Origin of the sequence: Micromonospora palomenae (genome assembly GCF_007829925.1) — a bacterium.
GTDB lineage: Bacteria > Actinomycetota > Actinomycetes > Mycobacteriales > Micromonosporaceae > Micromonospora > Micromonospora purpureochromogenes.
Map to the genome: position 1 here is coordinate 282,403 of NZ_VIXA01000003.1, position 227,432 is coordinate 509,834.

Consider the following 227,432-nt stretch of genomic DNA (forward strand, 5'->3'; position numbering starts at 1 on the left):
TCTCGACGGAGGAGATCCGCGGCGCCCTGGAGCGCTACGTCTCCTCCTACACGTCCGACGTCTCCCGCGAGGAGGTCGGCACCGTCGCCGACACCGGCGACGGCATCGCCCACGTCGAGGGCCTGCCCTCGACCATGACCAACGAGCTCCTGGAGTTCGAGGACGGCACGCTCGGCGTGGCGCTGAACCTCGACGTCCGGGAGATCGGTGTCGTCGTTCTCGGTGACTCCGCCAAGCTGGAGGAGGGGCAGCGCGTCAAGCGCACCGGCCGGGTGCTCTCCGTGCCGGTCGGCGACGCCTTCCTCGGCCGTGTGGTCGACGCGCTCGGCCAGCCGATCGACGGGCTCGGCGACATCGCCAACGAGGGCTTCCGCGAGCTGGAGCTCCAGGCCCCGAACGTGATGTCCCGGCAGTCCGTCGACGAGCCGCTGCAGACCGGTATCAAGGCGATCGACGCCATGACCCCGGTCGGTCGGGGCCAGCGTCAGCTGATCATCGGTGACCGGAAGACCGGCAAGACCACGGTCGCCCTGGACACCATCCTCAACCAGCGCGACAACTGGCGCTCCGGCGACCCGAAGAAGCAGGTCCGCTGCATCTACGTCGCCATCGGCCAGAAGGCCTCCACGATCGCCTCGATCAAGGGCATCCTGGAGGAGGCGGGCGCGATGGAGTACACCACCATCGTCGCCTCCCCGGCCTCCGACCCGGCCGGCTTCAAGTACCTCGCCCCCTACACCGGCTCGTCCATCGGGCAGCACTGGATGTACGGCGGCAAGCACGTCCTGATCGTCTTCGACGACCTGAGCAAGCAGGCCGAGGCGTACCGCGCCGTGTCGCTGCTGCTGCGTCGCCCGCCGGGCCGCGAGGCGTACCCGGGTGACGTCTTCTACCTGCACTCCCGCCTGCTGGAGCGCTGCGCGAAGCTCTCCGACGAGCTGGGTGGCGGCTCGATGACCGGTCTGCCGATCATCGAGACGAAGGCCAACGACATCTCGGCCTTCATCCCGACCAACGTCATCTCGATCACCGACGGCCAGATCTTCCTCGAGACGGACCTGTTCAACCAGGGCGTCCGGCCGGCCATCAACGTCGGTACCTCGGTCTCCCGGGTCGGTGGCGCCGCGCAGGTCAAGCCGATGAAGAAGGTCGCCGGTTCGCTCCGGCTCAACCTGGCCCAGTACCGCGAGCTGGAGGCGTTCGCCGCCTTCGCCTCCGACCTGGACCGGGCCTCTCGGGCCCAGCTGGAGCGCGGTTCCCGCCTGGTCGAGCTGCTCAAGCAGCCGAACTACTCGCCGTACCCGGTGCAGGAGCAGGTCGTCACGGTCTGGGCCGGCACCGAGGGCAAGCTGGACGACATCCCGGTCGGCGAGGTGCGTCGCTTCGAGTCCGAGTTCCTCCAGTACCTGCGGCACAAGCACGAGGGTGTCCTGGCGGCGATCGCGGACAACAAGTGGGGCGACGACATCGTCGGCTCGCTGGACTCGGCCATCACCGAGTTCAAGCAGGTCTTCCTGGGCAAGGAGGACGAGCGTCGGATCAACGAGGCCCCGGCCGCGCCGCTCGAGGGCGAGGAGAACCGCGAGACGGTGACCCGCTTCCGCGACGGCTCGACCGACCGCCCGGCCGAGAGCTGATCCATGGCGGCCCAGGTTCGCGTTCTTCGTCAACGGATCCGCTCGGCGAAGTCGATGAAGAAGATCACCAAGGCGATGGAGCTCGTGGCGACGAGCCGGATCGCCAAGGCCCAGGCCCGGGTGGAGGCGTCCCTGCCGTACGCCCGGGCCATCACCGGCGTGCTCACGGCGCTGGCGTCCAACGCGCGGATCGACCACCCGCTGCTCACCCCGCGTGAGCAGGTGCGGCGGGCGGGCGTGCTGCTGGTCACCAGCGACCGCGGCCTGGCCGGTGGTTACAGCTCCAACGCGATCAGGACGGCGGAGTCGCTGATCGCCCGGCTCAAGGCCGACGGCAAGGAGCCGGTGCTCTACGTCATCGGCCGCAAGGGCGTCGGGTTCTACCGGTTCCGCGACCGGGACATGGCGGCGAACTGGACCGGCTTCTCGGAGCAGCCCTCCTTCGCCGACGCCCGCGAGGTGGGCGAGACGCTGATCAAGGCGTTCTCGGCCGGCGCGGACGACGCGGACGGTCAGGCCGGGGCGGACGGGGTGCTCGGGATCGACGAGTTGCACATCGTCTACACCGAGTTCCACTCCCTGATGACCCAGACGCCGGTCGCGAAGATCATCGGCCCGATGCAGGTCGAGGATCGTCCGAAGTCCGAGGGGCTGCTGCCGGCGTACGAGTTCGAGCCGGAGGCCGAGGCGCTGCTCGACGCGCTGCTGCCGAAGTACATCAACACGCGGATCTACGCGGCGTTGATCGAGTCGGCGGCGAGCGAGTCGGCGTCCCGGCGGCGGGCGATGAAGAGCGCCACGGACAACGCCGAAGAGATGATCGAGAAGTACACGCGCGAGATGAACTCGGCCCGCCAGGCCGGGATCACCCAGGAGATCAGCGAGATCGTCGGCGGCGCCAACGCGCTGGCCGCGTCGGGAAGTGAAGTGTGATGACTGCCCCAGTAGAGACCAAGACGGCCACGGGTCGCGTGGTCCGGGTCATCGGCCCGGTCGTCGACGCCGAGTTCCCGCGCGACGCCATGCCGGCCCTGTTCAACGCCCTGAACGTCGATGTGACGCTCTCCGGCGGCGAGAAGACGCTGACCCTTGAGGTCGCCCAGCACCTGGGCGACAACATGGTCCGCGCGATCTCGATGCAGCCGACCGACGGCCTGGTCCGTGGCGCGGAGGTCCGCGACAGCGGCTCGCCGATCACGGTGCCGGTGGGTGACGCGGTCAAGGGCCACGTCTTCAACGCCATCGGCGAGTGCCTCAACCTGACCGAGGGCGAGACCCTCCAGGCGGACGACCGGTGGGGCATCCACCGCAAGGCCCCGGCCTTCGCCGACCTGGAGCCGAAGACCGAGATGCTGGAGACCGGCATCAAGGTCATCGACCTGCTCGCCCCGTACGTCAAGGGCGGCAAGATCGGCCTGTTCGGCGGTGCCGGCGTGGGCAAGACGGTGCTCATCCAGGAGATGATCACCCGTGTCGCCCGTAACTTCGGTGGTACCTCGGTCTTCGCCGGCGTGGGTGAGCGCACCCGCGAGGGCAACGACCTCATCGCCGAGATGACCGAGTCCGGCGTCATCGACAAGACCGCGCTGGTCTACGGCCAGATGGACGAGCCGCCGGGCACCCGGCTGCGGGTGGCGCTGTCCGCGCTGACCATGGCGGAGTACTTCCGTGACGTGAAGAAGCAGGAGGTGCTGCTCTTCATCGACAACATTTTCCGCTTCACCCAGGCCGGTTCCGAGGTCTCCACGCTGCTCGGCCGCATGCCGAGCGCCGTGGGTTACCAGCCGACCCTGGCCGACGAGATGGGCGAGCTCCAGGAGCGGATCACCTCCGTCCGGGGTCAGGCCATCACCTCGATGCAGGCGATCTACGTGCCCGCCGACGACTACACCGACCCGGCGCCGGCCACCACGTTCGCCCACCTGGACGCGACCACCAACCTGGAGCGGTCGATCTCCGACAAGGGCATCTACCCGGCCGTGGACCCGCTGGCGTCCTCGTCCCGGATCCTCGCCCCGGAGTTCGTCGGCCAGGAGCACTTCCAGGTCGCCACCGAGGTGAAGCGGATCCTGCAGCGCTACAAGGACCTGCAGGACATCATCGCCATCCTCGGCATCGAGGAGCTCTCCGAGGAAGACAAGATCACCGTGGCCCGGGCCCGGCGGATCGAGCGCTTCCTGTCGCAGAACACCTACGCCGCCGAGCAGTTCACCGGCGTGCCGGGCTCGACGGTCCCGATCAGCGAGACCATCGAGGCGTTCAAGAAGATCAGCGAGGGCGAGTACGACCACTTCCCCGAGCAGGCCTTCTTCATGTGCGGCGGTCTCGAGGACCTGGAGCGCAAGGCGAAGGAACTGATGTCGGAGGGCTGAGAACTCCGCCACAACTGACGAAGGCCACCCCGGTTCGCCGGGGTGGCCTTCGGCCGTTGCGGGCCTGGTCGGACCGGATGTCCGATTGTCGGGAGAGCGATTCCCACGAGAGCGGGGTACCGTTTCGAGCGCGACGCCCGCCAATCGGCGTCGATCCGGTGCAACTTTTCGGCTGCGTCCGCCCGTCCCTTGAGTTGTGGGCGTGACGACGAATGGAGAAGCTCGTGGGTAAGGCCGGCAAGGGCGGCGGCAAGCCGTCCATGTGGTCGGGCGTGCCGCGGTGGGCCAGGACGTGCACCATTTTCGGCGCCGTGCTCATGCTGCTCAGCGGCGTGGTGCTGGTCGGCTACGAGGCGCTGCTGGCCCGGTACGAGGGCGCCGTCGGCAAGGCCGACCTCTTCGGCGACCAGGCGGCCGGGGCGCAGGAGCGCAAGAGCGACGTCAAGGGCCCGCTCAACATCCTGCTGGTCGGCACCGACCCGCGTAAGCCGGAGGACCGGCCGCTGGCCGACTCGATCATGGTGCTGCACGTGCCGGAGACGATGGACCGGGCGTACCTGTTCTCCCTGCCCCGCGACCTGTACGTAGACATCCCGCAGTTCGACAAGGCCGGCTACTCCGGCGGCGCCGGGAAGCTCAACGGGGCCATGTCGCACGGCAGCGTCGTGCAGGGGCAGAACCCGAGCGCCCCGCAGGGCTTCGAGCTGCTCGCCAAGACCGTGCAGAACGTGACCGGCATCGAGCGGTTCGACGCCGGCGCGATCATCAACTTCACCGGCTTCCAGAAGATCGTCGACGCGATGGGCGGCGTCGACATGTACATCGAGCGGGACGTGCGGTCTGAGCACCGCGAGCCCGACGGCACGCACCGCAAGGGCAACCCGAGCGGCCCCGGTTACATCGGGCCGCAGGCGGAGTACAAGAAGGGCAACCAGCACCTGAGCGGCTGGCAGGCGCTGGACTACGTGCGGCAGCGCTACCCCAAGAACGGCGTCCCGGACGGTGACTACGGCCGCCAGCGCCACCAGCAGCAGTTCATCAAGGCGATGGTCAAGCAGGCGTTCAGCGCCGACGTGGTGACCAACCCGATCAAGCTGGACCGGGTGATCCGGGCCGCGGGCCAGTCGCTGACCTTCAACGGCCGGGGCAACAGCGTGGTGGACTTCGCCGTCGCCCTCAAGGGTGTGCGCCCGGAGAACGTCGAGCTGATCAAGCTGCCGGGGGAGGGGATCGGCACCGGCAGCGCGTACCGGGGCGAGCGGCTGCTGCCGGCCGCGGACGACTTCTTCACCGCGCTGAAGAACGAGCAGCTCGACGCGTTCCTGCTCGAACACCCGGAGTTCCGCAACCGGAACAAGTGACCTCCGCGCCACCGCCGGGCCGGCCTCCCGCCGGCCCGGCTCCGCGTGTCACGACACCGGGTGGCGCAGGTCTCGCCACCCGCGTTGGGGCGCTCCCGGCGGCGGGACTAGACTTTCGACAATCCGCCGCCGCAGCAAGGAGACAGCGTGGCACAGCAGCTTCACGTCGAGCTCGTAGCCGTCGAGGAGAAGGTCTGGTCGGGCGAGGCCGAGATGGTCGTCGCCCGGACGACCGAGGGTGAGCTGGGTGTGCTGCCCGGGCACGCGCCCCTGCTCGGCCAGCTCGCGGAGCCCAGCCAGGTCCGCATCAAGCAGGTCGGCGGCCAGCAGGTCGCGTACGACATCGCCGGCGGCTTCCTGTCGGTGACCGGTGAGGGCGTCACCGTCCTCGCCGAGAGCGCCTCCCCGGCCACCCCCGCGCGCTGAGCCGACCCGCCGATGGAGATCGTGGAAGGGATCGGAATCGGCTTTGCGGTGGTCGTCGCCGCGATCCTGATCCTCTTCATCCGGCGGGCCCTGGTCACCCGTAGCGGAGGCATCATCCGGCTCGGCGTCCGGGTCACCACGGTGCTCGACGGCCGGGGCTGGTCGCCCGGCTTCGGCCGCTTCGTCGGCGACGAGCTCCGGTGGTACCGGATGTTCAGCTTCGCCCTGCGACCCAAGCGGGTGCTCTCCCGCAAGGAGCTGGTGGTGGAGCGACGGCGCCTGCCCGAGGGGCAGGAGCGTCTCTCGATGCCCGCCGACTGGGTGATCCTCCGGTGTACCAGCCACCACGCTCCGGTCGAGATCGCCATGGCGCGGTCCACCGTCACCGGATTCCTCAGCTGGTTGGAGGCCGCCCCGCCCGGGGCGGCCTCGCCGCGTGTGGCCTCCCAGGACTGGCCCGCGGCCTGATCTTCCGGCTCCCCGGAAACACCTCACGTATCCGGCTCCGTCAGACGCTTCTCACCTTGCGCCGTTACCGGGTTCGGTGGAGGCGACCAGTTCCACCTCGTAGCCGTGGTTGTCGGTGAGGTAGGCGGCGTAGGTGTCCGGGCCGCCGGCGTGCGGGTGGCGGTCCGGGAAGAGCAGCGCCCAGCCGTGCGCGGGCGCGGCCGCGACCAGCCGGTCCACCGCGGCGGGCGGACCGGCGTGGAACGCGAGGTGGTTGAGCCCGGGGGCGAGCCGGTCGTGCGCCCGCCCCGACAGCGCGGGGGACTCCTCCAGCACCAGGTACGTCGGGCCGAGCCGCCAGGACCGGCCGGCGGGCCAGTCCTGGTACGGCGTCCAGCCCAGCTCGCCCAGCAACCAGCCCCAGCTGACCCGGGCGGCGTCGAGGTCGGGCACCCAGACCTCGACGTGGTGCAGCGCGCCGACGCTCAGCGCTTACCGCCCGGCACCCATAGCACATCTCCGTTCGGATTTGCCGTTCTTGACAGGATGAACAGCAGGTCGGAGAGGCGGTTGAGATACTTTGCCGGAAGGGAGCTGGTGCGATCCGGGTCGTGCGCGACCAGTGCCCAGGCGGCCCGTTCGGCGCGCCGGGCGACCGTCCGTGCCACGTGCAGCAGCGCCGCGCCAGCGGTGCCGCCGGGGAGGATGAAGGAGTCGAGCTTGCTCAGGCGTGCGTTGTATTCGTCGCACCAGCCCTCGAGGCGCTCCACGTACTCCTCGGTGACCCGCAGCGGCGGGTACGCCGGATCCGGCTCGACCGGGGTGGCCAGATCGGCGCCGACGTCGAACATGTCGTTCTGGATCGACCCCAGCACCGCCCGGAGCTCCTCGTCGAGCTGCCCCAGGGCGAGCGCCACGCCGATCGCGGCGTTGCACTCGTCGACGTCCGCGTACGCGGCGATCCGCGGGTCGGTCTTCGGCACCTGCTCGTTGTTGCTCAGCCTGGTCATGCCGGCGTCGCCGGCCTTGGTGTAGATGCGCGTGAGGTGGACGGCCATGACGCACAGCCTACGGATACCGGACCTGACGATCCCGGCACGGCCGGACCCTGCCTGCGGCTGGCCGGGCGGAGCGGGGGCCGGTGACGCCGTCGACCAGGCGGTCAACGACGTCGACGTCATCCGGGTCGGCGGCGACGCCCGGCTGGCCGGCACGGTGCACGTGGTCGGCGCCAAGAACTCCGCGCTCAAGCTGATGGCGGCCGCGCTGCTCGCCCCGGGGCGCAGCGTGATCACCAACGTCCCCCGGATCACCGACATCGCGATCATGGGGGAGGTGCTGCGCCGGCTCGGCTGCGGCGTGCGGTTCGAGGCGGACGATCCGGTGGACCCGATGGTCGCCCGGGGTGGGGCCGCCCGGTCCCGCTCGGTCGTCATCGACGTCCCGGAGCGGCCCGGCGTGGAGGCCGACTACGACCTCGTCCGCCGGCTGCGCGCGTCGATCTGCGTGCTGGGCCCGCTGCTGGCCCGGCGCGGGCACGTCCGGGTGGCCCACCCGGGCGGGGACGCGATCGGCTCCCGGGGGCTGGACATGCACATCTCCGGGCTGACCCGGATGGGCGCGGACATCTCCGGTGAGCACGGCTTCGTCATCGCGTCGGCTCCCGACGGCCTGCACGGCGCGGAGATCGTGCTGGACTTTCCCAGCGTGGGGGCGACCGAGAACCTGGTGATGGCGGCGGTGCTGGCCCGCGGCGTGACGGTGATCGACAACGCGGCCCGGGAGCCGGAGATCGTCGACATCTGCACGATGGCCAACCAGATGGGCGCGCGGATCTCCGGCGCGGGCACCTCCACCCTGCGGATCGTCGGGGTGCCCGAGCTGCACCCGGTGCGGCACGCCACGGTGGGGGACCGGATCGTCGCCGGCACCTGGGCGTTCGGTGCCGCGATGACCCGGGGGGACGTCACCGTCACCGGCGTGGACCCGGCCTACCTGGAGGTCGCGCTGGACAAGCTGGTCTCGGCCGGCGCGCTGGTGGAAACCCGCGGCGACGCCTTCCGGGTACGCGCCGACGACCGGCCCGCCGCGGTCGACGTGGTCACCCTGCCGTACCCGGGCTTCGCCACCGACCTGCTGCCGATGGCGATCGGCCTGGCCGCGGTGAGCGACGGCGCCTCCCTGATCACCGAGAACATCTTCGACGGCCGGTTCATGTTCGCCAACGAGATGATGCGGCTGGGAGCGGACATCAAGACCGACGGCCACCACGCGGTGGTACGCGGCCGCGACCGCCTCTCCGGCGCCCCGGTACGCGCCACCGACATCCGGGCCGGCGCGGGTCTGATCATCGCGGGGCTCTGCGCCGAGGGGGTCACCGAGGTCTCCCACGTGTACCACGTCGACCGGGGCTATCCGGACTTCGTGGCCGACCTGCGGGCGCTCGGTGTGCGGGTGGAGCGGGGGACCGCGCCGGAGGCCCCGGACCTCACCATCTGACCGGCCCCGCCGCCGCGGCCGGGGCCTTAGCCGTCGTTCAGGCTCGCCGACTAGGGTGCAGACAGACACTCATTCGCAGCGAGGGAGAAGCAGATGGCGGGTCGACTCGCGGTCGTCGGTGCCGGGCTGATGGGTTCGGGCATCGCCCAGGTGGCGGCGCAGGCGGGCTGGCAGGTGACGCTGCGCGACCTGGACGACGCGGCCACCAAGCGGGGCGTCGACGGCATCCGGAAGTCGCTGGAGAAGTTCGCCGAGAAGGGCCGGATCGACGCGTCCGAGGTCGAGGCGACGCTGGGCCGGATCACCCCCACCACCGACCTGGAGGCGGTCGCCGACGCGGACATCGTGGTCGAGGCGGTCTTCGAGCGGCTGGAGATCAAGCACGAGGTGTTCCGCGCGCTGGACAAGATCTGCAAGGCCGACGCGGTGCTGGCCACCAACACCTCGGCCATCCCGGTCACCCAGATCGCGGCGGTGACCGAGCGGCCGGAGGCGGTCGTCGGCACCCACTTCTTCTCGCCGGTGCCGATGATGAAGCTCTGCGAGCTGGTCCGGGGCTACAAGACCAGCGACGAGACGCTGGCGACGGTGAAGGCGTTCGCCGAGGGGATCGGCAAGACGGTCGTGGTGGTCAACCGGGACATCGCCGGTTTCGTCACCACCCGCCTGATCGCGGCGCTGGTCGTCGAGGCGGTCAAGCTGGTCGAGTCCGGCGTGGTGTCGGCCGAGGACCTGGACACCGCCTGCAAGCTCGGTTTCGGCCACGCCATGGGTCCGCTGGCCACCACCGACCTGACCGGCGTGGACGTCCTGCTGCACGCCTCGAAGAACATCTACACCGACACCGCCGACGAGAAGTTCTTCCCGCCGGAGCTGCTCCAGCGTATGGTCACCGCCGGCGACCTGGGCCGCAAGACCGGCAAGGGCTTCTACACGTACTGAGCCGACATCGGCGCCGGGCGCCGGCGGCGCTCGAACCGCCCAGGGCGGTTCGAGCGCCGCCGGCGCCTGCGTCCTGCACCGCCGGCGTGCTCACGCCAGTGGCGCCGGTACCGCCGGGCCGGCTTCGGGTGCGGTCCGTCGTAACCCCGAGGTGAGCGCGACGGTGGCGGCCAGCGACGCCCCGGCCAGCAGCGCGACGGCGAAGTACGCCGGGACCAGGTCCGCGACGGTGCCGGCGAGCGCGGCGCACACCGCCTGCCCGGCCAGCATGCCGTTGTGGTGCAGGCCGAGTACCTGGCCGCGGGCCTCGGGTGGCGAGTGGGCGATCAGCCGCTCCTGCAACGGCAGCCCGGCGGCGAAGCCGACCGAGGCGACCAGTGCGACGACCATGGCCAGGGGTAGCGGCGGCGACACCAGGAAGACCAGATAGGGGACTGCGAGCAGCAACCGCAGTGCGGGAATCCACCGCTCCCGGCGGGCCCCGGTCAGGAACCGCCCCACCACCACGTCCCCGGTCAGCATGCCGAGGGCGGCAGCGGCGAACAGGAAGCCGGCGCGGTCACCGGCGTACGGGACGAAGAGCGCCTCGCACCCGACGATCAGACCGCCGGGTACCCACAGGTTCAGGAAGAGCGACCGGCGGCCCGGGTCCGCCCAGAGCTCCCTGTTCACCCGGACGGTGCGCGCGATGGTCGTCCGCTCGGTGACCCGGACCGGGCGTTCGGAGAGCCCGAACCAGCCCACCGCGGCGGCGACCGCCCGGAGCACCGCGGCGAGCAGGAACACCTGGTACGGGCTCAGCCAGACGAGCAGGGCGCCGGCCAGCCCGAACCCGGCGATCTGCATCACCCCGACGCTCGTGTTCATGGTGGCCCGGGCCAGTACGTAGGCGTTGGCCGGCAGGATGTCGGTGAGCAGCGCCCACCGGGCCCCACCGGTGATCGAGCCGACGTACGCGCTGACGAAGATGATCGTGAAGCGGGCCCACAGTGGCAGCCCGGGCACGGCCTGCACCGCCGCTCCGGCGGTGACCAGCACCGCGGCGAGGGTCAGCGCCCGGCGGGGCGGCAGGCTGTCCGCGGCCGACAGCAACGTCAGGCTGCCGAGGACGCCGGCCAGCGGTGCGCCGAACATGCTCAGCGCGGTGAGCAGCGCCGAGCCGGTCGACGCGTAGGTCAATGCGCCCAGCGCCAGCGCCGACGTGGTGTGCGCCGCGATCCCCGCGCAGTTGGCCAGGAACAGGTTGCGGAACTCACGGGAGGCGAACAGGTCTGCGTACGTTCTCACGGGCACGATCGTGCGGGGCGCCGGGTGGATCTCGTAGAGTTACGTCTGGAGGCGAAACGTGGGCGTCTGGCAGGTGCCGTCGGATCTCCTCGCGCGCAGCCGCTTCACGGTCTCGCCGATGGTCGACACGACGGCCGCGCTGCGCACGCTGTACAACCCGCGTACCCCCTGGCAGCGTGCCTGGCGGGAGCCGCACACCGAGGCCTTCCGACGGATGCTGGCCGCCAGGCCCGTGGCGCGGGCGCTGCTGCCCGCGTCGTTCAATCCCCGGTGGACCGCGGACTTCTTCACCATCGCGCCCTCCTCGCCGGAACCGACGTTCGCGGCGGAGCTGACGGCCGTCGCGCGGTTGTCCGACGAGCAGATCCGAGCCGACCTGCGGGCCACCCGTCCAGAGCCGCTCGCCGCCGAGCTGCTGGCGGACGGTCTCGCCGGTCAGGTGGTGGAACTCCTCGACTGGGTCTGGACGCAGACCGTCGAGCCGGAGTGGCCGGAGCGGGAACGCCGGTTACGGGCGGACATCGTCGCCCGCACCGCCGCTCTGAGCGCGGGCGGCTGGGCCGGGGTCTTCGCCGACCTCAATCGCGACATGCGCTGGCTGGGCGGCGGCCGTCTCCAGATCAACGACTACCTGGAGCCGCCGCTGTCGCTGGACGAGGCCGAGGAGTTGTTCTTCCTCCCGGCGCACTGCCGTCGGGGCTGGGTCGTGTGGGACAAGCCGACCCGGTTCGGGATGGTGTATCCGGCGCGCGGGATCCTGGTCGATCCCACCTCACCGGCACCCGACGGGCTCGTCCGGCTGATCGGCGCGAACCGGGCCAACATCCTCGCGAGGCTGGACACGCCGCTGAGCACCACCCAGCTCGTCGTGGTGACCGGGCTGTCCCTCGGGACGGTGAGCGACCACCTGCGGGTGCTGCTGGACGCGGGCGCCGTCAGCAAGCGGCGGTCCGGGCGCGAGGTGCTCTACTGGCGTACGCCGCTCGGCACGGCGCTCGCCGCCGGCGGGTGAGCGGGCCCGGCGGTGCCGGGCCCGCTGCGCCGGTTCAGCCGTCGCGCTTGGTGGTCCAGCGGAAGGTGGTCAGGCAGAGCACCAGGCCGATCAGGCACCACGCGGCGAGCACCAGGGCGACCCGGCCCAGTTCGAAGGAGCCGCCCGGCTCCTGGGCGCCGAAGGTCTCCGGCAGGAAGACCGCCCGCAGCCCCTGGCACATCCACTTGAGCGGGAAGAGCGCGGCGACCTGCTGCATCCAGGTGGGCAGCTCGGTGAAGACGAAGAACACCCCGGAGATGAACTGGAGCACCAGGGCGACCGGGGTGACCACGGCGGAGCCGCTGCGCGCGGTGCGGGCCAGCGAGGAGATGGCGATGCCGCACAGGGTGCAGGCGGTCACCCCGAGCACGGAGACCCAGCCGAAGGTGAACCACTTCGCGGCGGTGCCGGGCAGGTCGAGGTCGAACAGCGTCACGGCGACGGCCAGCAGCAGCGCGGTCTCCGCGACGCCGATCGCCACCACCATGATCACCTTGCCGGCGAACCAGACCCACTTCGGCATCGGCGTGCCCCGGTAGCGCTTGAGCACCCCCCGGTCGCGCTCGATGGGGATCCAGATGCCCAGGTTCTGGAAGCTCACGGTCATCAGCCCGGTCGCGATCATGCCGGTGATGAAGTACTGGGTGTACTTCACCCCGCCGCCGATGGTGCCGTCGAAGATCGCCGCGAAGATCAGGATCATGATGATCGGGAAGCCCATCGTGAAGACGACGGACTCCCGGCTGCGCAGGAACTGGGTGATCTCCAGCCGGCCCTGCCGCAGCGCGAGGGCACCGGGCCCCATCCGCCGGCCACCGGTGGCGGCGACCGGGGCCGCCGGCTTCGTCGTGGTCGTCATGACTGTCCGATCATCCGCAGGTAGACGTCTTCCAGGGTCGGCCGGGTCACGGTCAGGCCGGGGACCTCGCCGCCGAAGCGCGCGGCCAGCTCCGCCACCAGCGCCGTCGGCGTCGCGCTCTGCGCGGTCTGCGGCGTCCCGTCCGGGGTACGCCAGGAGACGGTCGCCAGGGCCTCCTGCCGGTTGCCCAGCCGGTTCGGCGGGGCCACCTCGACCAGCCGGCCGCCGGCGATCACCCCGACCCGGTCGGCGAGCGACTCGGCCTCGTCCAGGTAGTGGGTGGTCAGCACGATGGTGGTGCCGGCCGCCGCCAGGTCCCGGATCAGCTCCCAGAACTCCCGCCGGGCCTCCGGGTCGAAGCCGGTGGTCGGCTCGTCGAGGAAGAGCAGCTCGGGGCGGCCGATGATGCCCAGCGCCACGTCGAGCCGGCGCTTCTGCCCGCCGGAGAGGGTGTGCGTGCGAGCCTTGGCCTTGCCGGCCAGGCCGACCCGCTCGACGACCTTGTCCGGGTCGTCGGCGTCCGGGTAGAAGCCGGAGAAGTGCCGGACCACCTCGGCCACGGTCAGCTCGTCGAACTCGCCGGTGCCCTGGAGCACGATGCCGACCCGGGACCGCCAGTGCGCCTCCGGACGGGCCGGATCGCTGCCCAGCACCGAGACCTCGCCGGCGTCGCGCTGCCGGTAGCCCTCGAGGATCTCCACGGTGGTGGTCTTGCCCGCGCCGTTCGGGCCGAGCAGGGCGAACACCTCGCCGCGCCGGACGTCGAGGTCGACCCCCGCCACCGCGACGGTGTCGCCGTACGCCTTGCGCAGTCCCCGTACGGAGATCGCGAGCTCGTCATCCATGACGTCCAGTGTGCGACCTGGGACGCCGTCCCGGCCGGCCGGGGTGTGGTGGTGTCGGCCATGTCGCGTCGGCCGTGCCCGGTGGTCCGCTCCATGGACCTGTGTGGTTTTCCACAGCCCGTTTTACTGAACGGTAACTTAAACTCCGGCCATGGACGAGAAGGCACTCCCGGGCCGGCTGCCGGAGCGCGACCGCCCCTGGGTGATGCGCACGTACGCCGGGCACTCCTCCGCCGCGGCCACCAACGCGCTCTTCCGGCGCAACCTGGCCAAGGGTCAGACCGGTCTGTCGGTCGCCTTCGACCTGCCGACCCAGACCGGGTACGACCCGGACCACGAACTGGCCGCCGGTGAGGTTGGCCGGGTCGGGGTGCCGGTGGCCCACCTGGGCGACATGCGGGCGCTCTTCGACGGCATCCCGCTCGCCGAGATGAACACCTCGATGACCATCAACGCGCCGGCGATGTGGCTGCTCGCCCTCTACGGCACGGTCGGCGCGGAGCAGGGCGCCGAGCTGTCGCGCTGCGCGGGGACGACGCAGAACGACATCATCAAGGAGTACCTGTCCCGCGGGACGTACATCTTCCCGCCGGCGGCGTCGCTGCGGCTGACCGCCGACGTCATCGCGTACACGCTGCGCGAGATGCCGCGCTGGAACCCGACGAACATCTGCTCGTACCACCTCCAGGAGGCCGGCGCGACGCCGGTGCAGGAGGTCGGCTTCGCGCTGGCCACCGCCGTCGCCGTGCTGGACGCGGTCCGCGACTCCGGCCAGGTGCCCGCCGAGCGGATGGGCGACGTGGTCCAGCGGATCTCGTTCTTCGTCAACGCCGGGGTGCGCTTCGTCGAGGAGATCGCCAAGATGCGCGCCTTCGGCGCGCTCTGGGACGAGATCACCCGCGAGCGCTACGGCGTCGAGAACCCCAAGCAGCGCCGCTTCCGCTACGGCGTGCAGGTCAACTCGCTCGGCCTGACCGAGGCGCAGCCGGAGAACAACATCCAGCGCATCGTGCTGGAGATGCTCGGCGTCACCTTCTCCCGGGACGCCCGGGCCCGTGCGGTGCAGCTGCCCGCCTGGAACGAGGCGCTCGGCCTGCCTCGGCCGTGGGACCAGCAGTGGTCGTTGCGGATGCAGCAGGTGCTCGCGTACGAGTCGGACCTGCTGGAGTACCCGGACCTCTTCGAGGGCTCGCACGTGATGACCGCGCTGGTCGACGAGATCGTCACCGGTGCGCGCGTCGAGCTGGAGAAGGTGCTGGAGATGGGCGGCGTGGTGGCCGCCGTGGAGACCGGCTACCTCAAGAGCGCGCTGGTCGCCTCGCTGGCCGACCGGCGCCGCCGGATCGAGTCCGGCGCCGACGTGGTGGTGGGCGTCAACCGGTTCACCGAGACCGAGGCGTCGCCGCTGACCGCGGCCGGCGCCGAAGCCGTCGAGCAGGTCGACCCGGCGGTCGAGGCGGCCGCCACCGCCTCCGTACGCGAATGGCGGGCCGGCCGGGACGACGCGGCGGTCGACGCGGCACTGGCCCGGCTCCGGGCGGACGCCGCGACCACGACGAACCTGATGCCGGCGACGCTGGAGTGCGTGCGGGCCGGGGTGACCACCGGCGAGTGGGCCGGCGCGCTGCGCCAGGTCTTCGGGGAGTACCGGGCGCCGACCGGGCTGACCGGCGCGGCCGGGGTCGGCGGGGACGCCACCCTCGTCGCGGTCCGGGAGCGGGTCGCCGCCACCGCCAGCGAGCTGGGCAGCGGCCGGCTGCGGCTGCTGGTCGGCAAGCCCGGCCTGGACGGGCACTCCAACGGCGCCGAGCAGATCGCGGTACGCGCCCGGGACGCCGGCTTCGAGGTGGTCTACCAGGGCATCCGGCTGACCGCCGGGCAGATCGTCGCCGCCGCCGTCGAGGAGGACGTGGACCTGGTCGGCCTCTCGGTGCTCTCCGGCTCGCACCTGGCGGCCGTGCCGGCGGTGCTGGACGGGCTGCGCGCGGCCGGGCGCGCTGACCTGCCGGTGGTCGTCGGCGGCATCATCCCCGCCGGGGACGCCGAGGCGCTGCGCGCCGCCGGGGTCGCCCGGGTCTTCACCCCGAAGGACTTCGCCCTGACCGGGATCATCGACGAACTGGTCGGCGTGATCCGCCAGGCCAACGGCCTCACCGCCTGACCACGGCCCACCGCCCGCGCGACCGCCCGGTCGCGCGGGCTCACACGGTCTGCGGCTGGTACGTCACGCAGTCGGCCATGTCCTGGTCCGGGGCGACGGTGATCGCCGGGGCGTGGCACTCCAGCTCCGAGTTGTGCCGGCAGTCCGACCGGCTGCACGCGCCCACCTGGGCGATGAGCTGCTCGATTCCGCCTCGCACCGGCATCTCGACGAAGGTGTGGCAGTGGGCGTGGTCGCTGCTGCCGACGGTGATGGCGAAGGCGTGGCAGTCGTTGGTGCGGTTGTAGGCGCAGGACGCGACGGTGCACTCCTGCACCCGGGGCATCTCGATCGATGCGGTCATGACGGCCTCCCTCTCGACTCCTGTACCGATGGTAGGCATTTGCCCGACTTCGGCGCGGAGTTCGGCGGGACCGTCACCCGCACAGGCGCCAGGCCCCGTCCTCCTTGACCAGCGTCAACACCTGGGTGCTCGCGCCGCCGGTCTCCGTCGTCAGCCGCACGGTGGCGGTGCCCCGGACCCGGCCGTTGGTGTTGTTGACCGTCAACCCGGCGACGTCGTAGTCGACCAGGCGCGGCTCGGCCTCCCACCGCCGGCGGAACTCGGCCAGCGACGTCCGCTCCCGCTCCTCACGGCAGAGCAGGCCGTACGCCCGCTGGTGGTCGCCGCTCCGGATGGCGTCCAGGTAGCTCGTGGTGGCCTCCCGGACCGGCCCGACCGCCTCCTTCGCCGCGCCGTAGACGAAGAAGCCGCCGACCGCGCCGCCGAGGCAGCAGAGTGCCAGCACCGCGCCCACCACGATCAGGACGATCCGCAGGGTACGGCGATTGTCGCGCGGGGGCACCGGGATCGGCTGGTACGTCATGGCCGCAGGCTAGGCGGGTCGTGCAAACCCGCCGCCCGCGCTCCGGCTCACCGGCCGAGCACCTCGGAGAGCGGGGCCGGTTCCAGACCTCGCTCGGCCAGCCCGGCCAGGATGCGGGGCAGCGCCTCGTCGGTCATCGCCGCGTTCGCCTCGGTGACGTGCAGGATGATCACCGAACCGGGCCGGACCTGGCTCAGCACCGCCCGGACGATCGGCTGCCAGGCGGTGGCGAACGGGTCGCCGCTGACCACGTCACCGTCCACCACGGTCAGTCCGAGCGGTGCCAGCTCGGCCAGCGCCGTCCGGTCGTGGCAGAGGCCGGGGAAGCGGAAGTAGCGGGTCTGCCGGCCGCCGTACCGGCCGATCACCTCGAAGGTCCGCGCCACGTCCCGGGTCATCTCCCGCCGGGGCAGCGGCGTCAGGTGGTAGCAGCGCGGGGTGAACGCCGCGTGCCCGTAGGTGTGGTTGGCCAGCTCGAAGCGCGGGTTGGCGGCCAGCCGGCGGGTCAGCTCCGGGTAGTCCTCGACCCACTTGCCGGTGAGGAAGAAGGTGGCCGGCACCCGCTCCCGCTCCAGCAGCTCGACGATGGCCAGGTTCGCGTACGAGGGCGGGTGCGGCCCGCGCAACTGCCGGCGCATGGTGTCGGTCATGTCGGCGTCGAAGGTGAGCGCCACCTTGTTGCCGGTACGCGGACCGTGGTCGACCACCGGCGGCAGCGTGCCCGGTGGCGTCGCTCCGGGCAGCCCATCGTTGCCGGGCTGCCCGCTCTGCACGGGGAGCCCACTCTGCCCGGGGGTCGGCGGTACGGCGGTCCCGCCCACCGTGGCGGGTCCGTTGCCGGCCGGCGCCTTCAGCACGACGGCCCGTACCGGGGCCGGGTGGGGCGTGGGACCGACGAGGAGCGCGACGACGGCGGCCAGCGCGAGGGTGGCGGCGGTGAGCAGGACGCGGGAGTTCTTCGCGAGCACCGGGTGATCATGGCAGTGGGTGCGGTGTCGTGGTGGCCCCCGAACGGCCCCTTCCGCCTGGCGGCCGGTCCGTCGGGGATCTGTCGCCCGCACCCGCGCTTCGGCCCGGCCACCGGCCGCGCGGTGTGCGACGTGCCCCAGGTGGTCGCACGGCGGGGCTAACCAGGTGTGGTGTCGGCGGGGAAGCGCTCGTGCCCCAGCACGGCGAGCAGCCGCAGCTTCTCGTCGCCCTCGCTGCGCGGTGGCGCGGTGAGCACGAGCAGCGCCTGGGACCGGTCCTCGGTGAACAGGACCTGGCAGTCCAGCTCGATCGCGCCGAGTTCGGGGTGGATGAGCGTCTTGTGGTCGGCGAAGCGCTGCGCGACCTCGTGCCGCTCCCACAGCTCGGCGAACTCCGGGCTCGCCTTCTGCAGCGCCCGCACCAGCTCACCGGCGCGGGACCGCGGGCCCATCGACCCGTACGCGGCGCGCAGGTTGGCGACCTGGGCGCGGCTCTGCCGGGGGCGGTCGTCCTCCGGGTAGCGCAGCCGCTCGGCCGGGTCGGTGAACCACCGGTAGATCTCGCTGCGGGCGAGGCCCGTGTGGCCCGACCGGTCCCCGAAGAGGGCTTCGGCCATCCGGTTCTGCACGAGGGTCTCGCCGAGGTTGGACAGGATGAGCGCCGGGGTGTCGTCGAGCCGGTCCAGCACGCGCAGCAGCGCCGGGGCGACGTGCGTCGCCGTCGTCACCCCCGCCGGGGCGTTCTGTCCCGCCACCCGGAACAGGTAGTCGCGCTCACCGGTCGTCAGCCGCAGCGCCCGGGCCAGCGCGGCGAGCATCTGCGGGCTCGGCTGCGGGCCGCGCTGCTGCTCCAGCCGGGTGTAGTAGTCGGTCGACATGGCGGCCAGGGCGGCCACCTCCTCGCGCCGCAGGCCCGGCGCGCGCCGCCGCGCGCCGGCTGCCAGCCCGACGTCCCCGGGCTGCAGCGCCTCCCGGCGGCGGCGGAGGAAGTCGGCCAGGGCTGCACGGTCCATGATCCGAGTATCCGCCTGCCACCGGGACGAACCAGGGATTGCCGATCCCCCGATGAGCGCTCTCTTCATCCACCTCGGCGGACCGGCGAAGGTGGGTGCATGAACATCTCCGGAAACACCGTCTTCATTCCCGGCTCCACCAGCGGGATCGGCCTCGCCCTCGCCCTCGAACTGCAGGCCAGGGGGAACACCGTCATCGTCGGCGGCCGCCGCACCGATCTGCTGAAGGAGATCGCCGCCGAGCACCCGGGCATCGACACGGTCACGATCGACACGGCGGACCCGGCGAGCATCGCTTCGGCCGCGCGGGAGGTGCTGGCGAGGCACCCGGACCTCAACGTCCTCGTCACCATGGCCGGCATCATGCGCGTCGAGGACTGGCACCAGCCCGAGACGTTCCTCGGCTCCGCCGAGGCCGTGGTGAACACCAACGTGCTCGGCCCGATCCGGCTCATCGCCGCGTTCATCGAGCACCTGCGGGCGCAGCCGGATGCCACGATCATGACGGTCTCGTCGGGCCTCGCGTTCGCGCCGCTCAAGGTCACCCCGAGCTACAACGCGTCCAAGGCCGCGATCCACATGCTCAGCGAGTCGATCCGGCTGCAGCTCGCCGACACGACCGTGAAGGTCGTGGAGCTCGAACCGCCGGCCGTGCGGACCTCGCTGCTGCCCGGGCAGGAGAACAGCGAGTTCGCGGTGCCGCTGGACGAGTTCGTGGCGGAGGTGGTCGGGCTGCTGGAGGCGCAGCCCGAGGCGAAGGAGATCCAGGTCGAGCGGGTCAAGTTCCTCCGGTACGGCGAGGCGCGCGGCGACTACGACCAGGTGGTCGAGACGCTGAACGCGGCCGACCCGCACGGGAAGTAGCGTCGCCGGGGCGTTCCTCTCCCGGTCCTGGCCTGCTCGCCGCGACTTCGGTACCTGCCGGTCCAAGCGGGGCCTGCGGGCCGGGACCCTTCCGGCCCGGCTCGGTGTGCCTGGATGTCCGGTTCCCGCCCGGATCACCGGGTCCGGATGTCCGGCTCCGGTGCGGCATCCGCGTGCCGGATGTCCGGTTACCTGGTCCGCTGGCGTGCCCCGATGTCCGGGTCTGGGCAGGCCGGTGGCGGTCGTCCCGTGACCGGCGGCACCCTGGCGGCGGAATGGTGGCCGGGCCGGGGTCGTTACATCACCTGGACGACCGCAGCAGCACCCGCTGGCCTGGCCCGAACGCGTGGCCGGCCCGGGATGCGGGGCCCCGGAATGATGGTGGGCCGCGGGTCGTTGCACATGGACCCGGCGCCGAGCCCCCGCTCGTGAAGCCTGCCGGACAGAAGACTTCCCCCCTTGTGTGTGAGCGCCTGCTAGTGGTGCTTACGCCGCCTGTCATGTCGATCCCCCGGTCGACCGGCGGCGTCAACCCCCTGAAGGAGCTTCCCCCATGAACACCACCATTCTGCGTAAGAGCGTTCTGGGTATCGCTGGTCTGGCCTTCGCCGGTGGCGTCTTCGCCGGCCCGGTCACCGAGGCTCACGCCGCTCCGGCGGTGGACGCCAAGGCCGTTGCCGTGGTGCAGGCCGACAAGAGCAAGCTGATCCCGCACGGCGTGCAGGGCAAGCAGTCGCACATCGACCTGGACAGCGAGCAGACGAAAAACGTGAAGGCGATCATCGCGGCGACGAAGAAGTCGGGCATGGACGAGCGGGCCGCCGTGGTCGCGATCGCGACCAGCCTGCAGGAGTCGAAGCTGGAGAACCTGGGTCACCTGGGTGCCCGTAACGACCACGACTCGCAGGGCCTGTTCCAGCAGCGCCCGTCCAGCGGTTGGGGCACGGTTGAGCAGATCACCGACCCGGAGTACTCCACGATGGCGTTCCTGAAGGGTCTGAAGCAGGTCGACGGTTGGAAGGACATGCCGCTGACCAAGGCCGCGCAGACCGTGCAGGTCTCGGCCTACCCGGACCACTACGCCCAGTGGGAGAAGCAGGCCGCCGACCTGGTCGCCAAGCACTGGAACAGCTGACCGCATCTGAACACTCACGCTGGCCGGCACCCCCGAGCGGGGTGCCGGCCAGCGGCATATCCACCCCGTCCGACCGAATCTTGGACACTTACCGTTCGAGTGGGGCGCGGCCCACCGCGCGGGAAGGGGTGGGCGGGGGTGTGGGCGTACCCGGGGTCAGACGCGGAAGCCGGCGGCGCGGGCCGCCTGGCGCTCCCGGCGGCGGTCGGAGCGGCGGCGCAGGAACCAGAAGAGGAAGGCCACCAGCCCCAGCAGGAAGGCCAGCACCAGCACCGGCAGGACGATTGCCACCAGGGACATGACCACGCTGGTCGCGTCCTCGGCGGTGCTGGCCACCGGCGCGCCGAAGCCCGCGGTGGTGGCGTTGACGACCGGCCGGGCGGCCGACTTCAGCAGGTGCACGCCGAGCGCGATGACGACGCCGCTCACCACCGGCACCCACTGGTGGGACGAGAAGAAGCTCCCGGGGTCGCTGACCGTCACGGTCTCCGAACTGGCGCCGGCGCCGAACGCCAGGCCGCCGGCGGTCGGGCGGACGACGGTCTGCACCAGGTCGTTGACGTGGTCGACCACCGGCACCTTGTCGGCGACGACCTCGACGGCGAGCAGCACCGCCAGGATCAGCACGACCCAGCCGTTGCCCAGCCACTGCCAGCCGCTCGGCAGCTCGATCAGGTCGGTGTAACGGGCGAGCAATCCCATGATGATCAGGGGGATGTAGGCGTTCAGGCCGGCCGATGCGGCCAGGCCGGTACCCGTGAGAACTTCGAACACCATCTCAGCATCGCACCGGCACGCCAGAGCCGCTCGGTGGCGAAGGTCCGGTTCTCGGCTACCCTCACCGGGTGCGGCTGGTGATTGCGAAGTGCTCGGTGGACTATGTCGGACGGCTCTCGGCTCACCTGCCGCTGGCCACGCGGTTGCTGATGGTCAAGGCGGACGGCTCCGTGTCGATCCACGCCGACGACCGGGCGTACAAGCCGCTGAACTGGATGAGCCCGCCCTGCCGGCTCGAGGAGGCCCCGGGCGTCTGGCGGGTGGTCAACAAGGCCGGCGAGGAGCTGCGGATCACCCTGGAGGAGATCTTCCAGGACACCTCGTACGAGCTGGGTGTCGACCCGGGCCTGCGCAAGGACGGCGTCGAGGCGCACCTGCAGGAGCTGCTCGCCGCCAACCCGGAGACCCTCGGCGAGGGCTTCACCCTGGTCCGGCGCGAGTACATGACCGCCATCGGCCCGGTCGACCTGCTCTGCCGGGACGCCAACTCCGGCGCGGTGGCCGTCGAGGTGAAGCGGCGCGGCGAGATCGACGGCGTGGAGCAGCTCACCCGCTACCTGGAGCTGATGAACCGCGACCCGCTGCTCGCCCCGGTATCCGGCGTCTTCGCCGCGCAGGAGATCAAGCCGCAGGCCCGCGTGCTCGCCACCGACCGGGGGATCCGGTGCGTGGTGGTCGACTACGACAAGCTGCGCGGCATCGAACGCGACGAGCTGACCCTCTTCTGACCCGCCGCCCGCTCAGCGCCGGCCGTACATCACCTTGGCGGCCTTGACCAGGCGCGCCACGTCGGCGGGGGTCCGCTCGAAGGTCATCGAGGGCAGCAGCGACCGGGCCCGCCGTCGGGTGATCGACTTGGCCCGGCCGAACTCGCGCAGCCCATCCTCGCCGTGGATCCGCCCGAAGCCGGAGTCACCCACCCCGCCGAACGGCAGCGTGGACATGCCGGCGAAGGTGAGCGCCGAGTTGACCGAGGCCATCCCCGAGCGCAGCCGCCGGGCGATCGCCACCGCCCGCTTGCGACCGAAGACCGAACCCCCCAGGCCGTACGACAGCGCGTTGGCCCGGCGTACGGCCTCGTCGGCGTCGCTCACCCGGCTGATCGTCAGCGTCGGGCCGAAGGTCTCCTCGCGGACGGCGGCCGAGGTCTCGGGGACGTCCACCAGCACCGTCGGGTGCACGTACGGCGGCTGGACCGCGCCCGGCCCGCCGAGCACGGCGCGGCCGCCGGCGGCGACGGCGTCGTCGATGTGCCGCCGGATCACGTCGAGCTGGCTGGGCATGGTGATCGGGCCGATGTCGGCGCCCTCCGCGCCCACGGTCAGCCGGCCGGCGCGGGCGACCACCTTGTCGACGAAGGCGTCGTAGACCGGCTCGACGGCGTAGACCCGCTCGATGCCGATGCAGGTCTGGCCCGCGTTGGTCAGCGCGCCCCAGACGCACGCCTCGGCGGCGGCATCCAGGTCGGCGTCGGCGTCCACGATCATCGCGTCCTTGCCACCGGCCTCCAGCAGCACCGGGGTGAGCGACTCGGCGCAGGCCGCCATCACCTTCTTGGCGGTGGCGGTCGAGCCGGTGAAGGCCAGCTTGCCCACGCCCGAGCGGCACAGTGCCGCGCCGACGTCGCCGAGACCGTGCACCGCGGTCAGCACCGGCTGCTCCGGCACCACCTCGGCGAAGGCGTCCACCAGCCACTGCCCGACGGCCGGGGTGTACTCGCTGGGCTTGAGCACGACGGCGTTGCCGGCGGCGAGGGCGTACGCGGTGGAGCCGATCGGGGTGAAGACCGGATAGTTCCACGGGCCGATCACCCCGACCACCCCGTACGGCTGGTATTCGAGGTGGCCGGAGAACTCGGCCAGGATCAGCCGCGAGCGGACCCGGCGCGGCCCCAGCACCCGGCGGGCGTTGCGGGCGGCCCAGTCGATGTGCTCGATCGCGGTGAGGATCTCGACGATGGCGTCGGCGACCGGCTTGCCGCCCTCGACGTGCACCAGCTCCGCCAGCTCCTCGATCCGCCGGGCGAGCAGGCCGCGCCAGCGCAGCAGCCGCTCCCGGCGCCCGGTGAAGCCCAGACCGGCCCACCACTCGCCGGCGGCCCGGGCCCGCTCGACCGCGCGGGCGACGTCGTCGGGGGTGGCCACGGGGAAGCGGCCGGCTTCGGCGCCCGTCGCGGGGCTCGTCGAGACCAGCCGATCGCCCTCGATGACCGGGGTGCCGGGGACATGGACAGCCGTCATGGCGGAAGTCTAGACCCGGAGATTACCCACCGGTAGGGGTGACCGGAGGGTCCCCGGCGGCCCGTCCCGGATCGGCCGTCCCCGCGTGCCGCCGGCCCGCTGCCGGCGACGCGGACCCGTGCCGGCGCCGCCCGAATCGGTTAGCGGTAGTTGTCCGGCCGGGGTCGCGGAGGTGTCCGCGCGGGTGGTGAGGTGGGCGCGGGGAACTGGCACGCTGACGCGGGGGCGACGGTGGGTGGGGAGCTGACTGTCCATGGAGGATCATCCGGAACTGATGCCGCTGTTGACGGTGGCGGGCGGGGCGATGCGCGGGGCCAGCTTCCGGCTGAGCCCACGGCCGCAGGTGATCGGCCGCGCGCCGACCGCCGACATCGTGGTGACCGACCCGCACCTGAGCCGGCGGCACGCCGAGGTGCGGCTGACCGACGCCGGGGCGGTCCTGGTGGACCTGGGGTCCACCAACGGCACCTGGCTCAACGACCGGCGGATCAGCGGCCCGGAGCAGCTCTGCGACGGTGACGTGGTGCGGCTCGGCCGTACCGAACTGCGCTACTTCGACCCGGGCCTGGCCACCACCGACCCGGTGGGGCTGCGCTTCGCCGGCGGGGGCCCGGTCCGCCGGGACCACCGGCCGACCCTGCCGCTGCCGCTGGCTACCCCCGCCACCGCGCCGACCGACGCCTGGCCCGCCGGCGGCGAGCCGGTCGGGTCGGCGGCCGGGACCGACGGCGCCCCCTGACCTGCCGCCGCGTCCCTGACCTCCGGAGACCGTGCCGCCCCCCGGTCGTCGTGCGGGGCGCGGCACATCCGGCCGCGCCGGATCGTGGGCGGCCGGCCCATGGACCGGGGGACGCCGCCGTGGCAGCATGCCGCGGATGGAGATCGAGCAGCGGACCGTGACGGCGAACGGCATCACCCAGCAGGTACGGGTGGCCGGGCCGCCGGACGGCGTGCCGGTGCTGCTGGTGCACGGCAACGGCTCCTCCTCGGCGTTCTGGGAGCCGCTGGTCCGCCGGCTGCCCGCGACGCTCCGGGTCGTCGCGCCCGACCTGCGCGGGTACGGCGACACCGAGACCGCCCCGGTCGACGCGACCCGGGGACTGGCCGACTTCGCCGACGACGTGGCCGCCCTGCTCGACGAGCCGGGTCTCTTCGCCGCCGGCGCGCGCCCGGTCGTGGTCGGGCACTCCCTCGGTGGCGGGGTGGCGATGCGGCTGCTGATCGACCACCCGGACCGGGTGGCCGCCCTGCTGCTGGAGGCTCCGGTATCGCCGTACGGCTTCGGTGGCACCCGCGACCTCGACGGCACCCCGACCACGCCCGACTTCGCCGGCACCGGCGCCGGCTCGGTGAACCCGGACTTCGTGGCCAGGCTCGCCGCCGGCGACCGGAGCGCCGACGCCCCGACCAGCCCGCGCAGCGTGCTGCGGACGACCTACGTCGCCGACCCGGCCTCGCTGGGCGAGGACGAGGAGCTGCTGCTGGACAGCCTGCTCTCCACCGCCACCGGCGACGACAACTACCCCGGCACGGCCGGCACGTCGCCGCACTGGCCCGGTACCGCGCCCGGGTCGCGCGGTGTGCTCAACGCGCTCGCCCCGGCCCACTTCCGGCTCGCCGACGAGATGGTCGCCGTCGAGGTCAAGCCGCCGATCGCCTGGGTACGCGGCGACGCCGACGTGATCGTCTCGGACACCTCGCTGTTCGACCTGGCGTACCTGGGGTCGTTGGGGATGGTGCCGGGCTGGCCGGGGGAGCAGGCGTGCCCGCCGCAGCCGATGGTCGGGCAGACCCGGGCGGTGCTGGACCGGTACGCCGCGGCCGGCGGCACGTACCGGGAGGTGGTGCTTCCCGGCTGCGGGCACAGCCCGCACGTGGAACGGCCGGCCGAGTTCGTGGCCGAACTGCTGGCGCTGACGGGGGTGCCGGCGACGAACTGACCCGGTGCGTGAAATATCCCACGGCGTCTCGACAACGCAGCGTCGCGTGGCAGACTCCGGCGCATAACCTTAGTCGCCGTTCAAGTCGGCGGGGGTGCGGAGCAACCAGGGGAGGCCGGTCGTGGCGCGCGAGTTCACCAGTGTGGGTGTGGTGGGTCTGGGCACCATGGGTGCCGGCATCGTCGAGGTGTTCGCCCGCAACGGCATCGACGTCGTCGCGGTGGAGATCTCCGAGGCCGCCCTGGAGCGTGGCCGGACCACCCTCACCGGCTCCACCGACCGGGCCGTCGCCAAGGGCAAGCTCGCCGAGGCCGACCGGGACGCCCTGCTGTCCCGGGTGCACTTCCAGGTCGGGCTGGACGCCCTGCACTCGGTGGACCTGGTCATCGAGGCCGTCCCCGAGCACCTCGACCTGAAGCAGCGGATCTTCGCCGAGCTGGACCGGGTCTGCAAGCCCGAGGCCATCCTGGCCACCAACACCTCGTCGCTGAGCGTCACCGAGATTTCGGTCGCCACCACCCGGCCCAACCAGGTGATCGGCATCCACTTCTTCAACCCCGCCCCGGTGATGAAGCTGGTCGAGGTGGTCCGCACGGTGGTCACCTCCGCCGACGTGGTCGCCGACGTCGAGGCCCTCTGCGAGCGGCTCGGCAAGGTCGACGTCACCATCAGCGACCGGGCCGGCTTCATCGCCAACGCGCTGCTCTTCGGCTACCTCAACCACGCCGTCAGCATGTTCGAGTCGCGGTACGCCACCCGCGAGGACATCGACGCGGCCATGAAGCTCGGCTGCGGCCTGCCGATGGGCCCGCTCGCGCTGATGGACCTGATCGGCCTGGACACCGCGTACGAGATCCTGGACACCATGTACCGGCGGGGCGGTCGCGACCGCCGGCACGCGCCGGTGCCGCTGATCAAGCAGATGGTCACCGCGGGTCTGCTCGGCCGCAAGTCCGGCCGGGGCTTCTACACCTACGAGCGGCCGGGCTCCCCGGTGGTCGTACCCGACGAGCAGACGCCCGTGGCGTCGGAGTCGGCACTCGCCGACGGCGCCCGGGGGATCGCCAAGGTCGGCGTGGTCGGCTCCGGGACGATGGCCACCGGCATCATCGAGGTCTTCGCCAAGGCCGGCTACGAGGTCGTCTCGGTCACCCGGGGCGCGGAGAAGTCCGCCAAGGTCTTCGAGTCCGTCAAGACCTCGCTCAACAAGGGCGTGGTGCGGGGCAAGCTCAGCGAGGCCGACCGGGACGCGGCGCTGGGCCGGATCAACTGGTCCGCCACGCTGGAGCACCTGGCCGACGTCGACCTGGTGGTCGAGGCCGTGGTCGAGGAGCTGAGCGTCAAGAAGGCCCTCTTCGCCAGCCTCGACGAGATCTGCAAGCCGGGCGTCGTGCTCGCCACCACCACCTCCTCGCTGCCGGTGATCGACGTGGCGATGGCCACCCAGCGGCCGGCCGACGTGGTGGGGCTGCACTTCTTCAACCCGGCGCCGATCATGCCGCTGATCGAGGTGGTGCAGACGATCCGCACCTCGGCGGAGACCACCACCACCGCCAAGGCGGTCTGCGCGACGCTGGGCAAGACCGGTGTGGTCTGCGGTGACCGCTCCGGGTTCATCGTCAACGCGCTGCTCTTCCCGTACCTGAACGACGCGGTGAAGATGCTGGAGGCCAGCTACTCCACCGCCGACGACATCGACTACGCGATGAAGCTCGGCTGCGGCTACCCGATGGGCCCGTTCGAGCTGCTCGACGTGGTCGGGCTGGACGTCTCGCTGGCCATCCAGCGGGAGCTCTACCTGGAGCTGCGCGAGCCGGGCTTCGCCCCCGCGCCGCTGCTGGAGCACCTGGTCACCGCCGGTTACCTGGGTCGCAAGAGCGGCCGGGGCTTCCGCGACCACACCCGTCGCTGACCCCGGTCAACACACCGCGCCCGTGACGGCGTCTTGAGGGTGTGACGTTCGAGGAGTACGTCAGCAGCCGCGGCCCGGCGCTCGTCCGCCTGGCCCGGCTGCTGACCGGTGACGAGCACCGCGCCGAGGACCTCACCCAGGACGTGCTGGCGCGTGCCTACGTGCACTGGCGCAAGATCGCCCGTGTCGACCACCCGGACGTCTACGTGCGCCGGATGCTGGTCAACGCCAACACGTCCTGGTGGCGCCGGCGGTCCAGCCGTGAGCTGGCCACGGCGGAGTTCGCCGAGCTCCCGCACCGTGGCGACCTCGGCGGCGAGGCGGCCGAACGGGACGAGCTGTGGCGGATGATCCTCGCGCTGCCCGACCGCCAGCGGGCGGTGCTGGTGCTGCGCTACTACGAGGATCTCGACGACGGGACGATCGCACAGATCCTGGACTGCTCGCCGGTCACCGTCCGCACCCACGCGATGCGGGCGCTCACCCAGCTGCGGGGGCGCTACGGCGTCCCCACCACCAACGGGAGCCGGCCGTGACGGACCTGGACCAGCGGATCGCCAGCACACTGCGGGAGCGCGCCGAGGGCGCGGTGGACACCGACCTGTTGACCAGCCGGGCCGTCAGCGCGGGGCGGGCCCGGCGGCGACGTCGCCGGGTGGGCGCGGGTGCGGCGCTCGCGCTGGTGGCGGCGCTCGGATTCGGCGCCGCCACGGGCGGCGCGCTGCCGGTGCCCACGCCCTGGCCGCACGTGGCCCCGGCCGCCGCCCCGGTCGCCCCGCCGCCGGCCCCGGACGCGCCGGTCGCGGCCGTCTCGCCGGAACTGGTCGGCACCGACGCGGGCGTGCTGCACCTCGGGGTGGACACCACCCGCGCCCGCTACCTCGGTTGGGAGTCCGGGCGGGGGGTGGAGAGCGTCCTGGTGGAGGTCGCCGGCGGGCGGCGGGTGGCGATCGACGTGGCGCCCGGCCCGGCCGAGGTCGAGCAGGCCCGCCACGAGGGGATGATCTACGGCCCGGACCGGACGGCTTCGGCCGACTTCGATGGGCAGGTCGAACGCCTCCCGCCGGCCGGCCCCGGTGGCGAGCCGGGGTGGGTGGTACGCCTGCGGATCGGCCCGCTGCACGCCCGGGTCACCACCGTCGGCCCGGACGACACCGCCGTGCGGACGGCCGTCGGGGCGCTGCGGATGGACCGCGCCCACCGGTGCCCCGCCCCGCTGCGGCTCACCACGCTGCCGGCCGACGCGTTCCTGGCGCGCTGCGCGGTGAACGTGGTCAACTTCCCCGACTCGGTGGACGTCACCCTCACCGTCGGCGCGCCCGGGGAGAAGCTGATGGACGTCCGCCTGGAGCGTCACTCGGAATTCGACGGTGGCCGGGCCACGGGGAACCGGACGATCGGCGGCAGACCGGCCCACCTCCACCCCGGGGGCGAGGAGTTGGAGCTGCTCGGCATCCCCAAGGCGCACCTCACCGCCCGCTTCGGGCGGCCGGGCCAGGGGTTCACCGAGTCGGACGCGGCCTTGGTGCTGGGCGGGGCGCGGATCGCGGACGACCTCACCCGGCCGGAGAGCTGGGACTGACCGGGCACCGGCCGGCGAAAGGTCCCGGCCGCCGGACCGTACGCTGGAAAGCGTGAGCCCCCGTCGCAATCGTCCCCGCCGGGACGACGCCGCCCACCTGGAACCCGACCGCGTCCGCCAGGGCGTCGCCTCGGTCCAGCAGTGGCGCGACGGCGAGTGGCAGGTACGCGGGATCGGCGGCGGTGCGTCCACCAAGACGTACCGCTGCCCCGGCTGTGACCAGGAGATCCGCCCGGGCGTGGCGCACCTGGTGGCCTGGCCGGTGGACGGCACCGGCGACCTCACCGACCGCCGGCACTGGCACAGCGGCTGCTGGCGGGCCCGGGACCGGCGCGGCCCGGCGATCCAGCGGGGGCGCAGCGCCCCGAAGTACGGCTGAGCGATCTGGATCACCCTGTTTCCGCCCGAGCGGGCGGCGGCGGTGAAGTCGCGCCAGACTTGAGCGGTGAGCACACCGATCCGCGCGTCGTCGATCCTGCCCGGCCACCGGGAGGACATCGAGCTGCACACCGCCGACGGCCTGCGCCTGGTCGGTGAGCTGGCCCGGCCGGTCGACCGGGAGCCGGTGGCCACCCTGGTCTGCCTGCACCCGCTGCCCACCCACGGCGGGATGATGGACAGCCACGTCTTCCGCAAGGCGGCCTGGCGGCTGCCGGCCCTGGCCGACCTGGCCGTGCTCCGGTTCAACACGCGGGGCACCAGCAGCGTCCGCGGCACCAGCGAGGGCGCCTTCGACGCCGCGGTGGGGGAGCGGTTCGACGTCGCCGCCGCGATCGAGTACGCCGAGTTCCACGAGCTGCCCAACATCTGGCTGGTGGGCTGGTCGTTCGGCACCGACCTGGCCCTGAAGCACGGCTGTGATCCGGCGGTGGCCGGCGCCATCCTGCTCTCCCCGCCGCTGCGCTTCTCCGAGCCGGCGGATCTCGCGGCTTGGGCCGAGGCGGGCACCCCGCTCACCGCGCTGGTGCCCGAGTTCGACGACTACCTGCGGCCGGACGAGGCGCGGGAGCGCTTCGCCGCGGTGCCGCAGGCCGAGGTGGTCGGGGTGCCCGGCGCGAAGCACCTCTGGGTGGGCGACGCCGAGACGGTGCTGGACGAGATCGTCCGGCGGGTCAACCCGGCGGTGCCGCTGCCGCTGCCCACCACCTGGGACGGCCCGATGGAGACCGGCGACGTCAGCGCGTACGCCGACCGCACGGTGGCCTCCTTCGCCGACACGCCCGTCCCGGGGCCGGCGCGGGACTGAGGGTCAGCGGGCCTCCTGCCGGGGCAGCACCACCTCGCGCAGGATGAGCTGGAGCGCCGCCACCATCGGGATGGCGATCAGCGCACCGACCACGCCGATCAGCGCCACCCCCAGCAGCGCGGCGAGCAGGGCGGCCACCTCGTTGACCTCCACCGACCGCCGCATCACCTTCGGATAGATCAGGTAGTTCTCCACCTGCTGGTAGACCAGGAAGAAGGCCACGCAGGCGATCCCCGCCGGCAGCCCGGTGGCGAACCCGACCAGGGCGACGATCACCGCGCCGAGAGTGGCGCCGATCTGCGGGATCAGGTCCGTCACGGCGACGACCACGGCCAGCGCGAACGGGTACGGCAGCCCGACGACCAGCGCGAAGACGAAGGTGCTCACGCCGGCCAGCACGGCGATGCTCAGCGCGCCCACCATGTACGCCCCGACCTTGGTCAGGATCGCGTCGCCGATCAGGCTGACCCGCTGCCGCCGCGAGCGGGGGACCAGCCCGTACGCCAGGGCGCGCAGCTTGTCGAAGTAGACCAGGAAGTAGATGGTCAGCACCAGCACGGTGAGCGCCCGGAGCAGGGTGCCGAAGATGAGCTGGGCGCCGCCGAGCACACCGCCGAGCGCCCGGCCCACGGTGTCGGCGTTCGCCGCCGACTGCACGCGCTCCATCACGTCGTACCGTTCCACCAGGTCGTTGACCGTGCGGCTGCGCCGCAGCTCCTCGACGTAGCTGGGGATCTGGTCGACGAACTCCCCGGTCTGTGTCACCACCGGCGGCACGAGCGCCACCAGGCCGCCGGCGATCAGCAGCACCAGGGTGAGCACCACCGTCGCCACCGCGAGACCGTGCGGCACTCCCCAGGCGCGCAGCCGGACCACCGCCGGGTTGAGCCCGACCGCCAGGAAGAGCGCGATGACCACCAGGACGAGGATGCCGCCGGCGTTGCGGACGCCCAGATAGAGCGTGTACGCCAGCAGCACGCCGAGCGCCCCGGTGAAGCCGACCAGGAAGCTGCTCCGCCGCAGCGGCCGCCCCGGCTGGCCGTAGCGTCCTGAGGGGGTCGCCACCGGAGCGGCCGGCTCGAATTCCGTCGGGTCCGCGTCGGTCGGGGTGCCCGCGTACGCGCCGGCCGCGGGTCGTTCCCCGGTGGGCTCGAAGTCCGTCGGGTCGGCGTCGGTCGACGGGTGCTCTCCGTCGCGTGGGGTGCCTCTCCCGTCGGGCGTGGTGGGTCGGGTGCCGGCGTCGTCCCGAAATTCGCCCTCCACCGGTTCGTCCTGTCCCACCCGACCTCCCCGGATCGTGCGCCGGCGGTACGCCCGAACCTGTCGGACGTCCCGGCCCGGGCCCGGGCCGGCTCCCCTGCCCGGAGGGTAGTGGCCGGCAGGTGCCCCGAGCCAGCCCTGCCCGCGATGTCCGGCCGCCGTCCAGGCCTGCCGGACCAGCCACGCCCCGCCGCCAGCCGGGCCTCGGCTGGACGACCATCCACCCGGGCGGTCCGCCCGGGGTCGGGTGCTTGCCGACCGCTGGTCCGTCATTCCACCTGGAGCGTCGCACCGCGCCGGGGTCCCTTCGGCTCCTTTGCTCTGCTGCTCCGCCGGCAACACTGGGAGCGCTCCGCTGTTGCCGGGAGCGCAGCAGAGCAAAGCGTGTGGCGGAGGGGTGTCGTCGGGGCCGGGTCGCCACGACGCTGGCGGGTCGGCACCGCAGCGGGGGCGGGATTGTGAGTCGGCACCGTCGTGGGCGGCGACCGTGGCGGGCTGGGACGGTCGTGCGTCGCGACCATCGTGGGCCGCGATTGTGGTGGGGCTGGGACGGCTGTGGGTCGGCACCGTCGTGGGCCGCGACCGTGGCGGGCTGGGACGGCTGCGGAACGGGACCGTCGTGGGCCGCGTCGAGGCGGTTCAGGACCCGGGACAGCCTCAGGACCTCGGCGGCGCAGGGCGATCCGGTCCGGCCCGGTGGCGACGCGGACGGCCGGATCACCGCGCGGGGCCGGGCGAGTCCTGGCCCAGCTCAGCCGGGCGGCCGTTCCGGCGCTCGCCGCCGGAACGCCCCGGTCACTCCGACTCGGCGGTGACCTTGCTCGGCTTCGCGCCGCGCTCGTCGGTGGTCGGCTTGGTGGGCCGCTTGCCGTTTTCGCCGGTGCTGGTGATCTTGGTCGGGGTGGCCTCGCGGCCGCCCGTGCCGGGCACCGCGGCCACCGTCGGTTCCCCGTCGACACCGGCGCTGGCCGTGCCACCGTCCACGGTGGTCACCGGCTCGCCCACCGGACGTGCCTTGGGCTTCGCCCCGTCCGTGCCGGCGACCGGCTCGGCCTTCGGCCTGGCCCCGTCGGTGTCCGGCGCGGTCTTCGCGCCGTCGCCGGTGACTCGCGCACCGTCGGCGATGGCCTTCACGGCGTCGGCCTTGGGCTTCGCGCCGTCGCCGGTGGGCTTCGCGCCGTCGGTGCTCGGGGTGACGCCGGCGAGCGCCGGAGCGGCACCGTCGGTCGTCGGTACGGCCGCCGTCCCGGTGACCTTCTGGAGCTGGAGCTCGGTCATCTGCCGCTGGAGCTCGTCGGACTCCTGCCGCGCCTGCCAGGTCTCCTGCCGCAGGTCGGCGAGCTGCTGCTGGGCCTGCGCGATCTCCAGCATCACCTGGGCGAGCTGCTGCCGGCCCGCCGCCGCCTCCTGCTGCGTCGCGGCCAGGTGCTGCTGGGTGGTGGCCAGGTGCTGCTGGGTGGTGGCGGCGTACTCCTCGAACTGCCGGCGGGACGCCGCGACGTGCTCGTCGGCCTTGCGGCGCTTGTCGGCCGACTCCGTCTCGGCCCGCTGGAGCAGCGTGGTGGCCTCCTCCTCGGCCCGGCGGCGCATGGTGAGCGCGTCGACCTCGGCGGACCGACGGACCTCGGCGGCGCCCTGCTCGATCTCGTCGCGGCGCGCCGTCCACTCCCGCTCCAACTGGTCGTGGCGGGTCTTGTGCTGCTTCTCCAGCTCGTCGCGGCGCTTCGCGTACTCCTGCTCGATGGCGGCGCGACGCTGGGCCAGCTCCCGGTCGGCGGCCTCCCGCCGGCCGTTGACCTCCTTCTCGACGCCGGCCCGCCAGGCGCCCAGCTCCTGCTGCGTCTGAGCGCGGGCGTGCTGCACGTACGCCTCGGTCTCGCTGCGCATCCGCTGCACGTACGCCTCGGTCTCGGCGCGGCTGCGCTTGGCCGTCTCGGCGGCCTCCGTGGTCAGCCGGTGCGCCTCCTGCCGGGCCCGGCCACGGGTGCCCTTCGCGGCCTCCTCGGCGTCGTCGGTGATCCGCTTCGCCTCCTGGAGGGCCTTGGCGTGGGTGGCCCGCCCGGCCTCGGCCGCCGACTCGGTGAGCCGCTTGGCCTCCTGCTGGGCCTTGGCGTGCACCTCCTTGGCCGCCTCGCGCAGCTCGGTGGCCTCCTGCTGCGCCTTCGCCAGCGCCTCTTTGGCCGTCTCGCGCAGCTTGGTGGCCTCCTGCTGGGCCCGGCTGTGGATCTCCTTGGCCGTGTCGCGGAGCTGGGTGGCCTCCTGCTGCGCCTTCGTCAGCGCCTCCTGGGCGGCGGTGCGCAGCCGGGTCGACTCGTCCTGGGCGGTGGCGCGCAGCCGATTCGACTCGTCCTGGGCGGTGGCCCGCAGCCGGGCCGCGTCCTCCTTGGCGCTCTTGAGCGCGGCCGACGCCTCGGCCTTGCGGGCGGCGGTGTGCCGCTCCTCCTCGGCGCGCCGCGCCGCCAATGCGATCTCGAAGTCCTTCAGCGCCTGGGCGGCCTGCTCGCGGGCCTCGTCGATGATGTGCTCGGCGGCGGCCCGGCGGGCCTCGATCTCCTCGTTGGCGGCGCTCAGGATGGCGTCCGCCTGCTCCTCGGCGAGGGCGAGGATCTGCTCGACCCGGGGCCCCAGGTGCTTGAACGAGGCGCGGTCCACCACGCCGATCTGCTTGCGCACCTGCGCCAGGTCCCGCTGGAGGTGCTCGACCTGCCCGGCCAGCTTGTGGATCTGGGTGTACGCCTGTTCCCGCTCGGCCGTCAGGGTCGCGATCTCGTGCTCCGCACGAGCGACGTACCGGTCGACCTGTCGTTTCTCGTACCCCCGCAGGGCGGACTCGAAGCTGGGCTCCGTGGTCACGTCCCCGCCGAGAGCGAACAGTTCCTCGCCGTGCGACATGCCCCCATCCTCACACGCATCCGGTCCTGCTGGGGCGATACGGACGCCCCTGTTGCGACCTACTTCACTGCGGTCGTACCGGTCGTATCAGGGGTTGGGAAACGCATACGGCGCGGGGCGCCACCGGTCACCCGGTGTCACCCCGCGCCGTGATCTCATGCCCCGACGGTGCGGTGGGTCAGCTGGTCGTCTCCGCGGTCGCCCGCTGCTCGGTGCCGGCGGCCTTGGCGGCCTCCGGCTTCGCCGGCGCGGCGGCCGGCTGCTGCGCCGGCACACCCGGCACGATGCCGGCCAGGCCGGAGAGCATCTGGCCGAGCTGCGAGGTGACGGCGTCCTTCTGGCGGGTGAGGTCCTCGACCTCGCGGCGGGCCGCCTGGGTGGTCAGCTCCGCCTCGGTGCGCGCCTCGGTGAGCAGCCGCTTCGCCTCGGCCTTGGCCTCGTTGAGGGTCTTGTCGGCGAGCGCCTTGGCCTTGTCGACGGTCTCGTTGGCGGTGCGCTCCGACTCGACCCGGCGGGCCTCGGCGCGCTGCTCGATCTCCTTGGCGCGCTCCTGGGCGGCGCGAGCCCGCTGCTCGGCCTCGCCGACCAGCTTCTGGGTCTGCGCGACCTGCGCGGCGTGCCGCTCGGACTCCTCGCGCTCGGCCTTCTCGCGACGCTCGGCGAGCTGCAGCTCCAGGGCCTGGAGGTCCTTGTCCCGCTTGTCGCGGGCGTCGGTGAGCAGCTTGGTCGCCTCGGCCCGCTTCTCCTCGGCCTCACGCGCGGCCTTGGCCCGCTGCTGAGTGATCTCCCGCTCGGCGGTGGCGCGCAGGGTGGCGACCTCCCGCTCGACCGTGGACTTCAGCTCGGCCACCTCGTGCGCGGTGACCGTACGCAGCTGCTTGGTCTCCCGGTCGGCGTCGGCGCGCAGGGTGTCGGCCTCGCGGCGGGCCTGCACGCGGACCTCGGCGGCCTCCCGCTCGGCGGTGGTGCGGACGTTGCCGGCCTCCCGCTCGGCGGTGGCCTTCATCGCCGCCGCCTCGGCGCGCGCCTTGTCGGTGATCTCCCGGGCCTCCAGGCGGGCCGCGGAGAGGATGCCCTCCGACTCGCGCTTGGCCTCGTTGCGGTGGTCGTTGGCCTGCTCCTCGGCCAACCGCAGGATCTGCTCGACGCGAGTGCCCAGGCCGGAGAGGGTCGGCCGGCTGTTCTCCTCGAGCTGCTTGCTGGTGTCGGTGAGCTTCTGCTCGAGCGCGCTCTGGCGCTGCTCGGCCTGGCGGAGCCGACGCTGGGCGTCGTTCATCCGCTGCTCGGCCTCGGCGCGGGCCTGCTCGGACTGGGTCAGCGCGGCGGTCATCCGGCCGATGAAGTCATCGACCTGGTGAGTGTTGTATCCGCGCAGGCCGACGGTGAAATCTGGCTGCGAGTTCGCGTTATCGAAGAACGCGAGAGGGGAGGACTGCTGCTGGGGCATTGGGACATACTTGCAGACCCCCCGGGGTCGTTCGCAAGAGCGGTCCCGAGCTTTCGTGTCCTCATTACATGGTCAACTTCCGCACTCGGCGGACACCGGACCAATCGGCGATCTTGGCAGGTCCCGGGCGGGCCGAGGTCACGCCGAGTGAGCGGGAAAAGGGCCGCGGGGGATGCCCGCGGCCCTTTGCTCGTCGTCACTCGAATGGGGGTGCGCCACCCATGTGGAAAGGCAATGTGCGCCTCACCGCAATGGGCATGCCGGCATCACCCGGACGGCTCAGTGGCCGCGGAACCGGTTGATCGCACCCTCGTGGCGGGCCCGCAGCTCGGTGTCCCGGACGCCCAGCCCGTCGGTGGGGGCGAGGCAGCGCACGCCGACCTTGCCCTGGTGGGCGTTGCGGTGCACCTCGTACGCCGCCTGGCCGGTCTGCTCCAGCGGGTAGGTCCTCGACACCGTCGGGTGGATCAGGCCGAGGGACACCAGCCGGTTGGCCTCCCACGCTTCCCGGTAGTTGGCGAAGTGGCTGCCGATGATCCGCTTGAGGTGCATCCACAGGTAGCGGTTGTCGTACTGGTGCTGGTAGCCGCTGGTGGAGGCGCAGGTGACGATGGTGCCGCCCTTCTTGGCCACGAAGACGCTGGCGCCGAAGGTCTCCCGGCCGGGGTGCTCGAAGACGATGTCCGGGTCGTCGCCGCCGGTCAGCTCGCGGATCCGCTCGCCGAAGCGCCGCCACTCGTCCTGGTCCTGGGTGTGCTCGTCCTTCCAGAACCGGAAGCCCTCCGCGGAGCGGTCGATGACCAGCTCGGCCCCCATGGACCGGCACAGCTCGGCCTTCTCCGGCGAGGAGACCACGCAGACCGGGATCGCGCCGCCGTTGAGCGCCATCTGGGTGGCGTAGCCGCCCAGGCCGCCGGAGGCGCCCCAGATCAGCACCACGTCGCCCTGCTTCATGTTGGCGCCGTGGTGCGAGACCAGCTGCCGGTACGCGGTCGAGTTGACCAGCCCGGGGCTGGCCGCCTCCTCCCAGCTCAGGTGGCGCGGCTTGGGCATCAGCTGGTTGGCCTTGACCACGCACAGCTCGGCGAGACCGCCGAAGTTGGTCTCGAAGCCCCAGATCCGCTGCTGCGGGTCGAGCATGGTGTCGTCGTGGCCGGCCGCGTCCTCCAGCTCCACCGAGAGGCAGTGCGCGACGACCTCGTCGCCCGCCTTCCACTTGGTCACGCCGGGACCGGTGCGCAGCACCACGCCCGCCGCGTCCGAGCCCACCACGTGGTACGGCAGGTCGTGCCGGCGGGTCAGCTCGGAAAGCCGGCCGTAGCGCTGGAGGAACTTGAAGGTCGGCAGCGGCTCGAAGATGCTGGTCCAGACCGTGTTGTAGTTGATGGCGCTGGCCATCACCGCGACCAGGGCCTCGCCCGGGGCGAGCTCCGGGGTGGGCACCTCCTGCAGGTGCAGGGCCTTGCGCGGGTCCTTGTCGCGGGTGGCCATCCCGTCGAACATCCGGGTGTCCTCGGCCCGGACGACCATGCCGCGGTAGGTCTCCGGTACCGGCAGTCCGGCGAGACCAGCGAGTTCGCGCTCCGGTCGGTCGGAGCCTTCCGCCGCCATGATCGCTTCGAGGATGTCCTGCACGGTGACCTCCCGTTCGTCCGCACCCACGCCGGGGGGCAGGGGTGCTGCCATCGTCGGCGCCGGTGCGACCGACCGCCATGTCGGCAATCGACACATCCGGCACCGGTCGCGCTCCTTGTTGGGCCGGGACGTTACTGAACGGTAGCTAGGGCCGGAAGTCCTGTGTGAAAAACTGCATTGGCCGATGCGTGGAGGTGTGCGCGCCGCACCCGTACCGCGCACCCCCGCGCTCCGCCCCGTTGCGAGGCGGGCCGGCGGGTCCGCCGGCGCCGTTCGCGGCATGTCGCGGTGTCCGGCGACGGGGACACCGCGACACGCCGCGAACCGCGGAACGGCTGGCGGCGGTCAGTGGGCGTCGGCGGCCGGCTCGACCAGCTCGACCAGGACGCCGCCGGCGTCCTTGGGGTGCACGAAGTTGATCCGGGAGTCGGCGGTGCCGCGCTTCGGCTTCTCGTAGAGCAGCCGTACGCCCCGCTCGCGCAGCGCGGCGCAGGCGGCGTCGATGTCAGCCACCGTGTACGCCACCTGCTGCACGCCCGGCCCGTTGCGGTCCAGGAACTTCGCGATGGTCGACTCCGGGGTCAGCGGGGCGAGCAGCTGCACGCAGCCGCCCTCGGTGGTCGGGCCGACGGCCAGCATCGCCTCGCGTACGCCCTGCTCGGTGTTGGTTTCGACGTGCACGCAGCGCATGCCGAAGGTGCGCTGGTAGAAGTCGATCGCGGCGTCGAGGTCGGCGACCGCGACCCCGACATGGTCGATGCGGCGCAGGCCGATGTCTGTGACATAGTCGGCAGCGGGCTCGACGGGGGAGTTCTCAGCCATGGCGCTAGTCTGACCGAACAATCGTTAAGGCGTACAGGTCGGCACCCCCTCGGAGGCAGGCAATGGCTTCGGTGATCATCAGCGGCGCGCGGACCCCCATGGGGCGCCTGCTGGGCAACCTCAAGGATCTCCCGGCGACGAAGCTCGGCGGCGTCGCGATCAAGGCGGCGTTGGAGCGCGCCGGCGTCGCTCCGGACCAGGTGCAGTACGTGATCATGGGGCAGGTGCTCCAGGCCGGCGCCGGCCAGATCCCGGCCCGGCAGGCGGCGGTCGAGGCCGGCATCCCGATGTCCGTGCCGGCGCTGACCATCAACAAGGTCTGCCTCTCCGGCCTGGACGCGATCGCCCTGGCCGACCAGCTCATCCGGGCCGGTGAGTTCGACATCGTGGTGGCCGGCGGCATGGAGTCGATGACCAACGCCCCGCACCTGCTGCTCGGCCAGCGCTCCGGCTACAAGTACGGCGACGTCACGATCAAGGACCACATGGCGCTCGACGGGCTGACCGACGCCTGGGACTGCTGCGCGATGGGCGAGTCCACCGAGAAGCACGGCGTGCGGCACGGCATCACCCGCGAGGAGCAGGACGCGTTCGCCGCGACCAGCCACCAGCGGGCCGCCGCCGCGCAGAAGAACGGCCACTTCGCCGACGAGATCACCCCGGTGGTCATCCCGCAGCGCAAGGGCGAGCCGCTGGTGATCAGCGAGGACGAGGGCATCCGTCCCGACACCACGGCCGAGTCGCTGGCGAAGCTGCGCCCGGCGTTCACCAAGGACGGCACCATCACCGCCGGCAGCTCCTCGCCGATCTCCGACGGCGCCGCCGCCGTGGTCGTGATGAGCAAGGCCAAGGCCAAGGAGCTGGGGCTGACCTGGCTGGCCGAGATCGGCGCGCACGGCAACGTCGCGGGGCCGGACAACTCGCTGCACTCGCAGCCGTCCAACGCCATCCAGCACGCCCTCAAGAAGGGCGGGCTGAGCGTCTCCGACCTCGACCTGATCGAGATCAACGAGGCGTTCGCCCAGGTCGGCATCCAGTCGGCCCGCGACCTCGGGGTCAGCCCGGACAAGGTCAACGTCAACGGCGGCGCGATCGCGCTGGGCCACCCGATCGGCATGTCCGGCGCCCGGCTGGTGCTCACCCTCGCGCTGGAGCTCAAGCGCCGCGGCGGCGGCACCGGCGCGGCCGCGCTCTGCGGCGGTGGCGGTCAGGGTGACGCGCTGATCATCCACGTGCCGGCTGGAGCCGAGAGCCAGCAGTGAGCGCGCGGAGCGAGTCGGTGCTGCGAGCTTCGCAGCCGTGAACAAAGGGACCACAGTGAGCGACGCCGTCGATCACGTCCCGGCGACGGCCACCGGGCCGGTGCGCCGCAGCCGGGACGTACCGATGCTGGTGGAGCGGGCCCGCGCGGGTGACCCCCGCGCGGTGGCCCGGCTGATCACCCTGGTCGAGTCCGGTGACGAGGTGCTGCCGCAGGTGGCGGCGGCCCTCGCGCCGTACGCCGGTCAGGCCCAGGTGGTGGGCCTGACCGGCTCGCCCGGGGTGGGCAAGTCGACCACCACCAACGAGCTGGTGCGGGCGCTGCGGGCGCGCGGTCACCGGGTCGGTGTGCTGGCGATCGACCCGTCCAGCCCGTTCACCGGCGGCGCGATCCTGGGCGACCGGGTCCGGATGCAGGACCACGCCACCGACCCGGGGGTCTACATCCGCTCGATGTCCAGCCGCGGCCACCTGGGCGGGCTGTCCGCGGCCACCCCGCAGGCGGTGCGGGTGCTGGAGGGCGCCGGCTGCGACGTGGTGCTGGTGGAGACCGTCGGGGTCGGCCAGGCCGAGGTCGAGGTGGCCTCGCTCGCCGACACCACCCTGGTCCTGCTGGCCCCCGGTATGGGCGACGCCATCCAGGCGGTCAAGGCCGGCATCCTGGAGATCGCCGACGTCTTCGTGGTCAACAAGGCCGACCGGGACGGCGCCGACGCGACGGTCCGCGACATCCAGGGCATGATCGCCCTCGGCGAGCGCGGGCCCGGCGAGTGGCGTCCGCAGGTGGTCCGCGCGATCGCCGCGCGGGGCGAGGGGATCGACGACATCGCCGCCGCCATCGACAAGCACCGCGGCTGGCTGGAGCAGCACGACGAGCTGCGCCGTCGCCGGGAGACGCGGGCCGCCGCCGAGATCGAGGCGATCGCGCTCGGCGCGCTCCGCGCCCGGATCGGTTCACTGCGCGACGGTACGGAGCTGTCGACGCTCGCCGCCAAGGTGGCCGAGGGCGCGCTCGACCCGTACGCCGCCGCGGACGAGCTGCTGGCCCAGCTCGGCTCCTGACCGGTCCACTGCGGACCCGCCCGCCTAGTACGCTCGCACCGCTTCACGGCGAGCGTGAGGCTGGACGAGTGGGCGGGTAGACCATGGCTGACGAGGCGACGCAGGAGTTGTCGGTGACTCCGGACGCGGTGGCGGGCGGGACGACGCAGGTCTCCGACGAGGTGGTGGAGAAGATCGCGGTGGCCGCCGCGAAGTCCGTGCCCGGGGTGGCCGAGCTCGGTGGCGACGTCGCCCGGTTCTTCAACGCCGTGCTCGACCGGGTCGGCCTGGACCAGGTCGGCGACGCGCGGCGGGGCTGCTCGGCGCACGTGACTGACGGCGCGGCCGTGGTCAACCTGGTGCTGGTGATCTCCGCCGGGCACCCGGTGCCGCAGGTGACCGACGCGGTGCGGGCGGCGGTGACGGCGGCGGTCGAGGCGTACGGGCTGCGCGCCGACGAGATCAACATCCGGGTGGACGACGTCGCGCTCGACGCCCCGGCCTGATCAGGTTACCGATCGGTACGGACTTCCTTAGCGATCGTTCAGGACTCCGTTCTACACTCGGTGTTCAGTCGAGGACTCGAGGAGGAGCCCCGCGGATGAACGCCGACGAGATCGCAGCCGGACGGGCACGCTGGCAGGCCCGCTACGACGCCGCGCGAAAGCGGGACGCCGACTTCACCACGCTGTCCGGGATGACCGTCGACCCGGTCTACGGCCCGCCGGAGGGCACCGCGTACCCGGGCTTCGACCGGATCGGCTGGCCGGGCGAGTTCCCGTACACCCGGGGGCTCTACCCGACCGGCTACCGGGGGCGCACCTGGACGATCCGGCAGTTCGCCGGGTTCGGCAACGCCCAGCAGACCAACGAGCGCTACAAGATGATCCTGGGCGCCGGCGGCGGCGGGCTCTCCGTCGCCTTCGACATGCCGACCCTGATGGGGCGCGACTCCGACGACCCGCAGTCGCTCGGCGAGGTCGGCCACTGCGGCGTCGCGGTCGACAGCGCCGCCGACATGGAGACGCTCTTCGACGGCATCGACCTGGCCGGCGTCACCACCTCGATGACCATCTCCGGCCCGGCCGTGCCGGTCTTCTGCATGTACCTGGTCGCCGCCGAGCGGCAGGGCGTCGACCTGTCCAAGCTGGACGGGACGCTGCAGACGGACATCTTCAAGGAGTACATCGCGCAGAAGGAGTGGCTCTTCGACCCCGAGCCGCACCTGCGCCTGATCGGCGACCTGATGGAGTACTGCGCCCGGGAGATCCCGCGGTACAAGCCCCTCTCGGTCTCCGGCTACCACATCCGCGAGGCCGGGGCGACCGCCGCGCAGGAGCTGGCGTACACGCTGGCCGACGGGTTCGGCTACGTCGAGCTGGGGCTCAGCCGCGGGCTGGACGTCAACGTCTTCGCCCCGGGCCTGAGCTTCTTCTTCGACTCGCACGTCGACTTCTTCGAGGAGATCGCGAAGTTCCGCGCCGCCCGCCGGATCTGGGCCCGCTGGCTGCGCGACGTCTACGGCGCGACCAGCGAGAAGGCGCTCTGGCTGCGGTTCCACACCCAGACCGCCGGGGTGTCGCTGACCGCGCAGCAGCCGGTCAACAACGTGGTCCGGACCGCCGTGGAGGCGCTCGCCGCGGTGCTCGGCGGGACCAACTCGCTGCACACCAACGCCCTCGACGAGACCCTGGCCCTGCCCACCGACGAGTCCGCCGAGATCGCCCTGCGTACCCAGCAGGTGCTGATGGAGGAGACCGGCGTGGTCAACGTCGCCGACCCGCTCGGCGGCTCCTGGTACGTCGAGGCGCTCACCGACAAGATCGAGGCCGAGGCGGAGGAGATCTTCGCCCGGATCCGGCAGCTCGGCGGCGAGGGCCCGCACCAGATCGGCCCGATGACCTCCGGCATCCTGCGCGGCATCGAGGACGGCTGGTTCACCGGCCACATCGCCGAGTCGGCCTTCGTCTACCAGCAGGCGCTGGAGAAGGGCGACAAGCGGATCGTCGGCGTCAACTGCCACACCGGCACGGTCGCCAAGGAGCTGGAGATCCTGCGCATCTCGCACGAGGTGGAGCTGGAGCAGCGTCGGGTGCTCGCCGAGCGCAAGGCCGCCCGGGACGACGCCGCCGTCAAGGCCGCCGTCGCCCGGATGGTCGAGGTCGGCCGCACCGGCGAGAACATGATCCCGGCCATGCTGGACGCCGTGCGCGCCGAGGCCACCCTCGGCGAGATCTGCGACGCGCTGCGCGCCGAGTGGGGCATCTACCGCGAACCCGCCCGCTTCTGACCCCGTCCCCGCCCTCCGCGACCGGTGCCTCGCCGGTGGTCCCGAAAGCACCGCGAAAGGTGCGAACGGCCACCCGTGCGGGCGCGATCGCGGAGGGCGGTCGCGGCAGCGGCCGGGTGGGCGGTGAGCAGGGGTGAGAGTTGCAACTGTCGCCGTCGCGGTTGATCTGAGTTCCGCGGGACACGTGCGAGACTAGATAACCATGAGCGACCCACGGATCACCTCGTCGATCTTCACCCGCGGCGCGGTCGACCTCAGCGCGCTGCGCAGCACCGCACCGGCCAACACCCGCCCCAGCACACCGACCCAGGCCGGCCCGTCCGCCGGTCTCCCGGGCGGCCCCGCCACCGGTGGCGGCGGCCTCGCCGTGATCGACGTGACTGAGGCGACCCTCCAGTCCGAGGTGCTCGAGCGTTCGCTGACCACGCCCGTCGTCGTCTTCTTCGGCGCGGCCGGCTACCCGGAGAGCGACGAGTTCGCGCCGGTGTTGGAGCGGCTGGCGACCGAGGGCGCCGGCGCGTGGGTGCTGGCCCGGGTCGACGTCCAGGAGAACCCCCGAATCGCCCAGATGTTCCAGATCCAGGCGATCCCGACCGTCTACGCGGTCGTCGGCGGCCGTCCGATCGACGCGTTCCCCGGCGTGGTGCCGGAGCCGCAGCTGCGCCAGTGGATCGCGGCGGTGCTCAAGGCCGGCGGCGTGGCCGTGGCGGAGCCGGAGGACCCGCGCCTCGACGAGGCCGACGACGCCCTGATGAGCGGCGACCTGGACGCCGCCGAGCGGGCGTACAAGAAGATCCTCGCCGAGTCCCCGGCGGACGCCGCGGCGGAGGCCGGCCTGGCCCAGGTCGGGGTGGCCCGGCGGGTCGCCGGCGTCGACCCCCGGGCGGCGGTCGCCGCCGCGCAGGCCGCCCCCGACGACGTCGAGGCCCAGCTGCTCGCCGCCGACGTCGAGGTGCTCAGCGGCCTGGCCGAGCAGGCGTACGCCAGGCTGGTCAGCCTGGTCCGGCGGACGGCCGGCGACGACCGGGAGAAGGTACGCCAGCACCTGGTTTCGCTGTTCACCATCGCCGGCCCGGACGACCCCGCGGTCGCCTCGGCCCGGCGGGCCCTGGCCAGCGCCCTGTTCTGAGTTCGTAGCACGCCAGCGCGGGCCGGCGTTCCGGCCGGCCCGCCCGACCACCGAGGACGGGAGCCCATGATGCGCCGGATCGCCGTCCTCGACGCGCCGACAAACCTGGGACTGCGCCCACCCACGTCCACCTCCGTCCCCGGCTGCGGCAAAGCACCCGGCGCGCTGCGCGACCACGACCTGCTCGCCCGGCTGCGGGCCCGCGACGCCGGCTGCCTCACCCCACCCCGGTACGACCCGGGCGACTGGCGGCCCGGCGACGGCGTCTGCCACGCCCGGGAGATCTCCGGCTACTCGGTGGCCCTGGCGGACCGGATCGGCGCGATCATCGACCGGGGCGAGTTCCCGCTGGTGCTCGGCGGCGACTGCTCGGTGCTGCTCGGCTCGGCGCTGGCCATGCACCGGCTCGGCGAGGCGGTCGGCGGCCGGATCGGCCTGGTCTTCGTCGACGGCCACTCCGACTTCCGGCACCCCGGCAACGCCTCGTACGTGGGCGCGGCGGCGGGGGAGGACCTGGCGCTGGTGACCGGGCGCGGACAGGCCGACCTGGCCGCCATCGAGGGGCGGCGCCCCTACTTCCGCGACATCGACGTGGTGGTGCTCGGCATCCGCGCGCAGGACGAGTACCGCCTCGACCTGCAGGCCGCCGGCATCACCACCCGGCCGGTGCCCGCGCTGCGCGCCGAGGGCGCGGCCCGCACCGCCCAGTGGGCGCACGAGCAGCTCGCCGACTGCGCCGGCTACTGGGTGCACATCGACGTGGACGTGCTCGACCCGGCGGTGATGCCGGCGGTCGACGCGCCGGACCCGGGCGGGATCGCCTTCGCCGAACTGGAGATCCTGCTCGCCGGGCTGGTGGACACCCCGCACTGCCTCGGCGTCGAGCTGACCGTCTTCGACCCCGACTACGACCCGGACGGCTCGTACGCCGCCGAGATCGTCAACACCGTCGTGGCCGGCCTGGCCCCGGTGTCGGCGCCGGAGGCGGTGCCGCCCCGGCTGCTGCCGGCCGCCCCGCCGCCGCAGCGCGTCCGGTCCACCGGGCCGGCGATCCTCGCCGGTCTCGCCACCCCGCCCAACGGCGGCGCCGGGCCGGCCGGAGGGCCGGGGCCGGGCTCCCCGGTCGGCATCGCGCCGCTCGGGCCCGGCGAGCCGGCGGTGGACGAGCCGGAGGCCGTGAAGGGCCCGGCGACCGGCGGGCTCGCGTCGGCGCCGGTGGAGACGCCGGTGCCCGCCGTCGCCGTCGAGCCGGTCGGGCCGCCCGCCGGCGTCGGGCCCGGCCTGCTCCGCCGGGTGCCCCGTGCCGACGAGGACGGGGCGTCGGAGGACGGCCCGGCGCCGTCGTCCGCCGGCATCGCCTGACGGATCCGCCGCGGTGCGCCGGGTGCCGGGAGGCTGGGGTCGGGTCAGCGGAGGGCGCGGAGGAAGCGCTCGCTGATCGGGACCGCGCTGGACGTGCTCGATCCGCCCTGCTCGACGAAGACCGCGAACGCGACGTCACCCTGCCAGCCGACGAACCAGGCGTGGGTGTGCGCGGGGTTGTTGTCGTACTCGGCGGTGCCGGTCTTGCCGTACACCGGGCCGCCGGGGACGTCGGCCAGCGCCTTCGCCGTGCCGGCGGTGACCACCTCGCGCATCATCGCCTTGAGCGGCTCCACCGACTCGGCCTTGAGCTGCGGGCCGGGCTCCGCCGGCACGGCCGGGGCCGGGTCGAGCACCAGCTTCGGCTGCTCCCAGCGGCTGCGGGCGACCGCCGCGGTGGCCCCGGCCATGGCGAGCGGGCTGACCACGGTGGTGCCCTGGCCGATCGCGGCGGCGGCCTGCTCGACCGGCGAGCCGTTGGCCGAGACCTTGCCGGTGAAGGCGTCCGTGCCGAGGTCCCAGCTGCCCTCCAGGCCGAGGGTACGGCCGGTGACGGCCAGCCCGTCGGGGCCGAGCTTCGGCGCCAGGGACGTGAAGGCGGTGTTGCAGGATTTGGCGAAGTCGGTGCGGAACGGCACCTTGCCGAGGACGAAGTCGTCGGAGTTCTTGAAGGGTCGTCCGTCCACGGTGAACGTCTTCGGGCAGTCCACGACGGAGTCGGCGCCGACCGCGCCGCGGTCCAGCAGACCGAGGGCGCTGACCATCTTGAAGGTGGAGCCCGGCGGCACCTGGGCGGTGAAGGCCAGGTTCTCCCCGGCCGCGCCGGGCCCGTTGGCCGCGGCGAGCACCGCGCCGTCGCTGATCCGTACCGCCACCAGGGACGAGCGGCGCTTCTCGCCGCGCAGCGCGGCGTCGGCGGCGTTCTGGGTGGCCACGTCGAGGGTGGTCTTCAGCGGCTGGCCGGGCTGCGGCTCGTGCCGGAAAACCTCGGTCGGCTCCGGGGTGCCGTCGGGACCGGCCGGCCCCTGGACGAGCACGGTTAGCCCGGGAGTGCCGCGCAGGCGGTCGTCGTAGCGGCCCTGGAGGCCACCGTGCCCGACCAGGTCGCCCTTGGCGTACCTGTCGGGGTGGGCGGCCAGGTCGTCGGCCTGCGCCTCGTCGACGGAGCCGAGCAGCGCCCGGGCGAACTCCCGGGTGGGAGCCAGGTCCCGCTTCTCGGTGGGGAACCGGGTGCCGGGCAGGTGGTAGATGCGCGACCGGATCTGCCGGTACGCCTCGTCCCGCAGCGTCACCACCTCGACGAAGGCGCCCGGATCCGCCTCGCTGAGCCGTTTCGGCAGGTCGGCAAGGTCGACCGGGGGATTCAGCGCCGGCCGGATCGCCTTGAACGCCGCGTCGAGCTGCTTGACCAGCGCCTTCGCGTCGGTCACCTCGCTGGGCTGCACACCGACCCGGACCACCTGTCGGGGCGCCACGATCGGCTGCCCGGCGGCGTCCAGCACCCCGGCCCGGGGGCTGGCGGTCCGGCGTACGGTCAACCGGTCGCCCGCGCCGAGCTGCTCCTGCACCAGCTGCGGCTCCCAGATCACCTGCCACTGGTCGTCCCGGCCCTGGCGCAGCCGCACCGGTCGGTCGTACGCCCAGGTGGTCTTTCCCGGCAGCGTCCACTCCACCCGGACCTTGGCGGTGGCGATGTCCTTGGTGACCTCGGCGTCGCCGGAGCGGCGCAGGGTGGGCGGGGTGGCGGCCAGCTCGCCGGAGAGCTCCTTGATCTCCTTGGCGACCTCGGTGGCCGGCAGCCGGGCGCCGGTCGGGTCGATGAACCCGACCGCGCCGAGGTCGCCGGAGCGCCAGCCGGTCAGGAAGGCGTCGACGGTCCGCTCCGGTCCGTCACCGTCCGAACACCCGGTGAGCGCGCCGGCCGCCAGCACGGTGGCGGTCAGCGCCGCGAGGGCCGGCCGGATGCGCGTACGGGGACGGCGGAGCGGGTACGACACGGGCATGGAGCGGTACCTCCGGATCTCGGACTGCCCTGCACGCTAGTACGGCCGTGCTCCCCGTACCGCCCCGGCGTGGCCGCACGCTGCGTGAAGACCCCGACGGCGGTGTGATGAACATCGCGAGTCGGGGTACTCCGCAGCCGGCCGACCACGCATCTGCAACGGGTGAAAGGACAGAGTCCCGAACCGGACGTCCGGCCGGTGGTCCGCCGACGAACGGACAGAGTGGCAGGGCCTAGGCTGGGCGGCAGAGTGACCCACAACGCGGTGGGTCGAGGGGAGTGGCACCGATGGACCGGCGTCCGGCGATCAAACCGGGACCCGACCTCCGGCAGGCTGACACCGGCCGGGACGACAGCTTCGATTCGGCGACCGACGGGGACGGCTTCGGCCGACTCGACACAGGAGTTACCGGGATGACCGGTTCGAGTATCGACACCCTCTACGAACTGGGGCTTCCTAGCGAAGCGCTCGGTGACGACGTGGAGGACGCGGAGCTCGACGAGCCGGTACCCAACGCGGAGCGCCTGGTCGCCCAGGCGGTGGCGCTGGCCGGCGACGACCACGACGCGGCCACCCTGGTGGGCCGTTTCTGGCGGTTCGCGCCGGACGAGGAACTGATCGGATTCACCGCCGAGGAGATGCTCGACGCCGCCAGGGCGCACCGGGACCTGGCCCAGCAGCGGGTGCCGGGCGAGCTGAAACTGCGCATCCACGAGCCGGACGCCGAGCAGCACCACACGGTCATCGAGATCGTCACCGACGACATGCCGTTCCTGGTCGACTCGGTGACCGCGCTGCTCAACTCCCACCACCTCGACGTGCACCTGCTGGTGCACCCGCTGGTCGTGGTGCGGCGGGAGCCGCTCGGCCGGCTGACCGAGGTCTCCGCCGACGTCGAGCCGGACGACGCGATCGCCGGCGACCTGGTCGAGAGCTGGATGCGGATCGAGATCGACCCGGTCCGGGACGCGGGGGAGCGGGAGAAGCTGCGCCGCGAGCTGCAGCGGGTGCTCACCGACGTGCGCGAGGCGGTGGAGGACTGGCCGAAGATGCGGCAGCGCGCCCTGGCGCTGGCCGACGAACTGGCCTCGGCCCGGACCTCCGACAACCGTCCGCCCGTGCCTGAGAAGGACATCACCGACTCGGTGGAGCTGCTGCGCTGGCTGGCTCACGACCACTTCACCTTCCTCGGCTACCGGGAGTACCGGCTGGTCGAGAGCGACGGCGGCGACGGACCGGCGCTGGAGGCGGTGCTCGGCACCGGGCTGGGCATCCTGCGGTCGGACTCGCCGGAGGCCCGGGCGCTGTCGTCGATGACGCCGGAGGCGCACGAGAAGGTGATGGAGAAGCGCCTGCTGATCATCACCAAGGCGAACTCCCGGGCGACCGTGCACCGCTCGGCCTACCTGGACTACATCGGATTCAAGATCTTCAACGAGGCCGGCGAGGTGGTCGGGGAGCGGCGGTTCCTCGGCCTGTTCTCCACCGCCGCGTACCGGACCAGCGTCCGGGAGCTGCCGGTGGTCCGGCGCAAGGTCGCCGAGGTGCTGGACCGCTCCGGCCTGAGCCAGCGCAGCCACTCCGGCAAGGACCTGCTCCAGATCCTGGAGACCTACCCGCGCGACGAGCTGTTCCAGATCAAGACCGACGACCTGTACCACGCGGTGATCGGCGTGCTGCGGATGGCCGGTCGCCGGCAGCTGCGGGTCTTCCTGCGCCGGGACGCGTACGGGCGGTTCATCTCCTGCCTGATCTACCTGCCCCGGGACCGGTTCACCACCCAGAACCGGCTGCGCATGCAGGACATCCTGCTGCACGAGCTGAACGGCGTCGGGGTGGACTACACCACCCGGGTGACCGAGTCGATGCTGGCCCGGGTGCACTTCATCGTCCGGACCGACCCGACCAACCCGCCCGGCGAGGTCGACGCCGACCTGCTCGCCGAGGAGCTGGCCGACGCCACCCGGCTCTGGGACGACGACTACCGGCTGGTGCTGGAGCGCAAGCTCGGCGACGAGCAGGCCAAGCACCTGTTCAGCCGGTACGCCGACGCCTTCCCCGAGGGCTACAAGGACGGCCACACGCCGTACGAGGCGATGAAGGACCTGGCGAAGCTGGAGCTGCTGGAGGAGCCCGGCCAGCTGGAGATGCACCTGTTCCGCAAGCAGCTCGCTCCGCGCGGGGCCGGCGGGGACGCCGACGACGCCATGGACGTCCGCTTCAAGGTCTACCGGTACGGCGAGCCGATGATGCTCTCCGCCGTGCTGCCGGTGCTGCACTCGCTGGGCGTCGCGGTGGTCGACGAGCACCCGTACGAGGTGGACCGGGTCGACGGCCGGGTCTTCCTGTACGACTTCGGCCTGCGCCTGCCCGAGCGGCACCAGGAGCTGGCCGAGGTGCGTCCGCACGTGGAGAACGCCTTCGCCGCCGCCTGGCGGGGCGAGGCCGAGGTGGACGGCTTCAACGAGCTGGTCTTGCGCGGCGGTCTCACCTGGCGGCAGGTGGTGGTGCTGCGGGCGTACGCGAAGTACATGCGCCAGGCCGGCACCGTCTTCTCCCAGGACTACATGGAGCAGACCTTCATCGCGTACCCGAAGATCGCCGCCCTGCTGGTGGAGCTCTTCGAGACGCGGTTCGCCCCGGGTGCGGCGAGCATCGAGGAGCGCCGGCAGCGCACCGACGAGCTGGTCGGCGCCATCAGCGCGGCCCTGGACGACGTGGCCAGCCTGGACCAGGACCGGATCCTGCGGTCGTACCTGACGCTGATCCAGGCCACCCTGCGGACGAGCTTCTACCAGAAGCCGGTCGGCGGGCGACCCAAGTCGTACGTGGCGTTCAAGCTGGACCCGCAGGCCATCCCGGACCTGCCGGCCCCGCGGCCGAAGTTCGAGATCTTCGTGTACTCGCCCCGGTTCGAGGGCGTGCACCTGCGGTTCGGGCCGGTGGCCCGGGGCGGGCTGCGCTGGTCCGACCGGCGGGAGGACTTCCGCACCGAGGTGCTCGGCCTGGTCAAGGCGCAGATGGTGAAGAACGCCGTGATCGTGCCGGTGGGCGCCAAGGGCGGCTTCGTGCTCAAGCAGAAGCCGGGGGACCGCGACGAGGCGGTCGCCTGCTACAAGGAGTTCGTCGGCGCGATGCTCGACGTCACCGACAACATCGTCGGCGGCGAGATCGTGCCGCCGACCGACGTGGTGCGGCACGACGCCGACGACCCGTACCTGGTGGTGGCGGCGGACAAGGGCACCGCGACGTTCTCCGACATCGCCAACGAGATCTCGGCGGCGCACCAGTTCTGGCTGGGCGACGCGTTCGCCTCCGGCGGCTCCGCCGGGTACGACCACAAGAAGATGGGCATCACCGCCCGGGGCGCCTGGGAGTCGGTCAAGCGGCACTTCCGCGAGCTGGGCCACGACACCCAGACCCAGGACTTCACCGTGGTCGGCGTCGGCGACATGTCCGGTGACGTGTTCGGCAACGGGATGCTGCTCTCGGAGCACATCCGGCTGGTGGCCGCCTTCGACCACCGGCACATCTTCCTGGACCCCGACCCGGACGCGGCCACCTCGTACGCCGAGCGGAAGCGGCTGTTCGAGCTGCCCCGGTCGTCGTGGGAGGACTACGACCGGAAGCTGATCTCGGAGGGCGGCGGGATCTTCCCGCGTACCGCCAAGTCGATCCCGATCACGCCGCAGGTCCGGGCGGTGCTCGACCTCGACGAGGACACGACGCAGCTCAGCCCGCAGGAGCTGATGAAGGCGATCCTCACCGCGCCGGTCGACCTGTTCTGGAACGGCGGCATCGGCACCTACGTGAAGGCGTCGACGCAGACCAACGCCGAGGTGGGCGACAAGTCCAACGACGCGATCCGGGTGGACGGCAAGAGCCTGCGCTGCCGGGTGGTCGGCGAGGGTGGCAACCTGGGCTGCACGCAGCTCGGCCGGATCGAGTACGCCCTGGCGGGCGGACGGATCTACACCGACTTCATCGACAACGCGGCCGGGGTGGACTGCTCCGACCACGAGGTGAACATCAAGATCCTGCTCAACACGGCGGTCGCCGACGGCGCGCTGGACGTCCCCGAGCGGGACGAGCTGCTCGCCCAGATGACCGACGAGGTCGCCGAGCTGGTGCTGCGGGACAACTACGACCAGGCGCGGGCGATCAACAACGCCCAGGCCCAGGCCGCGTCGCTGCTCCCGGTGCACCGGCGGATGATCAACGAGCTGGAGCGGGCCGGTCAGCTCGACCGGGCCCTGGAGGCGCTGCCGCCGGACGAGGAACTGGCGGTCCGCACCGAGTCCGGGCTGACCGCGCCGGAGTTCGCGGTCCTGCTCGCGTACGTCAAGATCGTGCTGGAGCGGGAGATCCTGGCCGAGGGGCTGGCCGACGAGGAGTGGACGACCGAGGTCCTGGTCAACTACTTCCCGACGCCGATGCGCGAGCGCTTCGCCGACCGGATGGCGCAGCACCGGCTGCGCCGCGACATCGTCACCACGGTGCTGGTCAACGAGGCGATCAACCGGGGCGGCATCTCGTTCGTCTTCCGGGTCGTCGAGGAGACGGCCGCGTCGCCGGCGGACGTGATCCGGGCGTACGTGGTGGTCCGCGAGGTCTTCGGGCTGCGCGAGCTCTGGGACGCCGTCGAGGCGCTGGACAACAAGGTCTCCCCGGAGCTGCAGACCAGCGTCTACCTGGACACCCGGCGGCTGCTCGACCGCGCGGTGCGCTGGCTGGTCACCAACCGGCGCTCGCCGATCGACGTGCCGGCCGAGATCGCCCGGTTGCGCGACGGCGTGGCCCGGCTCCTGCCGGACCTGGAGGAGCGCTTCTACGGCAGCGAGCGGGAGTCGCTGGCGGCGCACATCGACTCGATGACCGAGCGGGGTCTGCCGCGCGACCTGGCCGAGCAGGCGACCCGCCTGATGTACAGCTTCGGCCTGCTCGACGTGGTGGAGACGGCCACCTCCAGCGGGCGGGACGTGGGCGAGGTGGCCTCGGTCTACTTCGTCCTGTCCGACCTGTTCCGGGTGGACTCCCTGTTGTCGAAGATCTCCCTGCTGCCGCGGGAGGACCGCTGGCAGACGCTGGCCCGGATGGCGCTGCGCTACGACCTGTACGCCGCGCTGGCCGCGCTCACCGCGGAGGTTCTCGACTCGACCCCGGACAACCTGCCCTCGAACGAGCGGGTGCTCCAGTGGGAGCAGTCGAACGCCACCTCGATCCACCGCGCCCGCCGGGCAATGGGGGAGTTCGACGAGTCGCGGGCCGACCTGGCCGCCCTGTCGGTGCTGCTGCGCCAGATCCGCACCCTGGTGCGGACCTCCGCCGCCGCCTGACGAGTACGCCGACGCGCCTCCGGCGGGACCCGGGTCCCACCGGAGGCGCGTCGCGTTCACGCGGTCATCGTGGCGAAGACGACGATGTTGTCGGGGTAGCTGCCAGCGGCCTGGTCGAATTCGCCGCCGCAGGTCACCACCCGCAGCGCGGGCTTGTCGTTCGGGCCGTACACCAGCTCGGTGGGGAAGGACACCTTCGGGTACGACCGGACCTCGTCGACGGCGAAGGTGGCCTTGACCCCGTCGGCGCGGGTGACGGTGATGGTGTCACCCTGCTGGAGGGCGCCGAGTTCGAAGAAGACGGCGGGGCCGAGCTTCGCCGAGTCGACGTGCCCGACGATCACCGCGTTGCCGACCTCGCCGGGGCTGGGCCCCGGGGAGTACCAGCCGGCGCGCTGGGCCTGGTCCAGCGGGGGGACCTGGACGGTGCCGTCCGGGTTGGTGCCCAAGGTCATGATCTCGGCGTCGACCCCGATGCGCGGGATCGAGATGGTGCCGGGGGCGGATCGGGACAATGCGGCGGGGGGTACCTCCACCGCCTCGACCGGGCCTTCGCCGGCTACGACGTCCGGCTCGGCGGCGGGGGTCTGCGGGGCGGACTGGGCCCGCGGCTGAGGGGGGCGGGGCGGGGGTTCGGTCCGCAGCGACGCGCCGATCATGCCGGCGCCCACCATGGCCAGCAGGACGACGACGGCGGCGCCGGCGGCGCGCCACGGTCTCCCGTGACGGCCGCCGGCCCGTGTCGCCGTCTGGTCAGACGAGGCCATCGGCCCGACGCCGACGCATCAGCACGATGCCACCCAGGGCGGCCGCGCCGATCATGCCCGCCCCGCCCAGGGCCATGCCGCGGTCGGTGCTGGTGCTGGTCATGCCACCGTCACCACCGTCGACGCCACCGCGCGGGAGGACCACCAGCTTGCCCTCGCCGCAGGAGCCCTTGAGCTCGTACTTGCCCGGACGGGCGTCCTCGGAGACCTTGGCCTCGCCGTAGTAGACGAAGTCCTTCTTGTGCTCCCAGCGGTCCTCGTCCTCGCCGTAGCCCGAGCGGTCGTCCCGGCCGTGGTCGTCGCGGCCGTTCTCGTCGTGGCCGTTCTTCCAGTCGCCCTTGTCGCCGTGCTCGTCGGACTTCTCGTCGTGGCCGTTACGGTCCCGGCCCTCTTCCTGGCCGTACCCGTCGTGGCCCTTCTTGTCGTCGTCCTTCTTGCCGTGGTCGTCCTTCTTGCCGTCGTCCTTCTTGCCGTGCTCGTCGTTCTTGCCGTGCTCGTCGTTCTTGCCGTGGTCGTCCTTCTTGCCGTGCTCGTCGCCGCGACCCTCCTCGTGGTTCTTGGCGTCGCGGTCCGGCCCGGAGTCGGCAGCGAAGCCGCCACCCGCACCGTTGGCCGGGGGCTGGCCGCCCTCGTTCGACCACTGGCCCTTGCCGTCCTCGCCCTTGCCGTGGTCGTCCTTGCCGCGCTCGTCGTCCTTGCCGTCCTTCTTGCCGTGGTCGTCCTTCTTGCCGTGCTCGTCGCCGCGGCGTTCGTCGTCCTTGCCGTCCTTCTTGCCGTGGTCGTCCTTCTTGCCGTGCTCGTCGTTCTTGCCGTGGTCGTCCTTCTTGCCGTGCTCGTCGCCCCGGCGCTCGTCGTCCTTACCGTGCTCCCAGTCGCCCTTGTCCTTGTCCTTGTCCTTCCAGTCCCCGTGCTCGCCGCCGCGGTCCTTGTCCCGGTCGTCATGCCGGTCCTTGTCCACCGGCTTCAGCTCCACCTTGCCGGTGACCTTGGACCAGACGAAGGCGTGCTCCTGCCGCTCCGGGCAGATCTCGAGGAGCTTGACCTTGTCGCCGGCCTTCACGACATGCGGCTTGGCGATGACCTTGCCGTCGCGGTCCTCGCTGTCGTGGTGGTTGTCCGCGAACGCGATCCCCGGCGCGAACACCAGGAGGGACGCGCCACCGAGGGCGGCACCCGCTACGACCTTCCCGAGCATCTTCTTTGCCATGACCTGCGTCACTCCATCCCTGTTGTCCTGAGCCCGACGACAGTCGAGCTATGACCGACGTTAGACCGTTTCGCGACTTATCCGGGGAAAGATTCGTGTTTAAGAGTTTCTAAGCAGTGCGGGCGATAGGGGTGCTACATGGCTTCTGTCCGCTTGGCGGCCGGATGTCGACCCACCGGGCGCTCTGGGCCTCGCTGCGACGGGAGGGGTCTCCGGTGCCCTTGCGTGCGGGTTTCCGGCAGGTATCGAGGCATTGCCATGGAAGCGCTCCCATGCAAGAATCGCTGCACGCGGTTCGGGGAGCCACACCGCGCAGGCAGACGTCGAGGGCAACCGGTCCGACCGGACGGCGTCGCCGCTGGACCGGTCCGCGTGACCGGTCGACGTCACCACCACCATGCCCGTCCGGGTCGGGCACCCCCCGAAATATCCCGTTGGCGCCGAGGACCGTCCCCCGTGGGGACGTCCACCCGGGCCATTCCGCCGGGCCGTACGCGGATCCGGTCTCGCCCAAGGAGTTCAGTGGCATGAATCTGTGGAGAAACCTGTCCGGCCGGCGCCGGGCGGTCGCGCTAGCCGGTGCGAGCGCCCTGGTCGCGGGCGGGATGGTGGCCATTCCGGTCACCGCGGCGCAGGCCGCGACCCAGTGCAGCGTCGACTACACCACCAGCGACTGGCCGGGCGGGTTCACCGCCACTGTCACCATCAAGAACCTCGGTGACCCGGTCAGCTCCTGGAACCTCGGCTTCACCTTCCCGAACAGCAGCCAGAAGGTGCAGCAGGGCTGGTCGGCGAAGTGGTCGCAGACGGGCCAGAACGTCACCGCGGCCAGCGAGTCCTGGAACGGGTCGCTCGGCACCGGCGCCAGCACCAGCATCGGGTTCAACGGCGCCTGGAGCGGCAGCAACCCGAAGCCGACCTCGTTCACCCTGAACGGGACGGTCTGCAACGGCGGCAACCCGACGCCGACGCCGACGAACCCCACGCCGACGCCCACCACCCCGACCCCCACGCCCACGGACCCGACCCCGACGCCGACCACGCCGGGGCAGAAGGTGGACAACCCGTACGTCGGGGTCAAGGGGTACGTGAATCCGGAGTGGAAGGCGAAGGCGGACGCCGAGCCCGGTGGCAGCCGGGTGTCGAACAACCCGACCGCCGTCTGGCTGGACCGGATCGCCGCCATCAACGGCACCACCGGCAGCAGCTCCAACGGCTCGATGGGCGTGCGTGACCACCTGGACAGGGCCTTGGCCCAGGGGGCCGGCTACATCCAGTTCGTCATCTACAACCTGCCCGGCCGGGACTGCGCGGCGCTCGCCTCCAACGGTGAGCTGGGTCCGGAGGAACTGCCCCGGTACAAGGCCGAGTACATCGACCCGATCGCGGCGATCCAGGGCGACCCGAAGTACGCCAGCCTGCGCATCGTCAACATCATCGAGATCGACTCGCTGCCGAACCTGGTGACCAACACCTCCGGCCAGCCCGGCGGCACCGCGATGTGCGACACGGTCAAGGCCAACGGCGCGTACGTCAACGGTGTCGGGTACGCCCTGGCCAAGCTGGGCGCCATCGGCAACGTCTACAACTACATCGACGCCGCCCACCACGGCTGGATCGGCTGGGACAGCAACCTCGGCCCGACCGCGACCCAGCTCCACCAGGCCGCCACCGCCTCCGGCAGCACGGTGAAGAACGTGCACGGCTTCATCGTCAACACCGCGAACTACTCGGCGCTACGTGAGCCGTACATCAAGATCACCGACACGGTGAACGGGCAGACCGTCCGCCAGTCCAAGTGGATCGACTGGAACCAGTACGTCGACGAGCTGTCGTTCGCCCAGGCGTTCCGCAGCAAGCTGGTCTCCGTCGGCTTCGACGCCAACATCGGCATGCTGATCGACACCTCCCGCAACGGCTGGGGCGGCACCGCCCGGCCCACCGGCCCGGGCGCGACGACCAGCGTGGACACCTACGTCAACGGTGGCCGCATCGACCGCCGCATCCACGCCGGCAACTGGTGCAACCAGGCCGGGGCGGGCCTCGGCGAGCGGCCCAAGGCCGCGCCGGAGCCGGGCATCGACGCGTACGTCTGGGTCAAGCCCCCGGGCGAGTCGGACGGCTCCAGCAGCCTGATCCCGAACAACGAGGGCAAGGGCTTCGACCGGATGTGCGACCCGACCTACACCGGCAACGCCCGCAACGGCAACAGCCTCAGCGGCGCCCTGCCGAACGCGCCGATCTCCGGCGCCTGGTTCTCCGCGCAGTTCCAGGAGCTCATGAGGAACGCCTACCCGGCGCTCTGAGCACCGGGGCGGACGGCCCACCCGCCGCGGCGGGAGTGAGGCACTGCCGCGGCGGGTTCCCCACGGGCCCCTGGCCCGACCGGTCGATCCGGTCGGGTCAGGGGCCCCCGCCGTACCCGCCGGTCGGGCGCGCGGGCCCGCTGCGGCGTGCCGGTCAGGGAACGGTCCGCTCGATCGCGGCCCGGCCGTGCTCGGCCAGGTCGCGGCGGGCCCGCTCGAGGTTCTCCGGCGTCATGTCCTGCCCACGGGCCATCACCAGGTCCTCCGGCTCCCAGGGCTGCTCGGCCCCGGTGCGGATGTTGTCCCCGCCGGCCCCCGTGCCGGTCCCGGTGGCGCCGGTGCCAGCCGCGTACGGGTCGCCGAGCAGGTCCTCGGTCGGTAGGCCGCCGCCCGCGCCGCCACCGGGCTCGGTGAAGGACGGGTTGTCCCGGTCGGGGCCGCCCCCGGTGGCCAACTGCGGCACGGTGGTCTCGTCGTCGACCGCGGCGGCCACCTCCGGGCTCTCCTCCAGCGGTCGGCGGTTCGGGTCACGATCCGTCATGGTGCTGACCTCCTGTCCCGGGCGCGTCCCTGATCTCGCGTACCCCGCTGGGACCGGCCCATGCCGGGGAGGTCACGCCTTCCGGTACGCACGCGAACGCCCCGGCCGGTGGTACGGCCGGGGCGTCCGCAGGTGGTCAGCGTCCGAGGACCCGGTCCAGGAAGTCGCGGTACTGGCGTACGGCCACCCGGAGCTGCTCGGTGTCCGTCGAGCCGGCCGTCTGCCAGCCGCCGAGCTTCTCCTTCTGCGCGGCGAGCGCGTCCGAGAGGGCCTGGATAGCCTCCTCGACCAGCGACTGGGCCTCGCCGACCGCCGCGCGGGGGTCGTCCACGAAGCGGAGCTGCACCTCCCGCCAGCGGTCCCGGAAGGCCTGCGCCGCGTCCGCCTCGAAGAGCGTCGCCGCGTGCGTTGGGACGTTCGCTCCGGACGGCCGGGCCGCCTCGGCCACCCCGGCCGCGCCGGCCGCTCCGGCGGCTCCGGCCGCGGCCGCCGCCGCACCGCCCTCCGGCGCCTCGGCGTCCGGGTCGACCATGGTCGGCTCGGCGCTGCCGTACCCGGCCGCGCCCTCCGCCGGCGCGTCGCCGTCGGGGCGTACCCCGCCCGGGGTGTGCTCGGCCTCCCACCGCTGGCGGTCGTGGATCCGGTCCGCGGCGGTCGGGTCGGCCCGCTCGTCGTCGAACGGCTCGGTCCGCCCGGGCGCGCCGTCACCCGGCGCCACGGTGTCCTCGCCCCGGGCGTCCCGCTCGTCCTCGGGACGGCCGCTGGCCAGCGCCGACGCGGCGACCGCGTCGCCCACGGAGGCCGCGCCGAAGGTGGTCGGCAGCGGGGCCGGCTCGTGGAACTCCGGCCGTCCGTCGCCGTCGGCGTCGTCGCGGTCGAGGTCACGCACGTCGTACGGGCGGGTGTCGTCGGGGTCGTCGGCGCGCCGGTCGGCGGTCACCCGCGGGTCGTCGAAGGTGCCCCGGTCGTCCAGCACGTCGTCGGGAATGTCGGCCCGGCCGTCCCGGTCGTCCCGGGGCGTCCGGGTTGCGGCGTTCGGATGGGGGACCGGCACCGGGGCGGAGCGGACCGCCTCCGGGTGGTCGGTGCTGCCCTGCGGCTCTTCCTGGCGCATCGTCGGCTCCTCAGTGGCTGGTGACGTCGTGCGGGCTGTCCGGGCGGCGCTGCTCCGGCGGCCGGTGCCCGACCGGCTCCTCGCCGAGCAGGTCGGCGAAGAGGGCGCGGTAGTGCACGACGGCCTGACGGAGTTCCTCGGTGCTGGCCTCACCGCGCTCGTTGCGTACCCGGATCTCGTGCGCGTCGCGGTAGTGGGTGAGGGTGCGGGCGTGGTCGACGGAGAGGTGGGCGATCTGGTCCGAGAAGTCCCCGGTGGGGTAGCCCCGCTCGGCGATCAGCCGGCTGACCAGCTCGTCGGCGTCGCCGACGGTCTCGCCGGGGGAGTCGACGAAGCGGACCTGCAGCTCCTCCCAGGCGGCGGCGTACCGGGCCCGGGACTCGGGGTCCAGCGGGGTGAGTTCGAGCTCCGCGTGCCGGCGTTCCCGGTCGCGCAGCTCCCGTTCGGCGGCGCCGCGGCTGTCCTGCTCCGCGACGACCCGGTCGTACTCAGGGCCGAAGCGGCGCTTGAGCGCGCGCCGCCGGCCGGCCACGACGGCCGCGGCGACCAGCGCCACGACCACCAGCACGACGAGAACCACAACGATTACCTGCGTGGGCGACATGGCTCCTCCTTCGCCACCTGGTATTCCCTCCGCGCGCTGGCTGCCAATCCCGATCCCGCGCACTTTCCTGGCCGATTCCCCCACCCGAGCATGGTCAGGCCCACAGGGTGAGCCGTCCCGAAAACTTGACCTATTCCAGAAGCGTGCTCGGGTGGGGTGATGCCGGTCCACTCGGACGCCGAACGCCTCCGGGCGGCCGGGCTGCGCGTCACGCTCAGCCGCAACAGCACCGACCACCACAACGAGAACGAGCGGATCGCCTTCGGCGCCGGCGTGCTGGTCGACGGCATGGACTTCTCCGACGACGAGGTGCTGGTCCGCCGGAGTTCTCCTACTCGGACACCCAGCGCCGCCGGGTCGGCCCGAACCACCTCCCGCCGGATCGCCGGCGGGGCGTCCGTCGTCCCAGCGTGGGTGTCCTCGGGGGACGGTCCACACCGGATTGGTAGTGACGGGCGAGACGGACGGTAGTGCTACGGCCCGGGATTACGTATCCTGCCCAAGGCGCCCGAGCCGGTGCCCGGCGCGGCCGGGACGCTGCCCGGCCGGTGCCGGCGCCACCGCTGCCACCCCTTCGGGCGAGGACTCATGGACACCCGCGACTGGCCGATCCGCGCCAAGCTGACCGCCCTGGTCGTCACCCCGGTGGCCGCCCTGCTCGCGCTCTGGATCTTCGCCACCACGCTGACCTTCGGCCCGGCGCTGGATCTGCTCTCCGCGCGGACCCTCCTGTACGACCTGGGCCGCCCCGGCGAGGTGGTGGTCACCGAGCTGCAACGCGAACGCCGGCTCTCGGTGGTGCAGCTCGCCGGCCCGGCGGCCCTGCCGGCCCTGGCCGACCAGCGCCGCCGCACCGACGCGGCGATCGCCGAGCTGCGGAACCGGGTCGGCGGGGACAAACTGCGCGACGCGGCCGGCGACCTGCTCGACGCCCGGCTCGACAAGCTGGTCGCCGCCCTCGACGCCCTGCCGGCCGGGCGGGGCTTCATCGACCGCCGGCAGGTGGACCGGGCCGGCGCCGTCGGGCTCTACAGCGGCATGATCTCCTTCGCCTTCCAGACCTTCGCGGCGATGGCCGCCCTACCCGACCCGGAGCTCAACCGGGAGGCGCTGGCGCTCACCGCGCTCGGCCGCTCCCGCGACCTGCTCGGCCAGGCCGACGCGCTGGTGGCCGGCGCGCTCGCCGGGGGGCGGTTCTCCGACGGCGAGCACCTGCTCCTGACCCAGACCATCGGCAACGAGCGGTTCCTGGTCGACACGGCCGTGGCCGACCTGCCGCCGGAGGCCCGCAGCGCCTACCAGCGGCTGACCGAGGACCCGGCCTTCGTCCAGCTGCGCACCCTTCAGGAGGGGCTGCTGCGGGCGGACCCGGCCGCCCCTCCGCCGGTCGACGCCCGCGGCTAGCAGAGCAGCCACGACGCTGTCCAGCAGGCGCTGCGGGACTTCGAGCTGAGCCAGGCCGACGGGCTGGCCGAGCGGTCCGTGCCGGTGGCCGTCGGCATCCTGGTCCGGCTCGCCGTCGCCGGGTTGCTCGGCCTGACCGCGATCGTGGTGTCGCTGCTGGTCGCGGTCCGGGTCGGGCGGACGCTGGCCCGCCGGCTGACCGGCGTGCGCAGCGCCGCGCTGGAGATGGCCGAGCAGCGGCTGCCCGACGTGGTGGCCCGGTTGCGCCGGGGCGAGCAGGTGGACGTGGCCCGGGAGGCGCCGCCGCTGGAGTACGGCGCCGACGAGATCGGCGACGTCGGGCGCGCCTTCAACGAGGTCCGGCGGACCGCCGTCCGGGCGGCCGTCGACGAGGTCACCCTGCGCCGCGGCCTCAACGAGGTGTTCCTGAACATCGCCCGGCGCAGCCAGGGCCTGGTGCACCGCCAGTTGGCGGTGCTCGACCGGATGGAACGGCGTACCGAGGACCCGGACGAGCTGGCCGAGCTGTTCCGGGTCGACCACCTGGCCACCCGGTTGCGCCGGCACGCCGAGGACCTGGTCATCCTGGCCGGCGCGGCCCCGGGGCGGGGCTGGCGGCAGCCGGTGGCCCTGCTGGACGTGGTGCGCGGCGCGGTCTCCGAGGTCGAGGCGTACGACCGGGTGGACATCGGGGCGGTGCAGCCGGCCGGGGTGGTCGGCCGGGCCGTCGCGGACGTCATCCACCTGCTCGCCGAGCTGATCGAGAACGCCACCGCCTACTCCCCGCCGGAGACCCGGGTGGAGGTCTCCGGCCAGCAGGTGCCCCGGGGCTACGTTGTGGAGATCACCGACCATGGCCTGGGCATGACCCCGCAGGCGGTGGAGAACGCCAACCGCCGGCTCGCCCGGCCGCCCGAGTTCGACCCGGCCGACAGCGCCCGGCTCGGCCTGTTCGTGGTGTCCCGGCTCGCCGCCCGGCACGGCGTCCGGGTCACCCTGCGCTCCGAGGCTCCCGGCGGGGTGACCGCCGTGGTCCTCGTCCCGTCCGACCTGGTCACCGAGGAGCCCCCGGCCGCGCCGGTCAACACCGGGCGGCCGGCCTCGCTGGTCACCCGGCTGGCCACCCTGCCCCGGACCCGCGCCGGCCGCGCCGGCCGGGACCGGGCCGAGCAGACCGTGCTGCCGTTCGCTCCGGCCCGCATCTCCTCGGTGGAGGCCGCCCCCGACGGCGACGGCCTGCCCCGCCGGGTCCGCCGGCGCGGGCCGGTCGCCCGCCCCCGCCCGCAGGTCGCCGAGGCCCCGGCCGCCCGCTCCCCGGAGGAGGTACGCCGGCAGATGTCCGCGCTCCAGGCCGGCACCGCCCGGGGCCGGCGCGACGGCGCGATCCGCTCCGTGCCGCCGGGGCGACCCGACGGCGCCGTACCCGCCCCGACCGGCGGCCGTACCGAGGGGCGGGGCGGGGATCCCGCGCCGTCCCCGCCGCCGGGTACGACGGCGGCGACCTCCGATTCCCCGACCGCGACTGAGAGGGACGCCTAGTGGTGGACACGACGAGGCAGAACGTCGACCTCGGCTGGTTGCTCGACGAGCTGGTCGACCGGGTACCGGCCGCCCGGGAGGCCGTGGTGCTCTCCGCCGACGGGCTGATGCTCGGCGCCTCCGCCGAGCTGGACCGCGCCGACGCCGAGCACCTCTGCGCCCTGGCCTCCGGCTTCTCCAGCCTGGCCAAGGGCGCCAGCCGGCACCTCGCCGGCGGCGGGGTGCGGCAGACCGTGGTGGAGATGGAGTCCGCGTACCTGTTCGTGACGGCCGCCGGGCGGGGCGCCTGCCTGGCGGTGGTCTGCGCGGCCGACGCGGACATCGGCCTGGTGGCGTACGAGATGGCGATGCTGGTCATCCGGGTCGGCGAGAACCTGACCGCCCCCGCCCGCGCGACGGTGGGGGCCGTCGATGCGGGCTGAGCCGCCGGGCGCCCAGCACGAGTGGCTGGACGCGGCGGCCGGCCCGGTGGTTCGTCCGTACACCCTCACCGGCGGCCGGGTGCGCCCGGCCGTCGACGGCTTCGACCTGGTCGCGTTCGTGCTGGCCGGCGCGGGCGCGGACCCGTCCGGGCAGCCGGGCCTCCAGCCGGAGCACCGGCGCCTGGTCGAGCTGGCCCGGCGTCCCGTCGCGGTGGCGGACCTCGCCGCCGACCTGGACCTCGCGGTGGGCGTGGTCCGGGTCCTCCTCGGTGACCTGCTCGCCCGGGGCCTGGTCTCGGTGCACGAGCCCCCGGCCGCCGGTCTTCCCGACAACGACATCCTCAAGGCGGTGGTCAGTGGACTACGTGCGCTCTGACCGGGAGTCCTCCGGGCCCCGGTTGCCGCTGGCTCTCAAGATCCTGATCGCCGGGGGGTTCGGCGCGGGCAAGACGACGTTGGTCAGCGCGCTGAGCGAGGTCCGCCCGTTGCAGACCGAGGAGGTGCTGACCGGGGCCGGCATCGGCACCGACGACCTCTCCGGGGTGGAGGCGAAGTCGACCACCACCGTGGCGATGGACTTCGGCCGGATCACGATCAACGAGGACCTCCAGGTCTACCTCTTCGGCACGCCCGGGCAGGACCGCTTCTGGTTCCTCTGGGACGAGCTGGCCTTCGGCGCGCTCGGCGCGGTGGTGCTGGCCGACACCCGGCGACTGGCCGACTGCTTCCCGTCGATCGACTACTTCGAGCAGCGGGGCATCCCGTTCGTGGTCGGGGTGAACTGCTTCGACGGGTCCCGCCGGTTCGGCATCGAGGCGGTACGCCAGGCGCTGGACATCGATCCGGACGTGCCGGTGGTGCTCTGCGACGCCCGGGACCGGCAGTCCGCCAAGCTGGTGCTGATCTCGCTGGTCGAGCACGTCGCCCGGCAGCGGGGTGAACCGGTCCCGGTCTCCTGACCGGCGGGCGGCGGCGCCGGGCGGTGGCGCCCGGAGCCCCCGCCGCCGGCGTTCGGAGGAAATTCCGGAAAACAGGGCTAACGCCCGGGTCGACCGGGAAGCCTCTGGTGGGAGCGACGGCAGGATCGGCGGAGGGTGCACCGGTGACGAACACGATCGTCCACATCGGCGGCTACACGGCGGCGAGCGGCGGGCGGGGGGACGGCATCGTCGCCGCCCGCCGGGATACCGAATCGGGGGAACTCACCCCGCTCGGCACCGTCGCGGTGACCGATTCGCCCTCCTTCCTCGTCCGGCATCCCGCCCTGCCCGTTCTCTACGCGGTCAACGAGCTGCCGGCGGGGCAGGTCAGCGCCTTCCGGGTGGGCGGCGACGGCGAGCTGACCCCGTTGGGCGTCCGGCCGACCGGCGGGGCCGACCCCTGCCACCTGGCGGTCGCGCCCGACGGGCGGCACCTCTTCGTGGCCAACTACGGCGGCGGGAGCGTGGCGGTCTTCCCGCTGGGCGCCGACGGCGCGCCCGCCGAGCGCAGCGACCTGGTCGTGCACCAGGGGCACGGCCTCGACCCGGAGCGCCAGGAGCAGGCGCACTGCCACATGGTCTCCCCGGCCCCGGGGGCCGGGCCGCTGCTCGCCGTCGACCTGGGCACCGACTCGATCTACCGGTACGACCTGGACGCCGACCCGGGCCGGCTGGTGCCCCGCGAGCCCCGGATCCGTACCGCGGCGGGCACCGGGCCCCGTCACCTCGCCCGCCACCCCGACGGGCGGCGCTGCTGGGTGGCCGGCGAGCTGGACGCGACCGTCACCGCGTACGAGTCGACCCCGGACGGGGCGTTGCACCAGCGGGGACGGGTGGACGCCAGCGGGCGGACCGGGCACGTCCAGCCCTCCGAGATCGCGGTGGGGCCGGACGGGCGTTTCCTCTACGTCGGCAATCGGGGCGTGGGCACGATCTCGGTCTTCGCGCTGGACGCGGAGCTGCCCCGGCTGGTCGCCGAGGTCGACACCGGGGGCGAGTGGCCCCGGCACTTCGTGCTGACCGGGCCGCACCTCTACGTGGCGGACGAGCGGGCCGACATGGTTCGGGTGTTCCGGGTCGACCCCGACTCGGGCGCGCCCGAGCCGCTCGGCGAACCGGTGCCGGTGCCGAGCCCGACCTGTGTCCTACCCTGAACGGCACTGTCCGGTGTGGATCGTGGCAACGGCGCGAGACTGACTGATTACTCACTGTGCCGAAAGAGCGATCATCTGTATCTCCTGCGTAACTTTCAACCGAACGGTTATGGCACTATCCGAACGAGATACGCAAGATGGTCAGCGTGTCTGGCCGCCATCGCATGCGTTCAAGTATCCGTGGAGCAGGAGCCGCTGCGGCGGCGACTGCGCTCGTCGTCGTGGTCGGGGGTACCTGGTTCGGTTACCAGCAGCTGGCCGGACCCTCCTGCTCCGGCGAGATCCAGCTGTCGGTGGCCGCCGCTCCCGAGCTCGCCCCGGCGGTGCAGAAGGCCTCGACGCAGTGGGTCGAGGACGGCGCCGCCGTGAGCGGCACCTGCATCGCGGTGAACGTGAGTGCCTCCGAGCCGGTGGACGTGGCAGCTGCGGTCGCCAGCAAGCACGGCGCCACCCTCGCGGGTGTCGGCCAGGCCAGCGGCACGGTGACCACGCCCGACGTCTGGATCCCGGACTCCTCCACCTGGCTGCTGCGGCTGAAGAACAACGGCGCCACCGCCTTCGCCCCGGGCAACGGCGCCTCCGTCGCCCGCAGCCCGGTGGTGGTGGCGATGCCGGAGCCGGTGGCCTCCCGCTTCGGCTGGCCGGACAAGAAGCTCGGCTGGACCGACCTGCTCAACGCGGTCAGCACCGGCAAGGGCCTGCGCGCCGGGATCGTCGAGCCGACGCAGGACGCCGCCGGCCTCTCCGGCCTGCTCTCCCTCACCGCCGCGGCGAGCGCCTCCGGCGGCGACACCGCGAAGGCGACCACCGGGGCGCTGCGGGCGCTGGCCACCGGCCGCTCCGCGCTGCGGCAGGACCTGCTCGCCCGCTTCCCGCGCTCCAACGACCCGACGTCCATCGCCAGCGGGCTCGGCGCCGCCGCGCTCTCCGAGGAAGACGTCATGGCGTACAACAGCACCAAGCCGCCGATCCCGCTGGCCGCGCTCTACCTGGAGCCGGCGCCGATGCCGCTGGACTACCCGTTCGCGGTGCTGCCGGGCATCGAGCCGGCCAAGCAGTCGGCCGCCCGGGTGCTCTTCGAACTGCTCACCACGCAGGGTTTCAAGAACCGGCTGGCCGCGCAGTCGCTGCGGGCGCCGGACGGCAACTGGGGTGACGGTTTCAAGGCGCCGCAGGGTGCGCCCAGCCCGGCCGGTGGTGCGGCGACCGCCCCGCCGGCAGGTGTCGGCGCGGTGGGTGGCCTGGACCCCTTCGCGATAGACCGTGCGGTCTCCGGCTGGTCCATCGCCACCCAGTCCGGCCGGATGCTCGCCGTCATCGACGTCTCGGGCTCGATGAAGGCGAAGGTGCCCTCCGCGGGCAACGCCACCCGGGAACAGGTCACCGTGTCGGCGGCGAGCCGGGGCCTGGGCCTGTTCGACGACTCCTGGTCGATCGGCCTCTGGACCTTCTCCACGGAGCTGGTGGGCTCGCGGGACTGGCGCGAGGTCGTGCCGATCAACCCGCTCTCCACCAACCGCGGCCGGCTGGAGCAGGGCCTCGCCGGAATCCGCCCGTCCAGCGGCAACACCGGTCTGTACGACACCGTGCTGGAGGCGTACAAGAGGGTGCAGCAGGACTGGGAGCCGGGTCGGGTGAACTCGATCGTGCTCTTCACCGACGGCAAGAACGACGACAAGAACGGCATCTCGCAGGCCTCGCTGATCAGCCAGCTCAAGCAGCTCAACGATCCGGAGCGCCCGGTGCAGGTGGTCATCATCGGCATCGGCAACGAGGTCTCCAAGACCGAGCTCCAGTCGATCACCAACGTCACCGGCGGCGGCACCTTCGTCACCGAGGACCCGAGCAAGATCGGTGACATCTTCCTGAAGGCGATCGCGCTGCGCCCGAACGCGCCGCGCTGAGTCTTCGGACAGTGCGGGGAACCGCCGCGCCGGAGGTTTCCGGTGCGGCGGTTCGCATTTCCGGTGTCCGGGCCGGAAGGCAAAGTGACGGCAATACGTCCGAATCAATCGGCGAGCATCATTGTCAGGCAGGATGTCCGGTACGCTCCGGCGTCGAGGTCCCGCCCGGGGCGGTCGTCGGCCGGAGCCGGTGCGCGCGATGTGGGGAGGCTGGGTGACCTCTGCGACGCTGTCCACGCCGGCACGGATCCCGCGTGCCCCGGCCGGCCCGCCCACCGGCCCGGTCGCCCGGGCCGACCAGCGGGCGTACGTCCGGATCCTGGTGGTGCTCGACACCGCCGTGCTCTCCCTCGCCGTCCTGGTCGGGTACATCGCCCGCTTCGGTGACCGGGTGCCGGTCGGCTCCGAGATCCCGTACGTGCTGGTGGCCCCCGGCCTGGTGCTCGCCTGGCTGCTCTCGCTGCGGATGCTGCGCTGCTACGACGACCGGGTGCTCGGCTACGGCGCGGACGAATACCGGCGGGTGAGCGCGGCCAGCCTGCGGCTCGCCGGTGGCATCGCCATCGTCGGCTACATCGCCGACGCCGACGTGTCCCGGGGTTTCCTGGGCATCTCGTTCGCCGTCGGCACCGTGGCGCTGGAGGTGAACCGGTTCGCCGCGCGCAAGCGGCTGCACCGGGCCCGATACCGGGGTGCCGGCTGGTCCCGCCGGGTGCTGGTGGTCGGCGACACCGCCCACGTGCTGGAACTCGTGCACACCCTGCGCCGCGAGCCGTACGCCGGCTATCAGGTGGTCGGTGCCTGCATCCCGGACGCGCTGCTCGCGCCGGTGCCGCAGCGGCTCAGCGACGTGCCGGTGGTCGGCTCGCTGCGCGGTGTGCCCGAGGCGGCCGCCGCGATCGGCGCGGACACGGTCGCCGTTACCGCCTCCGGCGAGCTGACCGCGGCCCGGCTGCGCCGGCTGGGCTGGCAGCTGGAGGGGACCGGCATCGACCTGGTCGTCGCGCCGGCGCTCACCGATGTGGCCGGCCCCCGCATCCACACCCGGCCGGTCGCCGGGCTGCCGCTGATCCACGTCGAGGCGCCCGAGTTCCGGGGCGCCCGCAAGCTGGTCAAGGAGTTCGTCGACCGGGCCGCCGCCGCGCTGGCGGTGCTGCTCCTGCTGCCCCTGGGGGCGGCGGTCGCGCTGGCCATCCGGCTGGACAGCCGCGGCCCGGTGCTGTTCCGGCAGACCCGGGTCGGGCGGGGCGGCCGGGAGTTCGGCGTGCTGAAGTTCCGCACCATGGTGGCCAACGCCGACGCCCTCCTCGACGAGCTGGCCGTGCGCAACGAGACCGACGGGTTGATGTTCAAGATGCGCGACGACCCGCGGGTGACCCGGGTCGGGCGGCTGCTGCGCAAGTGGTCCCTGGACGAGCTGCCGCAGCTGGTCAACGTGCTGCTGGGGCAGATGAGCCTGGTCGGCCCCCGGCCGCCGCTGCCCTCCGAGGTGGCCCGCTACGACGGCGACGTGGCCCGGCGACTGCTGGTCAAGCCCGGGATGACCGGGCTCTGGCAGGTCAGCGGCCGCTCCGACCTGAGCTGGGAGGACGGCATCCGGCTCGACCTGTACTACGTCGAGAACTGGTCGCTCGCCGCCGACCTGACCATCCTCTGGAAGACCTTCGGCGCGGTGCTGCGCGGGCGCGGGGCGTACTGACCCGTCAGGGCTGCGGGCCGGTCCAGTCCAGGCAGACCACCACCGCGTCGTCGATCAGGTCGCCGGCGACGAACGCCCGCAGGTCGCCCAGGAGCGACCGGACGGCGTCCAGCGGCTCCATCGGCCCGGTACGGCGCAGGAACCGATCCAGCGCGGTCTCCCCGTACCGGACGTTCTCGCCGGTCGCGTCGATCACGCCGTCGCTGAGTACGAAGAGCCGGTCGCCGCGGCGCAGCTCGAAACACTGCTCCTGGTAGTCGGTGCCCTCGAACATGCCGAGCGGGAACTGCTTCTCGAGCACCTGCTCGCTGATCTCCCCGTCGCGCAGCCGCACCAGACGGGGCGACCCGGCGTCCACCACCGTCAGCTTCCCGGAGGCGAGGTCCAGCTCCATCAGCAGCGCGGAGAGGTGCTGCTCGCCCCGGTGCAGGGCGTAGATCGCCTGGTCCGCCAGGGCGGCCTGGTCGGCCAGCCCGAGCCCGCCCCGGCGGGCGTTGCGCAGCGCGTAGGTGGCCAGCGAGGTGAGCAGCGCGGCGGCCACCCCCTCACCCGACCCGTTGATCGTGGCCAGCCAGACCCGGTGCCCGTCGTCGGACCAGTCGAAGCTGTCGCCGCGCACCGCGTACGCCGGCTCGAGCTGACCGGCCAGGCTGAACGACGGGCGGATTCGGCTGCGGCCGGGCAGCAGCTCCCACTGCATCTCGGCGGCGAGGGTGAGCCGACGGGCCCGGCGGGACGCCCGGTAGACGTCGGTCCCGGCGGAGACGGCGGCGAGTTCGTGCCCGAGGGCGGTGGCGATGGCGGCGAGTTCCTCGACCTGGGCGGGGTCGTCGGCGACCGGGGCCAGGCGCAGCACCCCGCGCCGTTCGCCGCGCATGCCGACCGGGAACCAGCCGATGCCGCCGGCCACGATCGGTTCCTGGTGGTCGAAGCAGCGCCAGGCCGGGTGGCCGGGTTCGGTGATGGGATCCGCGTCACCCAGCGGCAGCAGCACCGAGAGGCGGTAGTCGACCTGGAGGAGTTCGCTCTCCGTGATCCTGAACGTCCGTTCCAGCTCGGCGGTGAGCCGGTCGAGCAGGAGGTCGGCCGGTGCCTCGACCAGCACTCGCCGGGCGTGATCGTCCGGTCCGCTCATCATCACTCCTCCTGACAGGGGTCGACCACCCGGTACTCCGGGTAGTCTCGGGCCCACCATGGCCGACGAACATGGTCCCGCGGGACCGGAACTGAGTATGGCCGCCGAGCTCGACGGCGCGGCGGGTGCCCTGCTGTCCCTGTGGGAGGCGGCGCGGGAGGGCACCACCAGCCGCCTTTCCGCCGCTCAGCTGCGCGCGGTCATGGTCGTGGAGCGGCATGACGGGATCAACCTGCGCCGGCTCGCCACCCTGCTCGACATGCTGCTCTCCTCGGCCAGCCGGCTCTGCGACCGGCTGGTGGCAGCCGGCATGCTGGAGCGGGAGCCGGGCCGCCTCGACCGGCGGGAGATCTCCCTGCACCTGACCCCGGAGGCCCGGGGACTCCTCGCCGAGCTGCGCCGGGACCGGCGGCGGCGGTTGGCCGACGTGCTGGCCGGGATGAGCGACGAGGGCCGCCAGGCCCTGCTGCGGGGGGTCCGGGAGTTCGACCGGGCCGCCCGCGACCTGGAGGAGTCGGCGCCGCCGGTGGTGCCGTGGCAGGGCAGCGGCGTCCCGCCCCACGACGGCGAGATCGGCGACCCGTCGGCGGCCCGCTCCGCCTGATCCTGACCGCCGGGGCGCGTCACCGCCGGCCGTGGGTCAGCTCCGGGCCGGTCACGCCGGGGACGCGGCGCAGACGGCGAGCATGGCGATGTCGTCGTGGCTCTGCCCGTCCAGCCAGTCCTCCACCGCTTGGAGCAGGCGGTCGACCACCGCGCTCGGCGGCAGTCCCGCCGCCGAGGCGAGCGCCTCGCGCAGCCGTCGCTCGCCGAACATCTCCATCGCCGTCGGGCCGCCCCGCGCCTCGGTCACCCCGTTGGTGTACGCCAGCAGCAGCTCGCCCGGGGCGAGTCGCACCTCCGCCTCGGCGAAGGTCGCGGTGGTGAACGCCCCGATCGGCATGCCACCGACCGGCACCGGGGTGTTGGTGCCGTCGGCGCGTACCAGCAGCGGGGCGTGGTGCCCACCGCCGGCGACGCGTACCCGCGCCCCGCCGTCGGCATCCGGCTCGGCGGTGCCGAGCAGCAGGGTGGTGAACTGGGTGCGCCGGGCGGCGTCCGGTGCGTCGAAGAGGGCCCGGTTGAGCAGCCGCATCAGCTCCACGGGGCGCTGCTCGACCAGGCGGAGCGTCTGCAACGACTGGCGTACCCGGCCGGTGAGCACCGCCGCCCCGACGCCCCTGCCGCAGACGTCGCCGAGGGCGAACATCCCGCCCCGCTCGGTGCGGAACACGTCGTAGAAGTCGCCGCCGATGCGCAGGCTGTCCCCGGCGGCCCGGTAGCCGCCGGCCAGGGCGAGGCCGGGCAGGGGCGGAAGCTCCGGCGGCAGGAGGCTGTGCTGGAGCACCCGGGCCAGGTGGGCCTGCTCGCCGTAGAGCTGGGCGGCGGCGAGCGAGGCGCCGGCCCGGGCGGCGAACTCCCGGGCCAGCTCGACGTCGCGCTGGTCGAAGCCCGGGCGCTCGGCCCGGCGGACGAGGATCAGGGCGCCGCCCGGCCCGCCGGCGCCGGGCATCGGGCTGGTCAGCACGGCGCCGGGGCGGCCGAACGAGTCGGGCAGCACCTCGGCCAGCTCGGCCAGTTCGGCGTCGAGCCAGGTGGTGGGCTCGGTGGCGGCACCGTCGAGTGCCTCGGCGAGGCCGGGGACGGAGCCGGTCAGCTCAGCGGAGCCGATGCCGGTGACCGGGGCGGGGTCGCCCTCGGCGTACCGGACCCAGTGCGGCCGGTCGGCGGCGGGCGGCGGGTGGTGGACGACCAGCGCGGCGTCGGCCAGGTACGGCACCGGCAGCGTGGCCGTGGCCCGCAGTGCCTGGTCCCGGTGCAGGGAGAGGCCGAGCCGACTGCCGGCCTGGGCGAGGAAGGCGGTGCGGGAGCGTTCGGCGAGGAGGGCGTCGGCGCGGGCCTGCTCCTCGGTGACGTCCCGGACGTACCAGGCGCACCGGCCGGCGGCCAGCCGGCGGCAGACGCCCCGCAGCCGGCGGCCGCGGTGCTCGGTGTCGAAGGTCTCGGCTCCCCGCCGGACGGCGTTCGCCAGCGCCGGCACCGCGCAGCGCGCCAGGTCGGTCCCGGGGGTCAGCTCGGGCAGGAGTTCGCCCGCCGTCGCGTTGACCAGCGTGACGATCCCGGCATGGTCGGCGGTGACCACCGCCTCGGCGAGGCCGTCCAGCAGCTCGCGGGCGAGTCGGGGCTCGGCGGGCAGCGGCGCGTCGGAGGACGGTCGGCGCGGCGCGGGGGACAACTCCTCCCCGCTGCTGGCCGGTCCGGCGGGCCCACCGGGGCGGGTGGTCGTCACCGCCGGTCGCCGGTCGCCTCGGCCTGTCGACCTGTGCGCATGCTGGTAGCGGACTCCTCGGACGGGAACTTTGCCTCAGGGCAAGGGTACCGAGGCCGTCCGACGGGCGCCCAGCCAGCACAGTCGGCTCATTGCCGGCCGGCCAGCCAACCGGACGGCCGGGTGATGATCCGGCGGACCACCGACCCGGCCCCACCGACTGCGGCCGACGCCGGGCCGAGCGCCGCCGCGCGGACCGTCACCGGCGACCAGGCGGCGGTGAGCACTCGATCGGTCAGCTCGGCGAGGACCGGGGGGCGCAGCCACGGCGCGAGGGTGGCGTATCCGCCCCCGAGGACCACGGTGTCCAGGTCCAGCAGGTTGACCACGCCGGCCACCGCCACCCCGAGGGCGGTGCCGGCCGCGCGCAGCGCGTCGAGGGTGGCCGGGTCGCCCGCCTCGGCGAGGTCGGCCAGCCGGCGCGCCGCCGTGTCCGCCGGCAGGTCCGCCCCGGAGAGCCCGGCCGCGCCGAGGACGGCCTCCTGACCGGCGTACGTCTCCAGGCAGCCCTGCGCACCGCAGCGGCACCGTGGCCCGGCCGGGTCGACCGGTACGTGGCCCAGCTCGCCGCTCCAGCCCCGGGCGCCCCGGAACAGCGCGCCGTCGAGCACGATCCCGGCGCCGATGCCGATCTCGCCGGAGACGTGCAGGAAGCTGGCCGTCGTCGGGCCGGCGTGCAGCTCGCCGAGGGCGGCCAGGTTGGCCTCGTTGTCCACCACCAGCGCCGGCACCCCGTCGACCGGCTCGGCCAGCGGCGGATGCGCGGCGAGCAGGGCGGGGACGTCGACGTCGCGCCAGCCGAGGTTGGGCGCGAGCCGGACCAGGCCGTGGCCGTCGACCAGCCCGGGCACGGCCAGCGTGGCCCCGGCCAGGGTCAGCCCCTCCCGGTCGGCGGCGGCGCGGGCCCGCCCGGCCAGCTCGACCAGCCGGGCGAGCGCGTCGGCGGGGGCGACCGGGCGCAGGTCGGCCCGGCGTACCTCGTGGTGCCGGACGGTGCCGGCGAGGTCGACGACGCAGGCGGCCAGGTAGTCGACGTTGACCTCCAGCCCCAGCCCGGCCGGGCCGTCGGTGGCGAGCCGCAGCCCCCGGGCCGGGCGGCCCGCTCCGCCGCGCGGCGCGGGGTCGGCCTCGGTGACCAGGCGCCCGGTGATCAGGTCGTCCACCACGGCCGAGACGGTGGCCCGGGTGAGGCCGGTCTGGCCGGCGATGCCGGCCCGCGACGGCGGCTGGTCGGCGGCGGCGATCCGCCCGAGCACGACGGCGAGGTTGAGCTCGCGCAGGCTGCCCTGCCGGACCGCGCCCGCGGTGCTGGTGCTGCTCACCCCTTGACAGTGCCACAGCACGGTCATTTAATCCATCCATTGAACAAATTGCGGCGACACCACCGGAGGTCTGCCATGGCACCCCGTCCCACCCCCGCCGACAAGTTCTCCTTCGGGCTCTGGACGGTGGGCTGGCAGGCCCGCGATCCGTTCGGCGACGCCACCCGCGCTGAGCTGGACCCGGTGGAGGCGGTGCACCGCCTCGCCGAGCTGGGCGCGTACGGGATCACCTTCCACGACGACGACCTGGTCCCCTTCGGCGCGGACGCCGCCGCCCGCGAGGCCCACCTGGCCCGGTTCCGCAAGGCGCTCGACGAGACCGGCCTGGTCGTTCCGATGGTCACCACCAACCTCTTCACCCACCCCGTCTTCAAGGACGGCGGGTTCACCAGCAACGACCGGGACGTGCGCCGGTACGCGCTGCGCAAGGTGCTGCGCAACGTCGACCTCGCCGCCGAGCTGGGCGCCCGCACCTTCGTGATGTGGGGCGGCCGGGAGGGCGCCGAGTACGACCTGGCCAAGGACGTCCGGGCCGCGCTGGACCGCTACCGCGAGGCGGTCGACCTGCTCTGCCAGTACGTCGTGGACTCCGGCTACGACCTGCGCTTCGCCATCGAGCCCAAGCCCAACGAGCCGCGCGGCGACATCCTGCTGCCCACCATCGGGCACGCGCTGGCGTTCATCTCCACCCTGGCCCACCCGGACCGGGTCGGCCTCAACCCGGAGGTCGGGCACGAGCAGATGGCCGGGCTGAACTTCGCGCACGGCATCGCGCAGGCGCTCTGGCAGGGCAAACTGTTCCACATCGACCTCAACGGCCAGCGGAGCATCAAGTACGACCAGGACCTGGTCTTCGGCCACGGTGACCTGCTCAACGCCTTCGCCCTGGTCGACCTGCTGGAGCACGGCGGCCCGGACGGCGGCCCCGCGTACGACGGGCCCCGGCACTTCGACTACAAGCCCTCGCGCACCGAGGACTTCGCCGGCGTGTGGGCCTCGGCCGAGGCGAACATGCGCACGTACCTGCTGCTCAAGGAGCGGTCCGCGGCGTTCCGGGCCGACCCGGAGGTGGCCGAGGCGCTGGCCGCCAGCAAGGTCGCCGAGCTGTCCACCCCGACGTTGAGCCCGGGGGAGGGGTACGCCGAGCTGCTCGCCGACCGGTCCGCGTTCGAGGACGTGGACGTGGACGCGGTCGCGGCGCGGGGCTTCGGCTTCGTCCGGCTCAACCAGCTCGCCGTCGAGCACCTGCTCGGCGCGCGCTGAGGCGGGCCGCCGTGCCGCTCGTCGCCGGGGTCGACTCGTCCACCCAGTCCTGCAAGGTCGTGATCCGGGACGCGGCCACCGGTGCCCTGGTCCGGCAGGGCCGGGCGCCGCACCCGGACGGCACCGAGGTCGACCCGCGGGCCTGGTGGGACGCGCTGCGCACGGCCGTGGACGCCGCCGGCGGGCTGGCCGACGTCGCGGCGGTCTCGGTCGCCGGCCAGCAGCACGGCATGGTCTGCCTGGACGAGGCGGGCGAGGTGGTCCGGCCCGCCCTGCTCTGGAACGACACCCGCTCCGCCGACGCGGCCCGGGACCTCATCGACGAGGCCGGCGGCCCGGTGGCGGGCCGCCGGTTCTGGGCCGAGGCGGTGGGCAGCGTGCCGGTGGCGAGCTTCACCGGCACCAAGCTGCGCTGGCTGGCCCGGCACGAGCCGGAGCGCGCGGCCCGGGTCGCGGCCGTCTGCCTGCCCCACGACTGGCTCACCTGGCGGCTGGCCGGCGCGCCCGGCCTGGCCGCGCTGCGCACCGATCGGGGCGACGCCAGCGGCACCGGCTACTGGTCGCCCCGCACCGGCGAGTACCGCCTCGACCTGCTGGAACAGGCCTTCGGTCGGGTGGTGGCGGTGCCGACGGTGCTCGGTCCGGCCGAGGCCGCCTGCGTCCTGGACCCGGCCACGCTGGGCGGCCCGGCGCCGGCCGCCGGTCCCGGCGCGGTCCCGGGCTCCGGGGTCGGCCCGTCCGGTGCCGCGCCGGCCGGGATCGTGCTCGGCCCGGGTACCGGGGACAACGCGGCCGCCGCCCTCGGCGTCGGCGCCGGCCCGGGCGACGTGGTCGTCTCGATCGGCACCTCCGGCACCGTGTTCAGCGTGGCCGACGTGCCGGCCGCCGACCCGGGCGGCGCCGTCGCCGGGTTCGCCGACGCCACCGGCCGGTACCTGCCGCTGGTCTGCACCCTCAATGCCGCCCGGGTGCTGGACGCCGCCGCCGCGCTGCTGCGGGTCGGCCTCGACGAGCTGACCGAGCTGGCGCTGTCCGCCCCACCCGGCGCGGACGGGCTGGTCATGGTCCCCTACCTGGAAGGGGAGCGGACGCCCGACCGACCGCTGTCCACCGGCGCGCTGCACGGGCTCACCCTGCGTACCGCCACCCCGGCGCACCTGGCCCGGGCCGCCGTCGAGGGGATGCTCTGCGCGCTCGCCGACGGGCTGGACGCGCTGACCGCCCAGGGCGCCGACGCCCGGCGGGTGATCCTGGTCGGTGGCGGGGCCCGCTCGGCGGCCGTGCGCCGGATCGCCCCGCAGGTCTTCGGCCGGCCGGTGGTGGTGCCGCCGCCCGGCGAGTACGTCGCCGACGGGGCCGCTCGCCAGGCCGCCTGGGTCGCGCTGGGCGGCGCGGCGCCACCGCGGTGGGCCGACGCCGGCACCCGGGAGTACGACGCCGAGCCCGTCCCCGCCGTCCGTGAGCGGTACGCCCAGGCGCGGGACCGGACCGTCGACCGGACGCCGGGCTGAGCGGGCGGGGCCGACCCCGGTGACGCGACCGTGACCTCGCCCTGATTGGCTGCCGCACATGACCTTGACCAGGGGTGGGGCGGCGCGGACCTGGGGCGGCGGCACGGCGCACCGGTTCTACAGCGTCGTGGTCTTCGTGGTGCTCGCCTCGCTGGACAACGTGGCGATCGGCCTGGTCCCGCCCCTGTACGGGCCGATCTCCGGGGCGCTGGGCGTGTCGCAGCGGCTGCTCGGACTGGTCACCGCGGTCAGCTTCCTGGTCAGCGCGGTGGCGGCGGTGGCCTGGGCGTACGTGGGGGACCGGACGAACCGCAAGCCGCTGCTCATGGTCGGCACCCTGATCTGGGCGGCCGGCACCGGCGGCAGCGCGCTCGCCCAGGACTACCCGACCTTCCTGGCCGCGCAGCTGGTGGCCGCGGTCGGGCTCGGCGCGGTCGGCTCGGTCGGGTTCTCCGTGGTCACCGACCTGATCTCGCCCCGCCGCCGGGGGCTGGTGATGAGCTTCTGGGGACTGTCGCAGGGGGTGGGGACGCTGGCCGGCACGCTCACCGGCGGCCTGCTGGGGGCCACCGACTGGCGACGTCCGTTCCTGGCGCTCACCGTGGTCGGGCTGGCCGCCACCCTGGCCTATCTCTTCACGTACGACATCCGGCGCGGGCAGAGCGAGCCCGAGCTGGCCGGTGCGCTGAACGCCGGGGCCGAGTACGACTACCGGATCACCCGCGCCGACCTGCCCCGGATCCTGCACCGGCGGACCAACCGGTGGCTGATCCTGCAGGGCCTGACCGCGCAGGCGGCGTTCGGCTCGCTGGTCTGGCTGCCGGTGCTCTTCGCGCAACGGGCCGAGGCCCAGGGCTACTCGTCGGCGACCGCGGTGGTGGTGGGCAGCGTCTTCGCCACGCTGTTCCAGCTCGGCGGGGTGTTCTCCATCGTCGGCGGACTGGCCGGCGACGCGCTGCAACGGCGTACCCCGAGGGGGCGGGCCCTGGTCGCGGCGGTGGGCATCCTCGCGGCCGTGCCGTTCTACCTGGTCCTCTTCTTCGTGCCGATCCGCATCGTGGTGCCCGACGGGGCGGGCGGCGGGGCGGTGGTCCGGGCGGTACTGGCCAGCGTGCTGACCGAGCCGACGGTCGGGCTGAGCCTGCTCGCCGCCGTGGTCGCGCTGGCGCTGACCTCGGCGAACTCGCCGAACTGGTTCGCCCTGATCGCCGACGTCAACCCGCCCGAGCACCGGGGCACCGTCTACAGCCTGGGCAACCTGGTCAACGGGGTGGGCCGGGCGGCCGGCAACGGCCTGGTCGGGGTGGCCTTCCACGCCCTGCGGGCGGCCTTCCCACCGCCGCTGAACTACGCCGTCGGGCTGGCCGTCTTCCAGCTCTTCTTCATCCCGACCGGCCTGATGTACTGGCGCGCCTCCCGGTCCTCGCCGGAGGACATCGAGGCGGTGCACGACCTGCTGCACGCCCGCGCCGAGCGCCTCTGACCGCTCGCCGCCGGGCCTCGTCGGCCGCGCCGCGCCGTGGCATGCCAGGCCGGGCCGCGTCGGGCCGCGTCGGGCTGCGTCGGGCTGCGTCGGGCTGCGCCGGGCCGGTCCAGGCCGCGCCGGATCGGCTTCGCGGCGCTGGCGCTGGGCTGAGCCGGCGGATCCACTAGGCCGGGTGCCCCCAGGACGCTATGGACCTGATGACGTAAACGATTCAGGCCGGCCTGATGTCGGGCCGGTGGGTCCGGCGGGGAGCAGGGCTGAGTCGTTCACGACATCAGGTCCGTAGCGAGCCAACCGGGAGCTGGGGTGAACCGGCGACGGCCGCAGTCCCGCACGAGCCGGCCCGCCGGCCCCGCGGACGAGCGCGGGGCCGGCGGGAGCGGCATTGGTCAGGCGCGGACCCAGACCGTCACGTCGGTGGGGACCCGGCCGTCGGCGTCCAGCGGGGCGCTGCTGTGCAGCACCTCCCCGGCCGGCGCCGGGACGGCCGCCGCGCCGAAGTTGGTCAGCACGGTGAGCCCGCCGTTGCGGAAGATCAGCACCTCGTCGCCGGAGGAGAGCCACTGCAGCGGACCCCGGGCCAGCCCGTGCTCGCGCCGCAGCCGCAGCGCCGTCCGGTACATCTCGTACGTCGAGCCGGGCACCCCGCGCTGCCGGTCGAGGGCGTACTCGGCCCACAGCGGGGGCTGGGGCAGCCAGCTGGCGTCGGTCGGCCCGAAGCCGTACGACGGGGCGTCGGCCTCCCACGGGATCGGCACCCGGCAGCCGTCGCGGCCGCGCTGGGTGTGGCCGCTGCGCTCCCAGGTCGGGTCCTGCCGGACCTCGTCCGGCAGCGTGGTGTGCTCGGGCAGGCCCAGCTCCTCACCCTGGTAGAGGTAGGCGCTGCCGGGCAGGGCCAGCATCAGCAGGCTGGCCGCGCGGGCCCGGCGCAGGCCGAGCGCGGCGTCCGGCTGCGGGTCGCCGATGCCGATGCCGTTCGGCCGGCCGCCGCCGACGGTCAGGCCGAGCCGGGAGGCGTGCCGCACCACGTCGTGGTTGGAGAGCACCCAGGTGGTCGGCGCGCCGACGCTGTCGGTGGCCTCCAGCGAGCGGGTGATCACCGCGTACTGGGCGGGCGCGGTCCACGAGGCGAGCAGGTACTCGAAGTTGAACGCCTGGTGCATCTCGTCCGGGCGCACGTAGCGGGCCAGCCGCTCCGCCGGCTCCACCCACGCCTCGGCGACCAGGACCCGCTCGCCCGGGTACGAGTCGAGCAACCGGCGCCACTCGCGGTAGATCTCGTGCACGCCGTCCTGGTCCCACATCGGCGGCTGCGGCTTCGCCACCTCGCTGCCGGAGAGGATCTCCTGCGGCTCCTGCCAGTCGGCCAGGTCCGCCTGCTTGATCAGGCCGTGCGCCACGTCGACCCGGAAGCCGTCGACGCCCCGGTCCAGCCAGAACCGCAGCACGTCCAGGAACTCCTCGCGGACCTCCGGGTTGTCCCAGTTCAGGTCGGGCTGGCCGGTGTCGAACAGGTGCAGGTACCACTGGCCGGGCCGGCCGTCGGGATCGGTGACCCGGGTCCAGGCGGGGCCGCCGAAGACGCTCTGCCAGTCGTTCGGGGGCTGGTCGCCGTCCGGGCCGAGACCGTCCCGGAAGATGTAGCGGGCCCGCTCCGGGCTGCCCGGGGCGGCGGCCAGGGCGGCGGTGAACCACTGGTGCGCCGAGGAGGTGTGGTTGGGCACCAGGTCGACGATCACCCGCAGGCCCTTGGCGCGGGCCTCGGCGATCAGCTTGTCGGCGTCCTCCAGCCGCCCGAAGAGCGGGTCGACGTCCCGGTAGTCGGCCACGTCGTACCCGGCGTCGGCCTGCGGCGACGGGTAGAACGGCGACAGCCAGACGGCGTCCACGCCCAGCTCGGCGAGGTGGCCGAGCCGGGCGGTGATGCCCGGCAGGTCACCGACGCCGTCGCCGTCGGAGTCGGCGAACGAGCGCGGGTAGATCTGGTAGATGACGGCCTCGGTCCACCACCCGGTGGCCGGGCCACCGGACTGTTCCTGGTGCCTCGCGTCGGTGTTCAGAGCCTTCTCCCTGTGTCGAGCCGTGGTGCGGTCGAATCCGTGTCGAATCCGTTCAGTGTGCCCGCGGTGGTGCGGTCGATTCACGCACCACCAGCCGAGTGGGCAGGATCACCGGGGGGGCCGGCGTGTCGTCCCGGCCGCCGCCGACCCGCTGGTCGGGGACCCGGCCGGCGTACGGGCCGGTGGTGCGGGTGCCGAGCGGGTCGAGCAGCAGCCGGGCGGCAAGCTGGCCCTGCTCGGCGGCGGGCTGGGCGATGGTGCTGAGCCCGAGCACGCTGGCCAGGTCGTGGTCGTCGACGCCGATCACGCTGACGTCCTGCGGCACCCGCAGCCCGGCGTCGCGCAGCGCGGTGATCGCGCCCATCGCCATCTCGTCGCAGGCGGCGAAGATCGCGGTCGGCGGCTCGCCCCGGGCGAGCAGCTCGGCGGTGGCCCGGGTGCCGCCGTCGATGGTGAACTGCGACTCGACGTCGAGGCTGGGATCGGGGCGGATCCCGGCCGCCCGGAGCGCCTCCCGGTAGCCCCGGCGTCGGTCCAGGTGGGTGGTGAAGGCCAGTTCGTCGTCGGGGTCGCCGGAGATGTGGGCGATCCGGCGGTGCCCCAGGTCGAGCAGGTGCCGGGTGGCGGTACGGGCGGCGGCCACGTCGTCGATCCGGACGCAGGGCCAGCCGGGCACCACGGTGCCGGAGCTGATGATGATCCCGGGCAGGTCCAGCGCGGCCAGCGCGGTCAGCTCGGCCGGTCGCAGGGGCGTGGCGACCAGCATGATGGCGTCGACGCGCTTGTGCAGGTTGGCGGTGCGCAGCACCCGCTGCCGGATCTGCTCCCGGCCGCCCAGGTTGTACAGGAGCAGGTCGTACCCGGCCTGGTGGAGGAACTCCTCGACCGCCTCCACGACGGTGCCGAAGAACCAGCGGGTGATCCGGGGGACCACCACGGCCACCGTCCCGGTCCGGCCGCCGGCCAGCCGCGAGGCGCTCGGCGAGACGGCGTACTGGAGCTGCTCGGCGGCGGCGAGCACCCGGCGGCGCGTCGCGGCCGACACCGTCGGCAGGCCGCGCAGCGCCCGGGAGACGGTGGCGGTCGAGACCCCGGCGAGTCGGGCGACGTCATCAATCTTCGTCACGATGTTCCCCCGCTCCGTGGCCGTGGCCGCCGCCGCCCGGGGAACGGGCGGCGGCGGTACGAGGCCTCAGCCCTTGACGCTGCCAGCGAGCAGGCCGCGGACGAAGTAGCGCTGCAGGGACAGGAACACGATCAGCGGTACGACGATCGAGACGAACGCGCCCGCCGTCAGCCGCTGCCACTCGTTGCCCCGGGTGCCGGCCATCTCGGCCAGCCGGACGGTCAGCGGGGCGGTCTCGTTGCCGCCCCCGGCGAAGATCAGCGCGACCAGCAGGTCGTTCCAGACCCAGAGGAACTGGAAGATGCCGAAGGCCGCCAGGGCCGGGGTGATCAGCGGCAGGACGATGGTGCGGAAGATCTTGGGGTGGGTGGCCCCGTCGACCCGGGCCGCCTCCATCAGGTCCCTGGGCAGCTGCGAGATGAAGTTGTGCAGCAGGAACACCGCGAAGGGGAGCGCGAAGCAGGTGTGCGCGAACCACACCTGGGCGAACTTCTGCTCGTCCACCAGGTCCCAGGCCGGCATCAGGGTGACGCCGGCGACGGTGACGCCGGTGGAGAAGAACTTGAGCAGCGGCACCAGCGCCATCTGCAGCGGGACGATCTGCAACGCGAAGATCGCGATGTAGAGCCAGTCCCGGCCCTTGAAGTTGATCCAGGCCAGCGCGTACGCGGCGAGCGACGCGAAGGCGAGCGGGAACAGCACCGAGGGGATGGTGATGGCCAGCGAGTTGATGAAGTAGCTGGCGAGCTGACCCGAGGAGGAGGAACTGCCGAAGAGCACCTCCTGGTAGTTCTCCAGGGTGAACTGCGGGTTGGTGAAGAACGTCCACCAGCCCGTGCTCTTGATCTCGTCCTCCGGCCGGAACGAGGACACGAAGAGGCCGAAGGTCGGGATCGTCCAGAGCAGCGCGATGACGATCGAGATCAGCGTGGCCGTACGGCTGTTCAGCCGCTTGCGGACGCGTCCGGCGGTGGTGGTCTTCCCGGTGGCCTGGGTGCCGGCCGGGACCGTGGGCGTGGCGGTGCTCATCTCAGCCCTCCCGCTGCTGACGCAGGTTGCGGATCTGGTAGATCACGATCGGGACCACCAGGATGAACAGGAAGACGGCCAGCGCCGAGCCCTGCCCGTTCTGGCCGTACCGGAACGCCTGGTTGTACATCTCGTTGGCGATCACGCTGGTGTCGTAGTTGCCGTTGGTCGCGGTCCGGACGATGTCGAAGACCTTGAGCGTGGCGATCGACAGCGTCACCACCACCACGATCAGCGCGGGCCGGATGCTCGGCATGGTGATCTGCCAGAACATCTGCCAGGGGGTGACCCCGTCGAGGCGGGCGGCCTCGACGATGTCCGCCGGGATCGCCTTGATCGCGGCGGAGAGCACCACCATGGCGAAGCCGGCCTGGATCCACACCATGATCACGATCAGCAGCAGCGTGTTCAGCGGCGACTCCAGCAGCCACTGCTCCGGCTCGCCGCCGAGGCTGACCACGATCTGGTTCAGCAGGCCGATCTGCTCCTGGCCGTCGCCGCGGTAGGCGTAGACGAACTTCCAGATGATGCTGGCGCCGACGAACGAGATCGCCATCGGCAGGAAGATCAGCGACTTGGCGACCGCCTCGAACCTGGCCTTGTCCACCATCACCGCGTAGAGCAGGCCGAACGAGGTGGCCACCAGCGGGACCAGCAGCACCCAGACCAGGGTGTTGAGCAGGACCCGGACGATCGAGTCCTCGGAGAACATCCAGCCGTAGTTGCGCAGGCCCACCCAGTCGTTGCTGCCGGCGTCCATGAAGGAGAGCAGCGTGGTCCGGATCGCCGGCACCACCAGCCCGATGGCGAGCAGGAGCAGCGTCGGCAGCAGGAAGAACAGGGCGAACAGCCCCTCCCGCTGCTTGGGTCGGCGGGGCAGTGGGGCACCGCTCGCCGAGGCGGCGATCAGTTGCGCCTCCCGGCGGCGGGCGAACCAGGCGGGGACCACGTCGAGCAGCAGGAGCAGCCCGCCCACCACAATGACGAACGCGAGCAGCCCGTACCCCAGCATGAAGAACTTGGGCTGTTCCTCCAGCCAGTCCATCGACCCTCCTTCAAGGGCTCGGTTTGCGGTGGTGGCCCGGTCCGCGACGCGGACCGGGCCACCAACTCAGATCACTTCCAGCTGCCCTCGATGCCGTTGAGGACGGTCGCGGTGTCCTTGCCGTTCACCCAGTCGACCATGCCCTTCCAGAAGGTGCCCGCGCCGACCGCGGCCGGCATCAGGTCCGAGCCGTCGAAACGGAACACGGTCTTCGGGTCCTGGAGGATGCCGACGGAGAGCTTGTCCACCGGGTTCGGCACGTTGGCCAGGTCGAGCTTCTTGTTCGCCGACAGCCAGTCGCCGATCTTGGCGCGGCTGTTGACGTACTCGCCGGAGGCCAGGTAGGTCTGCACCGCCTGGACCTCGGGACGGTCGGCGAAGCCCGCGACGAACTCGCCGGCACCCAGCACCGGCTTGCCCTTGGCCGGGTCGATGGCCGGGAAGTAGAAGGCGAAGACGTCGCCGTCCTCGGCCACCTTGGTGCCCTGCGGCCACTGGTTGGCGTAGAAGGACGCCTGGCGGTGCAGCGCGCACTTGCCGGTGGTGATCGGGACGCCCGCCTCCTGGAAGGAGGTGGTGGCGATGCTCTTCACCCCGCCGAAGCCGCCGTTGACGTACTTCTCGTTCTTGAGGATGGTGCCGGCCTTGTTCACCGCGTCGGCGACCTTCGGGTCGTTGAACGGGATGCCGTGGGTGGTCCACTGGTCGTAGACCTCCGGACCCTGGGTCCGGAGCATGACGTCCTCGATCCAGTCGGTTGCCGGCCAGCCGGTGGCGTCACCGGACTCGATGCCGGCGCACCACGGCTTGGTGCCGCTGGCCGCGATCGTGTCGCTGAGCTTGATCAGGTCGTCCCAGGTGGTCGGGACCTGCCAGCCCTTCTCCTTGAAGGTCTTCGGCGAGTACCACACGTACGACTTGACGTTGGAGCCGAGCGGAACGCCGTAGAGCTTGCCGTCGACGGTGCTGTACTTCAGCCAGTCGGGGGTGAAGTTCTGCTCGGCCAGCGCCTTGGTGTCGGCGCCGACCGTCTTGACCTTGCCCGCGTCGACGAACCGCTTGAGCAGACCCGGCTGGGGGATGAAGGCCAGGTCGGGGGCGTTGCCACCGTCGACGCGGACGCCCAGCTGGGCCTCGAACTCGCCGCTGCCCTCGTGGTCGATCGTGATGCCGGTGCAGTCCTCGAACTGCTTCCAGGACTGCTCCAGGCGGTCGGCCTCGATGTCCCGGATCGACGAGTAGATCGTGACCTTCTTGCCGTCGTGGCCCTGGTACTTCTCATATGCGGCGCACTCGGGGGAGCTCGCCTTGTCGCTCTTCTTGTCGTTGCCGGTGCCGCAGGCGGTGGCGCCGAGCGCCAGCCCCAGTACGCCGGCGATCGCGAGAGCCTGGCGTGATCTGGCAAACGCCATGCCGTTCTCCTTCCTTGCCGGCGCGTGGAGGAGTCGAAGCCGCGCCGGTCCGATGGTCGTCTCCACATGTAAGCGCTTGCATCACCTCCGGTCCAGCCCTGGCCGGACACGGCCCGGTAACAATCCCGAAACCCGCTCACCGGCCGTGGGCGCGCTCCCGCGCAGTGGTCGCGACCTGCACCGCGCCACTTCCCATCGATGGAGGTTTCTGCCACGCTGTGCTCAGTAGATTGAAGAATCTCAACATTGGAGGTGCTGGATGCGTAGACGGTGGTGGAGCCTGGCCGCGGCCGCACTGCTCGCCTCGGTGGCCCTCGTGGCCCCGGCGAGCCCGGCGATGGCCGCGCCGACGTTCAAGGTGCCGTTCCCCTGCGGCCAGTCCTGGTCCGGGCAGACCCGGTCCGACCACAGCCCGGCGTACGCGATCGACTTCAACCGTACCGACGACCTCGGCGACCCGGTGGTGGCCAGCGCCCCCGGCACCGTCGACCGGGTCACCGACCTCGGCGGCACCAGCTACGGCAAGTACGTCCGGATCGACCACGGCGGCGGCTACACCAGCTACTACGCCCACCTCAACGGCTTCAACGTCTCGGTCGGCCAGACCGTCGGCTACGGCAAGGTGATCGGCTGGGTGGGCAGCACCGGCGGCTCCACCGGGCCGCACCTGCACTACGAGCAGCGGCTCAACGGCAACGACATCCAGGTGCGGTTCAACGGCGCGCTGGCGCTCTACTGGGGCACCAAGAGCTACACCAGCGACAACGCCTGCTCCGGCGGCACCGCCTCCGGCACGGTCAACACCGCCGGCGCGGACCTGACCGTGCGCTCCGGCCCCGGCACCGGCTACAGCGCGGTCGGCTCGGTCGCCGACGGCGCCAGGGTGACCATCTACTGCCAGACCACCGGTACCACCGTCACCGGCACGTACGGCACCAGCTCGATCTGGGACCGGATCGGCTCCGGCCGGTTCATCTCCGACGCGTACGTCTACACCGGCTACGACGGCTGGATCCCGAACGTGCCGCGCTGCTGAGGCGCGCGGACGCGTGGCGGGGCCCCGGCCGGGCCGGGGCCCCGCGACGTCGGGTCAGCTGTTGAGCTGCCAGATGGAGAAGTTCAGCGCGGCGGCGAAGGTGACCCAGGCCCAGTACGGCAGCAGCAGCGCCGCCGCCGGGCGGGAGACCCGCCGGAACAGCACGACGGTCACCCCGATGGCGAGCCACATCAGCACGATCTCGGCGAAGGCCAGGCCGTACCGCCCGGCGCCGAAGAAGAGCGGCGTCCAGATCGCGTTCAGCACGAGCTGGGCGGTCCACGCCCAGAGGGCCGGGCCGAAGCCGACCCGGCGCCAGACCAGCCAGCCGGCGATCGCGATCAGCGCGTAGAGCAGCGTCCAGACCGGGCCGAAGAGCCACGAGGGCGGCGCCCAGTCCGGCTGCCGGAGGCCGGCGTACTCCTCGGTGGTGCCGCGTACCCCCAGCCCGCCGATCGCGGCGGCGACCGTCACGGCCGCGCCGAAGCCGAGCAGCGCCCACCAGGTGCGCGCGCCGCGGGTCCGCGGGGTGCTCTGCGTTATCTCCATGGTCGAGATATTTCCGCCCGACCGGCGGCACAAACCCGACCCACGAACGGGCGCGACAGACCCCGGACGCGCGGCGCCGGGGTCGTCGCTGCCGGATCTCCAGGTCTGGGAGGACGGAGATTCCGGGAGCGACGACCCCGGCGGGTCCGGTGACGCGAAACCAGCGTCAATTGAAGATGCTGACACCACCCGGGCCGACCAGCAGGCCCACCACGATGAGGACGACGCCCCACAGGATCTGCCGGCGGAACAGCGCGAGGATGCCGGCGACCACGAGTACGACTGCGAGAATCCAGAGAATCAGCTCCATGGCGGCTGAATACCCGGCTCTCCGATCCCGGAAACCTGGGAGATCATTCGAGGTGATCGCCCAGATGGAAGATGCTGTACGCCTGCTTGATCACGGGGTGCGCGACGTTGCGGACGCGGACCCCGCCGGGGGTGGTGCCCCGCTCGGTGCCCGCGTGGGCGTGCCCGTGCAGGGCCAGCGCGGTCGGCGCCGAGTCGATCGCCTGACCCAGCTGGTACGACCCCAGGAACGGATAGATCTCCAGCGGTTCGCCGGCGAGCGTGTCCGGCACGGGGGAGTAGTGGGTGAGCGCGACCAGCCGGTCGCAGTCCAGCCCGCGCAGCGCCTTCCCCAGCGCCTCGGCGCTCTCGTTGGTCGTCCGGACGAAGGCCTTCATCTCCGGCTCCCCGAAGTCGCTGGCGCACCGGCCGGCGAACCCGCCGCCGAAGCCCTTGACCCCGGCCACGCCGAGCCGGCCGCCGGCGCACTCCAGCACCATGCCCGTCCCCTCCAGCACGGTGATCCCGGCGTCCTCCAGCACCTTGATGACCTGCGGCACCTGGTCGCACTGGTGGTCGTGGTTGCCGAGCACGGTGATCACCGGCACCCCGAGCCCGCCGAACTCCCGGGCCACGCAGCGCGCCTCGGACTCGGTGCCGTGCCGGGTCAGGTCCCCGGCGAGCAGCAGCACGTCGGCGCAGTCCGGCAACTCCTCCAACGCCGGGCGGAACCGGCCGACCACGTCCTCGTCCACGTGCACGTCGCCGACGGCGGCGATCCGGATCATCGTCGGGCCCTCCTCACGGCAGTTCCTCGACCTGGCTCGGCGCCTGCGCGCGGATCACCCCGATGTCGCTGGTGATCGGCAGGTCCGGGAAGCGCTCCGAGACCCGCCGGAGGATCTCCTCCCGCCGGTGCGGGGTCTCCACCTCGCCGTAGAGGACCAGGCCGCGTTCCCGGTGGACCACGGTGATGCCCTGCTCGGCGACGTCCGGATCCTCGGCGAGCAGCCGGTGGATCTCCGCCTCGACGTACTCGTCCGGCGGGCCGGCGCCATGCTCGGTCACGGTGTCTCCTCTCCCTCGGGGGTGCGGGCGTACGGCACGGGCGTGCCGCCGTACGGCACCACGTCGAGCCGGTCCAGCAGCACCAGGAACGCCTCGGCGTACGGCGAGTGCCGCGTCTCCTTCCGTACCCGTTCCCAGTCGATCTGTTCCCGCAGCGAGCGGGCCAGCGGCAGGCCGCGGGCGAAGTCGCAGTAGTGCTGCGAGAAGCTGAGCAGCTTGTGCACCATCAGCCGGGTCGCGGACAGCACCGGCATGTGGATGGCGTCCACCGGGCGCACCACGGTGTCGGCGAAGGTCTCCTCGGTCACCGGGGTCTCGATCGGCCGGTGGATCAGGTCCACCATGCGCCCCTCGTCGTAGACCTTGACCAGCCAGTCCTCCGGCGGGCGCTCGGCGTTGAAGCCCTCGGCGACCAGCGCCTCCAGCGCCCGTTCGATGTCCTCCTCGCAGAGCAGGAAGTCCACGTCGTGCTCGCTGGAGTGGCCGCCGTGCGCGTAGACGGCGAAGCTGCCGCCGAGGGCGAAGGGGATGTCGTTCTGCTTGAGCACGGCGGCGACCCGCTTGAGGGTGTGCAACAGGCTCTCGTCCCCGCGCTCGGCCATCTGGTTCTCCCGTCGTCGTGAAGGTGGACAGGCGGTCGGAAATGACGTTGCGTACCCGGCCCGCCCGCCGCCCACACCTGGGCGGCGATCAGAGACTGGTCACCCGGCCATCAACCGGGCAAACCGCCGGGAGGCGAGCGCCGGTCGGATAACCTGTGCAAGGTGGCCAGATCACTGCGGGCGACCGGCGGCACGGCCCGACTTCGCCGGGTCGCCCTGATCGGCATTGACGGCTCGGGCAAGACGACCCAGGCGCACCGGCTCGCCGACGCACTCACCGCGGCCGGCCGGCCCGCCACCTACCACCGCAACGCCGGCGGCCGGCGCTGGCTCGGCCGGCTCGCCAACCGGCTCGGCCGTCCCGACGCGCAGCGCCTGGTGGGGCGCAACGGCGTGCTGGCTGTGGAGTCGGTGCTGCGCTGGCTGGCGATCGCCGCCGCGCTGCTGAGCTGCCTGGTGACCGGCCGCACGGCCGTCATGGACCGCTACTCCGCCTGCCAGTACGCCAGCATCCGCGCGCACGGCGGGCAGCGCTGGGAACGGCTGGCCCGGATCGGCTACCGGGTCTTCCCGCCCCCGCAGGTCACCTTCCTGCTCACCGTGGACCCGGCGGAGGCGTACCGGCGGATCGAGCGGCGCGGCGACGACCACGAGACGATGGGCTGGCTGACCGCCGCCGACACCGCGTACCGCACCCTGCCCGAGTACCCGAGCTTCGTGCTGGTCGACGCCGGCGGTCCGCCGGAGGACGTGGAGCGGCGCATCCGCGCCCACCTGGCGGCCTGGCTAGCGTCCGAGGTCAACCCGCCGGCCGTCGACGCGTCGGCCGCCGACCGGCCGGTCGCCGCGGCGATCCCGGGGCGGTCGCCCGTTCAGGCCCGCCCGTAGACCGGGACGGCCGCGCCGCTGGTCGGCGCGGAGTCGTCCGAGGCGAGGAAGCGGACCACCGGTGCGATCTCGGCCGGGGTCACCCAGCGGCGGTGGTCGGCACCCGGCTGGGCGGCCCGGTTCGCCGGGGTGTCGATCACGCTGGGCAGCACCGTGTTGCAGCGGACGCCGGAGGCCCGGTACTCGACCGCCACCGCGTTGGCGAAGGCGAGCACGGCCGCCTTGGCGGTGGCGTACCCCGCCGCCCCGGGGAACGGCGCGAGCGCGGCCCGGGACGAGACGCAGACCACCGCGCCCCCGCCGGCCGCGATCAGGTGCGGCAGTGCCGCCTGGGTGATCAGGTAGGTGGGCCGCAGGTTGATCGAGAGCATCCGCTCGAACTCCTCGACCGGGGTCTCGTGCACCCGGCCGCCGCTGGCGTACCCGCCGACCAGGTTGACCACCGCGCGAAGCGGCGCGGCGTCGTCGTCGGCGGCGGCCCGCACGGCCCGGTCGACGCCCGCCGGGTCCATCAGGTCCGCGGTCACCCGGACCGGGCCGGACGCCGCCGGCCCCGCCCCGGTGGCGCTCTCCCGCTGGGGTACGACCACCCGCCAGCCCGCCTGGACGAAGGCGGCGGTGACCGCCCCGCCGAGTCCGCCCGTTCCGCCGGTGACCAGCACGCTGCGATCCGCCATGCGGGACACCGTAGCGTGGTGTTCGACCGCGGCGGACGCAAGCGTGATGCGGCGGTGACCGCACACGCTGCCGGAACGTGACGCGCGCGGGGGATACTTGTTGTCGGATACGCGCGGTGATGGTTGACGGGCCACCGTTCATGAAAGTAAGTTTCATCCGTGGCGAAGAGTACGAAGATTTCTGCGAGTCACGAGCCGGGTGGGCTGATCGTCCACATCAGCGGCCTGCTCCCCTCGCTGTCGCCCGCCGAGCAGCGGGTGGCCCGGCTGGTCGTCTCCGACCCGGCCGACGCCGCGCGGCGGACCATCACGGATCTCGCCACCGCCGCAGAGACATCCGAGGCCACCGTCATCCGGTTCTGCCGGTCGGTCGGCATGGACGGTTACCCGCAGTTGCGGATCCGGCTCGCCGCCGAGGCCGCCCGCCGGATCGAGCCGCCGGACGCCCGGGTCGTCGGTGGTGACATCCCGCCCGGCGCGGACCTGGCGCAGATCATCGCCACCATCGCGTTCAACGACGCCCGGGCCGTGGAGGAGACCGCCGAACAGCTCGACCCGGCGGTCTGCGAGCGGGTGGTCGACACCATCGCCGCCGCCGGCCGCATCGACGTCTACGGCGCCGCGGCCAGCGGCTTCGTCGCCTCGGACTTCCAGCAGAAGCTGCACCGCATCGGCCGCACCGCCTTCTACTTCCCGGACATCCACACCGCGCTGACCTCCGCCGCGCTCCTCGGCAAGGGCGACGTCGCCGTCGGCATCTCGCACACCGGCACCACCTCCGACGTCATCGAGGTGCTGGAGCAGGCCCGGGCGCGGGGCGCCGCGACCGTCGCGCTGACCAACTTCCCCCGCTCGCCCATCACCGAGGTGGCCGACTTCGTGCTCACCACCGCGGCCCGCGAGACGACCTACCGCTCCGGCGCGATGGCCAGCCGGCTCGCCCAGCTCACCGTCGTCGACGTGCTCTTCGTCGGGGTGGCCGCGCGCAACCGGGCGCGCGCCCGCAAGGCCCTGGAGGCGACCGCCGAGGCGGTCCAGTCGCACCGGGTCGGCCCGGGGCGGAGGCGCGGGTGACCGCCGGTCGGGTGGAGCCGGACGAGGCGGCGACCGTGGCCCGACCGGTGGTCCGGGTGGGCGCCCCGACCGAGCGTCGCAACCCGGACAGCGCCGACCTCGACCTGATGTCGACCCGGGACGTGCTCACCGTCATCAACGACGCCGACCGCAGGGTGCCGGCCGCCGTCGCGGCCGTCCTCGACGAGATCGCCGCGACCGTCGACCTGGCCGTGGCCGCCCTGCGCGGCGGGCACCGGGTGCACTACTTCGGCGCCGGCACCTCCGGCCGGCTCGGGGTGCTCGACGCCGCCGAACTGGCCCCCACCTTCAACTCCCCGCGGGACTGGTTCTGCGCCCACCTGGCCGGCGGCCCGGACGCGATGCTGCGCGCGGTCGAGGACGCCGAGGACGACGAGCGGGGCGGCGCCGCCGAGGCGGCCGAGTGCGTACGGCCGGGCGACCTGGTCGTCGGCCTGGCGGCCAGCGGGCGCACCCCGTACGTCCTCGGGGCGCTCGCCGCAGCCCGGGCGCAGGGTGCCGCCACGGTGCTGCTCTGTGCGAACCCGGAGGCGCAGGCCGCCTCCTCGGTCGACGTGTTCATCGGGGTGGACACGGGACCGGAGGTGGTCACCGGGTCGACCCGGATGAAGGCGGGCACCGCGCAGAAGCTGGTGCTGAACAGCTTCTCCACGGCCGTGATGGTGCGCCTCGGCCGGGTCTACTCGAACCTCATGATCGACATGGTGGCCACCAACGCGAAGCTGCGCGGGCGAATGATCTCCATCCTGATGGAGGCCACCAACTGCTCGGAGGAGATCTGCCGGCGGGCCCTGCACGAGGCCGCCGGCGATCTCAAGACCGCCCTGGTCTCGCTGGTCTCCGGGGCCGAGGTCTCCGCCGCCCGGGCGGCCCTGGCCCGCAGCGCGCACCAGGTGCGCGGCGCGCTCGCCCTGCTCGCCTCCTGACCCCCTCCGCCGCCCCCCGGTCCGCCCACGGCCGGGTGAGACGTGGAACACGTCGCGGATGGGACGTCCCGCACGCCCCGGATTGTTGTCCAGGGCGCGGGGTAATCAATCCCGGAGCGGATGAACCGACCGGTACACCGGCGCGTATCTGGCAGTGACCAGGATCGCAGCCGGGCGGTGACGAGGGTCGCTGCGTCGTTGGGGTCGCAATGGTGCGATTGCCAGGGGCGGAGGTCGATTTCCCCTGATCCGCCAGCCTGTTCGTGGTGCGGAGTCAGTGAGCCCCGAATGGGCGCTGACAGCAAACGTGGACGTGGCTTACAGCTGATACTCAGGCATTCGTGACACTTTCGACTCACGACATGGAATCCCCGACACGTCTCATCTGTTGTGTAGGTGTCAGCACCGACGGGCACAGCGGAGGTTACGGGGGAGGGCCGATGGACGTGGGGATGGCAAGGAACCGGGCAACCGGCGCGAGCGAGGGGACCGTGGGCAACGTGGACAAGAACATCGGCATGCGGACCGACGAGGTCGCCGAGGAGCGCGACCTGGTCGGCGTCTACCTTCACGAGATCTCCCGGACGCCGCTGCTGGACGCCGCCAAGGAGGTCGACCTCTCCAAGGCCATCGAGGCCGGCCTGTACGCCGAGCACCTGCTCGGCGAGGACCGCGTCCCCGAGGGCGTCGACCGGGACGACCTGGAGCGCCTGGTCGTCGAGGGCGAGCGCGCCAAGGATCTCTTCATCCGGGCCAACCTGCGGCTGGTCGTCTCGATCGCCCGCCGCTACGTCCGGTCCGGGATGCCCATGCTGGACCTGATCCAGGAGGGCAACACCGGCCTGGTCCGCGCGGTGGAGAAGTTCGACTACGAGCGTGGCTACAAGTTCTCGACGTACGCGACCTGGTGGATCCGTCAGGCCATCAGCCGGGCGATCGCCCAGCAGGAGCGGACCGTGCGGCTGCCGGTGCACCTGGTCGAGGACGTCAACCGGATGCGCAACGTGGCCCGGCAGCTCACCCGTGAGCTGGGCAGCGATCCGGAGCCGGAGCAGATCGCGGCGGCCCTCGGCGTCACCGTCGAGCGGGTCAACGAGCTGGTCCGCTGGTCGCAGGACACGGTGTCGCTGGACACCCCGGTCGGCGACGACGGCGACACCAAGCTCGGCGACCTGGTCGCCGACAGCGACGCCCCGTCGCCGGAGGAGATCGTCCTCACCGGCCTGGAGCGGCAGCGGATCGAGGGTCTGCTCAACCACCTCGACGACCGGTCGGCCGGCATCATGCGGGCCCGGTACGGGCTCGAGGACGGTCGGGAGCACTCGCTCACCGAGGTCGCGTCGCGCTTCTCGCTCTCCCGGGAGCGGATCCGCCAGCTGGAGATCCAGGCCCTCGGCCGGCTCCGCGAGCTGGCCCGCGCCGAAGGGCTGCAGGCAGCCTGACCTGGTAGTAATGACGGCGAACGGCCGGCGTCCGATAGGGGGACGCCGGCCGTTCGCCGTGTTCGGGCGACCTCAGCGGACCCGGCCGTAGCCCTGGATCGGCATGATGTCCATGTCCCGCTTGAGCACGTTGCGCCCGGCGCTGGGCGCGTCGATGATCTGGCCGCCACCGACGTACAGGGCCATGTGGCCCAGGCCGCTGTAGAAGACCAGGTCTCCCGGGCGCAGATCACTGCGGCCGATGTGGGTCACCACGCCCCACTGCATCCGGGTGTTGTGCGGCAGGGACCGGCCCGCCGCCCGCCAGGCGGCCGAGGTGAGGCCGGAACAGTCGTAACCGTTGGGACCGTCGGCGCCCCAGACGTACGGCTTGCCGATCGCCCCGTACGCGTAGCGCACGGCGACCCCCGCGCTGCCCGCCACGGCGGGTGCGTCGGGGGCGGAGCGGGCGGCCGGCCGTGGGCTCGGCGCCTCGGTGGCCCGGCCGTACGCCTCCCGGCGCAGCTCGTAGAGGCGGGCCAGGTCACCTTCGATCTTCTTCCTGGTGTTCGCCATGCTGCGCGCCTGTGCGGCCTCCCGGGCCAGCGTCGCGTCCAGCCGGTTCTTCTCGTCGACCAGCTTGCGTTGGCTGGTGGTGAAACCGGCGATGCGGTCCTGGCGTTCCCGGGTGAGCCGGTCGATCGTGCTGAGCCGGTCCAGCAGGGAGGCGGACCCGCCCGGTTCCAGCAGCGCCTGCGCGGTCCGCAGGCCGCCGGTCTTGTATGCGGTGACGGCCATCTGCCCGACGTCCGCCCGGCTCCGCGCGGTCTGTTCCTCCAGCGGGCCGATCCGCGCGTGCAGCGCGGCCGCGGTCTTCTTGTTGGCCTTGATCTCCTCGTTGAGCTTGTTGTAGGACTCGACGACCCGTTCCAGCTCGGTCGAGGACTTCTCGATCCGTGCGGTCAGCTCGGCCACCGACGGCTCGGCCCGAGCCACCGACGACGGGGCGATCAGCGCGGCCGTGAGGCCGGCGACCGTGAGCGTTCGCACCAGCATCCGTAAGGACGACAAGAGCGGAAGGCTCCTCTCCACGGGCCCTCGGGGGATGCTGACGCCCCCGACGGCACCGGCTCGGGGCCATCCGGACGGATGGCGGCCGACCGCGCCGGCCCGCCCAACGTAACCCGGGACGGGAGTGACGCGCAGGGGAAGCCGGGGCGAAAGTTGGCAAAGGGGCAGGAAAGGCCGCTGCGCAGCGTGACATCCCCTGACGCCGTTGTGGCGTGGCGTACGGCGTGTCGCGGGTGCTTCGTCGCTCTTGGCCGCTTGCGCCGGATTCGTCGTTCTGGGCGGATGTCGTGGCACGTGAGGGACGATCGCCGGACAAACCCGAAATGGATGCCAGATGCGGGCGGGCCTGATCCGCCGTGCGCGGCGGAGGCGGAAATCCGACCGGCACGGCTGGCGGGCGGGCAACAGAATGGAACCCGGTGCCGGGAATCCCGCCGTGAGCAGGCACGGGACGGTGGGAGAGCCGACGCCGCCGGCCCCTGGGAGGACGCCGTGCAGCAGGCAGACCGCTCCGCCACCCGCCCGCCGCGCTCGTCGCGCGGGACGACCCTGCTCTACGCGCGCCCGGGGATCGTGGTGACCACCGAACGGTTCACCGTCGGTCGGAACACCTTCGCCGTCGCCGACCTCACCCACCTGCGGGTGGGGCGCGGGCCGCACGACCGGCTGGCCGTGCGCGCCGTCGCGGTGACCGCCACCCTGATCACCGGCGTCGGCGTGCTGCTCGGCTTCACCGGCGGGCTGCAACGGCTCACCGCCGGGGCGTACCTGACCCTCGGGGTGGTGTTCCTGCTGCCGGTGCTCCTGGCGCTGGCCGGCGACCGCTGGCGGCCGCCGGCGTACGAGCTGTGGGGGCACTGCGGCGGTGCCGAGATGCTGCTGTTCAGCAGCGACGACGAGCGGCAGTTCGGCCAGGTCAGCCGGGCGCTGAACCGGGCCCGGGAGCTGCACCGGTATCCCGACGCGGAGGACCCGGCCGCCGCGGTCGGCTACTGGCGACCGCAGCCCCGACGGGCCTAGGTCGCCGCCCGCACGGGCCTAGCGCGCGGCGACCGGCTCCGGGGCCTGCGGCTGCCGGGCGATGAGCTCCCGGGTGACCTTGCGCTCGGCGACGAACGACACGAACGGCACCGTGCCGGCCAGCATCACCAGCAGCATCCGCTTGAGCGGCCAGTTCACCCGGCGGCCCAGGTCGAAGGTGGCGGCCAGGTACAGCATGTAGAGCCAGCCGTGCGCGGTGCCGACGACCGCCACCACGATCGGCTCGTCGAACGCGTACTTCAGCGGCATGCCGATCAGCACCAGCACGGCCAGCGCCACGCCCACGATCCAGGCGATCACGCGGTACCGGGTAAGGGCTCCGCCCACCGTCGTCCGTCCTTCCGCACCGGCCTCAGCCGGGATAGTCGCCGGGCCTCGCGCCCGGATTGGCGTTCAACCATGTCAGGTAGCGGTTGTACTCGGTCAGGTCCGCGTCGTCCGGGGCGTCGACCGCGGCCGGCACCCGGGCCACCCGCACCGGGCGGCGTACCGCCGGGGCGCCCGGATCCGGCGCGGGGTCACCGACCGTCTCCGGAGCGGCGGCGGCCGGGCCGCGCAGCGTGTGCCGGACCTCACGCCACCAGACGAAGACCACGAAGCCGGCGAAGATCGGCCACTCCACGGCGTACGCCCAGCTCAGCGTGTTGCCCGAGGCCGCCCGGCTGATCTGCCACCAGCCCAGCGCCAGGAACCCGACGACCAGCACGACCATGGCCACGTGGCGGGCGATCCACGCCGGTGTCCAGAGCCGCTTCATGGCATCGAGCGTACCGGGACGGCCGGGCGTCTCCGACGCGGTGTCGTAGGTAGGAGGGTTTGGTGACACCCCGGCTGGGCATCCGTCTAGATGCCAGCCCGAACGAGCCCGAGGGGGCGACATGACCGAATCAGTACGCCAGTCCGGTGACGTCAGCCCGGAGCAGCGGATGACGGAGTGGGACGGCGACCACGCCCGCGACACGTCGGCCTCCGGCGCGCACGTCGACGGAGAGCTGCTCGGGGTGGACCCGGCGGAGCTGGACGACGAGGACCTGATCCGGGAGCTGCAGAGCCTGCACCGCACCCGGCTGGACACGTTGCGCCACGCGGCCGACTCCGCGCTCGCCAACCACCTGCGCCGCACCGCCGAGCTGGAGACCGAGTACCTGGCCCGGCACCCGGGGCGCGAGGTGGATCCGAGCCGGCTGCGGGACGCCTGATGGGCACGCGCGTCGAGCGGGGGATGTCCGCGCCGCCCGAGGTGGTGTTCAACACCGCGACCGACCCGGACCGGGCCTCGGCCTGGCTGCCGGAGCCGCTGCGGTCCGACGGTGGGGAGCGCCCCCAGGCCAGCGCCGACGACCTGCGGGCCCGGTGGAGCAGCGACGTCGCCCCCGGGTGGGCGGCGGAGATCCAGGTGGAGCCGGCTGACGCCGGCGGGTCCCGGGTCCGCCTCGACCTCACCGGCGGGGACGACGGCCTGGCCGACGAGACCCTGGCCAACCTCGCCCGCGAGGTGGCCGACAACCTGACCGCGGGATGAGCGGAACGTGACGAACAACGAGGAGACGTGGTGACCCAGGGCGGCCTGAAGCAGAAGGTGGCGCGGCTGCGCCAGGCGTACGCGCCGCACGAGTACCGGCCGCTGGGCGGTTACCTGGCCGCGATGGGCACGTACGCCACGGTCACCGCGTCCCTGGCCGGCCTGGTGCGGGCGACCGGCAAGCCGGTGCCGGACCGGCCCGCCCCGGCCGACGTGGTGCTGCTCTCCATCGCCACGCACAAGCTCAGCCGGCTGCTCTCCAAGGACGCGATCACCAGCCCGTTGCGGGCCCCGTTCACCCGCTACGACCACCCGATCGGCAGCGGCGAGGTGATGGAACACGTCCGCGACCGGGGCAGCTCGACGCGGCACGCCATCGGCGAGCTGCTGAGCTGCCCGTTCTGCCTGGCCGTCTGGGTCGCCACCGGCCTCACCGGCGGCCTGGTGCTCGCGCCCCGGCTGACCCGGCTGGTGGCCACCGCGCTGACCGCGGTCGCCGCCTCGGACTTCCTCCAGATGGGGTACGCCGTCGCCCAGCGGGCCGCCGAGGGCGGGGACCCGGACGAAAAGTGAATTCGTACGCGCGAAGGGGGCCGGCGGTGCGCCGGCCCCCTTTCGCGTCGTCCCGCTCAGGTCGGGGTGGTGCCGCCATCCTCGCCGGCCCAGCCGCGCGACGCCTCCGGCTCACGCTCGTCGGCGTCCTCGTCGGTGATCACGTCGCGGTCGACCGCGGTGCGGTCGTGCTCGTTGGCGAAGTCCGGCTCGGGGGTGGTGTCCCGGCCCTCCGGCGGCTGGCCGAGCGCCGGCACGGACTCGTGCTCGTGCCCCTCGTGGTGCGTCATGCCGTCGTCCTCTCGTCGTCCTCGTCCACCCCGTGCGCCGCGCGCTCAGGCCACCGACCCGCCCAGCAGGTCGGCCGCCTCGTCCGCCGCGTACTCGCCCTGGGGGAGCGCGGCGATCCGGGAGAGCAGCGTCGGCGGCAGTTCCGCGGCGACCGCCCGGCGGTAGATGTCCGCCTGGCTGATCCGCTCCTGGCCGTGGTAGATGTCGTCGAGCAGCTCGTCGAGCTGCCGGGTGTCGACCTCGTCGGTCACCGGTGCGTCATCGGTCACTCCGCCCAGCTACCCCCACCCGAATCGCCCAAACCCGCGCAGAGGCTGTCGGGTCGCCCGACACCCGCTCAGGCGGGGGTGGGCAGGGCCGCCCGGCGGGCGCGCACGGCGGCGGCCAGGTGGTCCAGGACCTCGGCGGTGGTGTCCCAGCCGATGCAGGCGTCGGTGACCGAGCGGCCGTAGGTCAGCTCCCGGGTCGGGTCCAGGTCCTGGCGGCCTTCGAGCAGGAAGCTCTCCAGCATGATGCCGACGATCCCGCGCTGCCCGGCGGCGAGCTGGGCGGCCACGTCGGCGGCGACCTTCGGCTGGTTGCGGTGGTCCTTGCCGCTGTTGGCGTGGCTGGCGTCGACCACCAACCGCTCGGGCAGGCCGGCGGCCCGCAGCAGGTCCAGCGCGCCCGCCACCGACTCCGCGTCGTAGTTCGGCCGGTCGCCGCCGCCGCGCAGCACCAGGTGCCCGTCGGCGTTGCCCCGGGTGTGCATGATCGCCGGGGTGCCGGAGACGTCGATGCCGGGGAAGACGTGCGGCACACCAGCCGCCCGGATCGCGTCCACCGCCGTGCCGATGCTGCCGTCCGGGCGGTTCTTCATGCCGATCGGCATGGACAGCCCGGAGGCGAGCTGCCGGTGCACCTGGCTCTCCACCGTGCGGGCGCCGATCGCGCCCCAGGCCACCGTGTCGGCGATGTACTGCGGGGTGATCGGGTCCAGGAACTCGCAGCCCACCGGCAGGCCGAGCCGGAGCACGTCCAGCAGCAGCGCCCGGGCGGTCCGCAGGCCGAGGTTGACGTCGCCGGAGCCGTCCAGCGCCGGGTCGTTGATCAGGCCCTTCCAGCCCACCGTGGAACGCGGCTTCTCGAAGTAGACCCGCATCACCACCAGCAGGTCGTCGGCGTGCCGGTCGGCGGCCTCGCGCAGCAGGTGGGCGTACTCCAGGGCGGCGGCCGGGTCGTGCACCGAGCAGGGGCCGACCACCACCAGCAGGCGGTCGTCGGCGCGGTCCAGCACCCGGCCGACCGCGCGTCGGCCGGCCAGCACGGCCGAGGCGAGCGGGGCGCGCAGGGGCAGGTCGTGCAGAAGCAGGGCGGGCGTGGTCAACGGCACGACGCGGTCGATCCGTTGGTCGATGACCGCGTCGGTCTCCGGGGTGGTCACGGTGGGCATCCTTTCGCCGACCGTGCCCGGGGCCGGTGCCCGGGTGGAGCCGGCTGCTCGTACGCAGAAGGGCAGGAGCGGAAGCTCCTGCCCGGCCGGCTCGAAAACGACGGTGACGTCAGCTCATGGCGAGGTCACCGGCGTCGGAGCCGGCTGCCTAAACCATCGATACGAGCGCGTCACGTCGGCCAGCGTACCCGACCGGACGGGCAAGGCTCACCGGGGCGTCCGGAAAGTCTCGTCCGATGTTTACTTCCGTCGATGCAACCAGGGGTAATTTCATCGGCACCGCTCGCACCCTCCGGAGGTAACCGATGGACCGTCGTACCGTCCTGCGCGCCACCGCTGCCGGCGGGGCCGCCGCCTTCGCCGGCAGCCTCTGGTCCGGCGCCGCGCTCGCCGCCCCCGCCCAGCCGGGTGTCGGCCCGTACGGGCCGCTCGGCGCCGCCGACGCCCGTGGCCTCCAGCTGCCCGCCGGCTTCACCAGCCGGATCGTCGCCCGGTCCCGGCAGGTCGTGGCCGGCACGTCGTACACCTGGCACGACGCCCCGGACGGCGGCGCCTGCTTCGCCGCCGGCACCGGCTGGATCTACGTCTCGAACTCGGAGATCGCCACCACCGGCGGCGCCTCGGCGATCCGGTTCAACGCCGACGGCACGATCGCCTCGGCATACCGGATCCTGTCCAACACCAGCCGCAACTGCGCCGGTGGGTCGACCCCGTGGGGGACCTGGCTCTCCTGCGAGGAGGTCAGCCGGGGTTACGTCTACGAGACGTACCCGCAGGGCGGCCGGGCCGCGGTGCGCCGGCCGGCGCTGGGCCGCTTCAACCACGAGGCGGCGGCGGCCGACCCGGTCCGCCAGGTGATCTACCTGACCGAGGACGAGACCAGCGGCTGCTTCTACCGGTTCCGTCCCACGGTCTGGGGCGACCTCTCCGCCGGCACCCTGGAGGTGCTGGTCGCCGGCACCGCCACCAGCGGCCCGGTGAGCTGGGCGCGGGTGCCCGACCCGGACGGCTCGCCGACCTACACCCGCCAGCAGGTGTCCGGCGCGAAGAAGTTCAACGGCGGCGAGGGCTGCTGGTACGCCGACGGCACCTGCTGGTTCACCACCAAGGGCGACAACCGGGTGTGGGCGTACGACGCGGTCAACCAGCGGATCGACCTGGCGTACGACGACTCGCTGGTGACCGGCGGCGCGGCGCCGCTGACCGGGGTGGACAACATCACCGGCTCCCGCTCCGGCGACCTCTACGTCGCGGAGGACGGCGGCAACATGGAAATCAATCTGATCACCCCGGATGAGGTGGTCACGCCGTTCGTCCGGATCACCGGGCAGTCCTCGTCGGAGATCACCGGTCCGGCGTTCTCCCCGGACGGCAGCCGGCTCTACTTCTCGTCTCAGCGCGGCACCGCCGGCTCCTCCTCCGGCGGGATCACCTACGAGGTGCGCGGCCCGTTCCGCTGAGCCTCCGGCCCACGGGCGATCTTGTGGCGTGTCGGGCGGGCCGGCGGGGTATGAGGCTCGGCATGAGCCACGAGCAGAGCGACCAGGAACGGGTGGAGTCCCGGGCCCACCTGCTGCCCGAGGAGGCGGCGGTCGGCAGCGACGACCCGCAGGCGCAGGCCGACGCGATCCTCACCGAGTCCGACATCCGGGAGGAGGACCGCAACGCCGCCCCCGACACGGTGCTGGAGCACCGCACCTCCGATCAGACCGTGACCCCGATCGAGCCCCCCGACTGATCGACCGCCCCCCGGGCCCGGCGGGAACCCCGGTAGGTCTGCTCGCGCAACCAGGCGAGCGGACCCACCGCCCGCAGGCCCGCCGGCAGGTTCCGTACCGGGTCGAAGGCCAGCGCGGCGTCCGTCCGGGCGTCCAGTTGCCCGCCGAGGGTGACCTGGCCGAACGGCCGCCACGGCCCGACGGCGGACGCGACCGCGAGCACCAGTCGCGGGGCGTCCGCCCTGGTCGCCGCGGCCACCTCGGCCAGAGTCCGGCCCAGGTCGGGGGAGTCCGGGTCGGCCAGCGCCGCCAGCCACAGCCGCCGCGTCCCGGCCCGGAACGGCATGATCGTGCTGTACGTCCCGGCGAAGCGCCGCCGGGGCAGCGGCACGTTGCGCAGCACCGGGGCGGCCCCGCTGGAGCTGACCAGCAGGTCGAACGCCCGGGCGTCGGCCAGGTGCAGCCGGACCGCCAGGCCCAGCACGTCCGGCCAGCCGTCCGGGGTGGGCACGCCGCGGGAGAACCGCACGGTGGCGCGGTGCCGGCCCGGCTCGTCGAGCAGCGCGACGCCGGTCGGCGGTCCGGGCGTACCCCAGATCATCACCTCGGCGGTGAACGAGCGGCCGGTCGGGTGCAGCAGGCGGGCCCGGCGCCAGCGGGTCAGGACGGCGGCGGCCCCGGCGACGGCGACGGCCGCGCCGGCGGCGACGGACTCCGAGGGGGTCGGCATGCCCTCTGCGGTACCCCGCGCCGCCCGGTAGATGCCCGCCGCGCCGGGTGGGCTCGCCGACGGATGAGCTGTCCCCTTTCCGCCCCGGAGATCGGATAGCGTCGGGTCATGCCCGACAGCGGTTACCCCTGGCCCATCGAGACGACCCGACTGGACAACGGCCTGCGCGTGGTGGTGAGCGAGGACCGCACCGCTCCGGCGGTGGCGGTCAACCTCTGGTACGACGTGGGCTCCCGGCACGAGCCGACGGGGCAGACCGGTTTCGCCCACCTCTTCGAGCACCTGATGTTCGAGGGCTCGCTCAACGTCGCCAAGACCGAGCACATGAAGCTGATCCAGGGCTCCGGCGGCTCCCTCAACGCCACCACCAACCCGGACCGGACGAACTATTTCGAGACGGTCCCGGCCGAGCACCTGGAGCTGGCGCTCTGGCTGGAGGCCGACCGGATGGGCGGCCTGGTCCCGGCGCTCACCCAGGAGACGCTGGACAACCAGCGCGACGTGGTGAAGAACGAGCGCCGCCAGCGCTACGAGAACGTGCCGTACGGCGACGCCTGGCTGCGGCTGCTGCCGCTGCTGTATCCGCCCGGCCACCCGTACCACCACGCGACGATCGGCTCGATGGCCGACCTGAACGCCGCCGACCTGGCCACCTTCCAGACGTTCCACACCACCTACTACGCGCCCAACAACGCGGTCCTCACCGTCGTCGGCGACGCCTCCGCCGCCGAGGTCTTCGCGCTCGCCGACAAGTACTTCGGCGCGATCCCCCTGCGCGAGGAGATCCCGGCCGCGCCGGACGGCCGGACCGTCGCGGCCACCGGTCGGCCCGCCGTCGAGACCGTCACCAGCGACGTCCCCGCGCCCCGGGTGTACGTCGCGCACCGCACCCACCCCTTCGGCACCCCCGGGTACGACGTGACCACCGTGCTCGCCGCGGTGCTCGGCAGCGGCCGGGGCAGCCGCCTCTACCAGCGCCTCGCGGACGGGGAACGGATCGCCCAGCCGGACCTGGTCGGGGCGTACGGAGTGGACCTGGCGCACGCCCCGGCGCCGCTGATCGCCACCGCCACCGCCCGCCCCGGGGTGGGCGCCGAGCGGCTGGCCGCCGGGGTCGCCGAGGTGGTCGACGAGCTGGCCACCGTGCCGGTGACCCACGCCGAGCTGGACCGCGCCAAGGCGCTGCTGAGCACCGCCTGGTGGCGGCAGATGGCCACGGTGGACGGCCGGGCGGACACCCTCGGCCGGTACGCCACCCAGTTCGGCGACCCGGCCAAGGCCGCCGAGCGGTTGCCGGCCTGGCTGGCGGTGACCGCCGACCAGATCGCCGAGCAGGCCGCCGAGCTGCTCGGCGCCGACGACCGGGTGACCCTGACCTACCTGCCGGAGGAGACCCCATGACGCTGATCGCCGCCCGTCCCGGCGCGGGCACCCCCCGCCCGTACCGGTTCCCCGCCGTGGTCCGCCGGGAGGTAGCCGGCGGCCGGGTCGTCGCCGCGCACCTGCCCGGGCAGAACCTCGCCGTGGCGGTGCTGCTGCTCGACGCCGGGGCCGGCCGCGAACCGGTCGGCAAGGAGGGGCTCGGCGGGGTGCTGGCCAAGGCGTTGGAGGAGGGCACCGCCCAGCGGGACGCCACCACCTTCGCGCTCGCCGTCGAGGGGCTCGGCACCGAGCTGGTGACCGGGCTGGACTGGGACTCCTTCCAGGTCAGCGTGCAGGTCCCGGTGGACCGGTTGAGCGCGGCGGTGGAGCTGCTCGCCGAGGCGGTCCGTACGCCCCGGCTCGACCCCGACGACGTGCGCCGGGTCCGCGACGACGAGGCGACCGCGCTGCGGATGGACTGGGCCAACCCCGGCCCGCGCGCCGACGCGGCGCTGCGCGCCGACCTCTTCGGCGCCGACAACCGGTGGGGCCGCCCGATGTACGGCGACCCGGACTCGGTGGCCGCGCTGGACGTCGAGGACGTCACCGTCTTCCACTCGGAGTGGTTCCTGCGGCCCGGCACGCTGATCGTCGCCGGCGACCTGGACCGCCTCGACCTGGACGCACTCGCCGCGGCGGCGTTCGCCGGCACCGGCGGCGGCCCGGCCGAACGCGGTGGCCCGATCGAGGTGCCGCTGCACACCGGGCGGCGGATCCTCCTGGTGGACCGGCCCGGTTCGGTGCAGTCCACGCTGCGGCTCGGGCACCCGTCGCCGCACCGCGCCCACCCGGACCACGTGCCGATGACGCTCGCCGGCACGGTGCTCGGCGGGGCGTTCACCTCCCGCCTCAACCACCTGATCCGGGAGGTGCGCGGCTACACGTACGGCATCCGGGGCGACTTCGCCTCGTCGCGCCGCTTCGGCCGGTTCGCGGTCAGCTCCGGCGTGCAGAACGCCGTGACCGCGCCGGCCCTGGTGGAGGCGGTCGGGGAGATCACCCGTACCCAGGTCGGCGGGGTGACCGCCGACGAGCTGGCGGTGGCCAGCTCCTGGCGGGCCGGCCAGCTGTCGGTCGAGTTGCAGAGCCCGCGGGCGATCGCGTCGGCGCTGACCACCCTGGTGGTGCACGACCTGCCGGACGACTACCACGCCCGGCTGCGGGAGGCGCTGCTCGCCGCCGACGTGGCGGAGGTCTCCGCCGCGGCCGCCGCCCACCTGCACCCGGAGTCGCTGACCCTGGTGGTGGAGGGCGACGCGGCGGTGATCCGCGACGAACTCATCGCGACCGGGCTCGGCGAGGTGACGGACGCCACGCTCTGATCGGGGCGAATCCGGTCCGGGCGGTGGGAAAGCATTCCCGCCCGGACCGGCCGCCTGGGTAGCCTCGCGGGCATGAGGATCGGCATTGTGGGAGCCACCGGCCAGGTCGGTGGCGTGATGCGGCAGGTGCTGGCGGAGCGCGACTTCCCGGCGGAGCAGGTGCGGTTGTTCGCCTCCGCCCGGTCGGCCGGGCGCACGCTGCCCTGGCGCGACGGCGAGGTGACGGTCGAGGACGCGGCGACCGCCGACTACTCCGGGCTGGACATCGTGCTCTTCTCGGCGGGCAAGGGCACCGCGAAGGAGCTCGCCCCCCGGGTCGCCGCCGCCGGCGCCGTGGTCATCGACAACTCCTCGGCGTTCCGGATGGACCCGGAGGTGCCGCTGGTGGTGGCCGAGGTCAACCCGCACGCCGCCGCCGTCCGCCCGAAGGGCATCATCGCCAACCCGAACTGCACCACGATGGCCGCCATGCCGGTGCTGCGCCCGCTGCACGCCGAGGCGGAGCTGGTCGGCCTGGTCGTCTCGACGTACCAGGCGGTCTCCGGGGCCGGCCTGGCCGGGGTCGCCGAGCTGGACGAGCAGGTCCGCAAGGTCGCCGAGGACGCCAGCGCGCTCGCCTTCGACGGTGCCGCCGTGCAGTTCCCCACGCCGCGCTCCTTCGCCCGGCCGATCGCCTTCAACGTGCTCCCGCTCGCCGGCGCGATCGTCGACGACGGCTCGTTCGAGACCGACGAGGAGCAGAAGCTGCGCAACGAGAGCCGCAAGATCCTGGACATCCCGGGGCTGAAGGTCTCCGGCACCTGCGTCCGGGTGCCCGTCTTCACCGGTCACTCGCTGCAGATCAACGCCCGGTTCGCCCGGCCGCTCACCCCGCAGCGGGCCCGTGAGCTGCTCGACGGCGCGCCCGGCGTGGCCCTGTCCGAGGTACCGACCCCGCTGGAGGCCGCCGGCCAGGACCCGACGTACGTGGGCCGGATCCGCGCCGACGAGACCGTCGAGCACGGCCTGGCGCTGTTCTGCTCCAACGACAACCTGCGCAAGGGCGCCGCGCTGAACGCGGTGCAGATCGCCGAGCTGGTCGCCGCCGAACTCCGCTGAGCGGCCCGCCCGCCGTGCCGGTCCGGCCCACCGCCGGCCGGTGCGGCGGTCCGGTGGGCGGGCCGGCCCGGGCGGGCACGGCGGGACCGGTCGATCCGGGTGCGGGCGACCCGCCGGACGGGCATATTGGTGCCTCTCAGGTGTGTCGCCCGCGCGGCGTACCACGCCGACGTCGACGCGGAGGATCTGATGGCGGACGAACGGACCCGAGCGGCCCTGACCGATCTCATCGCCGGCCGCCGGGTCGGCGTGCTCGCCACCATCAAACGGGACGGCCGGCCACAGCTGTCCAACGTGCTCTACGCCTTCGACCGCGAGCGTGCGCTGATCCGGGTCTCGGTCACCGACGGCCGGGCCAAGACCGCCAACCTGCGCCGCGACCCCCGGGCCAGCTTCCACGTCAGCAGCGACGACGGCTGGGCGTACGCGGTGGCGGAGGCGCGGGCCGAGCTGACCCCGGTGGCGGCCGGACCGGACGACCCCACCGTCGAGGAACTGATCGGGCTCTACCGGGCGGTGCAGGGCGAACACCCCGACTGGGACGACTTCCGCGCCGCCATGGTCGCCGAGCGGCGCCTCGTGCTGCGGCTGCACGTCGAGCGGCTCTACGGCATGCCCCCGCCCGGCTAGGAGGCCGTCGGGGCGGCGGTGTGGCGGCGGCCCGGCGGGTATACCGGGCTCCTGCGTAACGCCGGCGACCGCACGGCCGGCGGGAACGGGGGAGCCGATGGGCGCCGAGCAGGCACGACCGGGACCGGTCGCGGCGCAGGAGGAGGCGGCGCTGCGGTCGGACACCGCACGGGCCGTCGGGTTCAGCGACGCCGTCTTCGCGATCATCATCACGGTGCTGGTCCTGGAGCTCAACCCGCCCGAGGTGCACCCCGGCGGCATGGGGCACCTCCTGCTCGAACAGTGGCCCACCTACCTGGCGTACGTGACGTCGTACCTCTGGGTCGCGGTGGGCTGGCTCAACCACAAGGGCACCTTCCACCGCATCCGCAGCACCGATCGCGGCCTGCACTGGTGGAACCTCGGGGTGCTCTTCAGCACCGCGCTGCTGCCGTTCGCCACGGTCGTCGTCTCCCGGTCGGTGCAGGCCGGCGACCGGGCCGACGAGACGGTGGCGGTGGTGCTGTACGCGGCGGTCGGGATGATCCTCTCCGCCGCCTGGCTCGGGCTCTACCACTACCTCAGCCGGCACGAGGACCTGTTGCAGGAGCGCGTCCCGGCCCGGTTCTTCGCCGTCGAACGCGGTCGGGCGGTGCTCGGCATCGGCGGGTACGCGGTCGCCGCGCTGGTCGGCCTGCTTGGCGCGGTGCCGGTGGCGCTGGTGATCTTCCTGCTGCTGCCGCTGTTCTACGCGCTGTCCAGCAACGGCTTCTACGACCTGCGGCGGCGGCTGCGGCGGCACCGGTGAGCACGCGTTACCTGCTGCGGCGTGGCGGGTAGACGGGGCCTGCCGACACCGAGAGGGGAGCACCATGACAACGGTCGGAGAGTTCATGACGACCCGGTTGGTGACGATGGACGGCAACGACACGCTCACCGCGGCGGCGCAGGAGATGCGCGACAGCGCGATCGGCGACGTGGTGGTGACCGCGGGAGACGACGTGGTCGGCATCGTCACGGATCGGGACATCACGGTCCGTGCGGTGGCCGAGAACATGGATCCGAACACCACCAGGCTCAACCAGGTCACCAGCAAGGACGTGGTGACGGTCAGCCAGTACGACGACGCAGTCGCCGCGGCCGACCTGATGCGCACCTACGCCGTCCGCCGGCTGCCGGTGATCGACGACGGCAAGCTGGTCGGCCTGGTGTCGATGGGTGACCTGGCGGTCGAGCGGGAGCCGCAGTCGGTGTTGGCCGACATCAGCGCCGACGAGCCCAACAACTGACCGGTCCGCCGCGGGTCGTGATGCCGGCTCCCCTCGGGGGGCCGGCGTCCGTCCTGCCCGGGGTGCCCTCAGGCGGACTCCACCCGAACCGTCACGACGGACGCCGCACGGGCCAGTCGTACCGTCTCGGCCTCCGCCTCGATCCGCTCGCCGGCCCGAGCCGACAGCCGGGTGAACGGGGTGACGGTCAGGTCGAGCCGACCCCGACCGGACTGCCGGGCCCGCCAGCTGCCGCTGATCTCGCCGTCGACCAGCAGCGCGCCCGGGTTGCCGAGCATCCGCCACAGCTCTCGCTGGTGCGCCGGGTTGGGGACCAGGACGTTCCGGTCCCGCGCCTGCAGGAACGGGTCGCCGGTCGGCAGAAGGCGGACGCCGTCCAGCGGCTCGGTGCCGCGCAGCGCGTCCAGTCGGTCGGTGGGCAGCCACGCCCGCCGGCCGTCCACCCGGACCTCGGTCAGCTCGGCCGCCGGCCACACCGCCCGCAGCTCGGTGGCGGAGGTGCCCAGGAAGCCGGCCACGTCCGCCACGGTGGCCGGCCCGAGCAGGCGGAGGTACGCCAGCACCAGGCCCGCCGTGCCCGCCGCCCGCGTGGGCAGGGTCGGCCGGTCGGCCAGCGGCGCCAGCCGGGCCCCCCGCCCGGACACCTCCAGCCGGACGCCGCCGGCCAGCCCGGCCTGCTGGAAGAGGGACCCGGAGACGTGCCGCGCCGCGCACGGCCCGCAGTCGTAGCTCAGCTCGGCGGGGATGCGATCGGTGACCGCCCGGCTCACCGCGCCCTTATCCATGGCGGTGGTGACCACCTCCCGGAAGGCCTGCGCGGTGCGCTGAAAGGCGACCGTGCCGAGCTTCGTCACCCCGGCGCGGATCCGCCCGGCCACCCGGCGCGCGGCGTCGGCGTCGCTGAGCGGCCAGAGCGCGGCGGCCAGCCCGGTCAGCTCGGCGCGTCGGTGCAGGTGCGGCGCTCCCCGGGCGGCCCAGACCAGCTCCAGGCGGTCGTCGTCGAGGTCGGCGGCACCGCGCGCGGCCAGCGCCAGCCGGGCCGAGCCGTAGGGAGTGTCCTGCACGCCCAGGTCGAGCACCGCCAGGTCGGCCGGGCGCAGCCCGGGCCGGTCGAGCTGCTGCGCCGCGGCCCGGTGAGCCAGCACCCGGCCGCGGTCGACCGTCGGCACCGCCGCCATCGGCCCTCCCGTCGTCGTCCGTCGAGCAGGCTACTGCGCCGGTACGACGCTCGCCCGGACTCACCCGATCCGGGCGAGGTTGACGGCGTGCCGGAGGGGGACCCGGTCGGCGTACGTCGTGATGCCGTGGATCGACGGGGGGAGTGGATGGTGGACCCGACCACGAGGTTCTTCGACGATCTCGACCGGCGGGGTTACGAGCCCCTGCTGGACAAGACCTCGGGGACGTTGCGCTTCGACCTGCACGAGGGGGCGCAGACGACGCACTGGCTGCTCCAGATCGACCGGGGCAGGCTCCGGGTGAACCAGGAGGACCGGGAGGCGGACACGGTGATCGGCACCAGTCCGGAGTTCTTCGGGGACATGGTCGCGGGCCGCGAGAACGCGATCGCCGCGGTGCTGCGGGGCGACATGACCGTCTCGGGCAACCCGCGACTGTTGCTCCAGGTGGAACGGATCTTCCCGGGTCCTGTCACCTCCAGCGGCCCCCGTCACGAATTCCGCAGGGAGGCCCGCTGATGGCGCAGAGCAACACGATCCGCATCCTGGACGGCAACACCTTCGTCGTCTCCGAGGACACCGGCGACATCGAGGCGACGCCGAGCGAACCGACCGGCCTGTTCTCCCTCGACACGCGCTTCCTGTCGAAGTGGGTGCTGACGGTCAACGGCGAGCGGCTCAACGCGCTCTCCTACGACGACCTGCAGTACTACGAGGCGCGGTTCTTCCTGGTGCCCGGCATGGCCACCCACTACATCGACGCCAAGCTGTCGATCATCCGGGAGCGCGCCGTGGGCGGGAGCTTCCGGGAGCAGGTGACCATCCTCAACCACGACGAGAAGCCGGTGGACCTGGAGATCCGGATGGACGCCGGCTCCGACTTCGCCGACCTGTTCCAGGTCAAGGACGAGATCCTGAACAAGAAGGGCGAGATCTACACGGAGGTGGAGGCGGACCGGCTGCGCCTGGGCTACCGGCGGGGCAACTTCCGGCGGGAGACGGTGATCTCGGCGTCCCGCCCGGCCCGCTACGACAAGAACGGGTTCGCGTTCAGCGTCCACCTGGAGCCCAACGAGCAGTGGGACACCGCCATCCAGGTGGACACGTCTGCACTCGGCCCGGGCGGTCGGGACCTGCGGATGGGTGTGCGGGCGCACGGCACCGAGCGGCTCGCCCTCCAGCACGACCTCCAGGAGTGGGTGGCCAAGGCTCCCAAGGTCAACAGCGAGCACCCGGACCTGGCGTCGACCTACCGGCGCAGTCTGATCGACCTGGCGGCGCTGCGCTTCTCGCCGCTGTCCCTCGGTGGCCAGGCCCTGCCCGCGGCCGGCCTGCCCTGGTTCATGACGATGTTCGGGCGGGACAGCATCCTGACCTGCCTGCAGGTGCTGCCGTTCGCCCCCGAGATGTCCAAGACCACGCTGCGCATCCTCGGCGCGTTGCAGGGCACCCGGTTCGACGACTTCCGGGACGAGGACCCGGGCCGGATCCTGCACGAGATGCGCTACGGCGAGACCGCCGCCTTCGAGGAGCAGCCGCACTCGCCGTACTACGGGTCGGTCGACGCCACGCCGCTCTTCGTGATCCTGCTCGACGAGTACGAGAAGTGGAGCGGCGACGTCGCCCTGGTACGCGAGCTGGAACGCGAGTGCCGGGCCGCGCTCAAGTGGGTCGACGACTACGCCGACCTGGTCGGCAGCGGCTACATCTGGTACGAGCGGCGCAACACCGAGACCGGCCTGGAGAACCAGTGCTGGAAGGACTCCTGGGACTCGATCCAGTACCGCGACGGCACCCTGCCGCCGTTCCCCCGGGCCACCTGTGAGGTGCAGGGCTACGCGTACGACGCGAAGCTCCGCGCCGCCCGGCTGGCCCGGGAGTTCTGGGACGACCCGGCGTACGCCGACCAGTTGGAGCAGGAGGCGGCGCAGCTCAAGGAGCGGTTCAACCGGGACTGGTGGGTGGAGGACGGCGAGTACTACGCCCTCGCCCTCGACCCGGAGGGGCGTCAGTGCGCCACGCTGAGTTCCAACATCGGGCACCTGCTGTGGAGCGGAATCGTCGACCAGGACCGGGCCGAGAAGATCGCCCACCACCTGGTCGGTCCCCGGCTCTTCTCCGGCTGGGGTGTGCGCACCCTGGCCGAGGGCGAGGTTCGGTACAACCCGATCGGCTACCACAACGGCACGATCTGGCCCTTCGACAACTCCTTCATCGCCTGGGGCCTGCGCCGGTACGGCTTCAACGAGGAGGCCGCCACCATCGCCAGCGGGATCCTCGACGCCGCCCGGTACTTCAACGGGCGGCTGCCGGAGGCGTTCGGCGGCTATCCCCGGGAGCAGACCAAGTTCCCGGTGGAGTACCCGACCGCGTGCAGCCCGCAGGCGTGGTCCACCGGCACCCCGCTGTTGCTGCTGCGCACCATGCTCGGGCTGGAGCCGCACGAGGGGCACCTGGCGGTCGAGCCGATGCTACCGGTGGGCATGGGGCGGATCGAGGTGCTGGACATCCCGGGCCGGTGGGGTCGGGTGGACGCCTTCGCCCGGGGCCGGTTGGACCTGGAGAAACTGGCCGAGTGAGCCGCGTTCCGCCTGCTCTCCCGCCGCCCGCTCAGGGCCGGTGGGGGAGCAGGCAGAACTCGTTGCCCTCGGGGTCGGCGAGGACCGTCCAGCCCGGCAGCTCCCGGACCACGGTGGCGCCGGCCTCCAGCACGTCGGCCCGCTCCTCGGCGTCGCCCACCAGGTCGAGGTGGATCCGACCGGGGGCGGGCAGGTCGGGCACGGGGGAGATCCAGACGTCGGGGCGGTGCCGGTGCGGGTCGCGCAGCAGCACCGACTCGCCCGGGGCGAGCGACCGGTCGGCGAGCTTCGCCTCGTCCTCCGGCACCACCGGCAGCCCGGTGACCACGCTCCAGAAGGGCGCCAGCAGGTACGGGTCGCGGCAGTGGATCACGATGGAGTGCAGCTCCGGCATGCGTCGACGGTAGCCCCGCCGACTCCCCGTGGGCGGATGATTTCTCCGCCGTCAGCGGGCCGGCAGGACGGTGTCGAGGAACGCGGCGGTGACCGCCCGGATGTCCGGCCGGTCCAGGGCCGGGGCGTGGCCGCCGTGGGTGATCCAGGTGTGGGTGGGATGGCCGGCGGCGACGAGCGCCCCGGTGAGGGCGACCGACTGGCCCACCGGGACGGCCGCGTCGCCGGTGCCGTGCACGAGCAGCACCGGCACCCGGTTGCCGAGGTGGCTGGCCACGGTCGAGTCGACGGTGGCGGGGTCACCGGCGATCGGCGGGTGGCCCAGCAGGTCGGCCCACGGGTCGTCGCGCGCCCGCGACCGGCGCCACTCGTCGTCCAGCGGGTCGCTCACCGGCCAGTACGCCAGCCCCGCCGCGACGTCGTCCGGCCGGTCGATCCCGCGCAGCGCCAGGTGCAGGGCCAGGGTGCCGCCGGCCGAGTCGCCGGCGACCAGCAGCGGCAGCCCGCCCGCCTCCTCGCGGGCGGCCCGCGCCGCCCGGCGTACGTCGTCGAGCTGCGCCGGCCAGTGCGCCTGGTGGGAGAAGCGGTAGGTCGCCGCCACCACCCGCAGCCCGAGCCGGGCCAGGGCCCCGCCGTCCTCGTCCGACCGGCCACGCCATCCGCCGCCGTGGATCCAGAGCAGCACCGCGCGTTCCGTCATCCCGCCATCCTGGGCCGCGGGCGCCGGCGGTGGCGAGCCCTTCTGCCAGCGGCAGAGCGACGGCCTCGAACCGGACCACGGAGCGCCCGATTCGGGCCCTACGGGTCCGTAACCTACGCGGGGTAAAGTTGGCGAATGTCGGAACTCGTGTACCCCCCTGTGATCGCCGCCGCCAAGACGATGTTCCGGGTCCTCGACCTGCGCCTGACCGTCGAGGGCAGCCACCACGTCCCGCGTACCGGCGGGGCCGTGCTGGCCAGCAACCACGTCAGCTACCTCGACTTCATCTTCTGCGGCTACGGGGCGCACGAATCCCGCCGGCTGGTCCGGTTCATGGCGAAGCACGAGGTCTTCGCGCACAAGGTCTCCGGCCCGCTGATGCGCGGCATGAAGCACATCCCGGTGGACCGCCGCGCCGGCGCCGGGTCGTACAACGCGGCGGTGGGCGCGCTGCGGCGCGGCGAGGTGGTCGGCGTCTTCCCCGAGGCGACGATCAGCCGCTCGCTCACCGTCAAGGAGCTCAAGAGCGGGGCCGCCCGGATGGCGCAGCAGGCCGGCGTGCCGCTGCTGCCGGTGGCGGTCTGGGGCACCCAGCGGCTCTGGACCAAGGGCCGGCCCAAGAACCTGACCCGCCGGCACACCCCGATCACCATCCTGCTCGGCGAGCCGATGGAACCGGCGGACTGGCCGGACGCCAACGCCATGACCGTCGAGCTGAAGAGCCGGCTGTCGGCCCTGGTCGACCGGGCCCAGCAGGAGTACCCGGACAAGCCGGCCGGCCCGGAGGACGCCTGGTGGCAGCCGGCCCACCTCGGCGGCACCGCCCCCACCCCGGAGGAGGCCGCGGAGCTGGACCGGCGCGGCCGCCGCACCGCCGCCTCCTGAGGCTTCCGCCCCGAACGACGCCAGGCTCCGCCCCGAACGACGCCCCGGCTCCGGTGGGCCGGGGCGGTGACCGGATCGTTCCGCATCCGGGCATGATGGTGTCTGCCGCCCCGGCAGCCACCCGGCCAGGATCTACAGCCATGAGCAGAGCAGCACTCGTCGTCATCGACGTCCAGGAGTCCTTCCGTCAGCGCCCGATCTGGGCCCACGCGTCGCAGCCCGACATCGTGCGCCAGGTCGACCGGCTGGTCGACGCCGCGCGTCGCCGGGGCGACCTGGTGGTGTGGGTCCTGCACGCCGAGCCGGGCAGCGGGACCGTCTTCGACCCGGCGCTCGGCCACGTCCGGCTGATCGAGGGGCTGACCCCGGTGGCCGGCGAGCCCACCCTGGTCAAGACGTCCCACAACGCCTTCACCACCACCAACCTCCAGCAGATCCTCACCATGGCCGGCATCCGCGACCTGACCGTCTGCGGCATCCGCACCGAGCAGTGCGTCGAGACCACCACCCGGGTCGGTTGCGATCTGGGGTACGAGATGACCTTCGTGACCGACGCGACGGTGACCTTCCCGACCCCGCACCGGGACCTGCCGCCGACCGCCACCGTCGAGGAGATCCTCGCCGACCCGCGCACCCTCTCCGGTGAGGAGATGACCGCCCGGACGGAGTACGCCCTCGCCGGCCGCTTCGCCACCGTCCGCACCGTCGACGAGGTGACCGGGGCGACCCCGGTCGGCGCGCGGAGCTGACCCGATGGCCCGGGTCGTCTTCCTGCTGGTCCCGCAGCTGCACCTGCTGGACCTGGCCGGCCCGGCCCAGGTCTTCTCCACCGCCGCCGACAACGGGTACGACTACCGGCTGCACTACGTCGCCGAACGGGACACCGTGCCGACCGTGCAGGGCGTACCGCTGGGGGCCGCCACCGGGTGGCCGGAGCTGGACGCGGACGACCTGGTGGTCGTACCCGGGTGGCGGCCGCGGGCGCACGGCCCGGCGGGGCCGGTCGGCCGGGACGACCTGCGGCGCCTGGCCGAGCACCACGCTCGCGGCGGCACGGTGGCCAGCATCTGCGCCGGCGCGTTCGCGCTCGGCCGGGCCGGCCTGCTGGACGGCCGGCGCTGCACCACCCACCACGAGGTGCAGGACGACCTGGCCCGGGTCTTCCCGGCCGCCCGGGTGGTCCGGGACGTGCTCTACGTGGTCGACGACCGGGTGGTGACCTCCGCCGGCATCGCCAGCGGCATCGACGTGGCGCTGCACCTGGTGGCCACCCGGCACGGCCCGGCCGCCGCCGCCCGGATCGCCCGCACCCTGGTGGTCTACGCCCGGCGCAACGGGCACGAGCAGCAGGCCAGCGCGATGATGCGGCACCGCTCGCACCTGTCCGACGCGGCCCACCGGGTGCAGGACCTCATCGACAGCCGGTTCTCCGAGCCGCTGCCGCTGGCCGACCTGGCCGCCGCCGGCGGGGTCGCGGAACGCACCCTGACCCGGCTGTTCCGCCAGGCCACCGGGCTCACGCCGCTCGGCTACCAGCAGCTGCTGCGGGTCGAGCGGGCCGAGCACCTGATCGGGCACGGGGCCACCGTCGAGTCCGCCGCCCGGGCCGTCGGGTTCACCGACGCCCGGATGCTGCGCCGGCTACGGGCCCGGGCTCACTCGCCGACCGCGTCCAACGCCGACGGCGTCGGCGTGCGGTAGTAGTCGTCCCGGGACAGGAACTCCACCGGCAGCGAGCCGGGCAGCGTCACCCGGGCCACCCCGTCCAGCGGGCCGGGCGCCGCCCGGCGGGCCAGCTCGTCGCGCTCCGGCGGGGAGAGTTCGACCAGCTCCGGGTGGCTCAGCCGGAAGGTGGCCACCGACCGGCGGACCAGCCGGGCCAGCTCCGTCACCGTGTCGGCCGGACCGCCGAGGGCGAGTGCCGGCTGCTGGATGGTCCGCAGCGCGTCGCAGACCACCAGCAGTTCCCCATCGGCCGTCGAGTCCGGGGCTTGCCCGCCCGCCGCCGGGCCGACGGGTGGCGGCAGCTCCAGCCGGGACGGCCACTGCCAGCGGATCTGCCCGCTGACCAGGCGGGACAGCCGAAGAGCGCGCCGGTGCCGGGCGTCGCCACGGCCGTCCCGCCCGGAGACCACGGCCAACTCGGCGCCGGCGCACACGTACGCCAGCCGCCGGTCGGTGACGGTGACGGTGGCCGGCGCGGGCAGCACCCACTGCCGCCGGGTGCCGGTGGGGCTGAGCAGGCAACCCGCCACCGGCGTACGCAGCCGCCGCAACACCCGCTCGCCCGGCTCGGGGACCAGCTCGTAGCGCCGGTCCAGCACCGGCCGGAGCTCGTCGTCCGGCGCGTCGAAGCGGTGCGGTGCGATGAAGAACGGGGACGCGTCCTCGCGCATCGTCACGACCTCCCGGCGGTTGACCTCCTGCCGGTAAGCCTCGCCCAGCCCGCCGGGCCTGTCATGACAGCCGTTAGGGGGTCGGCCGGTCGGCCGCCGCCTGCGACCGGTAGATGCCGATCTCCTCCGGTCGGACGAGGCCGTCCTCGATCGCCCGGGCCAGCAGCGCCGCCTTGGTCGCCGCCGGCCGGCCCGCCCGGGTGTACTTGATCCGCGCCCGGTCCACGTACTGCTTGACGGTGTGCTCGCTGATCCGCATCCGACGGGCCACCGACGCCTTCGACATCGACTGGAACCAGAGCAGCAGCGCCTCCCGTTCCTTGTCGGACAGGGCCGGGCGGTCGGGGCGGGGGTCACCCACCATCGCCCCGGCCAGCGCCGGTGGCACGTACGGGCGGTCGCTGGCGGCGGCCAGCACGGTCGCCACGCAGTGTTCCCGTCCCTCGTGCTTGGCCAGGAACGCCGCCGCCCCGGCGTCCAGCGCGGCGAGCATCGTCGCCGGGTCGGTGTGCTCGGAGTAGACCACCACCCGCCGACCGGCGGCGCTCAGCTCGGCCAGCTTGTCGATCACCATCCGCCCGTGCAGGCGCAGGTCCAGCAGGACCACGTCGGCGTCCGGCGCGTCCCGCAGCACCTGGTCCGAATCGTCCCCGGTGGCCAGGACGCGCAGCCGCGGCTCGGAGGCCAGCCACGCCCGCACCCCGTCGATCACCACCGGGTGGTCGTCCACGATGGCCACCCCGACGGGCCGGTCCCCGCTCACGTCCTGCGCCACCGGGTCTGCGTCCACCTGATCTCCCCGTCCCGCTCCTGCACGTGCTCCACCAGGCCGTCGTCCTCGACGTGGCTGGGCGGACCGGTTCCGGCGGAATCGTCCACCTCGGGGGCGACCAGGCTGACCACCACCTCGTCCGGCCCGGCGACCACGGTCAACCGGGCCCAGCGCCGCGCCTCGGCCAGCGCGGCGGTCGGCGGGTCCACCAGCCAGCGGCGGACCTCCACCGGCAGCGGCGGGGGCGTGCCGATGGCGACCAGGTCGATCGGCAGGCCGTTCCGTTCGGCCAGGTCGGCGGCGGCGCGCAGCTCGTGCAGCAGCGGGTCCGGCACGTCGTCCGACTCGGCGATCAGCCGGCGCAGCCGGGCTGCGGCGAGCACGCACCGGCGCTGCACCAGCGGGTCGGCCGGATCGGCGCGCCCGTCGGCCAGCTCGGCCAGCACCTCCTCGGCGGCGCCGCTGACCAGGGCGAGCCGGGCCTGCCGCTCCCGCCGGGCCCGCTCGGCCGCGTCCCGCTCGGCGGCCACCGCGAGGGCGGCCGCCGCCGTCGCGGCGCGTTGCCGGGCCAGGCCGGCGATCACCGCCGCGCCGGTGAAGACCGCGATGGGCAGCGACGACGTGCCGTAGACGTACATCGCGTACCGGGTCAGGTCGGCGGGGGCGGTCGCGCCGTGCCCGAGCAGCGCGGTCAGCGCGATCAGCGAGTGGGCGGCGAGCAGGGCGAGCAGCCAGGGGATCCGCCGCCCCCAGAGCACCACCACGAAGAACCAGCCGAGGGTGCCCCAGACCCAGTTGGCGGCGGTGAACAACAGCTCCCGCCCGCTGGCCGCGAAGACCGCCGCGTCCACCGCCAGCAGCACCGCGACCAGCGGCAGCGCCGGGGGCCGGGCCCCGCCCAGCAGCCGGGCCCCGGCGTACCCGCCGGTCGCGGCGACGACCAGCCAGCCGGCCGCGACCACCGCCGGGGCGGCCAGTTCGGACCACGACCCCAGCAGCGCCGGCAACCCGATCACCGCGTGCCAGACCAGCGCGATGGCGACGGCCGCGATCCGGGCGCCCCGGTCCGAGGCGCTGGCCACGTCGACCGCCGGGACGTCGTCCGGCGGCGGGAGGCTCGCCGGGGACGGATCGACCCGGGGTACGGCGACCGGGCCGGCGTCGAGGTCAGCCGACATGGGGCCATTCCAACCGGATCCGGGTGCCCTCGCCAGGGCCGGAGGTCACCTCCGCGTGCCCGCCGACCTCGGCCAGCCGCCCGCGTACCGACTCGCGCAGCCCGTACCGGTGGGCCGGGACGGCGGCCGGGTCGAAGCCGGGACCGTCGTCGACCACCTCGACCACGACGGTCTCCGCCTCGGTGGTCAGTCGCAGCGTCACGGCCGCGCCGGGCGCGTGCCGGGCCACGTTGGCCAGCGCGGCGGCGGTGGCGTCCGCGAGCGCGGTGGCGGCCGGGGCGGGGGCGGCGCAGGGCGCCAGCTCGGCGGTCACCGCCAGCTCCGGGTGGGCGTCGCGCACCGCCCGCAACCGCTCGTCGACCGCGACCCGGCCGCCGACCGGCGCGGACCGCGCGTCGGCGAGCCCGACGAGGGTACGCAGATCGGCCGCGGCCCGCCGGCGCAGCGCCGGCGACCCGTCGGGCACCGCACCGAGGCCGACCATGGTGAGCGTGCCGAGGACGGTGTCGTGCAGGTCGCGGTTCTGCCGTCGCTCCGCTTCCCGGGCGGTACGGGCGATCAGCGCGTCCCGGCGCAACCCCTGGTAGTCGGCGAAGGCCCGGTCGGCCCGGCCGATCCGCCGGCGCATCACGGCGGTCATCATCGCCGCCAGCCCGGTCTGCCCGAGCAGGGTCGCGGCGTGGGCGGTGGCCTCGGCCGGGTTGCCGGCGGCGGTGGCGCCGGTGGCATAGGCGGCGGTGAGCAGCAGGCCCGCCGGGACCGACCAGCGGGCGGCGGCGGTGGCCTGTGTGTTGATCACCGTGGTGCTGGCCAGCACCGCGATCCAGCTGCCCTCACCCGGCAGCACCTCCGGCGCGACCAGGTGGGGGATGAGCAGGCACGCCGCCGTGGTGAGCGCCACGTCCCCGGTGACCAGCGCGGCGCCGATCCCGGCGCGCAGTGCGCGGACGGCGTAGAGCACCGACCACGCCGTCAGCACCGCGACCGCCACGAGCAGCGCCCCGGTCCGCACCGGCGGGGTGCGCACCGCCAGCGCGGTGACCGCCCCGACCAGCCCGCAGGTGAGCCGCAGCAGGGCCGGCAGGGTGGTGAAGATGAGCGTGAACGCGCCACCGGCCGGCCGGTCCAACAGCGACGGCGGCGAGGTCGGAGCGGGTACGGCCGACATCGGGAGGCGTCCTTCGGGCAGCGACCCGTCCGGGTCCGCGCAGCGGTAGATCGACGACGGAGAATAGCACGGAACGTCCGTTCCGATCACCCTCGGTGCGCGTCGTGTCGCTGACAGCTCAACCGGCTCCCACCGTCGCGACGGCGAGCAGGTGGCAGCTGACCCCGATCACCGCCGGATCGCACTCGAACGCCCGCGCGCAGGCGACCGCCTCGCGGAACAGCGTGGACTCCTCGGCCGCGCCGAGCGTCTCCAGCACCGGCCAGAGCGGACCCTCGATGCCGTACACGGTGACCGCCGGCAGCCCGGCGGCGGTGAACTCGTCCACCAGTTGCTCGGGGCGGTGGAAGTAGGCGGTGGTGAAGCCGGTGGCCGGGTCGTTGACCCCCGTGTTGTACGCGGCCAGGATCGCCGGCCGGGTGCCGTCGTCCACCCGGCCCTGCCGGACCAGGTCGATCATCGGCGTGTTGCGGCTGATCGCGGCGGCCAGCACCGGCCCGCCCGGACGGGTGACCCGGGCGGCCTCCCGCAGCGCGGTGACCCGGTCGCCCCGCTCGGTCAGGTGGTAGAGCGGGCCGAGCAGCAGCGCGGCGTCCACACTGGCGTCCGCGTACGGCAGGTGCCGCGCGTCGCCCACGCTGGCGCTCGCCACCGGGTGGTCGCGCCGGGCCGCCGCCGCGTGCGCCGGCACCAGGTCGACCAGGTGCACCGGGTGGCCGGCGGCGGCCAACCAGCCCGCGTACGCCCCCGGGCCGCCACCCAGGTCGAGCACCGTCGCGGGCGGCGGCGGCAGCAGCCGGGCCAGCAACTCCCGGGTACGGGCTCGCTCCAGCCGTCCCTGCGGCGTGCGGTCCAGTCGGCCGGCCTCGCCGTAGACGTCGGTGTAGTAGCGGCGGATGTCCGGCTCGGGCGATCGGGTCGACGGCATCCGTCGATGGTGGGGCGTGGCCGCGCCGACGTCACCCGGGTTTCCGCGCCGCCTGGAGCGGTGTCCGTCGTCGCGAGCATGCAGGGCCGGTGTGACGTATCGGGGGAGGTCGGCGCTGAGGGGCACGGAAGGTGTGGCCCGGAAGGCGCCCCGGGGACACCGCCACTCCGTCATCCCCCCAAGACCGGAGACCCCATGTTGCACACCGCACTGGCGAAACTGCTCACCCTGAAGGTCGGGGCCACGGCACTCGCCGTGACCGCCACCGGTGGGGTGGCGCTCGCCGCCGCGAACCACGCCCTGCCGAACCCGCTGACCGGGGCGAGCGCCAAGCCCTCGGCGCACGCCACCGGCGCCCCCGCCGACAAGGCGAAGGGCGAGAAGTCGCCGGGCGCGAAGGGCACCCCCTCACCGTCCCTGGTCGGCCTCTGCCGCGCCTACACCGCCAAGGCTGGCGACAACCCGGGCAAGGCGCTGGAGAGCCCCGCCTTCACCGTGCTGATCACCACCGCCGGCGGCCGGGAACAGGTGGCCGGCTACTGCGCCACGCTGCTCACCGCCGAGAAGGGCAAGCCGTCCCACCGCCCCTCGGTCCCGCCCAGCCACCCGACCGGCAAGCCGGACGCGCGACCGAACCCGCAGGAGACCACCCGTACCGGAGGCCCGGGCGGCGGCCACAAGCCGGCCGCCCCGGCCGCCGGCTGAACTCCGACGCCGGGCGGGGCACCTCACCCCCATTCCCCCCTCCACCCCGCCCCGGCGTCGGTCAGGCCGCGTCGCACCGACCACCCACCCCCCCAGGTCGTCGGTGCGACGCGCGCCGCACCCCCGGACGGTCGGTCAGCTCGCCGCCCAGCCGGCGGCGTTGCTGGTGGACTCCCGCGAGATGCCGGAGCCGGTGTCCGGCCACTCCGCGAAGCGTTCCTCGTGCAGGTGGGCGAAGAAATAGCACATTTCCTCGCAGTCGGCGTCCAGCACGGCCATCGCCGGGTCGGCGCGCACGGCCTCGTAGAACTCCCGCCCCAGCGCGACGATCCAGCCCCGGCAGTAGAGGAACCCGTCGTCGGAGCCGTCGGTCACCTCGTGGACGTCCTCCCGGTCGATGTCGTGGAGCTTGCGCTCGACCACGCGGTCGAGGTCGGTCAGCTCCCGGCCGGTCAGCTCGGCACAGAGCGCCCGGAGACTGGCGAGGAAGGGGTCGAGCCAGTCGTCGATCGAGTACGGGTCGACGTCGTCAGCCTCCGGGTCGCGGATCGCCAGGGCCCGGCGCAGCGCCGCCGGCTCCGGGCCGAGCCGCTCCCAGGCGGCCTCGACCAGTGCCCAGAAGCGGGCCTCGTCCTCCACAGTGGGCACCCGGATCGGGTCAGCGGTGTCGGTCACCGGCGGAGGGTAGCGAGCCGGACCGACAACCGGCCGCCTGGAACTCGGTTGTCGCGCTCCTGCCGGTTCGCTGAGGATGGCCGCGATGAGCGCTCTCAAGATGCACGCCGACGAGATCGAGACCGACGTCGACCTGGTCCGTCGCCTCCTGGCCGGACAGTTCCCGCACTGGGCCGGGCTGCCGATCCGTCCGGTCCCGTCGTACGGCACCGACCACGACATCTACCGGCTCGGTGAGCACCTCGTCGTCCGGCTGCCGCGCATCGGCTGGGCCACCAGGCAGGCGGCAACGGAGGCGGAGTGGCTGCCGAAGCTCGCACCGCACCTGCCGCTGGCCCTGCCCGTGCCGGTGGCGATGGGGCGTCCCGCCGAGGGCTATCCCTTCGACTGGTCGGTGTGCGAGTGGCTGCCGGGCGAGAACGCGAACGGCACGATCGACGACCTGGACCGGGCGGCGGTCGATCTCGCCGCGTTCGTGGCCGCGCTGCGTCGGATCGACACCACCGGCGCCTTCCCGCGCCTTCCCGGCAAGCGGGGCGCAGCGCTCGCGGAGCTCGACGAGGGCGTCCGGCGGGCGGTCGCGCGGCTCGGCGACCGGATCGACGGTGCGGCGACGCTGCGGTCCTGGCAGGAGTCGCTCGACGCCCCGGCGTGGGACGCCCCGGAGGTCTGGGTGCACGGTGATCTGCTGCCGGGCAACCTGCTGGTCGTCGACGGCCGGCTGTCCGCGGTCATCGACTTCGGCGGGCTCAACGTCGGTGATCCCGCCTGCGACCTGCAACCGGCGTGGAACGTGTTCGCCGGCACCAGCCGCGAGCGGTTCCGCGCCGAACTCGACGTCGGCGACGCGTCGTGGCTGCGGGGGCGTGGCTGGGCGCTGTGCCAGGCCGTGATGGCGCTGCCCTACTACTGGGAGACCAACCCCGGCATGGTCCGGCAGGCCACGCACGCCCTGACGCAGGTCCTCGGCGACCACCGCTGACCTCCCGGTCCACCGACCGGCCACCCGTGATCCACGCCCTGATGTCACCTGACTGGCCGGTCGGTGGTGATCAGTCCGTTTTGCACGACCGGACCAGGGTACGGCCCAGGAGCCTGCTCACAGCCGCTCCATGGAGGTACCCGTCCAGATGGATTCCAGCAAGCCCGCCAAGGCGGTCAAGGATGTCGTGGAGGCCGCCGCAGAGAAGGTGGCCGGCGTCCTGACCCCGGATGTCCCCGGCGCTCCGGGCAGCGCCCCGCCCACCGTCGAGGAGCCGACGACGCCGCACGACCCGCTGCCGCCCAAGGCCGAGCAGGGGGCCCCGGAGACCCGTACCCCGACCGGCGCGAAGACCGACGCGCCTGCGATCGCCAAAGGTCAGCAGGGCGCCTTCCTCACCACCTCGCAGGGGGCGCGGCTGCGCGACACGGACCACTCCCTCAAGGCCGGTCCGCGCGGTCCCATCCTGCTCCAGGACCACCACTTCCGCGAGAAGATCACCCACTTCGACCACGAGCGCATCCCCGAGCGCGTCGTGCACGCACGCGGGGCCGGGGCGCACGGCCTCTTCACCGCCTACGGCACCGCCGAGAAGGTGACGAGGGCCGGCTTCCTCAAGAAGGGACGCGAGACCGAGGTCTTCGTGCGGTTCTCCACCGTCCTCGGCTCGCGCGGATCCGCCGACACGGTGCGCGACACCCGGGGCTTCGCGACGAAGTTCTACACCGACGAGGGCACCTTCGACCTGGTCGCCAACAACATGCCGGTCTTCTTCATCCAGGACGCCATCAAGTTCCCCGACATCATCCACGCCGCCAAGCCGCACCCCGACCGGGAGATCCCGCAGGCCCAGAGCGCGCACGACACCTTCTGGGACTTCGTCTCCCTGCACACCGAGGCGCAGCACCACACGATGTGGAACATGTCCGACCGGGGCATCCCGCGCTCGTACCGGACGATGGAGGGCTTCGGCGTCCACACCTTCCGGCTCGTCAACGCGGCCGACGAGACCGTGCTGGTCAAGTTCCACTGGAAGCCCAAGCTGGGCGTGCACTCCCTGACCTGGGAGGAGGCGCAGATGCTCGGCGGCATCGACCCGGACTTCCACCGGCGGGACCTGTACGACGCGATCGAGGCCGGCGCGTACCCCGAGTGGGAGCTCGGCATCCAGGTCTTCCCCGACACTCCCGAGGAGAGCTTCGCCGGCATCGACCTGCTCGACCCGACGAAGATCGTGCCGGAGGAACTGGCCCCGGTGCAGCCGATCGGCAGGTTGACGCTGAACCGGACGCCGAGGAACTTCTTCGCCGAGACCGAGCAGGTCGCCTTCCACCTCGGCCACCTGCCGCCGGGGATCGACGTCACCAACGACCCGCTGCTGCAGGGCCGGCTCTTCTCGTACGTCGACACGCAGCTCACCCGGCTGGGCGGGCCGAACTTCTCGCAGATCCCGATCAACCGGCCGCACGCCCCGGTCAACGACATGCTCCGCGACGGCTTCCACCAGCACGCCGTCCACGCGGGTGTCGCGCCGTACCGGCCGAACTCGCTCGACGGCGGCAACCCCTTCCCCGCCGGTGACGACGAGAACGCCTTCGTCGACGTGCCGGTCACCGTGGCGGAGGCGCCGAAGGTGCGCGCCAACCCGGTCTCGTTCGACGACCACTACAGCCAGGTCCGCCTGTTCTGGCTGAGCATGTCGCCGGTGGAGAAGGAGCACATCATCCGGGCCTACACGTTCGAGCTCGGCAAGTGCTACCACCAGGCCATCAAGGAACGGCAGCTCCAGTCCCTCGCCAACATCGACCCGGTGCTGTGCGCGGAGGTCGCCACCGGTCTGGGCCTTCCCGCACCGCAGCCGACCGTGCCGCTGGCCGAGGTCACGCCCAGCCCGGCGCTGTCGCAGGTCGGCAGGGAGTGGCCGAGCGACGGTCGCATGGTCGGCATCGTCGTCGATCCCGACGCCGACCTCGACGGCGTCGGCGAGGTGCGCCGCGCGGTGTTCGCCGCCGGCATGGTGCCGCTGCTGATCGCCCCGCACGGCGGGCTGGTGGGTGACCTGCCGGTGCAGCGGACCTTCGCCACCGGCCGGTCGGTCGAGTTCGACGTGCTCCTGCTCGCCGCAGCGCCGACCCCGACGCCGGACGCCATCCCGGCGCGCGACGCCAAGGTCGGGGCCGCCGACTCGGCGGCCGTGGACCCGCGGGTGCTGCTCATGGTCGAGGAGTGCTGGCGGCACGCCAAGGCGATCGGCGCGTGGGGCGGCGGCGTCACCGTGCTGGAGCGCGCGGGGGTGGCCGGCACGCCCGGCGTCGTCACTGGTGACTCCGGAGCCGAGGTGTTCACCGCCGTGCAGCAGTTGCTGGCGGCGCACCGGGTGTGGGAGAGGTTCCCCGCCTCGGTGGCCTGACGCACCGATCCGCTGACAAGGGCCGCCCTTCCGCTTCGGGAGGGCGGCCCTTGCGTGAGCGGTCCGGACGGTACGAGTCGCCCCGAACTTGTATCGTGCCGCCCGTGACGCGCTCCGACTGGTCAGATGTCCGTGAACGGCTCGCCCGGCTGGCCTCCGCGCCCGGCGCCGATGAGGTCTTCGGTTCATCGAGCCACCGTTGGGAACTTGAGCCGCCGCTGAGCGCGGAGGAGTTGGCCGAGGTGGAGACACAACTCCAGGTGGAGCTGCCGGGTGAGTACCGGTCGTTTCTGCTGGCGGCGGGGCGGGGCGGTGCAGGGCCGACCTACGGGCTCTTTCCCCTGCGTCGGCTGGACGGGCGGTGGCGGTGGGAGGGCGACGGCGCCGATCTCACCGACCTGGACGGGCTCACGCAGCCCTTTCCGCACGTCGAGGCGTTCAACCCGGCCGACGGTCTACCCGAGCCGCCGGACGAGGCGGACTACGACTCGGAGGAGCAGTTCAACGCGGCCGAGGACGCGTACTGGGAGCAGCACGACAGCATCGTCTTCAAGCCCGAGCACTCGATCGGTCTGCTGTACCTGTGTCACCTCGGCTGCGCGATGCGGGAGGCTCTTGTCGTGAGTGGCCCGGCGCGGGGGCAGATGTGGGCCGACGACACCGCCTCTGATGGCGGTTACCGGCCGCTGTGCGACGACGACGGAACGCCGCTCGGGTTCGCCCGGTGGTACCGGCGCTGGTTGGACGCGGCAGAGACGAATGCTCGCTCTTCTTCGGACCATGGCGCAGGCCTCTGAGACAGCTCAACTTGGGGGGAGCTGTCGCGACGAGCGGCGCTCGTCCCGTCACGAAGTGGCCGCGAGGGTCTCCGTTCGGGTAGCGGCGATGCGGCGGCGGCGGGTCGGAAGCATCAGCGTCGGGTGGGCGACGCCCCAGGCCGCGCCCTTGCAGATGATCTCCTTGTAGCGGGCTGCCAGCTTCCCCTTGATGAGGGACGGCTTGGCCTGGTCGTCGGCGGTCACGAACTGGATGATGCCGTCGCGGCGGCCGAGGCTGATGCACTGCTGGAAGTACCGGAGCGGGGCCTGGGGGATCTTCCGACCGGTCAGGCGCGCAGCGATGGCGTCGGCGGCCTGCCAGGCCATCGGGGCCCCCGAGGCGCAGGACATCCGCAGGGGCTTGCCGCCCGGCCCTTCGGCGAGTCCGGCGTCGCCGACGGCGTACACGTCGGGGTGCGAGACCGAGCGCATCGTGGCGTCGACGACGATCTGCCCGGTCTCGGCGACCTCCAGGGTCGTGGCGGCGGCGATGGGGTGGACGGCGAAACCCGCCGTCCACACGGTCACCTGGGCCGGGATCACCCGTGCGTCGCCGGTGACCGCGCCGGTCGCCTCGACCCGTGCGATGTCGGTGTGCTCGTGGACCGCGACGCCGAGCCGGTCGAAGACTCCGCGCAGGTGCCGCTGGGCCGTGTCGTTGAGCCAGTCGCCGAGGCCGCCGCGGGCGGCGATCGCGATGTCGAGGTCCGGCCGGGCCTCGGCGATCTCGGTGGCCGCTTCGATACCGGTGAGGCCCGCGCCGACGACCAGCACGGTGCCGCCCGCGGCGAGGTCGTTCAGGCGCTCGCGCAGCCGCAGCGCGGACTGTTTGCCCGCAACGTCGTAGGCGTGCTCGGCGACGCCGGGGACGCCGTGGTCGGCGGCCGCGCTGCCGAGGGCGTAGACGAGGGTGTCGTAGGCGATCTCGCCGGCACCGTGCCCGTCGACCAGCGCAACGGTCCTGCGGTCGGCGTCGACGGCGGTGACCCGTGCCAGTCGTACCTTCACGCCCGTGCCCGCGTAGATGTCGCTCAGCTTGCGGCGCTTGAGGTCCTGTCCGGTCGCGAGTTGGTGCATGCGGACCCGCTCGACGAAATCGGGATCGGCGTTGACGACGGTGATCTCGGTGTCGTCGGGGTGCAGCCGCTTGCCGAGGCGCCCGGCCGCGATGGCTCCGGTGTATCCAGCCCCGAGGACGACGATGCGGTGCTTCATGGCCTCACTCCTGTCTCGATGTGTTCGCTTCCTGAACCGGGCAGCGACGCGATTCCTGACAGGAGCCGTCCGTGTCGTGGGTCACAAGGCTTCGAGGAACGGTTCCCCGTGCTCGGATACGGCCCATTGGCGCGTGGCGCGTTCGAGCTTGTCGGGGTTGACCTGGATGCGGACGGCCGCGACGCCCTGGGAAGTCACCTCCAAGGACATGACGCCGACGACCCGGTCACCGACCACGACCACCACCGCAGGCGCGCCGTTGACGACGTCGACGTAGAGGGCGGGACTGCCGCCCACCAGGTCCCACTTGGCGTTGGTGGGCTTGAACAGGCCACGCAGGAACCTCGCCACCGCCAGCGCGCCGGTGATCGGCTTGGCACGGGCCGGGATCTTGCCGCCGCCGTCGCCGGCGCTCATCGCGTCGTCGGTCAGCAGCTTGACCAGCCGCTCGGTCTCGCCGCTGACGGCCGCGGCGAGGAACTCCTCGACGACCTTGCGCGCGGCGGCTCCGTCGACCTCCGCGCGGGTTCGGTCGCCGGCGACGTGCTGCTTGGCCCGCCGGTAGATCTGCTGGCAGTTCGCCTCGGTGATCTCGAGGATCTCGGCGATCTCCCCGTGTGAATGGCCGAAGGCCTCGCGCAGCACGTACACGACGCGTTCCCTGGCCGAGAGCCGCTCCATGAGGGTGAGCACCGCCATCGAGACCGATTCGCGCTGCTCGGCGGTATCGGCCGGGCCGAGCATCCGGTCGCCGGCGAGCACCGGCTCGGGCAGCCACGTACCCACGTAGGTCTCACGCCTGGCCCGCGCGGAGGTGAGCTGGTTGAGGCACAGGTTGGTGAGCACCTTCGTCAGCCACGCCCCGGGCGTCTCGACGCGCTCCCGGTCGGCGGCCTGCCAGCGCAGGAACGTGTCCTGGACCGCGTCCTCGGCGTCGCTCGTCGAGCCCAGCAGGCGATAGGCGATCGCCTCCAGGCGGGCCCTGGAGTCCTCGAACAGTTCGACCTCGTGCGGACTGAGCGGCATGGCTCGATAGTCAACCACGCGCGGCGCGGTTGACGGCGACCCAGCGCCACCGGCCCGCGCGGCTGACGGATCGACGCCGGCATGGAGCTGTGTCCATTCGAGGCCGTAGCTCGCTCGCACCACGAACAGCCTTACGCGAGCCGGCTGGGGAGCCGGCCGCGCGGCCTCGCGGATCTCTGAGGGGAGGCCAGGGTGTGGGGCGGAGTCTCACGTCTACCGAGTGGGGGGAAGAACACCGCTCGCCGTGTACCGCTCGCCGTGGTCGCCTTGAAGATTGGCCTGCAGGTCCTCGGCGATGCTTCCGAACTCGTGGTAGGCGTCGCCGTCGAAGTGTCCCTTGATCTCGATGGCACCCTCGAACCAGGTCAACGAGACCACGCTTCCGTCTGTGCAGGTCTGCTCGTAGATGGGCTGGCGGTCCTCGTCCCAGCCGAGCCATCCGCCTACGTTGAGCGTCGGCCTGCTCTCCGCGTAGGCCAGCCATTCGTCCAGTGCGATGGGGTGCCTGTCGCTGTCGTAGTACTCCGCGGCTCGGCTGATGTGCAGCTCGTATCCCACGCTTCCTCCACGCAGTCAGCTCTCTTGCCTGGAAGGAGCGCAGAATACCGGGCAAGCGGTCGGCGGCCGGCCCGGCCGATGTCGGCCGGAGGTCGCAGCAGGCCGGGGCCGAGCAGGCGCAGCTCGTCATACTGCTGTGGTGGCGGGGTTCGACCAGGCATCGGCGGAAGCGGCCGAAGCGCGCGGCGACTGGGCAATGGCAATCGCCATGGTCTCGAGCTTCTCCGAGTGCTACAGCCAGGACCACTACCGGCACAACGCGCACCTGTGGCATATGGAGCTACTCGTGAAGGCCGGGCTCTTCCCTGAGTTGGCAGAGCACGCCAAGACCGACGTTCACGCACGGCGCCGGTTGGACAGGTTCCTGTATGAGGAAGGCCGCGACAGCGAGCTACGGCAGCGTGCCCAGCGCGGTGACAGGACCGCCTTGCACTTTCTGGTGCGTCTGCTTCGCGCGAGAGGCGAGCGAACGGCCGCTCAGCAGGCGGTCGCCGACATCGACCCAGCCGACACCTACGCCATCGAACTGGCACATCAGCCACCGGCGGACGGGTAGGGCCGAGAGCGAGCTTTTCGCGGCCAGCAGCCTGGGTCGCGTGGACGATGAATCTCCGGGCGTCTTCACCGGTGCTGGCTTGGTGATCGTCTCGACCGGGAGCGGAAAGCCGCTGACCTGCGGTGGGGAGGGTGCGCCCGGCAGGATTCGAACCTGCGGCCTTGGGATTAGAAGTCCCCTGCTCTATCCGCTGAGCTACGGGCGCGCGGCGTGTGTGTCGCGCCAAGAGGGTACCGCCGCACCCCCGGGCCGCGGGGGAACGGGTGCCCGCTGCGGCGCGGTGATCAGCGTCGCACGTCGCCGCGCGTCCGGTCATCCGGGTTCCGGCCGGGCGCGCCCCGTACCCTCGGTTTCGTGCTGCTGGAACCGGACGCCGAGAACGAGGTCGCCTACGAGCTGTGCCAGCTCCTGGGGCGGGCGATCCTGCCGGTCCGCCCGGCCGGGCCGGCCGACGACGGGCCCGCCGGCACCGCGTTCTTCTTCGCGCATCCGACGGGGGAGTACCTGCTCACCGCCGACGTCGTGACCCGGGTCGAGGCCGGCGAGGTCGGGCTGCGGCCGAGTGTCACCGAGCCCGCCGGGGTGGCCCCCGACGCGCTGGTCCTGCCGCACTTCACCGACCGGTGGGGGCACCTGCCCGACCTCGGGGTGGCGGTGCTGCCGACCGCCGGGCTGCACGAGCGGGCGGCCGGGCAGGGCTGGGGCTGGCGTACCCAACCGGTGCCGGACGCGGTCGCGGCCGGCGCGGACGACGTCGCCCGGATCGGCGCGGAGCCGGTCACCGCGATCGTGCTGGCGCTGGGTGTCCGCGACGACGGGTCGCGGCCGCTGGAGGTCGCGGTCGAGCGGGCCGTCCGCGCGGGCGACGGCCTGCGGATCACCGGCGAGCTGCCCGCCGGGTACGTCGGCGCGCCCGTGTTCGGTGTGCAGGCCGACCCGGCGGGGGAGGTCGGGCTGCGCTGCCTCGGCCTGGTGCTGCCCGGCGAGGGCAGTCACCCGGTGGCCACCTTCGACCGGATCACCGCCGAGTTGCCGACCGGCGGCTGAGTGCCGGTCAGCCGGCCTGCGGCGCCCCCGCCGGTGCGGTGTCCGCGGCCGGCTCCCGGCTGCCCGGGACTGCGGCGCCGCCGGCGCCGGCCGGGTCCGTCGTGTCGGGGTCGGCGTTCGTCGGGCCCGCGCCGAGGAACGCCTCGGCCCACCGCCCGACCTCGGCGAAGACCTTCTCGCGTACGGCGGGGCCGGAGAGCGTCAGGTCGTGCAGGCCGCCGTCGAAGCGGGCCAGGGTGACGTGGCGGCCGAGCCGGGGTGCCCAGCGGACCATGTGCTCGACGTCCAGGACGGCGTCGGCCAGGGCCGCCGCATCCTGCCACTTGGTGCCCTTGAAGCTGCGGGTCGAGCAGGCCAGCAGCACGGGCACCGGGATCTCCAGGCCGGCGCGCAGCTGCCGCTGGGCGGTGCGGATGGCGTTGATCCAGCCGGCCCGGACGGGGAACCCGGCGAGCGGCTTCCAGGCCAGGTCGTACGTCCACTCGCCGCGGTGCTCGGCGTGCAGGCTCTCGCCGTACACGGTGCCCAGGCCGAAGGGGAGGATGCGCTGCGGCGCTCTGCGGCCCAGCCGGGAGACGGCGGCCGCGAGGGGTCGACGGACCAGCCAGGGGGCGTTGATGTCGAAGAACGGGCTGTTGAGGAAGAGCCCGTCGACCAGGCCGGCGTCGCGTCGGGCGTGCGCCCAGAGCGAGAGGATCAGGCCGCCGGTGGAGTGGCCCATGGCGAGCAGGGTGTCGTGCCCGTCGTCCTCGCGGATGATCTTCGCGGCGGCGTCCAGCTCCGGGAAGTAGTCGCCGAGGTCGCGGCAGAAGTTCGGGGTCTGGTGCGACAGCAGGCTGCGACCGTACTTGCGCAGGTCGAGCGCGTAGAAGTCCCAGCCGCGCTCGGCGAAGAAGTCGGCCACGTGGGTCTGGAAGAAGTAGTCGACGAAGCCGTGCACGTAGAGCACGGCCCGCCCGGTGGGGCGCTCGGCACGCCGCCGGACCAGGGTGGCGACCACCGGTCCCTCGTCGTCGGTGCCCAGGTCGATCGTCTGCCGCTCGTACGGCGGCCCCAGCACGTCCGGTTCCACGAAGGCGACGGTACGCCCGGAAGCTACCGGGCGGTAGCCCCCGTTGCCGTCCCCGTCCGACCGCACCGGTCGGGCGGGGACGGTCGGGGCGTGGCTCAGGCCGTCTCGGCGTCGACCCGTTCGAGGTCGGCGTCGGCGTCGGCCACCTGGTCGGGGCCCGGCTGGCCGATCTCCCGGACGTGCTTGTTGTGCCGGGGCTCCTGCCGCGTCTTGGCGTCGTTGAGCCGCCGGCGCAGGTCGTCGCGGACGTCGTGGAGCGCCGCGCGCAGGTCCTCCTCGCTGGAGGTGGTGACGATCTTCTGCCGACCGGCGATCCAGCACTCCAGCGTGACCTTCTGCCCGCGCGCCTCGCGGTCCTTCACCGACACCTCGAGCTCGGTGGCGTCGGCGTGGAACGCGGCCAGCCGCGCGTTCAGGGTCGCGAACTGCTCCACGATCCAGTTCCGGTCGCCCTGGAAGAAGCCGGCGCCGACGCGCAGGCACTCGACAACGGTCGCCGGGTTGGTCACCGCGCTCATCGCCGCACCTCCCGCTCGGTGCGGACGGGGCCGGTGGTACGCGAGCTGAGAATCATCGTCACTGACCTTTCTCATCGAACCTCGTGCCGTGCTGGCTCTCGGTTGATCAAATCCATACCCAGCCGGAGCCGATCCCACGCCGGGTGACCCCGCCTTCCGATCCTGGTCACACCCGGTACGGCCACCCAGGGCCGCTCGGCCCTAGCAGACCGGGCCCTTGATCAGGTTCTTGTCCACAGGCGGTCCCCTCGTCCACAGGCCGGGCCGGTCCGCTCCCCGCGCGGCGCCGACCCGGCCAGGCTCGGCACCGAGTCGACTCGCCACGGCAGGCCCTGGAACCCCTGGGAGGGGACGATGTTCGATACCTACGTCACGGTCGTCGGCAATGTGCTGACGGCACCCGAGTGGCGCCGTACCACGCAGAGCAACACCCTGGTCGCCAACTTCAAGGTCGCCTCGACCGCCCGCCGGCTCGACCGGGACAGCGGCCGGTGGGTGGACGGCAACAGCCTCCGCGTCCGGGTCAACTGCTGGCGCAAGCTGGCCGAGGGGGTGGCGGCCTCGGTGATGGTCGGCGACCCGGTGGTGGTGGCCGGCCGCCTCTACACCCGCGACTGGACCGACGACGCGGGCAACCACCGCACCGTCTACGAGTTGGAGGCGGTCGCCGTCGGGCACGACCTGTCCCGCGGGCGGGCCCGGTTCCTGCGCAACAAGCCGACCATGGCCACCAGCACCGTCGAGGACGCCGAGGCGGCCGGCCGGGTGCAGGGCGAGCCGACCGAGCCGGTGCCGTACGAGCAGGCGCCGGCCGCGCCGGACGACCGACCGTTCGACGAGGACTTCGAGTTCTCCGGCTTCGCCGTGCCCCGCGCCGGCCACGAAGTGCCCGGCACCGGACTGGCGGAGCTGACCGACCCGTTCGACGAGGAGGGCGACGACGCTCCGGCGTCCGGTGACGAGCTGGCCCCGGTGCCGGGGGACGGCGAACAGGGCGCCGGGGAGGGCGAGCTGGACGCCGCGCCGGAGGAGACCGCCGTCGCGCCGGCCGGGCGGGGTCGGCGCGGGCGCGGCCGGGTGCCGGTGCCGGCCTGACCCGGCGGGCCGGAGCGGTGAGCCGCGCCGATGGCGCCGCTGGGGCCCGACGGGGCGTACGGACGGGGGCGGGGTGGCGACGGCGGCGTCGGTCACCCCGCCGTACGGCTAGGCTGGCCGGCCGGAGGTGGTGCGAGGTGCGTCAGGCGACCGCCGTGGCGAACGCGGCAGGGCTGGTGGCGGGGTACGCCCTGGACTCCCTGCTCGGCGACCCGCGGCGCTGGCACCCGGTGGCCGGCTACGGCCGCGCGGCCGGTGCCCTGGAACGGCGGGTCTACCGCCCCGACCGGGCCGCCGGCGCAGTCTTCACCACGCTCGCCGTCGGCGCGCCGGTGCTGCTCGGCGCCGCCGCCACCGTGGCGACCCGGCGGCACCCGGTGCTGCGGGGGCTGCTCGTGGCCGCCGGCACCTGGACGGTGCTGGGCGGGCGCACGCTGCGGCACGAGGCCGGCGTGATGGGGTCCGCCCTGCGCGGTGGCGACCTGCCGGCGGCCCGGCGCCGCCTGGGCCACCTCTGCGGGCGGGACCCGTCCGCGCTCGACGAGTCCGAGCTGGCCCGGGCCACCGTCGAGTCGGTCGCCGAGAACACCTCGGACGCGGTGGTCGCCCCGCTGCTCTGGGGAGCGGTCGCCGGCCTGCCCGGCCTGCTCGGCTACCGTGCGGCCAACACGCTCGACGCCATGGTCGGCCACCGCTCGCCGCGCTACGCCCGCTTCGGCACCCCGTCCGCCCGCCTCGACGACGTGCTCAACCTGGTGCCGGCGCGGCTGACCGGGCTGCTCACCGTCGCCGTCGCCCCGACCGTGCACGGCGACCGGGCCCGCGCCTGGCACGTCTGGCGCCGCGACCGCGACGACCACCCCAGCCCCAACGCCGGTCAGTGCGAGGCGGCGATGGCCGGTGCCCTCGGCGTCCGGCTCGGCGGGCGCAACGTGTACTTCGGCCGCTCCGAGGTGCGGCCGTTCCTCGGCGACGGCCCCCGCCCCGAGGCGCGGCACCTCCGGCGGGCCGCCCGGATCTCCGGCGCCGTCGGGCTGGCCGCGCTCGGGATCGCGGCCGCCTGGCCCCTGACCGGCGGGCGGCTGGTGGCGGCGGTCGGCCGGCGGGGGCTGCGTGGCCTGGGCGCCGTCGGCCGGGGGAGTGGACGGTGAGCGGCGGGCTGCTGGTCGCCGGCACCACCTCCGACGCCGGCAAGAGCGTGCTCACCGCCGGCATCTGCCGCTGGCTGCACCGCCGGGGGGTCGCGGTGGCCCCGTTCAAGGCGCAGAACATGTCCAACAACTCCGCGGTGGTCGTCGGCCCCGACGGCCGCGGCGGGGAGATCGGCCGCGCCCAGGCGATGCAGGCCGCGGCCTGCGGGCTCGCCCCCGACCTGCGGTTCAATCCGGTGCTGCTCAAGCCCGGCAGCGACCTGGCCAGCCAGGTGGTGCTGCTCGGCGAGGCCGTCGACACCGTCACCGCCGGCAACTTCCGCGAGCTTCGGCCGAAGCTCGCCGAGACCGCGTACGCGGCCCTGGCCGAGCTGCGCGAGGCGTACGACGTGGTGATCTGCGAGGGCGCCGGCAGCCCGGCCGAGATCAACCTGCGGGCCGGCGACTACGTCAACATGGGGCTGGCCCGGCACGCCGGCCTGCCCACCATCGTCGTCGGCGACATCGACCGGGGCGGGGTGTTCGCCTCGATGTTCGGCACGGTCGCCCTGCTCGACCCGGCCGACCAGGCGCTGATCGCCGGCTTCGTGATCAACAAGTTCCGGGGTGACCTGGGGCTGCTCCAGCCGGGGCTGGACATGCTGCGGGGGGTCACCGGCCGCCCGACGTACGGGGTGCTGCCCTGGCACCTCGACCTCTGGCTCGACGCCGAGGACTCGCTCGCGTACGGGCGGGTGCTCGGCCGGCCCGCCGCACCACGCGGCACCGACTGGCTGGACGTCGCCGTGGTGCGGCTGCCCCGGATCAGCAACGCCACCGACGTCGAGGCGCTCGCCACCGAGCCGGGCGTGCGGGTCCGGCTGACCGTCGAGCCCGCCGAACTGGCCGCCGCCGACCTGATCGTCCTGCCCGGCTCCAAGTCCACCGTCGCCGACCTGGCCTGGCTGCGCGAGACCGGCCTCGCCGACGCCGTCACCGCGCACGCCGCCGCCGGCCGGCCGCTGCTCGGCATCTGCGGCGGCTTCCAGATGCTCGGCCGGGCCATCCACGACCCGGTGGAGAGCCGCCGGGGCAGCGTCCCCGGGCTGGGCCTGCTCCCCGTCGAGATCACCTTCGACCCGCGCAAGACCGTCCGGCAGGCGGTGGGCACCGCCGCCGGTGGCGTCACGGTGCGCGGCTACGAGATCCACCACGGGTACGTCTCGACCGCCGACCCGGGCCTGCCCCCGCTCCTGACGTACGCCGACGGCGACGGCGAGGGCGCGCGGCTCGGCGCGGTGTACGGCACCCACTGGCACGGCGCGTTCGAGTCCGACGAGTTCCGCCGCCGGTTCCTCACCGAGGTGGCCCGGACGGCCGGGCGGCACGGTTTCCGGGTGGCGCCGGACACCGCCTTCGCCGCCGCCCGGGAGCGCTCGCTCGACCTGCTCGGGGACCTGGTCGAGGAACACCTCGACACCGACGCGCTGTGGCGGCTGGTCGAGACCGGCGCGCCGGCCGACCTGCCGTTCATCCCGCCCGGGGCCCCGGCGGCGACCTGACCGGCCCGGGAACCGGCCGCGCCGCCGCCTGATCGACACCGGTTACGGGAAGTGGTGGTATCCCGTTCGCTGGGATACCGCAACCTCGCCGACATCGCTGAGCGGGCGCGGCCCGGCCCGGCTGGCGCGGCCCCGTCAGGGGCGGATGTCGGCGGGCTCGTCGGAGAACGGCAGTCCCGCCTCCCGCCACGCCTGCACCCCGCCGATCATGTCGGTCGCGTTGCGCAGCCCCAGCGCCTGCAGGCTCGCCGCGGCGAGGCTGGAGGCGTAGCCCTGCCGGCACACCACGACGATCTCCCGGTCGTACCCGGTCGCCTCGGGGATGCGCCACTCGCTCGCCGGGTCCAGCCGCCACTCCAGCACCGTCCGGTCGATGACGACCGCGCCGGGCAGCTCGCCCTGCTCGCGGCGCTGCGACTCGGTACGGGTGTCGACCAGCAGGGCGCCGGCCCGCACCGCCTCGACCGTCTCCTGCGGACTCAGCCGGCGCAGCCCGGCACGGGCCTGTTCCAGCAGGGCGTCCACGCCCGGACTCATCACGTCATGCAGCACATCCAGATCATGCCGCTCACCCGGAGCGACCGCCGGGCGAAACGGCCGGGCGGAAGACGGAACCAGGCTCACGGGGGACAACACCGCGATTACCCGGCGCGACCAGGGCAGACGGCCACCGGGCCGGGGGTCCGCGCGACTCCCGGCGGCGCTAGCGTCGGCCGGGTGACGGGAGACCGGGAGGACGCCGGCCAGGAGCTCGGCCGGCCGCGGGTGGCGGTGGTCGAGGCGTACGCGGTGCTGGCCCGCCGGGTGCTGGCCCGGCCGGCGCGGCTCGGGCGTACCCGACTGGTGGCGGTCGACGGGCCGAGCGGCGCGGGCAAGAGCGTGTTCGCCGCGCGGCTCGCGGACGCCCTCGCCGCGCTGCCCGGCGGCGAGCGGCCGCCGGTGGTGCACACCGACGACCTGCTCGACGGGTGGGACGACCAGTTCACCTTCTGGTCGCGGCTGGAGGAGCGGGTGCTGGCGCCGCTGCGGGCCGGGCGACCCGGCGCGTACCAGCGCTACAGCTGGGTGCGGCGGGGCTTTCTGCCCCGGGCGGTGCCGGTGCCGGTCGCGCCGGTGCTGGTGGTGGAGGGGGTGAGTGCGGCGCGGTCGGCGATCCGCCCCGAGCTGAGCCTCGCGGTGTTCGTCACCGCGCCGGCGCCGCTGCGACGGGCCCGGGCGCTGGACCGCGACGGCCCGCAGATCCTGCCGGAGCTGCGTCGCTGGCACGCCGGGGAACGTGCGCACTTCGCCGCCGACCGCACCGCCGCGCACGCGGACCTGGTGGTCGACGGCGCGCCGGCGCTGTCGCACGACGCCGCGCGCTACCTCGTGCGCCACCCCGCGAGCTGCGGCGACGCGGCCTCGCGAGGTGCGCCCAGGTAAGGCCGTCATACGATGCCGGTCATGACCACACCGACCATGTCCGAGTCCGAGGTGCGGGCCGCCGTCGAGCGTGAACTGCCCGGTGTCCGTGCCGATCTGGAACGACTCGTCCGCATCCCCGGCATCGCCTTCGAGGGCTTCGACCACTCGCACGTGGAGCGCTCCGCCGAGGCCGTCGCGGAGCTGCTGCGCGGCTGCGGCCTCGACACCCGGATCGTCCGCTCCGGCGGCCAGCCGGCGGTGATCGGGACGAAGCCGGCGCCGCCCGGGGCGCCCACCGTCATGCTGTACGCCCACCACGACGTGCAGCCGGTCGGCGACCTGTCGCTCTGGGAGTCCGACCCGTTCGAGCCGGTCGAGCGGGACGGCCGCCTCTACGGCCGGGGCGCCGCCGACGACAAGGCCGGCATCATGGCGCACGTCGCGGCGCTGCGCGCCTTCGGCGACCAGCTTCCGGTCGGCGTGGTCCTCTTCATCGAGGGCGAGGAGGAGTACGGCTCCGACTCCCTGGAGCGGCTGCTCGCCGAGCACCGCGACGAGATCGCCTCCGACGTGATCGTGATCGCCGACTCCACCAACTGGGACGTCGGCGTGCCGGCGCTGACCACCTCGCTGCGCGGCATCGTCAACTGCTTCGTCGAGGTGCGCACCCTCGACCACGCGGTGCACAGCGGCATGTTCGGCGGCGCGGTGCCGGACGCGCTGACCGCGCTGGTCCGGTTGCTGGCCACCCTGCACGACGACGCCGGTGACGTGGCCGTCGAGGGCCTCGTCGGGCGGGAGGGCGCCAGCGTCGACTACCCGGAGGACCGGTTCCGCGCCGAGGCCGGGCTGGTCGAGGGAGCCGCGCTCTTCGGCACCGGCCGGATCACCGACCGGCTCTGGACCAAGCCCGCGCTGGCGGTGCTCGGCATCGACGCCCCGGCCACCGGCGAGGCGCCGAACGCGCTGGTCCCGTCGGCCAAGGCCAAGCTGAGCGTACGGCTGGCGCCGGGCGACGACCCGAAGCGGGCGTACGACACGCTCCGCGCCCACCTGGAGAAGCACGCCCCGTGGGGCGCCCGCGTGACGGTCACCTTCGAACACGACGGCGACCCCTGCGTCATCGACGCCTCCGGGCCGATGTTCGACGCCGCCCGGGGCGCCTTCCGTACCGCCTGGGACGGCACCGACCCGGTGGACATCGGCGTCGGCGGCTCCATCCCGTTCATCGCCACCTTCCAGGAGATGTTCCCCCAGGCGGCGATCCTGGTCACCGGCGTCGAGGACCCGCACGCGCGGGCGCACGGCCCGAACGAGAGCCTGCACCTGGGCGAGTTCGCCCGGGTCTGCCTGGCCGAGGCGCTGCTGCTGGCCCGGGTCGCCCAGGCGGGGCGCCAGGTCGGTTAGGTGACGGAACCGTAACTTCGGGGCCGATGTCGGAGTTTGCGGTGTGTCGGGCGCAGGGCTGTTATAGCCTTTCGAACATGCGTACGAACGACGTGATGGCGCGGCTCGAAGCCGCCGTGAGTGCTCTGGGGGACGTCGACGTCTCCGCGTGGCCCGAGGACACGCTCAAGGAACAGCTCGGCGAGCTCTCGGCCGCGCTGGTCGCCCTCGACGGCGTCCTGTCCCGGGTCGCCGACGAGGTGCGGGCCCGGGGCCTGCGCATCGAGGAGCCCGTCTCCGCCTAAGAGGCTGTCGGGAAACCTCGCGGCCGCCTCGCTCGCCCCGGGGTTTCCCGACAGCCTCTGCCGCCCGCCGCCCACCAGGACGGCCCGGGCACGGCAATGCCCGGGTGGTGTCGGGGGTGGCTGGCAGGATGAGGCCGTGCGGTTCCTCGACCTGGCAGCCACCTCCGCGGCGGTCGGCGCCACCAGCGGCCGGCGGGCCAAGGTGGAGCTGCTCGCCGCCGCGCTGCGGGCGCTCGACCCGGCCGAGGTGCCGGCCGGCTCCGGCTACCTCGCCGGCGAGCTGCGCCAGCGGCAGACCGGCGTCGGCTGGGCCGCCCTGCGCGACCTGCCCGCACCGGCCGCCGAGCCGTCCCTGACCGTGGCCGCCGTGGACGCGGCGATCGACCGGATCGCGGCGGTCAGCGGCCCCGGCTCGCAGGCCCGCCGGCGGGAGCTGCTGGGCGCGCTCTTCGCCGCCGCGACCGCCGACGAGCAGCGGCTGCTGGTCGGGCTGTTCAGCGGGGAGCTACGCCAGGGTGCCCAGGCGGGGCTGCTCGCCGACGCCATCGCCCGGGCCGCCGAGGTGCCGGTCGCCGCCGTCCGCCGGGCCCTGCTGCTCGCCGGTGACCTGCGCGCGGTGGCGGTCGCCGCGCTCTCCGGGGGCGCCGCCGCGCTGGCCGAGTTCGGGCTCCAGGTCGGCCGACCGCTCGCCCCGATGCTGGCGCAGAGCGCCCCGTCGGTCGACGCGGCGCTCGACGCCACCGGCGTACCGGCGGTGGTGGACGTCAAGCTCGATGGCATCCGGATCCAGGTGCACCGCTCCGGCGACGACATCGCCGTCTTCACCCGCAGCCTCGACGAGTGCACCACCCGGGTCCCCGAGGTGGTCGCCGCCGTGCGCGCGCTCCCCGCCCGCGAGCTGGTGCTCGACGGAGAGGCCATCGGGCTGGACGCCACCGGCCGCCCGCTGCCGTTCCAGCAGACCTCCAGCCGGGCCGCCCGCCGCGCCACGCCGAGCACCACCGGCGGCGCTCCGGTCGCCCCGGCGGTGCTCGCCGCCGCCGAGACGACCGGCGAGACGGTGCTGACGCCGTACTTCTTCGACCTGCTGCACATCGACGGCGAGGATCTGATCGACCGGCCCGGCCGGGAGCGGTGGGCGGCGCTGGCCGGCGCGGTCGACGAGTCGCTGCTGGTCGGCCGGATGGAGGTGGAGGACGCCGAGCGGGCCGGCGTGGCCTTCGCCGCCGCCGTCGACGCCGGCCAGGAGGGCGTCGTGGTGAAGGCGCCGGACGCGCCCTACGACGCGGGCCGGCGCGGCGCGGCCTGGGTGAAGGTCAAGCCCCGGCACACCCTCGACCTGGTGGTGCTGGCGGTGGAGTGGGGCAGCGGGCGGCGGCAGGGCTGGCTCTCCAACCTGCACCTCGGCGCCCGGGATCCGCACACCGGCGACTTCGTGATGCTCGGCAAGACGTTCAAGGGCCTCACCGACGAGCTGCTGCGCTGGCAGACCGAGCGGTTCCTGTCGCTGGCGGTCGAGCGCGGCGACTGGGTCGTCCGGGTCCGCCCCGAGCAGGTGGTGGAGATCGCCTTCGACGGGGTGCAGACCAGTTCCCGCTACCCGGGCGGGATGGCGCTGCGCTTCGCCCGGGTGGTGCGCTACCGCGAGGACAAGTCCGCCGCTGAGGCGGACACCATCGACATGGTCCGGGCGATCCACGCCGGGCGGCCCGGCGGCTGACCCACGCGCCGCCGGGATCAGAGCGTCGACAGCGACCGGGCGTAGTTCACCTGGTTGTTGATGTGCTGCACCTGGCCCTGGTCCAGCACCGGGATCCGGGCCACGTACTGGTGCATGCCGTTGACGACCGTCACCTGGACCGTGCCGTGGTGGCGGGTCTCCTTGATCAGCAGGAAGAGCAGGCTGAAGAAGGTCAGGCAGAAGAAGCCCACGATGGCGCAGACCAGCGCCCAGGTGGCGATCTTCTCCTCCTTCTGCCAGAAGTCCGTCACCTGCCAGGAGGCGCCGGCCAGCGGCAGCACCCCGGCCGGCGTCCGGATCACCGGCGGGGTGACCACGATCTCGCCGATCTGCACCGCCACCACGTCCGGCCGGGCCGGCGGGTAGCCGGCGGGCAGCAGCGCCGGCGCGGGCACCGGCGGATGCGGCCCCGGCCGGGCCGGCGGGGCGGAGAACTGGCCCGGCACCGGGAACGGCGCCGGCGGCGCCGAGAAGTGGGCCGGCGGCGCGGAGAACTGCGCCGTCGCGGGCGGCGCGGAGTACGCCACGGGCAGGTGCGCGGTCGGCGGCGACTGCGGGGGTACGTGTGCGACCGGTCCCGCCGGCGGCATGGCGTAGGGCGCGGTCGGGCCGGCGGGGTGCGGCGCCGGGAACTGCGCGGTGGGTGCGGGGTGCGGTGCCGGCGGCGCGGAGAACCGCGCGGTCGGCTCCTCGTGCCCGGCCGGCGGCGCGGGGACGTGCGCGGTGGACGGCGCGGCCGGCGGGGCGGAGAACGGCGCGGTGGGGGCCGGGTGCGGTGCCGGCGGCGCGGAGAACTCGGCGGTGGCCGGCGGGGTGTCCGAGGGCGGCATGGCGCTCCACGGGTCGTGGGCCGGGTACGCCGCCGTCGCCGGCTCCGACGGGGCGGTGATGGGATCAGGGGTCGCCGGCTCGTTGATCACGGGCGGACCCTACAACGTCCTCCGCTGTCCCGTGGCCCGCCCGACTGTCCGGTTTCGTCCGGCCGAGGAGACCGTCGATCGCGCCGTCAGGCCGGGGTGGCCGGTTCCGCTGCCCGGTCGACCGGCCTCTTCGGCGCGTCCAGCCCCGCCGCCCGCCGGGCCTCCCGGCGGGCCACCCAGCCGTAGCCGAAGAGCGACATCGCCGCGAAGAGCCACCACTGGATCACGTAGCCGAAGTTCTGCCAGTTGTTGGCGTGCCCGATCGGTACCGCGCGGAAGGCCGGGTCGTTCGCCGGGGTCTGTTCGTCCAGCAGCAGGTACGCCCCGTGCACCGGGTACGGCAGCTCGCGGGCGATCTTGTCGACGGTGACCCGGCGGGTCTCCAGCCGGCCGTCGCGCCGGTCCACGCCGGCCCCGCCGGTCTCGGTGGGGTGCACCCGGCCCACCACCGTCACCTCGCCGGTGGGCAGGGCGGGCACCTGCGGCATGGCCATCGCGCCACCCGGCGCGGGCGGGACCCAGCCCCGGTCGACCAGCACGGCCGTGCCGTCGGTCAGCACCAGCGGGGCGAGCACCTCGAATCCGACCTTGCTGTCGACCGTCCGGCCACGGATCAGGACCACGTTCGCGGCGTCGTACCGGCCGGTGGCGGTGACCCGGCTCCACTCGACCTGCTCGGCGGGGGCCGGGCCGACCGAGCCCGCCCCGCCGGTGGGTGCGGGCAGCGCGTCGCGCAGCGGCGCGGGGGTGCCCCGGCTACCGGCGTCGATGCGCTCGTTGACCGCCGTGCGCTGCTCGTAGCGGTCCAGCTGCCAGTTGCCGAGCAGCACCATCACCGCGGCGGCGACCAGGGTCAGCGCGAGGATGCCCAGCCAGCGTGGGGTCAGCAGGAACCGGTACACGCCACGAGGCTACCCGTATGACCGGGACCACCGACCGCGACGGCCCGGTGCACCGACCGGTCGGCGGCCGCCACGTGTCGGTCTGGGCGGGTATGGTCACGCGAGCGGATCTCCGGTCGGAGATCTTCCCGGTCGTCCGCTTGCCACCACCCGTCGCCCGCGAGGAGTCGATGATGACCGCCGTGCCGCGCCTCGTGCTCAGCGCGCCGTCCTCCGGACACGGCACCAACGCGCTGGCCATCGGGCTGCTCGCCGCCCTCGCCGAACGCGGCCTGGACGTCGCCGGCTTCAAGGTCGGCCCGGACCACGTCGACGCCGCGTACCTCGGCCTCGCCGCCGGTCGACCCGGGCGCACCCTCGACGCGAGGCTGGTCGGCGCGGACCGGCTCGGCCCGCTCTTCGCGCACGGCGCGGCCGGCGCCGAGCTGGCCGTGGTGCAGGGCACCATGGGGCTGTACGACTCGGTCGCCGGGCGCCCCGAGGCGGAGTCCACGGCGGCCGTGGCCACCGCCCTGCGCAGCCCGGTCGTGCTGGTGGTGGACGTGGCGGCGATGGGGCAGTCGGTGGCCGCCCTGGTGCACGGCTTCCGCTCCTACGACGAGCAGCTCTGGCTCGGCGGGGTGATCCTCACCCAGGTCGCGTCCCCACGCCACGAGGCGATGCTGCGGCAGGCGCTCGACGACGTCGACGTCCCCGTCTACGGCGCGCTGCGTCGGCACGAGCTACCCCCGGTGCTGCCGGCCCGACGGCACGGCGTGCTGCCGGTGGTCGGCGGCGACGCCGAGGCAACCCGCGCGGTGCGGCGCCTCGGCGAGGCGGTGGCCGGCACCGTCGAGCTGGACCGGCTGCTCGCGCTGGCCCGCTCCGCGCCCGCGCTGACGGTCGAGCCGTGGTCGCCGTCGCCGGCCGCCCCGGTCGAGGGCCGGCCGCTGGTCGCGCTGGCCGGTGGGCCGGGCGGCAGCTACAGCTACGCCGAGACGGCCGAGCTGCTGCGCGCGGCGGGCGCCGAGGTGGTCACCGTCGACCCGCTGCGCGACGAGGCGCTGCCCGCCGGCACCCGGGCGCTGGTCGTCGGCGCGGGCCTGCCCGAGTCGTACGCCGCCGAACTCTCCGCCAACCGCCGGCTCTGCATCGCGGTGGCCGAGCTGGCCCGCACCGGCCGCCCGGTGCTCGCCGAGGGGGCGGGTCTGCTCTGGCTGGCCCGCGAGCTGGACGGCCGGCCGATGTGCGGGGTGCTGGACGCGATCGGCGCCAGCCGCGACGGCCTGGTCGTCGGCTACCGCGAGGCGACCGCGCGCACCGCCAGCGTGGTGGCCGAGGCCGGAGCGGCCGTGGTCGGCTACAAGCAGCACAGCGCGGTGCTCACCCCCCGGGCCGGTGAGCGCCCGGCGTGGAGCTGGGAGGGCGGCGCTCCCGAGGGTTTCGTCTGGCGGGGCGTGCACGCCTCGCAGTTGGGCCTGCACTGGGCGGCCGATCCGGCCATCGCGACCCGACTGGTGTCGGCGGCCGGGGTTGCCGAGGGCGTCGGAGCACCGGCGTGATCGGGCAGGTGGCCGTCCGCCGCTTTCCGGCGCTGACCGTCTCCACCCCGCGTACGGAGGTGCGCCAGCTGCGGGCGGCGGACGCCGACGCGGTGGACGAGGTCTTCGCCGACCGGCAGACCCAGCGCTGGCTGCCGCTGGCCGACGCCAACGGGCAGATCGACGGGCCGGCCTGGTGCACGGATCTGGCCCGGCAGCGGCGCGACAGCGGCGACGGCGACCACTACGCGGTGGTGCGCCGGGAGGACGCCCGGGTGGTCGGCTGCCTGTGGACCCGGCGCACGGACTGGGGCGCCCGCCTCACCGAGGTGTCGTACGCCCTCGCCCCGCACGCCCGTGGGTTCGGGCTGGCCGCCGAGGCGGTGGACGCGCTGGCCATCGCGCTGATCCTGGAGCACGGCTTCCAGCGGGTCGAGCTGCGGGTGGCCCCGGGCAACGTGGCCTCCCGCCGGGTCGCGGAGAAGGCCGGCTTCAGCTACGAGGGCCTGCTGCGCAACGCCGGCTTCGTCCGGGGCGCCCGGGTCGACCTGGAACTCTGGTCCCTGGTCGCCGCCGACCTGCACTGAACGCCCCGCCCGTCACCGCAGCCGGCCCGCGACCCGCCGGCCCGTGAGCGGGGCCGGCGCCCATGACCTCCGCCGGCCGCGACCGGGGGCACCGGGGCGGACAGAAGCGCTGCGCCAGGAACCGCACCGTTCCTGACGCAGCGCTCCCGGTCATCCGGGCGGGCGGCCCGGTCTCACCCCACGATGCGGTCCGACGGTGGGGTGAACTGGCGGGGGGCTGTGCCCTTGAGGCCGTCGCGCAGCGTCTGGGCGACCGCGACGACGGGGACCTGGGACTGGCCGTCACCCACCGCGTTGAACGGGTTGTCGGGGTCGGCGATGAAGCTCGCCGCCGCCAGTTCGGGCGTGTAGCCGACGAACCAGGCCGACCGGGTGCTGTCCGTGGTACCGGTCTTGCCGGCCACCGGGCGGCCCACCGTGCCCCGGACGCTGTCCGCCGTCGACCAGCCCCCGCAGCTCCCCTTCGCCGGGGTGTCCCCGGTCGGGCAGCGGGCGGCGTCGGTGGCGGCCCGGGCCGCGTCCGCGCTCACCACCTGCCGGCAGCGCGGCTTGGCCACCTCCCGCTGAATGCCGGACGCCGTCCGGTACGTCGCCGGCGTGCCGTCCCGGTTGGTGATCGACATGACCGGCATCGCCTCGCAGTACCGCCCGTCGGCGGCGATCGCGGCGTACGCGTTGGCCAGCTCCAGCGGGGTGGCGTCGGAGACGCCCAGGGTGAACGCGCCCCACTTCTTGGCCTTGGCCGGGGAGGCGTGGTCCCGGTCCACGTCGGTACGCCAGCGCAGCCCGAGCTGCTCGGCGAGCCGAACCCCCTTGTCCGCGCCGATCTGCTCCTCCAGCTGGACGAAGTAGGTGTTCACCGACTTGCCGAAGCCGGACCACATGGTCTGCCGGCCGGTCATCGCCCCGCTGGCGTTGGACGGGGCCCAGCCGTCGTAGACCCTCGACTGGTACCGGTGCGGCGAGTTGTACTCGGTGGACAGCGGCATCCCGGCGTCCAGCGCCGCGAGCATGGGGAACATCTTGAACGTCGATCCGGCCTGGTAGCCGGGGAGGCTGCCGCCGCCGAGCAGGGGTGCCACCGTGTTCGGGTAGTTCGCCTTGACCTTGGGGCCGGCCTCCGGGTTGGAGCTGGGCGGGTTCTCGCCGAGGTCCAGCGAGTACGTCCGGTTCACCGCCATCGCCTTCACCCGGCCGGTGCCCGGTTCGGCCACCACGATGCCGTTGGCGAAGGGGCTGCCGACGCCGTCCTTCGCGCCGACGTTCTTCTCCGCCGCCGACTGGATCTTCGGGTCGAGGCTGAGCACGATCCGGTAGCCGCCCCGGCGCAGCTTGTCCATCCGCTCCAGCCGGTTCTCGCCGAACGCGGACTGCGCGCTCCACCAGTTCTTGACGTAGTCGCAGGCGAAGCCCCAGGTCTGGTACTGGCTGGGCAGTGAGGTGCAGTCGTTGGCCGGGGTCGTCACCCGGGTCCGGATGGGCTCCGACCGGGCCGTCGCCGCGGCGTCCGGGGAGAGGTAGCCGAGCTGGGCCATCCGGTCGAGCACGTAGTTGCGCCGGCCGGTGGCGTCCTTCTGGTCCGAGGTGATCGGGTCGTACTCGGAGGGGGACTTGACCAGCCCGGCGAGGGTGGCCGCCTCGACCGGGGTGAGGGTGGCCGGGGTCTTGGAGAAGAAGATCTGCGCGGCGGCGTAGATGCCGTACGCCCGGTGGCCGAAGTACGCCGAGTTGAGGTAGCGCTCCAGGATCTCCTCCTTGGTCAGCTCCTTTTCGATGTCCAGGGCCATCCGCATCTCCTTGACCTTGCGCAGGCTGGTCTGCTGGGTGGCCTCCTGGACCTCCTTCGGGGTCTTGGCGCTGTCCCGCAGCGCCATCCGGACGTACTGCATGGTCAGGGTCGAGGCGCCCTGGGAGACGCCGCTGGAGCGGGCGTTGGCCACGAAGGCGCGGGCGACGCCCTTCGGGTCGACGCCGTGGTGCTGGTAGAAGCGGTTGTCCTCGGCGGCGACGATCGCCTGCTGGATGTTCGGCGACATGTCCGACAGCTTCGTGTACTGCCGGTACTCCTCGTAGAACATGGTCAGGATCGTCTTGCCGTCGGGGGCGTAGAGGTACGACGTCTCGGCGGGCAGCGCGGTGCGCAGGATGCTCGTCTTCTGCTCCACGGCGTGCGCGGTGGCCTTGGCGCCGAGGCCGGTGAACGCGGCCAACGGGTAGGCCACGGCGGCGACGACGATGCCGGCGATGAGCCCGGCGCGGAGGAGCGGAACGGTACGACCAGCGGCAGCAAGGGGTCGGTTGCTCACAGGGTCAAGTTATGACATTTCCGATTCGGAAATGAGAAGAATTCATAAACGGGCGAGGCTGTCGCCGGGCGGTGACGCGACCCACGTCGGGATCCGCTGTCCCGTACGGCGGCTTCCCGGCAGGATCACGGACATGCATGGTCAGCTGATCGAGGTGCCGCCGGGCACCGGGAAAGAACCGGACCTGGGGCACCACGGGGACGCCGAGGCGACCCCGGGCCTGGTCGACCTGGCCGTCAACGTCCGCCGGGACACCATGCCGGACTGGCTGGCCGACCCGCTCACCGCCTCGCTGGCCGAGCTGGCCGCGTACCCGGATCCGGGGCCGGCCCGGGCGGCCGTCGCCGCCCGGCACGGGCGTCCCCCGGCGGAGGTACTGCTCACCGCCGGCGCCGCCGAGGGCTTCGTGCTGCTGGCCCGCGCGCTGGCCGGGGTGCGCCGCCCGGTGGTGGTGCACCCGCAGTTCACCGAGCCGGAGGCCGCGCTGCGCGCCGCCGGTCACCAGGTGGAACGGGTGCTGCTCGACCCGGCCGACGGCTTCCGGCTCGACCCGGCGCGGGTGCCCGCCGACGCCGACCTGGTCATGATCGGCAACCCGACCAACCCCACCTCGGTGCTGCACCCCGCCGCCGACCTGGCCGCCCTGGCCCGGCCGGGCCGGGTACTGGTCGTCGACGAGGCGTTCGCCGACACCACCCTGGCCCCCGGCGTGGCCGGCGAGCCCGAGTCGCTGGCCGGCCGCCGTGACCTGCCCGGCCTGGTGGTGGTGCGCAGCCTCACCAAGACGTGGGGGCTGGCCGGCCTGCGGATCGGCTACCTGCTCGGCGAGGCCGCGCTGCTGGACCGGCTGGCCGCCGTCCAGCCGCTCTGGGCCGTCTCCACCCCGGCGCTGGCCGCCGCCACCGCCTGCGCGTCGCCCCCCGCCGTCGCGGCCGAGCGCGAGATCGCCGCGCGGCTCGCCGCCGACCGCGACCACCTGGTCGCCCGCCTGTCGGCCCTGCCCGGGGTACGCGTCGCGGGCCGCCCGGCCAGCGCCTTCGTCCTGCTGCACCTGGCCGGCGCCGACCGGGTGCGGGAGACCCTGCGCGAGCGCGGCTGGGCCGTGCGACGCGGGGACACCTTCCCCGGTCTCGGGCCGGACTGGCTGCGGGTGGCGGTACGCGACCCGGCGACCACCGACGCGTTCACCGACGTACTCGCCGAGATCCTGGAGGCATGATGCTGGAGACCACCATCGCGGCGATCGGGCCGCTCGACGAGCCGGCGATGGCCGCCGCGCGCGACCTCCAGGCCCGGCTGACCAAGCCGGCCGGTTCCCTCGGCGCCCTGGAGGAACTCTCCGTACGCCTCGCCGGGCTGGCCGGCGCCTGCCCGCCGCCGCTGCCCGAGCCGGCGGCGGTGGCGATCTTCGCCGGTGACCACGGCGTGCACGCCCAGGGGGTGACCCCCTGGCCGCAGGAGGTCACCGCCCAGATGATCGCCAACTTCCTGGCCGGTGGGGCGGTGGTCAACGCGTTCGCCCGCCAGGCCGGCGCCTCGGTCACCGTGGTCGACGTCGGCGTGGCCACTCCGCTCCCGGTCGACCCGGACGCCACCGACGAGACGGCGATCGGCCCCCGCCTGGTCGCCGCGAACGTCCGCCGGGGCACCCGGGACCTGACCGTCACCGCGGCGCTCACCCGCGACGAGGCCCGCGCGGCGCTGGAGACCGGCATCCGGATCGCCGGCGACCTGGTCGACGCCGGAGCGGGCATCCTGCTCACCGGCGACATGGGCATCGGCAACACCACCCCGGCCGCGGCGCTGATCGCCGCGCTCACCGGCACCGACCCGGCCGAGGCCACCGGGCGCGGCACCGGGGTGGACGACGAGACGTACCGGCGCAAGGTCGGCGTGGTGCGGACCGCGCTGGACCGGCACCGGCCCGACCCGGCCGACCCGCTCGGCGTGCTGGCCGCCGTCGGTGGCCTGGAGCACGCGGCGCTGGCCGGCCTGATCCTCGGCGCCGCCGCCCGCCGCGTCCCGGTGCTGCTGGACGGGGTGATCGCGGCCAGCGCCGCCCTGGTCGCCGCTGCCCTGGCCCCGGACGCGGTCGGCGCGATGGTCGCCGGGCACCGCTCCGCCGAGCCGGGGGCCACGGTGGCGCTGCGCCACCTCGGCCTGGACCCGCTGATCGACCTCGGCCTGCGCCTCGGCGAGGGCACCGGCGCGCTGCTGGCGCTGCCGGTGGTCACCGGCGCGGTCCGGGTGCTGCACGAGGTCGCCACCTTCGACTCGGCGGGGGTCTCCGAGAAGTGATCGGGAACCCCTACCCCCTCGGCCTGCGGCTCGCCGGCCGGCGGGTGGTCGTGGTGGGCGGGGGAGCGGTGGCCACCCGGCGGGTGCCCGCGCTGCTGGACGCCGGGGCGGACGTCTTCCTCGTCTCGCCGGAGCTGACCCCCGCGCTGCACGCCCACGTCGACGCCGGACGGCTGCACTGGGCGCCGCGCCGGTTCGTCCCGGCCGACCTGGACGGCGCCTGGCTGGTCCAGGTCGCCGTCGACGACCCGCTCGCCGCCGCGTCGGTCAGCGCCGCCGCCGCCGAGCGCCGGATCTTCTGCGTACGCGCCGACGACCGCTCCGCCGCCACCGCGTGGACGCCGGCGGTGACCCGGCACGGCCCGGTCACCGTGGCGGTGTTCGGCGGTGGCGACCCGCGTCGCGCGATGAGCGTCCGGGACGCCGTGCGCGACCTGCTGAACGTGCGCACCGGTCTGGCCGCCGCGGGGCGGGGCGTGCCGCCGGGCGGGGCCGCACCCGGTCGGGTGGCGCTGGTGGGTGCCGGGCCGGGCGATCCGGAGCTGATCACCGTCAAGGGCTGGCGGCTGCTCACCGAGGCGGACGTGGTGGTCGCCGACCGGCTGGTGCCCGGGCTGCTCCTGGACGAGCTGCGTCCCGACGTCGAGCTGGTGGACGCTTCCAAGATCCCGTACGGCCCGTCGCGCGCCCAGGAGGAGATCAACCGGATCCTGGTGGACCGGGCCCTGGCCGGGAAGGTCGTGGTCCGGCTCAAGGGCGGCGACCCGTACGTCTTCGGCCGGGGCGGCGAGGAACTGCTGGCCTGCGCCGAGGCGGGCGTACCGGTGACCGTGGTGCCGGGCGTGACCAGCGCGATCGCCGTGCCGGCGGTGGCCGGCGTCCCGGTCACCCACCGGGCGGTGGCGCACGAGTTCACCGTCGTCTCCGGGCACGTCGCGCCGGACTCGCCGGACTCGCTGGTGCGCTGGCCGGCCCTGGCCGGGCTGCGCGGCACCCTGGTCGTCCTGATGGGACTGAAGAACCTCGCCGCGATCACCGCGACGCTCACCGCGCACGGCAGGGACCCGGCCACCCCGGTCGCCGTGATCCAGGAGGGCACCACCGGCGCCCAGCGGACGCTGCGCTCGACGCTCGGCGCGGTCGCGGCGGACGTGGTGGCGGCGGGCCTGCGCCCGCCCGCCATCGTGGTGATCGGCGACGTGGTGGGCACGCTCGACGTCTGACCGGCGTCGGCCCCCTGACCAACCCCGCTCGCGGTCCCCGCGCCGGGCTCCCGACCCGTTTGCGGCGGGTCGGGGTGTCCGCGCGCCACGAGACCCCGACCCGCCGCAAACGGGGTGGATCTTCGGCCGGCCGGCGTCTCCCGGGGCGCCAGACGCGACGGCGGCCGGAGAGGTCTCTCTCCGGCCGCCGTCGTCGCTTGGTCAGGTCACTGCTTGAGCATGTTGTCCAGCAGCAGCGCGCAGCGGATCAGGCCGAGGTGGCTGTAGGCCTGCGGGTGGTTGCCCAGGCCGCGCTCGGCGAGCGGGTCGTACTGCTCGGGGAGCAGCCCGGTCGGGCCCGCTGTGTCGATCATCTGCATGAACAGCTCCTCCGCGTCGGTGCGGCGGCCGGTGCGCAGGTACGCCTCGATCAGCCACGCCGTGCAGATGTGGAAGCCGCCCTCCCGGCCGGGCAGGCCGTCGTCCCAGTGGTACCGGTAGACGACCGGCCCGCTGCGCAGGTCCGCCTCGATCCGGAGCACGGTGGAGAGGAAGCGCGGGTCGTCGCCCGGCAGCAGCCCGGACAGGCCGATCCAGAGCGAGGAGGCGTCCATGTCCTCGTCGCCGTACGCGACGCTGTACGCCTCGACCGCCTCGTGCCAGCCGTTCTCCAGCACGTTGGCGCCGATCCGGTCGCGCAGCTCCACCCACTCTGGCCGGTCCTCGCCGCCGTGCTGGCGCATGATGTGCAGCGCGCGGTCGACGGTCATCCAGCACATCACCTTGGAGAAGATGTGGTGCCGTGGGGGGAGGCGGGCCTCCCAGATGCCGTGGTCGGGCTCGTGCCAGCGGCGGCGGACCGCCTCGACCATGTTCTCCAGCACCCGCCACTCGTCCTCGCGGACCGAGCCCCGGGCGTCGGCCACGGCGGCGATCAGGTCCGCGATCGGGCCGAAGACGTCGAGCTGGAGCTGGTGGTTGGCGAGGTTGCCCACCCGGACCGGCCGGGAGCCGGCGTACCCGGGGAGGGTGTCGATGACGGCCTCGGCGCCCAGCTCGTAGCCGTCGATGGTGTAGAGCGGGTGCAGCCGCTCCGGGTGGCCGCCGGTGCGCTCGACGCAGCCGTCCACCCAGCGCAGCAGCGCCTCGGCCTCCTCGAGGGAACCCAGGTCGACCAGCGCGCGGGCGGTCAGTGCCGCGTCGCGCAGCCAGCAGTAGCGGTAGTCCCAGTTTCGGACCCCGCCCAGCTCCTCCGGCAGCGAGGTGGTCGCGGCGGCCAGGATCGAGCCGGTCGCCTCGTGGCAGAGGCCGCGCAGCGTGAGCGCGCTGCGGGCGACCAGGTCGCGGGCGGTGGTGGGCAGCCGCAGCGAGGCCACCCAGTCCTTCCACGGCTGCTCGGCCCTGGCCTGCCGCTCGTGGATCGCGACGGCGTGGTGCTCCAGGCTGTGCGTGCCGAAGCGCAGCTCCAGCACGACCTGGCCGCCGGCGGCGGAGAGGTCGACCATCGCCTCCGCGCTCTCGTTCACTCCGTCGCTTCTGACTTCCCAGGTCACACCCGGGGCGTAGAGCGCGACCGGCTCGTTGGAGCCGAGCACCAGCAGGCCGTCGTCGAGCGGTTGCAGCTGGACGGCGACCTGGCCGAACTCCGGGCGCGGGGCGAAGTCGATGCGGGCCTTGCCGGAGCCGGTCAGCACCCGGACCAGGGTCGAGTCGCCGGTGATGATCGCCGGGCCGTCGGGGGTGGTCTCCCGGGCCGGCAGGTCGAGCCAGTCGGTGACGGTGAGCCCGGACCAGCGGGTCTCCACGGTCATGGTGCCGCTGCGGTAACGCTGCCCCAGCGGGATGCCGCCGCGCTCCGGGGCGACGCTGAAGTGGCCGGCCGGGCTGCCGCCGACCAGGTCGGCGAAGATCGCCGCCGAGTCCGGCTTGGGGTGACAGAGCCAGGTGACCTTGGCGTCGGGGGTGAGCAGGGCGACCGTCCGGCCGTTGGAGAGCATCGAGTGCCGCTCGATCGGGACGGCCCGCTCGCCGAAGAGCCAGTGCCGCCGGGTCTCCAGCAGCAGCCCGAGCGCCCGAGCCGCCTCGATCGGCTCGGCGACCCGGTAGCCGGCCTGGGTGTCACCCGGGCCGATCTTGATGCCGACGTCCGGGCCGTGCAGGTTGCCGAAGGCGTTCTCGTCGGTGACGTCGTCGCCGATGAAGAGCACGGCGCTGGCCGAGAGCTGGGTGCGCAGCTGGTCGACCGCGGTGCCCTTGTGGGTGGCGACCACCGACAGCTCGATGACCTCCTTGCCCTGGGTGACCGTGACGTCGTCCCACTTCGCGGGGCCGTTGCGGACCGCCTCGATGGCGGCCGCCGCGACCTGCGGGTCGACCCCGCGGGTGTGCACGGCGACGCTGGCCGGCTTGCGCTCCAGCCGGACACCCGGGTGGGCCGCGGCGATCTCGCGCAGCGCGTCGCGCAGCCGGGTGCGGACGGCGATCAGCTCGGGGGTGAGCCGCTCGACGAAGCCGATGTCGAACTCGGAGCCGTGGCTGCCGACCAGGTGGACCTCGCTGGGCAGCCGGGAGAGCGCGGCCAGGTCGCGCAGCGCCCGACCGGAGACCACCGCGACGGTGGTCTGCGGCAGCGCGGCGAGCGCCCGGACCGCGGCGACCGACTCCGGCAGCGGCACGGCCTTGCTCGGGTCCTCGACGATCGGCGCGAGCGTGCCGTCGTAGTCGCAGGCGACCAGGAGCTGGGGGACCCGGGCGATCCGGCCGATGGCCGCGCGGAGCTCGGGGTCCATCGTCCCCGCGGGCGGGGTCACGATGTCGGTGGGGACGTTCACGCGGCCTCCACCCCGGACGTGCCGAGCTCGGTGAGGAACGATTTCGCCCAGTGCCCCACGTCGTGGGTGCGCAGATGACGTTGCATGATCCGCATGCGTCGACGGGCCTCCGGCTTCTCCACGTGTACGGCCCGCAGCAGGGCGTCCTTGACCGCGTCCGGGTCGTGCGGGTTGCACAGGAATGCCTGGCGCAGCTCCGTGGCCGCGCCGGCGAACTCGCTGAGCACGAGCGCGCCGCCCTGGTCGGCGCGCGATGCCACGTACTCCTTGGCCACCAGATTCATTCCGTCTCGCAGGGGGGTCACCATCATCACGTCGGCCGCGACGTACATCGCGGCCAGTTCGGAGCGACTGTACGACTGATGCAGATAATGCACCGCCGGCACACCCACCCGTCCGAATTCGCCATTAATCCGACCAACCTCGCGCTCCACCTTGACGCGAAGTGCCTGGTAGTGCTCCACCCGCTCGCGGCTGGGCGTCGCGACCTGCACCATAACCGCGTCCGGCACTGTCAGCTTTCCGTCAGCGAGGAGTTCGCGGAAGGCTTTCAGCCGAAGTTCGATGCCCTTGGTGTAGTCGAGCCGGTCGACGCCCAGGATGATCGTCTTCGGGTTGCCCAGCTCCTCGCGGATCTGCTTGGCCCGGGCCTGGATCGCCGGGTCGGCGGCCATCCGCTCCATCTCCTGGGTGTCGATCGAGATGGGGAAGGCGCCGGCCTTCACCTGCCGGCCGTCCACCTGGATCATCTGGCCCTCGTAGCGCAGGCCGAGCAGGTGCCGGGCCAGCCGGACGAAGTTCTGCGCGGCCAGTCGCTGCTGGAACCCGACCAGGTCCGCGCCGAGCAGCCCGCGCAGGATCTCGGTGCGGAACGGCATCTGCATGAACAGCTCGATCGGCGGGAACGGGATGTGCAGGAAGAAGCCGATCTTCAGGTCCGGCCGCAGCTCGCGCAGCATCGCCGGGACCAGTTGGAGCTGGTAGTCCTGGATCCAGACCGTGGCGCCCTCGGCCGCCACGTCCGCCGCCGCCTCCGCGAACCGGGCGTTGACCAGGCGGTACGCCTCGCGCCACCGGCGCTTGTACGCCGGGGTCTCGACCGCGTCGTGGTAGAGCGGCCAGATGGTGGCGTTGGACTGGCCCTCGTAGTAGCGCTCCAGTTCCTCGGCGCTCAGCGGCACCGGGTGCAGGCGGATGCCCTCCAGGTCGAACGGCTCCGGAGCGGCGCCGGTTCCGCCGGCCCAGCCGACCCAGGTGCCCTGGTGCTCGGCGAGGACGGGGTGCAGGGCGGTCACCAGCCCGCCCGGGCTGCGTCGCCACTGCCGTCCCTCGGGTGTGCTCACCTCGTCGACCGGCAATCGGTTCGCCACAACGACAAAGGAGCTACGGACGGTCACGATCGGCCACCTCCGGGTACTGACGGGTCCACCGCGATGAGAGTCTGAGCCTAGCTGCGGCGTCTGGCGCCCCGTGCCGGAGTCACCTACCCGTCCCACGGTCGCTGAACCGTACCCGTGATCATGGTGACAGCCTCGGGCGGAGGTCGGCGATCGGGCGGTCCTCCGGCTCGCCGGAAGCCCGGGAAAGCGAGCCGCGGCGTACTGCTCGGGCGGGGTGATGTGGGCGCGGCGCGCCGTACCTGTCAGGATTGACGACGGCGTGCGCGCGGCCGGCTCCCGGCCGGCGGCGGCGGGCGGCGGACGCAGCCCGTGCCGTGCCCGCCAATCGGCGACAGCAACCGACGGAGGTAGCCCGCACCGTGGCCCAGTTCATCTACGTCCTGGAAAAGGCGCGCAAGGCGCACGGCGACAAGGTCGTGCTCGACAACGTGACGCTGAACTTCCTGCCGGGGGCCAAGATCGGTGTGGTCGGCCCGAACGGCGCCGGTAAGTCCAGCCTCCTCAAGATCATGGCAGGCTGGGACCGGCCGAGCAACGGCGAGGCCCGGCTGATGCCCGGCTACACCGTCGGCATGCTCGCCCAGGAGCCCCCGCTCAACGACAGCAAGACCGTCCTCGGCAACGTCGAGGAGGCGGTGGCCGAGACCAAGGCCAAGCTGGAGCGGTTCAACTCCATCGCCGAGCAGATGGCCACGGACTACTCCGACGAGCTGATGGAGGAGATGGGCAAGCTCCAGGAGGAGCTGGACCACGCCGACGCCTGGGACATCGACTCCAAGCTCGAACTGGCCATGGACGCGCTGCGCTGCCCGCCGCCGGACGCCGACGTCACCCAGCTCTCCGGTGGTGAGCGCCGCCGGGTCGCGCTGTGCAAGCTGCTGCTGGAGGCCCCCGACCTGCTGCTGCTCGACGAGCCCACCAACCACCTGGACGCGGAGAGCGTGCAGTGGCTGGAGCAGCACCTGGCCAAGTACGCCGGCACCGTCATCGCCATCACCCACGACCGGTACTTCCTGGACAACGTGGCCAACTGGATCCTGGAGCTGGACCGGGGCCGGGCCTACCCGTACGAGGGCAACTACTCCACCTACCTGGAGAAGAAGGCCGCCCGGCTGGCCGTCGAGGGCCGCCGCGACGCCAAGATGAAGAAGCGCCTCTCCGATGAGCTGGAGTGGGTCCGCTCCAACGCCAAGGCGCGGCAGACCAAGTCCAAGGCCCGACTGGACCGGTACGACGAGATGGCCGCCGAGGCGGAGAAGACCCGGAAGCTGGACTTCGAGGAGATCCAGATCCCGCCGGGCCCGCGCCTGGGCAGCACCGTCATCGAGGCCAACAGCCTCAGCAAGGGCTTCGGCGAACGGCTGCTGATCGACAACCTGTCGTTCTCGCTACCGCGCAACGGCATCGTCGGCATCATCGGCCCGAACGGCGTCGGCAAGACCACGCTGTTCAAGACCATCGTCGGGCTGGAGCAGCCGACCGGTGGCGAGGTCCGGGTCGGCCCCACCGTCTCGCTGTCCTACGTCGACCAGGCCCGGCAGGGCCTCGACGGCGACAAGACCGTCTGGGAGGTCGTCTCCGACGGGCTGGACCACCTCATGGTGGGCAAGGTCGAGATGCCGTCGCGGGCGTACATCGCCGCGTTCGGCTTCAAGGGGCCGGACCAGCAGAAGCCCACCAAGGTGCTCTCCGGCGGCGAGCGCAACCGGCTCAACCTGGCGCTGACCCTGAAGATCGGCGGCAACGTCATCCTGCTCGACGAGCCGACCAACGACCTGGACGTGGAGACCCTCTCCAGCCTGGAGAACGCGCTGCTGGAGTTCCCCGGCTGTGCCGTGGTCATCTCCCACGACCGGATGTTCCTGGACCGGGTCGCCACGCACATCCTGGCCTGGGAGGGCGACGACGAGAACCCCTCCAAGTGGTTCTGGTTCGAGGGCAACTTCGATGCCTACGAGAAGAACAAGGTCGACCGGCTCGGCGCCGAGGCGGCCCGCCCGCACCGGGTGACCTACCGCAAGCTCACCCGCGACTGAGCATGGCGGACCGCTTCGTCTACGACTGCACGCTGCGCTGGTCCGACCTGGACGCGTACGGGCACGTCAACAACTCGCGCTTCCTCACCCTCTACGAGGAGGCGCGGGTGGCGTTGATGTTCGCCGGCGGCCGGGCGTGGGGGGTGGGCTCGTTCGTCGACGGAGTGGTCATCCGCCGGCACGAGGTCGACTACCTGCGCCCGGTCGACTACGCGCTGGGCCGGGCCACCGCGGAGGCCGCCCCGACCGTCCGGATCGAACTCTGGGTGGAGGAGATCCGGGCCTCCCGGTTCACCGTCGCCTACGAGCTGTACGACGGCGACGTGCTGGCCAGCACCGCCCGGTCGGTGCTGGTGCCGTTCGACCTGGTGGCCAAGCGGCCCCGCCGGATCACCGAGGACGAGCGGGCCTTCCTGCTGGCGTACGCGCCCTCGGGCGGGGCGGCGTGAGTGGCGCGCGCGTCGTGACGCCGGGGCACGGGCTGGAGGGGGTCGCCGACGCGGGGGCCTTCCTGGCCCGGCTGGTCCGCTTCGACCCGGCCGCCGTGGTCCGGCTCCGCCCGGTCGGCGGGGCCGGGCGTACGGCGCTCTGGGCCCGGTTGCCCTGGGACGTGCTGGTGGTCCGCACGGTGGCCGGCGCCGGCCCGGGTGACGTCACGGTCGCCGCCGCCGACCTGCTGGCCGAGCTGGAGTCCGCCGGCGGGGCGCTGCCGAGCCGACGCGACGACCAATGGCGCTGGCCGCTGCCGCCGGCGGCGAGCCGCCGGGTGGAGGCGTTGCCCGCCGGGGAGCTGCGGCGGATCGCCGAGGCGGCGGCGGGCACCCTGCGGACCGCGGCCACCGAGGGCGTGGGCGGCCGGGCGGTGGGTCAGCGGGTGCTGCGCGACGCGCTGCTCGACCACGTGGCGGTGGTGGTCACCCCGGACGACCCGCCGGGCGAGCCGGTCGAAGTCACCCAGCGCCTGGTCCAGGGCGTGGTCCGGATGGGGTTCCTCGGGCCCGCCGACGCCCCGGGCGAGGTCCAGGTGCGCGTCGCGGGCCGCTGGATCGGCCTGGTGGGACCGTACGGAGCGGCATGGTCGCGCAAGGTCTCGGAGTTGGCGATCCGGCCGGTGAAGGATCATCCGAACGGATGACCCATGGTCATTCTTCTGGCCTGGGGCTGTCGTTGGGGGGGTGCTTCAACCCGGCTGTCCGGGTACCGTCCATCCTCGGATCCAACGCACCGTAGGCGTCCGGATCCGCTGGGGAGTGAGGTGCGCGAGCGATGCCGTGGTGGTCATGGCGCCCTGGTCCCGCCGCTGGCGGCGGCGACCCGGAAACTCGAACCGGGATCACAGTGGACAGCACCGTCCGGGTCGGACCACCGTCCCCCCGGCAGCCGGGGGACGACTGCAAGGCCGCCGACCGGCCGGTGATCGCCGACATGCCGGTCAGTGTGGAGCCGGTCACCCTGCGCCGGGTCTGTGAGGCCCTCGACCTGCTCGACGTTCGGTACCTGGCCGACGGCGACGGGAACCTGCTGGCCATGTGGGAGCGGCACGCGGTGCTGGTCACCCTGGAGGGCCCCGAGGACGAGATCCTGGTGATGCGGGCCCGTCCACACGCGACGGTCCCGCCGGACTGGGCGGACCGGGCCTACCGGGTGGTCAACGAGTGGAACCACACCCGCCGGTTCTGCAAGGCGTACATCGGCGACCCCACCGAGCGGGGCCAGTTGCCGATCTACGCCGAGCTGCAGGTGCCGCTGGGCGCGGGTACCCACGACGCGCTCCTGGTCGAGATGCTCGACTGCGGGGCGGCCGTGGCGACCACCTTCGTGGACTGGCTGCACGACGAGGGCGCCCTGCTCTGAGCCCGACGGGCGGGGCCGGCCCGGCCGGTCGCGACCGCCGGGCCGTCAGGCGTCCCCGGCCGGCTCCTCCATCACGTTGACCATGAAGTACGCGGCGCGCTCCAGGTAGTCCCAGAGCGCCTTGGCGACCTCCGGCGGCAGGTCCAGCCGGTCGACCGCCCGCCGCATGTGGTGCAGCCAGGCGTCCCGCTCGGCCGCACCGATCCGGAACGGCGCGTGCCGCATCCGCAGCCGCGGGTGCCCCCGCTGGGCGGAGTAGGTGTTGGGGCCACCCCAGTACTGCATGAGGAACAGCGTCAGCCGGTCGGCGGCCGGCCCGAGGTCCTCCTCCGGGTACATCGGGCGCAGCAGCGGGTCGGTGGCGACGCCGACGTAGAACTCGTCGACCAGCTTGCGGAAGGTGGGCTCGCCGCCGACCGCTTCGAAGAGGGTCGTCGGCGCACCGGGCCGGTCGGACTCAGCTGCGGAATTCACCGTTCCATCCTGCCAGGTGCCCCGGCGCACCGGCCGTCGCGTACCGGCCGGGCGGGCTGCCGATCACGTCACAGCGTGGCTGCGCCGGCCCCCGGAGCGGCCGTCCGTCGCCCGGCCGGCGCGCGGCCGGCCACCGGGTCCGTGCGCGCTGTCCCGGGCCGCGGCGTCGTCCCGGTTGGCCCGGTCGGCCGCCGCGACGGCCGCGTCGATGGTCTCGCCGTCCGGCCAACGCAGGGCCGTCACCAGCATCAGCACCACGCCGGCGGCGCTCCACAGGCCGACCACCAGCGGGATGGAGAAGCGGTCGGCGAGCAGCCCGGTGACCAGCACCGAGGCGCCCTGGATCACCTGCATGCCGGTGGCCATCACGCCGAAGGCGCGGGCCCGGTAGCCGTTGGGCAGGGCGCGGACGAAGAGCCCGTTGGCGGTCGGCAGCAGGCCGGCGGCGGCGAAGCCGCAGGCGGCCGCGAGCAGGGCCACCACCACCGGTGGCGGGTCGAGGAGCGTGGGCACCAGGACCAGCGGGGCGATCACCGCCAGCGGCCGCATCAGGGCGAGCCGGCGGGCCGGCGCGACCGCCCGCCCCACCACCAGCCCGCCCAGGATGAACCCGACCGGGTTGGCGGCCATGATGACGGCCTGCGCGACGCCGCTGTCCAGCCCGTCACCGGAGCGCTCGCCGGCCCAGGCGGCGGCCAGCCCCTCGGGGACGATCGAGAAGAGCATGGCGCTGAAGACCAGCACGGCGATGGCCCGCAGCACCGGGGTGCCGAAGACGATCTGGAAGCCCTGCCCCGTCTCGCGCAACAGGTGGCTGCGGTGCGCGGCGGTCATCGCCGGTTCCCGGTCGCGGACGCCGAAGCGGGTCAGCGCGGCGGACCCGGCGAAGGTGGCTGCGTTGATCAGCAGCGCGACGGTCGGGTTCACCGCGGCCAACGCGGCACCGAGGAGGTATCCGACCACCTGGGCCGCCTGGGCCGAGCTGGCGTTCAGCGACAGGCCGAGGACCAGCCGGTCCCCGGTGAGGATGGCCGGCATGAGCGCGGACCGGGCGGCCTGGCTGGGCGGGTTGGCGAGCGTGGTGGCGAAGAGCAGGGTCAGGATCACCCACACCGGCACGCCCGGCAGGGCGATCAGCGCCATCAGCGCCATCCGGATCAGGTCGCAGACGACCATGACCTGCCGGTAGCGGTAGCGCTCGGCGAGCGCCGCGAGCAGCGGACCGCCGACCAGCCAGGGCAGGTAGCTGACCGCGAACGCGGCGGCGGAGAGGGCGATCGACTCGCTCTGCCGGTAGACCAGCACGGTGACCGCGGCCTTGGCCACGTAGTCGCCCACCCAGGAGAACACGGTGGCGACGAAGATCGCCCGGTACTCGGACTGGCCGAACACCTCCCGGAATGTGGCCGGCCCGTCCGGAGAGGGTCGCTCGTCGGACACCGTCGCCTCCATCGTGCCCCGCGAAACGGCCACTCGTGACGGCCTGACGGGGACCCCGTCGTCAGATCTACGGATCAGCGAGGACATGATCACGCTCCGGCGGGAGCGCGTGCACCGGATTCTGCCCGATCGTCTGACAACTGGCTAGGGCGAACGGATTGGTCGTCGCATCTCCGACTGAACGAACGGACGATACCCGAGGGGCCGCACGGTCCGCGACCCCCAGATTTCGGACTCCCCGATTCCGTCCTGCGTGGCAGGTCAGGTGGCCCCACCCTGACCGGTACCCGGGGTGCCCACCGTCCCGGGCGCCCCGGCCGGGCCGACCCCGCCGGTCTGCGGCAGCCCCGGGTAGAGCCGGGCGGCCGCGATCTTCGCGGTGATGCCGGAGTTCTCCAGCGCCTCGGCCAGCCGGCGGCGCAGCTCCCGGCCCACCGCGAACTGCCCGTCCGCGGTCGTCTTGACCACCGTCCGGATCACCGCGCCGTCCACGGTCATCTGCTCGACGCCCAGCACCTCGGGCGCCTCGACGATCTCCGGGGCCAGCTCCGGGTCCACCGCGATCGAGGCCGCCGCCGTACGCAGCACGGCGCTCGCCTCCTCGGTGCCGGCGAAGCCGATCGGCAGGTCCACCACCACCAGGGCCCAGCCCTGGCTCTTGTTGCCCACTCGGACGATCTCGCCGTTGCGGATGTACCAGAGCACCCCGCGACCGTCGCGGACGGTGGTCACCCGCAACCCCACCGACTCCACCACGCCGGTCGCCTCACCCAGGTCCACCGTGTCGCCGACGCCGTACTGGTCCTCGATGAGCATGAACAGACCCGCGATCAGGTCCTTCACCAGGCTCTGCGCGCCGAAGCCCAGCGCGACGCCGGCGATGCCCGCGCTGGCCAGCAGCGGAGCCAGGTCGAAGCTGAACTCCTTGAGCACCATCAGCAGCGCGATGCCGAAGACGAACGCGGTGACCAGGCTGCGCAGCACCGAGCCGATCGCCTCGGCGCGCTGGCGGCGCCGCTCGGGGATGAACTCGGTGGGATCGAGCGCGGCCGACGGGATGCGCTCGCGCAGCGGCCGGAGCATGGTCGGCACCGCGCCGACGGTGGTGGTCCGGACCAGTCGGTTGATCGTCCGGTGCAACGCCCAGCGGGCGGCGAACGCCAGCAGCAGGATCAGCGCGACCCGCAGCGGCTTGAGCAGGATCCAGTAGCTGCCCTCGGCGAACCAGACCGAGTCGGTCACCTCGAACACGCCCTTGCACCAGGTGTCCTGGAGGCAGTCGGCCGAGGGTGACGGGTCGGGGGTCGGGGCGGCTACGGGGAAGGTCGGGCTGCTGGCACTCACCCTGTCTTCGTACCGCAACACCGTCGGCGGCCCGTCGCCGACCCACCGTCGGGCGACCCCGCCCGCCGGACGGCGGCCCGCGAACCGGACATCTTCACACGCGCCGAAAAAGCTTCACGAGGGAGCCCGGATTAGTACGTGCAATCGCGGGTCTTATCAGGGACGATGGGCGCAACGGACGTCGGTGATCCCGCCGGCGTCGGTCGTGGTTCCCCGCTGCGCGGGGCGCGGCCGGCGTGGCCAGTGGTGGGCAGCTGGACCGGGAGGGTGAGCACGATGCCTGACATACGACCCACGGTGGGCTCCGGCGCGCTGGTTCTCAACGCCACCTACGAGCCGCTGTGTGTCGTGTCGGTGCGTCGCGCCGCCATCCTCGTGCTCTCCGCCAAGGCGGTCTGCGTCGCCGACGGCGACGGCGTCCTGCACAGCGCCCGCGACGCCCTCCCGGTGCCCTCCGTGGTCCGGCTGACCCGCTTCGTCCGGGTGCCGTACCGCACCCACGTCGGGCTGTCCCGGCGGGCGATCTTCGCCCGGGACGGCTGGCGCTGCGCCTACTGCCGGGGGCCCGCGGAGACCATCGACCACGTCTTCCCGCGCAGCCGGGGTGGCCGGCACGCCTGGGAGAACGTGGTCGCCGCCTGCGCCCGGTGCAACCACACCAAGGGCGACAAGACCCCGGCCGAGCTGGGCTGGCGGCTGCACTCCCTGCCCGCCGCCCCCAAGGGCACCGCTTGGCGGGTGCTGGGTCACCGGGCGCCCGACCCGCGTTGGGCGGACTGGCTCGACCTGCGCGAGCCCGAGGCCGCCTGAGCGCCGGCGCCGCCGGGTCACCGGTCGCGCGCCTTCACCAGCGAGGCGTACACCACCACGTTGTCGGCGTAGCCGGTGTCGCCGCCCACCCACCGGCCGCCGCAGGTGATCAGGCGCAGGTTCGGGCGGCTGAAGTCGCCGAACACCTCGTCCACCGGCAGGTCCTCCTTGCCGTAGCGCTGCACCTGGTTCACCTCGAAGACCGCCACCTTCCGGTCCTCCCGGGTCACCTCGACCGTGTCGCCGTCGCGCAGGTCCCGCAGCCCGTGGAAGACCGCCGGGCCGGTGGTGGTGTCGACGTGCCCGACGATCACCGCCGGGCCGTACTGGCCGGGGGTGGGGCCCTGGTCGTACCAGCCGGCCTCCTGGGCGCGGGCGGCGTCGGGCACCCCGATGCTGCCGTCCGGGGCGATCCCGACGTGGTGCACCGGGGCCTGCACGTCGATCCGGGAGATCGAGATCAGGGTCGGTGGGCTGCCCGGTAGCACCGGGAACTTCTTCGGCGGCGGGCGCAGGCCGGCGATGAACCGGTCCGGCAGGACGCTGAGGCCGGTCACCTGTTCGACGCCGAGCATCGCGACGATCAGCGCCATCAGGGTGGCGATCACCATGAACGCGACGCCCGGTCCCCGGCTCCGGTAGCCGCCGTACCGGGCCGGCCGCGCCGCCGGCCGTACCGGACGGGCGTGGGCGACCGGGTCGGTCGTGGTCACGCTGGCGGTGATGGCCTGGCCGGCCACCCGGCGGAAGCGGCCGGCCGCACGGGCCGCCAGCCGGGCCGCGGCGCGGACCCGGTCCCGACCCGACCGCGGGGTGCGTCTGCGTGTGCGGGTCATGGCGACGTGGGGTCAGGAGCTCGTCCCGGCCCGCCGGCGGCTCCCGCCGAACATTCCGAGCCCGGCCACCACGGTCACCACGGCCAGGCCGCCGACCAGGAGCAGCGAACCCGCGCCCCGGTCGCCGGCGGTGCCGCCGGCCCCGGTCGCCGGGCCCTTGGTCGGCTGGGCCATGTTCAGCACGGTCAGGGTGGTCGACGCGGTGTTGCCGTTGGCGCACCGCAGGTCGACCGGATAGTCGCCCGGCTGCTTGTTGCCCGGGATGGTCACCGCCCCGGTCAGGAAGCCGTTGTCCGGCCGCAGCACCACCCGGCCGAAGGCGTCCGACTGCACGGTGGCCTGCTGGTTGTTGGCGTTGTCGCAACTGGCCCGGATGCTGACCCGGGTGCCGGCCTGCGCGGTGTTCGGCGTGACCTCGACGAAGGTGTTCTCCCCGGCGCGGGCCGGTGTGGCCGTTACCAGGACGAACGCCGCGACCAGGGCGAACATCGCCAGGACGACGGAAAAGGCACGATGGTACGCGCTGAGCCCCCGCATGATTCTCCCCTCCCGGCCAGGTGCGCCGGAATCCTGCGACGGGTGTCCGGGCCTGCATTCCCGCTCGCCGTGGGGCAAACCCGCCCGGTCAGCGGCGGCGGGTGCCCGGCGCCCCGGCCGGCGGGTTCGGCAGCGGGGTGACCGGGTGCCAGTCCAGCGGGGTGGAGAGCACCATCGTGCTGGACGGCTGGCCGTACGGGGCGAGCCGGTCGATGACCGCCTCGAACTCGGTGATCGAGCCGGCCGCGACCTTGAGCATGCTGCACGCGTCCCCGGTGATCCGGTGGATCTCCCGGATCTCCGGCCAGCCGGCGACGTCCGGGTCGTGCAGGATGCAGCGCGAGCCGTAGCAGGACATCCGGATCATCGCGACCACGCCGCGACCGGCCCGGGTCAGGTCCACGTGGGCGTGGTAGCCGGTGATCACGCCGGACTCCTCCAGCCGGCGGACCCGCTCGGCCACCGCCGGCGGAGACAGGTGCACCCGCCGGGACAGCTCGCTGTACGACAGCCGCGCGTCGGTCTGCAGCTCACGCAGCAGGGCCCAGTCCATCTCATCCACGCGTGGACCTTACCTTCCGCAGGTCCAACGGCAGAAGAGCCTTCCGCGCCGAAGGTGAAACCCCGGATCGCCGTCGAATCGGCATTCCGTATGCCGTTGTGACCAGGGCATCATGTCGTCACCCGGCTCACGGAGGAGACGACAAGGTGGATCAGACGGATCTGCGGGCGCCCACCCGGACCGCCGTGGTGCGCCCGGTCACGCCGCAGCAGCGCACCGCGCGGGCGGCCCGCAACGGCGGCGAACCCACGCTGGAGTTCGCCGACCGGGTGCCGTACGACGCGTACGTGCAGGCCAGCACGCTGCACACCCTGCAGCAGCCGCTCAGCACGGACCCCGGTGAGATGTCCTTCCTGATGGTCAGCCAGATCATGGAGCTGTACTTCGGGTTGACCTGCCACGAGCTGCGCCAGGCCCAGCAGGACCTGCGCGCCGACCGGGTGTGGGAGGCGCTGGCGCCGCTGCGCCGGGCCGCGCTGCACCTGGAGGGGCTCAACGCCGCCTGGCGCGGGCTGCGCTGGATGACCCCGGCGGACTTCAACCGGTTCCGCAACCTGCTCGGCGAGGGCTCCGGCTTCCAGTCCGCCATGTACCGGCACCTGGAGTTCCTGCTCGGCCTGCGCGACCCGGCGCTGATCCGGCCGTTCCGCCGTCAGGAGCAGGTCTACGACGAGCTGCGCGCGGCGCTCGACGTGCCGAGCCTCTGGGACGACGTGATCGCCCTGCTCGCCCGGCACGGCCACGACCTCCCCGCCGACCTGCTGGCGCGGGACGTCACCGTCGAGCACCTGCCGCACCCGTCGGTCGAGGCGGCCTGGGTCGAGATCTACGACGACGGCGGGCCGCAGAACCACCTCCGCCTGCTCGGCGAGGCGCTGACCGAGGTGGCCGAGCAGTTCGGCGACTGGCGGTGGAACCACGTCAAGGCCGTGCAGCGCACCATGGGCGCGAAGGTCGGCAGCGGCGGCTCGGCCGGACTGGCCTGGCTGCAACGCAGCATGGCCCGGGTGGTCTTCCCGGAGCTGTGGTCGGCCCGGACGGCGATGTGAGCGGGGAGCGGGACATGACCACCTCGGAGCGGGAGGCGCACCGCCTCGACGCCGCCGACCCCGGGCACCGGCACCTCTTCCACGTGCCGCCCGCCGACGGCGGACGCTACCCGGAGACCGCCTACCTGGCCGGCAACTCCCTCGGGCTGCAACCCCGGGCGACCCGCGCGGAACTCCTCGCCGACCTGGACGCCTGGAGCCGGCTCGGTGTCGAGGGGCACCTGGAGGCGGAGCGGCCGTGGCTGCCGTACCACGAGCTGTTGACGGCGCCCGCCGCGCGACTGGTCGGCGCCCGGCCCGCGGAGACCGTGGTGATGAACTCCCTCACCGTCAACCTGCACCTGCTGATGGTGAGCTTCTACCGGCCCGCCGGGGAGCGGACCCGGATCGTCATCGAGGACAGCGCCTTCCCCTCGGACAGCTACGCGGTGCGCAGCCAGGCCCGCTTCCACGGCCTGGACCCGGACGACACCGTGGTCCGGCTGACGCCGCGCGCCGGCGAGGACACCCTGCGCACCGAGGACGTGACCGACTACCTGGCCGCCGAGGGCGAGCGGGTGGCGCTGGTGCTGCTCGGCGGGGTCAACTACCTCACCGGCGAGCTGATGGACATCCCGGCGATCACCGCCGCCGGCCGGGCGGCCGGCGCCATCGTCGGCTGGGACCTGGCCCACGCCGCCGGCAACGTGCCGCTGGCGCTGCACGACTGGGACGTCGACTTCGCCGCCTGGTGCTCCTACAAGTACCTCAACTCCGGGCCCGGCGCGCTGGGCGGGGTCTTCGTCCACGAGCGGCACCTCGGCGATCCCCGGCTGCCCCGCTTCGAGGGCTGGTGGAGCACCGAGGCGACCACCCGGTTCGAGATGACGCCGGTCTCCCGGCCGCCGGCCACCGTGGAGGCCTGGCAGATCTCCAACCCGCCGATCTTCGCGATGGGCCCGGTGCGTACCTCGCTGGAGCTCTTCGACAGCGTCGGCATGCCGGCCCTGCGGGAGCGCAGCGTCCGGCTCACCGGCTACCTGGAACGGCTGCTCGACGAGGTGACCCCCGGCCGGCCGCTGACCGTGGTCACCCCGCGCGATCCCGCCCGGCGGGGCTGCCAGCTCTCGGTGCGCATCGGCGCCGGCAGCGCGGCCGAGCTGACCAAGCGGCTGCGGCACGAGCACGGCGTGGTCGCCGACGCCCGGGAGCCGGACATCGTCCGGTTCGCCCCGGTGCCGCTCTACTCCACGTACCACGACTGCTGGCGGGTCGCCGACGCGCTGGCGGCGACCGTTTCCGAGGTGCACGGGTGAGCGCGAGGAGTGAGCCGGGTTTGCGAGCCCCGCAGTCGCGAACGAAAGGCAGGCACTGATGAGAGCGGAACGCGACGAGATCGCGGTGGTCGGGGCCGGCCTGGCCGGCTGTTTGCTCGCCTGCTACCTGGCCCGACGCGGCTACCCGGTGGCCCTCTACGAGCGGCGGCCGGACCCGAGGACCGGGCGGGTCGAGCGCGGCCGGTCGATCAACCTGGCGCTCTCCGAGCGCGGCCTGGACGCGCTGCGCCGCATCGGCCTGGCCGAGCAGGTGATGGCGGACGCCCTGCCGATGCGCGGGCGGATGATCCACCCGGTCGCCGGTGAGCCGCAGTTCCAGTCGTACAGCGGCTCCGGGGACCGGGCGATCAACTCGATCAGCCGGGGCGCGCTGAACAACGCCCTGCTCAACGCCGCCGCCGCGCTGCCCGGGGTGCGGCTCGCCTTCGACCACCGGCTGGTCGGCCTCGACCCGACCAGCGGCGAGATGACCTTCGAGACCCCGCAGGGCAAGGTCGCCGCCACCGCGTCGGTCGTCCTCGGCGCCGACGGCGCCGGCTCCGCCGTGCGCGGGCAACTGCTCGGGTACGGGGTGCTGACCGAGAGCCTGGACTTCCTCGACTACGGCTACAAGGAACTCACCATCCCGCCGCTCGGCGGGGACTTCGCCCTCGATCCGTCGGCGCTGCACATCTGGCCGCGCGGCACCTCCATGATGATCGCGCTGCCCAACCCGGACCGCTCGTTCACCTGCACGCTCTTCTGGCCCACCCACGGCACCGCCAGTTTCGCCTCGCTGGGCAGCCCGGCGGCGATCGAGCGGCACTTCGCCACCCACTACCCGGACCTGATCCCGCTCGCGCCCAACCTGGTCGACGACTACCAGCACAACCCGGTCGGGGTGCTGGGCACGGTCCGCTGCGCGCCCTGGCAGGTCGACGGGAAGGTGGCGCTGCTCGGCGACGCGGCGCACGCCATCGTGCCGTTCTACGGCCAGGGCGCCAACTGCGCCATGGAGGACGTCGTCGAACTGGACCGCTGCCTGGACGAGTGCGACGACGACTGGTCCGCCGCGCTGCCGCTCTATGAGAGGCGCCGGCAAGACAACGCCGAGGCGATCGCCCGGATGGCGCTGGCCAACTTCGTGGAGATGCGGGACAAGGTCGCCTCGCCGGTGTTCCAGACCCGCAAGCGGGTCGAGCATGCCCTGGAACGGGCGCTGCCCGGCCGGTACGTTTCGCAGTACGAACTGGTCTCCTTCTCCACCACCCCGTACGCGCAGGTGCGCCGCCGGGTGCGCCGCCAGTACGCGGTGGTGGGGGCGGTGGCCGCGGGCGGGCTGGCGTTGCTGGTCGGCGCGGTGGGTGCGGCGATCGGCCGGGGGAGGCGCGGATGACGCTCTGGGACGCGCGGCTGATGGCCGGGAGCGCGCCGGACGGGCCGGGGTTGCTGCGCCACTTCGTCGGCGGCGAGTTCGTCGACGCGGGGCCGCGCTTCACCAAGCGCAGCCCGGTGACCGGCGAGCCGGTCTTCGAGGTGGTCGAGGCGTCGAGGTCCACGGTGGACGACGCGGTGGCCGCCGCCCGGGCGGCGCTGCGCGGGCCGTGGGGCCGGATGGGGGAGCGGGAGCGCGCCGAGGTGCTGCGCCGGGTCGCCGACGAGCTGGAACGCCGCTTCGACGACCTGGTCACCGCCGAGGTCGCCGACACCGGCAAGGCCATCTCGCAGGCCCGCACCCTGGACATCCCGCGCGGCGCGGCGAACTTCCGGGCCTTCGCCGAGATCGTGGCGACCGCGCCGACCGAGTCGTTCACCACGGTCACCCCGGCCGGTGGCCGGGCGCTGAACTACGCCGTCCGCAAGCCGGTCGGCGTGGTCGCCGTGATCGTGCCGTGGAACCTGCCGCTGCTGCTGCTCACCTGGAAGGTGGCCCCGGCGCTGGCCTGCGGCAACGCCGTGGTGGTCAAGCCCAGCGAGGAGACGCCCGCCTCGGCGACGCTGCTGGCCGAGGTGATGGCCGCCGCCGGCGTGCCGGACGGGGTGTTCAACCTGGTGCACGGCTTCGGCCCGGACTCGGCCGGTGAGTTCCTCACCCGGCACCCGGGGGTCGACGCGATCACCTTCACCGGCGAGTCGGCCACCGGCGGCGCCATCATGCGGGCCGCCGCGGACGGGGTGAAGGCCGTCTCGTTCGAGCTGGGCGGCAAGAACGCCGGGCTGGTCTTCGCCGACGCCGACCTGGACGCGGCGGTGGCCGGCTCGGTGCGCTCCAGCTTCACCAACGGCGGGCAGGTCTGCCTCTGTACCGAGCGGATCTACGTGCAGCGCCCGGTCTTCGAGGAGTTCACCGCCCGGCTGGCCAAGCGGGCCGGGGAGCTGGCGTACGGGTGGCCGGCCGACGAGGCCACCGCGAACATGCCGCTGATCTCGCACGGCCACCGGGACAAGGTGCTCGGCCACTACGCGCTGGCCCGGACCGAGGGCGCCGAGGTGCTCACCGGGGGCGGTGTGCCGCGCTTCGGCGACGGCCGCGACGGTGGGGCGTACGTGCAGCCGACGGTGCTGACCGGGCTCGGCCCGCGGGCGCGGACCAACACCGAGGAGATCTTCGGCCCGGTCGTGCACGTGGCTCCGTTCGACGACGAGGACGAGGCGTACGCGCTGGCCAACGGCACCGAGTACGGCCTGGCGGCGACGGTCTGGACCCGGGACGTCGGCCGGGCGCACCGGGCCGGCGCCCGGCTGGACGCCGGCATCGTCTGGGTGAACACCTGGTTCCTGCGCGACCTGCGCACCCCGTTCGGCGGCGTGAAGGCCTCCGGCATCGGCCGGGAGGGTGGCGTGCACTCGCTGGACTTCTACTCGGAACTGACCAATGTCTGCGTGGACCTGTCGTGAGCGGGCGAGGAGCCGGCGTGAGAGCTGACATCGAAGCGGCGAACCGGGAGCTGGCCGAGGCCCGCACCAGCGGGAAGCCCTGCCCACCGCTGCGCGGGCGGCTGCTGCCGGAGGGCGACGTCGAGTCGGCGTACCGGGTGCAGCAGTTGCAGGCGCGGGCGTGGCAGGGCCGGGGCGAGCGCCGGGTGGGCGCGAAGATCGGGCTGACCTCCCGGGCGGTGCAGGAGAGCTTCGGCGTCTTCCAGCCGGACTTCGGGGTGCTGACCGACGCGATGGCGGTCGGCGACGGCGTCGAGGTGCCGATCGAGCGCCTGCTCCAGCCCCGGGTGGAGGCGGAGATCGCCTTCGTGCTCGGCGCGGACCTGACCGACGAGCGGGTCACCACGGTGGACCTGCTCCGGGCGGTCGACCACGTGCTCCCGGCCATCGAGATCGTCGACTCGCGGATCGCCGGCTGGGACATCTCCATCGTGGACACCGTCGCCGACAACGCCTCCAGCGGGATGTTCGTGCTCGGCACCACGCCCCGCCGGCTGGCCGACGTGGACCTGCGGCTGTGCGGGATGGTGCTGGAGCACGCCGGTGAGCCGGTCTCGGTGGGCGCCGGGGCGGCCTGCCTCGGCAATCCGTTGCACGCGCTGGAGTGGCTGGTGCGGACGATGGCCCGGGCCGGGGACCCGCTGCGCGCCGGCGACGTGGTGCTCTCCGGGGCGCTCGGCCCGATGGTGCCGGTCACCCCCGGCGCCGCGTACGAGGCCCGGATCTCCGGACTCGGTTCGGTGCGGACCTGTTTTTCGAAGGAGGCCCGGGCATGACCACGGGTGTGGCGGTGATCGGGTCCGGCAACATCGGCACCGATCTGATGATCAAGGTGTTGCGGCTCAGCGACAGCCTCCGGATGGTGGCGATGGCCGGCATCGACCCGGAGTCCGACGGCCTGGCCCGGGCCCGGCGGCTCGGCGTGGCCACCACCGCTGGCGGCGTGGACGGGCTCGTCGCCATGCCCGAGTTCGCCGCCGTGGAGCTGGTCTTCGACGCCACCTCGGCGGGCGCGCACCGGCACAACGACGCGGTGCTGCGGGCGCACGGCCGGACGGTGGTCGACCTGACCCCGGCGGCCATCGGCCCGTACGTGGTGCCCCCGGTCAACCTGGACGAGCACCTGCACGAGAGCAACGTCAACATGGTCACCTGCGGCGGGCAGGCCACCGTGCCGATCGTCGCCGCCGTCGGCCGGGTCACCCCGGTGGCGTACGCGGAGATCGTCGCCTCGATCGCCTCGAAGTCGGCCGGCCCGGGCACCCGGGCCAACATCGACGAGTTCACCGAGACCACCGCCCGGGCGATCGAGGTGGTCGGCGGCGCCGAGCGCGGCAAGGCGATCATCGTGCTCAACCCGGCCGACCCGCCGCTGCTGATGCGCGACACCGTCTACTGCCTCTGCCCGGACACCGACGCCGACCGGGCCGCCATCGCCGCCTCGGTGGCCGACATGGTGGCCACGGTCCAGGAGTACGTCCCCGGCTACCGGCTCAAGCAGGACGTGCAGTTCGACCGGGTCGACACCTACGTGCCGTCGCTCGGGCGGCACCTGACCGGCTGGCAGGTCTCGGTCTTCCTGGAGGTCTCCGGGGCCGGGCACTACCTGCCGGCGTACGCCGGGAACCTGGACATCATGACCTCCGCCGCGCTGCGCACCGCGGAGCGACTGGTGGCCCGCCGCACGAGCAGCACGGAGGTGCCGGCGTGACCGACCTGTACATCCAGGACGTGACGCTCCGCGACGGCATGCACGCCATCGCCCACCGCTACACCGTCGACCAGGTGCGCACCATCGCCGCGGCGCTGGACGCCGCCGGGGTGGCCGCGATCGAGGTGGCGCACGGCGACGGGCTGGCCGGCTCCAGCGTCAACTACGGCCACGGCGCGGCCAGCGACGCCGACTGGATCTCCGCCGCCGCCGAGGTGATGACCACCGCGAAGCTGACCACCCTGCTGCTGCCCGGGATCGGCACCATCGCCGACCTGAAGGCGGCAAAGGCGCTCGGGGTGACCAGCGTGCGGATCGCCACCCACTGCACCGAGGCGGACATCTCCGCCCAGCACATCTCCTGGGCTCGGGAGAACGGCATGGACGTCTCCGGGTTCCTGATGATGTCGCACATGAACGACCCGGCCGGGCTGGCCGCCCAGGCCAGGCTGATGGAGTCGTACGGGGCGCACTGCGTCTACGTCACCGACTCCGGTGGCCGGCTGCTGATGTCCGACGTGGCGCAGCGGGTCGACGCGTACCGGCAGGTGCTCCGGCCGGAGACGCAGATCGGCATCCACGCCCACCACAACCTGTCGCTCGGGGTGGCCAACAGCGTGCTCGCCGTCGAGCACGGCCGGATCGCCGGCGACGGGCCGGCCGGCCCGGACGCCCCGCACGGCCGTACCGTCCGGGTGGACGCGTCGCTGGCCGGGATGGGCGCCGGGGCCGGCAACGCCCCGCTGGAGGTCTTCGTCGCGGTCGCCGAGCTGCACGGCTGGAAGCACGGCTGCGACGTCTTCGCGCTGATGGACGCGGCCGACGACATCGTCCGGCCGCTGCAGGACCGCCCGGTCCAGGTCGACCGGGAGACGCTCTCCCTCGGGTACGCCGGGGTCTACTCCAGCTTCCTGCGGCACGCCGAGCGCGCCTCGGCGAAGTACGGCGTGGACGTCCGCTCGATCCTGGTCGAGCTGGGCCGGCGGCGGATGGTCGGCGGCCAGGAGGACATGATCGTGGACGTGGCGCTGGACCTGGCCGGCCGCGACGAGCAGTTGACCGGCCGCGGCGAGCAGTTGACCGGCCGCGACGAGCAGGGGGAGGCCGCATGATCGGGGTGGACGTCGCGGGGATCGCCGAGCGGCTGGGCGTGGCGGCGGACTCGGCCACCGCTATCCCGCAGTTGGCCGCCGAGACCGGCCTGGACGTCGACGCCGCGTACGCGGTGCAGACCGCGCTGCTGCAGCGCCGGCTCGACCGGGGCGAGCGGCTGGTCGGGCTCAAGATGGGGCTGACCAGCAAGGCGAAGATGGCCCAGATGGGTGTGGACGAGGTGATCTGGGGCCGGCTCACCGACGTGATGCGGGTCCCCGACGGCGGCACGGTCGACGTGGCCGACTTCATCCACCCACGGGTCGAGCCGGAGGTCGCGTTCCTGCTGGACCGGCTCCCCGACCCGGGCGAGCCGGTCGGCGCCTTCGCCGACGCGGTCCGCGCGGTCGCCCCGGCGATCGAGCTGATCGACTCCCGCTACGCGAACTTCAGCTTCTCCCTGCCGGACGTGGTCGCGGACAACACCTCGGCGGCGGCGTTCGTGGTCGGGCCGTGGTCGCCGGTGCCCGACGGGCTGGACAACCTGGGCGTGCTGCTGGAAATCGACGGGCGGGTGGCGCAGGTCGGCTCGACGGCGGCGATCCTCGGCGACCCGCGCCGGGCGCTGGACGAGGGCATCCGGCTGGCCGGCCGGCACGGGGTGCGGATGCACTCCGGGTGGGTCTTCCTCGCCGGCGCCGCCACCGCGGCTGTCCCGCTGCGTCCCGGTGCCCAGGTGCGTGCCGTCGTGGAGAAGCTCGGCACCGCCTCGCTTCGGGCCTCCTCGTGACCGCCCGGGTGGTGGCCGGCAAGGCCGTGCCGCGGGGGGCGTTTCCGCATGTCAAGGTGGCGGGCGGGTTCGTCTTCGTCTCGGGTACGTCGTCGCGGCGGCCGGACAACACCTTCGCGGGTGTGTCGGTGGACGAGTTCGGCACCACGGACCTCGACATCCGGGTGCAGACCCGGGCGGTCATTGAGAACATCCGTGATCTGCTGCGGTCGGTCGGTGCGGACCTGTCCGACCTCGTCCAGGTGACCTCGTATCTGGTCAACATGAACGACTTCGGTGGTTACAACGAGGTGTGGGCGGAGTTCTTCGACGCGTCCGGGCCGACCCGGACGACGGTTGCCGTGCACCAGTTGCCGCACCCGCACCTGCTGATCGAGATCCAGGCCGTCGCCCTGCTTCCCCAAGGAGGTCAGTCGTGAGTGAGATCGCCGAGCCGTTCAGCTTCCCGGGCTGGATCGCGGAGAACCAGCACCTGCTGAAGCCGCCGGTGGGCAACAAGGAGATGTTCCCGGGCGGGGACGACTTCATCGTGATGGTGGTGGGCGGGCCCAACCAGCGCACCGACTTCCACGTCGACCCGTACGAGGAGTTCTTCTACCAGGTCAAGGGCAACATGCACATCAACCTGATGACGCCCGACGGGCCGCGTACGGTGCACGTGCGCGAGGGTCAGATGTGGATGCTGCCGCGCAACACCCCGCACTCGCCGCAGCGTCCCGAGCCCGGCTCGATCGGCGTGGTGGTGGAGCGGGTCCGCGAGGAGGGCACGCTGGAGAAGTTCCAGTGGTACTGCCCGGAGTGCGGGCACCAGGTGCACGAGGTGGAGCTGCAGGTGCGCGACATCGCCGCCGACCTGCCCCCGGTCTTCCAGGCGTTCTACGCCGACGAGTCCGCGCGCACCTGCGACAAGTGCGGCACGCTACACCCGGGCAAGGGCTGATGCGCCCACCGGTTGTCGACGTGCACACGCACGTCGTACCCAGGGGGTGGCCGGACCTCGCCGCGGCGTGCGGCGGGTCCGGCTGGCCCTGGTTGCGGGTGGACTCCGAGCGCGCCGCCATGATCATGGTGGGCGAGACCGAGTTCCGCCCGGTCGGCGCGGAGTGCTGGGACGCGCCGACCCGGCTGGCCGACATGGCCACCGACGGCGTCGACGTGCAGGTGGTCTCCCCGACGCCGGTCTTCTTCTCCTACGACCGCCCCGCCGACCAGGCGGTCAAGGTGGCCCGGATCTTCAACGACCTCACCCTGGAGGTCACCGCCGCCGGTGGGGACCGGCTGGTGCCGTTCTGCCAGGTGCCGTTGCAGGACCCGGACGCGGCCTGCGCCGAACTGGACCGCTGCCTGGCGGCCGGGCACGTCGGCGTGGAGATCGGCAACCACGTCGGCGACCGCGACCTCGACGACGCCGGCATCGTGCAGTTCCTGGCCCACTGCGCGGCGGTGGGCGCGCCGGTCTTCGTGCACCCGTGGGACATGCCGGGCGGGCCCCGGCTGGACCGGTGGATGGCCCGCTGGCTCACCGGCATGCCCGCCGAGACGCACCTGTCGGTGCTGGCGCTCATCCTCGGCGGGGTCTTCGACCGGGTGCCGGAGACGCTGCGGATCTGCTTCGCGCACGGCGGCGGCAGCTTCCCGTTCTGGCTGGGCCGCGCCGACAACGCCTGGCACCGCCGTGGCGCCCTGGTGCGCGGCGCCTCGACCGCGCCGCCCAGCTCCTACACCGACCGGTTCAGCGTCGACTCGGTGGTCTTCGCCCCGGCCGCGCTGCGGCTGCTGGTGGACACCATGGGCGCCGACCGGGTGCTGGTGGGCAGCGACTACCCGTACCCGCTGGGGGAGCGGCCGGTCGGACGGGTGGTCCACGAGGCCGACTTCCTCAGCGGGGAGCAGCGCGACAAGCTGCTCGGCGGCAACGCGCTGCGCTTCCTCGGCATCGACCGGCAGCTCGCCGCCCATGACCTGCTCCCGGTCGATCGCGACTGGACCGGCCTGCTCGACGAGGACAGGACGCCGTCCTCCTGATCGGCCGGCTCCGCGTCCCGGCCGGCCGTGTCGACGGGCCAACCGGCCGCCGAGCGGGCAGGATGGCGGCATGGCCGAGCCGCACGACCTGACCGCGCTGGAGCAGGCCGCCGCCGTCGCCCGGGGCGAGCTCTCCAGCGTCGACCTGGTCAGGCACCATCTCGACCGGGTGGACGCGCTCGGCGACACCGTCGGCGCGTTCGTCACCGTCACGCCCGAACGCGCCCTCGCCGCCGCCCGGGCCGCCGACGCGGTGCCGGTCGCGGGGCGCGGGCCGCTGCACGGCGTGCCGACCGCGATCAAGGACCTGACCCTCACCGCCGGGGTGCGCACCACCTTCGGCTCGGCGGCGTTCGCCGACTTCGTCCCGCCGGTCGACGCCGACGTGGTCCGGCTGATGGCCGCCGCCGGGCTGGTCAGCCTCGGCAAGACCACCACCTCCGAGCTGGGCTGCTCGCTCTACTCCGAGGGGCTGGTCGCGCCGCCGGCCCGCAACCCGTGGGACCTGGCCTACACCGCCGGCGGCTCCAGCGGCGGCGCGGCGGCCGCGGTGGCCACCGGCCTGGTGCCGGTCGCCCAGGGCTCCGACGGCGGCGGGTCGGTGCGCATCCCGGCCGCCCTCTGCGGCCTGGTCGGCTACAAGCCGAGCCGCGGCCTGGTCTCCGGCGGACCGCTCGGCTCCGGCGCGTTCGGCCTGCCCACCAGCGGCCCGCTCGGGCGGACGGTCGCCGACGTCGCCGCGCTGCTCGACGCGATGGCGGTGCCGGTGCCCGGCGAGCCGTACCTGCCGCCGCCGCGACCCGACGGCGGCTACCTTGCCGTCGCCCGCCGGGCCGCCCCGGGCCGCCTGCGGATCGGCCGCTTCGACGCCCCGATGCTCGCCGAAGAGCCGGTCCACCCCGACTGCGTCGCCGCGGTGGACCGGGCCGCCGCGCTGCTCACCGCGGCCGGCCACGAGGTGGTCGAGGTCGACCGGCCGCTCGGCCCCGCGGTGTGGCCGCTCTTCGAGACCCTCTGGTACGTGCTGGCGCTGGCCCCGGTGCCGCCGGAGCGGGAGTCCGACCTGCTGCCGCTGACCCGGTTCCTCCGCGCCCGGGGCGCCACCGTCGGCGCCGGCGCGCTGATGGCCACCCTCGGCGAGATCCAGGCCCAGGTACGCCTCGGTGCCCGCCGCACCGCCGACTGCGACCTGCTGCTCTGCCCCACCCTGGCCGCACCCCAGGCGCCGGTCGGTTGGTTCACCGCCGACGCCGACCCGGCGGCCGATTTCGACCGGCAGCGCCGGTTCTCGCCGTACTGCGCGGTGTTCAACGTGACGGGAGATCCGTCCGTCTCGCTACCGCTCGGGCGCACCGCGACCGATCTGCCCGTCGGGGTGCTGCTGACCGGTCGCTACGGCGACGACGCCCGACTGATCGCCACCGCAGCGCAACTGGAACACTGCAGTGACGGATGGGATCGGCACCCCGCAATCTGGCGGGGCGTCGACTCCGCTAACGTGAATGGCAGCGGAGTCGGGCGGTCGGCGCCATGATCGTCCACCCGACCCGGATGCTCTGGTCTCTATCTTCCGCCTGGGGGCGTTGGGATTGTCTGTCACTGAGACGTTGCTGATCTTCGTCGGCATCCCGGCGGCGGTGATGCTGGTGATCGTCGGTCTGGTGTTCGCCAGCAACCGCCGTGGTGGCGGCGGGTCCAAGCGCTACCGGCCGGGCCGCCGCTTCGACTTCACCCCGGTCTGGTTCCTGGGCCGCCCGGAGCAGCTGGCCGACTCGGCCGGCACCGCCCTGTCCGCGGGCGCGCAGGCGCCGGCGCTGACCAGCCACAAGCTCGAGCAGGCCGGCATCGAGGCGCCGGCCGGTGGAACCGGAGGCGCAAGTGACCGTTGGTGAGATGCAGACCGGGACGGGTAACCCGCCCGACGTGCTGGACGGGCCGTTCACGACCCGCCAGCTGCTGCGCATCGACGAGGCGCTCCGCCTGGCCGACCAGGGCACCGGCCTGGTCTTCTCGGTCTACGTGGGCGGCCTCGACGAGCCGATCCGCGAGCACGCCGAGCGCCTGCACCGCCAGCTCGCCGAGCCCGACCGGTCCGTCCTGATCGCGGTGTCGCCCAACCAGCGCCAGCTGGAGGTGGTCACCGGCCGGCACGCGCGCAAGCGCATCCCCGACACCTACGCCCGGCTCGCCGCGCTGTCGATGGTGGCGGCGTTCGGCGGCGGCGACCTGACCGGTGGCATCATCAACGGCCTCGACCAGCTCGCCAGCCACGCCGGCAGGGCCTGAGCCCCTACCCGTACGACGAAGCCCGGCCCGCGTCACGCGGGCCGGGCTTCGTGTTTTCGATGACGGCGCGGGGCCGGCGTGGGCTCTCGCCCGCGCCGGCCCGGGGCCGCGTACTCCTCGGTCAGGCGCTCTGGGCGTCCTTGGCGCGGGCCTTCAGCGAGCGGACCACCCCGTCGCGGCCCTCGGCGACCAGCCGGCGCAGCGGCGCCGGGTGCCCGTCCTGCGCCAGCCAGGCGTCGGTGGCCGCCACCGTCTCCTCCTCGACCAGGTACGCCGGGTAGGCGAGCTGGACGAACTCCTGCGCCGGCTCGCTGTCCCGCTGCGCCCAGACCTGCGCCACGCTGGCGAAGTACTTCTCCCGGTACGGCGCGGTGAGCTCCACCTGCGCCGGGTGGGTGAAGCCCTGCAGCAGCGCCCGGTTGCGCCAGTTCGGCAGCGACTGCGGGCCGGTCAGCTCGGCCCAGACCGCCGCCTTGTTCTCGGCGGTCGGCACCAGCGCGTGTGCGTACGCGGCCTCCCGCTCGCCGCTGGCCGTCCGGTCGGCGGCCAGCTCGGCCTCGACCTCGGCGGCGCCGGCCGCCCCGTTGGCCACCAGCGACTGCAGGACCGTCCAGCGCAGCTCGGTGTCGATGGTCAGCCCGGCCGGCACGCCGCTGCCGTCCAGCCAGCCGCGCAGGGTCGCCAGGTCCTCGGCGGAGCGGGCCGCCGAGGCGTACGCGCGGGCCCAGGCGAGCTGGAAGCCGCTGCCCGGCTCGGCGGCGGCCAGCGCCGTCTTCGCGGTACGGGCCAGCTCCGCCCAGCCGGTCGGCGCCCAGGCCGGGTCGGCGTAGACGGTGATCGTGGTGCTCGCCTGGCGCAGGGTGGCGGTGATCAGGTTGATGTCGGTCTCGGCGGGGAGCCCGGCCAGCACCAGCGCCACGTAGTCGCGGGCGGCGAGCTCGGCGTCGCGGGTCATGTCCCAGGCGGCCGTCCAGCACAGGGCCCGGGCCAGCGAGGACTCCAGCCCGGCGATGTGCTGCACCACGGTGGCCATCGACCGCTCGTCCAGCCGCAGCTTGGTGTACGTCAGGTCGTCGTCGTTGAGCAGCAGCACGTCGGCGGCCCGCGTGCCGTGCAGCGCGGAGAGCTCGGTCTGCTCGCCGGTCACGTCGACCTCGATCCGCTCCCGGCGGACCAGCCGGCCGTCGGTGAGGTCGTAGAGGCCCACGCCGATGCGGTGGGTACGCAGGGTCGGGTGTCCCGCCGGCGCCTCCTGGCGGACCAGCACCCGCTGGTACGTCCCGTCGTCGTCGATGGTCACCTCGGGGCGCAGCGTGTTGACCTGGGCGGTCTCCAGCCACTGCGCGGCGAACTTGCGCAGCTCCCGGCCGGAGGCGGTCTCCAGCTCGGAGAGCAGGTCGTCGAAGGTGGCGTTGCCCCAGGCGTGTTTGCCGAAGTACGCCCGCAGGCCGGCCACGAACGGCTCCTCGCCGACGTACGCGACGAGCTGCTTGAGCACGCTGGCGCCCTTGGCGTAGGTAATGCCGTCGAAGTTGACCTCGACCGCCTCCAGGTCCGGCATCTCGCAGTACACCGGGTGGGTGGAGGAGAGCTGGTCCTGCCGGTAGCCCCAGTTCTTCCGGATCGACAGGAAGGTCGTCCAGGCTTCGGAGAACCGGGTGGCGTGGGTGTTGCACCAGTGGCTGGCCCACTCGGCGAACGACTCGTTGAGCCACAGGTCGTTCCACCAGCGCATGGTGACCAGGTCACCGAACCACATGTGCGCCAGCTCGTGCAGGATCGTGTTGGCCCGCTGCTCGTACTCGAAGTCGGTGACCTGCGAGCGGAACAGGTAGTGCGACTCGGCGTGCGTGACGCAACCGAAGTTCTCCATCGCGCCGGCGTTGAAGTCCGGCACCCAGAGCTGGTCGTACTTGGGCAGCGGGTAGCGCACCCCGAACTGCTCGTGGAAGAAGTCGAAGCCCTGCTTGGTGATCAGGAACAGGTCGTCGGAGTCCAGGTGCGGCGCCATCGAGGCCCGGCAGAAGACCCCCAGGTCGATGCCGTCGTGGCTGTCCCGCACCTCGTGGTACGGCCCGGCGCAGAGCGCGGTGATGTAGGTGCTCATCCGGGCCGACTCCACGAAGTGGACGGTCTTGAGCGCCTCGCCGGCCGGCTCCTCGCGCTCCACCGGCATGTTGGACACCACGCGCCAGTGGTCGGGGACGGTGGCGTGCCAGGTGTAGACGCTCTTCAGGTCGGGCTGGTCGAAGCAGGCGAAGACCCGCTGCGCGTCGGCCGTCTCGAACTGGCTGTAGAGGTAGGTCTCGCCGTCGACCGGGTCCACCGTGCGGTGCAGGCCCTGCCCACTGTTGGAGTACGCGAAGTCGGCGTCCACGACGAGCGTGTTCTCCGCGGCCAGCCCGGACAGCGCCAGGCCCTTCTCGGCCGACCAGCCGGAGAGGTCGACCGGCGCGCCGTTGAGCGTCGCCGACCGCACCGACTCGGCGGCGGTCTCGATGAAGGTGCCGGCACCCGGCTCGGTGCAGCGGAACCGGACCTCGGTCACCGACCGGAACGTACGGCCCTCGGCCTGCACGGCGGTCGACAGGTCCAGGCTGATGTCGTACCCGGTCACCTCCAGCAGGCGGGCCCGCTCGGTGGCCTCCACCTGGGTCAGGTTGCGCACTCCCGGCACTTTCGTCTCCATCCCACTCTCGCCGCCTCGCGGCTGCGCCAGCCCAGTCGGCCGCTCGTGACGGCCGGCCAGAGCCGAGTCTTCCATGCACCGACGCCCCGCGGTGGTCGAGGTCACGCTCTCATTCCGCTACCAGTCGATGCCCTGCGGGGTGAGGATCGAGGCAGCGGCGCCGGGGGCTGCCCGGCGCGTCACCAGTCGTGAAGGGACCTCACCGTGACCGATCGTGTCACCGTCGACATGTGGTTCGACCCCCTGTGCCCCTGGGCGTGGATCACCTCCCGCTGGCTGCTGGAGGTCGAGAAGGTCCGGGACGTGGACATCCGCTTCCACGTGATGAGCCTCTCGGTGCTCAACGAGGGTCGGGACCTGCCCGAGGAGTACCAGGAGCTGATGAACAAGGGCTGGGGCCCGGTACGCGTCTGCGTGGCCGTCGAGCAGCAGCACGGGCAGGAGGCGGTGGCGAAGCTCTACACCGCCATGGGCACCCGGATCCACCTGGGTAAGGAGCAGTTCGGCCCGGAGTTGTTCAAGGCCGCGCTCACCGACGTCGGCCTGGACCCGGCGCTGGCCGGCGTCGCCGACACCACCGAGTACGACGAGGCGCTGCGGGCCAGCCACGAGGCCGGGATGCGCCCCGTCGGCACCGACGTCGGCACCCCGGTCATCCACGCCCCGGGCCCGGACGGCCGCCAGGTGGCCTTCTTCGGTCCGGTGATCACGCCGGCCCCGAAGGGCGAGGCCGCTGGGCGGCTCTGGGACGGCGTCCTGCTGGTCGCCGGCACCCCGGGCTTCTACGAGCTCAAGCGCTCCCGCGAGCTCGGCCCGATCTTCGACTGAACCGCGGCCGCCGCCCCGGGCCCGCTCGTCCGGTCCGGGACGACGACCCGGCCCGGGGGCGAGGAGACGGTGTGGCGCTCCTGTCGAGCTGATGACGTGGACGATTCGCCGGCGTCGCTGGTTGGTGATTCGTTCACGACATCAGCTCCACAGCGTCCGCGCACCGGCCTCGCCCCTCGAGGGACCCGCTGGCCGCGCCGGGCCGCGTCCGACTCCGACTCCGACTCCGACGCCCGTCGCCGTGCCGGCCCCGGGCCGACGCCGACGCTGCGTCACCCTCCCGGGCACGGTGTCGTTTTTCCGGTTGTCCAGCGCAGCGGCCGCAGCGGCCGCACCCGGCCGACCCGGAGGCTTTCCCGATGGCCAAGCACCGCCGTCCGTCCGCTGACGACCTGTCGACGGGGCAGGAGGTGGCCGACCCCACCACGTACTGGTCGGTCGACGACTGCCACTGGCCGACGGTCAGCCCCGAGCTTCCCGTCGAGATGGTCGACCTGCTCGCCCCGCCGATCGTGGTCGGCGTCGCCCGGGTCCCGGTCACCTGCCGGGCCACACCGCCCGGCGCCCGGCCGGGCGGCCCGGGTGGCTCCGCGCCCGCGGGCCGGGGCGCGCCCGTTCCCAGCCAGACCGGACGGCACCGCCGCGTCAAGGAGCCGGCCGAGCGGGGATGACCGGTTCATCTGGTGGACCCGGCGCGGGGTCCGCGTCGTCCGGGCGGCCGACGCCGGTAGCGTCAACGGGCATGACGGTCGTGCATCCGATCGCCCGGGCCTGGATCACCACTGGCGGCACCGGCGCGCAGAACTACGACGAGTTCGCCGACGACGCGGAGATCACCGCGATCATCGAGGCGAACCCGCACAGTGCCCTCGGCATCGAGATGCCCCACCGGGCGCCGGAGAGTCTCGGCAAGTCCTTCCTCGACGCGCTCGGCGACGCGGTGGCCCGCCTCGCCGAGGCCAAGGCCGACGGCAGCTACACCCCGGCCGAGCAGGTCGTGGTGCTCTACCGGATCAGCGCGCCCGGCGAGGAGTCGGCGTACGGGCTCTTCGCCATGGTGGACACCGACCAGATCTCCACCAGCGCCGACGAGCCCGGCCTGGTCATCCGCAACGAGGACGTCTTCATCGCCAAGGTGCGCGAGCGGGTGGCCCTCGCCGAGGCGCTGGGGCATCTGCTCTCACCCGTACTCCTGCTCCAGACCGGGCGGGGCGACGAGCTGCACGCCGCGCTCGCGGCGGCGACCGAGTCCGCCGGCGCGCCCGCCGCGACCGACACCGACCAGGCCGGCCGGACGCACGCCATCTGGCTGCTCGGCCCCGGCCCGCAGCAGGACGAGCTGACCGCGCTGGCCGGCGGCGGCGAGCTGGTGGTCGCCGACGGCAACCACCGCAGCCTGGCCGCGCAGACCGGCGGCCTGCCCCGCTTCCTGTCGGTGGTCACCACCCCGGCGTCGGTCGCCATCCAGCCCTACAACCGGCTGGTCAGCGAGCTGACCACCACCGGAGACGAGCTGCTCGACCGGCTGCGCGCCGCCGGCGCGACGATCACCCCGATCGACGGGCCGGTCGAGGTCCCGCCGGCCGGCGGCACCGTCCACCTCCGGCTGTCCGGCCAGGGGTACGCGGTCACGCTGCCGCACGACGAGGGCGCCGCCCGGCTGGAGAACCTGGACCACGCGCTGGTCGAGCGGCTGCTGCTGCGCGACGCGCTCGGCCTCGACCCGGGCGACAAGCGGATCACCTACGTCGGCGGCGACTACCCGGCGAGCTGGCTCACCGGCGAGGTCGACGCCGGCCGGGCCGAGCTGGCGATCCTCATCGCCCCGGTGACCGTGGACGACTTCGTCGCGGTGAACCTGGCCCGGGAGAAGATGCCCCGCAAGAGCACCTGGTTCACCCCGAAGGCGCGCGGCGGCCTGGTCGTCGCCGAGCTGCCCCGGTGACGCTGTGACGAATCCGCCCCGGTTCGCCGCCCGCGCGACGTGCCGGGGCGGGGCCTGACAGACTGCGCGGTATGCGCGTCTACCTGGGATCCGACCACGCCGGTTTCGAGTTGAAGGTGCACCTGGCCAACCACCTGGCCAAGCAGGGCTACGAGCTGGTCGACGTCGGGCCGCACGCCTTCGACCCGGACGACGACTACCCCGCCTTCTGCCTGCACACCGGTGACCGGGTGGTCAACGACCCGGGCAGCCTCGGGGTGGTCATCGGCGGCTCCGGCAACGGCGAGCAGATCGCCGCCAACAAGATCGCCGGCGTCCGGGCGGCGCTGGCCTGGAACGTCGAGACCGCCCAGCTCGGCCGGGAGCACAACGACGCCAACGTGGTGGCCGTCGGCGCCCGCCAGCACACCCTGGACGAGGCGACCGCCATCGTCGAGGCGTTCCTCACCACGCCCTTCTCGGGCAACCCGCGGCACTCCCGCCGGATCGCCCAGATGGCCGAGTACGAGCGCACCCGCCAGCTCCCCGAGCTGCCCTGACCGTCGACTGACCCCGGCCCCACCGGGCCGGTCCCCGTGTTCGAGGCCGGCCCGTGCGGGCCGGCCTCGACCGTCACCGGCCGGAGCGGGGCAGGTCCTCGCGGGGCACCCAGTTGCGGCGGACGATCACCAGCCGGGCCTCCGCCTCGGCCAGGTCCTCGTCGGTCGGCCGGGCGGCGTCCCGGGCCCGCAGCGCCGCGCCGACCCCCACCTGCGAGGAACCGGAACCGACCAGCCCCCGCAGGCCGCGCTCGCTCTCGTCGGCCCCGCCGCCGCGCCGCGCCCGGGGCGCGGGCGTGCCGTCGTGCACCTCGGCCGTGGCCGCCGTCGGGCCGTCGCCGTCCCCGGCCACCCCGTCCGGCTGGTGCCGCAGCCGGCGTCGCCGTCGCTCCGCATCCGCCATCAGCCGACCGTACCGCCCGCACCGGCCCCGGTGACCCCGCCGGCGCTCAGAAGACCTCCATCGCCCCCGGGGCGCGGTGCCAGCCGAAGGCCGGGCCGGCGGCGGCGAGCGCGCCGGGACGCAGCTCGCGGAGCCGGCCCGTGGCGGCCAGCGCGGCCGGCGCCACGCCGCCGAGGTACAGCTCGCCGAGGCCGCGTACGTCACAGGCCAGCTCCGCCGGGTCGTCGGTGCGGACGCACACCGCGCCGGTGGGACCGCCGGTGAGGCGCCAGCGTCCGGTGTTCTCCGGCAGCAGCTCGTCGGTGACCTCGATCACCACGTCGACGGCGGTCGCGTACCGGCGGGCGGCCAGCGCGGCCGGGACGTCCACCACCCGCACCCAGAGCGCGTCGACCAACTGGGCGCCGAGCCGGCGGGGCTCGTCCACCAGGCGCAGCAGTGGCTCGTCCACGGCGACCCGGCCGCAGGAGAGCTGCCGGGTCAGGTCGATCGAGAAGAGCGTCCGCCACAGCGCCAGGTACGCCTCGGGGTCGGCGGCGACCACCTCGTCCACCCGTACCTGCCCGCGCGGCCCGCGCTGGTCCCACTCCTCCCGGGTCCGCCAGAGCGCGTACCCGTCCACGCCGTCCGGCCCCTCGTGCAGCAACGCCCGGCGCGGGGTCGCCCCGCCCCGCCAGGCGGTCGGGTCGGCCAGCACGTACCGCCACCAGCGCTCGTCCCGGTCCGACCAGCCGGGGCGGTCCGGGCGCACCCGGTCGTACACCCGGGCCAGCTCGGGTTGCGACGCGACCGGGTCGGCCAGCCGGAGGGTGCCCGCCGCGGACGCCGGTTCCGGCAGCCGCAGCTCGGCGGTGGCCGGGCACTCGACGGCGAGGCGCTGCGCGGCCAGGCCGTAACCGAACCGGGGGTAGATCCGTCCCTCGCTGGCCCACAGCACCGCGACCGGCTCCCGGCCGGTGTCGTGGATCTCCCGAAGCTGGCGACCCATCAGCGTGCTGAGCAGGCCCCGCCGGCGGTGGGTGACGGCCACCGCGACCATGGTGACGTGCGCCGCCGCCACCGTCGCCCCGGGGACGGTGAGCGTCCGGGTGAAGGCGGAGGCGTGCGCCACCGGTCGGCCCCCGTCGCGGACCAGCAGCGACCGGTCCGGCTCGAAGATGCCCCGCTCGACCTCGCGGACGTCGGTGTCGAACGCGCTGTGGAACGCGTCACCCATCAGGTCGGCGATCTCGTCGAAGTCGGACGCGGCCGGGACCTGCACGTCGGCGAGGGGGTGGGTCATCGCCCCTGTCTAGCCCATCGTCGGCGGGGCGGCGACCGATTTGCCGGCTGGCTACCCTCGAAGACGGCGGGCCGGCCGGAGGCCGGCACCGGTCAGGGGAGGACACGAGATGGCAGACCAGACACAACCATGGGCGGAGCGGACAGTCGAGGTGCCGCCGCAGCCCGGTGTCGGGGTGCCGCCGCAGCGGGACGCGTTCCGCCCCGGCGTCGCCTCCGTCGGGCGGCCGCGCACCCCACGCACCGAGCAGTTCCCCACCGTGGGCGCCGACGAGCACACCTGGAACGAGCCGGCCGAGCCGCGCCGGCCGATGAGCTGGCACCTGGCGCAGCTGCGCCAGGGCCGCGAGTGGAGCATGGCGGGGGCGCTCTTCGCCTTCGTCTGCTGGGGGATCTGGGCCATCTCCGGGCGGGGCGACCTGGGCGCGCCGCTGCTCACCTTCGTGCTGAGCCTGCTGGTGGCGGTCGGCCTGTTCGCGCTGTCCCGCCTGATCGGTCGGGTGATCTGGGAGCGTCAGCTGGGCCGGGTCCGGCGCGGCGCGCGCGGCGCGCACCTGGTGACCGCGGTCTTCCTGGTCGGCGTCGGGGTCGCCTACCTTCAGCAGACCGAGTGGGTCGTGTCGGTCTGGAACTTCGTCACCGGCAACTGACGTACGTCGCGGGCGGATCGGCCGGGGCCGACCCGCCCGCGCGTCCGGTCGCGGGAGGCCGCGACAACGGGTCGTTCTCCACCAGGCCGGCGGTGCTTACCCCGCCGGCCGCGGTTCATCCGCGCCCCGGCCGCGCCGTCACGCCGTGCCGCCGTGCCCCTCCGCGTCCGCCTTGGGGGAGGCGACCCGGGCCGCCGGGTCCTCGACGCCGGGCTGCCCGCCGTCCGGCGCGACCATGCCGTCGTAGTTGTAGACCGTGCCGTCCTCGCCGTGCTGCTTCGTGGTGCGCACGTAGCGGTGGATCATGCCGTCCAGCTCGATCTCCAACAGGGCGCTCTCCGCCTGCTGAGTGTTGCCGTCACGGGGGCCACCGACCAGGTACGCGTTCGTGTTCGTCTCCATGCCGACTGCCCTACCCAGGGCGAACCGGGGGAAAACGACTCGCCCGCCGTCCGTCCGCCGCAGTGAACCCCGGCCGTGGGGCTCAGTCGTCCCCGGCGAAGCGGTACAGCACGAAGTCCTGCTCCCGGCCGCAGGCGATCATCGAGGCGTTCCACGAGCAGGACTCGCTGCGGACGTCCTTGAGCTCACCCATCTCGAACGGCGCCTTTCCGCCCACCGCCATGCCGGCGAGGCTGCGGTCGTCCTCGGCGGTGCTCAGCGGCTCCGCGAAGAGCAGCACGTTGCCCGCGTCCAACCGGACCGCCACGCCGTCCCGGTCGGCCAGCACCGCCCTGCCGTCGGCGTCGAAGAGGGTGACGGCGTACTGCGGGGAGTCCCGCCGGGCCAGCAGGTGCTCGCCGACCGGCACCAGCCCGTCGGCCTCCGGCGCCGGCCAGTGCCGGCTGCCCTTGCCCTCGGTCGCCGCCACCACCTCGGTGCGCGCGGTCTCGCCGTCCGGCACCTCCAGCAGGCAGGCCCGGTGCTCGCCGCAGGCGACCAGCGACTGCGGCCGTCGCCCGTCGTCGGGGGCGGTGTAGAGCACGTCCGGCTCGCCGAGACTCGCCAGGTCGTACCCGAGCAGCCGGTAACCGCGCTCGTTCTCGGTGACGTACAGCCGGTCGGCGTGCGCCACCACCAGGTCGTCGACGTCGGCCACGTTGGGCCGGCTGCGCAGCACCTCACCGCTGTCCATGTCGATCAGCCGGACCGACCGGTCGGCGCCCACCTGCACCAGCCGGCCGCCGGTACCGAGCCAGGGTGCCGTCGGCGCGCCGGTGACGAAGCCGACACCGCCCCACGCCTCGGGGGTGCCGACCCGCACCACCCGGGTCCGGTTGCTGCCGTACTCGTCGCGCGGACTGTCCCGGCGCCACGTCTCGTGGCCGTCGCGCATCCGCAGGCCGACCAGGCGGTCGCCGGTCCGGTCGACCCAGACCACCGTGTCCCGGGTGTAGTGCAGGTCGTCGTCGCCGTGCACGGCGAGCCGCCAGCGTTGGTCGCCAGAGCCGGCGTCGAGCACCAGCAGGTCGCGCGGTGTGCTGTCGCCGGACGCGTCCGCGAGGACCGCGACGCCGCCGGGCAGCGCGCGGATCCCGGCCCACCGCTGCGCGCCGACCGGGGTGGCCTTGCGCCACAGCTCGTCCCCGCTGCCGGCGTCGACCGCCACCACCTCCAGCCGGTCGTCGGCCAGCTGGTGGGCGAGATAGGCGCGGTCGCCGAGGACCGAGGTGAACACGGCGGCCGCGCGCTCCGCGCCGGCCTTCGGCGTGGCCACCACGCCCAGGGTCCGGAACTCCAGCGCCGGGTAGCGGTCCCGGGTCAGCCAGAGCACGGTCGCGGCCAGCACCCCGACCACCGCGAGGCCCGCGCCGAGCGCGATCCAGAGCCCCCGCCGGGGCCGTCCCGGCCCGGTCGGACCGCCGCCGGGCGCCGGCGACACCGGCGGGGCCGACCGGGGTACGCCCGCCCAACCCGCCCCCGTCCCGGCTGCCGGCGACACCGCCTGCCCGGGCAGGTACGGGTCGGGCCGGGTCGGCGCCGGCCGGGGCAGCGTCGCCGCCGTCGCCGTCTTCGCCGCCGGGTCGGCCACCCCCGCCGCGTCGCCGGCCGACCCGTGCGTCGCCGGCGCGTGCCCCGGCGTCTGATGCGGCGTCGCCGGTTGGCCCGGCGTTCCGTGCGCCGCCGCGTCGCCGGCTGACGCGGGCGCCCCCGCTGGTGTGTGCCCCGGCCTCTGATGCGGCGTCGCCGGTTGGCCCGGCGTTCCGTGCGGCGCCGCGTGCCCGGGTGCTCCGGGTGCCGCGGCCGGGGCGTGGCCGGGTGCTCCGGCGGCGACCGGTGCCGGCCGGGACTGCGGGCGGGGCATCGGCAGGTCGGTCAGCGCCCCCTCGGCGACCGGCAGCTCGGGCTGTTCCAGCACCGTCGGCGCGATGCCCAGCTCGGCGTGCAGCATCCGGGCCACCAGCGGTATCCGCGACGATCCGCCGACCAGGAAGAGCCCGGCCAGCCGCTCCGGGGTGAGCCCCGCGGCGGCGATCACCTCGCGGGTCTCCGCCACCGCCCGGGCCAGCAGGGGAGTGGCGAGCCGTTCCAGGTCGGCCCGGTCCAGCCGCGCCGCCGTCTCCACCCCCGGTACGGCGACCGGGGCGACGGTGGCCCGCGACAGCATCTCCTTCGCCCCGCGCACGTTGTCCCAGAGCTGCTGCCGGTCCCGCCACTGGGTGGTCGTCTCCGGCGTGGTCAGCCGGGCCCACCGTGCCGGGTCGGCGTCGGCGACCAGTTCCCCGAGCCGACCCACCAGGGCGGCGTCCAGGTCCAGACCGCCCAGGTCGGCCACCCCGCCCGTGGAGATCACCGTGAAGCCCGAGTCCCCCCACGGGTCGGCGCCCTCGTTGCGGACCACGGCGACGTCCAGCGTGCCGCCGCCGAAGTCGAAGACCGCGACCGCGTCGCCGACCGGCACCGGCCGGCGCAGCACGTCGGTGTAGTACCGGGCGGCGGCCACCGGCTCCCGCAGCAGGCGGGTCCCGGGTGGGATCGGCCCGGACATGGTGTGCTCGGCGGCCGTGGGCCAGCCGGCGAGCGCCAGCGCCTCGTGCAGCACCTGCCGTCGGGGCGCCTCCCAGGCCGCCGGGTAGGTGACCACCGCCGGGGGCAGGAAACCGGCCGCCGCGACCGCCGACTCCGCCACCGCGCGCAGGGTCGCCGCCAGCAGCTCCGCCGGGGGGTACGCCCGCCCGCCCAGCGACACGCTCGGCTCGTCCACCCGCCGCTTCGGGTTCGGCTCGTACCCGGCCGGGTCGGCCTGCGCCAGCCGCTGCGCGTCCCGGCCGACGTGCAGCCGCCCGTCGGCGTCGGCGTACACGCCGGAGGGGAGGATCGGCTGGCCGTCGACGAGCAGCGGCCGGGTCCGCCCGTCCGGCCAGCGCAGCACGGCCACGGTGTTGGACGTGCCGAGGTCGACGCCGAGGGCGAACTCGTCCTGCTGGCCTGCCATCGGTCGATACCTCCACGCCCACGAGTTGCCCGGCCCCGCATCGTACGCAGCCGATGCAGCAGACCCGATCGACCGCCCGGCTCCGTCCGCCGGCCGAAACGGGAGTGCGCGACGGACCACCCTGGCCGGAGGAACGCCGAGCGCCCGGCTCGACACCGAGCATGTCCTGGCGGACGGCCCCCCCGACGTCGGCCCGCAGGCCGAGGGTTAGTCGACGAGCCAGGTGTACAGAGTGGTCATCGGCGGGCTCACCCCGGCGGCGACGACGAGGGCGGCAAGGACCGTGCTCACCAGCAGGCCGCGCCACCGGACGGATTCGCTACGCATCCGGCGGGAGGCGAGCCGGGCGACGGCGACCAGCGCCGTGCCCGCCGCGGCCAGGGGCACCATGCCGATCACGACGACCAGCACCAGCCACACCCCGCCCCACGGTCCGGGCCAAAGGTCGGCGTTGCCGGTGGCGTCGTCACCCTGGCGGGGCAGGTAGAGGTGCCCGGAGAAGGCGGCAGCCCGCCCCAGCGCGACGCCGACGGCGACGACGTACGCGCCGACCAGCAGGAACTGCGTACGGGCCAGGGCGCGCCCGGGCCCGCGCGGTGCGGCGGCGGGATCTACCTGCGCGTTTCGGTCCATGGAGGACCTAGCCCTTCCAGTCCTGCACGAGGAGCCCGAGCAGCACCTCGTCAAGAAACTCGCCCATCACCCAGGCCGAGGAGCGCAGCACGCCCTCGCGGACGAAGCCGTTGCGCTCGGCTGAGCGCAGCATCGCGGCGTTGTCCGACAGCGTCTCGATCTGCAGCCGCTGCAGGCCGCGCACGATGAAACCGTAGTGGCACAGCACCGCGACCACGTCGGTGCCGTAGCCCTTGCCGCGAGAGGACGGCCGCAGTCCAAGGCCGATGTGCGCGGATCGGTTGTGGTTGTCGATGTTCCACAGCACCGCGGTGCCGACCAGCGCGCCGCCGTCCAGTTCCACGACAGAGAACGGGACGTGCCCTTCCTCCTTGTCGTCCACCACGAGCCGCGAGTCCTTCGAGCCGGGCGAGATCGGCCGCCACGGCCGGCCTTCGGCCCGCGAGGAGTTGACCACGTCGTCGTAGAGCTCGGCCCGCAGGATCGGGATGTCGTCCTCGTGCCGCGCCCTGAGCCCGACCTTGGTGCCTCGAAGCATGCAGGCTTCCTATCCGACCGGGTTCGCCGACGGCAAACCAATAAGGCATCTGCATTGGCACCTCCCAGGCCTCCGGGCCTGGAGGCGCGTCGCTGGGCCCCAGAAGATCCGCCGCCGAGTGGCCGGCGAACTCGCCGCGGCCATGCCCGCGCACCTGACCGACGACCACCCGCACGCGCCTTGAGGCCGCTGCCGGTCTCGCTCCACGCGAGGATCCGCACGGCAAGTGCTACGGCAGACAGGGGCTGGAGTCGGGTACGAAACCCCGGTCGGACAGCGGGCGGACGCGGTGAGCCTAGAGGCAGATCCAGCAGTAGATGCTTTCCCCGCTCGTGCGTGCTCTGCGGGCCAGCCCAACGAATTCCCGCAAACGCGACAGCATGACCTCCGGCTGCGTGTCGCTGTAGTGGGACAGCTCCTCGATGTGTGACCACCGATCGGCCAGGCCCGGCAAGCGGTCGTCGGAGATTTCGGCAAGCGCGTCCCGGACGCGCTCGCTCAGTACGACAACCCAGGGGCCTTCGTACTCAGGGTCCTGACCAGCGCCGTCCGGCCAGATGAGTCGTTCCCCGATCAGGTTGGCGGCCCATGGCACGCCGAGAGCGAACGAAACGACCTTGCCGAGGACTACGGGCGGATCGATCCCCTTGCCGTCCACGGCATCCACGACGGGAGACTCTCCCTCTCGCACCACCGGCCCGCCGTCCGTAGCGGCCATCAGCTTTGCGACAGCCTCCTGGTCAGGGAACGCGGAAGTAGTCGTACAGAACACCCACAGGAGCCTCCCGATCGGCTGCCATGCCGCCGTCTGCAGGGCGACCGAGGGAACATAACCCGGCCGCCGGGGGAGGTGGATCTCCTCGTCGGGCAGTCGCAGACCGTCCAGCCTCCCAGAACGGGGGCGGTGCGATCGGGCAGCCTCAGTCAAGCGGTCGGCTGGGCGGCGGCGCGGCGGGCGCATCAGACGCGCGCGCCCGTCCTGAGCAGCTCAGGCTCGCAGAGCCCGCACCGCAGTGGACGACATCGTCGCCAACTCCGGCCGGGCAGGCATGAACAACGTCGTGACGCCCAGCGCTTCATTCATCGCGGCGAGTTCGTACTCACGCAAGAAATCGGTCGAGTTCCTGACCCCGCGGATGATCAGCCCGCACCCATTCAGCCGGCAATAGTCGGCGGTCAACCCATGCCATGCGGCCACCGCGACGTTCTCCCAGCCCGCCGGAAGCAAACCCCGGATCTCCCTTGCCCGCGCAACAGTCGTCCCAGACGGCCGCTTGCCGTCGTTAACGGCAACGAGGACTGTGACCTGATCAAACATGCGGCGCGCACGGTCAACAACATCCAGATGACCCGGCGTGAACGGATCGAACGTCCCGGGATAGACCGCTTGGGCCGACCCGAGACTGCCATCAGCCGCGCGAGTCACCAAGCCAGACTAAGCCAGCGGCAAACCCGAGCACGCCCCACGCCGAGCCTCGTTGGACCAACCTAAGTGACAAACACGGCGCCGACCCCCCCGGCGCCGGAGGCCCGGCCCAGGTTCGGCGGCGCGCGCGGCCTGCGAAGCGGGCCGCCTTGGCCGACCTCATGGCGCGCACGGGCCACAGCTCCACCCGCGCGGCGATGATCTACCAACACGCCACAGCGCAGCGCGACCGGGGGATTGCCGATGCGCTCAGCGCCAGCATCGCCGAGGAGAGGGATCGGGCACGTAACGGGCACGAGCCGTCCGGCTGACTCCGCTGCTGCGATCTGGCCCAGGACGAGAAAACGCCTCCCGACCTGGGCCGGAAGGCGGTGGAGCGGGCGACGGGAATCGAACCCGCACCGTCAGTTTGGAAGACTGAAGCTCTGCCATTGAGCTACGCCCGCAGTCGCCCCGCCACGACGGGACGCGCCGACAGCCTACCCGGTCCCCCCACCCACCGCGCACAGGCATATCCACGCGACCCCTCCCGTGCCCCGCGCACTTTCCGGGAAAGAGTGGCCTCGCAGCGCCCGGAGGCCACTCTTTCTCGGAAAGTGCGGCCAGGGCGGCGACCGCCCGGTGGGGTGGCGGGGGCGTCCGGTTGGTGGGGGTTCGGCGGGTTGGGGGCCTCCCCGGCACCTCCGCCGGGTGCCGACGGCATACACTTCTCGTCGCCACGGGGTGTGGCGCAGCTTGGTAGCGCACTCGCTTTGGGAGCGAGGGGCCGTGGGTTCAAATCCCGCCACCCCGACTGTCGTCCGCCGGCCGGGTCGCCCGGGCCGTCGCCGATTTTTGTCGCGCGGTACCCGGGCGCTGCCGGAGCAGCAGCCCGGCTCGCCTACACTCGATGCGCGCAAACACGCCCAGACTCAAACTGAGATCCGTCAAGGAGTACGCCTGTGAAGAGCACCGTCGAGACTCTGAGCCCGACGCGCGTGCGGCTCGCCATCGAGGTGCCGTTCGTCGAGCTCGAGCCGAGCCTCAAGAAGGCGTACCGGGAGATCGGTTCGCAGGTGCAGGTTCCCGGCTTCCGCCGGGGCAAGGTGCCGGCCGCCGTCATCGACCAGCGGGTGGGCCGGGGCACCGTCCTCAACGAGGCGGTGCAGGAGGCCATTCCGCAGAACATCCTCGCGGCGGTCCGTGAGCACGACCTGAAGACCCTCGGCCGCCCGGAGGTCGAGATCACCGAGTTCAACGACGGTGACTCGCTCAACTTCACCGCCGAGGTCGACGTTCGCCCGGAGATCACCCTGCCTGACCCGGCCACCGTCGAGGTGACCGTGGACGAGCTGCAGATCGACGACAGCGAAATCGACGAGCAGGTGAAGAGCCTGCGCGAGCGGTTCGCCACCCTCAAGACGGTCGAGCGGGCCGCCCAGGAGGGTGACTACGTCCAGATCGACCTGAACGCCACCGTCGACGGCGAGGAGGTGCCGGGCGGCTCGGCCAGCAACATCTCGCACGAGGTCGGCAGCAAGCAGCTCCTGCCGGGGCTGGACGAGGCCGTGGTCGGCCTCGCCGCCGGCGAGAGCACCACCTTCACCACCCAGCTCGTGGGCGGCGACTTCGCCGGCCGGGACGCCGAGGTGGCGGTGACCGTCCGCACGGTCAAGGAGAAGGAGCTGCCGGAGCTGGACGACGACTTCGCCCAGATGGCCAGCGAGTTCGACACCATCGCCGAGCTCCGTGACGACCTGCGCGAGCGGGTCACCCGGGGCAAGCGGGTCGAGCAGATCTACGCCGCCCGGGACAAGGCCCTGGAGCAGCTCGTCGCGGCCGCCGAGGTGCCGGCGCCGGAGGGTGTCGTCCGCGAGGAGGTCGAGAGCCGCAAGGCTGCGATGATCGATCAGCTGGAGCGGATCGGCGCCTCGCTGGAGGAGTACCTCGCCGCCGAGGAGAAGACCGAGGAGCAGATCGACGCCGAGCTGAACGAGGCGGCGACCGAGGGCGTCAAGATCCAGCTCCTGCTGGACACGCTGGCCGACGCCGAGGACGTCCAGGTCTCCGACGACGAGTTCGGCCACGAGATCGTCCACCGCGCGCAGCGGGCCGGCATGGCGCCGCAGCAGTACTACGACCAGCTGGTGCGCTCCGGCGCGGCCGCCGCCGTCTTCGGTGACGTGCGTCGCGGCAAGGCCCTCGCCGCGGTCATGGAGAAGATCAAGATCAAGGACTCCGCCGGCAACGAGGTCACCCTCGACGCCCTGCGGGCCGAGAGCGAGCAGGCTCACGAGCACGACCACGAGCACTGATCTTCCCCGGTAGGCCGCCGTCCGCCCGTTGCGGTGGACGGCGGCCGAAACCGTTTTCCGGGTACGTCGGAGCACAACTGCGCTGAGAGCGAACAGTGCCCCGACCGGGAGTCGATCACCCGGCTGAGCGGTTAGTGTCGGGGAGGACGGTACGGAGAGCGAAGGGCTGCCATGACCGACATGCACATCCCCAAGAAGTCGCTCCGGGCGATCGAGGCCCGCGGTGGCGACTCCATTGGCAACCTCGACGACTCGGTCTACAACCGGTTGCTCAAGGAGCGGATCATCTTCCTGGGCAGCGAGGTGACCGACCAGGTCGCCAACCGCATCTGCGCGCAGCTGCTGCTGCTCGCGGCGGAGGACCCGGACCGCGACATCAACCTCTGGATCAACTCGCCGGGTGGCTCGGTCTACTCCGGCATGGCGATCTACGACACCATGCAGTTCATCGACAACGACGTGTCGACCGTGGCGATGGGCATGGCTGCCTCCATGGGCCAGCTGCTGCTCTGCGCCGGCACGAAGGGCAAGCGGTACGCCCTCCCGCACGCGCGGATCATGATGCATCAGCCGTCCGGTGGTCTCGGCGGCACGGCCTCCGACATCGCGATCCAGGCCGAGCAGATGCTCTACACCAAGCGGATGTTCCAGGAGCGGGTCGCGCACCACACCGGCCAGAGCCAGGCGCAGATCGAGGCGGACTCGGACCGGGACCGTTGGTTCACCGCCCAGGAGGCCATGGACTACGGCTTCATCGACAAGGTGATCATCGGGGCCGCTCAGGTTCCGGATGGCGCCGGGACCCTGAGCTGAGGAGCTGACGATGACCGATCTGAGCCTGCCGCCCCAGTTCGCGGCCGTGCACAACCGCTACGTGCTGCCGTCGTTCGTCGAGCGCACGTCGTACGGGGTCAAGGAGTCCAACCCGTACAACAAGCTCTTCGAGGACCGGATCATCTTCCTCGGCGTCCAGGTGGACGACGCGTCCGCCAACGACGTGATGGCGCAGCTGCTGACGCTCGAGGGCACCGACCCGGACCGCGACATCATCATGTACATCAACTCGCCGGGTGGCTCGTTCACCGCGATGACGGCGATCTACGACACCATGCAGTACGTCCGTCCGGACATCTCCACCGTCTGCCTGGGTCAGGCGGCCAGCGCGGCGGCGGTCCTGCTGTCGGCTGGCACCCCGGGCAAGCGGATGGCGCTGCCGAACTCGCGGATCATCATCCACCAGCCGGCCACCGAGGGCGGCTACGGGCAGGGCTCGGACATCGAGATCCAGGCCCGGGAGATCCTGCGGATGCGGACCCAGCTGGAGGACATGCTCTCCCGGCACTGCAACCGCCCGATCGAGCAGGTCCGCAAGGACATCGACCGGGACAAGATCATGACGGCCGAGGAGGCCAAGGAGTACGGGCTGGTCGACACGATCCTGACCAGCCGCAAGAAGGGTCTCCTGGCGGCCAACGCCGCCAGCTGACGCAGCACGGGTCGGAGGTCGGTCGGGAAGTCGTTCCTGGCCGACCTCTGACACACCCGTTTTGGGGGTCGGAGAAACCTCCGTCAGCGGGTAACGTCGGTTCCGTACCGCTGGGCCGGGTCGGGCCGGCGGCAGGGATCGAGACGGACGGGCGCGCGGCGCCCGCAGGTCAGGGCCGGCGTTCCGGCCGACGAGTGCAGGGAGAACGTAGGTGGCACGGATCGGTGACGGCGGCGACCTACTGAAGTGCTCCTTCTGTGGCAAGTCGCAGAAGCAGGTCAAGAAACTCATCGCGGGCCCCGGGGTCTACATCTGCGACGAGTGCATCGATCTCTGCAACGAGATCATCGAGGAGGAGCTGGCCGAGTCCGGCGAGGTGAAGTGGGAAGAGCTTCCCAAGCCGATGGAGATCTGCCAGTTCCTCGACAACTACGTCGTCGGTCAGGACCAGGCCAAGAAGGCGCTCGCCGTCGCGGTCTACAACCACTACAAGCGGATCCAGGCCGAGGCGGCCGGCGCGCCGGGTTCCGGCAGCGACGCCGTCGAGCTGGCCAAGTCCAACATCCTGCTGCTCGGCCCGACGGGTTGCGGCAAGACCCACCTGGCGCAGACGCTGGCCCGGATGCTGAACGTCCCGTTCGCCATCGCCGACGCCACCGCGCTGACCGAGGCCGGGTACGTCGGCGAGGACGTGGAGAACATCCTCCTCAAGCTGATCCAGGCCGCGGACTACGACATCAAGCGCGCCGAGACCGGCATCATCTACATCGACGAGGTCGACAAGATCGCCCGTAAGTCGGAGAACCCGTCGATCACCCGGGACGTCTCCGGCGAGGGCGTGCAGCAGGCGCTGCTGAAGATGCTCGAGGGCACGGTGGCCAACGTGCCGCCGCAGGGCGGGCGCAAGCACCCGCACCAGGAGTTCATCCAGATCGACACCACCAACGTGCTGTTCATCTGCGGTGGCGCCTTCGCCGGGCTCGACCAGATCATCGAGGCCCGCACCGGCCACGGCGGCACCGGCTTCGGCGCCCGGCTCCGGTCGGTCTCCGAGCGGTCGACCGACGACATCTTCAGCCAGGTGATGCCGGAGGACATGCTCAAGTTCGGGCTGATCCCCGAGTTCGTCGGTCGGCTGCCCGTGATCACCAACGTGCGCAGCCTGGACCGCACCGCCCTGGTCCGGATCCTCACCGAGCCGCGCAACGCGCTGGTCAAGCAGTACCAGCGGCTCTTCGAGCTGGACGGGGTCGAGCTGGAGTTCGACGAGCCGGCGCTGGAGGCGATCGCCGACCAGGCGATGCTGCGCGGCACCGGCGCCCGTGGCCTGCGCGCCATCATCGAGGAGGTCCTGCTCTCCGCGATGTACGAGGTGCCGAGCAACCCGGACGCCGCCCGCGTGCTGATCACCCGCGAGGTGGTCCTGGAGAACGTCAACCCGACCATCGTCCCGCGGGAGTTCACCGGCCGCCGGGCCCGCCGGGAGCGCGAGGAGAAGTCCGCCTGACCGGCGCACCACACTGACGACGACGGCACGGCCACCACTGGTGGCCGTGCCGTCGTTCGGTACGGGATCACACTGGCCGGGTCCACCCGTCGTCTGGTAGGACCGTCCGGTGTTCCCCATCATGCTCGCGGCGGTGTCCGCGGTCGCCTTCGGTACGGCCGACTTCTCCGGCGGCAAGGCGTCCCGCCGCGCCGACCCGGTCGCCGTCACCGTGGTCTCCCAGGTGCTGAGCGTGCCGCTGCTGCTCCTGCTGGTGCTGGTGGTACCCGGCACCCCCACCGCCGCCGACCTGGCGTGGGGGCTCGGTGCGGGCGTCGCCGGCGCCGCCGGGGTGATGCTGCTCTACCGGGCCCTCGCCGCCGGGATGATGGCCGTGGTGGCGCCGGTCACGGCGATCACCGCCGCGGTGGTGCCGATCGTCGCCGGGCTGCTGACCGCCCGCTGGCCGGGCACCCTCGCGCTCTGCGGGGCGGGGCTGGCCGTGCTCGCCATCGCCCTGGTCAGCCTCGGCGAGGGTGGCGCGCGCGGCGCGGTGTCCACCCGACTGATCGGGCTGGCCCTCACCGCCGGGGCGCTCTTCGGGGTCTTCTTCGCCCTGCTCGGCCAGGCCGGTCCGGCCGCCGGCATGTGGCCGGTGCTGGCGCTGCGGCTCAGCTCCATCGCCTTCGGTGTCGCGCTCGCGGTCACCACCGGCGTGCGTCTGCGCATCGGCCCGCGGGTACTCGGCTGGGCGGCCGCCGCCGGCCTGCTCGACAGCGCCGCCAACGCGCTCTACCTGGCCGCCGCGGCCCGTGGCCACCTGAGCGTGGTCGCCGCGATCGCGGCGCTCTACCCGGCCAGTACCGTGCTGCTCGCGCTGGCGGTGGACCGGGAACGGCTCCGACCGGTGCAGCTGGCCGGTCTCGGGTTCGCCGCCGGCGCCCTGGTGCTCGCCAGCGTCTGACGCTGTCCCCGGCCGTGGTCCGCCCGTACCCTCATCTTCATGCGCGTCGCCGTCTGCCAGCTCAACGCCCGCGACGACCGGGCGGCCAACCTGGCCGCCGCCGAGGCCCTGCTGGTCAGGGCCGCCGCGGCCGGTGCGGATCTGGCGGTCCTCCCGGAGTACGTCGACTACCTCGGCCCCGCCAAGGCGATGCCGGAGCCGGAGCCGGTGGACGGCACGGTGGGCACCTTCTTCGCCGGCGTCGCCGAGCGGCTCGGCATCTGGGTGGTGGCGGGCTCCTTCCACGAGGCCGGCCCGGATCCGGCACACACCTGGAACACCTCCCTGGTGTTCGACCGCTCCGGCGCGCTCGCCGCCAGCTACCGCAAGATCCACCTGTACGACGTGGAGATCCCGGGGCGGGTGTCGTACCTCGAATCGGCGACGGTCGCCCCGGGCGACCAGCCGGTGGTGGTCGACGTCGAGGGTCTGCGGGTCGGTCTGTCGATCTGCTACGACCTGCGCTTCCCGGAGCTCTACCGGCTGCTGGCCGTCGACGGGGGAGCGCAGCTCCTGGTCGTGCCGGCCGCGTTCATGATGCACACCGGCCGGGACCACTGGGAGGTGCTGCTGCGGGCGCGGGCCATCGAGAACCAGTGCTTCGTGGCCGCCGCCGGCCAGATCGGTGACCACGAGCCGGAGCGCACCTGCTTCGGGCGCAGCATGGTGGTCGACCCGTGGGGGACGGTGCTCGGTCAGGTGCCCGACGGCCCCGGGCTGAGCGTGGTCGACCTGGACCTCGACCGCCTGCACACCATCCGCACCGAGCTACCCAGCCTCGCCAACCGGCGGCTCTGAGCGCCGGTCATCCCTGGACGAGCACACCGATCACGGTCAGGCCGACGATCGCCGCGACGGTGACGAGCAACGCGGTGGTCATCCGGGAACGGCCGCGTCGGGCCAGCCGGGCGGCGGAGAGCACGACGACGGCGAGCACGACCGCGGCGATCACCAGCTGCCAGAAGGGCGCCAGGAGTCCGAGCAGCGCCTCGTCGGCGAGGGTGACCGCCGGGGATCGGGACACGGGATCCATGGCAGCCACTCTGGCACGCCGCCGGCCGGCCGGCGCGCCGATCCGATCGGGTACGCCGGCGCGGCGCCCGGACCGCACGCCGGATCCGGCAATGACGATCATTGATTTGCCTTCGCCGGGGCAGTCCGCGTAACTTTCTCTCTGCACGCGGGAGGCCGGACAAACCGGCCGAGAGCGGGCCCCAGGTTCGTGGCGGAGACGCCGAGCGAGGCTGAGGAGCGGGCGGTGCGAGACACTCCGGAAGACGGGGTTGCGATCGCGAGACCGACCGGGTAGAGTTCGAAAGCCGGCAGGGAGCCGGGCGGGTGGCCGCGAAGCGGCGATCGGCCGGTCTGCCGACTTCCCACGACAGAAACGACCACCGGATACGGTGAGCGTCAGCGTGGATCGGGCCGTACCAAGTTGATCACCTCAACACGAGGTTGACAGCGAAAGTCGGACCGGGTAAGTTAGAGAGGTTGCCCCGGACGGGGGTTCCACGGTGTGGAGCTCTCGGATGGTGTGTGGTTGTTCTTTGAGAACTCAACAGGGTGCTTGATAAGCCAGTGCCAATTATGATTTATACCCCGGACTGGCAGTTCTTCTTCGGGAGTGCTGTTGGTTGGGATTCCTTTGGCAACACTTTTGTTGTCAGGACAGTTTTTCGACAAGTTTTTGTTGGAGAGTTTGATCCTGGCTCAGGACGAACGCTGGCGGCGTGCTTAACACATGCAAGTCGAGCGGAAAGGCCCTTCGGGGTACTCGAGCGGCGAACGGGTGAGTAACACGTGAGCAACCTGCCCTAGGCTTTGGGATAACCCCGGGAAACCGGGGCTAATACCGAATATGACCTGGCCTCGCATGAGGCTTGGTGGAAAGTTTTTCGGCCTGGGATGGGCTCGCGGCCTATCAGCTTGTTGGTGGGGTGATGGCCTACCAAGGCGACGACGGGTAGCCGGCCTGAGAGGGCGACCGGCCACACTGGGACTGAGACACGGCCCAGACTCCTACGGGAGGCAGCAGTGGGGAATATTGCACAATGGGCGGAAGCCTGATGCAGCGACGCCGCGTGAGGGATGACGGCCTTCGGGTTGTAAACCTCTTTCAGCAGGGACGAAGCGTAAGTGACGGTACCTGCAGAAGAAGCGCCGGCCAACTACGTGCCAGCAGCCGCGGTAAGACGTAGGGCGCGAGCGTTGTCCGGATTTATTGGGCGTAAAGAGCTCGTAGGCGGCTTGTCACGTCGACCGTGAAAACTTGGGGCTCAACCCCAAGCCTGCGGTCGATACGGGCAGGCTAGAGTTCGGTAGGGGAGACTGGAATTCCTGGTGTAGCGGTGAAATGCGCAGATATCAGGAGGAACACCGGTGGCGAAGGCGGGTCTCTGGGCCGATACTGACGCTGAGGAGCGAAAGCGTGGGGAGCGAACAGGATTAGATACCCTGGTAGTCCACGCTGTAAACGTTGGGCGCTAGGTGTGGGGGGCCTCTCCGGTTCCCTGTGCCGCAGCTAACGCATTAAGCGCCCCGCCTGGGGAGTACGGCCGCAAGGCTAAAACTCAAAGGAATTGACGGGGGCCCGCACAAGCGGCGGAGCATGCGGATTAATTCGATGCAACGCGAAGAACCTTACCTGGGTTTGACATGGCCGCAAAACTCACAGAGATGTGAGGTCCTTCGGGGGCGGTCACAGGTGGTGCATGGCTGTCGTCAGCTCGTGTCGTGAGATGTTGGGTTAAGTCCCGCAACGAGCGCAACCCTCGTTCGATGTTGCCAGCGCGTTATGGCGGGGACTCATCGAAGACTGCCGGGGTCAACTCGGAGGAAGGTGGGGATGACGTCAAGTCATCATGCCCCTTATGTCCAGGGCTTCACGCATGCTACAATGGCCGGTACAATGGGCTGCGATACCGTGAGGTGGAGCGAATCCCAAAAAGCCGGTCTCAGTTCGGATCGGGGTCTGCAACTCGACCCCGTGAAGTCGGAGTCGCTAGTAATCGCAGATCAGCAACGCTGCGGTGAATACGTTCCCGGGCCTTGTACACACCGCCCGTCACGTCACGAAAGTCGGCAACACCCGAAGCCGGTGGCCCAACCCCTTGTGGGAGGGAGCCGTCGAAGGTGGGGCTGGCGATTGGGACGAAGTCGTAACAAGGTAGCCGTACCGGAAGGTGCGGCTGGATCACCTCCTTTCTAAGGAGCACCTTCACCCGAAAGGGTGCAAGGAGCCCGCGCCATCCGAATGTGGTGGCGGGGTGCTCAATGGCGGAGACACTGGCGAGTCTGGTCCTGGCAACGGCCGGGTTCCTCCTAGTACGACCACCTTGGTGGTAGGGAACGGGGTCCTGGTGCGGCTGGGCACGGATGTAGAGCACCCTGTTGGGTCCTGAAGGAACAACCTCGGTTGTCTTTCAGAACCATGACCCCACCTTGGTGGGGGACGGTTGCCAGGCATGACCTGGCCTCGCATACCGCCGGCGTTGGTCGGGCTGGTGTGGGGTGGATCTGGTTGTGGGTTGGTCGTTTGTTGAGAATTGCACAGTGGACGCGAGCATCTTTGTGGTCAAGTTGTCAAGGGCGAACGGTGGATGCCTTGGCACCAGGAGCCGATGAAGGACGTGGGAGGCCGCGATAGGCCTGGGGGAGCTGTCAACCAAGCTGTGATCCCAGGGTGTCCGAATGGGGAAACCCGGCACCAGTCATGTGGTGTCACCTGCACCTGAACACATAGGGTGTATGGAGGGAACGCGGGGAAGTGAAACATCTCAGTACCCGTAGGAAGAGAAAACAAATAGTGATTCCGTGAGTAGTGGCGAGCGAAAGCGGATTGAGGCTAAACCGGCTGCGTGTGATACCTGTCAGGGGTTGCGTGGTCGGGGTTGTGGGACCCCGCTGAACAAGCTGACACTTGTTCGAGGAGTTACAAAGTCAGTGGCTAGCCGAATGGTGTGGAAAAGCCAACCGTAGACGGTGATAGTCCGGTACGTGAAAGTTGCTGACCTTCTGTGGGTGTTCCCGAGTAGCGGCGGACCCCTGAAATCTGCCGTGAATCTGCCAGGACCACCTGGTAAGCCTAAATACTTCCTGGTGACCGATAGCGGACGAGTACCGTGAGGGAATGGTGAAAAGTACCCCGGGAGGGGAGTGAAATAGTACCTGAAACCGTTCGCCTACAATCCGTCGGAGCCTTGCGGGGTGACGGCGTGCCTTTTGAAGAATGAGCCTGCGAGTTAGTGGCATGTGGCGAGGTTAACCCGTGTGGGGGAGCCGTAGCGAAAGCGAGTCTGAATAGGGCGATTCAGTCGCATGCTCTAGACCCGAAGCGGAGTGATCTAGCCATGGGCAGGCTGAAGCGCGGGTAAGACCGCGTGGAGGGCCGAACCCACCAACGTTGAAAAGTTGGGGGATGACCTGTGGTTAGGGGTGAAAGGCCAATCAAACTCCGTGATAGCTGGTTCTCCCCGAAATGCATTTAGGTGCAGCGTCGCGTGTTTCTTGCCGGAGGTAGAGCACTGGATGGTCTAGGGGGCCCACAAGCTTACCGAAATCAGCCAAACTCCGAATGCCGGTAAGTGAGAGCGCGGCAGTGAGACTGCGGGGGATAAGCTTCGTAGTCGAGAGGGAAACAGCCCAGATCACCAGCTAAGGCCCCTAAGCGTGTGCTAAGTGGAAAAGGATGTGGGGTCGCATAGACAACCAGGAGGTTGGCTTAGAAGCAGCCACCCTTTAAAGAGTGCGTAATAGCTCACTGGTCAAGTGGTTCCGCGCCGACAATGTAGCGGGGCTCAAGCACACCGCCGAAGCTGTGGCATTCACATTTCAACCTCGCTTGGACTTGATTCCTTGTGCAGGTGTGTGGATGGGTAGGGGAGCGTCGTGCCGCGGGTGAAGCAACGGGGTGACCCAGTTGTGGACGCGGCACGAGTGAGAATGCAGGCATGAGTAGCGAAAGAAGGGTGAGAAACCCTTCCGCCGGATGACCAAGGGTTCCAGGGCCAGGCTAATCCGCCCTGGGTGAGTCGGGACCTAAGGCGAGGCCGAGAGGCGTAGTCGATGGACAACGGGTTGATATTCCCGTACCCGCGAAAGAGCGACCCTGACGAACCTCGCTGTGCTAACCACCCAAACCGGCGGCGACCTTCGGGTCAATGTTGGGGAGCGTGGGAACCTGGCGGGTAGTAGTCAAGCGATGGGGTGACGCAGGAAGGTAGCTGAGCCCGGCCGGTGGTTGTGCCGGGGTAAGCGTGTAGGCCGCACCATAGGCAAATCCGTGGTGCACAGAGGCTGAGACGTGATGCCGAGCCGATTCAGGTGAAGTCAGTGATCCTATGCTGCCGAGAAAAGCCTCTAGCGAGTTCTTAGCGGCCCGTACCCCAAACCGACACAGGTGGTCAGGTAGAGAATACCGAGGCGATCGGGCGAACTGTGGTTAAGGAACTCGGCAAATTGCCCCCGTAACTTAGGGAGAAGGGGGGCCGGAGACGTGAAGCCCCACGCGGGTGGAGCGTTGTATGGCCGCAGAGAGCAGGGGGAAGCGACTGTTTACTAAAAACACAGGTCCATGCGAAGAAGTAATTCGATGTATATGGACTGACGCCTGCCCGGTGCTGGAACGTTAAGGGGACCTGTTAGCTCTTCGGGGCGAAGCGGAGAACTTAAGCGCCAGTAAACGGCGGTGGTAACTATAACCATCCTAAGGTAGCGAAATTCCTTGTCGGGTAAGTTCCGACCTGCACGAATGGCGTAACGACTTCCCCACTGTCTCAACCACAGGCCCGGCGAAATTGCATTACGAGTAAAGATGCTCGTTACGCGCGGCAGGACGGAAAGACCCCGGGACCTTTACTATAGCTTGACATTGGTATCCGAATTAGCTTGTGTAGGATAGGTGGGAGCCGGTGAAGTCCATACGCCAGTATGGGTGGAGGCAATCTTGAAATACCACTCTGGTTGATTTGGGTATCTAACTTCGGACCGTTATCCGGTTCAGGGACAGTGTCTGGTGGGTAGTTTAACTGGGGCGGTTGCCTCCTAAAGGGTAACGGAGGCGCCCAAAGGTTCCCTCAGCCTGGTTGGCAATCAGGTGTTGAGTGCAAGTACACAAGGGAGCTTGACTGTGAGACTGACAGGTCGAGCAGGGACGAAAGTCGGGACTAGTGATCCGGCACTTGCGAGTGGAAGCGGTGTCGCTCAACGGATAAAAGGTACCCCGGGGATAACAGGCTGATCTTCCCCAAGAGTCCATATCGACGGGATGGTTTGGCACCTCGATGTCGGCTCGTCGCATCCTGGGGCTGTAGCAGGTCCCAAGGGTTGGGCTGTTCGCCCATTAAAGCGGTACGCGAGCTGGGTTTAGAACGTCGTGAGACAGTTCGGTCCCTATCCGCCGTGCGCGTAGGATACTTGAGAAGGGCTGTCCCTAGTACGAGAGGACCGGGACGGACGAACCTCTGGTGTGCCAGTTGTCCCGCCAGGGGCACGGCTGGTTAGCTACGTTCGGAAGGGATAACCGCTGAAAGCATCTAAGCGGGAAGCTCGCTTCAAGATGAGGTATCCCACCATCCTTTGGATGGGTAAGGCCCCCAGCTAGACGACTGGGTTGATAGGCCGGAAATGTAAGCCCGGTAACGGGTTCAGTTGACCGGTACTAATAGGCCGAGGACTTGACTACAAAGCTGCTACGCGTCCACTGTGCAACTCCCGACAAACGAACAACACCCCAGCACTCTTGTGTTGGTCGAGTTGTTTGACATGTCGATAGAGTTACGGCGGTCATGGCGGAGGGGAAACGCCCGGTAACATTCCGAACCCGGAAGCTAAGCCCTCCAGCGCCGATGGTACTGCACTCGGGAGGGTGTGGGAGAGTAGGACACCGCCGGACAACCATTCGATCAGGGCCACCCCTTTCAAGGGGTGGCCCTGATTGGCATATCCACCCCCGGAAACCGTGCCGGGCGCGAGCCGTACACGAAGAAGGGCCGCGGCGTCGCCCGACGCCACGGCCCTTTCGGGACGGCTCAGTCGCGGGTCTGGACGCCCTCGCGGATCTGACGGAACAGGCCGGCGGCGTCGTCGACGGAGCGGCTGGGGAACATCGCCATCGCGGCGCTGCCGTGATCCGCCCAGCCGCAGATCGCGAAGTCACCGCCGTCCCCGCTGGTGGTCCCGCACTTCATCACCCCGCCCAGCTTGCCGGCGGGCACCTCGCGCAGCCCGGCCACCCGGCCGGTCTCGTCGGCCATCAGCCGGAAGAGGCTGTCCAGGTCGCGTTCCGGCTGCCACAGCAGCGTCGTGCCACCGAAGACCAGCACCGCCCGGGTCTCGTCCGCCGGGTCCCGGTAGACGGTGCCGAAGCTGGTGTCCAGGTCGATGTCCGCGGCGAACCCGCTGCGCAGGTAGTCCGCCGTGCTGCGGGCCCGCTCCGAGTCGTCCCGGGTCAGCCCGGCGACCTGCTCCGGGGCGCTCAGCCGGGTGTCCTTCTGCTGCGCCACCCGCCAGCCGGCGGTGCCCAGGGCGGCGGCACCGGCCAGGCCGACGGCGAGCGCCGCGGCCAGGACGATCCGCCGTCGGCGGGAGGCCGGCGCCCGGCGGGGCGGATCGCTCGCCGGGTCCCGGTGGCTCAGCTGGATCGGCTCGTCGGTCAGATCGACCGGGTCGGGCCCCTCGTCGAGCTGACGCTCGGTGAGATGTGCGTCGGACATGTCCGCCACCGTACGCGAATGACAGGTGGCGCACGTCGGGTCCGCGGAAGCGCTCCGTAGACTTTCAGGGTGACCGAGAGACTGGATGCCCGACGCCCCGACGCCCCGACCCTTGCCGGCCAGTACCAGCCCGGCGAGGTAGAGCAGCGACGGTACGAGCAGTGGGTAGCCGCCGGCCACTTCCGGGCGTCGGCGCAGAGCGACAAGCCGCCCTTCACCATCGTCATCCCGCCACCCAACGTCACCGGCTCCCTGCACATGGGGCACGCGTTCGAGCACACGTTGATGGATGCCCTGAACCGGCGCAAGCGGATGCAGGGGTACGAGGCGCTGTGGCTGCCCGGCATGGACCACGCCGGCATCGCCACCCAGAACCTGGTCGAGCGGCAGCTCGCCGGCGAGGGGCTGTCCCGGCACGACCTGGGCCGGGAGAAGTTCGTCGAGCGGGTCTGGCAGTGGAAGGCCGAGTCCGGCGGGGCCATCCTCGGCCAGATGCGCCGCCTCGGTGACGCGGTCGACTGGGACCGCGAGCGCTTCACCATGGACGAGGGCCTGTCCCGTGCCGTGCAGACCATGTTCAAGAAGCTCTTCGACGACGGCCTCATCTACCGGGCCAACCGGATCATCAACTGGTGCCCGCGCTGCCTGACCGCGCTCTCCGACATCGAGGTGGAGCACACCGACGACGAGGGTGAGCTCATCTCCATCCGGTACAGCGACGAGGTGGTGGTGGCCACCACCCGGGCCGAGACGATGCTCGGTGACACCGCGGTGGCCGTGCACCCCGACGACGCCCGCTACCAGCACCTCATCGGCACCGAGGTGGCCGTGCCGCTGACCGACCGGCGGATCCCGATCGTGGCCGACGAGCACGTCGACCCGAGCTTCGGCACCGGCATGGTGAAGGTGACTCCGGCGCACGACCCCAACGACTTCGAGATCGGCCAGCGGCACGACCTGCCCGCGCTGACGATCATGGACGAGCGTGGTGTCATCACCGCGCACGGCCCGTTCCAGGGACTGGACCGGTACGAGGCCCGCCCGGCGATCGTGGCCGCGCTGCGCGAGCAGGGCCGGATCGTCGCCGAGAAGCGGCCGTACGTGCACGCGGTGGGGCACTGTTCCCGGTGCAAGACCACCGTCGAGCCCCGGCTGTCGTTGCAGTGGTTCGTCAACACCGCCCCGCTGGCCAAGGCCGCCGGGGACGCGGTGCGGGACGGCCGGGTGAAGATCGAGCCCGCCGAGCTGGCCAAGCGCTACTTCGCGTGGGTCGACAACATGCACGACTGGTGCATCTCGCGGCAGCTCTGGTGGGGCCACCGCATCCCGGTCTGGTACGGCCCGGCCGGCGAGATCGTCTGCGTCGGCCCGGACGAGCAGCCGCCCACCGGCGAGGGCTGGCACCAGGACGAGGACGTCCTGGACACCTGGTTCTCCAGCGGCCTGTGGCCGTTCTCCACCCTCGGCTGGCCGGAGCAGACCCCGGACCTGGCGAAGTTCTACCCGACCAGCGTCCTGGTGACCGGCTACGACATCCTCTTCTTCTGGGTCGCCCGGATGATGATGTTCGGCCTGTACGCGATGGACGGCCGGCAGCCGTTCGACGTGGTCGCCCTGCACGGCATGGTCCGCGACGAGCACGGCAAGAAGATGTCCAAGTCGTTCGGCAACGTCGTCGACCCGCTGGACTGGATCGACCGGTTCGGTGCCGACGCCACCCGATTCACCCTGGCCCGGGGCGCCAACCCCGGCCAGGACGTGCCGGTGAGCGAGGAGTGGTGCCAGGGCTCGCGGAACTTCTGCAACAAGCTCTGGAACGCCACCCGGTTCGCGCTGATGAACGGCGCGCACACCGAGGGGGAGCTGCCGCCCGCCGCCGAGCTGTCGACGGTCGACCGGTGGATCCTGTCCCGGCTGGCGCACGTCACCGCCGAGGTGGACGAGCAGTTCGAGGCGTACGAGTTCGCGAAGGTCTGCGACCTGCTGTACCACTTCGCCTGGGACGACGTCTGCGACTGGTACGTCGAGCTGAGCAAGCCGGTGCTCGCCGAGGGCGGGCCGGCGGCCGAGGCCACCCGACGGGTCCTCGGGCACGTCCTGGACCAGCTGCTGCGGCTGCTGCACCCGGTCATCCCGTTCGTCACCGAGGAGCTGTGGATCGCGCTCACCGGCGGCGAGACGGTGATGACGGCCGCCTGGCCGGTGGCCGACCGTACCCGGGTCGACGACGCCGCGGAGGGTGAGGTCGGCACCGTTCAGCGGGTGGTGACCGAGATCCGGCGGTTCCGCTCCGACCAGGGGCTGCGCCCGACCCAGCGGGTCGCGGCCCGGCTCGACGGCCTGGCCGTGGCCGGGATCGCGGCGCACGAGCCGCTGATCCGCTCGCTGGTCCGGCTCGACGCGCCCGCCGGCGACTTCCAGGCCAGCGCCACCCTCGCCATGCCCGGCGAGGTCAGCGTCGAGCTGGACACCCGCGGCTCGATCGACGTAGCGGCCGAGCGGGCCCGGCTGACCAAGGACCGCGCGGCGGCCGAGAAGGAGGTCGCGCAGGCCCGGGCGAAGCTCGACAACCCCGCCTTCGTCGGCAAGGCCCCCGAACCGGTGGTCGCCAAGATCCGTGACCGGCTGGCGGTGGCCGAGGCGGACCTGACCCGCATCGACGCCGCCCTGGAGGCGCTTTCCTCGTGACCGACCGCACCGATCCCACCGAGTTCACCAACGTCGACGCCGAGCTGGCCGGGCGGGGCTTCACCCGCATGGTCTTCGAGCTGGACCGCATCGAGTCCCTGCTCGACCTGCTCGGCAGCCCGCAGCGGGCGTACCCGTCGATCCACCTGACCGGGACCAACGGCAAGACCTCCACGGCCCGGATGATCGACTCGCTGCTGCGCGCCTTCGGCCTGCACACCGGCCGCTACACCAGCCCGCACCTGGAGACGGTGCGGGAGCGGATCGCCCTGGACGGGGAGCCGGTCAGCGAGGAACGCTTCGTCGCCACGTACCGCGAGGTGAAGCCGCTGGCCGAGCTGGTCGACCAGCGCTCGTCCGAGCCGCTGACCTACTTCGACATGACCACCGCGCTGGCCTTCGCCACCTTCGCCGACGCGCCCGTTGACGTCGCGGTGGTCGAGGTGGGGCTCGGCGGGGCCGAGGACGCCACCAACGTGCTCCAGGCCGGGGTGGCCGTGCTGACCCCGATCGGGCTGGACCACACCGAGTGGCTGGGCGACACCCTGGAGGACATCGCCCTGCACAAGGCCGGAATCATCCACCCCGGCGCCACGGTGATCTGCGCCGCGCAGGACGACGAGGCGGCCCGCCCGATCCTGGAGCGCTGCGTCGAGGTCGGCGCGACCGTCGCCCGGGAGGGCACCGAGTTCGGGGTGCTGCGCCGGGCCGTCGCCGTCGGCGGGCAGGTGCTCACCATCCAGGGCCTCGGCGGCGTGTACGAGGAGGTGTTCATCCCGCTGCACGGCGCGCACCAGGCGCAGAACGCGGCGGTGGCGCTCGCCGCCGTCGAGGCGTTCTTGGGGGCCGGGACGAAGCGGCAGCTCGACGTGGAGGCCGTCCGGGAGGGCTTCGCCACGGCCAGCTCGCCGGGCCGACTGGAGAAGGTGCGTACCGCCCCGACGATCCTGCTGGACGGGGCGCACAACCCGCACGGGATGACCGCCACGGTCACCGCGCTGCAGGAGGAGTTCGCGTTCAGCAAGCTGGTCGGCGTGCTCGCCGTGCTGGCCGACAAGGACGCGGGCAGCCTGCTGGAGCTGCTGGAGCCGGTGCTCGACACGGTGGTGGTGACCCGCAACAGCTCGCCCCGGGCGATGCCGGCCGACGAGCTGGCCGCGCTGGCGCGCGAGGTGTTCGGGCCGGATCGGGTGGAGGTCGCCGACGAGATGCCGGACGCCATCGAGGCGGCCGTCGCCGAGGCCGAGTCCGACGTGCCCGGTGAGCTGTCCGGCGTCGGGGTGCTGGTCACCGGCTCGGTGGTGACCGTGGCCGACGCCCGACGGTTGCTCAAGCGATGAGCGCCCCCGACGAGGACCGCCGCGACCCGGTCGCCGACCCGGCCGTCGACCCGGGCGCGCCGGGGGAGCGGCGCTCCGGGCTGCGCAACCCCGACAAGGCGGTGCGCGGCCTGGGCGCCGGGACGCTGGCCCTGGAGGCGCTGGTGCTGCTGCTCGCCATCCAGCCGATCCGGGTGGTCGGCGGCGACCTGAGCGGGGCGGCCATCGCGGCGATCGTGGCGCTGGCCGTCGTCTGCGTGGTGCTGGCCGGCCGGATGGGGCGGCCCTGGGCCTGGCAGGCCGGCACGGTGGTGCAGGGCCTGCTGCTGCTCTCCGGGCTGCTGCACTGGTCGCTGCTGGCGCTGGGGATCATCTTCGGGCTGGTCTGGGCGTACGCCCTGCACGTCCGCCGGGTCATCCTCGGCTGAGCCGGGGGTCAGGCGTCGGCGCGCTCCCGCCACTGGGTCAGCGCGATGCCGTGCCCGTCCGGGTCGCGGAAGGCGGCCGCCCAGACCTCCAGCTTGGTGCCCCGGTTGACCACCCGGGGCGCGTAGGTGAACTTCACCCCGGAGTCCTTCAGCCGCCTGTAGGCCGCGTCGATGTCGTCCACCTCCAGGTTGACGTGCACCAGCCGGCGGCTGATCGGGGCGGCGCCGGTGACCTCGCGCAGCACCAGGCGGGTGGCGCCGGAGGCGAGCACCGCGTTGCCGGAGCCCCGGTCGATCTCGCCGAAGCCCAGCGACCGGTAGAACTCCAGCGACCGGGACAGGTCGGTGACCAGCAGGGTCAGCCCGACCCCGCTGATCGGGGCGCCTTCCTCGACCGGGTCCGCCGCCGGGTCGTACCCGAAGATCGCCTCGTCCAGCTCGTCGGGGTCGAGCCGGTCCCGGGGCTCCGGGTCGTCCAGCGGCACGTCCACCGGATCGACCACCGGGGCGTCGAAGCGCTCGTCCACGGGCGGGCGGGGGGACGGGGTGGTGGCTGCCCGGCGCGGCAGCCCGCCGGCCGGCGGGGGCTCGACCAGGGTGCCCTCGAGCACCACCGGACCGCCGGGGCGCTGGTGCACCACCACCGGTTCGCGCTCGTCGGGCAGCACCACCGGCTCGGGGCGCAGCGGGTCGGCCGGGGGCGGGTCGCGGAACTCGTCGCGCAGGTCGTCGTGGAAGTCGTCGTCGGGCGTACGGCCGGCCCACGGCGGGGCCTCCTGGACGATGAGCACCTCGTCGACCGGCTCGGCGTCGGCGTACTCGGGCGGCAGGTCGGCGCCGGCGGCGTTCTCCGCGTGGGTGGGCACCTCGTCCCAGAGCACCCGGACGTGCCGCTGGTCGTCCAGGGCCACCCGGATCGGCAGGGTCTGCCCCAGCGAGGGCCACTTGGACACCGGCACCCGCGGCTCGATGATCTTCTTGGACCGGGGCGGCAGGCCCGGCGCGTCGATCACCAGTTGCAGCTCGCAGCGGCCGAAGGCGTACTGGGTGGGTGGCTCGGAGGCGCTGTGCACGTGCCCGACGCCGATCACCCAGGTGCGCCCGCCGCCGCGGACGGTGGCCAGGGCGATCGCCAGCACCAGCAGGGCCACGCCGAGGGCCACGATCGCCCAGCTGGTCATGCCCAGACCGAACAGGACCACGAACGTCGCCACGGTGCCGAGGACCGCGGCGATGAGCTTGCGTACCGGCGCGATGGTGCGGTTCCCGCCATTCGCCACAGTGGACCTCCCAGGGGTCAGGACCAGGCTAGGCGGGATCGGCGGCCGCTGGAAGGAGCAGCCGCCGCGCCGACGCCGGGACCGGGTCGCTAGGCTGACCGTACCCAGCCCGGCCGTCTTCCGCGCACAGGAGGAACCCAGCGTGTCCAGCAGCAGCCCGGATGAGCGCACGCTCGTACTGATCAAGCCCGACGCGGTCCGCCGCGGCCTGGTCGGCGAGATCATCTCCCGCTTCGAGCGCAAGGGCCTGCGGATCGACGCCATGGTGACGCGGACGATGGACGCCGCGCTGGCCGACCAGCACTACGCCGAGCACGTCGACAAGGCGTTCTACCCGCCGCTGAAGGACTTCATGACCAGCGGTCCGCTGGTCGCCCTGATCCTCTCCGGCGACCAGGTGATCGACGTGGTGCGCGGCCTGGTCGGCGCCACCGACGGCCGTCGGGCCGTCGCCGGCACCATCCGCGGCGACCTCTCCCTGTCCAACCGGGAGAACCTGGTGCACGCCTCGGACTCCACCGACAGCGCCAAGCGCGAGATCGGCCTCTGGTTCCCCGAGCTGGGCTGACCGCCGCCGGCCCCGGACCCCGGACGGGGGTCGGGGCCGTTTGCTGTCTCAGGCGGGGATCCGGGACAGCTTCGTCGGGTTGCCGACCAGGTAGAACCCGGTGATCCGCCCGTCGGCCGTGGCCACGGTCAGCGTGTAGCGGGCCCCGTCGGACCAGCGGATCAGCAGTGCCGGCTGGCCGTTCAGCTCGGCGGGCGTCGCCGTCACGGCGCGCGGCCGGGCGTAGATGCCGGCGAAGAACCGGGCGATGCGGTCCGCGCCGTACACCGGGTTGCGCGCCGCCCGCGCCGCGCCGCCGCCGTCGGTCCAGGCGACCGCGTCGGTAGCCACCAGCTCGGTGAGCCGGGGCAGGTCGCCGTCGCGGGCGGCGGCCAGGAACGCCTCCAGCAGCCGCCGCTGCTCGGCCCGGTCGGCGTTGAACCGCCGACGGCCCTCGGCCAGCCGGGCGACCGCCCGATGGTGCAACTGCCGGCAGTCGGCCGCCGACCGGTCCAGGATGTCGCCGATCTCGGCGTACGGCAGGGCGAACGCGGTGTGCAGCACGTAGACCGCGCGCTCCGGCGGGGTGAGCCGTTCCAGCAGGTGCAGCAGCGCCATCGACACCGAGTCCCGCAGCTCGGCGCTGTCCAGTGGGCCGAACGGGGACGGCTCGGTCGGCACCGGCTCGGGCAGCCACGGCCCCACGTACGTCTCCCGGGCGGCCTGGCGGGCGCGCAGCCGGTCCACGGCCAGCCGGGTCACCACCCGGGACAGGTACCGGCGCGGCGCGGCCACCGACTCCCGGTCCACGTCGAGCCAGCGCAGGTACGCCTCCTGGAGCACGTCCTCCGCGTCGTGCAGGCTGCCCAGCAGCCGGTACGCCAGCCCGAGCAGCATCGGCCGGTGCGCGGTGAGCGCACCGGCCGCCTGCGCCGCTCCGCTGGTGGTCACACCTCGAGCGGCGGCTGCGTCTGGCTGGTCACGCTGATCCGGTTCCACACGTTGATTGTCGCAATCGCGATGATCAGGTCGGCCAGCTCCTTCTCCGACCACACCTTGGCGGCGGCGTCCCACACCTCGTCCGGCACGCCGTGCTGGCCGAGCTGGGTGACCGCGTCGGTCAGCGCCAGCGCGGTCCGCTCCCGCTCGTCGAAGAACGGCGCCTCCCGCCAGGCGGCGACGGCGAAGAGCCGGCGGCTGTCCTCGCCCGCGGCGAGCGCGTCCCGGCTGTGCATGTCCACGCAGAACGAGCAGCCGTTGAGCATCGACGCCCGCAGCTTCACCAGCTCCAGTACGGTGTGGTCGACGTTCGCCTGGGCGTACTTCTCCATCGCGAACACCGCCCGGTACGCCTCCGGCGCCACCTTTGCCATGTCGATCCGACTCATCTCGGCCTCCCTCAGCAGGTACGAATTCACCCGTACGACGGAACCCGGCGGCGGCGATGTGACGGCCTGCCCTGTGACGGTGGTCATGTCGCGGCGGGCCGGGACGGTGGGATTACTCGGCGGCGATCTCCCCCGCCGGTCGAGTATCCTTGCGACCGTAAGGCGATGACCCGGCCATCACCGGCGAGCCTCCGGAAGAACAGCCGGGTGACCGGCCCAGTAGAACCGGACGGGTCCGGCCCGTCACAGCCGGCAACGAGCGGGCGGTCGCACCTCGACCGCCAAGCGGGGTGGTACCGCGGGCCGCTCGGGCACGCCGTCGAGGCGTACCCGGAAGGCTCGTCCTCGCAGACCACAGATGAGTGAGCTGCGCGAGGAGAGCGACCCCCGATGGCCTATCCGATGCACGACCCGACCGCCGCCGGTGTCCCGGCGAGCCCGGACCTGCCCGCGGTCGAGCGCCGGGTCCTGGAGCACTGGACGGCCGACAAGACCTTCGAGGCGTCCGTCGAGGCCCGCCCGGCCGGCACCGACGGTAAGAACGAGTACGTCTTCTACGACGGCCCGCCGTTCGCCAACGGCCTGCCGCACTACGGCCACCTGTTCACCGGGTACGTCAAGGACGTGGTGCCGCGCTACCAGACCATGCGCGGCCGGCACGTCGAGCGGCGCTTCGGCTGGGACTGCCACGGCCTGCCCGCCGAGGTGGTGGCCGAGAAGCAGCTCGGCATCACCAGCAAGGCGGAGATCATCGACCTCGGCGTGGCCCGGTTCAACGAGGCCTGCCGCACCTCCGTGCTGGAGTTCACCCAGGACTGGGAGCGGTACGTCACCCGGCAGGCCCGCTGGGTCGACTTCGCCAACGACTACAAGACCCTCGACCTGGACTACATGGAAAGCGTCATGTGGGCCTTCAAGACCCTGCACGACAAGGGTCTGGTCTACGAGGGTTTCCGGGTGCTGGCGTACTGCTGGCGCTGCGAGACGCCGCTGTCGAACACCGAGACCCGGATGGACGACGTCTACCGGGACCGGCACGACCCGACCCTCTCGGTCTGGTTCGGGCTGACCCCCGACGAGTCCGCTCCCGAGCTGGTGCGTGGGCCGGTCCGGCTCGGCGTCTGGACCACCACGCCGTGGACCCTGCCGTCCAACCTGGCGCTCGCCGTCGGCCCGGACATCGAGTACGCGGTGCTGGAGCGCGACGGGGACCGCTACGTCGTGGGCGCCGCGCGGCTGGCCGCGTACGCCAAGGAGCTGGAGGGATACGAGCAGGTTGGCACGGTGTACGGCCGGGACCTGGTCGGGCGCCGGTACGTCCCGCTCTACGACTTCCTGGTCGAGCAGGCCGGGGAGAACGCGTACCAGGTGCTCGGCGCGGACTTCGTCACCACCGAGGACGGCACCGGGATCGTCCACCTGGCCCCGGCCTTCGGCGAGGACGACCAGAACGTCTGCAACGCCGCCGGCATCCCGACCGTCGTCACCGTGGACGACCACACCCGGTTCACCGCGCTGGTGCCGCCGTACCAGGGCGAGCAGGTCTTCGACGTCAACAAGCCGGTGATCCGCGAACTCAAGGAGCGGGGGGTGGTGCTCAAGCAGGACACCTACACCCACTCGTACCCGCACTGCTGGCGCTGCGACACCCCGCTGGTCTACAAGGCGGTGTCGTCGTGGTTCGTCGCGGTGACCACGTTCAAGGACCGGATGGTCGAGCTCAACCAGCAGATCAACTGGACGCCGGGGCACATCAAGGACGGCTCGTTCGGCAAGTGGCTGGCCAACGCCCGCGACTGGTCGATCAGCCGGAACCGGTTCTGGGGCTCGCCGATCCCGGTGTGGAAGTCCGACGACCCGAACTACCCGCGGCTGGACGTGTACGGCTCGCTGGCCGACATCGAGCGGGACTTCGGCGTACGCCTGACCGACCTGCACCGGCCGGCGGTGGACGAGCTGGTCCGCCCGAACCCGGACGACCCGACCGGGAAGTCCATGATGCGCCGGGTGCCGGAGGTGCTGGACTGCTGGTTCGAGTCCGGCTCGATGCCGTTCGCCCAGGTGCACTATCCGTTCGAGAACGCGGACTGGTTCGAGCACCACTACCCGGGTGACTTCATCGTCGAGTACATCGGGCAGACCCGCGGCTGGTTCTACACCATGCACGTGCTGGCCACCGCGCTGTTCGACCGGCCGGCGTTCCGCAACTGCCTCAGCCACGGCATCCTGCTCGGCTCGGACGGGCGCAAGATGTCCAAGAGCCTGCGCAACTACCCGGACGTCTACCACGTCTTCGACGCGTACGGCTCGGACGCGATGCGCTGGATGCTGATGTCCTCGCCGGTGCTGCGCGGCGGTGACATGCCGGTCACCGAGGCGGGCATCCGGGACGCTGTCCGGCAGGTGCTGCTGCCGCTGTGGAACGTCTGGTACTTCTTCTCGCTCTACGCCAACGCCGACGGCTACACCGCCCGGCGCCGTACCGACTCGACGCACCTGCTCGACCGGTACGTGCTGGCGAAGACGAACGAGCTGGTCGAGACGGTCCAGGGGCAGATGGAGGCGTACGACATCTCCGGCGCCTGCGCCACCGTCCGGTCCTACCTGGACGCGCTGACCAACTGGTACGTGCGTCGCTCCCGGGACCGGTTCTGGTCGGGTGACGCCGAGGCGTTCGACACCCTGTGGACGGTGCTGGAGACGCTCTGCCGGGTGGTGGCGCCGCTGGCGCCGCTGACCGCCGAGGAGATCTGGCGCGGCCTCACCGGCGAGCGGTCGGTGCACCTGACCGACTGGCCGTCGGCGCAGGATTTCCCGACCGACCACGAGCTGGTGTCCGCGATGGACAACGTGCGCGCGGTCGCCTCGGCGGCGCTGTCGCTGCGCAAGGCCAAGGGCCTGCGGGTGCGGCTGCCGCTGGCGAAGCTGACCGTGGCCTCCCCGGTCGCGGAGAAGCTGCGGCCCTTCGCCGACCTGGTCGCCGACGAGGTCAACGTGAAGGAGGTCGTCTTCTCCGACGAGGTGTCCGCGTACTGCCAGCAGGTGCTGACCGTGGTGCCGCGCGCGCTCGGCCCCCGGGTCGGCAAGGCGGTGCAGCAGGTGATCAAGGCGGTCAAGGCGGGGGAGTGGGAGCTGGTCGACGGCGCCCCGGTCGCCGCCGGCGTCACCCTGGCCGAGGGCGAGTACGAGCTGCGGCTGGTCGCCGCCGACGCCGAGCACTCCGCGCCGCTGCCCGGCGGCGAGGGCGTGGTCGTGCTGGACACCGAGGTCACCCCGGAGCTGGCCGCCGAGGGGCTGGCCCGGGACGTGGTCCGGGTGGTGCAGCAGGCCCGCCGGGACGCCGACCTGGACGTCTCGGACCGGATCGTGGTGTCGGTGTCGGCCTCCGACGAGGTGCGCGCGGCGGTGTCGGCGTACACCGACTTCGTGGCCCGCGAGGTGCTGGCCGACACGGTCGACTTCGCCGAGGGCGTCGACGGCTTCGCCGGCGAGGTCGGCGAGGGCGAGCGCGTGACGGTGGCCGTCCGCCGGGTATGAGGTAGTGCGGCGGTGGTGGTCCGGTGGTGTTCCGCCGGGCCGCCGCCACCGGCTCCGCCCGCGCCCCGACAGGCCCGCTCACCAGCCGGCCGGCCCGCCACCCGCGCGGGGCTCCGTGTACCCGTCCGCTACCGTGACACCGCCTGTTCACGTACGACCGCCGGAGGACCAGTGCCCCTGCTCTACACCATCGGCAAGCTCACCGTGGCGCCCGCGCTCCGGTTGGCCTTCCGTCCGACCGTGGAGGGGTTGGAGCACATCCCGGAAACCGGTGGTGCGATCTTCGCGGGCAACCACCTCTCGGTCGCCGACGAGCTCTTCCTCGGCACCGTGGTCCCGCGGCACCTGGCCTTCTGGGCCAAGTCGGAGTACTTCAAGGGCACCGGGCCCAAGGGCGCCTTCTCCAAGTTCGTGCTCACCGGCCTGGGTGCCATCCCGGTCGAGCGGGCCGGCGGCCGGGCGGCGCTGTCCGCGTTCGACGCCGCCATCCCCGCGTTGCAGGGTGGCGACCTGGTCGCGGTCTATCCGGAGGGGACCCGCTCGCCCGACGGGCGGCTCTACCGGGGGCGTACCGGCACGGTCCGGCTGGCGGTGGCGGCCGGCGTGCCGATCATCCCGGTCGGCATGATCGGCACGGACAAGGCCCAGCCGATCGGCGCCCGGGTGCCCCGGCCCGGCCGTGCGAAGATCACCGTACGGTTCGGCAAGCCGCTGGACTTCACCGGCCGGTCCGACGACCGGACCTCGCTGCGGGCGATGACCGACGAGCTGATGGCCGAGATCCAGAAGCTCACCGGCCAGGAGTACGTGCCGCGCTACGCCCCGCCGCGCGCCCACCCGCCGCTGGCCGGGGAGCCCGGCGCCGTCTGACGCCGAGGCGCCCGCGCGGGTGCTCGCCGAGGCGCTGCTCGGGGGGCGACAGCTCCCCGGCGGACCTCAGGGCTGCGCCGGCGCCGGCGTGACGATCTGTTCCCGCAGGGTGTCCAGCAGGCGGGCGCTGTCGTCGACGGAGAGCCGGGTGAAGACGGCGGTGGTGATGCTGCCGTAGTCGACCGAGGTGCAGACCACCACGTCGGCGCCGTCCGACCGGCCGGTGGCGCACCGCTCGTACCGGCCGCGCACACCGGTCTCGACCGTTTGAGGGGCGTCGAGCCGGTAGGTCTCGGTCAGCCGGGTCATCTCGTCGTCGGCGTCGGACTCGGGGTTGAACCGGAAGCCGGTGCCGCCGAACACGGTCACCCGCTTGCCGTCGCCGGTGCCGTAGACCCCGGCGAAGACATCCTCCGAGAGCAGGTTCGCCGCGCGTACCTCCGCCTTGAGCCGCTTGGCGGTGGCCTGGCTGCCGGCGTCCTGCCGCAGCGTCAGGTCGGCCACCTGGCCGGGCAGCGCGGCGTCGGCCGGGTACTGCTCCCACATCGGCTTGCCGAACCAGGCCGGGCAACCGCAGCAGCAGACCAGGGACAGCAGCAGCACCCAGGGCCAGCGCCGGCGACGCCGGACCGGCACCGGGACGTACCCGCGGGGCGCCTCCCACCCGGGTGGCGGGGTGACCGCCTTCGGCCGGCGGCCCCGGCGCTGCTTCGGCGGCGGGGCCGGCGCGGGCGGCGGGGGAGGTGGCGGCGCCGGCCGGGGCGGGGCGACCGGCGGCGGCGACACCGGGTGCGCGGCGTGCGGCGGGTACGGGCGGGACGGCGGCGGTGCGGCCTCGTAGGGCCGGGTGACCGGGGGCGTTGCCTCGTAGGGCCGGGTGACCGGCGGCGCGGGGTAGGGCAGGGTCGGCGGGAGCGCGGGGAGGTGGTGGTGCTCCAGCTCCCAGGAGCCGGTGTCCGCGCCGGCCCACGGGTCCACCGGGGTGCGGTGTTCGGGCAGCTCGACCGGGGTGGGCGGGACGGGCGTGGGCTCCGCCGACTCGCCCCAGACGCGGCGGCGCGGCGGCGGGGGCGGGACCGCCGCCGAGCCGGTCCAGCGCGGCGCGGGCGGCTCCGGCTCGACCCGGGTCGGCTCGGGAGCGGCGGGCACACCGGTGTCGACTCGGGTGGGGTCCGGGGTGGCGGGGGCGCGGGTGTCGGCCCGGGCGGGCTCCGGGGCGGCGGGCGCACCGGTGTCGACCCCGGTGGGCTCGGGTGCGTCCGGCGCACGGGTGTCGAGCCCGGCGGGCGGTGCGGTGTCGATCCGGGTGGGCGGAGGTGCGTCGTCTGTGGGGGCGGCGTCGGCCGGGGCGGGCTCCGGGTCGTCGGGCGTGCGGCCCTCGACGGGTGGGGCGGGTGAGGTCGGCGCGGTGGGCTCGTCCGGGGACGCGGTGGCCGGCTCGGCCGCCGTCCGCTCCGGGTCGCCCGGGGCGGTGGCCCGGTCGGCGGGCAGCTCACGGGTGCCCTCCGGGCCCGTGCGGGGCCCGGCATCGGCGGGTACGGGCGAGGGGGGCGGCTCCTCGGCGACGGCCGGCTCCCGGCCGACGTCGGTGACCGGGGGGCTCCCGTCGGCCGGCCGGTCCGCCCCCGGCTGCGGCTGCGGCATCGCGGCAATCTCCTCTCGCGCCGCTAGCGAGGTTAGTACCGGCATGCCACCAGCGACGAACCCGTCCACCGTCGGTCGCCCTCGGGCGACGCCAGGTGAGGGTGCCGTAACGGGTCAGACCGGGCGCTCCGGCGGGGGTAGCGGCGGGGCTTCAAGATCGGGTCGCATTTTCCGAGTCTGAGCACGGCGTGTCGTCTCGGTGAATGCGACTGGATCATGGGGATCGGGGTGGTGGCGGCGGGGGGCCTGCGCGGGGGGTGTTGAGCTGGGCGGGGCAGGGGGTGCAGTCCGGTCGGGTCCGTCGGGGGGTGGCGGGCGGTGCGGCGTGGTGGGTGGCTGGCGGGCGCGTACCCTTGGGCATCATGAGTGCCCCGTCCACGACGCCGCGCCCCGCCGCGGCCAATTCCGTCTGGCCCCAGCTGGAGCCGCTGCTGCCCCAGGTGACCAAGCCCATCCAGTACGTCGGTGGCGAGTTGGGCGCGGTGGTCAAGGACTGGGACGCGGCCACCGTGCGCTGGGCGCTGATGTATCCCGACGCGTACGAGGTCGGCCTGCCCAACCAGGGCGTGCAGATCCTCTACGAGGTGCTCAACGAGCTGCCCGACGTGCTCGCCGAGCGCACCTACGCGGTCTGGCCGGACCTGGAGAAGCTGATGCGCGCCCACGGCGTGCCGCAGTTCACCGTCGACGCGCACCGCTCGGTGCGCGACTTCGACGTGTTCGGCGTCTCGTTCTCCACCGAGCTGGGCTACACCAACCTGCTCACCGCGATCGACCTGGCCGGCATCCCGCTGCTCGCCGCCGACCGCACCGACGCCGACCCGGTGATCCTGGCCGGCGGGCACGCCGCGTTCAACCCGGAGCCGATCGCCGACTTCGTCGACGCCGCCGTGCTGGGTGACGGCGAGGAGGCGGTCCTGGAGATCACCACGATCGTCCGGCAGTGGAAGGCCGAGGGCTCCCCGGGCGGGCGCGACGAGCTGCTGCTGCGGCTGGCCCGCACCGAGAGCGTCTACGTGCCGCGCTTCTACGACGTGGACTACCTGCCCGACGGCCGGATCCAGCGGGTCGTGCCGAACCGGGCGGACGTGCCGTTCCGGGTGCACAAGCGCACGACGATGGACCTGGACGCCTGGCCGTACCCGAAGAAGCCCCTCGTGCCGCTCGCCGAGACCGTGCACGAGCGGTACGCGGTGGAGATCTTCCGGGGCTGCACCCGGGGCTGCCGGTTCTGCCAGGCCGGCATGATCACCCGCCCGGTGCGGGAGCGCTCGATCACCACCGTCGGCCAGATGGTCCGCGACGGGCTGGAGTTCTCCGGCTTCCACGAGGTGGGCCTGCTGTCGCTCTCCTCGGCCGACCACTCCGAGATCGGCGACATGTGCTCCGGCCTCGCCCAGCAGTACGAGGGCACCAACGTGTCCCTGTCGCTGCCGTCGACCCGGGTGGACGCGTTCAACATCGACCTGGCCCAGGAGCTGTCCCGCAACGGCCGGCGTACCGGCCTGACCTTCGCCCCGGAGGGCGGGTCGGAGCGGATCCGCAAGGTCATCAACAAGATGGTGTCGAAGGAAGACCTGATCCGCACCGTCGTCACCGCGTACACCAACGGCTGGCGGCAGGTGAAGCTGTACTTCATGTGCGGCCTGCCCACCGAGACCGACGAGGACGTCCTCGAGATCGCCGACATGGCGCACGAGGTCATCAAGGCCGGCCGAGCCGCCACCGGTTCCAAGGACATCCGCTGCACCGTCTCCATCGGCGGCTTCGTGCCGAAGCCGCACACCCCGTTCCAGTGGGCGCCGATGGAGCGTCCCGAGGTGATCGACCACCGGCTCAAGCTGCTCAAGCAGGCGATCAACTCGGACCGCTCGCTGGGCCGGGCGATCGGCTACCGCTACCACGACGGCGAGCCGTCGCTGATCGAGGGCCTGCTCAGCCGGGGCGACCGCCGGGTCGGCGCGGTGATCCGCAAGGTCTGGGAGAACGGCGGCCGGTTCGACGGCTGGAGCGAGCACTTCTCGTACCAGCGGTGGGTGGACGCCGCCGCCGAGGCGCTGCCGACCTTCGGCGTGGACCTCGACTGGTACACCACCCGGGAGCGCGACGAGCTGGAGGTCCTGCCCTGGGACCACCTCGACTCGGGTCTGGACAAGGACTGGCTCTGGCAGGACTGGCAGGACTCGCTCTCCGAGTACGAGCAGGACGACTGCCGCTGGACCCCGTGCTTCGACTGCGGCGTCTGCCCGTCGATGGACACCGAGATCCAGATCGGCCCCACCGGCCGGAAGTTGCTCCCGCTCACCCCGGTCAACGGCCTGAAGATCCCCACCGGCGCCCAGCAGTGACCGTACCGGGGCGGGTGCGCCGCGCGTGGGCGCGCCACCCGCCCCGCCCCGGCGATCATGAAGTTATTGTCACCGGCATCCGTGGCACCTTCATGACCGACCGGTCCTGACACCGAGGAGCACGACGATCAGCAGGAAACCACAGCCGGAGGGCGGGCAGGCGCCGGTCGTCCAGCGCGTCCGGATCCGGTACGCCAAGCGCGGCCCGCTCCGGTTCACCTCGCACCGCGACTTCGCCCGGGCCTTCGAGCGCGCACTGCGCCGGGCCGGCGTCCCGATCGCCTTCTCCCAGGGCTTCACCCCCCACCCCAAGATCTCCTACGCCAGCGCCGCCCCGACCGGCGTCGCCAGCGAGGCGGAGTACCTGGAGATCGGCCTGCGCGAGCAGGTCGACCCGGAGCAGCTGCGCGCGGCGCTGGACGCTGCGCTCTCGCCGGGGCTGGACGTGCTCGACGCGGTGGTCGCCGGGAGCGGCAGCCTGGCCGACCGGATCGAGGCCTCGCACTGGCGCATCGAGCTGCCCGAGGTCGAGCCGGCCGTACTGGAGGCGGCCGTCGCCGCGTTCACCGCCGCCGACGAGATCCAGGTCGAGCGGATGACCAAGCAGGGCCGGCGCACCTTCGACGCCCGGGCGGCCGTCATGCGCATCGATGTGGTGCCGCCCGCGGAGACGCCTTCCGGGGTGCCGGGCGTGTCGTGTGCGATACTCGAACTGGTCGTGCGGCAGGTCACCCCGTCCGTACGGCCCGATGACGTCCTTTCCGGCCTCCGCGTGGTGGCCGACCTGGTGCCGCCGGTTTCGCCGAGGGTGATCCGGCTGGCGCAGGGCACGCTGACCGCGCAGGGTGCGATCGTGGATCCGTTGGACGCGGACCGCGACGGGGCAACCATCGGTGAGCACTGACCGACGGTCGGTGCTCTAGGCAGGCAGACTTCGGCGGTCGCGCACCTCGCGCGCCCGGCGGAAACACTTTTGCGGCAACCCTGCGTGGCAGCGCTCACCCGCGCCCGGGGCGGCCAGAACTGGAGAACGTCCATGCTCGAGAACGAGCCCGAGGGCGGCGAACGGACCGGCGCACAGCCGGCCGGCCAGACCGCCGACGCCACCGACCGCACCAGCGCCGAGGGTGCCGCCACTGACAGCGCCGCCGAGGCCGCGCCGAAGCGCCGGCGCACCACCCGGCGCAAGGCGGCCCCGCTGAACCAGCCGGAGCAGGTCGAGGCGCCCGCCGAGGCGTCGGCGTCCGCCGCGTCCGCCACCGACGAGGCGCACCAGGGCGAGGTACTGGCCCCGGTCGCCGGTGAACTGGACACCCCGCCCAAGACCACCCGTCGCCGGCGCAAGGCGACGCCCGCCAAGGCCGCCGAGGAGCCGGAGGTGGCCACCGGCGCCGAGGATCACTCGGCGGAGGTCGTCCCGCCGGTGAAGGTCACCCGTACCCGGCGCAAGAAGGCCGCCGCCCCGGCGGCCGCCGAGCCGGCCGCCGAGATCCCGGCCGAGGCCCCCGCGCCCGCCGTGGCGGCCGCGCCGGTGGTCGAGCCGGTCGAGGAGGAGGAGCCCGCCGTCGAGGCGGCGGCGCCCACCGAGCCCACCGCGGTCGACGAGGCCGAGGCCGCCGAAGCCGCCACCGAGGAGGCCCGGCCGGGTGCCGCCGAGCCGGCCGTCGCCACCTCCGGCGCCGAGAGCCGGGCCGGCGAGGTCCCGCCCGGTGTCGCGGTGCCCGGCGCCGAGCCGGCGGAGGTCGCGCCGGAGCCGCGTACCCGCCGTCGGCGGGCCGCGCTCTCCGCGCCCACCGTGCTGTTCATGGCCCCGCTGCCCGAGGAGCTGCCGGCCGTCCGCGTGGTCGAGCCCGGCCCGGCGGCGGCCGAGGAGGCCGTCGAGGAGCCGGCCGAGACCGGTCGCCGGCGTCGCCGCGGTCGCCGCGAGGTCGAGCCGGTCGAGGTGCTCGAGGTCGAGGAGGAGCCCACCGGCGAGGCCGAGGAGGCCGTCGAGGGCGAGGAAGAGGACGAGGACGAGAGCGCCGCGGCCCGCCGTCGCCGTCGTCGTGGTCGCCGGGGCCGCGGTCGCGGCAAGGGCGGCGCCGAGGACAGCGACGAGGAGGAGGCCGAGGAGGCCGTCCAGGCCGAGGCCGAGGCCGAGGCCGAGGAGCCCGAGGAAGAGGAGGGCGAGGGCGACGGGCTGACCCGCCGCCGGCGCCGTCGTCGCCGCCGGGGCGCCGGGGACGTCGAGGGGGCCGCCGAGGACGGCGTGCCCACCGTGGTCAAGATCCGCGAGCCCCGCAAGGCCGTCGACGAGGTGCAGGGCGTCTCCGGCTCGACCCGGCTGGAGGCCAAGCGCCAGCGCCGTCGGGACGGCCGCGAGCAGCGCCGGACCCGGCCGCCGATCCTCAGCGAGTCGGAGTTCCTGGCCCGCCGGGAGGCGGTCGACCGGGTGATGGCGGTACGCCAGCGCGGCGACCGCACCCAGATCGCGGTCCTGGAGGACGGCGTGCTGGTCGAGCACTACGTCACCCGCAACTCCTCCGGCACCATGGCCGGCAACGTCTACCTCGGCAAGGTGCAGAACGTCCTGCCCAGCATGGAGGCGGCGTTCGTCGACGTCGGGCGCGGCCGCAACGCCGTGCTGTACGCCGGTGAGGTCAACTGGGACGTGAGCGGACTGGAGGGGCGGGCCCGCTCGATCGAGCAGGCGCTGCGCTCCGGCGACTCGGTGCTGGTGCAGGTGACCAAGGACCCGATCGGGCACAAGGGCGCCCGGCTGACCAGCCACATCGCGCTCTCCGGTCGGCACCTGGTCTACGTGCCGAACGGTAACGCCTCCGGCATCAGCCGCAAGCTGCCGGACACCGAGCGCAAGCGGCTGCGGGACGTGCTCAAGAAGCTGGTGCCGGACGGCGCCGGCGTGATCGTCCGGACCGCCGCCGAGGGGGCGAGCGAGGACGAGCTGGCCCGTGACGTCAAGCGGCTGCAGGCCCAGTGGGAGGACATCCAGGCCAAGGCCGCCGAGGGTGGCGCCCCGGTGCTGCTCTACGAGGAGCCGGACCTGGTCATCCGGGTCGTCCGGGACCTGTTCAACGAGGACTTCCGCGAGCTGGTCATCGAGGGCGAGCAGTCGTACGACATGGTCGAGTCGTACCTGTCGCACGTCTCGCCCGACCTGGTCGCCCGGCTGCGCCGGCACGTCGGCACCACCGACATCTTCGCCGAGTACCGGATCGACGAGCAGATCATCAAGGGGCTGGACCGGAAGGTCTTCCTCCCCTCCGGCGGGTCGCTGGTGATCGACCGCACCGAGGCGATGACCGTCATCGACGTCAACACCGGCAAGTACACCGGCTCCGGGGGCAACCTGGAGGAGACGGTCACCCGCAACAACCTGGAGGCGGCCGAGGAGATCGTGCGCCAGCTCCGGCTGCGCGACCTCGGCGGCATCGTGGTGATCGACTTCATCGACATGGTGCTGGAGTCGAACCGCGAGCTGGTGCTGCGCCGGCTGACCGAGTGCCTGGGCCGGGACCGGACCAAGCACCAGGTCACCGAGATCACCTCGCTCGGCCTGGTCCAGATGACCCGCAAGCGGATCGGCGCGGGCCTGCTGGAGGCGTTCAGCGAGACCTGCGAGTGCTGCAAGGGCCGCGGCCTGATCATCCACACCGAGCCGGTGCCGGAGAAGCCGCGCGCCGGCGCCGGCGCGGGGGAGAAGGTCAAGGCGGTCGCCTCCTCGGTGGCCGCCGCCCCGGCGACCGAGCAGGCCGGCGCTTCGTCGCGGCGGCGCTCGCGCAAGGCCGCCGCCGCGCCGGAGCGCACGGTGGTGGAGACCACCGAGGCCGCTGACGTGGACCGGGTGGCCGAGGCGGAGGCCGAGTACCACGACACGATGGGCTACGACCTGTCCCGGTACGAGGCGGAGACGCCGGCCGCGCCGGCGGTCGCCGACAGCCTGGAGGGCGAGTCGGCCCGGCTGGCCGGGGCGGACGACCCGGACGCGCTGGGCGAGACCGAGGAGGAGAGCGGCGAGGGCGGCACCGGCCGGCGCCGGTCCCGCCGCGGCGGTCCCCGTCGGCGGACCCGCCCGTGACGGGCTGACCAGCCCGACGTTTCGCGGGGCCCCTTCCCCGGCAACAGTGCCGGCGGGAGGGGCCCTGTCGCGTTCTCCGGCCCCGGCTACGATCGGTCACCCCCGGCTAGGAGAAGACAATGCGCCGCCTGCTCGCCGCCACCCTGGTGACCGCCGTCCTGCTGACCGGCTCCGGCTGCTCCGGCGACCGGTCCGACGAGGCCGCCCCGGCCACCACCGGCCCGTCCACCGGGCCGTCGGCCACCTCGACCGTGCTGCCGTCCGCCCCGGTCAGCGTCGCCCCGGCGGGAGGCAACGGGCCCGAGGTCTGCGCCGCCGCCGAGCAGGCCTCCTCGGCGGCCGTGCGGACGTACGTCGAGGAGCTGGGCAAGATGATCGCCGCAGTCGGCGCGAACGACAGCACCGGGGCGGAAACCGCCCGGAAACGGGCGGAGTCGGCGCTGACCAGCTGGCGGGCGGCGCTGCGTGAGCAGTCCGCCCGGGCCACCGACCCGCAGTTGAAGACCCTGCTCACCGACCTGGCCACCGAGGTCGGCAGGCTCGGCGCCGACGTCGAGTCGATCGACGAGACCGAGCTCGACCGCCTCCAGCAGCGCCTCGACCAGCTCTGCGGGCGCTGACCGGCGGGCCCGGTTTGGGCGTCACCCGGTCCATGGCGTACGCTTGCCTGCGGCGCACTTTGGTGTGCCGAGTTCCCGCGTGCCCGCGCCGCCGGTGTCACTGCTACCCGGCGAGTCGCCGTGGGAACGACCAGCCAGCAGCCTCAACGACAGGGAGTCCGCCTCCGATGTACGCGATCGTCAAGACCGGCGGCAAGCAGTACAAGGTCGCCGAGGGCGACGTGATCGAGGTCGAGAAGCTCGCCGGTGCCCCCGGCGACGCGGTGAAGCTCACCGCGGTGCTCCTCGTCGACGGTGACGACCTGGTGACCGACGCGGCGAAGCTTGCCTCGGTCGCGGTGTCCGGCGAGATCGCCGCGCACACCAAGGGCCCGAAGATCCGGATCCACAAGTTCAAGAACAAGACCGGCTACCACAAGCGCCAGGGTCACCGCCAGCCGCTGACCCAGGTCAAGGTGACCGGCATCTCCAGCGGGAAGTAGGTCGTCCTCCAATGGCTCACAAAAAGGGTGCGTCCAGCTCGCGTAACGGTCGTGACTCCGCGGCCCAGCGACTCGGCGTGAAGCGCTTCGGTGGTCAGGTCGTCAGCGCGGGTGAGATCCTCATCCGTCAGCGTGGCACCAAGTTCCACCCCGGTGACCTGGTCGGCCGCGGCGGAGACGACACGCTCTTCGCGCTGGCCGCCGGTGCGGTCCAGTTCGGCACCAAGCGCGGCCGCAAGACCGTCAGCATCGTGCCGCAGCAGTAATACGCAGGCGTTGCGGGCCGTGGACCTCGGGTCCCGGCCCGCTTCGTCTTTTCGCGCGCGGGGGCGTACCCCGCTGGAAGGATTGGCGTCGTGACGACGTTCGTTGACCGGGTCGTCCTGCACATGCAGGCCGGCGACGGCGGGCACGGCTGTGCCTCGATCCACCGGGAGAAGTTCAAGCCGTTCGGCGGCCCGGACGGGGGCAACGGCGGGCACGGCGGCAGCGTGTCGCTGGTGGTCGACCCGCAGGTGACGACGCTGCTGGACTTCCACTTCCGCCCGCACCTGAAGGCCGAGAACGGCAAGGGCGGGGCCGGATCGAACCGGGACGGCGCCAACGGCCACGACCTGGTGATCAAGGTGCCGAACGGCACCGTGGTGCAGACCCTCGACGGCGAGGTGCTGGCCGACCTGGTCGGCGTGGGCACCACCTTCGAGGCGGCCCGGGGCGGTCGCGGCGGTCGCGGCAACGCGTCGCTGGCCAACGCCCGGCGCAAGGCTCCCGGCTTCGCCGAGCTGGGCGAGCCGGGCGACCGGCTGGACGTGGTGCTGGAGCTCAAGAGCGTCGCCGACGTCGGCCTGGTGGGCTTCCCGTCCGCCGGCAAGTCGTCGCTGATCGCGGTGATCTCCGCCGCCAAGCCGAAGATCGCCGACTACCCGTTCACCACGCTGGTGCCGAACCTCGGCGTGGTCCGGGTCGACAACCACACCTTCACCGTCGCCGACGTGCCGGGCCTGATCCCGGGCGCGGCCACCGGCCGGGGGCTGGGGCTGGAGTTCCTCCGCCACGTCGAGCGCTGCGCCGTGCTGGTGCACGTGGTCGACACCGCGACGCTGGAGCCGGGCCGCGACCCGCTCGCCGACATCGACGCCATCGAGGCCGAGCTCACCCAGTACGGCGGCCTCGCCGACCGGCCGCGGCTGGTCGCCCTCAACAAGATCGACGTACCGGACGGGCGGGACCTCGCCGAGATCGTCCGGCCGGACCTGGAGGCGCGCGGCTTCCGGGTGTTCGAGGTCTCCACGGCCACCCGCGAGGGGCTCAAGGAGCTGATGTTCGCGATGGCCGAGGTGGTCGAGCAGAGCCGCCAGGCGGCTCCGCCGGCCGAGCCGACCCGGATCGTCATCCGCCCGAAGGCGGTGGACGACGCCGGCTTCACCATCGACGTGGAGGAGGACGGCTCCTTCACGGTGCGCGGTGTCCGGCCCGAGCGCTGGGTCCGGCAGA

General features: G+C 72.9%; 204 protein-coding genes, 3 tRNA genes, 3 rRNA genes and 5 pseudogenes (2 of these 215 only partly in view). 128 read left to right on the top strand and 87 right to left on the bottom strand.

Annotated features, from left to right (window positions below):
• The 6 genes from atpA to FHX75_RS22255 form a co-directional block, all read left to right on the top strand.
• Window positions 1-1,637: the 3' portion of a F0F1 ATP synthase subunit alpha gene (gene atpA, locus FHX75_RS22230; RefSeq protein WP_154942277.1), read on the top strand. Its footprint begins 16 nt before the window's first position; 1,637 of the gene's 1,653 nt are visible here — the last part of the coding sequence; its start codon lies beyond the left edge, outside the window; it ends in the stop codon at window positions 1,635-1,637.
• A 3-nt stretch (window positions 1,638-1,640) separates the two neighbouring features.
• The gene (locus tag FHX75_RS22235; RefSeq protein ID WP_154942278.1) at window positions 1,641-2,570 is read left to right on the top strand and encodes a F0F1 ATP synthase subunit gamma; all 930 of its coding nucleotides are present in this window, start codon (window positions 1,641-1,643) and stop codon (window positions 2,568-2,570) included.
• Window positions 2,570-4,009, top strand: coding sequence for a F0F1 ATP synthase subunit beta (gene atpD, locus FHX75_RS22240; RefSeq protein WP_154942279.1), 1,440 nt, complete (start codon window positions 2,570-2,572; stop codon window positions 4,007-4,009). The genes FHX75_RS22235 and atpD overlap by 1 nt, the downstream gene beginning before the upstream one ends.
• Window positions 4,010-4,221: 212 nt before the next feature.
• Window positions 4,222-5,370 (top strand): LCP family protein, encoded by a 1,149-nt coding sequence (locus FHX75_RS22245; RefSeq protein WP_154942280.1) that lies wholly within the window; start codon window positions 4,222-4,224, stop codon window positions 5,368-5,370.
• A 147-nt stretch (window positions 5,371-5,517) separates the two neighbouring features.
• Complete coding sequence (locus FHX75_RS22250; RefSeq protein WP_154942281.1) at window positions 5,518-5,796, top strand: F0F1 ATP synthase subunit epsilon; 279 nt, start codon at window positions 5,518-5,520, stop codon at window positions 5,794-5,796.
• Window positions 5,797-5,808: 12 nt separating this feature from the next.
• On the top strand, window positions 5,809-6,264 hold the full coding sequence (locus tag FHX75_RS22255; RefSeq protein WP_154942282.1) for a DUF2550 domain-containing protein: 456 nt from the start codon (window positions 5,809-5,811) through the stop codon (window positions 6,262-6,264).
• 51 nt (window positions 6,265-6,315) lie between these two features.
• Here the strand turns inward: FHX75_RS22255 and FHX75_RS22260 are convergent, their stop codons facing one another.
• Both FHX75_RS22260 and FHX75_RS22265 read right to left on the bottom strand, forming a co-directional pair.
• Window positions 6,316-6,732, bottom strand: a complete 417-nt coding sequence (locus FHX75_RS22260; protein WP_154942283.1) for a VOC family protein — start codon at window positions 6,730-6,732, stop codon at window positions 6,316-6,318.
• Entirely contained in the window at window positions 6,729-7,301 is a 573-nt protein-coding gene (locus FHX75_RS22265) for a cob(I)yrinic acid a,c-diamide adenosyltransferase (RefSeq protein ID WP_088960578.1), read from the bottom strand. Before FHX75_RS22265 ends, FHX75_RS22260 begins: the two co-directional genes overlap by 4 nt.
• On the opposite strand from FHX75_RS22265, the gene murA reads away from it, so the two are divergent.
• Both murA and FHX75_RS22275 read left to right on the top strand, forming a co-directional pair.
• The gene (gene murA, locus FHX75_RS22270) at window positions 7,300-8,742 is read left to right on the top strand and encodes a UDP-N-acetylglucosamine 1-carboxyvinyltransferase (RefSeq protein WP_154942284.1); all 1,443 of its coding nucleotides are present in this window, start codon (window positions 7,300-7,302) and stop codon (window positions 8,740-8,742) included. The genes FHX75_RS22265 and murA overlap by 2 nt on opposite strands.
• 93 nt (window positions 8,743-8,835) lie before the next feature.
• Entirely contained in the window at window positions 8,836-9,684 is an 849-nt protein-coding gene (locus FHX75_RS22275) for a 3-hydroxyacyl-CoA dehydrogenase family protein (RefSeq protein WP_154942285.1), read from the top strand.
• Between the two features lie 90 nt (window positions 9,685-9,774).
• Here FHX75_RS22275 and FHX75_RS22280 read toward each other — a convergent pair whose 3' ends face one another.
• Window positions 9,775-10,971, bottom strand: coding sequence for an MFS transporter (locus FHX75_RS22280; protein ID WP_154942286.1), 1,197 nt, complete (start codon window positions 10,969-10,971; stop codon window positions 9,775-9,777).
• 118 nt (window positions 10,972-11,089) lie between these two features.
• Between FHX75_RS22280 and FHX75_RS22285 the strand changes: the two genes are divergently transcribed.
• A complete protein-coding gene (locus tag FHX75_RS22285) occupies window positions 11,090-11,983 on the top strand; it encodes a helix-turn-helix domain-containing protein (protein ID WP_246158464.1) in 894 nt (297 codons plus the stop codon).
• 34 nt (window positions 11,984-12,017) lie between these two features.
• Here the strand turns inward: FHX75_RS22285 and FHX75_RS22290 are convergent, their stop codons facing one another.
• Complete coding sequence (locus FHX75_RS22290; protein WP_154942288.1) at window positions 12,018-12,863, bottom strand: ABC transporter permease; 846 nt, start codon at window positions 12,861-12,863, stop codon at window positions 12,018-12,020.
• A complete protein-coding gene (locus tag FHX75_RS22295) occupies window positions 12,860-13,708 on the bottom strand; it encodes an ABC transporter ATP-binding protein (RefSeq protein ID WP_154942289.1) in 849 nt (282 codons plus the stop codon). Before FHX75_RS22295 ends, FHX75_RS22290 begins: the two co-directional genes overlap by 4 nt.
• Window positions 13,709-13,859: 151 nt before the next feature.
• Here FHX75_RS22295 and FHX75_RS22300 point away from each other — a divergent pair, with 151 nt between their 5' ends.
• Entirely contained in the window at window positions 13,860-15,869 is a 2,010-nt protein-coding gene (locus FHX75_RS22300) for a protein meaA (RefSeq protein ID WP_154942290.1), read from the top strand.
• Between the two features lie 40 nt (window positions 15,870-15,909).
• On the opposite strand, the gene FHX75_RS22305 is transcribed toward FHX75_RS22300, so the two are convergent.
• The 4 genes from FHX75_RS22305 to FHX75_RS22320 all read right to left on the bottom strand — a co-directional run bounded on the left by FHX75_RS22305 (window position 15,910) and on the right by FHX75_RS22320 (window position 18,716).
• The gene (locus FHX75_RS22305; protein ID WP_154942291.1) at window positions 15,910-16,212 is read right to left on the bottom strand and encodes a DUF1540 domain-containing protein; all 303 of its coding nucleotides are present in this window, start codon (window positions 16,210-16,212) and stop codon (window positions 15,910-15,912) included.
• A 73-nt stretch (window positions 16,213-16,285) separates the two neighbouring features.
• The gene (locus FHX75_RS22310) at window positions 16,286-16,735 is read right to left on the bottom strand and encodes an Rv0361 family membrane protein (protein WP_154942292.1); all 450 of its coding nucleotides are present in this window, start codon (window positions 16,733-16,735) and stop codon (window positions 16,286-16,288) included.
• A gap of 47 nt (window positions 16,736-16,782) precedes the next feature.
• The gene (locus FHX75_RS22315) at window positions 16,783-17,703 is read right to left on the bottom strand and encodes a polysaccharide deacetylase family protein (protein WP_246158470.1); all 921 of its coding nucleotides are present in this window, start codon (window positions 17,701-17,703) and stop codon (window positions 16,783-16,785) included.
• A gap of 158 nt (window positions 17,704-17,861) precedes the next feature.
• Window positions 17,862-18,716, bottom strand: coding sequence for a helix-turn-helix transcriptional regulator (locus FHX75_RS22320; RefSeq protein WP_154942293.1), 855 nt, complete (start codon window positions 18,714-18,716; stop codon window positions 17,862-17,864).
• A gap of 99 nt (window positions 18,717-18,815) precedes the next feature.
• Here FHX75_RS22320 and FHX75_RS22325 point away from each other — a divergent pair, with 99 nt between their 5' ends.
• The gene (locus FHX75_RS22325; RefSeq protein ID WP_154942294.1) at window positions 18,816-19,580 is read left to right on the top strand and encodes an SDR family oxidoreductase; all 765 of its coding nucleotides are present in this window, start codon (window positions 18,816-18,818) and stop codon (window positions 19,578-19,580) included.
• Between the two features lie 553 nt (window positions 19,581-20,133).
• Window positions 20,134-20,715, top strand: a complete 582-nt coding sequence (locus tag FHX75_RS22330) for a hypothetical protein (RefSeq protein WP_154942295.1) — start codon at window positions 20,134-20,136, stop codon at window positions 20,713-20,715.
• 156 nt (window positions 20,716-20,871) lie between these two features.
• Here the strand turns inward: FHX75_RS22330 and FHX75_RS22335 are convergent, their stop codons facing one another.
• Window positions 20,872-21,489 (bottom strand): DUF4126 domain-containing protein, encoded by a 618-nt coding sequence (locus FHX75_RS22335; protein ID WP_154942718.1) that lies wholly within the window; start codon window positions 21,487-21,489, stop codon window positions 20,872-20,874.
• Between the two features lie 71 nt (window positions 21,490-21,560).
• Here FHX75_RS22335 and nucS point away from each other — a divergent pair, with 71 nt between their 5' ends.
• Entirely contained in the window at window positions 21,561-22,220 is a 660-nt protein-coding gene (gene nucS / locus FHX75_RS22340; protein ID WP_088964445.1) for an endonuclease NucS, read from the top strand.
• A gap of 12 nt (window positions 22,221-22,232) precedes the next feature.
• On the opposite strand, the gene FHX75_RS22345 is transcribed toward nucS, so the two are convergent.
• Window positions 22,233-23,732, bottom strand: coding sequence for an aldehyde dehydrogenase family protein (locus FHX75_RS22345; RefSeq protein WP_154942296.1), 1,500 nt, complete (start codon window positions 23,730-23,732; stop codon window positions 22,233-22,235).
• 253 nt (window positions 23,733-23,985) lie between these two features.
• Between FHX75_RS22345 and FHX75_RS22350 the strand changes: the two genes are divergently transcribed.
• From FHX75_RS22350 to FHX75_RS22380, 7 genes are all read left to right on the top strand, one after another.
• Entirely contained in the window at window positions 23,986-24,471 is a 486-nt protein-coding gene (locus FHX75_RS22350) for an FHA domain-containing protein (protein ID WP_154942297.1), read from the top strand.
• A gap of 136 nt (window positions 24,472-24,607) precedes the next feature.
• On the top strand, window positions 24,608-25,672 hold the full coding sequence (locus FHX75_RS22355) for an alpha/beta hydrolase (protein ID WP_154942298.1): 1,065 nt from the start codon (window positions 24,608-24,610) through the stop codon (window positions 25,670-25,672).
• A 121-nt stretch (window positions 25,673-25,793) separates the two neighbouring features.
• A complete protein-coding gene (locus tag FHX75_RS22360) occupies window positions 25,794-27,584 on the top strand; it encodes a 3-hydroxyacyl-CoA dehydrogenase family protein (RefSeq protein WP_154942299.1) in 1,791 nt (596 codons plus the stop codon).
• A 41-nt stretch (window positions 27,585-27,625) separates the two neighbouring features.
• A complete protein-coding gene (locus FHX75_RS22365; protein WP_154942300.1) occupies window positions 27,626-28,120 on the top strand; it encodes a SigE family RNA polymerase sigma factor in 495 nt (164 codons plus the stop codon).
• A complete protein-coding gene (locus FHX75_RS22370) occupies window positions 28,117-29,166 on the top strand; it encodes a hypothetical protein (RefSeq protein WP_154942301.1) in 1,050 nt (349 codons plus the stop codon). The genes FHX75_RS22365 and FHX75_RS22370 overlap by 4 nt, the downstream gene beginning before the upstream one ends.
• A gap of 97 nt (window positions 29,167-29,263) precedes the next feature.
• On the top strand, window positions 29,264-29,545 hold the full coding sequence (locus tag FHX75_RS22375) for a hypothetical protein (protein ID WP_154942719.1): 282 nt from the start codon (window positions 29,264-29,266) through the stop codon (window positions 29,543-29,545).
• A 66-nt stretch (window positions 29,546-29,611) separates the two neighbouring features.
• Window positions 29,612-30,412 (top strand): alpha/beta hydrolase, encoded by an 801-nt coding sequence (locus FHX75_RS22380; protein WP_154942302.1) that lies wholly within the window; start codon window positions 29,612-29,614, stop codon window positions 30,410-30,412.
• 3 nt (window positions 30,413-30,415) lie between these two features.
• On the opposite strand, the gene FHX75_RS22385 is transcribed toward FHX75_RS22380, so the two are convergent.
• The 5 genes from FHX75_RS22385 to mce all read right to left on the bottom strand — a co-directional run bounded on the left by FHX75_RS22385 (window position 30,416) and on the right by mce (window position 38,468).
• A complete protein-coding gene (locus tag FHX75_RS22385) occupies window positions 30,416-31,477 on the bottom strand; it encodes an AI-2E family transporter (protein ID WP_154942720.1) in 1,062 nt (353 codons plus the stop codon).
• Between the two features lie 990 nt (window positions 31,478-32,467).
• Window positions 32,468-34,564 carry a coiled-coil domain-containing protein gene (locus tag FHX75_RS22390; RefSeq protein WP_154942303.1) on the bottom strand — a complete coding sequence of 699 codons (2,097 nt, stop codon included), beginning with the start codon at window positions 34,562-34,564 and terminating at the stop codon, window positions 32,468-32,470.
• Window positions 34,565-34,742: 178 nt separating this feature from the next.
• The gene (locus FHX75_RS22395) at window positions 34,743-36,011 is read right to left on the bottom strand and encodes a DivIVA domain-containing protein (protein ID WP_154942304.1); all 1,269 of its coding nucleotides are present in this window, start codon (window positions 36,009-36,011) and stop codon (window positions 34,743-34,745) included.
• A gap of 279 nt (window positions 36,012-36,290) precedes the next feature.
• Entirely contained in the window at window positions 36,291-37,646 is a 1,356-nt protein-coding gene (ccrA, locus tag FHX75_RS22400; protein WP_154942721.1) for a crotonyl-CoA carboxylase/reductase, read from the bottom strand.
• 345 nt (window positions 37,647-37,991) lie between these two features.
• Window positions 37,992-38,468 (bottom strand): methylmalonyl-CoA epimerase, encoded by a 477-nt coding sequence (gene mce, locus FHX75_RS22405; RefSeq protein WP_154942305.1) that lies wholly within the window; start codon window positions 38,466-38,468, stop codon window positions 37,992-37,994.
• A 62-nt stretch (window positions 38,469-38,530) separates the two neighbouring features.
• Here mce and FHX75_RS22410 point away from each other — a divergent pair, with 62 nt between their 5' ends.
• From FHX75_RS22410 to FHX75_RS22435, 6 genes and pseudogenes are all read left to right on the top strand, one after another.
• A complete protein-coding gene (locus FHX75_RS22410; RefSeq protein ID WP_154942306.1) occupies window positions 38,531-39,730 on the top strand; it encodes an acetyl-CoA C-acetyltransferase in 1,200 nt (399 codons plus the stop codon).
• A gap of 55 nt (window positions 39,731-39,785) precedes the next feature.
• Complete coding sequence (gene meaB, locus FHX75_RS22415; protein ID WP_154942307.1) at window positions 39,786-40,790, top strand: methylmalonyl Co-A mutase-associated GTPase MeaB; 1,005 nt, start codon at window positions 39,786-39,788, stop codon at window positions 40,788-40,790.
• An 83-nt stretch (window positions 40,791-40,873) separates the two neighbouring features.
• On the top strand, window positions 40,874-41,275 hold the full coding sequence (locus FHX75_RS22420) for an Asp23/Gls24 family envelope stress response protein (RefSeq protein ID WP_154942308.1): 402 nt from the start codon (window positions 40,874-40,876) through the stop codon (window positions 41,273-41,275).
• 95 nt (window positions 41,276-41,370) lie between these two features.
• Window positions 41,371-43,059 carry a coenzyme B12-dependent isobutyryl-CoA mutase large subunit gene (gene icmA, locus FHX75_RS22425; protein WP_154942309.1) on the top strand — a complete coding sequence of 563 codons (1,689 nt, stop codon included), beginning with the start codon at window positions 41,371-41,373 and terminating at the stop codon, window positions 43,057-43,059.
• Between the two features lie 202 nt (window positions 43,060-43,261).
• Entirely contained in the window at window positions 43,262-44,188 is a 927-nt protein-coding gene (locus FHX75_RS22430) for a tetratricopeptide repeat protein (protein WP_154942310.1), read from the top strand.
• Between the two features lie 66 nt (window positions 44,189-44,254).
• Window positions 44,255-45,202: pseudogene (locus tag FHX75_RS22435) on the top strand (arginase family protein); the annotation flags it as partial.
• 392 nt (window positions 45,203-45,594) lie between these two features.
• Here the strand turns inward: FHX75_RS22435 and FHX75_RS22440 are convergent.
• Complete coding sequence (locus FHX75_RS22440) at window positions 45,595-47,553, bottom strand: penicillin-binding transpeptidase domain-containing protein (RefSeq protein WP_154942311.1); 1,959 nt, start codon at window positions 47,551-47,553, stop codon at window positions 45,595-45,597.
• 287 nt (window positions 47,554-47,840) lie between these two features.
• Between FHX75_RS22440 and FHX75_RS22445 the strand changes: the two genes are divergently transcribed.
• Window positions 47,841-52,889, top strand: coding sequence for an NAD-glutamate dehydrogenase (locus tag FHX75_RS22445; protein ID WP_154942312.1), 5,049 nt, complete (start codon window positions 47,841-47,843; stop codon window positions 52,887-52,889).
• Between the two features lie 56 nt (window positions 52,890-52,945).
• On the opposite strand, the gene FHX75_RS22450 is transcribed toward FHX75_RS22445, so the two are convergent.
• Both FHX75_RS22450 and FHX75_RS22455 read right to left on the bottom strand, forming a co-directional pair.
• Entirely contained in the window at window positions 52,946-53,656 is a 711-nt protein-coding gene (locus FHX75_RS22450; RefSeq protein ID WP_154942313.1) for a class F sortase, read from the bottom strand.
• Window positions 53,643-54,863, bottom strand: coding sequence for a hypothetical protein (locus tag FHX75_RS22455; protein WP_154942314.1), 1,221 nt, complete (start codon window positions 54,861-54,863; stop codon window positions 53,643-53,645). The genes FHX75_RS22450 and FHX75_RS22455 overlap by 14 nt, the downstream gene beginning before the upstream one ends.
• Window positions 54,864-55,390: 527 nt before the next feature.
• On the opposite strand from FHX75_RS22455, the gene FHX75_RS22460 reads away from it, so the two are divergent.
• Entirely contained in the window at window positions 55,391-57,169 is a 1,779-nt protein-coding gene (locus FHX75_RS22460) for a glycoside hydrolase family 6 protein (RefSeq protein WP_154942315.1), read from the top strand.
• 154 nt (window positions 57,170-57,323) lie between these two features.
• Here the strand turns inward: FHX75_RS22460 and FHX75_RS22465 are convergent, their stop codons facing one another.
• The 3 genes from FHX75_RS22465 to FHX75_RS22475 form a co-directional block, all read right to left on the bottom strand.
• On the bottom strand, window positions 57,324-57,710 hold the full coding sequence (locus tag FHX75_RS22465) for a hypothetical protein (RefSeq protein WP_154942316.1): 387 nt from the start codon (window positions 57,708-57,710) through the stop codon (window positions 57,324-57,326).
• A gap of 136 nt (window positions 57,711-57,846) precedes the next feature.
• The gene (locus tag FHX75_RS22470) at window positions 57,847-58,824 is read right to left on the bottom strand and encodes a hypothetical protein (protein WP_154942317.1); all 978 of its coding nucleotides are present in this window, start codon (window positions 58,822-58,824) and stop codon (window positions 57,847-57,849) included.
• 10 nt (window positions 58,825-58,834) lie between these two features.
• Entirely contained in the window at window positions 58,835-59,428 is a 594-nt protein-coding gene (locus tag FHX75_RS22475; RefSeq protein WP_154942318.1) for a hypothetical protein, read from the bottom strand.
• A gap of 159 nt (window positions 59,429-59,587) precedes the next feature.
• Here FHX75_RS22475 and FHX75_RS32045 point away from each other — a divergent pair, with 159 nt between their 5' ends.
• The 8 genes and pseudogenes from FHX75_RS32045 (at window position 59,588) to FHX75_RS22515 (ending at window position 68,530) form a co-directional block, all read left to right on the top strand.
• The gene (locus FHX75_RS32045; protein WP_211364547.1) at window positions 59,588-59,899 is read left to right on the top strand and encodes a catalase; all 312 of its coding nucleotides are present in this window, start codon (window positions 59,588-59,590) and stop codon (window positions 59,897-59,899) included.
• 117 nt (window positions 59,900-60,016) lie between these two features.
• A pseudogene (locus FHX75_RS22485) lies at window positions 60,017-62,371 on the top strand (sensor histidine kinase).
• The gene (locus tag FHX75_RS22490) at window positions 62,371-62,793 is read left to right on the top strand and encodes a roadblock/LC7 domain-containing protein (protein WP_154942319.1); all 423 of its coding nucleotides are present in this window, start codon (window positions 62,371-62,373) and stop codon (window positions 62,791-62,793) included. The pseudogene FHX75_RS22485 and the gene FHX75_RS22490 overlap by 1 nt, the downstream one beginning before the upstream one ends.
• Complete coding sequence (locus FHX75_RS22495) at window positions 62,783-63,169, top strand: DUF742 domain-containing protein (RefSeq protein ID WP_154942320.1); 387 nt, start codon at window positions 62,783-62,785, stop codon at window positions 63,167-63,169. Before FHX75_RS22490 ends, FHX75_RS22495 begins: the two co-directional genes overlap by 11 nt.
• Entirely contained in the window at window positions 63,150-63,752 is a 603-nt protein-coding gene (locus FHX75_RS22500) for a GTP-binding protein (RefSeq protein ID WP_154942321.1), read from the top strand. The genes FHX75_RS22495 and FHX75_RS22500 overlap by 20 nt, the downstream gene beginning before the upstream one ends.
• Before the next feature lie 143 nt (window positions 63,753-63,895).
• Window positions 63,896-64,927 (top strand): lactonase family protein, encoded by a 1,032-nt coding sequence (locus FHX75_RS22505; protein ID WP_154942322.1) that lies wholly within the window; start codon window positions 63,896-63,898, stop codon window positions 64,925-64,927.
• Between the two features lie 164 nt (window positions 64,928-65,091).
• The gene (locus FHX75_RS22510; protein ID WP_154942323.1) at window positions 65,092-66,831 is read left to right on the top strand and encodes a substrate-binding domain-containing protein; all 1,740 of its coding nucleotides are present in this window, start codon (window positions 65,092-65,094) and stop codon (window positions 66,829-66,831) included.
• A 214-nt stretch (window positions 66,832-67,045) separates the two neighbouring features.
• Window positions 67,046-68,530: a sugar transferase gene (locus FHX75_RS22515; protein WP_246158473.1), complete on the top strand. Its 1,485-nt coding sequence runs from the start codon at window positions 67,046-67,048 to the stop codon at window positions 68,528-68,530.
• Between the two features lie 4 nt (window positions 68,531-68,534).
• On the opposite strand, the gene FHX75_RS22520 is transcribed toward FHX75_RS22515, so the two are convergent.
• A complete protein-coding gene (locus tag FHX75_RS22520; protein ID WP_154942325.1) occupies window positions 68,535-69,665 on the bottom strand; it encodes a PP2C family protein-serine/threonine phosphatase in 1,131 nt (376 codons plus the stop codon).
• Between the two features lie 97 nt (window positions 69,666-69,762).
• Between FHX75_RS22520 and FHX75_RS22525 the strand changes: the two genes are divergently transcribed.
• Window positions 69,763-70,269 (top strand): MarR family winged helix-turn-helix transcriptional regulator, encoded by a 507-nt coding sequence (locus FHX75_RS22525; protein ID WP_154942326.1) that lies wholly within the window; start codon window positions 69,763-69,765, stop codon window positions 70,267-70,269.
• A gap of 51 nt (window positions 70,270-70,320) precedes the next feature.
• Here the strand turns inward: FHX75_RS22525 and FHX75_RS22530 are convergent, their stop codons facing one another.
• Both FHX75_RS22530 and FHX75_RS22535 read right to left on the bottom strand, forming a co-directional pair.
• A complete protein-coding gene (locus FHX75_RS22530) occupies window positions 70,321-71,994 on the bottom strand; it encodes a PP2C family protein-serine/threonine phosphatase (RefSeq protein WP_154942327.1) in 1,674 nt (557 codons plus the stop codon).
• A 128-nt stretch (window positions 71,995-72,122) separates the two neighbouring features.
• Window positions 72,123-73,382 carry an ROK family protein gene (locus tag FHX75_RS22535; protein ID WP_154942328.1) on the bottom strand — a complete coding sequence of 420 codons (1,260 nt, stop codon included), beginning with the start codon at window positions 73,380-73,382 and terminating at the stop codon, window positions 72,123-72,125.
• A gap of 48 nt (window positions 73,383-73,430) precedes the next feature.
• On the opposite strand from FHX75_RS22535, the gene xylA reads away from it, so the two are divergent.
• From xylA to FHX75_RS22550, 3 genes are read left to right on the top strand one after another with little or no spacing between them, the layout of a single operon-like run.
• Window positions 73,431-74,618: a xylose isomerase gene (xylA, locus tag FHX75_RS22540; protein ID WP_154942329.1), complete on the top strand. Its 1,188-nt coding sequence runs from the start codon at window positions 73,431-73,433 to the stop codon at window positions 74,616-74,618.
• 11 nt (window positions 74,619-74,629) lie between these two features.
• Entirely contained in the window at window positions 74,630-76,129 is a 1,500-nt protein-coding gene (xylB, locus tag FHX75_RS22545; protein WP_154942330.1) for a xylulokinase, read from the top strand.
• A 58-nt stretch (window positions 76,130-76,187) separates the two neighbouring features.
• A complete protein-coding gene (locus FHX75_RS22550) occupies window positions 76,188-77,612 on the top strand; it encodes an MFS transporter (protein WP_154942331.1) in 1,425 nt (474 codons plus the stop codon).
• Between the two features lie 392 nt (window positions 77,613-78,004).
• Here the strand turns inward: FHX75_RS22550 and FHX75_RS22555 are convergent, their stop codons facing one another.
• The 5 genes from FHX75_RS22555 to FHX75_RS22575 all read right to left on the bottom strand — a co-directional run bounded on the left by FHX75_RS22555 (window position 78,005) and on the right by FHX75_RS22575 (window position 84,287).
• Window positions 78,005-79,675: a glycoside hydrolase family 13 protein gene (locus FHX75_RS22555; RefSeq protein WP_154942722.1), complete on the bottom strand. Its 1,671-nt coding sequence runs from the start codon at window positions 79,673-79,675 to the stop codon at window positions 78,005-78,007.
• A gap of 52 nt (window positions 79,676-79,727) precedes the next feature.
• Window positions 79,728-80,801, bottom strand: a complete 1,074-nt coding sequence (locus FHX75_RS22560; protein ID WP_154942332.1) for a LacI family DNA-binding transcriptional regulator — start codon at window positions 80,799-80,801, stop codon at window positions 79,728-79,730.
• Window positions 80,802-80,867: 66 nt separating this feature from the next.
• Window positions 80,868-81,830: a carbohydrate ABC transporter permease gene (locus tag FHX75_RS22565; RefSeq protein WP_154942333.1), complete on the bottom strand. Its 963-nt coding sequence runs from the start codon at window positions 81,828-81,830 to the stop codon at window positions 80,868-80,870.
• A gap of 1 nt (window position 81,831) precedes the next feature.
• Entirely contained in the window at window positions 81,832-82,875 is a 1,044-nt protein-coding gene (locus tag FHX75_RS22570; RefSeq protein ID WP_154942334.1) for a carbohydrate ABC transporter permease, read from the bottom strand.
• A gap of 71 nt (window positions 82,876-82,946) precedes the next feature.
• Window positions 82,947-84,287 carry an ABC transporter substrate-binding protein gene (locus FHX75_RS22575; protein WP_154942335.1) on the bottom strand — a complete coding sequence of 447 codons (1,341 nt, stop codon included), beginning with the start codon at window positions 84,285-84,287 and terminating at the stop codon, window positions 82,947-82,949.
• 259 nt (window positions 84,288-84,546) lie between these two features.
• Between FHX75_RS22575 and FHX75_RS22580 the strand changes: the two genes are divergently transcribed.
• A complete protein-coding gene (locus FHX75_RS22580) occupies window positions 84,547-85,323 on the top strand; it encodes a M23 family metallopeptidase (protein WP_154942336.1) in 777 nt (258 codons plus the stop codon).
• Window positions 85,324-85,377: 54 nt separating this feature from the next.
• On the opposite strand, the gene FHX75_RS22585 is transcribed toward FHX75_RS22580, so the two are convergent.
• The 5 genes and pseudogenes from FHX75_RS22585 to FHX75_RS22600 all read right to left on the bottom strand — a co-directional run bounded on the left by FHX75_RS22585 (window position 85,378) and on the right by FHX75_RS22600 (window position 87,905).
• Window positions 85,378-85,872, bottom strand: coding sequence for a TspO/MBR family protein (locus tag FHX75_RS22585; protein ID WP_154942337.1), 495 nt, complete (start codon window positions 85,870-85,872; stop codon window positions 85,378-85,380).
• 166 nt (window positions 85,873-86,038) lie between these two features.
• Window positions 86,039-86,182 (bottom strand): GPGG-motif small membrane protein, encoded by a 144-nt coding sequence (locus FHX75_RS30940; protein WP_165947907.1) that lies wholly within the window; start codon window positions 86,180-86,182, stop codon window positions 86,039-86,041.
• Window positions 86,173-86,948, bottom strand: a pseudogene (locus FHX75_RS22590) (metallophosphoesterase family protein). Before FHX75_RS22590 ends, FHX75_RS30940 begins: the two are co-directional and overlap by 10 nt.
• 13 nt (window positions 86,949-86,961) lie before the next feature.
• A complete protein-coding gene (locus FHX75_RS22595) occupies window positions 86,962-87,228 on the bottom strand; it encodes a hypothetical protein (protein ID WP_154942339.1) in 267 nt (88 codons plus the stop codon).
• The gene (locus FHX75_RS22600; protein ID WP_342799401.1) at window positions 87,225-87,905 is read right to left on the bottom strand and encodes a nucleotidyltransferase; all 681 of its coding nucleotides are present in this window, start codon (window positions 87,903-87,905) and stop codon (window positions 87,225-87,227) included. The genes FHX75_RS22595 and FHX75_RS22600 overlap by 4 nt, the downstream gene beginning before the upstream one ends.
• 87 nt (window positions 87,906-87,992) lie before the next feature.
• Between FHX75_RS22600 and FHX75_RS22605 the strand changes: the two genes are divergently transcribed.
• A complete protein-coding gene (locus FHX75_RS22605) occupies window positions 87,993-88,718 on the top strand; it encodes a dTMP kinase (RefSeq protein ID WP_154942341.1) in 726 nt (241 codons plus the stop codon).
• On the opposite strand, the gene FHX75_RS22610 is transcribed toward FHX75_RS22605, so the two are convergent.
• Window positions 88,703-89,395, bottom strand: coding sequence for an SDR family NAD(P)-dependent oxidoreductase (locus FHX75_RS22610; RefSeq protein ID WP_154942342.1), 693 nt, complete (start codon window positions 89,393-89,395; stop codon window positions 88,703-88,705). The genes FHX75_RS22605 and FHX75_RS22610 overlap by 16 nt on opposite strands.
• Before the next feature lie 159 nt (window positions 89,396-89,554).
• Between FHX75_RS22610 and FHX75_RS22615 the strand changes: the two genes are divergently transcribed.
• The 3 genes from FHX75_RS22615 to FHX75_RS22625 all read left to right on the top strand — a co-directional run bounded on the left by FHX75_RS22615 (window position 89,555) and on the right by FHX75_RS22625 (window position 92,858).
• The gene (locus tag FHX75_RS22615; RefSeq protein WP_154942343.1) at window positions 89,555-90,469 is read left to right on the top strand and encodes a MurR/RpiR family transcriptional regulator; all 915 of its coding nucleotides are present in this window, start codon (window positions 89,555-89,557) and stop codon (window positions 90,467-90,469) included.
• Window positions 90,466-91,416, top strand: a complete 951-nt coding sequence (gene murQ, locus FHX75_RS22620) for an N-acetylmuramic acid 6-phosphate etherase (RefSeq protein WP_154942344.1) — start codon at window positions 90,466-90,468, stop codon at window positions 91,414-91,416. The genes FHX75_RS22615 and murQ overlap by 4 nt, the downstream gene beginning before the upstream one ends.
• A gap of 452 nt (window positions 91,417-91,868) precedes the next feature.
• The gene (locus FHX75_RS22625; RefSeq protein WP_211364548.1) at window positions 91,869-92,858 is read left to right on the top strand and encodes a sigma-70 family RNA polymerase sigma factor; all 990 of its coding nucleotides are present in this window, start codon (window positions 91,869-91,871) and stop codon (window positions 92,856-92,858) included.
• Window positions 92,859-92,930: 72 nt separating this feature from the next.
• Here the strand turns inward: FHX75_RS22625 and FHX75_RS22630 are convergent, their stop codons facing one another.
• Window positions 92,931-93,908, bottom strand: coding sequence for a C40 family peptidase (locus FHX75_RS22630; protein ID WP_154942346.1), 978 nt, complete (start codon window positions 93,906-93,908; stop codon window positions 92,931-92,933).
• A gap of 492 nt (window positions 93,909-94,400) precedes the next feature.
• Here FHX75_RS22630 and FHX75_RS22635 point away from each other — a divergent pair, with 492 nt between their 5' ends.
• Window positions 94,401-94,928, top strand: a complete 528-nt coding sequence (locus FHX75_RS22635) for a DUF6232 family protein (protein WP_154942347.1) — start codon at window positions 94,401-94,403, stop codon at window positions 94,926-94,928.
• 18 nt (window positions 94,929-94,946) lie between these two features.
• Here the strand turns inward: FHX75_RS22635 and FHX75_RS22640 are convergent, their stop codons facing one another.
• Both FHX75_RS22640 and FHX75_RS22645 read right to left on the bottom strand, forming a co-directional pair.
• The gene (locus FHX75_RS22640) at window positions 94,947-95,276 is read right to left on the bottom strand and encodes a DUF3817 domain-containing protein (protein WP_154942348.1); all 330 of its coding nucleotides are present in this window, start codon (window positions 95,274-95,276) and stop codon (window positions 94,947-94,949) included.
• A gap of 25 nt (window positions 95,277-95,301) precedes the next feature.
• A complete protein-coding gene (locus FHX75_RS22645; RefSeq protein ID WP_154942349.1) occupies window positions 95,302-95,706 on the bottom strand; it encodes a hypothetical protein in 405 nt (134 codons plus the stop codon).
• 121 nt (window positions 95,707-95,827) lie between these two features.
• On the opposite strand from FHX75_RS22645, the gene FHX75_RS22650 reads away from it, so the two are divergent.
• Genes FHX75_RS22650 through FHX75_RS22660 form a run of 3 tightly spaced genes read left to right on the top strand, consistent with a single transcriptional unit; the run spans window position 95,828 to window position 97,044 of the window.
• Window positions 95,828-96,148 (top strand): DUF6158 family protein, encoded by a 321-nt coding sequence (locus FHX75_RS22650; RefSeq protein ID WP_154942350.1) that lies wholly within the window; start codon window positions 95,828-95,830, stop codon window positions 96,146-96,148.
• Window positions 96,148-96,471: a hypothetical protein gene (locus tag FHX75_RS22655; RefSeq protein WP_154942351.1), complete on the top strand. Its 324-nt coding sequence runs from the start codon at window positions 96,148-96,150 to the stop codon at window positions 96,469-96,471. Before FHX75_RS22650 ends, FHX75_RS22655 begins: the two co-directional genes overlap by 1 nt.
• Window positions 96,472-96,501: 30 nt before the next feature.
• Window positions 96,502-97,044, top strand: coding sequence for a DUF1360 domain-containing protein (locus tag FHX75_RS22660; protein WP_154942352.1), 543 nt, complete (start codon window positions 96,502-96,504; stop codon window positions 97,042-97,044).
• A 56-nt stretch (window positions 97,045-97,100) separates the two neighbouring features.
• On the opposite strand, the gene FHX75_RS22665 is transcribed toward FHX75_RS22660, so the two are convergent.
• From FHX75_RS22665 to FHX75_RS22675, 3 genes are all read right to left on the bottom strand, one after another.
• Window positions 97,101-97,313: a hypothetical protein gene (locus tag FHX75_RS22665; RefSeq protein WP_154942353.1), complete on the bottom strand. Its 213-nt coding sequence runs from the start codon at window positions 97,311-97,313 to the stop codon at window positions 97,101-97,103.
• 45 nt (window positions 97,314-97,358) lie between these two features.
• Window positions 97,359-97,583 carry a hypothetical protein gene (locus FHX75_RS22670; RefSeq protein WP_154942354.1) on the bottom strand — a complete coding sequence of 75 codons (225 nt, stop codon included), beginning with the start codon at window positions 97,581-97,583 and terminating at the stop codon, window positions 97,359-97,361.
• A gap of 68 nt (window positions 97,584-97,651) precedes the next feature.
• Entirely contained in the window at window positions 97,652-98,746 is a 1,095-nt protein-coding gene (locus FHX75_RS22675; RefSeq protein WP_154942355.1) for a 3-deoxy-7-phosphoheptulonate synthase, read from the bottom strand.
• Window positions 98,747-99,051: 305 nt separating this feature from the next.
• Here FHX75_RS22675 and FHX75_RS22680 point away from each other — a divergent pair, with 305 nt between their 5' ends.
• Together FHX75_RS22680 and FHX75_RS22685 are read left to right on the top strand one after the other, a co-directional pair.
• The gene (locus FHX75_RS22680) at window positions 99,052-100,206 is read left to right on the top strand and encodes an alkaline phosphatase PhoX (protein WP_154942356.1); all 1,155 of its coding nucleotides are present in this window, start codon (window positions 99,052-99,054) and stop codon (window positions 100,204-100,206) included.
• 62 nt (window positions 100,207-100,268) lie between these two features.
• Window positions 100,269-100,484, top strand: a complete 216-nt coding sequence (locus tag FHX75_RS22685; RefSeq protein ID WP_211364549.1) for a hypothetical protein — start codon at window positions 100,269-100,271, stop codon at window positions 100,482-100,484.
• Here FHX75_RS22685 and FHX75_RS22690 read toward each other — a convergent pair.
• Complete coding sequence (locus FHX75_RS22690; RefSeq protein WP_154942358.1) at window positions 100,451-101,194, bottom strand: phosphodiesterase; 744 nt, start codon at window positions 101,192-101,194, stop codon at window positions 100,451-100,453. The two genes, FHX75_RS22685 and FHX75_RS22690, sit on opposite strands and share 34 nt — an antisense overlap.
• A 108-nt stretch (window positions 101,195-101,302) precedes the next feature.
• Between FHX75_RS22690 and FHX75_RS22695 the strand changes: the two genes are divergently transcribed.
• The 6 genes from FHX75_RS22695 to FHX75_RS22720 all read left to right on the top strand — a co-directional run bounded on the left by FHX75_RS22695 (window position 101,303) and on the right by FHX75_RS22720 (window position 106,934).
• The gene (locus FHX75_RS22695; RefSeq protein WP_154942359.1) at window positions 101,303-102,595 is read left to right on the top strand and encodes a M16 family metallopeptidase; all 1,293 of its coding nucleotides are present in this window, start codon (window positions 101,303-101,305) and stop codon (window positions 102,593-102,595) included.
• Window positions 102,592-103,938, top strand: a complete 1,347-nt coding sequence (locus tag FHX75_RS22700; protein WP_154942360.1) for a M16 family metallopeptidase — start codon at window positions 102,592-102,594, stop codon at window positions 103,936-103,938. The genes FHX75_RS22695 and FHX75_RS22700 overlap by 4 nt, the downstream gene beginning before the upstream one ends.
• Window positions 103,939-104,010: 72 nt before the next feature.
• A complete protein-coding gene (locus FHX75_RS22705; RefSeq protein WP_154942361.1) occupies window positions 104,011-105,036 on the top strand; it encodes an aspartate-semialdehyde dehydrogenase in 1,026 nt (341 codons plus the stop codon).
• Between the two features lie 189 nt (window positions 105,037-105,225).
• Window positions 105,226-105,666, top strand: a complete 441-nt coding sequence (locus tag FHX75_RS22710) for a PPOX class F420-dependent oxidoreductase (protein ID WP_154942362.1) — start codon at window positions 105,226-105,228, stop codon at window positions 105,664-105,666.
• A 97-nt stretch (window positions 105,667-105,763) separates the two neighbouring features.
• Window positions 105,764-106,453 (top strand): TMEM175 family protein, encoded by a 690-nt coding sequence (locus tag FHX75_RS22715; protein ID WP_154942363.1) that lies wholly within the window; start codon window positions 105,764-105,766, stop codon window positions 106,451-106,453.
• A 64-nt stretch (window positions 106,454-106,517) separates the two neighbouring features.
• Window positions 106,518-106,934: a CBS domain-containing protein gene (locus tag FHX75_RS22720; RefSeq protein WP_088960657.1), complete on the top strand. Its 417-nt coding sequence runs from the start codon at window positions 106,518-106,520 to the stop codon at window positions 106,932-106,934.
• A gap of 68 nt (window positions 106,935-107,002) precedes the next feature.
• On the opposite strand, the gene FHX75_RS22725 is transcribed toward FHX75_RS22720, so the two are convergent.
• On the bottom strand, window positions 107,003-108,112 hold the full coding sequence (locus tag FHX75_RS22725) for a DNA glycosylase AlkZ-like family protein (RefSeq protein ID WP_154942364.1): 1,110 nt from the start codon (window positions 108,110-108,112) through the stop codon (window positions 107,003-107,005).
• 147 nt (window positions 108,113-108,259) lie between these two features.
• On the opposite strand from FHX75_RS22725, the gene FHX75_RS22730 reads away from it, so the two are divergent.
• Window positions 108,260-108,631 (top strand): SCP2 sterol-binding domain-containing protein, encoded by a 372-nt coding sequence (locus FHX75_RS22730; protein WP_154942365.1) that lies wholly within the window; start codon window positions 108,260-108,262, stop codon window positions 108,629-108,631.
• Complete coding sequence (locus FHX75_RS22735) at window positions 108,631-110,691, top strand: amylo-alpha-1,6-glucosidase (protein WP_154942366.1); 2,061 nt, start codon at window positions 108,631-108,633, stop codon at window positions 110,689-110,691. Before FHX75_RS22730 ends, FHX75_RS22735 begins: the two co-directional genes overlap by 1 nt.
• A gap of 31 nt (window positions 110,692-110,722) precedes the next feature.
• Here FHX75_RS22735 and FHX75_RS22740 read toward each other — a convergent pair whose 3' ends face one another.
• Together FHX75_RS22740 and FHX75_RS22745 are read right to left on the bottom strand one after the other, a co-directional pair.
• Window positions 110,723-111,085 (bottom strand): VOC family protein, encoded by a 363-nt coding sequence (locus FHX75_RS22740; protein WP_154942367.1) that lies wholly within the window; start codon window positions 111,083-111,085, stop codon window positions 110,723-110,725.
• A 51-nt stretch (window positions 111,086-111,136) separates the two neighbouring features.
• Window positions 111,137-111,784, bottom strand: a complete 648-nt coding sequence (locus FHX75_RS22745; protein ID WP_154942368.1) for an alpha/beta hydrolase — start codon at window positions 111,782-111,784, stop codon at window positions 111,137-111,139.
• Window positions 111,785-111,919: 135 nt separating this feature from the next.
• On the opposite strand from FHX75_RS22745, the gene FHX75_RS22750 reads away from it, so the two are divergent.
• The 3 genes from FHX75_RS22750 to FHX75_RS22760 all read left to right on the top strand — a co-directional run bounded on the left by FHX75_RS22750 (window position 111,920) and on the right by FHX75_RS22760 (window position 114,370).
• A complete protein-coding gene (locus tag FHX75_RS22750) occupies window positions 111,920-112,669 on the top strand; it encodes a lysophospholipid acyltransferase family protein (protein WP_154942369.1) in 750 nt (249 codons plus the stop codon).
• Window positions 112,670-112,809: 140 nt separating this feature from the next.
• Window positions 112,810-113,418 carry an isochorismatase family protein gene (locus FHX75_RS22755; protein WP_154942370.1) on the top strand — a complete coding sequence of 203 codons (609 nt, stop codon included), beginning with the start codon at window positions 112,810-112,812 and terminating at the stop codon, window positions 113,416-113,418.
• Between the two features lie 4 nt (window positions 113,419-113,422).
• Window positions 113,423-114,370, top strand: coding sequence for a GlxA family transcriptional regulator (locus FHX75_RS22760; RefSeq protein WP_154942371.1), 948 nt, complete (start codon window positions 113,423-113,425; stop codon window positions 114,368-114,370).
• Here FHX75_RS22760 and FHX75_RS22765 read toward each other — a convergent pair.
• The 5 genes from FHX75_RS22765 to FHX75_RS22785 form a co-directional block, all read right to left on the bottom strand.
• Complete coding sequence (locus FHX75_RS22765; RefSeq protein WP_154942372.1) at window positions 114,325-115,065, bottom strand: hypothetical protein; 741 nt, start codon at window positions 115,063-115,065, stop codon at window positions 114,325-114,327. The two genes, FHX75_RS22760 and FHX75_RS22765, sit on opposite strands and share 46 nt — an antisense overlap.
• 73 nt (window positions 115,066-115,138) lie before the next feature.
• Entirely contained in the window at window positions 115,139-115,855 is a 717-nt protein-coding gene (locus FHX75_RS22770; RefSeq protein WP_154942373.1) for a response regulator transcription factor, read from the bottom strand.
• Complete coding sequence (locus FHX75_RS22775; protein ID WP_246158475.1) at window positions 115,825-117,015, bottom strand: hypothetical protein; 1,191 nt, start codon at window positions 117,013-117,015, stop codon at window positions 115,825-115,827. Before FHX75_RS22775 ends, FHX75_RS22770 begins: the two co-directional genes overlap by 31 nt.
• Window positions 117,005-118,183 carry a sensor histidine kinase gene (locus tag FHX75_RS22780; protein WP_154942374.1) on the bottom strand — a complete coding sequence of 393 codons (1,179 nt, stop codon included), beginning with the start codon at window positions 118,181-118,183 and terminating at the stop codon, window positions 117,005-117,007. Before FHX75_RS22780 ends, FHX75_RS22775 begins: the two co-directional genes overlap by 11 nt.
• 118 nt (window positions 118,184-118,301) lie before the next feature.
• Window positions 118,302-119,111, bottom strand: coding sequence for a class I SAM-dependent methyltransferase (locus FHX75_RS22785; protein ID WP_154942375.1), 810 nt, complete (start codon window positions 119,109-119,111; stop codon window positions 118,302-118,304).
• A 195-nt stretch (window positions 119,112-119,306) separates the two neighbouring features.
• On the opposite strand from FHX75_RS22785, the gene FHX75_RS22790 reads away from it, so the two are divergent.
• A complete protein-coding gene (locus FHX75_RS22790; protein ID WP_154942376.1) occupies window positions 119,307-119,816 on the top strand; it encodes a hypothetical protein in 510 nt (169 codons plus the stop codon).
• Window positions 119,817-119,951: 135 nt separating this feature from the next.
• Here FHX75_RS22790 and FHX75_RS22795 read toward each other — a convergent pair whose 3' ends face one another.
• Window positions 119,952-120,491, bottom strand: a complete 540-nt coding sequence (locus FHX75_RS22795; protein WP_154942377.1) for a DUF4240 domain-containing protein — start codon at window positions 120,489-120,491, stop codon at window positions 119,952-119,954.
• 85 nt (window positions 120,492-120,576) lie between these two features.
• Here FHX75_RS22795 and FHX75_RS22800 point away from each other — a divergent pair, with 85 nt between their 5' ends.
• From FHX75_RS22800 to FHX75_RS22810, 3 genes are all read left to right on the top strand, one after another.
• Window positions 120,577-121,473, top strand: a complete 897-nt coding sequence (locus FHX75_RS22800) for an aminoglycoside phosphotransferase family protein (protein ID WP_154942378.1) — start codon at window positions 120,577-120,579, stop codon at window positions 121,471-121,473.
• A gap of 148 nt (window positions 121,474-121,621) precedes the next feature.
• Window positions 121,622-123,883 carry a catalase gene (locus FHX75_RS22805; RefSeq protein WP_154942723.1) on the top strand — a complete coding sequence of 754 codons (2,262 nt, stop codon included), beginning with the start codon at window positions 121,622-121,624 and terminating at the stop codon, window positions 123,881-123,883.
• Window positions 123,884-123,987: 104 nt separating this feature from the next.
• On the top strand, window positions 123,988-124,680 hold the full coding sequence (locus FHX75_RS22810; RefSeq protein WP_154942379.1) for an SMI1/KNR4 family protein: 693 nt from the start codon (window positions 123,988-123,990) through the stop codon (window positions 124,678-124,680).
• 48 nt (window positions 124,681-124,728) lie between these two features.
• Here FHX75_RS22810 and FHX75_RS22815 read toward each other — a convergent pair whose 3' ends face one another.
• The 3 genes from FHX75_RS22815 to FHX75_RS22825 form a co-directional block, all read right to left on the bottom strand.
• Window positions 124,729-125,916, bottom strand: coding sequence for an NAD(P)/FAD-dependent oxidoreductase (locus FHX75_RS22815; RefSeq protein WP_154942380.1), 1,188 nt, complete (start codon window positions 125,914-125,916; stop codon window positions 124,729-124,731).
• An 81-nt stretch (window positions 125,917-125,997) separates the two neighbouring features.
• On the bottom strand, window positions 125,998-126,942 hold the full coding sequence (locus FHX75_RS22820; RefSeq protein WP_154942724.1) for an RNA polymerase sigma-70 factor: 945 nt from the start codon (window positions 126,940-126,942) through the stop codon (window positions 125,998-126,000).
• A 213-nt stretch (window positions 126,943-127,155) separates the two neighbouring features.
• Window positions 127,156-127,500: a hypothetical protein gene (locus FHX75_RS22825; protein WP_154942381.1), complete on the bottom strand. Its 345-nt coding sequence runs from the start codon at window positions 127,498-127,500 to the stop codon at window positions 127,156-127,158.
• Between the two features lie 139 nt (window positions 127,501-127,639).
• Between FHX75_RS22825 and FHX75_RS22830 the strand changes: the two genes are divergently transcribed.
• Window positions 127,640-128,056, top strand: a complete 417-nt coding sequence (locus FHX75_RS22830) for a hypothetical protein (protein ID WP_211364551.1) — start codon at window positions 127,640-127,642, stop codon at window positions 128,054-128,056.
• Between the two features lie 132 nt (window positions 128,057-128,188).
• On the opposite strand, the gene FHX75_RS22835 is transcribed toward FHX75_RS22830, so the two are convergent.
• Window positions 128,189-128,261: transfer RNA gene (locus FHX75_RS22835), tRNA-Arg, on the bottom strand.
• Window positions 128,262-128,410: 149 nt separating this feature from the next.
• Here FHX75_RS22835 and FHX75_RS22840 point away from each other — a divergent pair.
• Window positions 128,411-129,103 carry a hypothetical protein gene (locus tag FHX75_RS22840; protein ID WP_154942383.1) on the top strand — a complete coding sequence of 231 codons (693 nt, stop codon included), beginning with the start codon at window positions 128,411-128,413 and terminating at the stop codon, window positions 129,101-129,103.
• 7 nt (window positions 129,104-129,110) lie between these two features.
• Here the strand turns inward: FHX75_RS22840 and FHX75_RS22845 are convergent, their stop codons facing one another.
• The gene (locus FHX75_RS22845) at window positions 129,111-130,175 is read right to left on the bottom strand and encodes an alpha/beta hydrolase (RefSeq protein ID WP_154942384.1); all 1,065 of its coding nucleotides are present in this window, start codon (window positions 130,173-130,175) and stop codon (window positions 129,111-129,113) included.
• A gap of 95 nt (window positions 130,176-130,270) precedes the next feature.
• Entirely contained in the window at window positions 130,271-130,693 is a 423-nt protein-coding gene (locus FHX75_RS22850; RefSeq protein ID WP_154942385.1) for an HPF/RaiA family ribosome-associated protein, read from the bottom strand.
• 354 nt (window positions 130,694-131,047) lie between these two features.
• Between FHX75_RS22850 and ssb the strand changes: the two genes are divergently transcribed.
• The 3 genes from ssb (at window position 131,048) to FHX75_RS22865 (ending at window position 134,480) form a co-directional block, all read left to right on the top strand.
• Window positions 131,048-131,788 carry a single-stranded DNA-binding protein gene (ssb, locus tag FHX75_RS22855; protein ID WP_154942386.1) on the top strand — a complete coding sequence of 247 codons (741 nt, stop codon included), beginning with the start codon at window positions 131,048-131,050 and terminating at the stop codon, window positions 131,786-131,788.
• 137 nt (window positions 131,789-131,925) lie between these two features.
• On the top strand, window positions 131,926-132,939 hold the full coding sequence (locus tag FHX75_RS22860; protein WP_154942387.1) for a cobalamin biosynthesis protein: 1,014 nt from the start codon (window positions 131,926-131,928) through the stop codon (window positions 132,937-132,939).
• Window positions 132,936-134,480, top strand: coding sequence for a cobyric acid synthase (locus FHX75_RS22865; RefSeq protein WP_154942388.1), 1,545 nt, complete (start codon window positions 132,936-132,938; stop codon window positions 134,478-134,480). Before FHX75_RS22860 ends, FHX75_RS22865 begins: the two co-directional genes overlap by 4 nt.
• Before the next feature lie 135 nt (window positions 134,481-134,615).
• Here FHX75_RS22865 and FHX75_RS22870 read toward each other — a convergent pair whose 3' ends face one another.
• On the bottom strand, window positions 134,616-135,017 hold the full coding sequence (locus FHX75_RS22870; RefSeq protein WP_154942725.1) for a rhodanese-like domain-containing protein: 402 nt from the start codon (window positions 135,015-135,017) through the stop codon (window positions 134,616-134,618).
• A gap of 180 nt (window positions 135,018-135,197) precedes the next feature.
• Here FHX75_RS22870 and FHX75_RS22875 point away from each other — a divergent pair.
• The 4 genes and pseudogenes from FHX75_RS22875 (at window position 135,198) to FHX75_RS22890 (ending at window position 139,295) form a co-directional block, all read left to right on the top strand.
• Window positions 135,198-135,976: pseudogene (locus FHX75_RS22875) on the top strand (uridine kinase family protein).
• Window positions 135,939-137,291, top strand: coding sequence for a dipeptidase (locus tag FHX75_RS22880; protein ID WP_211364572.1), 1,353 nt, complete (start codon window positions 135,939-135,941; stop codon window positions 137,289-137,291). The pseudogene FHX75_RS22875 and the gene FHX75_RS22880 overlap by 38 nt, the downstream one beginning before the upstream one ends.
• A 77-nt stretch (window positions 137,292-137,368) precedes the next feature.
• Window positions 137,369-137,575 carry a hypothetical protein gene (locus tag FHX75_RS22885; RefSeq protein WP_088975693.1) on the top strand — a complete coding sequence of 69 codons (207 nt, stop codon included), beginning with the start codon at window positions 137,369-137,371 and terminating at the stop codon, window positions 137,573-137,575.
• Between the two features lie 136 nt (window positions 137,576-137,711).
• The gene (locus tag FHX75_RS22890; RefSeq protein WP_154942391.1) at window positions 137,712-139,295 is read left to right on the top strand and encodes an ATP-dependent DNA ligase; all 1,584 of its coding nucleotides are present in this window, start codon (window positions 137,712-137,714) and stop codon (window positions 139,293-139,295) included.
• A 17-nt stretch (window positions 139,296-139,312) separates the two neighbouring features.
• On the opposite strand, the gene FHX75_RS22895 is transcribed toward FHX75_RS22890, so the two are convergent.
• Together FHX75_RS22895 and FHX75_RS22900 are read right to left on the bottom strand one after the other, a co-directional pair.
• Window positions 139,313-140,236 (bottom strand): hypothetical protein, encoded by a 924-nt coding sequence (locus tag FHX75_RS22895; RefSeq protein ID WP_246158477.1) that lies wholly within the window; start codon window positions 140,234-140,236, stop codon window positions 139,313-139,315.
• A gap of 86 nt (window positions 140,237-140,322) precedes the next feature.
• On the bottom strand, window positions 140,323-141,138 hold the full coding sequence (locus FHX75_RS22900; protein ID WP_154942392.1) for an SURF1 family cytochrome oxidase biogenesis protein: 816 nt from the start codon (window positions 141,136-141,138) through the stop codon (window positions 140,323-140,325).
• Window positions 141,139-141,311: 173 nt separating this feature from the next.
• On the opposite strand from FHX75_RS22900, the gene FHX75_RS22905 reads away from it, so the two are divergent.
• Together FHX75_RS22905 and FHX75_RS22910 are read left to right on the top strand one after the other, a co-directional pair.
• On the top strand, window positions 141,312-142,679 hold the full coding sequence (locus FHX75_RS22905) for a cobyrinic acid a,c-diamide synthase CobB (protein ID WP_154942727.1): 1,368 nt from the start codon (window positions 141,312-141,314) through the stop codon (window positions 142,677-142,679).
• Window positions 142,676-143,245 carry a GNAT family N-acetyltransferase gene (locus FHX75_RS22910; RefSeq protein ID WP_154942393.1) on the top strand — a complete coding sequence of 190 codons (570 nt, stop codon included), beginning with the start codon at window positions 142,676-142,678 and terminating at the stop codon, window positions 143,243-143,245. Before FHX75_RS22905 ends, FHX75_RS22910 begins: the two co-directional genes overlap by 4 nt.
• 173 nt (window positions 143,246-143,418) lie before the next feature.
• On the opposite strand, the gene FHX75_RS22915 is transcribed toward FHX75_RS22910, so the two are convergent.
• On the bottom strand, window positions 143,419-145,551 hold the full coding sequence (locus tag FHX75_RS22915; protein ID WP_154942394.1) for a transglycosylase domain-containing protein: 2,133 nt from the start codon (window positions 145,549-145,551) through the stop codon (window positions 143,419-143,421).
• Between the two features lie 133 nt (window positions 145,552-145,684).
• Here FHX75_RS22915 and cobC point away from each other — a divergent pair, with 133 nt between their 5' ends.
• The 3 genes from cobC to cobA are packed head-to-tail and all read left to right on the top strand — an operon-like array spanning window position 145,685 to window position 149,072.
• Window positions 145,685-146,770 carry an Rv2231c family histidinol phosphate aminotransferase CobC gene (cobC, locus tag FHX75_RS22920; RefSeq protein WP_154942395.1) on the top strand — a complete coding sequence of 362 codons (1,086 nt, stop codon included), beginning with the start codon at window positions 145,685-145,687 and terminating at the stop codon, window positions 146,768-146,770.
• On the top strand, window positions 146,770-147,849 hold the full coding sequence (gene cobT / locus FHX75_RS22925) for a nicotinate-nucleotide--dimethylbenzimidazole phosphoribosyltransferase (protein WP_154942728.1): 1,080 nt from the start codon (window positions 146,770-146,772) through the stop codon (window positions 147,847-147,849). The genes cobC and cobT overlap by 1 nt, the downstream gene beginning before the upstream one ends.
• Entirely contained in the window at window positions 147,846-149,072 is a 1,227-nt protein-coding gene (gene cobA, locus FHX75_RS22930) for a uroporphyrinogen-III C-methyltransferase (protein ID WP_154942396.1), read from the top strand. The genes cobT and cobA overlap by 4 nt, the downstream gene beginning before the upstream one ends.
• A gap of 206 nt (window positions 149,073-149,278) precedes the next feature.
• Here the strand turns inward: cobA and otsB are convergent, their stop codons facing one another.
• Entirely contained in the window at window positions 149,279-151,840 is a 2,562-nt protein-coding gene (gene otsB / locus FHX75_RS22935) for a trehalose-phosphatase (protein WP_425463530.1), read from the bottom strand.
• Window positions 151,841-151,878: 38 nt separating this feature from the next.
• Entirely contained in the window at window positions 151,879-153,279 is a 1,401-nt protein-coding gene (locus FHX75_RS22940) for an alpha,alpha-trehalose-phosphate synthase (UDP-forming) (RefSeq protein ID WP_154942398.1), read from the bottom strand.
• 362 nt (window positions 153,280-153,641) lie between these two features.
• Here FHX75_RS22940 and ettA point away from each other — a divergent pair, with 362 nt between their 5' ends.
• The 4 genes from ettA (at window position 153,642) to FHX75_RS22960 (ending at window position 157,172) form a co-directional block, all read left to right on the top strand.
• Window positions 153,642-155,318: an energy-dependent translational throttle protein EttA gene (ettA, locus tag FHX75_RS22945; protein WP_154942399.1), complete on the top strand. Its 1,677-nt coding sequence runs from the start codon at window positions 153,642-153,644 to the stop codon at window positions 155,316-155,318.
• Window positions 155,319-155,320: 2 nt separating this feature from the next.
• Window positions 155,321-155,767: an acyl-CoA thioesterase gene (locus FHX75_RS22950; protein ID WP_154942400.1), complete on the top strand. Its 447-nt coding sequence runs from the start codon at window positions 155,321-155,323 to the stop codon at window positions 155,765-155,767.
• Window positions 155,764-156,453 (top strand): DUF8185 domain-containing protein, encoded by a 690-nt coding sequence (locus tag FHX75_RS22955; protein WP_170285439.1) that lies wholly within the window; start codon window positions 155,764-155,766, stop codon window positions 156,451-156,453. Before FHX75_RS22950 ends, FHX75_RS22955 begins: the two co-directional genes overlap by 4 nt.
• A gap of 131 nt (window positions 156,454-156,584) precedes the next feature.
• A complete protein-coding gene (locus FHX75_RS22960; RefSeq protein WP_154942401.1) occupies window positions 156,585-157,172 on the top strand; it encodes a type III secretion system chaperone family protein in 588 nt (195 codons plus the stop codon).
• Between the two features lie 45 nt (window positions 157,173-157,217).
• On the opposite strand, the gene FHX75_RS22965 is transcribed toward FHX75_RS22960, so the two are convergent.
• The 3 genes from FHX75_RS22965 to FHX75_RS22975 all read right to left on the bottom strand — a co-directional run bounded on the left by FHX75_RS22965 (window position 157,218) and on the right by FHX75_RS22975 (window position 160,430).
• A complete protein-coding gene (locus tag FHX75_RS22965; protein ID WP_179801427.1) occupies window positions 157,218-157,646 on the bottom strand; it encodes a globin in 429 nt (142 codons plus the stop codon).
• Window positions 157,647-157,709: 63 nt separating this feature from the next.
• The gene (locus FHX75_RS22970) at window positions 157,710-159,098 is read right to left on the bottom strand and encodes an MFS transporter (RefSeq protein ID WP_154942730.1); all 1,389 of its coding nucleotides are present in this window, start codon (window positions 159,096-159,098) and stop codon (window positions 157,710-157,712) included.
• Between the two features lie 249 nt (window positions 159,099-159,347).
• A complete protein-coding gene (locus tag FHX75_RS22975) occupies window positions 159,348-160,430 on the bottom strand; it encodes a mechanosensitive ion channel family protein (RefSeq protein ID WP_154942403.1) in 1,083 nt (360 codons plus the stop codon).
• A 276-nt stretch (window positions 160,431-160,706) separates the two neighbouring features.
• Between FHX75_RS22975 and FHX75_RS22980 the strand changes: the two genes are divergently transcribed.
• Complete coding sequence (locus FHX75_RS22980; RefSeq protein WP_154942404.1) at window positions 160,707-161,240, top strand: HNH endonuclease; 534 nt, start codon at window positions 160,707-160,709, stop codon at window positions 161,238-161,240.
• A 17-nt stretch (window positions 161,241-161,257) separates the two neighbouring features.
• Here the strand turns inward: FHX75_RS22980 and FHX75_RS22985 are convergent, their stop codons facing one another.
• The 3 genes from FHX75_RS22985 to FHX75_RS22995 all read right to left on the bottom strand — a co-directional run bounded on the left by FHX75_RS22985 (window position 161,258) and on the right by FHX75_RS22995 (window position 163,175).
• A complete protein-coding gene (locus FHX75_RS22985; protein WP_154942405.1) occupies window positions 161,258-162,076 on the bottom strand; it encodes a class F sortase in 819 nt (272 codons plus the stop codon).
• A gap of 12 nt (window positions 162,077-162,088) precedes the next feature.
• Entirely contained in the window at window positions 162,089-162,613 is a 525-nt protein-coding gene (locus FHX75_RS22990) for a hypothetical protein (protein WP_425463523.1), read from the bottom strand.
• An 88-nt stretch (window positions 162,614-162,701) separates the two neighbouring features.
• On the bottom strand, window positions 162,702-163,175 hold the full coding sequence (locus FHX75_RS22995; protein WP_154942406.1) for an Lrp/AsnC family transcriptional regulator: 474 nt from the start codon (window positions 163,173-163,175) through the stop codon (window positions 162,702-162,704).
• A gap of 146 nt (window positions 163,176-163,321) precedes the next feature.
• Between FHX75_RS22995 and FHX75_RS23000 the strand changes: the two genes are divergently transcribed.
• The 14 genes from FHX75_RS23000 (at window position 163,322) to FHX75_RS23065 (ending at window position 176,360) form a co-directional block, all read left to right on the top strand.
• Window positions 163,322-164,224 (top strand): tryptophan 2,3-dioxygenase, encoded by a 903-nt coding sequence (locus FHX75_RS23000; RefSeq protein ID WP_154942407.1) that lies wholly within the window; start codon window positions 163,322-163,324, stop codon window positions 164,222-164,224.
• A gap of 14 nt (window positions 164,225-164,238) precedes the next feature.
• Complete coding sequence (gene kynU, locus FHX75_RS23005; protein WP_154942408.1) at window positions 164,239-165,519, top strand: kynureninase; 1,281 nt, start codon at window positions 164,239-164,241, stop codon at window positions 165,517-165,519.
• Between the two features lie 58 nt (window positions 165,520-165,577).
• On the top strand, window positions 165,578-166,915 hold the full coding sequence (locus tag FHX75_RS23010; protein WP_154942409.1) for an FAD-dependent oxidoreductase: 1,338 nt from the start codon (window positions 165,578-165,580) through the stop codon (window positions 166,913-166,915).
• 20 nt (window positions 166,916-166,935) lie between these two features.
• Window positions 166,936-168,417: a 2-hydroxymuconic semialdehyde dehydrogenase gene (locus tag FHX75_RS23015; protein ID WP_154942732.1), complete on the top strand. Its 1,482-nt coding sequence runs from the start codon at window positions 166,936-166,938 to the stop codon at window positions 168,415-168,417.
• Between the two features lie 17 nt (window positions 168,418-168,434).
• Window positions 168,435-169,232, top strand: a complete 798-nt coding sequence (locus tag FHX75_RS23020) for a 2-keto-4-pentenoate hydratase (protein WP_154942410.1) — start codon at window positions 168,435-168,437, stop codon at window positions 169,230-169,232.
• Window positions 169,229-170,167: an acetaldehyde dehydrogenase (acetylating) gene (locus tag FHX75_RS23025; RefSeq protein ID WP_154942411.1), complete on the top strand. Its 939-nt coding sequence runs from the start codon at window positions 169,229-169,231 to the stop codon at window positions 170,165-170,167. Before FHX75_RS23020 ends, FHX75_RS23025 begins: the two co-directional genes overlap by 4 nt.
• The gene (dmpG, locus tag FHX75_RS23030; RefSeq protein WP_154942412.1) at window positions 170,164-171,279 is read left to right on the top strand and encodes a 4-hydroxy-2-oxovalerate aldolase; all 1,116 of its coding nucleotides are present in this window, start codon (window positions 170,164-170,166) and stop codon (window positions 171,277-171,279) included. The genes FHX75_RS23025 and dmpG overlap by 4 nt, the downstream gene beginning before the upstream one ends.
• Window positions 171,276-172,049: a 2-keto-4-pentenoate hydratase gene (locus FHX75_RS23035; RefSeq protein WP_154942413.1), complete on the top strand. Its 774-nt coding sequence runs from the start codon at window positions 171,276-171,278 to the stop codon at window positions 172,047-172,049. Before dmpG ends, FHX75_RS23035 begins: the two co-directional genes overlap by 4 nt.
• The gene (locus FHX75_RS23040) at window positions 172,046-172,468 is read left to right on the top strand and encodes a RidA family protein (protein WP_154942414.1); all 423 of its coding nucleotides are present in this window, start codon (window positions 172,046-172,048) and stop codon (window positions 172,466-172,468) included. The genes FHX75_RS23035 and FHX75_RS23040 overlap by 4 nt, the downstream gene beginning before the upstream one ends.
• Complete coding sequence (locus tag FHX75_RS23045) at window positions 172,465-172,989, top strand: 3-hydroxyanthranilate 3,4-dioxygenase (protein ID WP_154942415.1); 525 nt, start codon at window positions 172,465-172,467, stop codon at window positions 172,987-172,989. Before FHX75_RS23040 ends, FHX75_RS23045 begins: the two co-directional genes overlap by 4 nt.
• On the top strand, window positions 172,989-174,074 hold the full coding sequence (locus tag FHX75_RS23050; RefSeq protein WP_246158479.1) for an amidohydrolase family protein: 1,086 nt from the start codon (window positions 172,989-172,991) through the stop codon (window positions 174,072-174,074). The genes FHX75_RS23045 and FHX75_RS23050 overlap by 1 nt, the downstream gene beginning before the upstream one ends.
• 70 nt (window positions 174,075-174,144) lie before the next feature.
• Window positions 174,145-175,608 (top strand): amidase, encoded by a 1,464-nt coding sequence (locus FHX75_RS23055; RefSeq protein ID WP_154942416.1) that lies wholly within the window; start codon window positions 174,145-174,147, stop codon window positions 175,606-175,608.
• Window positions 175,577-175,966 (top strand): aa3-type cytochrome oxidase subunit CtaJ, encoded by a 390-nt coding sequence (gene ctaJ / locus FHX75_RS23060; RefSeq protein ID WP_484213865.1) that lies wholly within the window; start codon window positions 175,577-175,579, stop codon window positions 175,964-175,966. Before FHX75_RS23055 ends, ctaJ begins: the two co-directional genes overlap by 32 nt.
• On the top strand, window positions 175,953-176,360 hold the full coding sequence (locus FHX75_RS23065) for a DUF5130 family protein (RefSeq protein ID WP_154942417.1): 408 nt from the start codon (window positions 175,953-175,955) through the stop codon (window positions 176,358-176,360). The genes ctaJ and FHX75_RS23065 overlap by 14 nt, the downstream gene beginning before the upstream one ends.
• A gap of 121 nt (window positions 176,361-176,481) precedes the next feature.
• Here FHX75_RS23065 and pepN read toward each other — a convergent pair whose 3' ends face one another.
• Window positions 176,482-179,028 (bottom strand): aminopeptidase N, encoded by a 2,547-nt coding sequence (pepN, locus tag FHX75_RS23070; protein ID WP_154942733.1) that lies wholly within the window; start codon window positions 179,026-179,028, stop codon window positions 176,482-176,484.
• Between the two features lie 249 nt (window positions 179,029-179,277).
• Between pepN and FHX75_RS23075 the strand changes: the two genes are divergently transcribed.
• The 4 genes from FHX75_RS23075 to FHX75_RS23090 all read left to right on the top strand — a co-directional run bounded on the left by FHX75_RS23075 (window position 179,278) and on the right by FHX75_RS23090 (window position 182,361).
• A complete protein-coding gene (locus FHX75_RS23075; RefSeq protein ID WP_425463531.1) occupies window positions 179,278-179,877 on the top strand; it encodes a mycothiol-dependent nitroreductase Rv2466c family protein in 600 nt (199 codons plus the stop codon).
• A 359-nt stretch (window positions 179,878-180,236) separates the two neighbouring features.
• On the top strand, window positions 180,237-180,548 hold the full coding sequence (locus FHX75_RS23080; protein WP_154942419.1) for a hypothetical protein: 312 nt from the start codon (window positions 180,237-180,239) through the stop codon (window positions 180,546-180,548).
• 71 nt (window positions 180,549-180,619) lie between these two features.
• A complete protein-coding gene (locus tag FHX75_RS23085) occupies window positions 180,620-181,822 on the top strand; it encodes a DUF1015 family protein (protein WP_154942420.1) in 1,203 nt (400 codons plus the stop codon).
• Window positions 181,823-181,893: 71 nt separating this feature from the next.
• Window positions 181,894-182,361, top strand: a complete 468-nt coding sequence (locus tag FHX75_RS23090) for a ribose-5-phosphate isomerase (RefSeq protein ID WP_154942421.1) — start codon at window positions 181,894-181,896, stop codon at window positions 182,359-182,361.
• A 73-nt stretch (window positions 182,362-182,434) separates the two neighbouring features.
• On the opposite strand, the gene FHX75_RS23095 is transcribed toward FHX75_RS23090, so the two are convergent.
• On the bottom strand, window positions 182,435-182,764 hold the full coding sequence (locus FHX75_RS23095) for a hypothetical protein (protein WP_154942422.1): 330 nt from the start codon (window positions 182,762-182,764) through the stop codon (window positions 182,435-182,437).
• 46 nt (window positions 182,765-182,810) lie between these two features.
• Window positions 182,811-184,046: a GNAT family N-acetyltransferase gene (locus FHX75_RS23100; protein ID WP_154942423.1), complete on the bottom strand. Its 1,236-nt coding sequence runs from the start codon at window positions 184,044-184,046 to the stop codon at window positions 182,811-182,813.
• 109 nt (window positions 184,047-184,155) lie between these two features.
• On the opposite strand from FHX75_RS23100, the gene FHX75_RS23105 reads away from it, so the two are divergent.
• Entirely contained in the window at window positions 184,156-184,695 is a 540-nt protein-coding gene (locus tag FHX75_RS23105) for a hypothetical protein (protein ID WP_154942424.1), read from the top strand.
• A gap of 138 nt (window positions 184,696-184,833) precedes the next feature.
• On the opposite strand, the gene FHX75_RS23110 is transcribed toward FHX75_RS23105, so the two are convergent.
• From FHX75_RS23110 to coaD, 7 genes and pseudogenes are all read right to left on the bottom strand, one after another.
• Complete coding sequence (locus FHX75_RS23110; RefSeq protein WP_154942425.1) at window positions 184,834-185,097, bottom strand: hypothetical protein; 264 nt, start codon at window positions 185,095-185,097, stop codon at window positions 184,834-184,836.
• Window positions 185,098-185,179: 82 nt separating this feature from the next.
• The gene (locus tag FHX75_RS32285; protein ID WP_425463532.1) at window positions 185,180-187,000 is read right to left on the bottom strand and encodes an outer membrane protein assembly factor BamB family protein; all 1,821 of its coding nucleotides are present in this window, start codon (window positions 186,998-187,000) and stop codon (window positions 185,180-185,182) included.
• 27 nt (window positions 187,001-187,027) lie between these two features.
• Window positions 187,028-187,873 (bottom strand): annotated as a pseudogene (locus tag FHX75_RS32290) (Hsp70 family protein); the annotation flags it as partial.
• 465 nt (window positions 187,874-188,338) lie between these two features.
• Window positions 188,339-188,764, bottom strand: a complete 426-nt coding sequence (locus FHX75_RS23120) for a hypothetical protein (protein WP_154942427.1) — start codon at window positions 188,762-188,764, stop codon at window positions 188,339-188,341.
• Window positions 188,765-188,771: 7 nt separating this feature from the next.
• Entirely contained in the window at window positions 188,772-189,302 is a 531-nt protein-coding gene (locus FHX75_RS23125) for a GNAT family N-acetyltransferase (RefSeq protein ID WP_154942428.1), read from the bottom strand.
• Between the two features lie 295 nt (window positions 189,303-189,597).
• Complete coding sequence (locus tag FHX75_RS23130) at window positions 189,598-189,969, bottom strand: hypothetical protein (RefSeq protein ID WP_154942429.1); 372 nt, start codon at window positions 189,967-189,969, stop codon at window positions 189,598-189,600.
• A 321-nt stretch (window positions 189,970-190,290) separates the two neighbouring features.
• Entirely contained in the window at window positions 190,291-190,728 is a 438-nt protein-coding gene (gene coaD, locus FHX75_RS23135) for a pantetheine-phosphate adenylyltransferase (RefSeq protein WP_154942430.1), read from the bottom strand.
• 149 nt (window positions 190,729-190,877) lie between these two features.
• On the opposite strand from coaD, the gene FHX75_RS23140 reads away from it, so the two are divergent.
• The gene (locus tag FHX75_RS23140) at window positions 190,878-191,039 is read left to right on the top strand and encodes an integrase (protein ID WP_154942431.1); all 162 of its coding nucleotides are present in this window, start codon (window positions 190,878-190,880) and stop codon (window positions 191,037-191,039) included.
• Window positions 191,040-191,100: 61 nt separating this feature from the next.
• Here the strand turns inward: FHX75_RS23140 and FHX75_RS23145 are convergent.
• Window positions 191,101-191,174: transfer RNA gene (locus tag FHX75_RS23145), tRNA-Gly, on the bottom strand.
• A 273-nt stretch (window positions 191,175-191,447) separates the two neighbouring features.
• Here FHX75_RS23145 and FHX75_RS23150 point away from each other — a divergent pair.
• The 7 genes from FHX75_RS23150 (at window position 191,448) to FHX75_RS23180 (ending at window position 197,795) form a co-directional block, all read left to right on the top strand.
• Window positions 191,448-191,521, top strand: a tRNA-Pro gene (locus FHX75_RS23150).
• A 148-nt stretch (window positions 191,522-191,669) separates the two neighbouring features.
• Window positions 191,670-193,022, top strand: coding sequence for a trigger factor (gene tig / locus FHX75_RS23155; protein ID WP_154942432.1), 1,353 nt, complete (start codon window positions 191,670-191,672; stop codon window positions 193,020-193,022).
• A gap of 171 nt (window positions 193,023-193,193) precedes the next feature.
• A complete protein-coding gene (locus FHX75_RS23160) occupies window positions 193,194-193,835 on the top strand; it encodes an ATP-dependent Clp protease proteolytic subunit (RefSeq protein ID WP_088960728.1) in 642 nt (213 codons plus the stop codon).
• A gap of 10 nt (window positions 193,836-193,845) precedes the next feature.
• Window positions 193,846-194,508 carry an ATP-dependent Clp protease proteolytic subunit gene (locus FHX75_RS23165; RefSeq protein WP_088960729.1) on the top strand — a complete coding sequence of 221 codons (663 nt, stop codon included), beginning with the start codon at window positions 193,846-193,848 and terminating at the stop codon, window positions 194,506-194,508.
• A gap of 211 nt (window positions 194,509-194,719) precedes the next feature.
• The gene (gene clpX / locus FHX75_RS23170; RefSeq protein WP_154942433.1) at window positions 194,720-196,015 is read left to right on the top strand and encodes an ATP-dependent Clp protease ATP-binding subunit ClpX; all 1,296 of its coding nucleotides are present in this window, start codon (window positions 194,720-194,722) and stop codon (window positions 196,013-196,015) included.
• Between the two features lie 109 nt (window positions 196,016-196,124).
• Window positions 196,125-196,958 (top strand): EamA family transporter, encoded by an 834-nt coding sequence (locus FHX75_RS23175; RefSeq protein ID WP_154942434.1) that lies wholly within the window; start codon window positions 196,125-196,127, stop codon window positions 196,956-196,958.
• Between the two features lie 39 nt (window positions 196,959-196,997).
• Entirely contained in the window at window positions 196,998-197,795 is a 798-nt protein-coding gene (locus tag FHX75_RS23180) for a carbon-nitrogen hydrolase family protein (protein ID WP_154942435.1), read from the top strand.
• Window positions 197,796-197,802: 7 nt separating this feature from the next.
• Here FHX75_RS23180 and FHX75_RS23185 read toward each other — a convergent pair whose 3' ends face one another.
• The gene (locus FHX75_RS23185; RefSeq protein WP_154942436.1) at window positions 197,803-198,030 is read right to left on the bottom strand and encodes a hypothetical protein; all 228 of its coding nucleotides are present in this window, start codon (window positions 198,028-198,030) and stop codon (window positions 197,803-197,805) included.
• A 654-nt stretch (window positions 198,031-198,684) separates the two neighbouring features.
• Here FHX75_RS23185 and FHX75_RS23190 point away from each other — a divergent pair.
• From FHX75_RS23190 to rrf, 3 genes are all read left to right on the top strand, one after another.
• A 16S ribosomal RNA gene (locus FHX75_RS23190) occupies window positions 198,685-200,201 on the top strand.
• Between the two features lie 368 nt (window positions 200,202-200,569).
• Window positions 200,570-203,679 (top strand): 23S ribosomal RNA (locus FHX75_RS23195).
• A gap of 93 nt (window positions 203,680-203,772) precedes the next feature.
• Window positions 203,773-203,889, top strand: a 5S ribosomal RNA gene (rrf, locus tag FHX75_RS23200).
• The 16S, 23S and 5S rRNA genes sit together here, the layout of an rRNA operon.
• A gap of 136 nt (window positions 203,890-204,025) precedes the next feature.
• Here rrf and FHX75_RS23205 read toward each other — a convergent pair.
• Window positions 204,026-204,709, bottom strand: coding sequence for a hypothetical protein (locus tag FHX75_RS23205; RefSeq protein WP_154942437.1), 684 nt, complete (start codon window positions 204,707-204,709; stop codon window positions 204,026-204,028).
• Window positions 204,710-204,778: 69 nt separating this feature from the next.
• Here FHX75_RS23205 and FHX75_RS23210 point away from each other — a divergent pair, with 69 nt between their 5' ends.
• The 3 genes from FHX75_RS23210 to FHX75_RS23220 all read left to right on the top strand — a co-directional run bounded on the left by FHX75_RS23210 (window position 204,779) and on the right by FHX75_RS23220 (window position 209,144).
• On the top strand, window positions 204,779-207,397 hold the full coding sequence (locus FHX75_RS23210) for a valine--tRNA ligase (RefSeq protein ID WP_154942438.1): 2,619 nt from the start codon (window positions 204,779-204,781) through the stop codon (window positions 207,395-207,397).
• 68 nt (window positions 207,398-207,465) lie between these two features.
• The gene (locus tag FHX75_RS23215; protein WP_246158541.1) at window positions 207,466-208,737 is read left to right on the top strand and encodes a bifunctional folylpolyglutamate synthase/dihydrofolate synthase; all 1,272 of its coding nucleotides are present in this window, start codon (window positions 207,466-207,468) and stop codon (window positions 208,735-208,737) included.
• Window positions 208,734-209,144, top strand: a complete 411-nt coding sequence (locus tag FHX75_RS23220) for a DUF4233 domain-containing protein (protein WP_154942440.1) — start codon at window positions 208,734-208,736, stop codon at window positions 209,142-209,144. The genes FHX75_RS23215 and FHX75_RS23220 overlap by 4 nt, the downstream gene beginning before the upstream one ends.
• Window positions 209,145-209,152: 8 nt before the next feature.
• On the opposite strand, the gene FHX75_RS23225 is transcribed toward FHX75_RS23220, so the two are convergent.
• A complete protein-coding gene (locus tag FHX75_RS23225) occupies window positions 209,153-210,424 on the bottom strand; it encodes a VOC family protein (protein ID WP_154942441.1) in 1,272 nt (423 codons plus the stop codon).
• A 142-nt stretch (window positions 210,425-210,566) separates the two neighbouring features.
• Here FHX75_RS23225 and ndk point away from each other — a divergent pair, with 142 nt between their 5' ends.
• Window positions 210,567-210,992, top strand: a complete 426-nt coding sequence (gene ndk / locus FHX75_RS23230; protein WP_154942442.1) for a nucleoside-diphosphate kinase — start codon at window positions 210,567-210,569, stop codon at window positions 210,990-210,992.
• Between the two features lie 48 nt (window positions 210,993-211,040).
• Here the strand turns inward: ndk and FHX75_RS23235 are convergent, their stop codons facing one another.
• Together FHX75_RS23235 and FHX75_RS23240 are read right to left on the bottom strand one after the other, a co-directional pair.
• Window positions 211,041-211,922: an RNA polymerase sigma-70 factor gene (locus FHX75_RS23235; RefSeq protein ID WP_246158482.1), complete on the bottom strand. Its 882-nt coding sequence runs from the start codon at window positions 211,920-211,922 to the stop codon at window positions 211,041-211,043.
• Window positions 211,919-212,359, bottom strand: a complete 441-nt coding sequence (locus FHX75_RS23240; RefSeq protein ID WP_154942443.1) for a carboxymuconolactone decarboxylase family protein — start codon at window positions 212,357-212,359, stop codon at window positions 211,919-211,921. The genes FHX75_RS23235 and FHX75_RS23240 overlap by 4 nt, the downstream gene beginning before the upstream one ends.
• Window positions 212,360-212,749: 390 nt before the next feature.
• On the opposite strand from FHX75_RS23240, the gene ileS reads away from it, so the two are divergent.
• Together ileS and FHX75_RS23255 are read left to right on the top strand one after the other, a co-directional pair.
• Window positions 212,750-215,896, top strand: coding sequence for an isoleucine--tRNA ligase (ileS, locus tag FHX75_RS23250; RefSeq protein ID WP_154942444.1), 3,147 nt, complete (start codon window positions 212,750-212,752; stop codon window positions 215,894-215,896).
• Window positions 215,897-216,067: 171 nt separating this feature from the next.
• Window positions 216,068-216,766 (top strand): lysophospholipid acyltransferase family protein, encoded by a 699-nt coding sequence (locus FHX75_RS23255; RefSeq protein WP_154942445.1) that lies wholly within the window; start codon window positions 216,068-216,070, stop codon window positions 216,764-216,766.
• Window positions 216,767-216,832: 66 nt separating this feature from the next.
• On the opposite strand, the gene FHX75_RS31765 is transcribed toward FHX75_RS23255, so the two are convergent.
• On the bottom strand, window positions 216,833-218,410 hold the full coding sequence (locus FHX75_RS31765; RefSeq protein ID WP_154942446.1) for a hypothetical protein: 1,578 nt from the start codon (window positions 218,408-218,410) through the stop codon (window positions 216,833-216,835).
• A 362-nt stretch (window positions 218,411-218,772) separates the two neighbouring features.
• On the opposite strand from FHX75_RS31765, the gene FHX75_RS23265 reads away from it, so the two are divergent.
• The 7 genes from FHX75_RS23265 to obgE form a co-directional block, all read left to right on the top strand.
• Complete coding sequence (locus FHX75_RS23265) at window positions 218,773-220,758, top strand: TIGR03960 family B12-binding radical SAM protein (RefSeq protein WP_154942447.1); 1,986 nt, start codon at window positions 218,773-218,775, stop codon at window positions 220,756-220,758.
• 184 nt (window positions 220,759-220,942) lie between these two features.
• Window positions 220,943-221,662, top strand: a complete 720-nt coding sequence (locus tag FHX75_RS23270) for a TIGR03936 family radical SAM-associated protein (protein WP_154942448.1) — start codon at window positions 220,943-220,945, stop codon at window positions 221,660-221,662.
• Window positions 221,663-221,794: 132 nt separating this feature from the next.
• Entirely contained in the window at window positions 221,795-224,836 is a 3,042-nt protein-coding gene (locus tag FHX75_RS23275) for an Rne/Rng family ribonuclease (RefSeq protein WP_154942449.1), read from the top strand.
• A gap of 119 nt (window positions 224,837-224,955) precedes the next feature.
• Window positions 224,956-225,456: a hypothetical protein gene (locus FHX75_RS23280; protein WP_154942450.1), complete on the top strand. Its 501-nt coding sequence runs from the start codon at window positions 224,956-224,958 to the stop codon at window positions 225,454-225,456.
• Window positions 225,457-225,623: 167 nt separating this feature from the next.
• Window positions 225,624-225,938 (top strand): 50S ribosomal protein L21, encoded by a 315-nt coding sequence (rplU, locus tag FHX75_RS23285; protein WP_088960746.1) that lies wholly within the window; start codon window positions 225,624-225,626, stop codon window positions 225,936-225,938.
• An 11-nt stretch (window positions 225,939-225,949) separates the two neighbouring features.
• Window positions 225,950-226,204 carry a 50S ribosomal protein L27 gene (gene rpmA, locus FHX75_RS23290; RefSeq protein ID WP_088975624.1) on the top strand — a complete coding sequence of 85 codons (255 nt, stop codon included), beginning with the start codon at window positions 225,950-225,952 and terminating at the stop codon, window positions 226,202-226,204.
• 90 nt (window positions 226,205-226,294) lie between these two features.
• Window positions 226,295-227,432, top strand: partial view of a GTPase ObgE gene (obgE, locus tag FHX75_RS23295; protein ID WP_154942451.1) — the 5' portion only. It continues 338 nt past the right edge of the window; 1,138 of the gene's 1,476 nt are visible here — the first part of the coding sequence; the start codon lies at window positions 226,295-226,297; the stop codon falls past the right edge of the window.

Bases quoted from the DNA above. Each gene is read 5' to 3' on its own strand.
- FHX75_RS22235 (WP_154942278.1), top strand. From the start codon at position 1,641: ATGGCGGCCCAGGTTCGCGTTCTTCGTCAACGGATCCGCTCGGCGAAG.
- atpD (WP_154942279.1), top strand. From the start codon at position 2,570: ATGACTGCCCCAGTAGAGACCAAGACGGCCACGGGTCGCGTGGTCCGG.
- FHX75_RS22245 (WP_154942280.1), top strand. From the start codon at position 4,222: ATGGAGAAGCTCGTGGGTAAGGCCGGCAAGGGCGGCGGCAAGCCGTCC.
- FHX75_RS22255 (WP_154942282.1), top strand. From the start codon at position 5,809: ATGGAGATCGTGGAAGGGATCGGAATCGGCTTTGCGGTGGTCGTCGCC.
- murA (WP_154942284.1), top strand. From the start codon at position 7,300: ATGACGCACAGCCTACGGATACCGGACCTGACGATCCCGGCACGGCCG.
- FHX75_RS22265 (WP_088960578.1), bottom strand. From the start codon at position 7,301: ATGGCCGTCCACCTCACGCGCATCTACACCAAGGCCGGCGACGCCGGC.
- FHX75_RS22275 (WP_154942285.1), top strand. From the start codon at position 8,836: ATGGCGGGTCGACTCGCGGTCGTCGGTGCCGGGCTGATGGGTTCGGGC.
- FHX75_RS22285 (WP_246158464.1), top strand. From the start codon at position 11,090: ATGGTCGACACGACGGCCGCGCTGCGCACGCTGTACAACCCGCGTACC.
- FHX75_RS22290 (WP_154942288.1), bottom strand. From the start codon at position 12,863: ATGACGACCACGACGAAGCCGGCGGCCCCGGTCGCCGCCACCGGTGGC.
- FHX75_RS22295 (WP_154942289.1), bottom strand. From the start codon at position 13,708: ATGGATGACGAGCTCGCGATCTCCGTACGGGGACTGCGCAAGGCGTAC.
- FHX75_RS22300 (WP_154942290.1), top strand. From the start codon at position 13,860: ATGGACGAGAAGGCACTCCCGGGCCGGCTGCCGGAGCGCGACCGCCCC.
- FHX75_RS22305 (WP_154942291.1), bottom strand. From the start codon at position 16,212: ATGACCGCATCGATCGAGATGCCCCGGGTGCAGGAGTGCACCGTCGCG.
- FHX75_RS22310 (WP_154942292.1), bottom strand. From the start codon at position 16,735: ATGACGTACCAGCCGATCCCGGTGCCCCCGCGCGACAATCGCCGTACC.
- FHX75_RS22320 (WP_154942293.1), bottom strand. From the start codon at position 18,716: ATGGACCGTGCAGCCCTGGCCGACTTCCTCCGCCGCCGCCGGGAGGCG.
- FHX75_RS22325 (WP_154942294.1), top strand. From the start codon at position 18,816: ATGAACATCTCCGGAAACACCGTCTTCATTCCCGGCTCCACCAGCGGG.
- FHX75_RS22330 (WP_154942295.1), top strand. From the start codon at position 20,134: ATGAACACCACCATTCTGCGTAAGAGCGTTCTGGGTATCGCTGGTCTG.
- FHX75_RS22345 (WP_154942296.1), bottom strand. From the start codon at position 23,732: ATGACGGCTGTCCATGTCCCCGGCACCCCGGTCATCGAGGGCGATCGG.
- FHX75_RS22350 (WP_154942297.1), top strand. From the start codon at position 23,986: ATGGAGGATCATCCGGAACTGATGCCGCTGTTGACGGTGGCGGGCGGG.
- FHX75_RS22355 (WP_154942298.1), top strand. From the start codon at position 24,608: ATGGAGATCGAGCAGCGGACCGTGACGGCGAACGGCATCACCCAGCAG.
- FHX75_RS22390 (WP_154942303.1), bottom strand. From the start codon at position 34,564: ATGTCGCACGGCGAGGAACTGTTCGCTCTCGGCGGGGACGTGACCACG.
- FHX75_RS22395 (WP_154942304.1), bottom strand. From the start codon at position 36,011: ATGCCCCAGCAGCAGTCCTCCCCTCTCGCGTTCTTCGATAACGCGAAC.
- mce (WP_154942305.1), bottom strand. From the start codon at position 38,468: ATGGCTGAGAACTCCCCCGTCGAGCCCGCTGCCGACTATGTCACAGAC.
- FHX75_RS22410 (WP_154942306.1), top strand. From the start codon at position 38,531: ATGGCTTCGGTGATCATCAGCGGCGCGCGGACCCCCATGGGGCGCCTG.
- FHX75_RS22420 (WP_154942308.1), top strand. From the start codon at position 40,874: ATGGCTGACGAGGCGACGCAGGAGTTGTCGGTGACTCCGGACGCGGTG.
- icmA (WP_154942309.1), top strand. From the start codon at position 41,371: ATGAACGCCGACGAGATCGCAGCCGGACGGGCACGCTGGCAGGCCCGC.
- FHX75_RS22430 (WP_154942310.1), top strand. From the start codon at position 43,262: ATGAGCGACCCACGGATCACCTCGTCGATCTTCACCCGCGGCGCGGTC.
- FHX75_RS22440 (WP_154942311.1), bottom strand. From the start codon at position 47,553: ATGCCCGTGTCGTACCCGCTCCGCCGTCCCCGTACGCGCATCCGGCCG.
- FHX75_RS22445 (WP_154942312.1), top strand. From the start codon at position 47,841: ATGGACCGGCGTCCGGCGATCAAACCGGGACCCGACCTCCGGCAGGCT.
- FHX75_RS22450 (WP_154942313.1), bottom strand. From the start codon at position 53,656: ATGGCCTCGTCTGACCAGACGGCGACACGGGCCGGCGGCCGTCACGGG.
- FHX75_RS22455 (WP_154942314.1), bottom strand. From the start codon at position 54,863: ATGGCAAAGAAGATGCTCGGGAAGGTCGTAGCGGGTGCCGCCCTCGGT.
- FHX75_RS22460 (WP_154942315.1), top strand. From the start codon at position 55,391: ATGAATCTGTGGAGAAACCTGTCCGGCCGGCGCCGGGCGGTCGCGCTA.
- FHX75_RS22465 (WP_154942316.1), bottom strand. From the start codon at position 57,710: ATGACGGATCGTGACCCGAACCGCCGACCGCTGGAGGAGAGCCCGGAG.
- FHX75_RS22470 (WP_154942317.1), bottom strand. From the start codon at position 58,824: ATGCGCCAGGAAGAGCCGCAGGGCAGCACCGACCACCCGGAGGCGGTC.
- FHX75_RS22475 (WP_154942318.1), bottom strand. From the start codon at position 59,428: ATGTCGCCCACGCAGGTAATCGTTGTGGTTCTCGTCGTGCTGGTGGTC.
- FHX75_RS32045 (WP_211364547.1), top strand. From the start codon at position 59,588: ATGCCGGTCCACTCGGACGCCGAACGCCTCCGGGCGGCCGGGCTGCGC.
- FHX75_RS22495 (WP_154942320.1), top strand. From the start codon at position 62,783: ATGCGGGCTGAGCCGCCGGGCGCCCAGCACGAGTGGCTGGACGCGGCG.
- FHX75_RS22510 (WP_154942323.1), top strand. From the start codon at position 65,092: ATGCGTTCAAGTATCCGTGGAGCAGGAGCCGCTGCGGCGGCGACTGCG.
- FHX75_RS22520 (WP_154942325.1), bottom strand. From the start codon at position 69,665: ATGAGCGGACCGGACGATCACGCCCGGCGAGTGCTGGTCGAGGCACCG.
- FHX75_RS22525 (WP_154942326.1), top strand. From the start codon at position 69,763: ATGGCCGCCGAGCTCGACGGCGCGGCGGGTGCCCTGCTGTCCCTGTGG.
- FHX75_RS22535 (WP_154942328.1), bottom strand. From the start codon at position 73,382: ATGACCGTGCTGTGGCACTGTCAAGGGGTGAGCAGCACCAGCACCGCG.
- xylA (WP_154942329.1), top strand. From the start codon at position 73,431: ATGGCACCCCGTCCCACCCCCGCCGACAAGTTCTCCTTCGGGCTCTGG.
- FHX75_RS22550 (WP_154942331.1), top strand. From the start codon at position 76,188: ATGACCTTGACCAGGGGTGGGGCGGCGCGGACCTGGGGCGGCGGCACG.
- FHX75_RS22565 (WP_154942333.1), bottom strand. From the start codon at position 81,830: ATGAGCACCGCCACGCCCACGGTCCCGGCCGGCACCCAGGCCACCGGG.
- FHX75_RS22570 (WP_154942334.1), bottom strand. From the start codon at position 82,875: ATGGACTGGCTGGAGGAACAGCCCAAGTTCTTCATGCTGGGGTACGGG.
- FHX75_RS22575 (WP_154942335.1), bottom strand. From the start codon at position 84,287: ATGGCGTTTGCCAGATCACGCCAGGCTCTCGCGATCGCCGGCGTACTG.
- FHX75_RS22580 (WP_154942336.1), top strand. From the start codon at position 84,547: ATGCGTAGACGGTGGTGGAGCCTGGCCGCGGCCGCACTGCTCGCCTCG.
- FHX75_RS22585 (WP_154942337.1), bottom strand. From the start codon at position 85,872: ATGGAGATAACGCAGAGCACCCCGCGGACCCGCGGCGCGCGCACCTGG.
- FHX75_RS30940 (WP_165947907.1), bottom strand. From the start codon at position 86,182: ATGGAGCTGATTCTCTGGATTCTCGCAGTCGTACTCGTGGTCGCCGGC.
- FHX75_RS22610 (WP_154942342.1), bottom strand. From the start codon at position 89,395: ATGGCGGATCGCAGCGTGCTGGTCACCGGCGGAACGGGCGGACTCGGC.
- FHX75_RS22625 (WP_211364548.1), top strand. From the start codon at position 91,869: ATGGCAAGGAACCGGGCAACCGGCGCGAGCGAGGGGACCGTGGGCAAC.
- FHX75_RS22645 (WP_154942349.1), bottom strand. From the start codon at position 95,706: ATGAAGCGGCTCTGGACACCGGCGTGGATCGCCCGCCACGTGGCCATG.
- FHX75_RS22650 (WP_154942350.1), top strand. From the start codon at position 95,828: ATGACCGAATCAGTACGCCAGTCCGGTGACGTCAGCCCGGAGCAGCGG.
- FHX75_RS22655 (WP_154942351.1), top strand. From the start codon at position 96,148: ATGGGCACGCGCGTCGAGCGGGGGATGTCCGCGCCGCCCGAGGTGGTG.
- FHX75_RS22665 (WP_154942353.1), bottom strand. From the start codon at position 97,313: ATGACGCACCACGAGGGGCACGAGCACGAGTCCGTGCCGGCGCTCGGC.
- FHX75_RS22675 (WP_154942355.1), bottom strand. From the start codon at position 98,746: ATGCCCACCGTGACCACCCCGGAGACCGACGCGGTCATCGACCAACGG.
- FHX75_RS22680 (WP_154942356.1), top strand. From the start codon at position 99,052: ATGGACCGTCGTACCGTCCTGCGCGCCACCGCTGCCGGCGGGGCCGCC.
- FHX75_RS22685 (WP_211364549.1), top strand. From the start codon at position 100,269: ATGAGCCACGAGCAGAGCGACCAGGAACGGGTGGAGTCCCGGGCCCAC.
- FHX75_RS22690 (WP_154942358.1), bottom strand. From the start codon at position 101,194: ATGCCGACCCCCTCGGAGTCCGTCGCCGCCGGCGCGGCCGTCGCCGTC.
- FHX75_RS22695 (WP_154942359.1), top strand. From the start codon at position 101,303: ATGCCCGACAGCGGTTACCCCTGGCCCATCGAGACGACCCGACTGGAC.
- FHX75_RS22700 (WP_154942360.1), top strand. From the start codon at position 102,592: ATGACGCTGATCGCCGCCCGTCCCGGCGCGGGCACCCCCCGCCCGTAC.
- FHX75_RS22705 (WP_154942361.1), top strand. From the start codon at position 104,011: ATGAGGATCGGCATTGTGGGAGCCACCGGCCAGGTCGGTGGCGTGATG.
- FHX75_RS22710 (WP_154942362.1), top strand. From the start codon at position 105,226: ATGGCGGACGAACGGACCCGAGCGGCCCTGACCGATCTCATCGCCGGC.
- FHX75_RS22715 (WP_154942363.1), top strand. From the start codon at position 105,764: ATGGGCGCCGAGCAGGCACGACCGGGACCGGTCGCGGCGCAGGAGGAG.
- FHX75_RS22720 (WP_088960657.1), top strand. From the start codon at position 106,518: ATGACAACGGTCGGAGAGTTCATGACGACCCGGTTGGTGACGATGGAC.
- FHX75_RS22725 (WP_154942364.1), bottom strand. From the start codon at position 108,112: ATGGCGGCGGTGCCGACGGTCGACCGCGGCCGGGTGCTGGCTCACCGG.
- FHX75_RS22730 (WP_154942365.1), top strand. From the start codon at position 108,260: ATGGTGGACCCGACCACGAGGTTCTTCGACGATCTCGACCGGCGGGGT.
- FHX75_RS22735 (WP_154942366.1), top strand. From the start codon at position 108,631: ATGGCGCAGAGCAACACGATCCGCATCCTGGACGGCAACACCTTCGTC.
- FHX75_RS22740 (WP_154942367.1), bottom strand. From the start codon at position 111,085: ATGCCGGAGCTGCACTCCATCGTGATCCACTGCCGCGACCCGTACCTG.
- FHX75_RS22745 (WP_154942368.1), bottom strand. From the start codon at position 111,784: ATGACGGAACGCGCGGTGCTGCTCTGGATCCACGGCGGCGGATGGCGT.
- FHX75_RS22750 (WP_154942369.1), top strand. From the start codon at position 111,920: ATGTCGGAACTCGTGTACCCCCCTGTGATCGCCGCCGCCAAGACGATG.
- FHX75_RS22755 (WP_154942370.1), top strand. From the start codon at position 112,810: ATGAGCAGAGCAGCACTCGTCGTCATCGACGTCCAGGAGTCCTTCCGT.
- FHX75_RS22760 (WP_154942371.1), top strand. From the start codon at position 113,423: ATGGCCCGGGTCGTCTTCCTGCTGGTCCCGCAGCTGCACCTGCTGGAC.
- FHX75_RS22765 (WP_154942372.1), bottom strand. From the start codon at position 115,065: ATGCGCGAGGACGCGTCCCCGTTCTTCATCGCACCGCACCGCTTCGAC.
- FHX75_RS22775 (WP_246158475.1), bottom strand. From the start codon at position 117,015: ATGTCGGCTGACCTCGACGCCGGCCCGGTCGCCGTACCCCGGGTCGAT.
- FHX75_RS22780 (WP_154942374.1), bottom strand. From the start codon at position 118,183: ATGTCGGCCGTACCCGCTCCGACCTCGCCGCCGTCGCTGTTGGACCGG.
- FHX75_RS22785 (WP_154942375.1), bottom strand. From the start codon at position 119,111: ATGCCGTCGACCCGATCGCCCGAGCCGGACATCCGCCGCTACTACACC.
- FHX75_RS22790 (WP_154942376.1), top strand. From the start codon at position 119,307: ATGTTGCACACCGCACTGGCGAAACTGCTCACCCTGAAGGTCGGGGCC.
- FHX75_RS22800 (WP_154942378.1), top strand. From the start codon at position 120,577: ATGAGCGCTCTCAAGATGCACGCCGACGAGATCGAGACCGACGTCGAC.
- FHX75_RS22805 (WP_154942723.1), top strand. From the start codon at position 121,622: ATGGATTCCAGCAAGCCCGCCAAGGCGGTCAAGGATGTCGTGGAGGCC.
- FHX75_RS22815 (WP_154942380.1), bottom strand. From the start codon at position 125,916: ATGAAGCACCGCATCGTCGTCCTCGGGGCTGGATACACCGGAGCCATC.
- FHX75_RS22820 (WP_154942724.1), bottom strand. From the start codon at position 126,942: ATGCCGCTCAGTCCGCACGAGGTCGAACTGTTCGAGGACTCCAGGGCC.
- FHX75_RS22850 (WP_154942385.1), bottom strand. From the start codon at position 130,693: ATGAGCGCGGTGACCAACCCGGCGACCGTTGTCGAGTGCCTGCGCGTC.
- ssb (WP_154942386.1), top strand. From the start codon at position 131,048: ATGTTCGATACCTACGTCACGGTCGTCGGCAATGTGCTGACGGCACCC.
- FHX75_RS22870 (WP_154942725.1), bottom strand. From the start codon at position 135,017: ATGAGTCCGGGCGTGGACGCCCTGCTGGAACAGGCCCGTGCCGGGCTG.
- FHX75_RS22880 (WP_211364572.1), top strand. From the start codon at position 135,939: ATGTCCGAGTCCGAGGTGCGGGCCGCCGTCGAGCGTGAACTGCCCGGT.
- FHX75_RS22885 (WP_088975693.1), top strand. From the start codon at position 137,369: ATGCGTACGAACGACGTGATGGCGCGGCTCGAAGCCGCCGTGAGTGCT.
- FHX75_RS22905 (WP_154942727.1), top strand. From the start codon at position 141,312: ATGACCGCCGTGCCGCGCCTCGTGCTCAGCGCGCCGTCCTCCGGACAC.
- cobC (WP_154942395.1), top strand. From the start codon at position 145,685: ATGCATGGTCAGCTGATCGAGGTGCCGCCGGGCACCGGGAAAGAACCG.
- cobT (WP_154942728.1), top strand. From the start codon at position 146,770: ATGCTGGAGACCACCATCGCGGCGATCGGGCCGCTCGACGAGCCGGCG.
- otsB (WP_425463530.1), bottom strand. From the start codon at position 151,840: ATGGACCCCGAGCTCCGCGCGGCCATCGGCCGGATCGCCCGGGTCCCC.
- FHX75_RS22950 (WP_154942400.1), top strand. From the start codon at position 155,321: ATGGCGGACCGCTTCGTCTACGACTGCACGCTGCGCTGGTCCGACCTG.
- FHX75_RS22960 (WP_154942401.1), top strand. From the start codon at position 156,585: ATGCCGTGGTGGTCATGGCGCCCTGGTCCCGCCGCTGGCGGCGGCGAC.
- FHX75_RS22970 (WP_154942730.1), bottom strand. From the start codon at position 159,098: ATGGAGGCGACGGTGTCCGACGAGCGACCCTCTCCGGACGGGCCGGCC.
- FHX75_RS22980 (WP_154942404.1), top strand. From the start codon at position 160,707: ATGCCTGACATACGACCCACGGTGGGCTCCGGCGCGCTGGTTCTCAAC.
- FHX75_RS22985 (WP_154942405.1), bottom strand. From the start codon at position 162,076: ATGACCCGCACACGCAGACGCACCCCGCGGTCGGGTCGGGACCGGGTC.
- FHX75_RS22990 (WP_425463523.1), bottom strand. From the start codon at position 162,613: ATGCGGGGGCTCAGCGCGTACCATCGTGCCTTTTCCGTCGTCCTGGCG.
- kynU (WP_154942408.1), top strand. From the start codon at position 164,239: ATGACCACCTCGGAGCGGGAGGCGCACCGCCTCGACGCCGCCGACCCC.
- FHX75_RS23010 (WP_154942409.1), top strand. From the start codon at position 165,578: ATGAGAGCGGAACGCGACGAGATCGCGGTGGTCGGGGCCGGCCTGGCC.
- FHX75_RS23015 (WP_154942732.1), top strand. From the start codon at position 166,936: ATGGCCGGGAGCGCGCCGGACGGGCCGGGGTTGCTGCGCCACTTCGTC.
- FHX75_RS23025 (WP_154942411.1), top strand. From the start codon at position 169,229: ATGACCACGGGTGTGGCGGTGATCGGGTCCGGCAACATCGGCACCGAT.
- FHX75_RS23035 (WP_154942413.1), top strand. From the start codon at position 171,276: ATGATCGGGGTGGACGTCGCGGGGATCGCCGAGCGGCTGGGCGTGGCG.
- FHX75_RS23050 (WP_246158479.1), top strand. From the start codon at position 172,989: ATGCGCCCACCGGTTGTCGACGTGCACACGCACGTCGTACCCAGGGGG.
- FHX75_RS23055 (WP_154942416.1), top strand. From the start codon at position 174,145: ATGGCCGAGCCGCACGACCTGACCGCGCTGGAGCAGGCCGCCGCCGTC.
- ctaJ (WP_484213865.1), top strand. From the start codon at position 175,577: ATGGCAGCGGAGTCGGGCGGTCGGCGCCATGATCGTCCACCCGACCCG.
- FHX75_RS23075 (WP_425463531.1), top strand. From the start codon at position 179,278: ATGTGGTTCGACCCCCTGTGCCCCTGGGCGTGGATCACCTCCCGCTGG.
- FHX75_RS23080 (WP_154942419.1), top strand. From the start codon at position 180,237: ATGGCCAAGCACCGCCGTCCGTCCGCTGACGACCTGTCGACGGGGCAG.
- FHX75_RS23085 (WP_154942420.1), top strand. From the start codon at position 180,620: ATGACGGTCGTGCATCCGATCGCCCGGGCCTGGATCACCACTGGCGGC.
- FHX75_RS23090 (WP_154942421.1), top strand. From the start codon at position 181,894: ATGCGCGTCTACCTGGGATCCGACCACGCCGGTTTCGAGTTGAAGGTG.
- FHX75_RS23095 (WP_154942422.1), bottom strand. From the start codon at position 182,764: ATGGCGGATGCGGAGCGACGGCGACGCCGGCTGCGGCACCAGCCGGAC.
- FHX75_RS23100 (WP_154942423.1), bottom strand. From the start codon at position 184,046: ATGACCCACCCCCTCGCCGACGTGCAGGTCCCGGCCGCGTCCGACTTC.
- FHX75_RS23105 (WP_154942424.1), top strand. From the start codon at position 184,156: ATGGCAGACCAGACACAACCATGGGCGGAGCGGACAGTCGAGGTGCCG.
- FHX75_RS23110 (WP_154942425.1), bottom strand. From the start codon at position 185,097: ATGGAGACGAACACGAACGCGTACCTGGTCGGTGGCCCCCGTGACGGC.
- FHX75_RS32285 (WP_425463532.1), bottom strand. From the start codon at position 187,000: ATGCCCCGCCCGCAGTCCCGGCCGGCACCGGTCGCCGCCGGAGCACCC.
- FHX75_RS23120 (WP_154942427.1), bottom strand. From the start codon at position 188,764: ATGGACCGAAACGCGCAGGTAGATCCCGCCGCCGCACCGCGCGGGCCC.
- FHX75_RS23125 (WP_154942428.1), bottom strand. From the start codon at position 189,302: ATGCTTCGAGGCACCAAGGTCGGGCTCAGGGCGCGGCACGAGGACGAC.
- FHX75_RS23160 (WP_088960728.1), top strand. From the start codon at position 193,194: ATGACCGACATGCACATCCCCAAGAAGTCGCTCCGGGCGATCGAGGCC.
- FHX75_RS23165 (WP_088960729.1), top strand. From the start codon at position 193,846: ATGACCGATCTGAGCCTGCCGCCCCAGTTCGCGGCCGTGCACAACCGC.
- FHX75_RS23180 (WP_154942435.1), top strand. From the start codon at position 196,998: ATGCGCGTCGCCGTCTGCCAGCTCAACGCCCGCGACGACCGGGCGGCC.
- FHX75_RS23185 (WP_154942436.1), bottom strand. From the start codon at position 198,030: ATGGATCCCGTGTCCCGATCCCCGGCGGTCACCCTCGCCGACGAGGCG.
- FHX75_RS23205 (WP_154942437.1), bottom strand. From the start codon at position 204,709: ATGTCCGACGCACATCTCACCGAGCGTCAGCTCGACGAGGGGCCCGAC.
- FHX75_RS23215 (WP_246158541.1), top strand. From the start codon at position 207,466: ATGGTCTTCGAGCTGGACCGCATCGAGTCCCTGCTCGACCTGCTCGGC.
- FHX75_RS23220 (WP_154942440.1), top strand. From the start codon at position 208,734: ATGAGCGCCCCCGACGAGGACCGCCGCGACCCGGTCGCCGACCCGGCC.
- FHX75_RS23240 (WP_154942443.1), bottom strand. From the start codon at position 212,359: ATGAGTCGGATCGACATGGCAAAGGTGGCGCCGGAGGCGTACCGGGCG.
- ileS (WP_154942444.1), top strand. From the start codon at position 212,750: ATGGCCTATCCGATGCACGACCCGACCGCCGCCGGTGTCCCGGCGAGC.
- FHX75_RS31765 (WP_154942446.1), bottom strand. From the start codon at position 218,410: ATGCCGCAGCCGCAGCCGGGGGCGGACCGGCCGGCCGACGGGAGCCCC.
- FHX75_RS23265 (WP_154942447.1), top strand. From the start codon at position 218,773: ATGAGTGCCCCGTCCACGACGCCGCGCCCCGCCGCGGCCAATTCCGTC.
- FHX75_RS23275 (WP_154942449.1), top strand. From the start codon at position 221,795: ATGCTCGAGAACGAGCCCGAGGGCGGCGAACGGACCGGCGCACAGCCG.
- FHX75_RS23280 (WP_154942450.1), top strand. From the start codon at position 224,956: ATGCGCCGCCTGCTCGCCGCCACCCTGGTGACCGCCGTCCTGCTGACC.
- rplU (WP_088960746.1), top strand. From the start codon at position 225,624: ATGTACGCGATCGTCAAGACCGGCGGCAAGCAGTACAAGGTCGCCGAG.
- rpmA (WP_088975624.1), top strand. From the start codon at position 225,950: ATGGCTCACAAAAAGGGTGCGTCCAGCTCGCGTAACGGTCGTGACTCC.